The organism is Variovorax atrisoli 110B (genome assembly GCF_000382045.1).
In the GTDB taxonomy this organism is placed as follows: Bacteria; Pseudomonadota; Gammaproteobacteria; order Burkholderiales; family Burkholderiaceae_C; genus Variovorax; species Variovorax atrisoli.
In genome coordinates, this window is record NZ_KB907451.1 from 448,048 (window position 1) to 635,390 (window position 187,343).

Annotated in this window: 183 protein-coding genes, 1 tRNA gene and 1 pseudogene; 119 read left to right on the top strand and 66 right to left on the bottom strand. The window is 68.0% G+C overall.

Annotated elements, in window-relative coordinates:
* Positions 1–574: 574 nt before the first annotated feature.
* From G369_RS0110130 to G369_RS0110140, 3 genes are all read right to left on the bottom strand, one after another.
* The gene (locus G369_RS0110130; RefSeq protein WP_019653889.1) at positions 575–2,200 is read right to left on the bottom strand and encodes an MFS transporter; all 1,626 of its coding nucleotides are present in this window, start codon (positions 2,198–2,200) and stop codon (positions 575–577) included.
* A 153-nt stretch (positions 2,201–2,353) separates the two neighbouring features.
* Positions 2,354–3,124, bottom strand: coding sequence for an amino acid ABC transporter permease (locus G369_RS0110135; RefSeq protein ID WP_019653890.1), 771 nt, complete (start codon positions 3,122–3,124; stop codon positions 2,354–2,356).
* Between the two features lie 81 nt (positions 3,125–3,205).
* On the bottom strand, positions 3,206–3,964 hold the full coding sequence (locus tag G369_RS0110140) for a basic amino acid ABC transporter substrate-binding protein (protein WP_019653891.1): 759 nt from the start codon (positions 3,962–3,964) through the stop codon (positions 3,206–3,208).
* A gap of 208 nt (positions 3,965–4,172) precedes the next feature.
* Between G369_RS0110140 and G369_RS0110145 the strand changes: the two genes are divergently transcribed.
* Positions 4,173–5,855 (top strand): M28 family metallopeptidase, encoded by a 1,683-nt coding sequence (locus tag G369_RS0110145; RefSeq protein ID WP_019653892.1) that lies wholly within the window; start codon positions 4,173–4,175, stop codon positions 5,853–5,855.
* A gap of 160 nt (positions 5,856–6,015) precedes the next feature.
* Here G369_RS0110145 and G369_RS0110150 read toward each other — a convergent pair whose 3' ends face one another.
* Positions 6,016–6,516 (bottom strand): Lrp/AsnC family transcriptional regulator, encoded by a 501-nt coding sequence (locus tag G369_RS0110150; RefSeq protein WP_019653893.1) that lies wholly within the window; start codon positions 6,514–6,516, stop codon positions 6,016–6,018.
* A 175-nt stretch (positions 6,517–6,691) separates the two neighbouring features.
* On the opposite strand from G369_RS0110150, the gene G369_RS0110155 reads away from it, so the two are divergent.
* The 5 genes from G369_RS0110155 to G369_RS0110175 all read left to right on the top strand — a co-directional run bounded on the left by G369_RS0110155 (position 6,692) and on the right by G369_RS0110175 (position 16,458).
* The gene (locus tag G369_RS0110155; RefSeq protein ID WP_019653894.1) at positions 6,692–10,315 is read left to right on the top strand and encodes an indolepyruvate ferredoxin oxidoreductase family protein; all 3,624 of its coding nucleotides are present in this window, start codon (positions 6,692–6,694) and stop codon (positions 10,313–10,315) included.
* 289 nt (positions 10,316–10,604) lie between these two features.
* Positions 10,605–10,934, top strand: a complete 330-nt coding sequence (yajC, locus tag G369_RS0110160) for a preprotein translocase subunit YajC (RefSeq protein WP_019653895.1) — start codon at positions 10,605–10,607, stop codon at positions 10,932–10,934.
* A 78-nt stretch (positions 10,935–11,012) separates the two neighbouring features.
* A complete protein-coding gene (gene secD, locus G369_RS0110165) occupies positions 11,013–12,896 on the top strand; it encodes a protein translocase subunit SecD (RefSeq protein WP_019653896.1) in 1,884 nt (627 codons plus the stop codon).
* 24 nt (positions 12,897–12,920) lie between these two features.
* Positions 12,921–13,874 carry a protein translocase subunit SecF gene (gene secF / locus G369_RS0110170; protein WP_019653897.1) on the top strand — a complete coding sequence of 318 codons (954 nt, stop codon included), beginning with the start codon at positions 12,921–12,923 and terminating at the stop codon, positions 13,872–13,874.
* 166 nt (positions 13,875–14,040) lie between these two features.
* A complete protein-coding gene (locus G369_RS0110175; RefSeq protein WP_019653898.1) occupies positions 14,041–16,458 on the top strand; it encodes a DUF1631 family protein in 2,418 nt (805 codons plus the stop codon).
* 124 nt (positions 16,459–16,582) lie between these two features.
* On the opposite strand, the gene G369_RS0110180 is transcribed toward G369_RS0110175, so the two are convergent.
* The 3 genes from G369_RS0110180 to G369_RS0110190 are packed head-to-tail and all read right to left on the bottom strand — an operon-like array spanning position 16,583 to position 19,539.
* A complete protein-coding gene (locus tag G369_RS0110180) occupies positions 16,583–17,101 on the bottom strand; it encodes a Smg family protein (RefSeq protein ID WP_019653899.1) in 519 nt (172 codons plus the stop codon).
* 34 nt (positions 17,102–17,135) lie between these two features.
* Complete coding sequence (gene dprA / locus G369_RS0110185) at positions 17,136–18,287, bottom strand: DNA-processing protein DprA (RefSeq protein ID WP_019653900.1); 1,152 nt, start codon at positions 18,285–18,287, stop codon at positions 17,136–17,138.
* 34 nt (positions 18,288–18,321) lie between these two features.
* Positions 18,322–19,539 (bottom strand): LysM peptidoglycan-binding domain-containing protein, encoded by a 1,218-nt coding sequence (locus G369_RS0110190; RefSeq protein WP_019653901.1) that lies wholly within the window; start codon positions 19,537–19,539, stop codon positions 18,322–18,324.
* A gap of 159 nt (positions 19,540–19,698) precedes the next feature.
* Here G369_RS0110190 and def point away from each other — a divergent pair, with 159 nt between their 5' ends.
* From def to G369_RS0110215, 5 genes are all read left to right on the top strand, one after another.
* Complete coding sequence (def, locus tag G369_RS0110195) at positions 19,699–20,217, top strand: peptide deformylase (protein WP_019653902.1); 519 nt, start codon at positions 19,699–19,701, stop codon at positions 20,215–20,217.
* 5 nt (positions 20,218–20,222) lie between these two features.
* Entirely contained in the window at positions 20,223–20,738 is a 516-nt protein-coding gene (locus G369_RS0110200) for a hypothetical protein (protein WP_019653903.1), read from the top strand.
* On the top strand, positions 20,735–21,700 hold the full coding sequence (gene fmt / locus G369_RS0110205) for a methionyl-tRNA formyltransferase (protein ID WP_019653904.1): 966 nt from the start codon (positions 20,735–20,737) through the stop codon (positions 21,698–21,700). Before G369_RS0110200 ends, fmt begins: the two co-directional genes overlap by 4 nt.
* A complete protein-coding gene (locus tag G369_RS0110210) occupies positions 21,700–22,440 on the top strand; it encodes an AzlC family ABC transporter permease (RefSeq protein WP_019653905.1) in 741 nt (246 codons plus the stop codon). The genes fmt and G369_RS0110210 overlap by 1 nt, the downstream gene beginning before the upstream one ends.
* A gap of 192 nt (positions 22,441–22,632) precedes the next feature.
* Positions 22,633–22,980, top strand: a complete 348-nt coding sequence (locus G369_RS0110215) for an AzlD domain-containing protein (RefSeq protein ID WP_019653906.1) — start codon at positions 22,633–22,635, stop codon at positions 22,978–22,980.
* A 100-nt stretch (positions 22,981–23,080) separates the two neighbouring features.
* Here the strand turns inward: G369_RS0110215 and G369_RS0110220 are convergent, their stop codons facing one another.
* From G369_RS0110220 to G369_RS0110245, 6 genes are read right to left on the bottom strand one after another with little or no spacing between them, the layout of a single operon-like run.
* Positions 23,081–24,055, bottom strand: a complete 975-nt coding sequence (locus tag G369_RS0110220; protein ID WP_019653907.1) for a Bug family tripartite tricarboxylate transporter substrate binding protein — start codon at positions 24,053–24,055, stop codon at positions 23,081–23,083.
* Between the two features lie 47 nt (positions 24,056–24,102).
* A complete protein-coding gene (locus tag G369_RS0110225; protein ID WP_019653908.1) occupies positions 24,103–25,065 on the bottom strand; it encodes an MBL fold metallo-hydrolase in 963 nt (320 codons plus the stop codon).
* The gene (locus G369_RS0110230; protein ID WP_019653909.1) at positions 25,062–25,274 is read right to left on the bottom strand and encodes a DUF2783 domain-containing protein; all 213 of its coding nucleotides are present in this window, start codon (positions 25,272–25,274) and stop codon (positions 25,062–25,064) included. Before G369_RS0110230 ends, G369_RS0110225 begins: the two co-directional genes overlap by 4 nt.
* Positions 25,271–26,923: an FAD-dependent oxidoreductase gene (locus tag G369_RS0110235; RefSeq protein WP_019653910.1), complete on the bottom strand. Its 1,653-nt coding sequence runs from the start codon at positions 26,921–26,923 to the stop codon at positions 25,271–25,273. Before G369_RS0110235 ends, G369_RS0110230 begins: the two co-directional genes overlap by 4 nt.
* Before the next feature lie 13 nt (positions 26,924–26,936).
* A complete protein-coding gene (locus G369_RS0110240) occupies positions 26,937–28,058 on the bottom strand; it encodes an alpha/beta hydrolase family protein (protein ID WP_019653911.1) in 1,122 nt (373 codons plus the stop codon).
* On the bottom strand, positions 28,051–28,611 hold the full coding sequence (locus tag G369_RS0110245) for a VOC family protein (RefSeq protein ID WP_019653912.1): 561 nt from the start codon (positions 28,609–28,611) through the stop codon (positions 28,051–28,053). Before G369_RS0110245 ends, G369_RS0110240 begins: the two co-directional genes overlap by 8 nt.
* Before the next feature lie 91 nt (positions 28,612–28,702).
* On the opposite strand from G369_RS0110245, the gene G369_RS0110250 reads away from it, so the two are divergent.
* From G369_RS0110250 to pyk, 3 genes are all read left to right on the top strand, one after another.
* Positions 28,703–29,611 (top strand): LysR family transcriptional regulator, encoded by a 909-nt coding sequence (locus G369_RS0110250; RefSeq protein ID WP_019653913.1) that lies wholly within the window; start codon positions 28,703–28,705, stop codon positions 29,609–29,611.
* Positions 29,612–29,730: 119 nt separating this feature from the next.
* Positions 29,731–30,924 (top strand): phosphoglycerate kinase, encoded by a 1,194-nt coding sequence (locus tag G369_RS0110255; protein ID WP_019653914.1) that lies wholly within the window; start codon positions 29,731–29,733, stop codon positions 30,922–30,924.
* Between the two features lie 119 nt (positions 30,925–31,043).
* The gene (gene pyk / locus G369_RS0110260; RefSeq protein ID WP_019653915.1) at positions 31,044–32,492 is read left to right on the top strand and encodes a pyruvate kinase; all 1,449 of its coding nucleotides are present in this window, start codon (positions 31,044–31,046) and stop codon (positions 32,490–32,492) included.
* Between the two features lie 102 nt (positions 32,493–32,594).
* On the opposite strand, the gene G369_RS0110265 is transcribed toward pyk, so the two are convergent.
* On the bottom strand, positions 32,595–33,611 hold the full coding sequence (locus tag G369_RS0110265; RefSeq protein WP_019653916.1) for a 1-aminocyclopropane-1-carboxylate deaminase: 1,017 nt from the start codon (positions 33,609–33,611) through the stop codon (positions 32,595–32,597).
* Positions 33,612–33,767: 156 nt separating this feature from the next.
* On the opposite strand from G369_RS0110265, the gene G369_RS0110270 reads away from it, so the two are divergent.
* From G369_RS0110270 to G369_RS0110290, 5 genes are all read left to right on the top strand, one after another.
* Positions 33,768–34,253: an Lrp/AsnC family transcriptional regulator gene (locus tag G369_RS0110270; protein WP_019653917.1), complete on the top strand. Its 486-nt coding sequence runs from the start codon at positions 33,768–33,770 to the stop codon at positions 34,251–34,253.
* Between the two features lie 44 nt (positions 34,254–34,297).
* Positions 34,298–35,218, top strand: coding sequence for an alpha/beta hydrolase (locus G369_RS0110275; protein ID WP_019653918.1), 921 nt, complete (start codon positions 34,298–34,300; stop codon positions 35,216–35,218).
* A gap of 74 nt (positions 35,219–35,292) precedes the next feature.
* Positions 35,293–36,357: a class II fructose-bisphosphate aldolase gene (gene fba / locus G369_RS0110280; protein ID WP_019653919.1), complete on the top strand. Its 1,065-nt coding sequence runs from the start codon at positions 35,293–35,295 to the stop codon at positions 36,355–36,357.
* Between the two features lie 94 nt (positions 36,358–36,451).
* A complete protein-coding gene (locus G369_RS0110285; protein ID WP_019653920.1) occupies positions 36,452–37,357 on the top strand; it encodes a phosphoribosylaminoimidazolesuccinocarboxamide synthase in 906 nt (301 codons plus the stop codon).
* 124 nt (positions 37,358–37,481) lie between these two features.
* Positions 37,482–39,107: a hypothetical protein gene (locus G369_RS0110290; RefSeq protein ID WP_019653921.1), complete on the top strand. Its 1,626-nt coding sequence runs from the start codon at positions 37,482–37,484 to the stop codon at positions 39,105–39,107.
* Between the two features lie 9 nt (positions 39,108–39,116).
* On the opposite strand, the gene G369_RS0110295 is transcribed toward G369_RS0110290, so the two are convergent.
* Together G369_RS0110295 and G369_RS0110300 are read right to left on the bottom strand one after the other, a co-directional pair.
* Positions 39,117–39,563, bottom strand: coding sequence for an META domain-containing protein (locus tag G369_RS0110295; RefSeq protein WP_019653922.1), 447 nt, complete (start codon positions 39,561–39,563; stop codon positions 39,117–39,119).
* 146 nt (positions 39,564–39,709) lie between these two features.
* A complete protein-coding gene (locus G369_RS0110300) occupies positions 39,710–40,630 on the bottom strand; it encodes a tetratricopeptide repeat protein (protein WP_019653923.1) in 921 nt (306 codons plus the stop codon).
* Positions 40,631–40,666: 36 nt separating this feature from the next.
* Between G369_RS0110300 and purE the strand changes: the two genes are divergently transcribed.
* Genes purE through G369_RS0110315 form a run of 3 tightly spaced genes read left to right on the top strand, consistent with a single transcriptional unit; the run spans position 40,667 to position 43,421 of the window.
* A complete protein-coding gene (gene purE / locus G369_RS0110305) occupies positions 40,667–41,218 on the top strand; it encodes a 5-(carboxyamino)imidazole ribonucleotide mutase (protein WP_019653924.1) in 552 nt (183 codons plus the stop codon).
* Complete coding sequence (locus G369_RS0110310) at positions 41,215–42,423, top strand: 5-(carboxyamino)imidazole ribonucleotide synthase (protein ID WP_019653925.1); 1,209 nt, start codon at positions 41,215–41,217, stop codon at positions 42,421–42,423. Before purE ends, G369_RS0110310 begins: the two co-directional genes overlap by 4 nt.
* Positions 42,420–43,421 carry an L-threonylcarbamoyladenylate synthase gene (locus G369_RS0110315; RefSeq protein ID WP_019653926.1) on the top strand — a complete coding sequence of 334 codons (1,002 nt, stop codon included), beginning with the start codon at positions 42,420–42,422 and terminating at the stop codon, positions 43,419–43,421. Before G369_RS0110310 ends, G369_RS0110315 begins: the two co-directional genes overlap by 4 nt.
* A 99-nt stretch (positions 43,422–43,520) precedes the next feature.
* On the opposite strand, the gene G369_RS0110320 is transcribed toward G369_RS0110315, so the two are convergent.
* From G369_RS0110320 to G369_RS0110330, 3 genes are all read right to left on the bottom strand, one after another.
* Positions 43,521–45,125 (bottom strand): alpha/beta hydrolase family protein, encoded by a 1,605-nt coding sequence (locus tag G369_RS0110320; RefSeq protein WP_020723023.1) that lies wholly within the window; start codon positions 45,123–45,125, stop codon positions 43,521–43,523.
* Between the two features lie 160 nt (positions 45,126–45,285).
* Positions 45,286–46,707: a D-alanyl-D-alanine carboxypeptidase/D-alanyl-D-alanine endopeptidase gene (dacB, locus tag G369_RS0110325; RefSeq protein ID WP_019653928.1), complete on the bottom strand. Its 1,422-nt coding sequence runs from the start codon at positions 46,705–46,707 to the stop codon at positions 45,286–45,288.
* Positions 46,708–46,714: 7 nt separating this feature from the next.
* The gene (locus tag G369_RS0110330) at positions 46,715–47,302 is read right to left on the bottom strand and encodes an NUDIX hydrolase (protein WP_020723024.1); all 588 of its coding nucleotides are present in this window, start codon (positions 47,300–47,302) and stop codon (positions 46,715–46,717) included.
* A gap of 79 nt (positions 47,303–47,381) precedes the next feature.
* Between G369_RS0110330 and G369_RS0110335 the strand changes: the two genes are divergently transcribed.
* Genes G369_RS0110335 through pyrF form a run of 5 tightly spaced genes read left to right on the top strand, consistent with a single transcriptional unit; the run spans position 47,382 to position 51,145 of the window.
* Positions 47,382–48,203 carry a DeoR/GlpR family DNA-binding transcription regulator gene (locus G369_RS0110335; protein WP_019653930.1) on the top strand — a complete coding sequence of 274 codons (822 nt, stop codon included), beginning with the start codon at positions 47,382–47,384 and terminating at the stop codon, positions 48,201–48,203.
* A gap of 8 nt (positions 48,204–48,211) precedes the next feature.
* A complete protein-coding gene (gene tsaB, locus G369_RS0110340; RefSeq protein WP_019653931.1) occupies positions 48,212–48,928 on the top strand; it encodes a tRNA (adenosine(37)-N6)-threonylcarbamoyltransferase complex dimerization subunit type 1 TsaB in 717 nt (238 codons plus the stop codon).
* A gap of 10 nt (positions 48,929–48,938) precedes the next feature.
* A complete protein-coding gene (gene rimI, locus G369_RS0110345) occupies positions 48,939–49,481 on the top strand; it encodes a ribosomal protein S18-alanine N-acetyltransferase (RefSeq protein WP_019653932.1) in 543 nt (180 codons plus the stop codon).
* Positions 49,478–50,290 (top strand): uracil-DNA glycosylase family protein, encoded by an 813-nt coding sequence (locus tag G369_RS0110350; RefSeq protein ID WP_019653933.1) that lies wholly within the window; start codon positions 49,478–49,480, stop codon positions 50,288–50,290. The genes rimI and G369_RS0110350 overlap by 4 nt, the downstream gene beginning before the upstream one ends.
* A gap of 33 nt (positions 50,291–50,323) precedes the next feature.
* Entirely contained in the window at positions 50,324–51,145 is an 822-nt protein-coding gene (gene pyrF / locus G369_RS0110355) for an orotidine-5'-phosphate decarboxylase (protein ID WP_019653934.1), read from the top strand.
* A gap of 109 nt (positions 51,146–51,254) precedes the next feature.
* Here pyrF and G369_RS0110360 read toward each other — a convergent pair whose 3' ends face one another.
* The gene (locus G369_RS0110360) at positions 51,255–51,989 is read right to left on the bottom strand and encodes a helix-turn-helix domain-containing protein (protein ID WP_019653935.1); all 735 of its coding nucleotides are present in this window, start codon (positions 51,987–51,989) and stop codon (positions 51,255–51,257) included.
* A 145-nt stretch (positions 51,990–52,134) separates the two neighbouring features.
* Here G369_RS0110360 and G369_RS0110365 point away from each other — a divergent pair, with 145 nt between their 5' ends.
* The 7 genes from G369_RS0110365 to G369_RS0110395 all read left to right on the top strand — a co-directional run bounded on the left by G369_RS0110365 (position 52,135) and on the right by G369_RS0110395 (position 58,498).
* A complete protein-coding gene (locus G369_RS0110365) occupies positions 52,135–52,989 on the top strand; it encodes a hypothetical protein (protein WP_019653936.1) in 855 nt (284 codons plus the stop codon).
* A 14-nt stretch (positions 52,990–53,003) separates the two neighbouring features.
* A complete protein-coding gene (locus tag G369_RS0110370) occupies positions 53,004–54,962 on the top strand; it encodes an MFS transporter (protein WP_019653937.1) in 1,959 nt (652 codons plus the stop codon).
* Between the two features lie 125 nt (positions 54,963–55,087).
* Entirely contained in the window at positions 55,088–55,597 is a 510-nt protein-coding gene (locus G369_RS0110375) for a YiaA/YiaB family inner membrane protein (RefSeq protein WP_019653938.1), read from the top strand.
* Positions 55,598–55,626: 29 nt separating this feature from the next.
* Entirely contained in the window at positions 55,627–56,088 is a 462-nt protein-coding gene (locus G369_RS0110380; RefSeq protein ID WP_019653939.1) for a hypothetical protein, read from the top strand.
* On the top strand, positions 56,085–56,885 hold the full coding sequence (locus tag G369_RS0110385; RefSeq protein ID WP_019653940.1) for a DUF2145 domain-containing protein: 801 nt from the start codon (positions 56,085–56,087) through the stop codon (positions 56,883–56,885). Before G369_RS0110380 ends, G369_RS0110385 begins: the two co-directional genes overlap by 4 nt.
* A gap of 22 nt (positions 56,886–56,907) precedes the next feature.
* On the top strand, positions 56,908–57,978 hold the full coding sequence (locus tag G369_RS0110390; RefSeq protein ID WP_019653941.1) for a zinc ribbon domain-containing protein: 1,071 nt from the start codon (positions 56,908–56,910) through the stop codon (positions 57,976–57,978).
* A 136-nt stretch (positions 57,979–58,114) separates the two neighbouring features.
* Complete coding sequence (locus G369_RS0110395) at positions 58,115–58,498, top strand: DUF3597 domain-containing protein (protein ID WP_019653942.1); 384 nt, start codon at positions 58,115–58,117, stop codon at positions 58,496–58,498.
* 133 nt (positions 58,499–58,631) lie between these two features.
* Here the strand turns inward: G369_RS0110395 and G369_RS0110400 are convergent, their stop codons facing one another.
* Positions 58,632–59,414 carry an SDR family NAD(P)-dependent oxidoreductase gene (locus G369_RS0110400; RefSeq protein WP_019653943.1) on the bottom strand — a complete coding sequence of 261 codons (783 nt, stop codon included), beginning with the start codon at positions 59,412–59,414 and terminating at the stop codon, positions 58,632–58,634.
* 113 nt (positions 59,415–59,527) lie between these two features.
* Between G369_RS0110400 and G369_RS0110405 the strand changes: the two genes are divergently transcribed.
* Entirely contained in the window at positions 59,528–59,905 is a 378-nt protein-coding gene (locus tag G369_RS0110405) for a hypothetical protein (RefSeq protein WP_026346306.1), read from the top strand.
* A 9-nt stretch (positions 59,906–59,914) separates the two neighbouring features.
* On the opposite strand, the gene tgt is transcribed toward G369_RS0110405, so the two are convergent.
* Both tgt and queA read right to left on the bottom strand, forming a co-directional pair.
* Positions 59,915–61,087 (bottom strand): tRNA guanosine(34) transglycosylase Tgt, encoded by a 1,173-nt coding sequence (tgt, locus tag G369_RS0110410; RefSeq protein WP_019653944.1) that lies wholly within the window; start codon positions 61,085–61,087, stop codon positions 59,915–59,917.
* A gap of 5 nt (positions 61,088–61,092) precedes the next feature.
* Positions 61,093–62,136 carry a tRNA preQ1(34) S-adenosylmethionine ribosyltransferase-isomerase QueA gene (gene queA / locus G369_RS0110415; protein WP_019653945.1) on the bottom strand — a complete coding sequence of 348 codons (1,044 nt, stop codon included), beginning with the start codon at positions 62,134–62,136 and terminating at the stop codon, positions 61,093–61,095.
* A 136-nt stretch (positions 62,137–62,272) separates the two neighbouring features.
* Here queA and G369_RS0110420 point away from each other — a divergent pair, with 136 nt between their 5' ends.
* The 3 genes from G369_RS0110420 to recG are packed head-to-tail and all read left to right on the top strand — an operon-like array spanning position 62,273 to position 66,581.
* Positions 62,273–62,950 carry a DUF4166 domain-containing protein gene (locus tag G369_RS0110420; protein WP_019653946.1) on the top strand — a complete coding sequence of 226 codons (678 nt, stop codon included), beginning with the start codon at positions 62,273–62,275 and terminating at the stop codon, positions 62,948–62,950.
* Complete coding sequence (locus G369_RS0110425) at positions 62,947–64,437, top strand: TIGR01777 family oxidoreductase (RefSeq protein ID WP_019653947.1); 1,491 nt, start codon at positions 62,947–62,949, stop codon at positions 64,435–64,437. The genes G369_RS0110420 and G369_RS0110425 overlap by 4 nt, the downstream gene beginning before the upstream one ends.
* A gap of 11 nt (positions 64,438–64,448) precedes the next feature.
* A complete protein-coding gene (recG, locus tag G369_RS0110430; RefSeq protein WP_020723025.1) occupies positions 64,449–66,581 on the top strand; it encodes an ATP-dependent DNA helicase RecG in 2,133 nt (710 codons plus the stop codon).
* A 36-nt stretch (positions 66,582–66,617) separates the two neighbouring features.
* Here recG and G369_RS0110435 read toward each other — a convergent pair whose 3' ends face one another.
* Positions 66,618–67,328: a GntR family transcriptional regulator gene (locus G369_RS0110435; protein WP_019653949.1), complete on the bottom strand. Its 711-nt coding sequence runs from the start codon at positions 67,326–67,328 to the stop codon at positions 66,618–66,620.
* Positions 67,329–67,638: 310 nt separating this feature from the next.
* Between G369_RS0110435 and G369_RS0110440 the strand changes: the two genes are divergently transcribed.
* The 16 genes from G369_RS0110440 (at position 67,639) to G369_RS0110510 (ending at position 89,105) form a co-directional block, all read left to right on the top strand.
* Positions 67,639–68,382, top strand: coding sequence for a DUF969 domain-containing protein (locus tag G369_RS0110440; RefSeq protein ID WP_026346307.1), 744 nt, complete (start codon positions 67,639–67,641; stop codon positions 68,380–68,382).
* A 2-nt stretch (positions 68,383–68,384) separates the two neighbouring features.
* Positions 68,385–69,341: a DUF979 domain-containing protein gene (locus G369_RS0110445; protein ID WP_019653951.1), complete on the top strand. Its 957-nt coding sequence runs from the start codon at positions 68,385–68,387 to the stop codon at positions 69,339–69,341.
* 9 nt (positions 69,342–69,350) lie between these two features.
* Positions 69,351–70,037: a pyroglutamyl-peptidase I gene (gene pcp, locus G369_RS0110450; protein WP_019653952.1), complete on the top strand. Its 687-nt coding sequence runs from the start codon at positions 69,351–69,353 to the stop codon at positions 70,035–70,037.
* A 22-nt stretch (positions 70,038–70,059) separates the two neighbouring features.
* Positions 70,060–70,824, top strand: a complete 765-nt coding sequence (locus tag G369_RS0110455; RefSeq protein WP_019653953.1) for a LamB/YcsF family protein — start codon at positions 70,060–70,062, stop codon at positions 70,822–70,824.
* A 5-nt stretch (positions 70,825–70,829) separates the two neighbouring features.
* Entirely contained in the window at positions 70,830–72,392 is a 1,563-nt protein-coding gene (locus G369_RS0110460) for a 5-oxoprolinase subunit B/C family protein (protein ID WP_026346308.1), read from the top strand.
* 10 nt (positions 72,393–72,402) lie between these two features.
* Complete coding sequence (locus G369_RS0110465; RefSeq protein WP_019653955.1) at positions 72,403–74,133, top strand: acetyl/propionyl/methylcrotonyl-CoA carboxylase subunit alpha; 1,731 nt, start codon at positions 72,403–72,405, stop codon at positions 74,131–74,133.
* Between the two features lie 10 nt (positions 74,134–74,143).
* Complete coding sequence (locus tag G369_RS0110470) at positions 74,144–75,142, top strand: TRAP transporter substrate-binding protein (RefSeq protein ID WP_020723026.1); 999 nt, start codon at positions 74,144–74,146, stop codon at positions 75,140–75,142.
* A gap of 35 nt (positions 75,143–75,177) precedes the next feature.
* The gene (locus G369_RS38530) at positions 75,178–75,366 is read left to right on the top strand and encodes a hypothetical protein (protein ID WP_157773677.1); all 189 of its coding nucleotides are present in this window, start codon (positions 75,178–75,180) and stop codon (positions 75,364–75,366) included.
* A 69-nt stretch (positions 75,367–75,435) separates the two neighbouring features.
* Positions 75,436–82,959: a non-ribosomal peptide synthetase gene (locus G369_RS0110475; protein ID WP_038114390.1), complete on the top strand. Its 7,524-nt coding sequence runs from the start codon at positions 75,436–75,438 to the stop codon at positions 82,957–82,959.
* A 1-nt stretch (position 82,960) separates the two neighbouring features.
* Positions 82,961–84,283, top strand: coding sequence for a glycosyltransferase (locus tag G369_RS0110480; RefSeq protein WP_019653958.1), 1,323 nt, complete (start codon positions 82,961–82,963; stop codon positions 84,281–84,283).
* Between the two features lie 29 nt (positions 84,284–84,312).
* Positions 84,313–84,534: an MbtH family protein gene (locus G369_RS0110485; RefSeq protein ID WP_019653959.1), complete on the top strand. Its 222-nt coding sequence runs from the start codon at positions 84,313–84,315 to the stop codon at positions 84,532–84,534.
* Between the two features lie 169 nt (positions 84,535–84,703).
* Positions 84,704–85,957, top strand: coding sequence for an acyltransferase family protein (locus G369_RS0110490; protein WP_019653960.1), 1,254 nt, complete (start codon positions 84,704–84,706; stop codon positions 85,955–85,957).
* Positions 85,958–86,031: 74 nt separating this feature from the next.
* Positions 86,032–86,997, top strand: a complete 966-nt coding sequence (locus G369_RS0110495) for a LysR substrate-binding domain-containing protein (RefSeq protein WP_019653961.1) — start codon at positions 86,032–86,034, stop codon at positions 86,995–86,997.
* Positions 86,998–87,147: 150 nt separating this feature from the next.
* Entirely contained in the window at positions 87,148–87,723 is a 576-nt protein-coding gene (locus G369_RS0110500; RefSeq protein WP_019653962.1) for a Dps family protein, read from the top strand.
* Positions 87,713–88,612, top strand: a complete 900-nt coding sequence (gene ubiA / locus G369_RS0110505; RefSeq protein ID WP_019653963.1) for a 4-hydroxybenzoate octaprenyltransferase — start codon at positions 87,713–87,715, stop codon at positions 88,610–88,612. The genes G369_RS0110500 and ubiA overlap by 11 nt, the downstream gene beginning before the upstream one ends.
* Before the next feature lie 7 nt (positions 88,613–88,619).
* Complete coding sequence (locus G369_RS0110510; RefSeq protein ID WP_019653964.1) at positions 88,620–89,105, top strand: MaoC/PaaZ C-terminal domain-containing protein; 486 nt, start codon at positions 88,620–88,622, stop codon at positions 89,103–89,105.
* A 16-nt stretch (positions 89,106–89,121) separates the two neighbouring features.
* Here G369_RS0110510 and proC read toward each other — a convergent pair whose 3' ends face one another.
* Both proC and G369_RS0110520 read right to left on the bottom strand, forming a co-directional pair.
* On the bottom strand, positions 89,122–89,979 hold the full coding sequence (proC, locus tag G369_RS0110515) for a pyrroline-5-carboxylate reductase (protein ID WP_019653965.1): 858 nt from the start codon (positions 89,977–89,979) through the stop codon (positions 89,122–89,124).
* Positions 89,976–91,157 (bottom strand): esterase-like activity of phytase family protein, encoded by a 1,182-nt coding sequence (locus tag G369_RS0110520; RefSeq protein WP_020723027.1) that lies wholly within the window; start codon positions 91,155–91,157, stop codon positions 89,976–89,978. Before G369_RS0110520 ends, proC begins: the two co-directional genes overlap by 4 nt.
* Positions 91,158–91,377: 220 nt before the next feature.
* Here G369_RS0110520 and rplN point away from each other — a divergent pair, with 220 nt between their 5' ends.
* From rplN to G369_RS37515, 19 genes are all read left to right on the top strand, one after another.
* The gene (gene rplN / locus G369_RS0110525; RefSeq protein WP_009124801.1) at positions 91,378–91,746 is read left to right on the top strand and encodes a 50S ribosomal protein L14; all 369 of its coding nucleotides are present in this window, start codon (positions 91,378–91,380) and stop codon (positions 91,744–91,746) included.
* 12 nt (positions 91,747–91,758) lie between these two features.
* Positions 91,759–92,091, top strand: coding sequence for a 50S ribosomal protein L24 (gene rplX, locus G369_RS0110530; RefSeq protein WP_019653967.1), 333 nt, complete (start codon positions 91,759–91,761; stop codon positions 92,089–92,091).
* Positions 92,092–92,102: 11 nt separating this feature from the next.
* Positions 92,103–92,642 carry a 50S ribosomal protein L5 gene (gene rplE, locus G369_RS0110535; protein ID WP_019653968.1) on the top strand — a complete coding sequence of 180 codons (540 nt, stop codon included), beginning with the start codon at positions 92,103–92,105 and terminating at the stop codon, positions 92,640–92,642.
* Positions 92,643–92,650: 8 nt separating this feature from the next.
* Positions 92,651–92,956 carry a 30S ribosomal protein S14 gene (gene rpsN / locus G369_RS0110540; protein WP_019653969.1) on the top strand — a complete coding sequence of 102 codons (306 nt, stop codon included), beginning with the start codon at positions 92,651–92,653 and terminating at the stop codon, positions 92,954–92,956.
* 20 nt (positions 92,957–92,976) lie between these two features.
* On the top strand, positions 92,977–93,372 hold the full coding sequence (rpsH, locus tag G369_RS0110545) for a 30S ribosomal protein S8 (protein WP_019653970.1): 396 nt from the start codon (positions 92,977–92,979) through the stop codon (positions 93,370–93,372).
* Between the two features lie 24 nt (positions 93,373–93,396).
* The gene (gene rplF / locus G369_RS0110550; protein ID WP_019653971.1) at positions 93,397–93,930 is read left to right on the top strand and encodes a 50S ribosomal protein L6; all 534 of its coding nucleotides are present in this window, start codon (positions 93,397–93,399) and stop codon (positions 93,928–93,930) included.
* A gap of 14 nt (positions 93,931–93,944) precedes the next feature.
* The gene (rplR, locus tag G369_RS0110555; protein WP_026346312.1) at positions 93,945–94,310 is read left to right on the top strand and encodes a 50S ribosomal protein L18; all 366 of its coding nucleotides are present in this window, start codon (positions 93,945–93,947) and stop codon (positions 94,308–94,310) included.
* Positions 94,311–94,328: 18 nt separating this feature from the next.
* Positions 94,329–94,847, top strand: coding sequence for a 30S ribosomal protein S5 (rpsE, locus tag G369_RS0110560; RefSeq protein ID WP_019653973.1), 519 nt, complete (start codon positions 94,329–94,331; stop codon positions 94,845–94,847).
* A gap of 35 nt (positions 94,848–94,882) precedes the next feature.
* On the top strand, positions 94,883–95,065 hold the full coding sequence (gene rpmD / locus G369_RS0110565; RefSeq protein WP_019653974.1) for a 50S ribosomal protein L30: 183 nt from the start codon (positions 94,883–94,885) through the stop codon (positions 95,063–95,065).
* An 11-nt stretch (positions 95,066–95,076) separates the two neighbouring features.
* On the top strand, positions 95,077–95,508 hold the full coding sequence (rplO, locus tag G369_RS0110570) for a 50S ribosomal protein L15 (RefSeq protein WP_019653975.1): 432 nt from the start codon (positions 95,077–95,079) through the stop codon (positions 95,506–95,508).
* A 27-nt stretch (positions 95,509–95,535) separates the two neighbouring features.
* On the top strand, positions 95,536–96,849 hold the full coding sequence (gene secY, locus G369_RS0110575) for a preprotein translocase subunit SecY (protein ID WP_019653976.1): 1,314 nt from the start codon (positions 95,536–95,538) through the stop codon (positions 96,847–96,849).
* 64 nt (positions 96,850–96,913) lie between these two features.
* Positions 96,914–97,027 carry a 50S ribosomal protein L36 gene (gene rpmJ / locus G369_RS37510; RefSeq protein ID WP_013544106.1) on the top strand — a complete coding sequence of 38 codons (114 nt, stop codon included), beginning with the start codon at positions 96,914–96,916 and terminating at the stop codon, positions 97,025–97,027.
* A gap of 23 nt (positions 97,028–97,050) precedes the next feature.
* Positions 97,051–97,416, top strand: a complete 366-nt coding sequence (rpsM, locus tag G369_RS0110585; protein ID WP_019653977.1) for a 30S ribosomal protein S13 — start codon at positions 97,051–97,053, stop codon at positions 97,414–97,416.
* 12 nt (positions 97,417–97,428) lie between these two features.
* Positions 97,429–97,833 carry a 30S ribosomal protein S11 gene (rpsK, locus tag G369_RS0110590; protein WP_009124825.1) on the top strand — a complete coding sequence of 135 codons (405 nt, stop codon included), beginning with the start codon at positions 97,429–97,431 and terminating at the stop codon, positions 97,831–97,833.
* Between the two features lie 132 nt (positions 97,834–97,965).
* The gene (rpsD, locus tag G369_RS0110595) at positions 97,966–98,589 is read left to right on the top strand and encodes a 30S ribosomal protein S4 (protein WP_019653978.1); all 624 of its coding nucleotides are present in this window, start codon (positions 97,966–97,968) and stop codon (positions 98,587–98,589) included.
* A 142-nt stretch (positions 98,590–98,731) separates the two neighbouring features.
* Positions 98,732–99,721 (top strand): DNA-directed RNA polymerase subunit alpha, encoded by a 990-nt coding sequence (locus G369_RS0110600; RefSeq protein WP_009124827.1) that lies wholly within the window; start codon positions 98,732–98,734, stop codon positions 99,719–99,721.
* 96 nt (positions 99,722–99,817) lie between these two features.
* Entirely contained in the window at positions 99,818–100,216 is a 399-nt protein-coding gene (gene rplQ / locus G369_RS0110605; protein WP_019653979.1) for a 50S ribosomal protein L17, read from the top strand.
* Between the two features lie 18 nt (positions 100,217–100,234).
* Positions 100,235–100,311: transfer RNA gene (locus G369_RS0110610), tRNA-Met, on the top strand.
* A 148-nt stretch (positions 100,312–100,459) separates the two neighbouring features.
* Positions 100,460–100,810, top strand: coding sequence for a hypothetical protein (locus tag G369_RS37515; protein ID WP_026346313.1), 351 nt, complete (start codon positions 100,460–100,462; stop codon positions 100,808–100,810).
* Positions 100,811–100,855: 45 nt separating this feature from the next.
* On the opposite strand, the pseudogene G369_RS39825 reads toward G369_RS37515, so the two are convergent.
* Both G369_RS39825 and G369_RS0110635 read right to left on the bottom strand, forming a co-directional pair.
* Positions 100,856–101,866, bottom strand: a pseudogene (locus G369_RS39825) (recombinase family protein); the annotation flags it as partial.
* A 147-nt stretch (positions 101,867–102,013) separates the two neighbouring features.
* Positions 102,014–102,739, bottom strand: a complete 726-nt coding sequence (locus tag G369_RS0110635; protein ID WP_026346315.1) for a hypothetical protein — start codon at positions 102,737–102,739, stop codon at positions 102,014–102,016.
* A gap of 289 nt (positions 102,740–103,028) precedes the next feature.
* On the opposite strand from G369_RS0110635, the gene G369_RS0110640 reads away from it, so the two are divergent.
* Together G369_RS0110640 and G369_RS0110645 are read left to right on the top strand one after the other, a co-directional pair.
* On the top strand, positions 103,029–103,271 hold the full coding sequence (locus G369_RS0110640; protein WP_019653981.1) for a hypothetical protein: 243 nt from the start codon (positions 103,029–103,031) through the stop codon (positions 103,269–103,271).
* Positions 103,272–103,310: 39 nt separating this feature from the next.
* On the top strand, positions 103,311–103,925 hold the full coding sequence (locus G369_RS0110645) for a hypothetical protein (RefSeq protein WP_019653982.1): 615 nt from the start codon (positions 103,311–103,313) through the stop codon (positions 103,923–103,925).
* On the opposite strand, the gene G369_RS0110650 is transcribed toward G369_RS0110645, so the two are convergent.
* Genes G369_RS0110650 through G369_RS0110705 form a run of 11 tightly spaced genes read right to left on the bottom strand, consistent with a single transcriptional unit; the run spans position 103,919 to position 112,737 of the window.
* Positions 103,919–105,820, bottom strand: coding sequence for a DNA cytosine methyltransferase (locus tag G369_RS0110650; RefSeq protein WP_019653983.1), 1,902 nt, complete (start codon positions 105,818–105,820; stop codon positions 103,919–103,921). The two genes, G369_RS0110645 and G369_RS0110650, sit on opposite strands and share 7 nt — an antisense overlap.
* Positions 105,817–106,428, bottom strand: coding sequence for a hypothetical protein (locus G369_RS0110655; protein ID WP_020723030.1), 612 nt, complete (start codon positions 106,426–106,428; stop codon positions 105,817–105,819). The genes G369_RS0110650 and G369_RS0110655 overlap by 4 nt, the downstream gene beginning before the upstream one ends.
* 50 nt (positions 106,429–106,478) lie before the next feature.
* On the bottom strand, positions 106,479–107,579 hold the full coding sequence (locus G369_RS0110660) for a hypothetical protein (protein WP_019653985.1): 1,101 nt from the start codon (positions 107,577–107,579) through the stop codon (positions 106,479–106,481).
* A complete protein-coding gene (locus tag G369_RS0110665) occupies positions 107,576–108,358 on the bottom strand; it encodes a nucleoside triphosphate pyrophosphohydrolase family protein (protein WP_019653986.1) in 783 nt (260 codons plus the stop codon). The genes G369_RS0110660 and G369_RS0110665 overlap by 4 nt, the downstream gene beginning before the upstream one ends.
* Positions 108,355–110,604 (bottom strand): ParB/RepB/Spo0J family partition protein, encoded by a 2,250-nt coding sequence (locus G369_RS37070; RefSeq protein ID WP_019653987.1) that lies wholly within the window; start codon positions 110,602–110,604, stop codon positions 108,355–108,357. Before G369_RS37070 ends, G369_RS0110665 begins: the two co-directional genes overlap by 4 nt.
* Positions 110,601–110,984, bottom strand: a complete 384-nt coding sequence (locus G369_RS0110675) for a hypothetical protein (protein WP_019653988.1) — start codon at positions 110,982–110,984, stop codon at positions 110,601–110,603. Before G369_RS0110675 ends, G369_RS37070 begins: the two co-directional genes overlap by 4 nt.
* On the bottom strand, positions 110,981–111,673 hold the full coding sequence (locus tag G369_RS37075; RefSeq protein ID WP_019653989.1) for a deoxynucleotide monophosphate kinase family protein: 693 nt from the start codon (positions 111,671–111,673) through the stop codon (positions 110,981–110,983). Before G369_RS37075 ends, G369_RS0110675 begins: the two co-directional genes overlap by 4 nt.
* On the bottom strand, positions 111,670–112,044 hold the full coding sequence (locus G369_RS0110690) for a hypothetical protein (protein ID WP_019653990.1): 375 nt from the start codon (positions 112,042–112,044) through the stop codon (positions 111,670–111,672). The genes G369_RS37075 and G369_RS0110690 overlap by 4 nt, the downstream gene beginning before the upstream one ends.
* Positions 112,041–112,178, bottom strand: coding sequence for a hypothetical protein (locus G369_RS38535; RefSeq protein ID WP_157773678.1), 138 nt, complete (start codon positions 112,176–112,178; stop codon positions 112,041–112,043). The genes G369_RS0110690 and G369_RS38535 overlap by 4 nt, the downstream gene beginning before the upstream one ends.
* A 2-nt stretch (positions 112,179–112,180) precedes the next feature.
* Complete coding sequence (locus G369_RS38540; protein WP_019653992.1) at positions 112,181–112,345, bottom strand: hypothetical protein; 165 nt, start codon at positions 112,343–112,345, stop codon at positions 112,181–112,183.
* The gene (locus G369_RS0110705; RefSeq protein ID WP_019653993.1) at positions 112,342–112,737 is read right to left on the bottom strand and encodes a hypothetical protein; all 396 of its coding nucleotides are present in this window, start codon (positions 112,735–112,737) and stop codon (positions 112,342–112,344) included. The genes G369_RS38540 and G369_RS0110705 overlap by 4 nt, the downstream gene beginning before the upstream one ends.
* Positions 112,738–112,749: 12 nt before the next feature.
* On the opposite strand from G369_RS0110705, the gene G369_RS0110710 reads away from it, so the two are divergent.
* Positions 112,750–113,052, top strand: coding sequence for a hypothetical protein (locus G369_RS0110710; protein ID WP_019653994.1), 303 nt, complete (start codon positions 112,750–112,752; stop codon positions 113,050–113,052).
* A 59-nt stretch (positions 113,053–113,111) separates the two neighbouring features.
* On the opposite strand, the gene G369_RS0110715 is transcribed toward G369_RS0110710, so the two are convergent.
* Positions 113,112–113,537, bottom strand: coding sequence for a hypothetical protein (locus G369_RS0110715; protein WP_019653995.1), 426 nt, complete (start codon positions 113,535–113,537; stop codon positions 113,112–113,114).
* Between the two features lie 375 nt (positions 113,538–113,912).
* On the bottom strand, positions 113,913–114,614 hold the full coding sequence (locus tag G369_RS37080) for a S24 family peptidase (RefSeq protein ID WP_019653997.1): 702 nt from the start codon (positions 114,612–114,614) through the stop codon (positions 113,913–113,915).
* 82 nt (positions 114,615–114,696) lie between these two features.
* On the opposite strand from G369_RS37080, the gene G369_RS0110730 reads away from it, so the two are divergent.
* The gene (locus G369_RS0110730) at positions 114,697–114,942 is read left to right on the top strand and encodes a helix-turn-helix domain-containing protein (protein ID WP_019653998.1); all 246 of its coding nucleotides are present in this window, start codon (positions 114,697–114,699) and stop codon (positions 114,940–114,942) included.
* Between the two features lie 47 nt (positions 114,943–114,989).
* Here the strand turns inward: G369_RS0110730 and G369_RS0110735 are convergent, their stop codons facing one another.
* A complete protein-coding gene (locus G369_RS0110735; RefSeq protein WP_019653999.1) occupies positions 114,990–115,211 on the bottom strand; it encodes a hypothetical protein in 222 nt (73 codons plus the stop codon).
* A gap of 60 nt (positions 115,212–115,271) precedes the next feature.
* Positions 115,272–115,661, bottom strand: coding sequence for a hypothetical protein (locus tag G369_RS0110740; RefSeq protein WP_019654000.1), 390 nt, complete (start codon positions 115,659–115,661; stop codon positions 115,272–115,274).
* Positions 115,662–115,855: 194 nt separating this feature from the next.
* On the opposite strand from G369_RS0110740, the gene G369_RS0110745 reads away from it, so the two are divergent.
* The 6 genes from G369_RS0110745 to G369_RS35645 all read left to right on the top strand — a co-directional run bounded on the left by G369_RS0110745 (position 115,856) and on the right by G369_RS35645 (position 123,302).
* On the top strand, positions 115,856–116,245 hold the full coding sequence (locus tag G369_RS0110745) for a hypothetical protein (protein ID WP_019654001.1): 390 nt from the start codon (positions 115,856–115,858) through the stop codon (positions 116,243–116,245).
* A complete protein-coding gene (locus tag G369_RS0110750) occupies positions 116,245–117,303 on the top strand; it encodes a toprim domain-containing protein (RefSeq protein WP_019654002.1) in 1,059 nt (352 codons plus the stop codon). The genes G369_RS0110745 and G369_RS0110750 overlap by 1 nt, the downstream gene beginning before the upstream one ends.
* Positions 117,296–119,050 (top strand): primase-helicase family protein, encoded by a 1,755-nt coding sequence (locus tag G369_RS37085; RefSeq protein WP_019654003.1) that lies wholly within the window; start codon positions 117,296–117,298, stop codon positions 119,048–119,050. The genes G369_RS0110750 and G369_RS37085 overlap by 8 nt, the downstream gene beginning before the upstream one ends.
* 534 nt (positions 119,051–119,584) lie before the next feature.
* Complete coding sequence (locus G369_RS35640; RefSeq protein WP_020723031.1) at positions 119,585–120,691, top strand: phosphoadenosine phosphosulfate reductase domain-containing protein; 1,107 nt, start codon at positions 119,585–119,587, stop codon at positions 120,689–120,691.
* Positions 120,688–121,227: a hypothetical protein gene (locus G369_RS0110770; RefSeq protein WP_019654006.1), complete on the top strand. Its 540-nt coding sequence runs from the start codon at positions 120,688–120,690 to the stop codon at positions 121,225–121,227. The genes G369_RS35640 and G369_RS0110770 overlap by 4 nt, the downstream gene beginning before the upstream one ends.
* On the top strand, positions 121,224–123,302 hold the full coding sequence (locus G369_RS35645; protein WP_019654007.1) for a phage terminase large subunit family protein: 2,079 nt from the start codon (positions 121,224–121,226) through the stop codon (positions 123,300–123,302). The genes G369_RS0110770 and G369_RS35645 overlap by 4 nt, the downstream gene beginning before the upstream one ends.
* Before the next feature lie 499 nt (positions 123,303–123,801).
* Here the strand turns inward: G369_RS35645 and G369_RS0110785 are convergent, their stop codons facing one another.
* A complete protein-coding gene (locus tag G369_RS0110785; protein WP_157773679.1) occupies positions 123,802–124,860 on the bottom strand; it encodes a hypothetical protein in 1,059 nt (352 codons plus the stop codon).
* A 245-nt stretch (positions 124,861–125,105) separates the two neighbouring features.
* On the opposite strand from G369_RS0110785, the gene G369_RS0110790 reads away from it, so the two are divergent.
* The 23 genes from G369_RS0110790 (at position 125,106) to G369_RS0110895 (ending at position 147,055) form a co-directional block, all read left to right on the top strand.
* Positions 125,106–125,810 (top strand): hypothetical protein, encoded by a 705-nt coding sequence (locus G369_RS0110790; RefSeq protein WP_157773680.1) that lies wholly within the window; start codon positions 125,106–125,108, stop codon positions 125,808–125,810.
* Complete coding sequence (locus G369_RS0110795; RefSeq protein WP_019654011.1) at positions 125,807–126,043, top strand: DUF6148 family protein; 237 nt, start codon at positions 125,807–125,809, stop codon at positions 126,041–126,043. Before G369_RS0110790 ends, G369_RS0110795 begins: the two co-directional genes overlap by 4 nt.
* A gap of 78 nt (positions 126,044–126,121) precedes the next feature.
* A complete protein-coding gene (locus tag G369_RS0110800; RefSeq protein WP_019654012.1) occupies positions 126,122–127,714 on the top strand; it encodes a phage portal protein in 1,593 nt (530 codons plus the stop codon).
* Positions 127,711–129,048, top strand: a complete 1,338-nt coding sequence (locus tag G369_RS0110805) for a S49 family peptidase (protein ID WP_019654013.1) — start codon at positions 127,711–127,713, stop codon at positions 129,046–129,048. Before G369_RS0110800 ends, G369_RS0110805 begins: the two co-directional genes overlap by 4 nt.
* 35 nt (positions 129,049–129,083) lie before the next feature.
* Complete coding sequence (locus G369_RS0110810) at positions 129,084–129,461, top strand: head decoration protein (RefSeq protein ID WP_019654014.1); 378 nt, start codon at positions 129,084–129,086, stop codon at positions 129,459–129,461.
* A 45-nt stretch (positions 129,462–129,506) separates the two neighbouring features.
* Positions 129,507–130,538 carry a major capsid protein gene (locus G369_RS0110815; RefSeq protein ID WP_019654015.1) on the top strand — a complete coding sequence of 344 codons (1,032 nt, stop codon included), beginning with the start codon at positions 129,507–129,509 and terminating at the stop codon, positions 130,536–130,538.
* Positions 130,539–130,543: 5 nt separating this feature from the next.
* A complete protein-coding gene (locus tag G369_RS0110820) occupies positions 130,544–130,876 on the top strand; it encodes a hypothetical protein (RefSeq protein WP_019654016.1) in 333 nt (110 codons plus the stop codon).
* A complete protein-coding gene (locus G369_RS0110825; protein WP_019654017.1) occupies positions 130,873–131,340 on the top strand; it encodes a hypothetical protein in 468 nt (155 codons plus the stop codon). The genes G369_RS0110820 and G369_RS0110825 overlap by 4 nt, the downstream gene beginning before the upstream one ends.
* A gap of 70 nt (positions 131,341–131,410) precedes the next feature.
* Positions 131,411–132,175 carry a phage tail tube protein gene (locus G369_RS0110830; protein WP_157773681.1) on the top strand — a complete coding sequence of 255 codons (765 nt, stop codon included), beginning with the start codon at positions 131,411–131,413 and terminating at the stop codon, positions 132,173–132,175.
* A gap of 83 nt (positions 132,176–132,258) precedes the next feature.
* Complete coding sequence (locus tag G369_RS37090) at positions 132,259–135,747, top strand: tape measure protein (protein WP_019654019.1); 3,489 nt, start codon at positions 132,259–132,261, stop codon at positions 135,745–135,747.
* Positions 135,744–136,151: a hypothetical protein gene (locus G369_RS0110840; RefSeq protein WP_019654020.1), complete on the top strand. Its 408-nt coding sequence runs from the start codon at positions 135,744–135,746 to the stop codon at positions 136,149–136,151. The genes G369_RS37090 and G369_RS0110840 overlap by 4 nt, the downstream gene beginning before the upstream one ends.
* 3 nt (positions 136,152–136,154) lie before the next feature.
* Positions 136,155–138,194 (top strand): hypothetical protein, encoded by a 2,040-nt coding sequence (locus G369_RS37095; protein ID WP_019654021.1) that lies wholly within the window; start codon positions 136,155–136,157, stop codon positions 138,192–138,194.
* A gap of 9 nt (positions 138,195–138,203) precedes the next feature.
* Positions 138,204–139,844 carry a hypothetical protein gene (locus G369_RS37100; RefSeq protein WP_019654022.1) on the top strand — a complete coding sequence of 547 codons (1,641 nt, stop codon included), beginning with the start codon at positions 138,204–138,206 and terminating at the stop codon, positions 139,842–139,844.
* A 9-nt stretch (positions 139,845–139,853) separates the two neighbouring features.
* Positions 139,854–141,065: a hypothetical protein gene (locus tag G369_RS0110850; RefSeq protein ID WP_020723032.1), complete on the top strand. Its 1,212-nt coding sequence runs from the start codon at positions 139,854–139,856 to the stop codon at positions 141,063–141,065.
* Positions 141,066–141,203: 138 nt separating this feature from the next.
* Positions 141,204–142,427 carry an SPRY domain-containing protein gene (locus tag G369_RS39235; protein WP_208604387.1) on the top strand — a complete coding sequence of 408 codons (1,224 nt, stop codon included), beginning with the start codon at positions 141,204–141,206 and terminating at the stop codon, positions 142,425–142,427.
* On the top strand, positions 142,424–142,810 hold the full coding sequence (locus G369_RS0110860; protein WP_020723034.1) for a hypothetical protein: 387 nt from the start codon (positions 142,424–142,426) through the stop codon (positions 142,808–142,810). The genes G369_RS39235 and G369_RS0110860 overlap by 4 nt, the downstream gene beginning before the upstream one ends.
* Before the next feature lies 1 nt (position 142,811).
* Positions 142,812–144,701 carry a hypothetical protein gene (locus G369_RS0110865; protein WP_019654026.1) on the top strand — a complete coding sequence of 630 codons (1,890 nt, stop codon included), beginning with the start codon at positions 142,812–142,814 and terminating at the stop codon, positions 144,699–144,701.
* On the top strand, positions 144,688–144,915 hold the full coding sequence (locus tag G369_RS0110870; protein ID WP_019654027.1) for a hypothetical protein: 228 nt from the start codon (positions 144,688–144,690) through the stop codon (positions 144,913–144,915). Before G369_RS0110865 ends, G369_RS0110870 begins: the two co-directional genes overlap by 14 nt.
* Positions 144,916–144,984: 69 nt before the next feature.
* Positions 144,985–145,392: a hypothetical protein gene (locus G369_RS0110875; RefSeq protein WP_026346317.1), complete on the top strand. Its 408-nt coding sequence runs from the start codon at positions 144,985–144,987 to the stop codon at positions 145,390–145,392.
* Positions 145,382–145,693 carry a hypothetical protein gene (locus G369_RS0110880; RefSeq protein WP_019654029.1) on the top strand — a complete coding sequence of 104 codons (312 nt, stop codon included), beginning with the start codon at positions 145,382–145,384 and terminating at the stop codon, positions 145,691–145,693. The genes G369_RS0110875 and G369_RS0110880 overlap by 11 nt, the downstream gene beginning before the upstream one ends.
* Positions 145,690–146,169 (top strand): glycoside hydrolase family 24 protein, encoded by a 480-nt coding sequence (locus tag G369_RS0110885; protein WP_019654030.1) that lies wholly within the window; start codon positions 145,690–145,692, stop codon positions 146,167–146,169. Before G369_RS0110880 ends, G369_RS0110885 begins: the two co-directional genes overlap by 4 nt.
* Before the next feature lie 50 nt (positions 146,170–146,219).
* Positions 146,220–146,513 carry a ubiquitination-like system serine protease family protein gene (locus G369_RS0110890; protein ID WP_019654031.1) on the top strand — a complete coding sequence of 98 codons (294 nt, stop codon included), beginning with the start codon at positions 146,220–146,222 and terminating at the stop codon, positions 146,511–146,513.
* Positions 146,510–147,055 carry a hypothetical protein gene (locus tag G369_RS0110895; RefSeq protein ID WP_020723036.1) on the top strand — a complete coding sequence of 182 codons (546 nt, stop codon included), beginning with the start codon at positions 146,510–146,512 and terminating at the stop codon, positions 147,053–147,055. Before G369_RS0110890 ends, G369_RS0110895 begins: the two co-directional genes overlap by 4 nt.
* 13 nt (positions 147,056–147,068) lie before the next feature.
* Here the strand turns inward: G369_RS0110895 and G369_RS35665 are convergent, their stop codons facing one another.
* From G369_RS35665 to G369_RS0110940, 9 genes are all read right to left on the bottom strand, one after another.
* Complete coding sequence (locus G369_RS35665) at positions 147,069–148,205, bottom strand: DUF72 domain-containing protein (RefSeq protein WP_019654033.1); 1,137 nt, start codon at positions 148,203–148,205, stop codon at positions 147,069–147,071.
* A gap of 35 nt (positions 148,206–148,240) precedes the next feature.
* Positions 148,241–148,747 (bottom strand): DUF4124 domain-containing protein, encoded by a 507-nt coding sequence (locus G369_RS0110905; RefSeq protein ID WP_019654034.1) that lies wholly within the window; start codon positions 148,745–148,747, stop codon positions 148,241–148,243.
* 87 nt (positions 148,748–148,834) lie between these two features.
* A complete protein-coding gene (locus G369_RS0110910) occupies positions 148,835–149,341 on the bottom strand; it encodes a YfbU family protein (RefSeq protein ID WP_019654035.1) in 507 nt (168 codons plus the stop codon).
* Between the two features lie 361 nt (positions 149,342–149,702).
* Entirely contained in the window at positions 149,703–150,101 is a 399-nt protein-coding gene (locus G369_RS0110915) for a RidA family protein (RefSeq protein WP_019654036.1), read from the bottom strand.
* On the bottom strand, positions 150,098–151,723 hold the full coding sequence (locus tag G369_RS0110920) for an AMP-binding protein (RefSeq protein ID WP_019654037.1): 1,626 nt from the start codon (positions 151,721–151,723) through the stop codon (positions 150,098–150,100). Before G369_RS0110920 ends, G369_RS0110915 begins: the two co-directional genes overlap by 4 nt.
* 5 nt (positions 151,724–151,728) lie before the next feature.
* Complete coding sequence (locus G369_RS0110925) at positions 151,729–152,922, bottom strand: acyl-CoA dehydrogenase family protein (protein ID WP_019654038.1); 1,194 nt, start codon at positions 152,920–152,922, stop codon at positions 151,729–151,731.
* A 4-nt stretch (positions 152,923–152,926) separates the two neighbouring features.
* Positions 152,927–153,781, bottom strand: a complete 855-nt coding sequence (locus G369_RS0110930) for an enoyl-CoA hydratase family protein (RefSeq protein WP_019654039.1) — start codon at positions 153,779–153,781, stop codon at positions 152,927–152,929.
* Positions 153,778–154,260 carry a MarR family winged helix-turn-helix transcriptional regulator gene (locus G369_RS0110935; protein WP_019654040.1) on the bottom strand — a complete coding sequence of 161 codons (483 nt, stop codon included), beginning with the start codon at positions 154,258–154,260 and terminating at the stop codon, positions 153,778–153,780. The genes G369_RS0110930 and G369_RS0110935 overlap by 4 nt, the downstream gene beginning before the upstream one ends.
* A 1-nt stretch (position 154,261) precedes the next feature.
* Positions 154,262–156,646, bottom strand: a complete 2,385-nt coding sequence (locus G369_RS0110940) for a bifunctional salicylyl-CoA 5-hydroxylase/oxidoreductase (protein ID WP_019654041.1) — start codon at positions 156,644–156,646, stop codon at positions 154,262–154,264.
* A 132-nt stretch (positions 156,647–156,778) separates the two neighbouring features.
* Here G369_RS0110940 and G369_RS0110945 point away from each other — a divergent pair, with 132 nt between their 5' ends.
* Together G369_RS0110945 and G369_RS0110950 are read left to right on the top strand one after the other, a co-directional pair.
* Positions 156,779–158,050: a class I SAM-dependent methyltransferase gene (locus G369_RS0110945; protein WP_026346321.1), complete on the top strand. Its 1,272-nt coding sequence runs from the start codon at positions 156,779–156,781 to the stop codon at positions 158,048–158,050.
* Between the two features lie 11 nt (positions 158,051–158,061).
* Positions 158,062–158,385 carry a DUF1840 domain-containing protein gene (locus G369_RS0110950; protein ID WP_019654043.1) on the top strand — a complete coding sequence of 108 codons (324 nt, stop codon included), beginning with the start codon at positions 158,062–158,064 and terminating at the stop codon, positions 158,383–158,385.
* 125 nt (positions 158,386–158,510) lie between these two features.
* Here the strand turns inward: G369_RS0110950 and G369_RS0110955 are convergent, their stop codons facing one another.
* Together G369_RS0110955 and G369_RS0110960 are read right to left on the bottom strand one after the other, a co-directional pair.
* On the bottom strand, positions 158,511–159,533 hold the full coding sequence (locus tag G369_RS0110955; protein ID WP_019654044.1) for a Bug family tripartite tricarboxylate transporter substrate binding protein: 1,023 nt from the start codon (positions 159,531–159,533) through the stop codon (positions 158,511–158,513).
* A gap of 91 nt (positions 159,534–159,624) precedes the next feature.
* Positions 159,625–160,572, bottom strand: a complete 948-nt coding sequence (locus G369_RS0110960) for a LysR family transcriptional regulator (protein WP_020723037.1) — start codon at positions 160,570–160,572, stop codon at positions 159,625–159,627.
* A gap of 125 nt (positions 160,573–160,697) precedes the next feature.
* Here G369_RS0110960 and G369_RS0110965 point away from each other — a divergent pair, with 125 nt between their 5' ends.
* Entirely contained in the window at positions 160,698–161,477 is a 780-nt protein-coding gene (locus tag G369_RS0110965) for an SDR family oxidoreductase (RefSeq protein ID WP_019654046.1), read from the top strand.
* Positions 161,478–161,703: 226 nt separating this feature from the next.
* Here the strand turns inward: G369_RS0110965 and G369_RS0110970 are convergent, their stop codons facing one another.
* The 7 genes from G369_RS0110970 to G369_RS0111000 all read right to left on the bottom strand — a co-directional run bounded on the left by G369_RS0110970 (position 161,704) and on the right by G369_RS0111000 (position 169,346).
* Positions 161,704–162,129, bottom strand: a complete 426-nt coding sequence (locus G369_RS0110970; RefSeq protein ID WP_019654047.1) for a MarR family winged helix-turn-helix transcriptional regulator — start codon at positions 162,127–162,129, stop codon at positions 161,704–161,706.
* A gap of 24 nt (positions 162,130–162,153) precedes the next feature.
* Positions 162,154–163,113 (bottom strand): alpha-ketoacid dehydrogenase subunit beta, encoded by a 960-nt coding sequence (locus G369_RS0110975; protein WP_020723038.1) that lies wholly within the window; start codon positions 163,111–163,113, stop codon positions 162,154–162,156.
* Positions 163,110–164,153 carry a thiamine pyrophosphate-dependent dehydrogenase E1 component subunit alpha gene (locus tag G369_RS0110980; protein WP_019654049.1) on the bottom strand — a complete coding sequence of 348 codons (1,044 nt, stop codon included), beginning with the start codon at positions 164,151–164,153 and terminating at the stop codon, positions 163,110–163,112. The genes G369_RS0110975 and G369_RS0110980 overlap by 4 nt, the downstream gene beginning before the upstream one ends.
* 108 nt (positions 164,154–164,261) lie before the next feature.
* Complete coding sequence (paoC, locus tag G369_RS0110985) at positions 164,262–166,472, bottom strand: aldehyde oxidoreductase molybdenum-binding subunit PaoC (RefSeq protein WP_019654050.1); 2,211 nt, start codon at positions 166,470–166,472, stop codon at positions 164,262–164,264.
* Positions 166,473–166,474: 2 nt separating this feature from the next.
* The gene (locus G369_RS0110990) at positions 166,475–167,425 is read right to left on the bottom strand and encodes an FAD binding domain-containing protein (protein WP_019654051.1); all 951 of its coding nucleotides are present in this window, start codon (positions 167,423–167,425) and stop codon (positions 166,475–166,477) included.
* A complete protein-coding gene (paoA, locus tag G369_RS0110995; protein ID WP_019654052.1) occupies positions 167,422–168,084 on the bottom strand; it encodes an aldehyde dehydrogenase iron-sulfur subunit PaoA in 663 nt (220 codons plus the stop codon). The genes G369_RS0110990 and paoA overlap by 4 nt, the downstream gene beginning before the upstream one ends.
* 266 nt (positions 168,085–168,350) lie before the next feature.
* On the bottom strand, positions 168,351–169,346 hold the full coding sequence (locus G369_RS0111000) for an AraC family transcriptional regulator (protein WP_019654053.1): 996 nt from the start codon (positions 169,344–169,346) through the stop codon (positions 168,351–168,353).
* 316 nt (positions 169,347–169,662) lie between these two features.
* Here G369_RS0111000 and G369_RS0111005 point away from each other — a divergent pair, with 316 nt between their 5' ends.
* From G369_RS0111005 to G369_RS0111045, 9 genes are all read left to right on the top strand, one after another.
* Positions 169,663–170,295: a response regulator gene (locus G369_RS0111005; protein ID WP_019654054.1), complete on the top strand. Its 633-nt coding sequence runs from the start codon at positions 169,663–169,665 to the stop codon at positions 170,293–170,295.
* A gap of 47 nt (positions 170,296–170,342) precedes the next feature.
* Positions 170,343–171,623 (top strand): phospholipase D-like domain-containing protein, encoded by a 1,281-nt coding sequence (locus tag G369_RS0111010; RefSeq protein WP_019654055.1) that lies wholly within the window; start codon positions 170,343–170,345, stop codon positions 171,621–171,623.
* A 45-nt stretch (positions 171,624–171,668) separates the two neighbouring features.
* Positions 171,669–172,355 carry an alpha/beta hydrolase family protein gene (locus tag G369_RS0111015; protein ID WP_019654056.1) on the top strand — a complete coding sequence of 229 codons (687 nt, stop codon included), beginning with the start codon at positions 171,669–171,671 and terminating at the stop codon, positions 172,353–172,355.
* Between the two features lie 123 nt (positions 172,356–172,478).
* The gene (locus G369_RS0111020) at positions 172,479–172,982 is read left to right on the top strand and encodes a ferritin-like domain-containing protein (protein WP_019654057.1); all 504 of its coding nucleotides are present in this window, start codon (positions 172,479–172,481) and stop codon (positions 172,980–172,982) included.
* Between the two features lie 197 nt (positions 172,983–173,179).
* Complete coding sequence (gene xylF, locus G369_RS0111025) at positions 173,180–174,214, top strand: D-xylose ABC transporter substrate-binding protein (protein WP_019654058.1); 1,035 nt, start codon at positions 173,180–173,182, stop codon at positions 174,212–174,214.
* 165 nt (positions 174,215–174,379) lie between these two features.
* Positions 174,380–175,579: a sugar ABC transporter permease gene (locus G369_RS0111030; RefSeq protein WP_019654059.1), complete on the top strand. Its 1,200-nt coding sequence runs from the start codon at positions 174,380–174,382 to the stop codon at positions 175,577–175,579.
* Position 175,580: 1 nt separating this feature from the next.
* Complete coding sequence (locus G369_RS0111035) at positions 175,581–176,381, top strand: ATP-binding cassette domain-containing protein (RefSeq protein ID WP_019654060.1); 801 nt, start codon at positions 175,581–175,583, stop codon at positions 176,379–176,381.
* A gap of 13 nt (positions 176,382–176,394) precedes the next feature.
* A complete protein-coding gene (locus G369_RS0111040) occupies positions 176,395–177,561 on the top strand; it encodes an ROK family transcriptional regulator (protein ID WP_019654061.1) in 1,167 nt (388 codons plus the stop codon).
* Positions 177,562–177,629: 68 nt separating this feature from the next.
* Positions 177,630–180,146, top strand: a complete 2,517-nt coding sequence (locus tag G369_RS0111045; protein ID WP_019654062.1) for a membrane-bound PQQ-dependent dehydrogenase, glucose/quinate/shikimate family — start codon at positions 177,630–177,632, stop codon at positions 180,144–180,146.
* 7 nt (positions 180,147–180,153) lie between these two features.
* Here the strand turns inward: G369_RS0111045 and G369_RS0111050 are convergent, their stop codons facing one another.
* Positions 180,154–181,464, bottom strand: a complete 1,311-nt coding sequence (locus G369_RS0111050; RefSeq protein WP_019654063.1) for a helix-turn-helix domain-containing protein — start codon at positions 181,462–181,464, stop codon at positions 180,154–180,156.
* A gap of 137 nt (positions 181,465–181,601) precedes the next feature.
* Between G369_RS0111050 and G369_RS0111055 the strand changes: the two genes are divergently transcribed.
* Positions 181,602–183,719 carry a PQQ-dependent dehydrogenase, methanol/ethanol family gene (locus tag G369_RS0111055; protein ID WP_019654064.1) on the top strand — a complete coding sequence of 706 codons (2,118 nt, stop codon included), beginning with the start codon at positions 181,602–181,604 and terminating at the stop codon, positions 183,717–183,719.
* 51 nt (positions 183,720–183,770) lie between these two features.
* Here the strand turns inward: G369_RS0111055 and G369_RS35670 are convergent, their stop codons facing one another.
* The 3 genes from G369_RS35670 to G369_RS0111070 all read right to left on the bottom strand — a co-directional run.
* Positions 183,771–186,188 (bottom strand): serine/threonine-protein kinase, encoded by a 2,418-nt coding sequence (locus tag G369_RS35670; protein ID WP_157773682.1) that lies wholly within the window; start codon positions 186,186–186,188, stop codon positions 183,771–183,773.
* A complete protein-coding gene (locus tag G369_RS35675) occupies positions 186,185–186,925 on the bottom strand; it encodes a hypothetical protein (protein WP_019654066.1) in 741 nt (246 codons plus the stop codon). Before G369_RS35675 ends, G369_RS35670 begins: the two co-directional genes overlap by 4 nt.
* Before the next feature lie 133 nt (positions 186,926–187,058).
* Positions 187,059–187,343, bottom strand: a 285-nt coding sequence (locus tag G369_RS0111070) for a tripartite tricarboxylate transporter substrate-binding protein (RefSeq protein ID WP_026346324.1), incomplete at its 5' end; no start/stop codon positions are given.

Consider the following 187,343-nt stretch of genomic DNA (forward strand, 5'->3'; position numbering starts at 1 on the left):
GCGTGCTGCTGTTCGACGTGACCAGGATGCCCGAGGTGCCGCTGCTCGTCGTGCGGACCGTGCCGTTGTTGGTCATGGTGTTGTCGTTGCCCGTGGCGACCATTGCCGCGCGCGCCGAGCCCGAGCCGCCCGAGACGGTGATGGTGCCGTTGTTCGTGATGGTGCTGGCGTCGCGCACCAGCAGCGCCTGCGTGGCGTTGGTCGTCAGCGTGGCGCCGTTGTCCACCGTGATCGCGACGCCGGTGCTGCCCGGCGCGGCGATCACGCTGGCCGAGCCGGTGGTCGCGCCGCTGCAGACCACGGTGTCGCCGGTGCCTGGCGTGGCGGTGGGGTCGCAGGCGGCGTTCGCCGCGCCGCCCGCCAGCCCTGCAAGGGCGGCTGCGAGCCATGGAAGAGGAGGCATCGTGAAGGCCGAATTGCGGCGAAGGGACCTGTCGCGCTGCTCCAGACGCATGGCTCGTGCTCCTTCTTGTTGTTCGCAAGGCCGAGGGCCTGGCGCGGCCCATTATTCAGGGCATTCAGCAATGAGGAAACAGACGAACTTCCGTATCACAGGGTCCGACCGGATGCCCGCTCAGCGCCGCACGATGTACCGCGTGACGACCGGCCCCGACTCGCCGATGTGGAAGGCGAGCCTGCGTTCGCGCAGCGCCATGTCGCTGGCAGTGGCGCGGGTGAAGCGCCGCAGGTGGTCGGTCCACGACTCGTCGACGATCTGCTCCACGTAGCGCTCGGGCTGCGCGATGTCGTGCAGCAGCTCCCAGCCGATGGCGCCCTGGCTCAGGCGCGCGCGGCGCGTCTGCTGCATCACGAGGTGGAAGGCGGCGGCGCGCGCGGGGTCGATCAGGTATTCGACGGTGACCACCACGCGGCCGGTCTCCTCGGGGGCTTCCGCGGGCGGACCGACGGCCCAGCCGGCCTGCGCGGGGCTGGTGTCGTCCTCGCCGCTCAGGTCGGTCACCCAGCGCAGCGCCGCGAGCATCAGCAGCGTGCCGCTGACTGCCGCCACGCTCAGGCTCGCGACCAGCGAGCTCAGCGTGGCCACCTGGCCCCAGATGGCGGCGCCGATCGCGCTCGCGCCCATGATCGCCATCTGGTACATCGACATGCCGCGCGCACGCACCCAGTCGGGCAGCGCGAGCTGGGCCGACACCGACAGCGAGTTGGCCACCGTGATCCACGCCATGCCGCCGAAGAACATCGCCGGCACCGCGATCCACGCATTGGGCGCGAAGGCCATCACCGCCGTGGCGCCCGACTGCAAGAGCGTGCCGCGCAGCACCAGCTGGTCGCGGCCCATCGCCTGGCGCAGCCGCGGCAGGAACAGCACCGCGACGATCGCGCCCGCGCCCATGGCCGCCAGCAGCAGCGTGAAGGTGCCTGCGCCGCCGCCCTGGAGGTTGCGCGCCAGCAGCGGCAGCAGCGCCAGCAGCGCGGTCGAGTGGAAGAAGAAGATCGAGATGCGCGTGAGCACCGCGCGCATGCGCTGCGACTGCCGCACGAACTGCACGCCCACGCGCATCGCGCTCACCAGCTTCTCGCGGCCCAGCGGATTGGGCGTGTGCTCGCGCCGCCAGCGCAGCACGACGAAGCCCGATGCCACCGACAGCACCGCGTTCAGCGCGAACACCCAGATGCTGCCCGCGCTCGCGATCAGCATGCCGGCGGTGAGCGGGCCCACGATGCGCGACGCGTTCATCGCGATGCCGTTGAGGCCCAGTGCGGCCGGCAGCTGCGCGCGCGGCACCAGCTCGGGAACGATGGCCGCGAACACCGGCCAGCGCAGCGCCAGCCCGATGCCGTTGGCGAAGGTCAGCGCCAGCAGCAGCGGCGCGGTCATGAGGTCGAGCGCCAGCGCGGCGCACAGCACGATGGCGGTGCCGGCCAGCCAGAACTGCGTGGCCACCAGCCAGCGCCTGCGGTCGAGGATGTCGGCCAGCGCGCCGCTGGGCAGGCCCAGCAGGAACACGGGCAGCGTGGAGGCCGACTGCACCAGCGCCACCCAGATCGGCGAGGAGGTCAGCGTGGTCATCATCCACGCGGCGGCCACGTCGTTCATCCACATGCAGATGTTGGCGACGAGCCAGGTGCTCCACAGCATGCGGAACACGGGAATCTTCAGGGGCACGAGCGCCGCGAATTTCGTCGGCTGCGGCCTCGCGGGCGGGATGGGTGTCTCTTCGGTGGATATGGGGGGCATGTGGCGCTATTTTGGCTCCGCGCCAGCAGAGCCCGCGATCCCGTCATCGCCATCGCGCGAACACCGAGGAACCGGCTTTGCCGGGCCTCAGGTGTTGCCCCCTGCAAGGGGGTTGGCGCAGCGACACGAAGTGCGCGAAGCCTGGGGGTGTGCCTAGGTCCTGTCGCTGCGGGCGAGGCGGTGCTCGAGGCGGCGCAGCAGCGTCGTCAGGATCAGCGTCATCACCCAGTAGATGACGGAGATCGCCAGGTACGGCTCCCAGTAGCGCGCATAGGCGCCGGCCACGGTCCGCGCGGCGTAGGCCAGCTCGGCCAGGCCGATGGCGGAGACCAGCGAGGTGTCCTTCAGCAGCGCGATCGCGTTGTTGCCCAGCGGCGGCAGCATGCGGCGGAAGGCCTGCGGCAGCACCACGTAGCGCATCACCTGCGCGGGCGAGAAGCCCAGCGAGCGGCCCGCGTCGAACTGGCCGCGCGAGATCGACTGGATGCCCGCGCGGAACACTTCCGAGATGTAGGCCGCCGAGTTGAGCGTGAGCGCCACCACGCCCGAGATGAGCGCACCGTGCTCCTGCTTGAGCGTGCGCGCGAGCTCGCCGTCGATCAGCAGGCCCGAGGTCGGATGGATGAACACCGGCATCACCGCGAAGTGGATCAAGAGGATCTGCACGAACAGCGGCGTGCCCCGGAAGAAGCTCACGTACACCGTGGCCGGCCAGCGCAGGAAGAAGCGCGCGACCCAGGTCCATGGCGCGTGGCGCGGCTGCGCAAGCCGCGCGAGCGCGAGGCACAGGCCCCAGCTCGCGCCCAGCAGCACGCAGACCACCGTCATGCGCAGCGTCATCCATGCGCCCTGCCAGAACAGGTCCTTGTATTCCACGAGGATGTCCCATCGGAACCATCCAAACAGCAGGATCGGTTGTTCCATGCTTGCGTCCTCAACTCTCAGTCAACAAAAAAACGAAACGGCCGCTTCGAGGCGGCCGTGTTCGGAGAAATGCCGTGCGGCTCAGCGCACGTTCGGGTCCTTGTTGAACCACTTCTTGTAGATCGTCACGTAGCTGCCGTCGGCGCGGATGGCAGCGAGGCCGGTCGTGAGCTTGTCCAGCAGGGCCTTGTCGCCCTTCTTCACGACGATGCCGAAGCCCTCTTCGGGGAAGGACTTGTCGTCGATGGTCTTCAGCTCGGGGTTCTGGGCCACGCGGTAGGCGATCACGCCGTTGTCGCCCATGGCGGCATCGACGCCGCCGCCGGCCAGCTCGGAAATGATGAGCGGCGTGCTCTCGAAGCGGCGGATGTCGGGGCTGGTCTTGCCGAACTCGCGCGAGGCGATGTCGTCGGCGGTGGAGGCGCTGACCACGGCGATCTTCTTGCCGGCCAGGTCCTTCAGCGAGGCGACCTTGCTGTTCTTCGGCACCGCGATCAGCTGGCGGGCCGCGAAGTACGGCGGCGTGAAGTCGTAGCTCTGCTTGCGCTTCTCGTTGATGGTCACGCCCGAGATCACGAGGTCGACGTCGCCGTTGTTCAGTGCGCCGAAGATGCCGGTGAAGGGCGTGTTGACGATCTTGATCTTCAGGCCCTGCTGCTTGGCGATGGCGTTGATGATGTCGATGTCGAAGCCGACGATCTGCTTGTCCTTGTTCTCGAAGGCGAAGGGCGCGTAGGTGGCGCTGGAGGCCACGATCAGCTCGCGGTTCTGGGCCTGGGCGCCAAAGGCGAGCGTGGCGGCGGCGAGGCCGAAAGCCAGGGCGCGGCGGAGGGAGTTCATTCGAGGTCCTTGTTGTTCGCCGTCCGGCGGGAGGAAGGTGGTGGGCGGGGATTTTAGGCTGTCGCTATCGGTGGCCTTCCGTTGCACCTGTTTCAAGGATCGCCGCACGAGGCCAACCAAGGTTCTCAGGGCGGCGCGAAGGACATCGGCCGGCCCTCGCGGTCCGCTGGCTAGCATCCGGGGCTTTCCGGCCCCAGGAGCGCCTCGCATGACGACACAGCGGCTTGCCTTCCATCTTCTCTGCGGCATCGGCCTCGCATCGGCCGCCGCCATCTCGCTGGCCGCGGCCGACGCACCGGCGCCGCCCTTCGATCCGCAGCGCCTGTCGCAGATCGTGAAGACGGTCTCCGGCGACGACTTCGAGGGCCGCGCGCCGGCCACGCCGGCGGAAGCGAAGACGCTCGACTACCTCGTCGCGCAGTTCAAGGCCGCCGGCCTTGCACCCGGCGGCGATCTCGAAGGCGGCCGCCGCACGTGGACGCAGTCGGTGCCGCTGGTGAAGACCGAGTTCCGCGGCACACCGCAGATCACGCTGCAGGTGGGCGCGCAGCGCGACGCGCTGGCGCAGGGCGAGCAGATCGCGGTGCGCGCGGCGCTCGACGGCTCGACCGCGGTGTCGATCCAGCAGGCGCCGCTGGTCTTCGTGGGCTACGGCGTCAGCGCGCCCGAGCGGCGGTGGGACGACTACAAGGGCGTCGATCTCAAGGGAAAGATCGCCGTGGTGCTGGTGAACGACCCCGACTTCGAGACGGGAAGCGGCGACTTCGGCGGCAAGGCCATGACCTACTACGGCCGCTGGACCTACAAGTTCGAGGAGGCCGCGCGCCGCGGTGCGCTGGGCGTGCTGATCGTGCACGAGACCGCACCGGCCGCCTACGGCTGGGCCACGGTCAAGAACTCCAACACCGCGACCATGCTCGACATCGAGCGCGAGCAGCCCGCGGCGGTGCATCCGAAGCTGGAGGGCTGGATCCAGCGCGACGTGGCGGTCGACCTGCTGCGCCGCGCGGGGCTGGACTTCGAGGCGCAGAAGAAGCTCGCGCAGACGCGCGAGTTCCAGCCGCAGCTGCTGAAGGATGCGAGCCTGTCGGCCGAGTACGCGATCGACCGGCAGGTGATCGTCTCGAAGAACGTGGTCGGCCGCGTCGAGGGCCGCCGGCACCCCGACGAGACCGTGATCTACAGCGCCCACTGGGACCACCTGGGCGTGGGCGCGCCCGACGCGAAGGGCGACCGCATCTACAACGGCGCCGTCGACAACGGCACCGGCCTGGCCGCGCTGGTCGAGATGGGCCGCGCCTTCGCGAGCGCGCGCCACAGGCCCGAGCGCTCGGTCGTGTTCCTCGCCGTGACTGCGGAGGAGCGTGGCCTGCTCGGCTCGGAGTTCTATGGCGCGAAGCCGCTCTATCCGCTGGCGAAGACGGTGGCCGTGATCAACATGGACGCGCTCAGCCCCGAGGGCCCGGCGCGCAACTTCAGCACCTCGGGCAGCGCGGTCTCGCAGCTGCAGGACCTGCTGGTGGAGCAGGCGCGCGGTTTCGGCCTGGCCTATGCGCCCGATCCGCATCCCGAGGCCGGCTACTTCTTCCGCTCCGACCATTTCTCCTTCGCCAAGCGCGGCGTGCCGGCGCTCTCGTTCGCCTCCGGCAACGACCTGGTGGACGGCGGCCTCGCGGCCGGCGAGGCCGCCAGCAAGGCCTACAACGCCGAGCGCTACCACCAGCCGGCCGACGAATGGCGCGCCGACTGGTCCTTCGCCGGCATGGCGCACGACCTGCCGCTGCTCTACCGCGTGGGCGAGACGCTGGCCAACAGCCGGCGCTGGCCGGAGTGGGGGCAGTCGTCGGAGTTCCGCGCGATCCGCGAGGCCAGCCGCGCCGAGCGGCGCTGATTCCGGGGCCCCTCGGAGCACCAGACCTGCGGGAAGGGCAGCCAGGGCAGGCCACCCGGCGTTGCGCTCCTGGCGTGTGCGCGTGCGCACGCGTCGTCCCGCGCCTTGATCGGCCCGCCCTGGTTGCCCTTCGAGGCCCCGGAAACAGTGTGAACGGGCCCTATGCTCCGCGCGAGCGGCCTGTGCCGGCGCCCAGGTGCGCCAGCGGCAGCGCGCTGCTGGCCTTCACCTCGCCCAGCGAGAAGCTGGTGTGCAGGTCCTTCACGTTGGGCAGGTTCATCAGGTGCTGGCGTGCGAAGGCCGAGAAGCTGTCGAGGTCCTGCGCCACCACCTGCAGCTCGAAGGTGCCGGTGCCGCTGATGTAGTGGCAGGCGATCACGTCGGGCAGCTTGCGGATCGCGTCTTCCAGCCGGCGCGTGGCCTCGTGGGTGACGCGCTCCGTGTCGACCCGCACGAAGGCGAGCACGCCCAGGCCGATCTTGTGGCGGTCGATCTCGGCGTGGTAGCCCTTGATGAAGCCGGCCTCCTCCAGCGCGCGCACCCGGCGCCAGCAGGGCGCGGCCGACAGGCCCACGCGCTGCGCAAGCTCGGCGTTGGTGAGGCGTCCATCGGCCTGCAGTTCTTGCAGGATTGCGAGGTCGAACTTGTCGATGCTTTCCATGGATGCCGATGTTAAGCAAGATTCTTTCTGGAAGCGCGTTTTTCAAGGCAGAGAACGCAAACACCTGTCGCGGACCCCGGCATACACTTTGCGTGATCATGGGCTCGTGCCCTACCCGGGCACAGACCCAGAAACAGCCAGGCCCATGAGGCCCTGCCAAACGGAGACAGACGACATGAATGCACCGCTACCCGCGCACATTCGCAAGGCCCTAGAAACCGTCACGCTCGACGACAAGTACTCCCTCGACTACGGCCGCGCATTCATGAGCGGCGTCCAGGCCCTTGTGAAGCTGCCCATGCTGCAGCGGCTGCGCGACAAGCACGCCGGCAAGAACACCGCCGGCTTCATCAGCGGATACCGCGGCTCCCCGCTCGGCGGCTACGACCAGGCGCTGTGGAAGGCCAGCAAGTTCCTCAAGGAACAGAACATCGTCTTCCAGCCCGGCGTGAACGAGGAGCTCGCCGCCACCGCGCTGTGGGGCACCCAGCAGTTGGGCTTCTCCCCGCAGGGCACCAACAAGTTCGACGGCGTCTTCGGCATCTGGTACGGCAAGGGCCCGGGCGTGGACCGCTGCTCCGACGTCTTCAAGCACGCCAACATGGCCGGCACCACCGAGTACGGCGGCGTGATCGCGGTGGCGGGCGACGACCATATCTCCAAGAGCTCCACCGCCGCGCACCAGAGCGACCACATCTTCAAGGCCTGCGGCACGCCGGTGTTCTTCCCGGCGAACGTGCAGGAAATCCTCGACCTGGGCATCCACGCCTTCGCCATGAGCCGCTTCGCGGGCGTGTGGTCGGGCATGAAGACGATCCAGGAGATCGTCGAGTCGAGCGCCACCGCCATGATCGACCCCGACCGCGTCGAGATCGTCATTCCCACCGACTTCGAGATGCCGCCCGGCGGCCTGCACATCCGCTGGCCCGACCACGCGCTGGAGCAGGAAGCCCGGCTCATGCACTACAAGTGGTACGCCGCGCTGGCCTACATCCGTGCCAACCGGCTCAACCACAACGTGATCGAGGGCCCGAACGACCGCTTCGGCATCATGGCCAGCGGCAAGGCCTACAACGACACCCGCCAGGCGCTCATCGACCTGGGCCTGGACGACGCGGCCTGCCGCCAGCTCGGCATCCGCCTGCACAAGGTGGGCGTGGTGTGGCCGCTGGAGGCACAGCTCACGCGCCAGTTCGCCACCGGCCTGCAGGAGATCCTGGTGGTCGAAGAGAAGCGCCAGGTCATCGAATACCAGCTCAAGGAGGAGCTCTACAACTGGCGCCCCGACGTGCGGCCCAACGTGGTCGGCAAGTTCGACGAGGGCGAGGTGCACGCGGCCGAGGGCTATTCGGGCGGGGAATGGTCGATGCCGAACCCGACCTCGCACACGCTGCTGCGTGCCAATGCCGACCTGAACCCGGCGCTCATCGCCAAGGCCATCGCCTCGCGCCTGAAGAAGACCGGCCTGCTGGCCGCGGCCGGCGCCGACATGGCCGCGCGCATCGACGCGCAGCTCGCCATCCTGGAAGCCAAGGAGCGCTCGATGGCGCTGCAGCAGGCCTCCACCGGCGTGGCCGACGCCACGCGCCAGCCGTGGTTCTGCTCGGGCTGCCCGCACAACACCAGCACCGTGGTGCCCGAGGGCTCGCGCGCGATGGGCGGCATCGGCTGCCACTTCATGGCGACCTGGATGGACCGCTCCACCATCGGCTTCACGCAGATGGGCGGCGAGGGCGTGCCGTGGGTGGGCCAGCAGCCCTTCACCACCGACCAGCACATCTTCGCGAACCTGGGTGACGGCACCTACTTCCACAGCGGCCTGCTCGCCATCCGCCAGAGCATCGCGGCGGGCGTGAACATCACCTACAAGATCCTCTACAACGACGCGGTTGCCATGACCGGCGGCCAGACGGTGGGCGAGCGCCCCGAGGGCCACTCGGTGCTGCAGATCGCCGAGAGCCTGCATGCCGAGGGCGCGGCCAAGGTCGTCATCGTGACCGACGAGCCCGAGAAGTACGAGGGCGTGAGCATCCCCGGCGACCACGTGCAGGTGAAGCACCGCGACCTGCTCGACGACGTGCAGCGCGAGTTCCGCAAGATTCCCGGCACCACGGCCATCATCTACGACCAGACCTGCGCCACCGAGAAGCGCCGCCGCCGCAAGCGCGGCACGGCGGTCGATCCGGCGAAGCGCGTGGTCATCAACGAGCTGGTCTGCGAAGGCTGCGGCGACTGCAGCGTGCAGAGCAACTGCCTGAGCGTGGAGCCGCTGGAGACCGAATTCGGCCGCAAGCGCACCATCAACCAGAGCAGCTGCAACAAGGACATGAGCTGCCTGAAGGGCTTCTGCCCCAGCTTCGTGACCGTCGAGGGCGGCCAGCTCAAGAAGAAGGGCAAGAACAAGGCGGCCACGCCGGCCGAGTTCGGCCTCCTGCCTGAGCCTTCGATCCCGTCGCTGGAAGGCGGCCGGGTCTGGGGCGTGGTGGTGGCGGGCGTCGGCGGTACCGGCGTGATCACCATCGGCCAGCTGCTGGGCATGGCGGCGCACATCGAAGCCAAGGGCATCGTCACGCAGGACGCGGCCGGCCTCGCGCAGAAGGGCGGCGCCACCTGGAGCCACGTGCTCATCGGCGACACGCAGGACGACATCCGCACCACCCGCGTGGGCACCGCGGCGGCAGACCTGATCCTGGCCTGCGACCCGCTGGTCACGGTGAACGCCGAGACCATGGCCCGCATGCGCGAAGGGCGCACGCACGTGGCGCTCAACAGCCACAGCTCGCCGACGGCCGCCTTCGTGCGCAACGCCAACTGGAAGAATCCGGAAGAAGCCTGCGCCGCCGAGATCGCACGCGCCGTGGGCGCCGACGGGGTGGGCAGCTTCGATGCCGACGCCGCAGCGACCACGCTGATGGGCGACACCATCTACGTCAACCCGATGATCCTGGGCTACGCCTGGCAGAAGGGCTGGATCCCGCTGGCGCACGAATCGCTGATGCGCGCCATCGAGCTGAACGCCGTGGCCGTCGATAACAACAAGGCGGCCTTCGAATGGGGCCGCCAGGCGGCGGTGCGGCCGGAAGAGCTGAACAAGCGCATTCGCCCGGGCCAGGTCATCGAGTTCAAGAAGCGCGAGTCGGTCGAGAGCATCGTCGAGCGCCGCGCGGAGTTCCTCATCGGTTACCAGAACGCCGCGTACGCCGAGGAATACAAGCGCTTCGTCGGCAAGGTGCGCCAGGCCGAGTCGGCCGCGGGCAAGAGCACCGCGCTGACCGAGGCGGTGGCGCGCTATCTCTTCAAGCTGATGGCGTACAAGGACGAGTACGAAGTCGCCCGCCTGCACAGCGACCCGGCCTTCCTCGGCCGCATCGAAGGCATGTTCGAGGGCCAGATGGGCAAGGACTTCAAGCTCAACTACCACCTGGCGCCGCCGATCGTCGCGAAGAAGAACGCCAAGGGCCAGCTGCAGAAGCAGAAGTTCGGCCCGTGGATGCTCACCGGCTTCAGGCTGCTGGCCAGGCTCAAGGGCCTGCGCGGCACGGCGCTCGACATCTTCGGCCGCACCGAGGAACGCCGTACCGAACGCGCGCTGATCGGCGAGTACCGCGCTGCCATCGAGGAAGTCATCGGCGCCCTGCGCACCGACAACCACGCGCTGGCGCTGGAAATCGCGAGCCTGCCCGAGCAGATCCGCGGCTACGGCCACGTCAAGGACCGCAACCTGGCGGCCGCCCGCACCCGCTGGAGCGAGCTGATGGCCAGGTGGCGCAATCCGCAGGGGCAGCGCGCGGCGGCCTGAGCCTCGGGCCGGCCGGGCATGCAAAAGGGCGCCTGCGGGCGCCCTTTGCTATTGAATCGATAGCGATCGAGAGCAGCAGGAACTGCTGGAAAGCCCTCCCCACCGCGCCGGATAAGCGCTCCGGGCGGCGATCCGCGCCGAATACAATGCCCGGTGCTGTGCGCGGCCAGGCCCCGCCGCGCTTTGACTTGGCGCACCCGCATCCCGCGTGGCCGCGAACCCCAAGGAACCGCGGGCGTGGCCCGCGCTCCCACACTTTTTCTTTCTCTTCCCTCTGCTGGAGACTCTCTTGTTCATTTCCTCTGCTTTCGCCCAGACCGCGCCCGCTGCAGGCGGCGGCGACATGATGTCCTCGCTCGGCAGCATGCTGCCCCTCGTGCTGATGTTCGTGGTGCTGTACTTCGTCATGATCCGGCCCCAGATGAAGCGCCAGAAGGAAGCCCGCGCCATGATCGAGGCGCTCGCCAAGGGCGACGAGGTCGCCACCGCCGGCGGCCTGCTCGGCAAGATCACCTCGCTGAACGACCAGTACCTGGGCCTCGAGATCGCCAACGGCATCGAGATCAAGATCCAGCGCAGCGCGGTGGTGCAGGTCCTGCCCAAGGGCACCGTCAAATAAAGGCGTGAGCTGACCTTGCGCCTTCGGGCGCGGGGCCCCAATTCACGCCGTGTTCCGTTTCAGAAAAAGCGCTTTCTCATGAACCGTTACCCGGTCTGGAAGTACGCGATCATCCTGGTCGTGCTGCTCGTGGGGCTCATCTACGCCCTGCCCAATTTCTTCGGTGAGGCGCCTGCGGTGCAGGTGTCGGCGGCGAAGTCCACCGTCAAGATCGACGCGTCGACCCAGGCCAGGGTGCAGGAACTGCTCAAGACGGCAGGCCTCACGCCCGACCTGCTGACCCTCGAGCCCACCGCGGTGCGCGCCCGCTTCGCGACCACCGACGACCAGATCAAGGCACGCGACACGCTCCAGCAGGCACTGGTGCCCGATGCCGACGACGCCTCGTACACGGTGGCGCTCAACCTCGTGTCGCGCTCGCCCTCGTGGCTGACGGCGCTGCACGCCTTCCCGATGTACCTGGGCCTTGACCTGCGCGGCGGCGTCGACTTCCTGCTGCAGGTCGACATGCGCGGCGTGCTCGACAAGAAGGCCGAGTCCTTCGCCGGCGACATCCGCATGGGTCTGCGCGAGAAGAAGGTGCGCGGCAGCGCCGTGAACCGCAACGGCCAGACCGTCGAGATCACCCTGCGCGACGCCGACAGCGTCGAGATCGCCCGGCGCCTGATCCAGGACCAGATGCCCGACCTGAGCACGGTCGAGACCCAGCAGGGCAGCGAATGGCGCATCGTGGCCAGCATCAAGCCCGAGGCCGCCCGCCGCTTCCAGGACGCGGCGCTCAAGCAGAACGTGACCACCCTGCACAACCGGATCAACGAACTCGGCGTGGCCGAACCCGTGATCCAGCAGCAGGGCATCGACCGCATCGTCGTGCAGCTGCCCGGCATGCAGGACCCGGCCCAGGCCAAGCGGATCATCGGCCGCACCGCCACGCTCGAGATGCGCCTGGTGGACGAAAGCGCCGAAGGCCGTGCCGCTGAACTGAGCGGCGGCCCCGTGCCCTTCGGCTCCGAGAAATTCCTCGACCGCCAGGGCCGTCCCGTGATCGTCAAGAAGCAGGTGCTCGTCACCGGCGAGAACCTCACCGACGCGCAGCCCGGCTTCGACCAGCAGAGCAACCAGCCCAAGGTCGACCTGACGATGGACTCCAAGGGCGGCACCATCATGCGTGACGTCAGCCGCGAGAACTACAAGAAGCGCATGGCCATGCTGATCTTCGAGAAGGGCAAGGGCGAAGTGCTCACGGCTCCCTCGATCAACGGCGAGCTCGGCAACCGCTTCCAGGTCTCGGGCTCGATGAGCGTGGCCGAAGCCAACGACCTCGCGCTGCTGCTGCGCGCCGGCTCGCTGGCCGCACCCATGGAAATCATCCAGGAACGCACCATCGGCCCGACGCAGGGCGCCGAGAACATCAAGAAGGGCTTCGACAGCGTGATGTACGGCTTCGCCGCGATCATGGTGTTCATGTGCATCTACTACGCGCTGTTCGGCCTGTTCTCGTCGATCGCGCTGGCCGTCAACCTGCTGCTGCTGGTGGCCATCCTCTCCATCCTGCAGGCCACGCTGACGCTGCCGGGCATCGCTGCCATGGCGCTGGCCATCGGCGTCGCCATCGACTCCAACGTGCTGATCAACGAGCGGGTGCGCGAGGAGCTGCGCAACGGGGCGTCGCCGCAGGCGGCGATCCATGCGGGCTACGAGCGCGCCTGGGGCACCATCCTGGACTCGAACGTGACCACGCTGATCGCGGGCATCGCGCTGCTGGCCTTCGGTTCGGGCCCGGTGCGCGGCTTCGCGGTGGTGCACTGCATCGGCATCGTCACCTCGATGTTCTCGGCCGTGTTCTTCTCGCGCGGCCTCGTGAACTTCTGGTACGGCCAGAAGAAGAAGCTCAAGTCGGTGTCCATCGGTACGGTGTGGCGCCCCTCGACCGGCGGCACGGCCGCGGCCGAAACCAAGTAAGCGGCAGAAGAAGGACGCACAGCCATGGAATTCTTCCGCATCCACAAGACCATCCCGTTCATGCGCCACGCGCTGGTGCTGAACATCGTTTCCGTCGTCACCTTCGCGCTGGCGGTGTTCTTCCTGTTCCACCGCGGGCTGCACCTGTCGGTGGAGTTCACCGGCGGCACGGTGATGGAAGTCGCCTACAACCAGTCGGCCGACGTCGGCAAGGTTCGCGATATCGTCGGCAAGCTGGGCTACACCGAAGTGCAGGTGCAGAGCTTCGGCAAGTCGGTGCAGATCCGCCTGCCGGTGAAGAAGGGCGTGACCTCCGCCCAGCAGAGCGCCGAGGTGATGGATTCGCTGAAGGCCGCCGACCCCTCGGTGGAGCTGCGCAGCAATGAATTCGTCGGCCCGCAGGTGGGCGACGAGCTGACCACCAACGGCCTGAAGGCCCTCGCGATGGTGGTCGTCGGCATCATGATCTACCTGGCGTTCCGCTTCGAATGGAAGTTCGCGCTGGCTACAGTGCTGGCGAACCTGCACGACGTGGTGATCATCCTGGGCTTCTTCGCCTTCTTCCAGTGGGAGTTCTCGCTGGCGGTGCTGGCGGCGGTGCTGGCGGTGCTGGGCTACTCGGTGAACGAGTCGGTCGTGATCTTCGACCGCATCCGCGAGAACTTCCGCCGCTACCGCAAGATGTCGACGGTCGAGATCATCGACAACGCGATCACCTCGACCATCAGCCGGACCATCATCACCCACGGCTCCACCCAGCTGGTGGTGCTGTCGATGTTCTTCTTCGGCGGCCCGACGCTGCATTACTTCGCCCTGGCGCTGACCATCGGCATCTGCTTCGGCATCTATTCCTCCTGCTTCGTGGCGGCGGCCATCGCCATGTGGCTGGGCATCAAGCGCGAAGACCTCGTCAAGGGCGGCCCGGCCAAGCGCGACGGCGGCTCCGAGGACGATCCGAACGCCGGCGCCGTCGTCTGACGGATACTCCGGGGCTCGACAACCGAAGGCGCCTGCGGCGGCGGCGAAAGCCCCCGCCGCGGTTCGCATGCAACGCCGGGCAATCCCACACTTGTGCGGCAGCCCGTCCCGATGCAAGCTCCGGTTGTCGCCAACGAATCGACCACCCTGGCCTTCCGACCTTTCAATGAGCATTGCGCGGTCCGCTTCCTCCCTGCAGCTCGCACGCGAGACGCGTGAGCGTTTCGTCTCGGCCACGGAAGGCGCCATCGCCCCCCTGGCGCGCGCGATCCGGGACCGGCTGACCACGCTGTCCAACGAGGCCGGCACCGCCCGCTCCATGCAGGAGCACCGCGACGACTTCGTCGCCTTCCAGGGGCAGGCCACCCACTGGGTCGCGCTGTCCCAGGCCGGCTGGCGCAAGGCGCTGGCGGCCAGTTCGGGCGGCCCGGGCGCCGTGCCCTCGGCGCTGCGGCTGGAGCTCATCGGCGACGAGGTGGTCGAGAGCAACATTCTTTCGTCGCGCCTAGCGCAGCTCATCCACGACAAGGCCAGCTTCGAGCTCAGCGACCTGCGCCTGCGCATCCAGCACCTCGAGGGCACCACCGAGCTCGATTCCAAGGACGTGCTCAAGCCCGAGACGCTGGCCAAGCTGCTGGTCGAGCAATGGCTCGCGGCAGGCCTGAGCCGCGGCCTCTGGACCCGCGTGCAGGACACGGTGCAGCAAGGCCTGGTCGACGTGATCGTCAAGGCCTACCAGAGCGCCAACGCCTACCTGATCGCCGCCGGCGTGATGCCGGAGATCGACCTCAAGAGCTTCGTCCGGCGCACGGGCAATGCCACAGGCGCGGGAGGAGGCGGCGGCGGATCGGGCGCGGCGCCGATGGACAGCGGCATGTCCGCGGCTCACGCCCCCCAGGGCGTGCAGCGGCCCGGTTTCGGATTCGAAGGCCAGCAGCAACAGCTTTCGGTGCCTGGCTCCGTCGCGACAACGACCACCGGCGGTTCGCCGCTGATGATCGCGCGCCAGCGCGCGCAGACCGCGCTGCTGAGTCTCAAGCGCTTCGTGACCGCCCGCATCGGCGGCGACCCGGGTGCAGCGGGCGGCGCCTTCCAGGCCGGCGCAGGGGAAGGCCGCACCACGAGCCCCGGCAGTCAGCAGGGCGGCCAGGGCGGCGGAGGCGGCGTGAGCCCCGCACCGCGCGCCTTCTCCAGGACGTTCGCCGGCGCCATCGCCGAGGCCGAGGCCGCCTACCGCATGGCTGCCACTCAATACATGGAAGGCGCTGGCGAGCAGGCCACCGTCATGCAGCAGACGGCCGTCGACCTGCGCCGGCGCACGGCCGAGCTCAAGAAGCGCGCGCCGACCACCGCCGACAAGGCCACCGTCGAGATCGTCGCGCTGATGTTCCAGGCCATCCTCGCCGAGGAGCGCATTCCTTTCTCGGCCCGCGTGTGGTTCGCGCGCCTGCAGATGCCGGTGCTGCGCGTGGCCATCGCCGAGCCCGAGTTCTTCGGCACCCTGCAGCACCCCGCGCGCATGCTGATCGACCGCATGGGCTCGTGCGTGATGGGCTTCGACGCCGCGGCCATCACCGGCAGCGCGCTCGAAGGCGAGATCCGCCGCGTCGTGCAGGTGATCGAGCAGTACCCTGAGACCGGCCAGCGCGTGTTCAAGCTGGTGTTCGACGAATTCGTCGCCTTCCTCAACCGCTACCTGACCCAGAGCGACACCACGCAGCGCGTGATGAGCGTGGCCCAGCAGGTCGAGCAGAAGGAGACGATGGCGATCCAGTACACCATCGAGCTTCGCAAGATGCTCAACGACATGCCGGTGCGCGACGAGATCCGGGAGTTCCTCTTCAAGGTCTGGGCGGAGGTGCTGGCCATCGCCGCGCTGCGCTACGGTGCGCAGGGCGAGCAGACCGTGATGCTCAAGCGCGTGGCCTCCGACCTCGTGTGGGCCGCGAGCGCCAAGCCCAACCGCACCGACCGCGCCCGCGTGATCCAGGACCTGCCGCAGCTGCTGCAGCGCCTGCGCCAGGGCATGGCGCTGCTGGGCATCGTCGACGAGCCGCAGGAAGCGCACATCAAGACCATCGGCGCCACGCTGTCGGATGCCTTCCTGTCGAAGACCGAGGCGATCCCGCAGGTCAAGATCGAAGCGATGGCCGAGCGGCTCGCACACCTCGAAGACTTCGTGACCGACGTGGGCGGCACCGCGGACCTGCCGCTCGACGCGCACAGCATCGAACTGCTGCTGGGCGTGGACGCCGCATCCATCGAGGTCATCCCCGACACCGCCGGCGCCAAGGTGCCCGACGACATGATCGCCTGGGCGCATGAACTGCAGGTGGGCAACTGGTTCATGCTCGACCACAACGACCGCGTGAGCCAGGTGCAGTTCGTCTGGCGCAGCGACCGCAAGCAGCTTCACCTGTTCGCCTCGGGCGACGGCCGCAGCTTCCTGATCCAGGCCGGTCGGCTGGCTGCCTATCTGCAGGCCGGCCTGCTGGTGCCCGCGGAAGAGGAAACGCTCACCGTGCGCGCCACGCGCGAAGCGCTGGCGAAGCTCGACGCCAACCCCGAGCGCCTGCTGAACTAGCAGACCGGGCTTCTGCTCTTTTCAAGGAACACCGAGGAACCGGCTTTGCCGGGCCTCAGGTGTTGCCCCCGGAAGGGGGTTGGCGTAGCGACACGAAGTGCGCGCAGCCTGGGGGTGAGCCTGGCTAATGCGCCGTGCGGCCTTCGCGGCTCTCGCACAGTTCGTCGAGCACCAGTGCATCAGGCTCGATGCCGGTGCTCCAGTGCACCATCAGCACGATGATCTTCAGTTCGTCGAGCGCGACGGGATCGCCCGGCGCGGCCATCGCGCGTTCGACGACGATCTCGCGCAGCCCGCAGGGCAGCACGTTCGACGATTCGAGAAAGCGGATGAAGCCGAGGCACTCGGCGCCCAGGTGCTCCTGCTCGGCCTGCGAGTACACGCGCATCGCATCGTCCGATTGCGCCAGGGCCGCTTCGGGCCTGCTGCGCGAGCCGACGGTGGCGCTGGCTTTGCCGTCAGGACTGCGTTCGATCTGCAGGCCCTGCGTTGCAAGGCTCAGGCCGTCGAGCCAGTGAAGAGCTTCGCGGATCTCCTCTGCCTCGAAGCCATGGGCACTGAGCTTGCGGCCCAACTGCTCGGGTTCGGGGCAGGCATCGCCGCGCCAGTAGTTCTCGTAGACAAAGACAAGCACTTCGAACATGGGCCCAATATAGCCGACGTTCGTGCAATGAAGGCTAAGTGGAAGCCACCCGCTGAAAGAGCCCGCCGGGCAACCGCGAAACATGCCCATCCAGTTCGAGCCCGAGCATCCTGGCCTGCAGCTCGGCGGCGCCCCAGCCGGTGCGGGCACTGAGCGCATCGAGGCTCACCGGTTCGAAGCCGAGGGCCTCCAGCAGCGGGTCTTCTGGCGAGGAGGTCGCGTTCGCCCCATTGCTGCTCGATGGAGCCGAAGCCGCGGCGACGCGTGGCGCGTGGAGCGGCGGCAACTCCTCGAGGATGTCGTTCACCGATTCGACGAGCTTCGCGCCCTGCCGGATCAGCGCGTGGCAGCCGCGCGACTGCGGCGAGTGGATGGAGCCCGGGATCGCGAACACCTCCTTGCCCTGCTCCGAGGTGAGCCGAGCGGTGATCAGCGAGCCCGACTGCAGTGCGGCCTCGACCACCAGCGTGCCGCGGGCCAGCCCGGCGATGAGGCGGTTGCGCCGCGGGAAGTTCTGCGTGAGCGGCGGCGTGCCCAGCGGCAGCTCGCTCACGATCAGCCCCTGCAGCGTGATGCGGTGCGCGAGGTCGCGGTGCCGCGCGGGATAGACGCGGTCGAGCCCGGTGCCCACGACGGCCACCGTCGCGAGCCGCGGCTCATCGCCCGCAGCATCGAGCGCGCCCATGTGCGCTGCGCCGTCCACGCCCAGCGCGAGCCCGGACACCACGGGCAGCCCCGCCTCGCCGAGCGCGCGCCCGAAGCTGCGGGCGTTCGTCGCGCCCTGGGGCGTCGGGTTGCGGCTGCCCACGACGGCGATGCTGTGGCCGAGCTGCGTGAGGTCGAAGGCCGGCGCTCCGAGCACATAGAGCATCGGCGGCGGATCGGCCATTTCGAGCAGGGAGGCGGGATAGCCCGGGTCGCCGAGCGTCACGACGCGGCGCGAGACCTTGTCGTCGCCCGCCTGCAGCCACTGCCACGTCAGGTCGATCTGCGCCTGCAGGCTGGGGGGCGGCTGCATCAGCGCCTCGGCCTGCGCATGCGAGACGACCTCGCGCAACGCGGCATCGGGCTGGGTGAAGATCCTTTCGGGCAGCCCGAAAGCCGCGAGCAGGCGGCGCGCGGCACCGTCGCCGATGCCGGGCGTCAGCGAAAGCCGCAGCCAGCCTGCGAGTTCTGCGCGTTCCAAGCGAATTTGCGGGAAGAGAAGCCGGGTTCGCGGGTCAGGGATTGACGAGGAAGTCGCCGGCGCGGGGAGTGTCGTTGATTTCGAGCACCAGCGCGTAGGAGACCTTCTCGAAGGTGCGGAAGACCATCAGCAGGCCGATGCGCTCGTTGGGCAGCTTGATGGTTTCCTTGCGCGCGCCGGTGCGGTCGAGGATGGTCTCGCCGTTCTTCAGGATCGCCAGCACGTGGCCGTTGTCGATGCCGTCGCGCGTGCCCTTGTTGATGGCCACCACCTGGTTCTGCGCCGCGAACTGCACCGCGTTGCCGTAGACCGAGATGATGCGGCCGTCGACCTGCGTGGAGGGCGCGCGCGGCACGTAGCTCAGCAGCTGGCGCGGCGGCTCGGGCAGCAGGCGGTCGCCGGCGCGCATCTCCTCGCGCGAGGCGATGATGTCGATGCTGGCGGGCACGACGGTGATGACATCCTTGTCCTCGACCGTCTCGATGGTGGTCGATTCGCCGCGCTGCAGGCGTGCCTTGCCCAGGTACTGCGCCTCGTAGCCGAGGATCTCGCCCGTGCCCGGGTCCTTCAGCGGCGTGGCGTTGCGGAAGATGCGGAAGTTCTGCACCGGCCCCGGAACCTCGACCAGCGGCGCCTCGGCGGTGCCACGGGCGTAGGCCCGGTCGCCGCGCGACAGCAGCACGCGGCTGTCGTTGCCGGCCACGATGCGCGGCGCGGCCTCGAGCGTGCCGGCGTCGACCACGATGGGTTCGCTCAGGAAGGGCTCGATGATGCTCGGGTTGAGCGTGGGCAGCGCCATGCCGGCCAGCGAGTCGAAACGGGTGCGTGGTGACAGCTTGATGGTTCCGCCGTCGCCGCCCGGCCCGCCGCGGCGCATGCTCAGGCGCGCGCGGCCGCCGGTCTTGTCCAGGTAGAGCACCTGGCCGGGGTAGATCCGGTGCGGGTTGGCGATTTCATTGAGGTTCATACCCCAGAGCTCCGGCCAGCGCCAGGGGCGCAGCAGGTAGAGGCGCGAGATGGCCCAGAGCGTGTCGCCCGACTTCACGGTGTATTCGTCGGGCGCGTTGGGCGCCAGCTCGCTCAGGGGAACGCCGGTCTGGGCGGTCTGCTGCGCGGTGGCGCGCTGCTGGGGCGTGACGGGGTAGTTCTGAGCCCAGGCCGTCGTGGCGCCGCAACTGCCGATCACCGCCAGGGCTGTCAGCGTGGCAAGGAAGGAGGGGCGCCGGCGTTCGGTGGGTCTGAGCTTTTTCATGTCTGATGGGTGAGCGCCGCGACGTATCGCTGCGCATACGAATCTCACAATTTGCTACGAATTCTGCGCTGAAGCCCTTGGGAGGGCAACGTTTTCGGCCTCCGCGGCCGCGTGTCGTCGCGGAATTGGCGAAAATAGCCACAACTTTCCCCCGATTTCATGGCCAAACGAAACATTCTGAGTTACCCGGACAAGCGCCTGCACACAGTGGCCAAGCCGGTGCAGGGCGTGGACGCGCGCATCAAGGCGCTGGTCGCCGACATGCTGGAGACCATGTACGACGCCAACGGCATCGGCCTGGCGGCCACGCAGATCGACGTGCACGAGCGCCTCGTCGTGATCGACGTGTCCGAGGAGCGCAACCAGCCCATCGTGCTGATCAACCCCGAGATCACCTGGGCCAGCGAGGAAAAGGTCGTGAACGAGGAGGGCTGCCTCTCTGTGCCCGGCATCTACGACGGTGTGCTGCGCTCCACCTCGGTGAAGGTGCAGGCGCTCGACGAGAACGGCGAGACGCGCACCATCGAGGCCGAAGGCCTGCTGGCCGTGTGCATCCAGCACGAACTCGACCACCTGCTGGGCAAGGTGTTCGTCGAGTACCTCTCGCCCCTGAAGCGCAACCGCATCAAGAGCAAGCTGCTGAAGCAGCAGCGCGAAGAAATGCGGGAGCGGGCTTGATCCCAATGAACGCGGGCCGACGCTCCGGCTCCCTCGCGGCACTGGCGCTCGTCGCGGCCGTGGGCCTGGGGCTGCTGGCCGGCTGTGCCGGCGAACCGACCCGCATCCAGCCCGGCACCTTGGCTGCCGACACCGTCCAGCGCCTGGGCGCGCCCACCGGCCGCTACCCGCTCACGGGCGGCGGCGAGCGGCTGCAGTATTCGCGCATGCCGGCCGGCTTCGAGGTGGTCGACATCGACGTGGACGCCTCGGGCAAGGTCGTCTCGGTGACGCAGGTGCTCAACGAGGCGCGCTTCGGCCAGGACATCAAGGTCAACCAGTGGCGCCAGAACGACGTGATGGCCTTCTATGGCCGTCCGTATGAGATCACCCGCGTCAGCTCCTTCGACGGCGCCGTCTGGACCTGGCGCTACAAGGCCGTGAACGAGCGCCGCATGCTCTACATCTACATCGATCCGACCGGCGTGGTCCGGCGCTATCACACGGGGGACGATCTCGATTTCGATCGGATCCGCGATTGAGCCGCCTCAGAGTCGTCTTCGCGGGCACGCCCGAGTTCGCGCGCGTCGCGCTCGAAGCCATCGCCGCCGCCGGCCATGAGATCGTGCTGGTGATGAGCCAGCCCGACCGCCCCGCCGGCCGCGGCATGAAACTGCAGGCCTCCCCCGTCAAGCAATGCGCCGTCGCCAACGGCTGGCCGGTGGCCCAGCCCCGCAGCCTGCGGCTGGACGGCAAGTACCCCGACGAAGCCGCCGCCGCCCGCGACACCCTGCTGGCGCTGAAGCCCGACGTGATGGTGGTCGCCGCCTACGGCCTGATCCTTCCGCAGTGGGTGCTCGACCTGCCCGTGCACGGCTGCCTGAACATCCATGCGAGCCTGCTGCCGCGCTGGCGCGGCGCCGCACCGATCCACCGCGCCATCGAGGCCGGCGATGCGCAGACCGGCATCACCATCATGCAGATGGACGCGGGCCTCGACACCGGCGACATGCTGCTGCGCGAGGCCGTCGACATCGGCGCGGGCGACAACACCGCCCGCCTGCACGACCGCCTGGCCGAACTCGGCGGCAGGATGATCGTCGAGGCGCTGGCCCGCATCGGCACGCTGACGCGCACGCCGCAGCCGGCCGAAGGCGTCACCTACGCCAGCAAGGTCGAGAAGCACGAGGCGCTGGTCGACTGGGCCCGGCCCGCCGACGCGATCGTGCGCCGCGTGCTGGCCTTCGACCCGTTCCCGGGCGCCAACAGCCCGCTCGATGGCGAGATCATCAAGCTCTGGGCCGCCCATGCCGAAAAGGCCCCCGCGGTTTCTCCGGCTGCGCCGGGCACGATCCTGGCCGTCGACCCGGCCGGCGTCACGGTGGCAGCGGCCGACGGATCGGCCGTCGTCCTCACCGAACTGCAGCGTCCCGGCGGCAAGCGCCTGCCGGTGGCCGACTTCCTGCACGGCTTCGACCTGAAGCCCGGGCAGGCATTCGGCTGATGTTCCTCTCGCAAAGCATCCGCAGCCGCCCCGAGTTCCGCGTCGGCGTGCGCGACATGACGCCCGTGGCGCTGGGCATCGGCGCCTGGGGGCTCATGACCGGCGTGGCCATGGTCAAGTCGAACATGAGCCTGGTCGAGGCCGTGGCGATGACGCTGCTCGTCTACGCGGGCAGCTCGCAGCTCGCGGCCATTCCGCTGCTCTTCGCCGGCGCGCCGGCCTGGGTGATCCTGGCCACGGGCTTCTGCGTCAACCTGCGCTTCGTGGTGTTCAGCCTGCACCTGCGCCCCTACCTCATGCACATGCCGCGCTGGCGCCGCATGCTGCACGGCTACCTCACGGCCGACATGAGCTACGCGCTCTTCACCAAGAAGTACCCCAAGCCGCCGCTGACCGTGGCCGAGCAGCAGGCGCAGGAGGCCTACCTCACCGGCAACTACTTCGTCACCTGGTGCGCCTGGATGGGCATGAGCCTGCTGGGCATCGCGCTGGCCAACTTCATTCCCCAGACATGGGGCCTGAGCTTCGCCGGCGTGCTGAGCCTGGTGGCCATCGTCTGCTCGATGGCGACGACCCGCCTGCGCGTGCTGGCCGCGCTGATCGCCGGCGCCACGGCGGTCGCGGCCTACGCGCTGCCGCTGAAGCTCAACATCGTGGCCGCCATCGGCGTGGCCGTGCTGCTGTGCTTCTGGCTCGAGAAGCAGCTCGGGCTCGACCCTGGCGCGGAGGACGATAAATGAGCGCCGCCCGGCCGCCCGAAGGCGCTCGCCCCCTCCGTCCGGAGGGGGGAGGAGAAGCGACACGAAGTGCGCGGATCCTGGGGGAGGGCAACAAATGAGCGCCGCTCGGCCGCCCGAAGGCGCTCGCCCCCTCCGTCCGGAGGGGGGAGGAGAAGCGGCACGAAGTGCGCGCAGCCTGGGGGAGGGCAGCGAATGAGCACCACGAATGCGACCACCGACTGGTGGACCATGGGCGTGATCGTCGGCCTGGCGCTGGTCACCGTGCTCACGCGCTGCTTCTTCTTCATTCTCGACAGGCCCTGGGGCCTGCCCGAGTGGGCGCACCGCGCGCTGCACTACGCGCCGGCCGCCGCGCTCGCGGGCGTGATCGCGCCCGAGATCGTCATGACGCAGGGCCATCTCATCACCACGCTGCACGACGCGCGCCTGTACGCGGCGGTGGTTGGCGCCGCCTACTTCTACTGGCGGCGCGGCGTGCTGGGCACGATGCTCGCAGGGATGGCGGTGTACCTGCCACTGCACCTCGGACTGGGTTGGTAGGCGGCCGCCGCCGGGCCGCCCCAAGGCGGGCCGCGCCTCCCCCTCGGGGGGTGGAGTTACACGCAGCGAAGCGAAGTGAAAAGCCGGGGGGCTCCGATTTCTAGTCGAGCTTCACGCCGGCCGCGACGATGATCTTGCCCCAGCGCTCGCTCTCGGCGCGCGAGAGCTTGTAGAAGTCCTGCGGCGTCCCGGGCAGCGCCTCGAAGCCGAAGTCCGCGAACAGCTTCACCACCTTCGGCGCCTTCATCGCCTTGTGCAGCTCGGCGTTGAGCCGCGCGACCGCTTCCGGTGGCATGCCGGCCGGGCCGATGAGGCCGTGGAAGGCATAGGCGTTGACGTCGCTGAAGCCGGCCTCGACGAAGGTCGGAACATCGGGCAGGGCGCTCGCGCGCTGCGGCAGCGCGATGGCCAGCACCCGCACCTTGCCCGACTTGATGATCGGCAGGCCCGAGGCCAGGTCCAGCATCATCGTCGGCACCTGGCCGCCCATCACGTCGGTCATGGCCGGCGCCGCGCCCTTGTACGGCACGTGCGTGATGGTCAGCCCGGCCTTCTGCTTGAAGAGCTCCATCGCCATGTGGTGCGGCGAGCCGTTGCCCGGCGAGGCGTAGCTCACCTTGTCGGGGTTGGCCTTCACGTAGCGCACGAACTCCGCCACGTTCTTCGCGGGAAAGTCCGGGTGCACCACCAGCGCCACCGGGAAGCGCCCGATGGTGCCGATGTAGGTGAAGTCGCTCGCGGGCTTGTACGGCAGCTTGGCGAACATGTGCTCGTTGAAGAGCAGCGCGGCGTTCTCGGCCTGCATGATGGTGTAGCCATCGGGCCTGGCCTGCATCATCACGCCCACGCCGATGTTGGTGGAGGCGCCCGGCCGGTTGTCGATGATGAGCGGCTGCCCCAGCGATGGCTGCATCGCCTCGGCGAGCGTGCGCGCGAGGTTGTCGGTGCCGCCGCCGGCCACGTAGGGCACGATCCATTTGATCGGCTGGGTGGGGTAGGCCGCCGTTTGCGCCGATGCGAAGGTGGAAGTGGCCAGCGCGAGGGCCGCTGCCAGCAGGGGAAGGAATCGCTTCATCGTCTCTTGTCTCCGTTGCTCGTTTTGAAATCGGTCGGGCCGGCTTGCTAGCCGCGCAATGTCTGCCACAGCTCGCGGTCGCGCTCGGCGGTCCACACCACCGGGTGTTCGATGCCGCGCAGTTCGTCGTAGGCGCGCGAGACGTCGAAGGGCAGCACGTGCTGGAACACGGGCCAGTCGCCGAAGCGCGGCGTCATCGCCGCCTCGGCCCGCGCGAAGCAGCCCTTGAGCGTCTCGCCGGCTGCGATGCCGGCCTTCACGCTTTCCAGCAGCGTCGAGAGGAATGCCTTGGTGAGGCCGATGGCCTCGGCGCAGGCGGCCTCGTCCTGCAGCACCGCGCCGCGGCCGGGCACCAGCACGCGCGGCTTCAGCGCGGCCACGGCGTCGAGCGTGCCGGCCCAGTCGCCGATGTAGGCGTCGCCCGCGTACACGCCGCAGCGGTTCTCGACCACGTCGCCCGAGAAGAGCACGCCGCAGTCGGCCAGCCACGCGACCGCGTCGCCCCCCGAATGGCCGCGGCCCAGCGACATCAGCCGCAGTTCGCGGCCGCCGCCCAGCGGCAGCGTCATCTCGCGGTCGAAGACCTTCGTGGGCATGGTCAGGCCCGGTATCTCCTCGACGCCGGCGAACAGCCGCGGAAAGCGGCCGACCTCCGAGTCGAAGTCGGCCTGGCCGCGCGTGCGGATCCAGTAGAGCGTGCCGCTGCTGGCGACGATGTCGCGCACCTCGGCGAAGGCGCTGGCGCCCATCACCCGCACCGCGTGGTAGTGCGTGAGCACGATGGTGCGGATCGGCTTGTCGGTCACCGTGCGGATGGCAGCGAGGAAGTCGCGCGCCATGCGCGGCGTGGGGCGGGTGTCGATCAGCACCACGTGCTCGTCGCCGACGACGAAGCCGCAGTTGGGATCGAAGTCGCTGATGTAGCCGTAGGCGCCGGGGCCCAGCTCCTGCAGCCGGGGCTTCTGCTCGCGGGTGTCGGAGGCGGATGCGAAGGAAACGCTCGTGGTCATGGGGTGTCGTGGTCCGTCGTCGTGGGTTCTTCTTCGGCCGCCGCGCGGATGCACGCGAGCAGCACGTCCTGGTCGGCGCACTGGTTGGCCAGCAGCAGCACGAGGCGCGCGTTGAGGTCGGCGCTCTGCGCCTCGCTGCGGCCTTCGTGGGCGGCGAGCAGCGCGGCGTAGAAGCCGTCGGGATCGGGGATGCGGGGCTCGGTGATCATGGGTCGAGTTCGTTGGCGGCCAGTGCGGTGCGCACGGCGCGGGCGATGGCTTCGGGCGTGGCGTTCGGCAGCACGGCGGCGCGGTAGGCGTCAGGCCGCACGAGGACGAAGCTGCCTGCGTCGCCAGCGCCGAGGTGGCTCGCGAGCTTTTCGTCGGCGTGCAGCGTGGGCAGGCCGCTGTCGCCGCCCACGGCCAGCAGGCGCAACGGCAGCGACGCGATGGCATCGAGCGCCGCTCTCGACTGCTCGCGCGTCGGCGCGAACCACAGGCCGATGCACTCGGTGCCTTCGGCCAGCAGCTGCATCAGCGTGGTCTCGCGGCCATCGGCCAGGCGCAGCGGCAGGTTCTGCACAGAGCGCGCGCCCTCGGGCAGCACCGCCGCGGGCGGATAGTCGTTGGCCACCGACATCCGGCCGGTGTTGACCAGCGCCCGCGCGAAGGGATGGCGCGCCGCCAGCGCCACCACCGCACGGCGCAGCGTGTGCTCGGCGGGCGAGCGCGGCGCGAGGAAGCGTGCCGATCGGCTCGTCACCTGCAGGTTCTGCTTCGCGGCGGGCTGGCGCTCGGCGTCGTAGCTGTCGAGCAGCGCCTCGCCGGCCCTGCCCTGTGCGACGAGCGCGAGCTTCCAGCCGAGGTTGGCCGCGTCCTGGATGCCGCTGTTGCCGCCGCGTGCGCCGAAGGGGCTCACCACGTGCGCCGCGTCGCCGATGAAGAACACGCGGCCGTGGCGGAAGCTGTCGAGCAGGTGATCGCGGTAGCCGTAGGGGCCGATCCAGACGAACTCGAACTCCACGTCCGGCCCGAGCTGCTCGCGCAGCCGCGCGCCCGCCACCTCGGGCTTGCTGATGTAGGCAGTGTCGCAGTCCTCGGGCATCTGGTAGTCGATGCGCCACACGCCATCGGCCATCAGGTGCTGCCACACGCCGCGGCCTTCGTTGAAGGGCGCGTCCACCCAGGTCCAGCGCTCGGTGGGCAGCGGCTTCCTGAAGCGCACGTCGCTGATGCACCAGCGGTCGGTGCTGCGCGAGGAGTGCGCGTCGATGCCCATCTGCGTGCGGATCGTGCTGTTGGCGCCGGTGGCGTCGATCAGCCGGTCGGCCTCGATGGTGTAGCTGCCGGCGGGCGTCTCGACTTCCAGGCGCACGCCGTCGGCGAGCTGCTCCACGCGGGTGAGGCGGTTCTTCCAGCGCAGGTCGGTCAGCCCCAGTTCGATGATGCGCTCGACCAGGAACCACTCGACGTAGAACTGCTGCAGGTTGACGAAGGGCGGCTGCTTCGAGACGCTGTTGGCCTGCAGGTTGAAGTTGTAGACCTCCTGCTCGCCCGAGAAGGTGCGCCCGAACGACCAGGTGATGCCCTTGGCCGCGATGCGCTCGTAGATGCCCAGGCGCTCGAAGATCTCCAGGCTCTTCTGCGCATAGCAGATGCCGCGCGACGATGCGCCGCGCACGCCGACGGTGTCGTCCTCGTCCAGCAGCACGGCGCGCACGCCGCGTTGCGCGAGGTCGCAGGCCAGCGTGAGGCCCGAGGGGCCGGCACCGACGATGACGATGGGATGCCGCACGGGCTTCGTGCTGCCCAGCTCGGGCGGCGGCGTGAAGGGCCAGACCGGCAGCTCGTAGGCCGGTGCGAAAGCGAAGTTTTCCATGGTGGCTCTGCGGCTACAGCGCGTGCGCGAACTCGGCGATGGCGTCCGCCGCCTTCGGGATCAGCTCCGGCTGCCCCGCGAGGTAGTGGTTGCCGCCGACGATGTCGACGTTGCGGATGCGCGGCCCGCCCGCCGCCATCCAGGCATCTCGCGTGCTCGGGAAGGTCGACTGGTCGCCCGTGTAGGTCAGCAGCAGTTTCGGCACCGTGGTGCGCGCGAGGTTGGTCGGACCGTCGGCCTGCGAGCGCGACGACCACTGCGAGAGAAAGGCCGTGAGCGACGTGGTGCGTCCCATCGCGTTGGCCGAGTAGTTCACCTGCCGCGCGTCGCCCCAGACGCTGCCGGGCAGGCGGTCGTTGGGATCGAGCGAGAGGTCGACGCAGCGCGGATCGGCATGCGTGCGGTAGACGATGAAGGTCTGGTCGCGCGGTGCGCCGGGTGTGCCGCGCAGCAGCGCGAGGCGGTCGAGGCACCACTGCTCGATGCGATCGAGCCGTGCCTTCTGCGCGGCGCCGAAGCGCGCGAGGAAGTCGCGCTCGTAGGGCACGCGGTGGCGCGCGTCGTACATGTCGAGCTCGGGGTCGACCGAGAGCGGGTCGTGCTCGTCGGTGACAGAGGGGTCGATCCAGTCGCGCATCAGCCGGGTGCGGCCCAGGTGCGCGGCGCACAGCGCGATGCCGTCCACGGGCGGCAGGTCGTCGGGGTGCAGGTGCGTGGGATCGCCGTCGGGCAGGTGCGTGGCGGTGAGCTTCTCGGCCTGCGCCTGGTAGAAGGCCGCGAGCGCGGCGCCGCCGGAGTTGCCGACGAGGAACACCTTCTCGTATCCGGCAGCGCGCAGGTACTGCACGCCCGCGCCCAGGTCCTGGATGGCGCGCTCCATCAGCAGCACGGTATCGTTGCCCACGAAGCGCGAGTTCAGGCCCATGCAGCAGATACCGCGCTCGGCCAGCGGGCCGATCAGGTAGTGGCCCATGAAGTTGCTCGTGGGGTGCATCACGATGGCGGCGATCTTCTTCGGGCCCTGCGGCGCGCGGTAGGCGCCGTAGATGCGCGGGCGCAGCAGCTGCAGGCCCGACTGGCTCTCCATGGCCGCGCCGGGCTTCACGTCGATGACGGCGAGTTCCAGCTCAGGCATTCGACGCATCCTTTGCAGCGGCGGCGCGCAGGCCGGCCTTGCGCTCGGTCCAGGCGTCGAGCTCGGCGCGCGCGCGCAGCGCATGCGCGTCCATCTCGGCCTGCGGCACGGTCGGCGTGGTCAGCTCCACGCGGATGCCGTTGGGGTCGAAGAAGTAGATCGATTCGATGATGTGGTGGTCGGTCACGCCCAGCACCTCGACGCCCGCGCCTTCGAGCCGTGCCTTGGCGGCCAGCAGGGCGGCCACCGAATCGACGCGCAGCGCGATGTGGTTCACCCACGAGGGCGTGTTGGGCGAGGGCAGCGCCGCGACGTCGTCGCCGAGGTCGAAGAAGGCGATGAACGAGCCGTCGCGCATGCGAAAGAAGATGTGCACGTACGGGCAGTACTCGCCGGTGCTGGGCACGTGGTCGCTCTTGATGACGTGGGCCAGCGGCAGGCCGAGCAGGTCTTCGTAGAAGCGGCGGGTTTCCTCGCTGTCGCGGCAGCGCCAGGCGAAGTGGTGCAGCCCGTGGATGGGCGGTGGGGGTGCCGTGGTGGCAGTCGTCGGCATGGCTCGTGTCTCCGGTAAGCCGGTATTGGGCGATGCCGCGTCTTATGATGCAATCAAAATTAATTCATCGATTGATGAAATAATCGTATATATGAACCTCACCCTGCGCCAGCTGCGCGCCTTCGCCGCCGTGGCCGACACCGGCAGCTTCACCGCCGCGGCGCAGCAGCTGCATCTCACGCAGTCGGCGCTCAGCGTGCTGGTGCGCGAACTGGAGCGCGAGATGGGCGTGCAACTGCTCGACCGAAACACGCGCCGCGTGCAGCTGTCGGAGGCAGGGCGCGAGTTCCTGCCCTCGGTGCACCGGCTGCTGGGCGACCTGGCCGGCGCGGTGGCCGGCGTCACCGATTTGCGTGACAAGAAGAAAGGCTTGCTACGGCTTGCCGCGCCGCAGCTCATGGCCTGCACCCTGATGCCGCGCGTGATCGCGCTCTACCGCGAGCAGTACCCCGACGTCGACGTGCGCCTGGCCGATACCCTGCCCGAGCATCTGCTGGCGGGCGTGACGGTCGGCGACGTGGAGCTGGCCGTGGGTCAGGACGTGGCGGTCGACGACGCCATCGAGCGCCGCACGCTGCTGCGCGACCGGCACTGGCTGATCTGCCCGCCGGGCCATGCCTTCGCCAATCGTCGCAAGGTACGCTGGCACGAGCTAGGCCCCTACACCTTCATCGCGCCCACGCGCGACTTCCGCCAGCGCGTGCTGCCCGAGCTCGCACCCGCCGAGCGCGAGTACATGCTGCGCCCCGCCACGCAGGAGGTGTCGTACATGACCACCGCGCTGGGCATGGTCGCCTCGGGGCTGGGGCTGACCGTGTGCCCCACGTACTCCGCGCCGCTGGTGCGCGCGCACGGGCTGCAGATGGTGCGGCTGGAGTCGCCCGACTTCCATCGCGAGGTGTGCGTCTACAGCGCGGCGCGGCGCTCGCTGTCGCCGGCGGCGGCGAGCTTCGTCCAGGTGCTCGAAGGCTTCGCGCGGGAGCAGCAGCAAAAGGACTGACCGTCGCATCCGGTGGAGGAAAAGCATCGGCGCGCGGCAACAGGCGCGTAGAGGCGGCGATGGGGCCAAAACTACAATGCAGCCGATCCCCGTCTTCCAATCTTCTCCAGGTTTCTCCAATGAACGTCATTCGATTCACCGACCTCTGCGCGCAGGGCAAGGCCGCCGGCCAGCGCGTCTTCATCCGTGCCGACCTCAACGTGCCGCAGGACGACGCCGGCAACATCACCGAAGACACGCGCATCCGCGCCTCCGTGCCCTGCATCAAGCTGGCGCTGGACGCAGGCGCTGCCGTGATGGTCACTTCGCACCTGGGCCGCCCGACCGAAGGCGAGTTCAAGCCCGAGGACTCGCTGGCGCCCGTCGCCAAGCGCCTGGGCGAACTGCTCGGCCGCGAAGTGCCGCTGGTTTCCAACTGGGTCGACGGCGTCGACGTGAAGCCCGGCCAGGTGGTGCTGCTCGAGAACTGCCGCGTCAACAAGGGCGAGAAGAAGAACGACGAAGGCCTGGCCCGCAAGCTGGCCGCGCTCACCGACATCTACGTGAACGACGCCTTCGGCACCGCGCACCGCGCCGAGGCCACCACCTACGGCATCGCGCAGTTCGCCAAGGTGGCCGCGGCCGGCCCGCTGCTGGCAGCGGAGATCGACGCCATCACCAAGGCGCTGGCGCAGCCGAAGCGGCCGCTGGTGGCCATCGTGGCGGGTTCCAAGGTGAGCACCAAGCTGACCATCCTGAAGAGCCTGTCGGCCAACGTCGACCAGCTCATCGTGGGCGGCGGCATCGCCAACACCTTCATGCTGGCCGCGGGCCTGAAGATCGGCAAGTCGCTGGCCGAGCCCGACCTGGTCGACGAAGCCAAGGCGGTGATCGACGCCATGCGCGCGCGCGGCGCCGACGTGCCGATCCCGGTGGACGTGGTCACGGCCAAGACCTTCGCCGCCGACGCGGCCGCCACCGTCAAGGACGCGAGCGACGTGGCCGACGACGACCTGATCCTCGACATCGGCCCAAAGACGGCCGCCCAGCTCGCCGCGCAGCTGCGCGAGGCCGGCACCATCGTCTGGAACGGCCCCGTGGGCGTGTTCGAGTTCGACGCCTTCGCGGGCGGCACCAAGGCCATCGCGCAGGCCATCGCCGAGAGCAGCGCGTTCTCGATCGCAGGCGGCGGCGACACGCTGGCGGCCATCGCCAAGTACGGCATCGAGAAGCAGGTCGGCTACATCTCGACCGGTGGCGGCGCCTTCCTGGAAGTGCTGGAAGGCAAGACCCTGCCGGCCTTCGAGATCCTGTCGAAGCGGGCTGCCGGCTGAATGAGCGGGTGGGGCCGCCCGGGCCTCGGCCCGCGGCCCATCGAGGAAAAACCCATGGGTGACTTCCGTCCGACACACAAACTGTATACAGTAGCGAATACAAAACGGAGACTACCCTCATGAGCACGGACCGCATTCCCCGCCACGCCACCAAGATCGTCGCCACCCTCGGTCCGGCATCGAGTTCGCCCGACCTGCTGGAGAAGATGATCCAGGCCAAGGTCAGCGTGGTGCGGCTGAACTTCAGCCACGGCACGGCGCAGGACCACATCGACCGTGCCGCCATGGTTCGCGAAGCCGCCCGCAAGGCCGGCCGCGAGGTGGCCATCATGGCCGACCTGCAGGGCCCGAAGATCCGCGTGGGGAAGTTCGCGCAGGGCAAGGTCTGGCTCGAGCCGGGAGCCAAGTTCGTGCTCGATGCCTCGCGCACCGAGCTGGGCGACGTCGATGCCGTCGGCCTCGACTACAAGGACCTGCCGCGCGACGTGAAGCCCGGCGACAGGCTGCTGCTGAACGACGGTCTCATCGTGCTGACCGTCGACGCCGTCAAGGGCGAGGCGGTGCACACGACCGTCAAGCTCGGTGGCGAGCTCTCGAACAACAAGGGCATCAACAAGCAGGGCGGCGGCCTCACCGCGCCCGCGCTGACGGCCAAGGACATGGAGGACATCAAGACCGCGATGAGCTTCCAGGCCGACTACGTGGCCGTGAGCTTCCCCAAGAACGCCACCGACATGGAAATGGCCCGCCAGCTGTGCAACGTGGCTGCCGCCGAGTACGGCCACAAGCCCGGCATGATCGCCAAGATCGAGCGCGCCGAGGCCATTCCGAAGCTCGAAGAGATCCTGCGTGCAAGCGACGGCATCATGGTCGCGCGCGGCGACCTCGCGGTCGAGGTGGGCAACGCGGCGGTGCCCGCTCTGCAGAAGAAGATGATCCGCATGGCCCGCGAGATGGACAAGGTGGTAATCACCGCGACCCAGATGATGGAGTCGATGATCACCAACCCCGTGCCCACCCGCGCCGAGGTCAGCGACGTGGCCAACGCCGTGCTCGACGGCACCGACGCCGTCATGCTCTCCGCCGAGACCGCCTCGGGCCGCTATCCGCTAGAGACCGTGCAGGAGATGAGCCGCATCTGCGAAGCCGCCGAGGCCGCCGAAGACAAGCAGCTCGACGCCGACTTCAGCGGCCAGAGCTACAGCCGCATCGACCAGTCGATCGCCATGGGTGCGCTCTTCACCGCCCACCACCTGGGCGCCAAGGCCATCGTGGCGCTCACCGAGTCGGGCTCCACCCCGCTGTGGATGAGCCGCCACCGCGCGCACATCCCCATGTACGCGCTGACCTCGCGGCTGTCGACGCAGCGCAAGATGGCGCTCTACCGCAACGTGCGCCCGCTGCTCATGGACTCGGAAAGCGATCGCGACACCGCCCTGCTGCAGGCCGAGAACCACCTGAAGAAGCGCGGCATCGTGCAAAGCGGCGACGTCTACGCCATCACCTGCGGCGAGCCGATGGGTGCCCCGGGCGGCACCAACATGCTGAAAATCTGCAGAGCGAGTTGAGCAAACCCCCAGGCTTCGCGCACTTCGTGTCGCTGCGCCAACCCCCTTGCAGGGGGCAACACCTGCGGCCCGGCAGAGCCGGTTCCGCGGTGTTCCTGGAACTTATCCGTTCCTGAAAAGGAAGCTGTAGGCGTTCAGGGCGGGCACGCCGCCCAGGTGCGCGTACAGCACTTTCGAACCCGCCGGGAATTCGCCCAGGCGCACCTTCTCGATCATCCCGTGCATCGACTTGCCCTCGTACACGGGGTCGGTCAGCATGGCCTCGAAGCGCGCGCTCAGGCGGATGGCTTCGAGCGTGCCCTCGTTGGGCAGGCCGTACTCGGGGCCGCCGAAGCGGCGGTCGAGCACGATGTCCTTCTCGGTGATGTCGCGGCCCAGCTCCACCAGCTCGGCCGTGTTCTTCGCGATGCGCAGGATCTGGTCGAAGGTCTGCTGCGGCTTGGCCGAAGCGTCGATGCCGATCACGCGGTCGGCGCGGCCGTCGGCGGCGAAGCCCACCACCATGCCGGCCTGCGTGCTGCCCGTGACCGAGCAGACCACGATGTAGTCGAACTTGAAGCCCAGTTCGGCCTCCTGCTGGCGCACTTCCTCGGCGAAGCCGACGAAGCCCAGGCCGCCGCGCGGATGCTCCGAGCAGCCCGCGGGAATCGGGAACGGCTTGCCGCCGGCCTGGCGGACGCTCTCCATGGCGTCTTCCCAGCTCTTGCGGATGCCGATGTCGAAGCCCGCTGCGTCCAGGCGCACGTCGGCGCCCATGATGCGTGACATCTCGATGTTGCCGACCCGGTCGTACACCGCGTCGGAGTAGTTGACCCAGTTCTCCTGTACCAGCACGCACTTCATTCCGAGGTGCGCCGCCACCGCGGCCACCTGCCGCGTCTGGTTCGACTGGATGCCGCCGATGGACACCAGCGTGTCGTAGCCGCCTTCGAGCGCCTCGGGAATCAGGTATTCGAGCTTGCGCGTCTTGTTGCCGCCGAAGGCCAGGCCGCTGTTGCAGTCCTCGCGCTTGGCATAGAGGTCGACCTTGCCGCCCAGGTGGGCGCTCAGGCGCTTGAGCGGCTGGATGGGCGTGGGGCCGAAGGTCAGCGGGTAGCGGGGAAACTTCTCGAGGTTCATGGCGGCAGTTCCAGGAAATGGAGGAAAGAAGGAGGGGTGTCGAAGCCTCCATAGTAGGAACAATGCTGCACAACGTGCTTGCGAAGTTTGCTGGATTTGTCAGAGAAAAAAAGGCAATATCGGGAAAGTGAATGCTTTCATTCCGATGAAAACAAGATGAGCACAACAAAATTGCGTGACTCCCCGGAGCTCGACCGCACCGACCGCGCCATCCTGCGCACCATGCAGCGCGACGCCTCGCTGTCGAACGTGGCGCTGGCCGCCAAGGTCAACCTGAGCCCGGCCGCCTGCCTGCGCCGCGTGGAGCGGCTCAAGGCGGCGGGCCTCATCAAGGGCATCGTCGCGCTGCTCGACCCCGACGCGCTCGACGCCAGCATGCTCGTGATGATCGGCGTGGTGCTCGACCGCTCCACGCCCGATTCCTTCTCCGACTTCGAGAAGGCCGCCCAGAAGGTCTCGGGCTGCCTCGAATGCCACGTGGTCTCGGGCGAGTTCGACTACTTCATGCTCGTGCGCACCCGCGACAACGACAGCTTCAACCGCCTGCACGCCGAGCAGCTGCTGTACCTGCCGGGGGTGCGCCAGATCCGCACCTTCGTCGTGCTCAAGCAGGTGCTTTCGACCACGCAGCTGCCTGTCTGACACGACCGGCGAAACCGCCGTCCAGCTGTCTGCGTACAGCACGGATGATTCTTCCCTCCCCCGCGTCATTCCTCCGGCGCCGCGGCGCCTTCGTCCTCACCCTCGCCTCCGCATTGCTTTCGGCCTGTTCGCCGGTCAAGGTGCTCAACGGCCTGGTGCCCACCGACACCTACCGGTTCGAAGGCGGCATCGCCTACGGGCCGGCGCCGCACCAGCTGCTCGACGAGTACCGGCCGCTGCCGTCCAACGCGCCGGCGCCGGGCGCGCGGCCGCTGGTCGTGTTCTTCTACGGCGGCACCTGGACGACCGGCGACCGCGCCAGCTACAGGTTCATGGGCGAGGCCCTGGCCGCTCAGGGCGCCGTGGTGCTCGTGCCCGACTACGGGCTGTCGCCGGCCTTCACCTATCCCGCCTTCGTGCGCGACAGCGCACTGGCCGTCAAGTGGGCCCTGGATAACGCGGCGCGCCTGGGCGCCGACCCGAAGCAGGTGTACGTGATGGGCCACAGCTCCGGTGCCTACAACGCCGCGATGGTGGCGCTCGATGCGCGCTGGCTCGGCGAAGTGGGCGCCAGCCCGAAGCAGCTCGCGGGCTGGATCGGCCTGGCGGGACCCTACGACTTCCTGCCCATCGGCGACCCGCAGGTGAAGACCGCGTTCAACTGGCCGGACACGCCGCGCGACTCCCAGCCCCTGGCGCACGCCGGCCCCGCCTCGCCGCGCACCCTGCTCATGGCGGCCTCCAGGGACAACCTCGTCTACCCCGACCGCAACACCCTGCGCATGGCCGCGGCGCTGCGGGAAGCGGGCGTGCCGGTCCAGGTCAGGCTGTTCGACAACCTGAGCCATGCGACGCTGGTGGGTGCCTTCGCCACGCCGGCGCGATGGCTGGGCGGGCCGGTGCTGCCGCCCGTCGTGGACTTCCTCGGACTGGCGTCGGTCCTGTCCCACAAGGGTGCTCGGTAGAATTGCGGCAGTCTTTCCCGCCTTTTCGTCTTCTACTTTTTTCCCTTTTTTCCAATTCCCGCGAGGTATTTCCCATGGCACTCGTCTCGATGCGCGAACTGCTCGACCATGCCGCAGCCAATGGCTACGGCATTCCGGCCTTCAACGTCAACAACCTCGAACAGGTCCAGGCCGTCATGGAGGCCGCCAAGGAGACCGGCGCCCCCGTCATCCTGCAGGCCAGCGCAGGCGCCCGCAAATACGCCGGCGAAGCCTTCATCAAGCACCTGATCCAGGCCGCCATCGAGCAGTACCCGAACATCCCGCTGGTCATGCACCAGGACCACGGCCAGAGCCCGGCCATCTGCCAGGGCGCCATCGACCTCGGCTTCTCCTCCGTCATGATGGACGGCTCCCTGCATGAAGACGGCAAGACGCCCGCCTCCTTCGACTACAACGTCGACGTGACCCGCAAGGTCGTGCAGCTGGCGCACAAGGTCGGCGTGACCGTCGAGGGCGAGCTGGGCTGCCTGGGCTCGCTGGAGACCGGCATGGCCGGCGAGGAAGACGGCATCGGCGCCGAAGGCGTGCTCGACCATTCCGCGCTTCTGACCGACCCCGAGGAAGCCGCCCAGTTCGTCAAGGCCACGCAGCTCGACGCGCTGGCCATCGCCATCGGCACCAGCCACGGCGCCTACAAGTTCACCCGCAAGCCCACCGGCGACATCCTGTCGATCCAGCGCGTGAAGGAAATCCACGCCCGCCTGCCCAACACCCACCTGGTGATGCACGGCTCGTCGTCGGTGCCGCAGGACCTGCTGGAGATCATCCGCAAGTACGGCGGCAACATGAAGGAAACCTACGGCGTGCCCGTCGAGGAAATCCAGGAAGCCATCAAGTACGGCGTGCGCAAGATCAACATCGACACCGACATCCGCTTGGCCATGACCGGCGCGGTGCGCAAGTTCATGGCAGAGAACCCCGAGAAGTTCGACGCCCGCGAATGGCTCAAGCCCGCGCGCGAAGCCGCCAAGCAGATCTGCAAGCAGCGCTACATCGAGTTCGGCTGCGAAGGCCAGGGCGCCAAGATCAAGGGCGACAGCCTGCAGGTGGTCGCCGCCAAGTACGCCAAGGGCGAACTGGCCCAAGAAGTGATCTGATCACATCCCCTTGAGCCGACGGCCACCGTTCGCGGTGGCTTTTTTCTGCGCGCACAATCCGAACTCCGCTATCCCGTTTCACCGCACCAGCCCCATGACCACCGTCCACACCTCCTCCATCCAGAGCCTGCCCCTGCTTGCGCGCGGCAAGGTGCGCGACAACTACGCCGTCGGCGAAGACCGCATCCTGATGGTCGCGAGCGACCGGCTCAGCGCCTTCGACGTGATCATGGGCGAGCCCATTCCGGGCAAGGGCGAGATCCTCACGAAGATGGCCCTGTGGTGGTTCGACCGCCTCGGCCAGATCTGCCCCAACCACCTGACCGGCGAGGCGCCCGAGAGCGTGGTCACCGAGGCCGAGGTGCCGCAGGTCACCGGCCGCTCGATGCTGGTCAAGCGCCTGAAGCCGATCCCGGTCGAGGCCGTGGTGCGCGGCTACCTGGCCGGCAGCGGCTGGAAGGAGTACCAGGAATCGCGCGCGGTCTGCGGCGTGCCGCTGCCCGAGGGCCTGACCAACGCGAGCAAGCTGCCGCGTCCCATCTTCACGCCCGCCGCCAAGGCTGCCGTGGGCGAGCACGACGAGAACATCAGCTACGACCGCGTGGTCGAGATCGTCGGCCCCAAGCTGGCCCAGCAGATCCGCGACACCAGCATCGCCATCTACGAGACCGCCGCGCAGATCACCCTGGCCAAGGGAATGATCATCGCCGACACGAAGTTCGAGTTCGGCCTCGACGAGAACGGCACCCTGGTGCTGATGGACGAGGTGCTCACCCCCGACAGCTCGCGCTACTGGCCGGTCGAGGGCTACCAGGCCGCGCTGGCGTCCGGCGCCAATCCGCCGAGCTACGACAAGCAGTTCGTGCGCGACTGGCTCGAGGGCACGAAGATCAACGGCAAGCCCTGGGACAAGACGCCCCCGGCGCCGCGCCTGCCCGCCGAGGTCATCGAGAAGACGGCGGCCAAGTACCGCGAGGCGCTGGAGCGGCTGACGGGCTGAGGCTGAAGCAAGGGCTGCCCCCAGCCGGGTAGTCCATCCCGGGCGCCTTGTCGCCACGGGAAAAGGGGATGTCCGAACGTCCCCGCCTCGCCATCATGTGCGCCAAGAACATGAGGGGCGGGAAATGGAAACCAGCAAAGGCGTTCATGGTTGGCAGCGCTGCGTGGCGGCGGCGCTCGTTCTGGCCGTTGCGGGCTGCAGCAGCATCGATCCGTACCAGCGCAGCAAGCGCGCCGACGTACCGATCAACCAGCTCGGGTATGAGGAAGTCACTCTTGCCAACGCCAGGCCCCTTGCCGGCAACCTGCAAGGCGCGCTGGGCGCGCTGAAAGACCAGCGCCGCGAATGGTTCGATTCCCTGTCGGCGCAGGCGCGCGTTCGCACCATGACGCAGCTCGGCCTGCTGGGCGTGACGGCCGCGGCGCTGTATGGGGGGCTGAAATCCGGTGTCACCAGCGATCGCGAAAAGACCCGGCTCGCCATGGCCGGCGCGGTCGGCTTTACGGCCTATTCGGCCAGCAACTGGTTCGTCAATCCCAATCAGGAGAAGGCTTACGTCGAAGGCGTTCTCGGACTGACCTGCGCGATGCTGACCATCGAACCATTGCGGCTGGAGGTCGAGAGCTTCGACAGGATGTGGGCCGAGAAATACCGCCTGACGCAGGCCATCAACAGGCTCGATGCGGAGTTGCTCCGGGCTCAGGCTGTCTTGCGCTATGCCCGTGACAGCGAACTGCCGCAGGCGCATGTGCGTCGCGAGGCGGCCTCGGCCTTGTGGCGCGCGCGCAAGACCCTGGCATCCAGCGAGCAGCTGTATTCCCAGCTTGGGAACAGCGGAGTCATCCTGATGCGGGAGGGTGATCTGGTCTTTGCCCGCGTGGCGGCGCATATCAACGCGGCCAACAAGACGATATCCAGCCCTGATGAGTTGGTCGCACAAGCCACGGGGATCATCGGCAAGTTCCGGGCGGTCAAGATTGACACTGCAAACGAGAGCATCCAGGGAGACTCCGAAGGCGCGGGCAGGCCAGCAGTTGATACCGCTGCCGGGAAGAAGCCGGATGGCGATGCGGGCTTTGCCGGCAAAGACGAAGAGATGCTCGAGCAAGAGCCGGCGGCTACGTCCACAGCCACTGCGAAGAAGGCGCAGTTGCTGGCGCAGTTGGCCGCGATTCAGAAAAAGGAGTCCGAGGACGCCTCTGCGCAAGCCCAGAAGAATCTGAAGGAGTCTCAGGCAGCACTCAAGCGCGCCAAAGCTGCTGAAGCGGTCGCCGCCACCGCCGCGAACAGAAAGGTGATCGATGCTTGCAAGGCAGCAGGCCGCCGCGACTGCGGGCCTCTGGAGGCCGATGCCATCGCTGTTTCTCTCGCCGCCGGCACAGCAGAGATTTACGCTGCAAGGCGCCCCTTGAGCAATCGCCTTCTGACTTTCAACGATGCGCGCAAGGCAGCGGCCCGAAATCCGGGCTGTGCCGGCGGCAGCAGTGCCATGAGCGTTTCACCGGCCGAGGACGCAAAGGTCAAACCCGGTCAGCGGTATCTCATCACCGTGAACGGTGTCACCAAGCCGCCTCTGGCGTCGGTCAAGGGGCCGGCAACCCTGGAAATTCTGGTCTCCGGTCCCAACCAGTACACCGTGCGCGTCATGGTGAAGGCCGACGCAAAGGGTACGGTGGACGTCAGCATCTCCGACCAGGGGCTCGCTACCGAGGAGATCCAGCTGACGGTCGACACGCCAGCCGCCAAGTAGCCGGCGCCCTCAGCGCCCGCCGCTGTTCAGCAGCGCCACCGTCCGCCCGCTCGCATCCAGCAGCGCCAGCCGGGTCGGTCCGGCCAGCCGGTAGCTGGTGGTGCTCTGCAGGGCGGAAATGAACTGCGCCTCGTTGGCACCGCGTGTCGGGTCGGTGCAGGCCATGCGGGTGGAGGCGAGCTGGCCGATCTTCAGGGCGACCCCGGTGCGTGTGAAGGTGCCGGAGATGCGGTTGCAGCCGCCCGAGCCGTTCACGCGTCCGCTGCTGCGGTCGAATTGCACCTGGGCGCCGCTGCCCGGCTGCACCGGTTCATCGCCCAGCTGCACCAGCTGCCAGGCCGGGCCTTCGATCGGCTCGTCGAGGCTGATGCCGCTGCCGCAACCGGCCAGCGTGGCCAGCAGCGCCGTAGCGGCAAGGGCGGGGAGGAGCGCGGTGCGGCGGGCGAAGGAGCGCATGGCCAGTGTTCCTTTTTCGAACTGCAACAAGTTGAATCGGGCGTGATCGTATGCGACGGCGCCTGGCCCGCCAATGCCGCTCGCCAGCCCTGCGGCCATGAAAAAAGCGGCCCGGGGGCCGCTTTCCTGGAAGGTCTGGAGGGAAATCAGCTCAGCACGATGCTGCTGAGCCGGCGGCGGTAGCTGGCCACCACCGGATCGTCCGGCGGGATCTGCCCGTCGGCGACCTTCACCTTCGGCGGCTCGATGATCTCCAGGATGGCGATGTAGGTCTTGCGGGCGAGGTCCTCGCTCCAGGTCTTGTCGCGCATCAGGATGTCGAGCAGCTCGTCCATGGCGTCGGTCCAGCGCTGGGCGGCCATGAGGAGGCGGGCGCGGCCGAAGCGGGCGTCGAAGTCGCGCTTGTTGGCAGCGATCTTCGCGTCGAAATCGGCGATCGAGGGGGCGGCGCCGGCCGGCGGCGCTGCGAAATCGATAGCATCCATCCAGCGCTGCAGAGCGTCGAAGCGGCGCACCAGCGAGGTCTTGGCGATGACCGGGGCAAAGGCGACCTTGGCGTCGTCGACGCGGCCTTCCTGCAGCAGCAGCTTCACGTAGTCGAAGCGGGCGTCGTCGTTGGCCGGGTCGGTGGCCACCGCGTGCTGCAGCTTCTCGAGCGCGCCTTCGGTGTCGCCACCGGCCAGCGCCTCCTGGGCAGCGGCTTCCTGCGAGGCGGCCTCGGCCTCGTCGGCGCCGGGCACGTGCTTGTCGAGGAACTCGCGGATCTTCTCCGCCGGGATGGCGCCGACGAAGCCGTCCACCGGCTGGCCGTCCTTGAACATCACGCAGAAGGGGATGCTGCGCACGCCGAACATCTCCGACAGCTGCGAGGAGATCTGCGGCACCTTGTCGGCGTCGAGCTTGGCCAGCGTGAACCGCCCGCCGTACTCGACCTCGAGCTTTTCGAGCACCGGGCCGAGCTGCTTGCAGGGGCCGCACCATTCGGCCCAGATGTCCAGCAGCACCGGTGTGGCGACCGAGGCTTCGATCAGTTCGGCCTGGAAATTTTCGAGAGTGATGTCGATCATCGGAACCAGCTGGGGGTGAAACGTAAAATTGAAACCATGAACGAAACCATTCAGGTCGGTGTAGTGATGGGCTCGAACTCCGATTGGGAGACGATGCGCAACGCGGTCGAGATTCTCCAGCAATTCGGAATCGGGCACGAAGCCAGGGTGGTCTCGGCCCACCGGATGCCCGATACGCTCTTCGAATATGCCGAAAGCGCCGCCGGGCGCGGCCTTGCCGCGATCATCGCCGGCGCGGGCGGCGCGGCCCACCTGCCGGGCATGCTGGCGTCGAAAACCACGGTGCCTGTGCTCGGCGTGCCGGTGGCCAGCCGCCATCTGCAGGGCGTCGATTCGCTCTACAGCATCGTGCAGATGCCCAAGGGCGTGCCGGTCGCCACCTTCGCCATCGGCAATGCCGGCGCGGCCAACGCGGCGCTGTTCGCGGTGTCGATGCTGGCGGTGAACGACCCGGCGCTGCGCGCGAAGCTCGACGCCTTCCGCGCCGCGCAGACGGCGGCCGCCGAGGCCATGACCCTGCCCCCGCCGCCCGCCGGCGAGGCAGCGCCCGTATCTCCCTTCTCGCCGCAAGGCGGGGGTGCCCTGTGAGCGGCCGCAACGGCGACCTGCCGATCCTCCCGGGCGCCACGCTCGGCGTGCTCGGCGGCGGACAGCTGGGGCGGATGTTCGTCCATGCCGCCCAGCGCATGGGCTACTTCACCGCGGTGCTCGACCCCGACACCGACAGCCCCGCCGGCCGCGTGAGCCATCACCACATCCATACCGACTACGACGACGTCGACGGCCTCGCCCGTCTGGCCGGCCTGGCCGACGCGGTGACCACCGAGTTCGAGAACGTGCCCGCGCCCTCGCTGGAGCATCTCGCGGTGGCGCGCCCGGTGTCGCCCGCCGCGCCGGCCATCGCCATCGCGCAGGACCGCATCGCCGAGAAGGCGCACTTCACCCGCTGCGGCGTGCCCTGCGCGCCCTACGCCGTCATCGAAACGGCCGCGCAGCTCGCCGCCATCGACGACAACCTGCTGCCCGGCATCCTCAAGACCGCGCGCCTGGGCTACGACGGCAAGGGCCAGCAGCGCGTGAAGACGCGCGACGAGCTGGTCGAGGCCTGGCAGGCCGCGGGCTGCGTGCCCTGCGTGCTCGAGAAGATGCTGCCGCTCGAATTCGAGTGCTCGGTCATCCTCGCGCGCGGCCGCGACGGCCAGATCGTGCACTTCCCGCCGCAGCGCAACCTGCACCGAGACGGCATCCTGGCCGTGACCGAGGTGCACCCGCAGAACATGCCCAAGACGGTGGCGCAGGGCGCCATCAACTCGGCCAAGAGCATCGCCAACGGCCTCAACTACGTGGGCGTGCTGTGCGTCGAGTTCTTTGCGCTGGCCGACGGCTCGCTGGTCGTCAACGAGATGGCGCCGCGCCCGCACAACAGCGGCCACTACACCATGGAAGCCTGCGACGTGTCGCAGTTCGAGCTGCAGGTGCGCACGCTCGCCGGCCTGCCGCTGGCGGCGCCGCGCCAGCACAGCCCGGCGATCATGCTCAACCTGCTGGGCGACCTGTGGTTTCCCGCCGGTGCCGACGGCAAGTCCGACAAGGCGGTCTCGCCGCGCTGGAGCGAAGTGCTCGCGCTGCCCGGCGCCCACCTGCACCTCTACGGAAAGATCGAACCCCGCCGCGGCCGCAAGATGGGCCACCTCACGCTGACCGGCGCCACGCTCGAGGCGGTTCGCGCCACGGCCTCGCAGGCCGCGCTGCTGCTGGGCCTGCCGGCGGTGAGCACCGCCGACCTCGCATGATCCTCGACGGCCGCACCCCCGAAGCCATCGCCGAGGCGGCGCGCGTGCTGCGCGCGGGCGGGCTGGTGGCCTTCCCGACCGAGACGGTGTACGGCCTGGGCGCCGACGCCAGCAGCGACACCGCGGTGGCCGGCATCTTCGAGGCCAAGGGGCGGCCGTCGGACCATCCGCTGATCGTCCACGTGGCGGCCGGCACCAAGGGCACCGAATCGCTCTCGCGCTTCGCCCAGCCGCTGCCGGACTTCGCGCAGAAGCTGGTGCAGGCCTTCTGGCCCGGCCCGCTCACGCTGATCGTCACGCGCCAGCCCGGCGTGGGCGCGGCGGCGGCCGGCGGGCAGGACACCATCGGCCTGCGCTGCCCCTCGCACCCCGTGGCGCAGGCGCTGCTCGAAGCCTGCGCCGAGCAGGGCGTGCCCGGCCTCGCGGGGCCGAGCGCCAACCGCTTCGGCCGCGTCAGCCCGACCACCGCGCAGCACGTGCACGACGAGTTCGGCGACGAGCTGCTGGTGATCGACGGCGGCCCCTGCGATGTGGGCATCGAGTCGACCATCGTCGACTGCAGCCGCGGCGCGCCCGTGCTGCTGCGCCCCGGCCTCATCACCCGTGCGCAGATCGAGGCCGCCTGTGGCGAGAAGCTCGCCGACCGCGAAGTGCTCGAAACGCCCGACCCGCGCGCCTCGGGCACGCTGGAGGCGCACTACGCGCCCAACGCCAAGGTGCGGCTGATGGACGCCAAGTCGATCCAGACCGGCCTCGACGTGCTCGGCGCGAACGCCGCCCACATCGCCGTATGGTCGCGCACCACGGTGCGCAGCCGCTCGCAGCGCGTGCTGCTGCGGCGCATGCCCGACGACGCGGCGGCCAGCGCGCAGCTGCTGTTCGCCGTGCTGCGCGAGTTCGACGCACAGGGCGTGAAGCTGATCTGGGTGGAGACGCCGCCCGATACGCACGAGTGGGAAGGCGTGAAAGACCGCTTGCAGCGCGCATCGGCCGCTTGATCCAGGAACACCGTGGAACCGGCTTTGCCGGGCCACTGGTGTTGCCCCCGGTAGGGGGTTGGCGAAGCGCACGAAGTGCGCGCAGCCTGGGGGCGAGCCCTATCCTCCGGCTGCGAGGACACCCTGGAAGAAGCCTCGCGCGGAGGCCAGGCAGAAGGGCGGCGCCAGCGTGCCGTGGTACGCCAGCGTGACGGCCTGGGCCTTGTCCGATGCGCTGCCCGAAGTGTTCTGCGCGAGCAGGGCCTTGGCCTGCGCGAAGCCGGCGCGGGCGGTGGAGTAGGCGTCGATGGCAGCCGAATCCTCCAGGTCGACCACGGAGAGCAGGCTGGACGGCATGCCCTTGGCGCGGAAGTAGCCCGAGGTGGCGCGGGTGCTCGCGAAGTTCACCGTGGGGTCGTTGGCGCCGCCGCACATCAGCATCGGCCGGGTCGGCACCCAGTTGCGCAGGTCGTTGGCGACGGCGGCCTTGCGGAAGCCCGTGGAGGGCTTGCAGTCCAGCGGCGATGTGGTGCTCAGCGACGCGGCCGTGGGCGGCAGCGCGTTGCCGGGGCAGGGGTTGCCCTGGATGTCGCCGGCAGCCTGCGTCAGGAAGCTCTGCTTGATGAGGTTGTTGGGCCCGTAGAAGATCGAAAGCTCCGGGCTCACCGGACCCGGCTTGGCGTCCGCCGGGAACAGCGCGAGCTGAGGCAGCTTGCCGCTGGAGAACAGCGTGCCGGGCGATGCGCTCGGCAGCAGCGTGTCGATGCCGCTGGCGTACTGGGCCTCGTACACGTCGCTGGTCGAGCCGTAGACGTTGCCGAACTGCTGCTGCCAGCTGGTCGACAGCAGCGGCACGAACAGCGTGGCGCCCAGCGCCGGCCAGCCCAGGTAGGTGTAGTCGGTCAGCAGGCTGATGGCAGAGGGCGCCGACAGCGGCGCCGAGGCCGTCACCGGTTTGCCCGTGGCCTGCATCTCGCGGTGCGCCGCCATCGCCACGTAGCCGCCCTGCGAATAGCCGGTGATGAAGAGCGAGCCGGCGTCGTTCGCGCCGATGCCGGAGAAGGTCTTGCGCGCCGCGGTGAGCGCGTCGACCATGTCCTTGCCCTGCTGGTCGCCGTCGAGGTACGGGTGGTAGGGCAGCGTCGACTTGTCGTAGCCCGCGTAGTTGGGCGCCACCACGATGTAGCCCTGCGCCGCGAACATGGCGGCGACCATCAGGCCCTCGCCGGCGGCGGCCTGGCTGCTGTCGGTCCATTTCGCGAGGTTGTAGGCCTTGGCGGCGGTGGTGCCGTGGGCATAGAGCACCACCGGGCGCTGGCCGCTGCAGGCCACGTCGGAACCGGTGGGCACCATGATGGCGGCGGTGGCGTTGGTGGCCTCGTTCTTCGCGCCGATGGTGCGGTACTCGAGGTAGCGCAGGTCCACGCCGCACTTGGGCGTGCCCGCCACCTGAAGCAGCGCCTTGCCCTGGTCGCTGGCCTGCAGGCTGGCGGTGAACTGGGAGGCTGTCAGCGCGGCAGTCTTCTCGGGCGGGTCGTTGACCACCGAGCCGCGGCCGTTGTCCACGGCTGGCGGCGGAACTCCCACCCCGATGCCGATGCCTCCTCCACCCCCGCCGCCGCCGCCGCAGGCTGCGAGCAGCAGCAATGTCGCGGCGCTTGTCACGGCCGTGAAGGCGGCGGTCTTGCACATGGGGCTGGAGGGCAGGCGGTGCGGCTGGTTCAAGGCATGTCTCCTGCGCCGGCGGGGCGCTTGGCTTGTATGGAATCGAACGACCGTCCGATTCTGTGCAGCGGCATGTCCGCGCGCAAGCGGGCGTTTGCCCTCAGAAGATTTCAGTACTCGGCGCCATGGGCGGGCCGCCATGGGCCCGCGCGCCCTGCCCTCAGTTGTCCTGCGAGGCCCAGTCGACCAGCGCGTCGAAGGCCGCGCGCGCGGCGCCGGCATTCTCGCCGTTGGCGATGGCCACGAGCACGTAGCGGCGCCCGCTCGCGCCATCCACGTAGCCGGCCACGCCCGAGGCGTCGCGCAGCGTGCCGGTCTTCAGGTGCGCCGAGCCGCCGGAGCGCATCGTGCGCTTCTTCAGCGTGCCGTCCACGCCCATGGCGGGCAGCGAGGACATCAGCTCCGGCATCACCGGCGAGCGCCATGCCACCTGCAGCATCTTGCCGAGCGCGGCGGCGCAGATGCGCTCGTCGCGCGACAGGCCCGAGCCGTTCTCGAACACCGGCTGGGCTTCGCCCGTGCCGATGCGGTCGCGCCACCACTGGCCCAGCGCCGCCCGCGAGGCCTCGAAGGTGCCGCGGTTCTTCTGCGCCAGCCCGATGGTGAGGAACAGCTGCTGCGCCATCACGTTGTTGCTGTACTTGTTGATGTCGCGGATCACCTCGGCCAGCGGCGGCGACTCGAACTCGAAGGCCGGCTTCAGCCCCGCAGGCACGCGCCCCTCGCGCATCTGCCCGCCGACGCGCCCGCCCATCTCGGCCCACATGCCGCCGATGGCGCGCATGGCGTAGGTGCGCGGGTCGCCGTAGGCCACGGCCCAGCTCTTCTCGCCGCAGCCGCCGGGAAAGCCGCCGTTGAAGCGGATGCGGTTCACGTCGGAGAAGTCGGCGCGCAGCGTGCCGCGCCAGTCGCCGCATTCGCCGGGCACCAGCGCCACGGTCTGCGGCATCGCCACGCTGGCCAGCGGGGGCTCATAGCTCACGCGTGCGATCTGGCCCGCGCGGTCGGGCGCGAAAGTCATGTTGACCGACTTGAAGTTCACCAGCAGCGCGTCGGGCGAGGCGTTGTAGGGGCGCAGCGGCTCGCCGTCGAAGGCGGCGGGGTCGCCCTCCACCGTGGTCTCGAAGGCGCTGCGGTCGAGGATGATGTCGCCGCTCACCGTGGTGATGCCCAGGCCCTGCACGTGGCGCAGCAGCAGCCACATGCGCTCCAGCACCAGCTTCGGATCGCCCTGGCCCTTGATGTAAAGGTTGCCGTTGAGCACGCCGTTGTTCACCGTGCCGTCGACGTAGACCGGCGTGGTCCAGCTGTAGGCCGCGCCGAGCATGTCGAGCGCGGCGTAGGTCGTCACCAGCTTCATGATCGACGCCGGGTTCACCTGCGCCTGCGTGCGCCAGGCCAGGCGCGGCTGGCGCGTGCCGTCGGCCTCGGCGACCAGCATGGTCACCGACTCGCGCGGCACCTTGGCGCGGGCGAGGGCGGCTTCGACCTGGGTGGGGAGGGCTTGCTGGGCGAATGCGCCGGCCGGGGCCAGCGTGGTGAAGATCAGGGCGCAGGCCGCGCGACGAAAGGCGAAGGGCATCCGCCCATTATCCCGGCGAGAAGACGTGCAGCCTGGCGTGATACAGCAGCATCACCGTCTTGGCGTCCGCGATGCGGCCGTCGGCCACCATGGCCAGCGCCTCGTCGATGCCGAGCTCGAGCACCTCGATGTCCTCGCCTTCCTCGGCCAGCCCGCCGCCTTCGCCGACGCGCATCGACGACTCGTAGGGTGCGACGAAGAAATGCAGCTTCTCGGTAACCGAGCCCGGGCTCATGAAGCACTCGAAGACCTTGCGCACTTCGCCCAGCCGATAGCCGAGCTCTTCCTCGACCTCGGCGCGGATGCGCTCCTCGGGCGCCGCGTCGTCCAGCAGGCCGGCGGCGGCCTCGATCAGCAGGTCGTCGTGCCCGTTGACGAAGGCCGGATAGCGGAACTGGCGCGTGAGCAGCACGGTGCGCCGCTGGAGGTCGTAGGGCAGCAGGGTGGCGCCGTTGCCGCGGTCGTAGGTCTCGCGGTGCATGCGCTGCCACTGGCCGTCGTTGCGGCGCCAGTCGAAGGCGGTGGTGCGCAGCGTGTACCAGTTGTCGGAAAGCAGGGTGACTTCGTGCACCCGGACGCGGTCTTGGATGGTCATGGCGGCCAGTATGCGTGCGAATTCGTGCAATAACAAGAAAAATCGTGCAAAAGGCGGCGCAAGCCGATACCATCGCCGCATGCTCACCAGCCAGCGCAAGCAACACATCCTCTCGGTCCTGCGGCGCGACGGCAACGTCGTCGCCAAGTCGCTCAGCGAAGAACTCGGCCTGTCGGAAGACACCATCCGCCGCGACCTGCGCGAGCTGGCGGCCGAGGGCCTGCTGCAGCGCGTGCACGGCGGCGCGCTGCCGCTGGCGGCGGCCGAGGCCGACTTCGCCGGCCGCCAGCAGCTCGCGCCCGACGAGAAGATCGCCATCGGCCGCGCCGCCGCGCGCCTGGTGAAGCCGGGGCAGGTGGTGTTCATCGACGGCGGCACCACCGCCGTACAGCTTGCGCGCCACCTGCCGGCGAACCTGCAGGCCACGGTGGTCACGCACAGCCCGTCGGTGGCGGTGGAACTGGCCTCGCATGCGGGCATCGAGGTGGTACTGATCGGCGGGCGGCTCTTCCGGCATTCGATGGTGGCGGTGGGCTCGGCGGCGATGGCGGCCATCTCGCGCATCCATGCCGACACCTTCTTCATGGGCGTCACCGGCGTGCACGCCGAGGCCGGGCTGACCACCGGCGACCTGGAAGAGGCCGAGATCAAGCGTGCGCTGATGGCCTCGGCGGCCGAGACGGTGGTGATGGCCTCGTCGGAGAAGATCGGCGCGGCGTCGGCCTGGGTGGTCAATCCGGTGGCGTCGGCCGGCACGCTGCTGGTTTCGCCGCAGGCGCCGGCCGCGGCGCTGGTGCCGCTGCGCCGGGCGGGGCTGGCGATCCTGCGCAGCGACGATGCCGATGGCGGCAAACCTGCCGATACCGCAGGCGGGGCTTCGGAATTGCCCGGCGCTCGATAATCGCAGGGATGTCTCCCGTCTCGCCCAAGCTGCTCGCCTTCGACACCAGCACCGAACACCTCTCCGTGGCCGTGCTGCATGCCGACAGGCTGCTGGCGCACGACGGCGCCGGCGGCGCGCAGGCCTCCAGCACCCTTCTTCCCGTGATCCGGCAGCTGCTGGGCGAAGCCGGCCTTGCGCTGGCCGAACTCGACGCCATCGCCTTCGGCCGCGGCCCGGGCTCCTTCACCGGACTTCGCACCGCCTGCTCGGTGGCGCAGGGCCTGGCCTATGGCGCCAAGGTGCCGCTGCTGCCGGTCGACACCCTGCTCGCGGTGGCCGAGGAGGCGCGTCACGCCTTCGGTGCTCAGCAGGTGGTGGCGGCGCTGGACGCGCGCATGGAGCAGGTCTATGCCGCGCGCTACGACTTCGCGGCGCACGGCCCGTTCGGCCAGCCCGAAGGCGGCGAGGAGCCGCTGCTGCTGGCCCCCGAGGAACTCGAAGTGCCCGCCGGCTGGGCGCTCGCCGGCAATGCCTTCGCCGCCTACGGCGAACGCTTGGCCCCTGCCGCGGCCCGCCACGAGGCGCTGCCGATGGCCGCCGCCATGCTGCGGCTGGCGCCCGCGCTGCTCGCCGCCGGGCGCACCGTGCCGGCCGCGCAGGCCTGGCCGCTGTACGTTCGCGATAAAGTGGCGCAAACCACCGAAGAGCGCGCCGCCATCAAGGCTGCCGCCGCAGCACGCTAGTCACCCACGCATGAGCGCCGTCCTCCAGCCCGTCGAAGCCCGCCTCGAACCGCTCACCGTCGAGCGGATCGACGCCGTCTGCGCGGTCGAGCAGACGGCCTACAGCCATCCCTGGACGCGCGCCAACTTCACCGATTCCATGGCCGTGGGCTACCACTGCCAGTGCCTGCTGGCCCCCGGCGTGGCGCCGGGCGTGAACTCGCCGGTCACGCAGCTGGGCGAGACGCTGATCGGCTACTTCGTCGCCATGAAGGGCGTCGACGAGGTGCACCTGCTGAACATCACCGTGGCGCCGGCCTTCCAGCGCCAGGGCTGGGCGCCGCTCATGCTCGAGGCGCTGGGCGGCTGGTCGCGCGCCGAGGGCGCGCAGTGGCTCTGGCTCGAAGTGCGACAGAGCAACCAGCGCGCGCTCGACATCTACCTGCGCCAGGGCTTCCGCAGCGTCGGCGTGCGCAAGGGCTACTACCCGGCGCATGGCGGCAAGCGCGAGGACGCGGTCGTCATGAGCCTGCGGCTGAACGAGAGCCCCACTGCCTGGGGAGGCCTGCGATGAGCGCCGCGGTGCAGACGCTGAGGCTGGACGCCCGCCAGCGCGCCATGCTCGACGAGATGGGCGTGAAGGTCTGGTGGCCCGTGCCCGAGGCGGTCGAAGCAGCTGCCGCGCCCGAGGCTCCGACGCCCGTCGAGGAAGAAGTGCCCGTCGTCGACGAGCTCCCCGAAGCCGAGATGCCCGTGGCCGCACCGCCGCCGCCTGCCGCGAGGCCCGTCGCCGCGCCGGTGCAGGCTCCCGCGCCGGCTCCCCGTGCCTCCGCACCGGTCACCCAGGGCGCGGCCGTGCTGGTCGAAGCGCCCTGCCGCCTCTATGCCGATGCCGGCGCCGCCGACTCCGTGCAGGGCGGCTGGCTGGTCGTCGCCGACATGCCGCCCGAGGCCGACGGCCGCCACGGCGATCCCTTCGCGGGCGACGCCGGCCGCCTGCTCGACAACATGCTGCGCGCCCTGAAGCTGCACGACGGCAGCACGCCGGTGCACCTCATGCGCACCCACCGCGGCGTGGCCTCGGGCCAGCCCGGCAGCCCGCGCGCCATGGACGAGGCCTTCGGCGAGCACGCGGCGGCCGTCGCCCCGCGCGTCGTGCTGGCCATGGGGCCGCTGGCGGCCCAGAGCCTGATGCGCAGCGGCGACCCGCTGGGCAAGCTGCGCGGGCGCACGGTGCCGCTGGACGGCGTGGAGGGCGTGGAGGGCGCCTCGGTCGTCGCCACCTACCACCCGGCGTACCTGCTGCGCAATCCGGCCGACAAGGCCCGTGCCTGGGCCGACCTCTGCCTTGCCGCCGAGCAGCATTCCCCCACCCCGAACTGAGGGGCGCGGACGGCCCGCCTAAAATCGGGCCTCATGACTTTTCTCGACAAGCTGGCCGCCGCACAGCAAAAAAACGGTTCTTTGCTTTGCGTGGGGCTCGATCCGGAGCCTGCCCGGTTCCCGGGTCAGCTCAAGGGTGACGCCACCCGCATCTACGATTTCTGCGCTCGCATCGTCGACGCCACGGCCGACCTGGTCATTTCCTTCAAGCCGCAGATCGCCTACTTCGCCGCCCATCGCGCCGAAGCCCAGCTCGAGAAGCTCATGGAGCACATGCGCCGCAACGCGCCCCATGTGCCCGTGATCCTCGACGCCAAGCGCGGCGACATCGGCTCCACCGCCGAGCAGTACGCCCTCGAAGCCTTCGAGCGCTACGGCGCCGACGCGGTGACGCTGTCGCCCTTCATGGGCTTCGACTCGGTGGCGCCTTACCTCAAGCACGAGGGCAAGGGCGCCTTCCTGCTGTGCCGCACCAGCAACCCCGGCGGCTCCGACCTGCAGGGCCAGCGCCTGGCGGACGTCGAAGGCCAGCCCTTCCTGTACGAACACGTCGCCAAGCTGGCGCAGGGGCCGTGGAACCTCAACGGCCAGCTCGGCCTGGTGGTGGGCGCGACCTACCCCGCCGAGATCGAGCGCGTGCGCGAACTCGCGCCCACGGTGCCGTTGCTGATCCCCGGCGTCGGCGCCCAGGGCGGCGATGCCGTCGCCACGGTGCGCGCCGGCTGGCGCCCCGATGCACCGATCGTCGTGAACTCGTCGCGCGCGATCATCTACGCCTCGTCGGGCGACGATTTCGCCGAAGCGGCCAAGACTGCCGCGCGCACCATGCGCGACACTCTGGAATCAGCCAAATAGGGCTCGCCCCCAGGCTGCGCGCACTTCGTGTCGCGCACGCCTTCCCCCTACCGGGGGCAACACCCAGAGGCCCGGCGGAGCCGGTTCCTCGGTGTTCCTGGATTGAGCCTCATGCTCTACGGAGCCGCGTGAAAGCTTCGAACTCCCAGTTCCGCATCCCCAGCAGCAGCGTGTAGCCCTCGCGGTCCTTGGCGGCCAGTTTCTGGTCGGTCTGGTGCTGCTGGGCGAAGTCCTGCGCCACGCGTTGCAGGCGTTCCAGAAAGGCGGGCGCCAGCGAGCGGCTGATCTGGCCGTGCACCAGCAGCAGGCCCTCGGCCGGGCCGTCGAAGCCGCCCTTGTAGTAGTCGAGCACCACGTTCTCGCGGAAGAACTCCATCACCGGCCCGTGCGGGCGCCAGCGGAAGGTCTTGGCGAGCTTCAGGCGATACCGGTTGAGCGGGCGCAGCTCGATGATGCCGATGCGGTCGAGCTGGGCCAGGAAGCCGATGCACTCGGCCTCGCTCACCCGGTAGGCCGCCACGATCTGCTCCAGCGTCCACTGGCTCAGCACGCTGATGGCCACCAGCAGCAGCTTCTTGTCCTTGACCACGGCTTTCTCCTGCTCGTGCGTCAGCTCCTTCAGCAGCGGCTGGGCGTCGGCCACGCGGCGCGCCAGCTCGGCGAAATCGATCTTCAGCGCCCGGCAGATGGCGTCCACGCGCGACAGCGGCATGTCGCTCTTGGCCAGCATGCGCTTGACGCTGGATTCGGCCATGTCGAGCGACCGCGCCAGGTCGGCGTAGGTCATGCGGGCGTTCTTGAGTTCGTTCTTGAGGGCTTGGACGAGATCGACGGTGGTACTCATGGGCCGGAAGCGTACACGGGCGTCGGCAAGTATCAATTGGAGATACCACCGGGTGTGAATTAGTACCTCGTATCGATTCTCGATGCCTCTGGAGGGGTGCGGACCCTAAATTCCGCGCCAGTTCAGACCACCACCGAGGACCGCCATGCTTCTACCCTCCCTCAGCCGCCGCGAACGCGGATTGCTTTTCACCTTCGCGCTGCTCGCGCTGATCGGCTTCTTCGGCCCCGAGCTGCCGGCCGCCGACGTTGCCATCGCCTCGGTGTTCGCCGACAACCGCGCCTGGCACGGGCTGCCCAACGCGATGGACGTGCTGAGCAACATCCCCTTCGTGGTGATCGGCCTGTGGGGCCTGTACCGGCTCAACCGCATCGACCGCTCGCACCAGGAGGCGCTGTCGCAGTTTCCGCTGGCCCCGCCGGCCAGCGACCCGCCGGACAACACGCTCGACTGCGCGTGGCTCTTCTTCGCCGGCCTGATCGCCACCGCCGCCGGCTCGGCCTTCTACCACCTCATGCCCGACGGCCCCCGGCTCGCCGCCGACCGCGCCGGCATGGCGGTGGCCTTCGCCGGGCTGATCGGCGTGGCGGTCTGCGAACGGGTGAGCCAGCGCGCCGGCTGGCCGGCCGCCTGGTTCGTGCTGACGGCCGGTCTGCTGTCGGCCGAGGTGTTCCAGGAGACGGGCAACGTCATGCCCTGGGCGCTGGTGCAGTTCGGCGGCATGGCGCTGGTGCTGACGCTGGCGCTCGCCACGCCGATGCGCAAGTCGGTGGGGCTGAAGCTGGGCTGGATCATCTTCTTCTACGTGCTGGCCAAGGGCTTCGAGATGGCCGACCACCAGATCTACGAATTCACGCAGCAGACGGTGTCGGGCCACACGCTCAAGCACCTGACGGCCTCGTTCGCCGGACTGCCCGTGGTGTTCGCGCTGCGCAAGCTGGAGATGCGCTGGCAAGCCGCGCTGCGGCACAATCCGGGCGCCGCCGCCGTGGCCGCATGAGGAGCACTCTTCGAATGACAAATCCCGCCGCCGCAGCCCCGGCCACGCCCGTGGCTCACGAGGAGAACGCCCACGCCAACCAGTTCGCGCTCCTCGGGCAGCGGCGCTTCGCGCCCTTCTTCTGGACCCAGTTCGCTGGCGCGGCGAACGACAACCTCTTCAAGTTCGCCTTCACCGTGATGGTGACCTACCAGCTCCAGCTGAGCTGGATGCCGCCTTCGATGGCGGGCCTGGTGATCGGCGCTCTCTTCATCCTGCCCTTCCTGCTGTTCTCGGCCACCTCCGGCCAGCTCACCGACAAGTTCGACAAGACGAAGATGATCCGCTTCGTCAAGGACCTCGAGATCGTGATCATGCTGATCGCCGCCTGGGGCTTCGTCACGGCCAATGCGGTGGTGCTGCTGGCCTGCGTGTTCCTCATGGGGCTGCACTCGACGCTGTTTGGCCCGGTCAAGTTCGCCTACCTGCCGCAGGTGCTCGACGCGCGCGAGCTCACCGGCGGCAACGGCATGGTCGAGATGGGCACCTTCGTCGCCATCCTGCTCGGGCAGGTGGCGGGCGGCCTGCTGGTGGCCCTGCCGAACGTCGGCCACACGAGCGTCGCCGTGGGCTGCGTGCTGCTGGCGCTGGTGGGCCGGGGCGTGGCGCAGGCCATTCCGCGCGCGCCGGCCACCGATCCGGGCTTGGTCATCAACTGGAACCCGGTCAGCGAGACCTGGCGCAACCTCAAGCTCGCGAACGAGAACGTGGTGGTGTTCCGCTCGCTGCTGGGCATCTCGTGGATGTGGTTCTTCGGCGCGGTGTTCCTGAGCCAGTTCCCGAGCTTCGCCAAGGAAGTGCTGCACGGCGACGAGCAGGTGGCCTCGCTGCTGCTGGTGGTGTTCTCGGTGGGCATCGGCGTCGGCTCGCTGCTGTGCGAGACGCTCAGCCGCCGGCAGGTGGAGATCGGCCTGGTGCCGCTGGGCGCCATCGGCATGAGCGTGTTCGCGATCGACCTGTACTTCGCCTCGCGCGGCCTGCCCAAGGTGGCCGAGATGGGCATCGGCACCTTCGTCCACCAGCCCGCGCACTGGCGCGTGATGGCCGACCTCGCGCTGCTGTCGCTGTTCGCGGGGCTCTACAGCGTGCCCATGTACGCGCTGATCCAGCTGCGCAGCCAGCCCACGCACCGTGCGCGCATCATCGCGGCGAACAACATCCTCAACGCGCTGTTCATGATCGGCAGCTCGGTCATCGCGGGCGCGCTGCTGGGCGCGGGATTCACCATTCCGCAGATCTTCCTGTTCACCGGCATCGCCAACGCGGTGGTGGCGTTCTACATCTTCATGCTGGTGCCCGAGTACCTGCTGCGATTCGTGGCCTGGGTGCTGTCGCGCTTCGTCTACCGCTTCGACATCCGTGGCGAGACGCACATCCCCACCGAGGGCGCGGCCGTGCTGGTGTGCAACCACGTGAGCTTCATCGACGCGGTGCTGCTGATGGCGGCGAGCCCGCGGCCGATCCGCTTCATCATGGATCACCGCATCTTCAAGGTGCCGGTGCTGGGCTGGCTGTTCAAGCTGGCCAAGGCCATTCCCATCGCGTCGCAGAAGGAAGACCCGGCCGCCTACGAGGCCGCCTTCGCCAAGGCGCAGGAAGTGCTGCGCGAGGGCGACCTGCTGGCCATCTTCCCCGAGGGCGCGATCACGCGCGACGGCGAACTGCAGCCCTTCAAGGGCGGCGTGATGAAGATCCTCGAGGGCGCGCGCGCCCAGGGCATCGAGCCGCCGGTGGTCCCGATGGCGCTGATCAACCTCTGGGGCTCGTACTTCAGCCGCATCGAGCTGCGCGGCGGCGAGCGCGTGGCCATGGCCAAGCCCTTCCGCCGCGGCTTCTTCAGCCGCGTGGGCCTGAACGTCGGCGCCCCGGTGCCGCCGGCCGAGGTGCAGCCCGAGGGGCTGCGCCAGCGCGTGGGCGCCCTGCTGGCCTCCTGAACCCCTGAAAAGTATCGCTTGCGGATACCGGCGGCGCCGGAAACCGCAACCGGTGCAAGCATTCAAGCCTCGCGGTGCGGAAGCGAACCATCATTCGCTCACCTTCACTACGCCGCGAGGCATCCATGCAACCCTTCTCATCGACCACGACCGTCTTCATCCAGCGCGACACGCGGGCCTGGCATTTCCAGGCCTGGGCTTCGTTCGCGATCGCCGTCTTCCTGTGCGCCACCGGCCTGAGCTGGCTGCCGGGCGAAGCGCTGGACCGGGCGTTCATGGTGATGGGCTACGTCTTCTGCCTGAGCACGGCCTTCATGCTGTCGAAGTTCGTGCGCGACAGCCAGCAGGCCGCCGAGCGGGGCTCCGAAGCGTCGCGTGACGTGCCGATGTGGAAGCTGGTCGTCTGGGGCAGCTTCTTCGTCGCGATGGGCCTGACCGGCTGGGGCCTCGTTCGCATGGAGATCAACGACGCCTACAAGGCCTTTATGGGCGTGAGCTGGCTGTTCCTCATCAGCTCGGCCTTCACGCTGGCCAAGACGCTGCGCGACCGCCACGAGGCCGATCTGGCCGAAGCCCGCTTGCAGGGCCGCCGGATGGCGCGCGCCGAAGCCGCCGCCGCTGCTGCCGCCGAATGACTCACGCATCCGAAGAACGGAGACTCATCATGATCAGGAAGTCGATTGCCGCCGCCCTCGTCGCCGCCAGCACTGTCTTCGCCGGTGTCGCGGTTCCCCTGCAAGCCCAGGCCCAGAGCGATGCCTCGCTCGCCCTCTCGCTGATGCCGGTGGCGTCGGTGGTGGTCGCGGGCTCCGCCGTCGGGGCTTCGGCCACCACGGCGGTCGCGCTGCCCGCCGCGCTCTCGGTGGGCGGCTCGACCCTCGCCGTGGTCGCGGTCGAGGCCTCGGTGGACGGCACGGTGTACGTGCTCGAACGCGCCTCCGACGGCGCGCGCGCCAGCATCAAGGTCGCCGGCCGCGCGGCCGATGGCGCCTCGAAGGCCGTGGGTACCAGCGTCCTCGTCACCGTGATCGGCTCGGGCGTCGTGCTGTCGGCGGCCGGCGAGGTGCTGGCCTTCGTGCCCAACGCCATCGGCCGCGCGCTGCTGCACAACGAGAGGTTGTCGTGAATCGCGCGCTGGTCCCGCTGCTCGCGCTGGCGGCTGCGATGGCCTTGTTGCCGATGCAGGCCCAGGCCGGCCGCTCCTGCGAGCAGATCCGGCCCACGCCGGCCGTGATCGCCAAGGGCATGCAGCTGGCCGAGCGCACCTCGCAGGCGCTCGATGCCAGCGGAGCCCGCGTGGTGATCCTCGCGCGCGCCGGACAGGACCTCGGCAAGTACGGCCTGCGCTACTCGCACCTGGGCTTCGCCTACAGGACCGAGGCCGGTCCGTGGCGCGTGGTGCACAAGCTCAACCAGTGCGGCACGGCGGTGGCCGAGGTCTATCGCCAGGGGCTCGGGGAGTTCTTCCTCGACGACCTCTGGCGCTATGAGGCCGCATGGGTCGTGCCCACGCCGGAGGTGCAGGCGCGGCTGCTGGCCGCACTGAACGAACCGCCCGCACGCATCGTGCGGCTGCACACGCAGCCCTACAGCATCGTGAGCTACGCGTGGGGCCGCAAGTACCAGCAGTCGAACCAGTGGGCCATGGAAACCATGGCCGCCGCGATGGAACCCGCCACCATCGCCGACCGCGCGCAGGCGCAGGCGTGGATGCAGTTCAAGGCCTACGAGCCCACCACGCTGAAGCTCGGGCCGCTCACGCGGCTGGGCGGCCGCGTGGGTTCGGCCAATGTGGCCTTCGACGATCATCCCAACGACAAGCGTTTTTCGGATCGCATCGAGACGGTCACGGTCGATTCGGTGTTCGCCTGGATGCCGCGCGCCGGCCTGGGCGCGGCGCCGGTGACGCTGAAGCTCCAGTGAGAAGGAACAAGGAGAAAACAACATGAGCAAGTCCCTGAGACTTTCCGAGAAATGGTTCCGCCGCGGCCTCTGGCTGGTGGCGCTGGTGTTCGCGAGCTTCCTCATCGGGCTCGGCAGCACCGTGGTGAGCGACCTGCCGCAGGTCGAGCGGGTGCGCCAGCTCGACGACTTCATCGACAAGCAACGGGCCGAGCCGCTGCGCGCCACCATCAAGGCATCGGAGGCTGCCGAGCTGCAGGCCGCGCGCGAGCTCGACCAGATCCAGCTGCAGCTCAACGCCGCCCAGCAGGCCAGCCGCAATGCGCGCGAGACCTTCGCCAACTGGCTTTCCACGCGGCGCGCCACCGCGCTGCCCGACCAGGACGCCGAGCTCATCGCGCGCACCAAGGCGCTCGACGCCTTCAAGCAGAAGGAGGAAGAGCTGCAGCGCAAGGTCAACGCGCAGCAGCAGATCACGCTGGATGCGCGCCAGGGCGAGCAGCGCGCACGCATCGCGCTGTCGGAGCTGGAGCGCGATGCGCAGATCAAGCTGGAGGCCGAGTACCGCCGCGTGGAGCTGCGCGTGTTCGCCTACCGGCTGGCGCTCACGCTGCCGCTGCTGGTGGTGGCGGGCTGGCTCTTCGTCAAGAAGCGCAAGAGCACCTACTGGCCCTTCGTGTGGGGCTTCATCTTCTTCGCGCTGTTCGCCTTCTTCGTCGAGCTGGTGCCCTACCTGCCGAGCTACGGCGGCTACGTGCGCTACGTGGTGGGCATCGTGCTCACGGTGCTGGTGGGGCGCTACGCCATCGTCGCGCTCAATCGCTACCTCGCGCGGCAGAAGCTGGCCGAGCAGCAGCCCGACCAGGTGCGCCGCGAGGAACTGAGCTACGACACCGCGCTCGCGCGACTGGCCAAGAGCGTGTGCCCGGGCTGCGAGCGGCCGGTGGACCTGAAGAACAACGAGATCGACTTCTGCCCGCACTGCGGCATCGGCCTGTTCGACCATTGCGGCAATTGCGATACGCGCAAGAGCGCGTTCTCCAAGTTCTGCCACGCGTGCGGCACCTCGGCCGCGAATCACGTGCTGCCGCCCCTCGGGACGGCGAAGGCGTAGTCTGCGAATTCGGTCACGGCGCGCGGAAGCTTCGACACGTCATGTAGCGGACATGCCGCGGGGCCGTGCTACAAACCCCGGCTGCGACACAAGTGTTGCCGCAGACTTCCAGCCAACCCTTCGACGGAGCACAAGCATGAGCATTTTTGGCAGCATCCTTTCCAAGATCTTCCCGGGCGCCAAAGCCGCTGAGGCCCCGGCACCAGCCCCCGCGGCGCCAGCCGATGCACCGGCGCCCGCCGTGGCCGCGCCGCCACCGGCCATTCCGCTGGGCGACGTGGCCGCCGTGCTCGACGCGATGCCGGGCTCGAAGAACCTGAACTGGCGCACCTCCATCGTCGACCTGATGAAGCTGCTGGGCCTGGACAGCAGCCTCGAAGCCCGCAAGCAGCTGGCCGCCGAGCTGAGCTACGGTGAAGACACCAGCGACAGCGCCAAGATGAACATCTGGCTGCACCGCCAGGTCATGACCAAGCTGGCCGCCAACGGCGGTACGGTTCCGGCTGAGTTGCGGGACTGAGCACACCCCCGGGCTGCACGCACTTCGTGTCGCTGCGCCAACCCCCTTGCAGGGGGCAGCACCTTCGGCCCGGCGAAGCCGGTTCCGCGGTGTTCCAGAACAGAAAGCCTCGCGCAATGCGCGAGGCTTTTTTTCAGGTCCAGCCCGCGTCCACCACGTAATCCTGCGCGGTGCACATGCGCGAATCGTCGGCCGCGAGGAAGAGCGCCATCGCCGCGATGTCCTCCGCCATCACGCGCCCCGGCAGGCACTGCGCCGCATCGATCTCCGCGGCCGACTCGGGCTTGACCCACAGCCTGATCTGCCGCTCGGTCATCACCCAGCCCGGCACGATCGAGTTCACGCGGATGTTCTGCTTGCCCAGGTCGCGCGCCAGCGAGCGCGTGAGGCCGCGCGCCGCGGCCTTGCAGGCCTGGTACACCGGGTAGCCCCTGCCCTTCATCATCCAGCTGATCGAGCCGAAATTGATGATCGAGCCGCCGCCCAGCGCGCGCATGTCGTCGGCCACCGCCTGCGCTGCGAAGAACTGGTGCTTGAAGTTGACGGCCACGAGGCGGTCGAAGTCCTCGTCGGTCACGTCGGCCATCTCGTGGCGGCGGTCGTTGGCGGCGTTGTTCAGCAGCACCGACACCGGCCCGAAGCGCTGGCGCACCGAGTCGATGGTGGCCGCGAGGGCGGCCGTGTCGGTCACGTCGCAGGGCAGGAAGAGCGCCGGGTGTTCGCCCTGCAACTGCGCCGCGAGCGCATTGCCGGCGGCGCTGTCGAGATCGCAGAAGCCCACCTTCGCGCCCTGCGCATGGAAGGCCCGCACCAGCCCTTCACCGATGCCGCTGGCGCCGCCGGAGATGAACACGGTGCGTCCGGCCAGCGAGGGATAGCGGGCGGTGTAGGGCGAAAGTTGTGATGCGTCGGTCATGGGGATGCAGCAACGGCGTTGGAGACGGACGGCAAGCGTAGCGGATAGCGGCCGGCCGTTGTATGGCTTCCGGCGAATGGGCGGCGCGCACGTGCGTGGCTACGCTTGCTTCCATGAAGACGAAGACCCTCCCCGGCCGCCGCACCCTCGTTGCGCTCGCGATGCTCGTTCCCGCCGCGCTGGCGGTGCGCTCGGTTCGGGCGCAGGGGGCAGCGCCGGGTGTCCAGCTCTTCAAGGTGGTCTCGCCGCGCGACGAGGTGATCGTCGGCGCCGACGCCGCGCTGCTCGGCGCAGGCTCGGGCCCCGCCGTGGAACGGCTGGCGACCCAGCTCGCCGCCAAGGGCCAGCTCACGCTGTGGCAGTACGCATCGAGCAAGGACGCGGGCGGCGCACTGGTGCAGGCGCCGCTCAGGCAGATCGTGGTGTTCAAGAACGATGCGCTGCGCATCGAGCCCTACGCCACGCCGCTGCCGATCCTTCCGCTGAAGTGAGGCGAAGCCTCAGACGCCTCGTGCGCGCTCCGACTTGAAGCGCGCGCGGAACTCGGTGAACGTGCCCGCGTCGAGCGCCTCGCGGATCTCGCGCATCAGGTTCAGGTAGTAGTGCAGGTTGTGGATGGTGGTGAGCATCGGCCCCAGCATCTCGCCGCAGCGGTCGAGGTGATGCAGGTAGGCGCGGCTGAAGCCTTCGCGGCCGCCGTCGTTCCAGCTCACGCCCGAGGTGCCCGCGCAGGCATGGCAGGTGCAGCTCGGGTCGATGGGCTGCGGGTCGCTCTTGTGGCGCGCGTTGCGCATCTTCAGGTCGCCGAAGCGGGTGAAGAGCGTGCCGTTGCGCGCGTTGCGCGTGGGCATCACGCAGTCGAACATGTCCACGCCGTCGGCCACGCCCTGCACCAGGTCTTCGGGCGTGCCCACGCCCATCAGGTAGCGCGGCTTGTTCGCGGGCAGCCGGTGCGGCGTGTGGCCCATGATGTGCAGCATCTCTTCCTTGGGCTCGCCCACGCTCACGCCGCCGATGGCGTAGCCGGGGAAGTCCATGTCGACCAGCGCCGCGAGCGACTCCTCGCGCAGGTTCTCGTACATGCCGCCCTGCACGATGCCGAAGAGCGCGTTCGGGTTCTGCAGGCGCGAGAACTCGGCCTGGCAGCGCTTGGCCCAGCGCAGGCTCAGCTCCATCGAGATGCGCGCCTCGGCCTCGGTCGTGATGTGGCCCTTGGTGTCGTAGGGCGTGCACTCGTCGAACTGCATCACGATGTCGCTGTTGAGGATGGTCTGGATCTGCATCGAGACCTCCGGCGTGAGGAACAGCTTGTCGCCGTTGACCGGCGACGCGAACTTCACGCCCTCCTCGCTGATCTTGCGCATCGCGCCCAGCGACCAAACCTGGAAGCCGCCCGAGTCGGTGAGGATGGGCTTGTCCCACTTCTCGAACTGGTGCAGCCCGCCGAAGCTGGCCATCACGTCGAGGCCCGGGCGCATCCACAGGTGGAAGGTGTTGCCCAGGATGATCTGCGCGCCCATCTCTTCCAGGCTGCGCGGCATCACGCCCTTGACCGTGCCGTAGGTGCCCACGGGCATGAAGATCGGCGTCTGCACCTTGCCGTGGTTGAGCGTGAGCGTGGCGCGTCGCGCGTGGCTGTCGGGGTCGGTCTTGAGGAGTTCGAAGTTCAGCATGTCGTTCAGTCCTGGTTGCGTGCCAGCAGCATGGAATCGCCATAGCTGAAGAAGCGATAGCGTTCGGCGATGGCATGGGCGTAAAGCCCCATCACCCGCTCGTAGCCCGCGAAGGCCGAGACCAGCATCATCAGCGTGCTCTTGGGCAGGTGGAAGTTGGTCACCAGCAGGTCGACGTGCTCGAAGACGAAGCCCGGCGTGATGAAGATGCGCGTGTCGCCCGCGGCCTCGCCGCTCCTGGCCCACGATTCGAGCGTGCGCACGGTGGTCGTGCCCACGGCCACGATGCGCCCGCCGCGCGCCTTGCAGTCGGCAATCGCGCGCTGCGTCGACTCGGGCACCTCGTAGCGCTCGGCGTGCATCGTGTGTTCTGAAATGTTCTCGGTCTTCACCGGCTGGAAGGTGCCGGCGCCCACGTGCAGCGTGACGTTGGCGCGCTGCACGCCGTTCGCCTCCAGCTCGGCCAGCAGGCCTTCGTCGAAGTGCAGGGCGGCGGTGGGCGCGGCCACCGCGCCGGGCACGCGCGCGAACACGGTCTGGTAGCGGCTCTCGTCCTCGGCCGAGTCGGTGTGGGTGATGTAGGGCGGCAGCGGCACGTGGCCGCAGCGTTCCATCAGCATGTAGGGGTTCTCGCCGGTGCCGCTCTCGAAGGCGAAGCGGAAGAGGGCGCCGTTCTCGTCCGGCCAGCGGCCCAGCAGCGTGGCGCGGAAGCCGCCGACCATCTCCAGCGTGGTGCCCACGGGCGGCTTCTTGCTCACCTTCATGTGCGCCACCACTTCCTGGCCCTGCAGCACGCGCTCGACCAGCAGCTCGAGCTTGCCGCCGGTCGGCTTCTCGCCGAAGAGGCGGGCCTTCACCACGCGGGTGTCGTTGAAGACCAGCAGGTCGCCCGGCCGCAGCAGCGAGGGCAGGTTCCTGAAGATGCGGTCGACCGGTGCGGGCCCCGTGCCGTCGAGCAGGCGGGAGGAGGTTCGTTCGGGGGCCGGGTGTTGCGCCACCAGCTCGGGCGGCAGGGCGAAATCGAAATCGGAGAGCGTGAAAGCGCGCATGTGCTTGAGGGCCGGACGGGCCCGTTCCAAGAAAGACGGGAAGCGGTGGGACGCGGGGGAGGGCCCGATTGTCCCATGCCGCGAAAGCCGGCCATTTCCGCGGGCTTCGCGGGGTTGTCCGAGGCAGAATCGGCGGATGGTCGATTCACTAGCCGCGCGTGTTTCTTCAGCTTCGTCGCCCGGTCCCTCCGAGGGGGAGCTCTTCAAGAAGATCCTCGGCGCCGCCTGGCTGGGCCTGCACCCCGACATCCGCCGCCGCTTCGACAAGAACCCGTCGCCGGGCAAGGCGCTGCACTACCTGGGCTCGCTGAGCGAACTGCGCTGCTCGCGCTTCGGCAAGCTGCTGGGACACATCACGCAGCCGATGATCCAGGGCGCGCTGATTCCCTACAGCGACGCCGACTTCCCCGTGGAGATCCAGGTCTACGCCAGGCCGCAGGACCCGGCCATCTACAAGCAGCGCATCTACCGCCTGCACGGCCGCAGGCCGATCCAGTTCACCAGCTTCATGCGCGAGAGCGAGCGCGGCGAGGTGCTGGAGTACGTGGGCATGGGGCTGGGCATGAAGCTGGTGCTGAGCGTGGAGAACGGCAGCCTGCATTTCCAGAGCGACGGCTACTTCTGGGAGGTTTTCGGCTGGCGCATCCCGCTGCCGGGCGTGCTCACGCCCGGCAAGACCTTTCTCTGGCACCACAACGAGACGCCGGAGCGCTTCAACATCCGCATCGAGATCCGCCACTGCCTGATGGGCACGACCTTCACCCAGGTCGGCGTGTTCGAGGAGATCGCCGAGCCGAAGGCGGTGCCCGCATGATCGACACGCACCTGCTCGCGCTGCAGCTCATGGCCGCGCAAGGCGCGCTCGGCGCCTTCGACACGCTCTACCACCACGAGGGCACCGAGGCGCTGCCGCGGCGCGGCACGGCCGGGCGCGAGCTGGCGATCCACGCGACGCGTTCGTCGATCTACTGCGCGCTCTTCATCGGCCTGTCGTCCTGGGCCTGGCACGGCGCCTGGGCGTGGGTGCTGCTCGCGGTGTTCGGCGTCGAGATCGTGCTCACGCTGTGGGACTTCGTGGTCGAGGACCGCAGCCGCCTGCTGCCACCGACCGAGCGCGTGACGCACACGGTGCTGGCCATCAACGCGGGTGCCTTCATCGCGCTGCTGGCGATGAGCGCGACGGACTGGGCCGCCCGGCCGACCGCGATGGTGTGGCAGCCGCAGGGCTGGCTCGGTGCCTTCCTCGCGCTGTGCGGCGTGGGCGTGGGCCTCTCGGGCCTGCGCGATGCCTTCGCGGCGCGCGCTCTCTTCAGGCGCGGCGAGCAGGAGCAGGCGCGCGATGCACAGGCGCCGGTGCGCTTCGGATCGAAACCGCAGCGCGTGCTGGTGACGGGCGGTACGGGCTTCATCGGCCAGCTGCTCGTGCGCCACCTGGTGGCCGACGGTCATGCCGTGACTGTGTGGACGCGCGATGCGCGGTCGGCCGCGTGGAACTTCGGCGGCGCGGTGCGCTGCGTGCAGTCGCTCGACGAAGTGCCGGCGGCCGACGTCATCGACGTGGTCGTCAACCTCGCGGGCGCGCGCATCCTGGGCATGCGCTGGAGCGAGCGGCGCCGGGCGCAGCTGCTGCAAAGCCGCGAAGGGCTGACGCAGCAGCTGGTCGCTTGGATCGCGGCGCGGCCGCGCAAGCCATGGCTGCTGCTGTCCGGCTCCGCCATCGGCTACTACGGCGTGCAGCCGCAGGGCGAAGTGCGCGAACTCGCGGAAGACGCGCCGCCGCAGCCGATCTTCATGTCGCAGCTGTGCCAGCGCTGGGAGCAGGCCGCGCAGGCGGCGGTGGCGCACGGCGTGCACGTGGCCTGCATGCGCTTCGGCTTCGTGCTGGGCCATCAGGGCTCGCTGCCGCAGCTGCTGCTGCCGATCTCGCTCGGCTTCGGCGGGCGGCTCGGCAGCGGGCGGCAGTGGCTGTCGTGGGTGCACGTGCACGACCTGATCCGCGCGATGGCGCACGTGTGGACCCTGACCGAAGACGCTGCGGCACCCCCGGCCGCGCAGGCGTTCAACTTCACCGCACCCGGCGCCCTGAGCCAGGAGGAGTTCACCCGCGTCGCCGCGAGCGTGCTGCACCGGCCCTGCTGGATGCCGACGCCGGCCGCGCCCGTCAAGCTGCTGCTCGGCGAGCAGGCCGACCTGCTGCTCGAAGGCCAGCGCGTGGTGCCGGCGCGGCTGCTGCAGTCGGGTTTCCGCTTCATGTTCCCCGACGCCCGCAGCGCCTTGACGGACCTTTGCCGGCCACGCTAGAAGACTCGCCCGTGCCCGCCAAGAAAGCCCCGATTCCCACCGCCGAAGCCACGGCCGCCGCGCCGGCGAAGCCGTCGCCGCCGGGCTCCGGCCTGAGCCAGGTCCAGCGTGCGCTGCGCAAGCTCGGCCTCGTGCGCGACATCGACTTCGCGCTCTACCTGCCGATGCGCTACGAGGACGAGACGCGCATCGTGCGCATCGCCGACACGCGCGACGGCGACATGGCGCAGGTCGAGGGCGTGGTCACCGAATGCGAGGTGGTGTACCGTCCGCGCCGCCAGCTGATCGCGACCATCGACGATGGCAGCGACACCTGCCAGCTGCGCTTCTTCAACTTCTACCCTTCGCAGCAGAAGCAGCTCGCGGTGGGCGCACGGGTGCGCGTGCGTGGCGAGATGCGCGGCGGCTTCGTGGGGCGGCAGATCATGCATCCGACGGTGAAGGCGGCCGGCACCGCGCTGCCGAATGCGCTCACGCCGGTGTACTCGACGGTGGCCGGCCTCCCGCAGCCGGTGCTGCGGCGCGAGGTGCGCTCGGGCCTGGCGCGCGCGGTGCTCGACGAGACCGTTCCCGTGCAGATCGGTTTCCGCGGCGCGTGGAACCTGCGCGATTCGCTGACTTTCCTGCACTACCCGACGCCCGACGTGGCGATCGCCACGCTCGAAGACCACAGCCATCCCGCCTGGCAGCGCATCAAGGCGGAGGAACTGCTCGCGCAGCAGCTCTCGCAGCTGCAGGCGCGGATGGAGCGCGCGGCGCAGCGCGCTCCGGTGCTGCCGCCCGTTGCGCCCGAACCCGACGCGGCCTCGCTGCATTCGCAGCTGCTCGCCGTGCTGCCCTTCGGCCTCACGGGTGCGCAGCAGCGCGTCGGCGAGGAGATCACGCGCGACCTCGGCCGCGAGATCCCGATGCACCGCCTGCTGCAGGGCGACGTGGGCTCGGGCAAGACCGTGGTGGCCGCGCTCGCGGCGGCGCGTTGCATCGACGCGGGCTTCCAGTGTGCGCTGATGGCACCCACCGAGATCCTCGCCGCCCAGCACTTCGGCAAGCTCGTCGGCTGGCTCGATCCGCTGCTCGCCGCGCGCGGCCAGCGGGTGGCGTGGCTCACGGGCAGCCAGAAGAAGAAGGAGCGGGACGAGATGTCGGCGGCCGTTGAAAGCGGCCAGGCCGCGCTGGTCATCGGCACGCACGCGGTCATCTCCGAGAAGGTGCGCTTCAAGAGCCTCGCGCTGGCGATCATCGACGAGCAGCACCGCTTCGGCGTGGCGCAGCGGCTGGCGCTGCGCGGCAAGGCGGAAGGGCACCTCGAGCCCCACCTGCTCATGATGAGCGCCACGCCCATCCCGCGCACGCTGGCGATGAGCTACTACGCCGACCTCGACGTCTCCACGCTCGACGAGCTGCCGCCGGGCCGCACGCCCATCGTCACCAGGCTGGTGGCCGACCACCGGCGTGACGAGGTCATCGACCGCATCCATGCGCAGATCGCTCAGGGCCGGCAGGTGTACTGGGTCTGCCCGCTGATCGAGGAGAGCGAGGCCGTCGACCTGCGCAACGCCACGGAGACGCGCGACGAGCTGGCCGAGACGCTGGGCGAGCCCATCCAGGTCGGCCTGCTGCATTCGCGCATGCCCACGGCCGAGAAGCAGGCGGTGATGGCGGCCTTCACCGCCAACGAGATCCAGGTGCTGGTGAGCACCACGGTGATCGAAGTGGGCGTGGACGTGCCCAACGCCTCGCTGATGGTGATCGAGCATGCCGAGCGCTTCGGCCTCTCGCAGCTGCACCAGCTGCGCGGCCGCGTGGGGCGCGGCGCGGCGGCCTCGGCGTGCGTGCTGCTCTATGCGCCGGGCGACAGCGGCCGCGTCGGCGAGGCGGCGCGCGCGCGGCTAAAGGCGATGGCCGAGACCAGCGACGGCTTCGAGATCGCGCGGCGCGACCTCGAGATCCGCGGTCCCGGCGAATTCCTGGGCGCGCGCCAGTCGGGCGCGCCGCTGCTGCGCTTCGCCGACCTCACGACCGACACGCTGCTGCTCGACTGGGCCCGTGAACTTGCGCCGGTCATGCTGCGCAAGCACCCCGACCTCGCGCAGCGGCACATCGACCGCTGGCTGGGCACCAAGGCCGAGTACCTGAAGGCCTGAACCCGCTACGCCTGCGGGCGTAGCTGGCGCCACGCCCTAGCTGTCGATGCCGCCCTCGGGCATGCTGCGCGCATAGACCGCCAGCACGATGCGCTCGGAGTGCACCAGGTAGTCGTTGAGTGCTGCCGAGCCCTCGGCGAACTTGCCGGCCTCGATGAGCTCGAGCAGCTTCATGTTCATGTCGACGTAGGGCGCGTGCAGGAACTCCGGGTCCTTCAGCAGGCCGAAGGCCAGCCGCAGCTCGACCAGGATGTGCGCGAACAGGTTGTTCAGCCGCTCGCTGTCGGCCAGCTCCACGATGGCCATGTGGAATTCCATGTTGGCCGTGCCCACGCCCAGCCAGTCGCCGGCCTCGCGGCACTTCAGCGCCATCTCGACCGCCTCGCGCATGTGCTTCTTGGCCGGGTGGCGCGGGTAGGCCTGCGCCAGCGCCTGGCATTCGATGAGCCGGCGCACGCGGTAGATGTCGATGATCGACGCGATGCTCGGCACAGCCACGAACACGCCGCGGTTGGGTGCGTGCTTGAGCAGCCCTTCCTTGGTCAGCGTGCGGAACACCTCGCGCAGGGTGTTGCGCGAGATCTCGAAGCTGTCGGCCAGCGCGGCCTCCGACAGCCGCTGCCCCGGCGAGAACTCGCCTTTCACGATCTTCTGGCGGATCAGCTCCGCGACCCGGTCATTGAGCGTCTGTGCGCCCGCAGCGGCTGCGGGCGGGGCGGGAGAGGTCGTGGAGGCCGGAGGAGTCATGCCGAAAGCGCAGGGCAAGGGAGAGCGGGGGTGGAGGGCGGTGAAACCGGCCGTTTGTAGCAGGTTTTCCCGGGCCGGCCGCTCAAGGCCGGGCCCCGCCGCATGCACCAGACGGCGGCGCGCTCAGGGTTTTCATGGAGCCATGCGGGCACCTTTGTTGGGCACACTCGCATAAATTGTTCAACAATTTAATGGAAATGAGTGATTCAGTGGAAATGGATTGCTCATTCATTGGCACGCAGTTTGCAAGAAGCGGCCTGCCGGAGCTCCCGGCGCAAGGTGTCTCCGAATCACCCAACGAAAGACCAACATGACTCCTGACATCCCTCACCTCTGGCCGCTGATCGGCGTCGCCGTGATCATTGCGGGCTTCGTCCTGCGCTTCAATCCGATGCTGGTGGTGATCGTCACCGCCATCGCCACCGCGGCGGCGGCCGGCTTCGGCCCGATGGCGATCCTCACGGCCATCGGCAACGGCTTCATCAAGACGCGCAACCTGCCGCTGATCATTCTTCTGCCGCTGGCGGTGATCGGCCTGCTCGAGCGCCACGGCCTGCGCCAGCACGCGCAGAACTGGATCAGCCGCATCAAGTCGGCCACCGCCGGGCGCCTGCTGATCGTCTACCTGGCCGCGCGCGAACTCACCGCCGCCATGGGCCTGACCAGCCTGGGCGGCCATCCGCAGATGGTGCGGCCGCTGCTCGCGCCGATGGCCGAGGGCGCCACCGAGACGCGCTACGGCAAGCTGCCCGATCGCATCCGCCACAAGCTGCGGGCCTATGCGGCGGCCACCGACAACGTGGGCCTGTTCTTCGGCGAGGACATCTTCGTGGCCTTCGGCGCCATCGTGCTGATGACCACCTTCCTGCACGAGGCCGGCATCGACGTGGAGCCGCTGCACGTCGCGATGTGGGGCATCCCGACGGCCATCGCCGCCTTCATCATCCACGCCTGGCGCCTGCGCCGGCTCGACCAGGCGCTGGCGCGCGAACTCGACGGCAAGCCTGAAGTGCCCGCGGTTCCCTCGGTGCCCGCAACCCAGGAAGGCCGCTGATCATGATCCTCTCGATCCAGCACCTGTACATCCTGGTCGGCCTGATCCTCGCGATCACGGCTGTCATGACGCTGGCCGACCGCCAGCATCCCAAGCGCTACACCAGCGCGCTCTTCTGGGGCCTCTATTCGCTGGTCTTCCTGGTGGGTGACAAGCTGCCGCCCGCGCTGGTGGGCGTGGGCGCCATCGCCATGGCCGTCATCGCCGGCATGCGCGGCGTGGGCGCGGGCAAGCACAACGAGCCGACGCCCGCCCAGTACGAGGCCAGCGCCAGGCGCCTGGGCAACAAGCTCTTCATGCCGGCGCTGGCGATCCCGCTGGTCACCGTGATCGGCACGGTGCTCGTGAGCAAGGTCAAGATCGGCGACGCCTTCCTGCTCGATCCCAAGAACACCACGCTGGTGAGCCTGGGCGTGGGCTGCGTCGCGGCGCTGGCGCTGGCCTGCTGGCTGACGCGCGAGACGCCGGTGCAGGGCATGCGCGAGTCGCGCCGCCTGACCGACGCGCTGGGCTGGGCCGTGGTGCTGCCGCAGATGCTGGGCATGCTGGGGCTGGTGTTCTCCGACGCGGGCGTGGGCAAGGCGGTGGCGTACGTCACCACCAGCTACATCAACATGGACATCCGCTTCGTCGCGGTCGCGGTCTACGTGCTGGGCATGGCGCTCTTCACCATCATCATGGGCAACGGCTTCGCGGCTTTCCCGGTCATGACGGGCGGCGTGGGCGTGCCGGTGCTGGTGGGCGTGTACCACGGCGACCCGGCGGTGATGGCGGCCATCGGCATGTTCTCGGGCTACTGCGGGACGCTGATGACGCCGATGGCGGCCAACTTCAACATCGTGCCGGCGGCGTTGCTGGAGCTGCCCGACAAGAACGCGGTGATCCGCGTGCAGATACCGACCGCGGCCACGCTGCTGGTGGTCAACATCTTCCTGATGTACTTCCTGATGTTCCGCTGAGGCCCCTGCATGACCACCGATGACAAGGCACCCCGGGTGCTGGTCGCGGGCTTCGAGCCGTTCGAGAACGATCCCGTCAACCCCGCGTGGGAGATCGCCCGCGCGCTCGACGGCTGGCGCTGCGAAGGCACCGTGGTGCAGGCGCTGCAGCTGCCCTGCGTGTTCGGCCGCTCGATCCACGTGCTCGACGCCGCCATGGCAAGCATCGTGGAGAGCGGCAGGCCGCTGCCGCTGGTGCTGTGCATCGGCGCCGCGGGCGGACGCACCGAGATCTCGCTGGAGCGCGCCGCGCTGAACATCGACGACGCGCGCATTCCCGACAACGCCGGCCACCAGCCCATCGACACCGAGGTGGTGCCCGGCGGGCCGGCCGCCTACTTCACGGCGCTGCCGATCAAGGCCATGGTGCGCGACATGCGCGCGGCGGGGCTGCCCGCGGCGGTGTCCAACAGCGCCGGCACCTTCGTGTGCAACCACATCTTCTACGCGCTGATGCACCGCCTCGCGAGCTGGCCGATGCTGGCGCACGCGCGCGGCGGCTTCGTCCACGTGCCCTACCTGCCCGAGCAGGCCGCCTCCAAGCCGGGCGTGGCGAGCATGGCGCTGCAGACGCAGGTGGAAGCCTTCCGCGTGGCGATCCGCACCGCGCTGCTCGTGCGCGACGACGTGCGGGAGACGGCGGGCCGCCTCCACTGACCGACCTACTGAAGACCGAACGATGAACATCGACTTGAACAGCGACCTCGGCGAGAGCCTGGGCGCATGGCGCATGGGCGACGACGCCGCCATGCTTTCCCTCGTGAGCAGCGCCAACGTGGCCTGCGGCTTCCATGCCGGCGACCCGGCCGGCATCCTGCGCACGCTGCGCCAGGCGAAGGAGCGCGGCGTCGTCATCGGCGCGCACGTGGCCTACCGCGACCTCGTGGGCTTCGGCCGCCGCAACATGGACGTGGAGAGCGCCGACCTGCGCGCCGACGTGATCTACCAGATCGGCGCGCTCAAGGGCCTGGCCGCCGCGGCCGGCACCACGGTGCGCTACGTGAAGCCGCACGGCGCGCTCTACAACACCATCGCCCACGACGAGCGCCAGGCGCGCGACGTGATCGCCGCCATCCGCGAGATCGACGCCAGCCTCGTGCTGGTGGCGCTGGCGGGCTCTCCGCTGCTGGGCTGGGCGCGCGACGCGGGCCTGCGCGCGGTGGCCGAGGCCTTCGCCGACCGCGCCTACACGCCCAGGGGCACGCTGGTGTCGCGCCGCGAACCCGGTGCGGTGCTGCACGACGCCGAGGAGGTGGCCGCGCGCATGCTGCGGCTGGCTTCCGAAGGCGTGGTCACGGCCATCGACGGCAGCACGGTGCGCATCGAGGCCGAGTCGGTCTGCGTGCACGGCGACAGCCCCGGCGCTGTGGAGATGGCGCGCCGGGTGCGCGCGCTGCTGGAGCAGTCGGGCGTGGCGATCCGCTCCTTCGTGGACGCCGCATGACGACGATGCGCTTCCTGCCGGTCAACCTGAATGCGGTGCTGGTCGAGCTCGAAGACCTGCCGCAGACCCTCGCGCTGCTGGCCTCGCTGCGCGCCGAGCCCATCGCGGGCATCGAGGAACTGGTGCCCGCGGCGCGCACGCTGCTCATCACCTTCAGGCCGGCGGCCATCGCAGCCGACGAGCTCGCGCGGCAGGTCGGCGCGCGCAGCCTCGACGCGAGCGAGGCGCGCAGCGAAAGGCGCATCGAGATTCCCGTGCGCTACGACGGCGAGGACCTGGCCGAGGTGGCCGGGCTGCTCGGCATCACGCCCGACGAAGTGGTGCGCCGCCACACCGGCAGCGACTACACCGTCGCCTTCACCGGCTTCGCGCCGGGCTTCGCGTACCTCTCGGGCGGCGATTCGAGCCTGAACGTGCCGCGTCGCAAGGTGCCGCGCACGCGCATTCCCGCCGGCGCCGTCGGGCTCGCGGGCAGCTTCAGCGGCGTCTATCCGCAGGCCAGCCCGGGCGGCTGGCAGATCCTCGGCATCACCGACGCGCCGATGTGGGACCTCTCGCGCGAGACGCCCGCGCTGCTGCAGCCGGGCGATGCGGTGCGCTTCGTCGACGTGACCGGCCAGCCTCGCACGGAGGTGGAAGCCGCCGCCGCACCGGCGCAGCCGGCCGTGTCGAAGAGCGGCTGCGCCTTCGAGATCCGCGCTGCGGGCCTGCAGGCGCTGCTTCAGGATGGCGGCCGCCACGGCCAGGCGAAGCAGGGCGTGTCGGCTTCCGGCGCGATGGACCGGCGTTCGCTGCAGGCGGCCAACAGGCTCGTCGGCAATGCCTCCGACACCGCGTGCATCGAGGTCGCCTATGGCGGCTTCCAGCTCGCCTGCCGCGGCGATGCGGTGGTGGCGGTCACCGGCGCCGAAGGTCCGGTGACGCTGACCCGCGCCGACGGTGCCCAGTGGCCGCTGCCGCGCTACCAGCCCGTCGCGCTGGCCGAAGGCGACGTGCTCGCGCTCGGCGAGCCGACGGCCGGCATCCGCAGCTACATCGCGGTGCGCGGCGGCTTCGACATCGCGCCCGTGCTCGGCAGCCTCTCGAGCGACACGCTCGCGCGCGTCGGCCCCGCCGCCATCGCCGTGGGCGACGTGCTGCCCGTGCGCGCGGTGTCCGCCGGTGCGCTGGTCGGCGAGCCGGAAGCTCCGCCCACGGACCTGCCCACCGTGCGGGGGGAAGTCGTGCTCGACATCGTGCTCGGCCCGCGCACCGACTGGTTCACGCCCGACGCGGTCGAGCTGCTGTGCGGCCAGGCATGGACCGTCACGCCGCAGTCGAACCGCGTCGGCATCCGCCTGGCCGGCGAAGAGGCGCTGGCGCGCGCCAACCACGCCGAACTGCCCAGCGAGGGCACCGCGCGCGGCTCGATCCAGGTGCCTGCGAGCGGCCAGCCCGTGCTGTTCCTGGCCGACCATCCGCTGACGGGCGGCTATCCCGTGATCGCCTCCGTCGCCACCCATCACCTCGACCGCGCCGGGCAGATCCCCGTGAACGCGCGCGTCCGATTCAGGCCTATGGCCCAGTGAAAGCCTCCCCATGAAGAAAGTACTGATCGCCAACCGGGGCGAAATCGCCGTGCGCATCGCGCGCGCGTGTGCCGACCACGGCGTGAAATCCGTCGCCGTGTATGCCGACGCCGACCTGAATGCGCTGCATGCGCGCATGGCCGACGAGGCCTACGGACTCGACGGCAACAAGCCCGCCGACACCTACCTCAACATCGCCAAGCTGCTCGACGTGGCCGCGCGCAGCGGCGCCGACGCGGTGCATCCGGGCTACGGCTTCCTGTCGGAAAGCGCGGCCTTCGCGCAGGCCGTCATCGATGCCGGCCTCACCTGGATCGGCCCGCCGCCGGCCGCCATCGCGATGCTGGGCGACAAGGTGCAGGCCCGCAAGCTCGCGATGAAGGTCGGTGCGCCGCTGGTCGCGGGCACGGCCGACCCGGTGAAGGACGCGGGCGAGGTGCTTGCCTTCGCCGAGAAGCACGGGCTGCCGGTCGCGATCAAGGCCGCCTTTGGCGGCGGCGGGCGCGGCATCAAGGTGGCGTGGCGGCTCGACGAGGTCGAGGGGCTCTACGAATCGGCGGTGCGCGAAGCCGTGACTGCGTTCGGGCGCGGTGAGTGCTATGTCGAGCAGTTCCTCGACCGCCCCCGCCACGTCGAGGCGCAGGTGCTGGCCGACACGCACGGCAACGTGCTGGTGCTCGGGACGCGCGACTGCTCGCTGCAGCGGCGCAACCAGAAGCTGGTGGAAGAAGCGCCCGCGCCCTTCCTGAGCGACGCGCAGCGCGAGCGCATCCACCAGGCCGCGCGCGACATCTGCGCGGAGGCCGGCTACACCGGCGCGGGCACGGTCGAGTTCATGCTGAGTGCGAGCGGCGCGATCTCCTTTCTCGAAGTGAACACGCGTCTGCAGGTCGAGCATCCGGTGACGGAGGAAACCACCGGCATCGACCTCGTGATCGAGCAGTTGCGCATCGCCGAAGGCCTGCCGCTGCAGATCAGGCAGACGCCTGCGCCGCGCGGCCATGCCTTCGAGTTCCGCATCAACGCCGAGGACGTGGGTCGCGGCTTCCTGCCTTCGCCAGGGCCGGTGAAGGTGTTCGACGCGCCCTCGGGTCCGGGCGTGCGCGTCGATGCCGGCGTGGAGTCGGGCTCGCAGGTGCCGGGCACCTTCGACTCGCTGATGGCCAAGCTCATCGTCACCGGTGCCACGCGCGAGCAGGCCATCGCGCGAGCGCGCCGTGCACTCAAGGAGTTCCGCATCGAGGGCCTGCCGACGGTGCTGCCCTTCCATCGCGCGGTGATGGCGCATCCGGACTTCGTCTCGGGCGACGCCTTCAAGGTGCACACGCGCTGGATCGAGACCGACTTCGCCAACGGCGAGGCGCCGGCCCTGCGCCCCGATCCGCTGCCCGATGCCGCGCTGCTGCGCACGGCGATCGAGGTCGACGGGCGGCGCATGGCCGTGGGCCTGCCGGCGGTGCTGCTGAGCGGGCTCTCGTCGGCAGCAGGCGGTGCCGCGGCGGCTCCCGCGTCGCAGGCGCCCGCGGCGGATGCAGCCGCGGTGGCCGCGCCCGTCTCGGGCACGGTGCAGGCATGGAAGGTGGCCGACGGCGACGAGGTCGCCGAGGGCGCCGTCATCGCGGTGATGGAGGCGATGAAGATGGAGATGCAGGTGCTTGCGCATCGCGCAGGGCGCATCGCCATCTCGGTGGCCGCAGGCGGCTATGTGGCGGTCGGCGCCGCCATCGCGGCCATCGCCTGAAGGCCGCGGCATGACCAGCGGCAGCATCACGCGGCGCGGCTTCGCATGGCTCGCGTGCGGGGCCGGCGTTCTCCCGCCGGCCGCGTGGTCGGCGCAGGCCGTCGTATGGCGGCTGGCCACCGGCTATCCGGCGGAGAACTTCCACACCGCCAATCTCCTGGCGATGGCGAAGGAGGTCGAGGCCGCGACCGGCGGGCAGCTTCGCATCGAGGTCCATCCGGGCAACACGCTGTTCGCGCTCAACGCGATCCGCGCCGCCGTGCAGGAGGGCAAGGTGGAGGCCGGCGAAGCCATCATGAGCAGCCTCGCCGCCGACGTGCCGCTGGCGGGCGCCGATTCCGTTCCTTTCATCACGCGCAGCTATGCCGATGCGCAATTGCTGTGGCGCATCCAGCGTCCGCTGATCGAGCAGGACTTCGCGCAGCGCGGCATGCGCGTGCTCTATGCGGTGGCATGGCCGCCGCAGGGCCTCTTCTCGACGCGGCCGCTCGGCGGCGTGGGCGACCTGCGCGGCATGCGCATGCGCGCCTACAACGACACCACGGCGCGCATCGCGACGCTGATGGGCGCGGTGCCCGTCGACATTCCGGCCACCGGGCTCGGCAAGGCGCTGGCAGATGGCCGCATCGACTGCATGCTGACTTCCGCCGTGACCGGCGTGGAGAACCAGGCGTGGCAGTCGATGCGCCACTTCTACGACATCAACGCGTGGTTCCCCAAGAACCTCGTGTTCGTCAACGCCAGGGCGTGGGACGGGCTCGACCCGTCGTCGCGCAGCTCGCTGGCCGCCGCGTGCGCGGTCGCCGAGACGCGCGGATGGGCTCGCAGCGCAGAGGCCGCGGCCCGCTCGACGGACGAGCTGCGGCGCAATGGCATGAAGATCGAGCCGGTGCCCTTCCTGCTCGGGCGCGACCTGCAGCGCCTCGGCGAGAACTTTTCGCTGAACTGGGTCAAGCAGGTGGGCACGGCCGCCAACGGCATCTTCATTCCGTATTTCGAGAAGCGCTGAGACTGCGGGCGGAGGGAAAACCCTACGCCCAGGAGATGAAGTTGCTGCGTTGCAACATTCCATTTCCCGCGCTTGCGCTTGCGGTTACGACGAAAGCCATCGGATTTTTCGGCCGCGAATCGGGTGACCACTTCCCGATGAAATCTTTCTCTCTCACTCACCCACGTGAAATATTTTCAGCGGTCAGGCTGTCGCTGAAATTGTTGAAACAGCTTGTACATTGATTCGGAGTTTGCGAGTGTTTCCCGAGGGAAACACTCGATGTCGATTCAATTCAAGACGTGGAGAAGTTCATGAGCACGGTCGATCCCCTGGGTGCCGCACCGGTCCTCACAACGGGCCAGATGGCGATGTGGCTCGGCGCGAAGTTCGCCTCGCCCGACACCAACTTCAACCTCGCCGAAGCCATCGAGATCGAGGGCTGGATCGATCCCGACGTCTTCATGGCCGCGATGCGGCAGGTCACCGAGGAAGCCGAGGCCACGCGCCTGAGCTTCGTCGACACGGCCCAGGGCCCGCGGCAGGTGGTGGCGCCCGCCTTCACGGGCGAGATGCCCTTCCTGGACTTCAGCGGCGAGCCCGATCCTTCCGCTGCCGCCCGCGCCTGGATGCAGGCCGACTTCACGCGCAAGGACGACCTCGCGCGCGACCAGCTCTGGATATCGGCGCTGATCCGCCTCGCGGACGACCGCCACGTCTGGTACCACCGCAGCCATCACATCGTGCTCGACGGCTTCGGCGGCGGGCTCATCGCGCGACGCTTCGCCGACGTCTACAGCGCCCGCATCGCCGGCACGGAAGCGCCCGAGGCATCGCGCCTCGCGTCCATTTCGCAATTGATGGAGGAAGACAGGGCCTATCGCGAATCGGGGCGCTTCCCGCGCGACCGGCAGTACTGGACCGAGCGTTTCGCCGATGCACCCGATCCGCTGAGCCTGGCCTCGCAGCGCTCGGTGAACGTGGGCGGCCTGCTGCGCCAGACCGCGTACCTGCCGGCCGAAAGCGTGCGGGCGCTGGCCGGCATCGCGCAGCAGCTGGGCGCCACGCTGCCGCAGATCCTCATCGCCACCACCGCCGCCTACCTCTACCGCGCCACCGGCGTCGAGGACATGGTGATCGGCATCCCCGTCACCGCGCGCCACAACGACCGCATGCGCCGCGTGCCCGCGATGGTGGCCAACGCGCTGCCGCTGCGCCTCGCGATGCGCCCCGACCTGCCGGTGAGCGAGCTGATCGCGGAGGTGGGGCGGCAGATGCGGCAGGTGCTGCGGCACCAGTCGTACCGCTACGAGCACCTGCGCAGCGACCTCAACATGCTGGTGAACAACCGGCAGCTCTTCACCACCGTGGTCAACGTCGAGCCCTTCGACTACGACTTCCGCTTCGCCGGCCACGCCGCATGGCCGCGCAACCTGTCCAACGGCACGGCCGAGGACCTGGGCATCTTCCTGTACGAACGCGGCAACGGGCAGGACCTGCAGATCGACTTCGACGCCAACCCCGCGATCCACACCGCGCAGTCGCTGGCCGACCACCAGCGCCGGCTGCTGGCCTTCATGACCGCGGTGATCCGCCAGCCCGCGCAGGCCGTCGGCCAGGTCGACCTGCTCGATGCCGCCGAGCGCGAGCGGCTGCTGATGAGCTGGAACGACACGGCGCAAGCGGTTCCCGATACGAACCTCGTCGCGCTCATCGAGGCACGGCTTGCCGCCAATCCGGACGGCGTTGCGCTGCGCTTCGAGGGCGAGGCGATGAGCAACCGGGAGCTCGACCGCCGCGCCAATCGCCTTGCACAGCTGCTGCGCGCGCATGGCGCGGGCCCGGAGCGCACCGTGGCGCTGGCCATTCCGCGCTCCTTCGAGCTGATGGTGGCGCTGCTCGCCACGCTGAAGACCGGCGCCGCCTACCTGCCGGTGGACCCCGACTTTCCGCAGGACCGCATCGCCTTCATGCTCGGCGACGCGCGGCCCGCCTGCCTCGTCACCACCGCCGCGCTCGCGGAGTCGCTGCCGGCAGATGTGCCGAAGCTTCTGCTCGATGTAGCGCAAACGTTTGCTGCACTGGCGAATAGCGACGATGCAACGCCCGCCGTGGCCATCGACCCCGCGCATCCGGCCTACGTGATCTACACCTCGGGCTCCACCGGCAAGCCCAAGGGCGCGGTGGTGTCGCACCGCGCCATCGTCAATCGCCTGCAGTGGATGCAGGACCGCTACCGCCTGAAGGCCGACGACCGCGTGCTGCAGAAGACGCCGTCGAGCTTCGACGTGTCGGTGTGGGAATTCTTCTGGCCGCTGATCGACGGCGCCACGCTGGTGCTCGCGAAGCCCGGCGGCCACAAGGACGCGGCCTACCTCGCGGGCCTGATCGCCGCCGAGGGCATCACCACCGCGCACTTCGTTCCGTCGATGCTGGAAGTGTTCCTGCTCGAGCCGAAGGCGCGCGAGTGCGCCTCACTGCGGCGCGTGATCTGCAGCGGCGAGGCGCTGTCGCCCGCGCTGGTGGCGCAGTTCCAGCAGCAGCTTCCTTGCGAGCTGCACAACCTCTACGGGCCGACCGAGGCCGCGGTCGACGTCACCTCGTGGGAATGCCCGCGCGATGCCGGCGAGGCGAAGTCTCCGAAGGGCAGCGTGCCCATCGGCCGGCCGATCTGGAACACGCAGATGCACGTGCTCGACAGCGGCCTGCAGCCCGTGCCGCCCGGTGCCGCCGGCGAGCTCTACATCGCGGGTGTCGGCCTGGCGCGCGGCTATCTCGAGCGCCCGCTGCTGAGCGCCGAGCGCTTCGTGGCCAACCCCTACGGCGAGCCCGGCAGCCGCATGTACCGCACCGGCGACCTCGCGCGCTGGCGCGAGGACGGCAGCCTCGACTTTCTGGGCCGCGCGGACCAGCAGGTGAAGATCCGCGGCCTGCGCATCGAGCCCGGCGAGATCGAATCGGCGCTGCTGCGGCATCCGCAGGTCGCACAGTCGGCGGTGGTCGCACGCGAGGACGTGCCGGGCGAGAAGCGCCTCGTGGCCTACGTGGTTGCCGCCGAGGGAGCCGATCCGCAGGCGGCCGATCTGCGCACCCACCTTGCGCAGTCGCTGCCCGAGTACATGGTGCCTTCGGCCTTCGTCAACGTGCCGGCGCTTCCGCTGGGCCCCAGCGGCAAGCTCGACCGCCGCGCGCTGCCCGCGCCCGAGCTGCAGGCGGCCACGCCCTACGTGGCGCCGCGCACGCACACCGAGAAGATCCTCGCGCGCCTCTGGGCCGAGACGCTGCACCTGCCGCGCGTGGGCATCGAGGACAACTTCTTCGAGCTCGGCGGGCACTCGCTGATGATCGTGCAGCTGATCTCGATGATCCGGCAGCAGTTCATGATCGACCTGCCGCTGGACACGCTGTTCCAGGTCTCCACCATCGCCGGCCTCGCCGAGCTGCTCGACCAGGCATCGCAGGCGCGCCCGAGCCTCGTGCCGATGCCGCGGCCGGCGCGCATCCCGCTGTCGTTCGCGCAGCGCCGCCTGTGGCTGATGAACCAGCTGGAGAACGCCAACCCCGCCTACAACATGCCGCTGGCGCTGCGCCTGTCGGGCACGCTCGACCGCGCCGCGCTGCAGTCGGCGCTCGACGACCTGGTGCAGCGCCACGAGAGCCTGCGCACCATCTACCCGAGCGAGGACGGGCTGCCCCACCAGCACATCCTCGAGGGCGAGCTGGCCCGCGCGCTGCTGGTCGAGGCCGACAGCAGCGAAGACGAGATCGCCGCGCAGCTGCATGCCGCCGCCCGCGTCGGCTTCGACCTCGGCACCACCGCGCCGCTGCGCCCGCAGCTCTTCAGGCTGGCCGACGACGAGCACGTGCTGCTGCTGCTCACCCACCATATCGTGGGCGACGGCGCCTCGCTGCTGCCGCTGGCGCGCGACCTCAGCGTGGCCTACGCCGCGCGCAGCGAAGGCAATGCGCCTGGCTGGGCGCCTTTGCCGCTGCAGTACGCCGACTACGCGCTGTGGCAGCAGGAGCTGCTGGGCAGCGAGGACGACCCCGAGAGCATGGCCGGCCGCCAGCGCGAGTTCTGGCGCGAGACCCTGCGCGACCTGCCCGAGCGGCTGAGCCTGCCGGTCGACCGCCCGCATCCGGCCGTGCCGAGCTACCGCGGCGACGTGGTGCCGCTGCTGATTCCGCCGCAGGTGCACGAGCGCATGCTGCAGCTCGCGCGCGATGGGCAAGCCAGCGTCTTCATGGTGCTGCAGGCCGCGCTCGCGGGACTGCTCAACCGGCTGGGTGCAGGAGACGACATCGTCATCGGAACGCCGGTGGCAGGCCGCAGCGACCACGCGCTGGACGAGCTCATCGGCTGCTTCGTCAACGCGCTGGTGCTGCGCACCGACCTCGCGGGCCAGCCGAGCCTGCGCGAGCTGGTCGCGCGGGTGCGCGCCACCAACCTCGCGGCCTATGCGAACCAGGAGTTCCCGTACGACCGCATCGTGGAGCTGCTGCGTCCACAGCGCGGCGGGGCGAACCTGCCGCTGTTCCAGGTGATGCTGGGCTTCCAGAGCGGCAGCAACCGGCTTTCATTCGGGCTGCCGGGCCTGTCGATCACGCCGCAGCCGGTGGAGGTGGACACGGCCAAGTTCGACCTGTCCTTCATCCTCGACGAGCAGCGCGGCGCCGACGGGCTGCCCGGCGGCATCGCGGGCGGCATCCAGTACAGCACTGACATCTTCGACCGCGCGACCGTCGAGGCCATCGGCGAGCGGCTGGTGCGCCTGCTGGAGCAGGCCTGCGACGCGCCCGATGCAGCGCTGAACGGCCTGGACATCCTCGGCGAGGAAGAGCGCCATCGGCTGCTGGCCGACTGGAGCGGCAGGAGCACCGGCGCGCGCGACGACATCGCGCCGCTCACGCTCGCAGCCATGGTCGAGGCGCATGCCGCCGCGCGCCCGCATGCGGCGGCCGTGGTGCTCGACGACGCTTGCGTCGTGAGCTATGCATCGCTCGACCTGCGCGCCAACAGGCTCGCTCATCTGCTGCGCGGGCGGGGCGTCGGCACAGGCGACATCGTCGCCACGGTGCTGCCGCGTTCGCTCGACCTCGTGGTGGCGCACCTGGCGATCGTGAAGGCCGGTGCCGCCTACCTGCCCATCGATCCGAACCACATGGCCGGCCGAAGCGCCTTCGTGTTCGAGGAGGCCGCGCCCACCGCGGTGCTGACGCACGCGTCGCTGCTGCCGGAGCTGTTCGGCATTCCGCACTGTCTCGCGCTCGACGGCGACGAGACCGTCGCCGCGCTGGCGATCCAGCAGGACGGGCCCGTGGCGCAGCCGCGCGCGGCCGATCCGCGCGACGCTGCCTACGTGATCTACACCTCGGGCTCCACCGGCAAGCCCAAGGGCGTGGTGGTGCCGCACCAGGGCCTCGCAAGCCTGGGCGCCTCGATGGCGCAGCGCTTCGCCATCGACCACGGCTCGCGCGTGCTGCAGTTCTCCTCCAGCGGCTTCGACGCCTCGGTGATGGACATGCTGATGGCCTTCCATGCCGGCGCCGCGCTGGTGGTGCCTTCGGCTCAGCAGGTGCTGGGCGCCGAGCTGGGCGCGCTGATCGAGAGGCTGGCCGTGAGCCACGCGCTGATTCCTCCGGCCGCGCTCGCGACGCTGCCCGAGGGCGCGTACCCATGCCTGCAGACGGTGGTGGTCGGCGGCGATGCCTGCTCCGCCGAGCTGGCCGCGCGCTGGTCCAGGGGCCGCCGCATGATCAATGCCTACGGCCCGACCGAGATCACCATCTGCGCGAGCACCAGCGCGCCGATGAACGGCCACGAGCCGCCCAGCATCGGCACGCCGGTGTGGAACACGCGCGTGTACGTGCTCGACGACGCGCTGCAGCCGGTGCCGCCCGGCGTGGCGGGCGAGCTCTACATCGCGGGCAGCGGCGTCGCGCGCGGCTACCTGAACCGCGCGCTGCCGAGCGCCGAGCGCTTCGTCGCAGATCCCTTCGGCGAGCCCGGCAGCCGCATGTACCGCAGCGGCGATCTCGTGCGCTGGCGCAACGACGGCAGCCTCGACTTCATGGGGCGCGCCGACCAGCAGGTGAAGATCCGCGGCTACCGCATCGAGCCCGGCGAGATCGAATCGGTGCTGCTGCGCCATCCGCAGGTGACGCAGGCGGCCGTCATCGCGCGCGAGGACGTGCCGGGCGAGAAGCGCCTGGTGGCCTACGTGGTGGCGTCGTCCGATCCGCAGCCGGCGGAACTGCGTGCCCACATGGCGCAGTCGCTGCCCGACTACATGGTGCCCTCGGCCTTCGTGCACCTGCCTTTCCTGCCGTTGACGCAAAGCGGCAAGCTCGACCGCAGGGCGCTGCCCCTGCCGGGACAGCAGGCCGCATCGGCGTACGCCGAGCCGCGCACCGCCACCGAAAGGCAGCTCGCCGCGCTGTGGGCCGAGACGCTGCACCTGGAGCGCGCGGGCATTCACGACAACTTCTTCGAGCTCGGCGGCCATTCGCTGATGGCCATCCAGCTCGGCATGCGCATCCGCCAGCAGGTGCGCGCGGACTTCCCGCATGCCGAGGTCTACAACCGCCCGACCGTCGCGGCGCTGGCCGCATGGCTGGACGACAACACGGCCGGCGCCGAGGCCCTGGACCTGTCCCGCGAACTCGACCTGCCCGCGCACATCCGCAGGCAGGACACCGCGCCGCCACTGGCCGCCAGGCGCGTGTTCCTCACCGGCGCCAGCGGCTTCGTCGGCAGCCACCTGCTGGCAGCGCTGCTGCGCGACACCACCGCTCGCGTGGTCTGCCACGTGCGTGCCGCCGACGAGGAAGCCGGCAGGCGCCGCCTGCAGCTCACGCTGGCGCAGCGGCAGCTGGGCGCGATCTGGGACGACGCGCGCATCGAAGTGGTGACCGGCGACCTCGGCAAGCCGAACCTGGGCCTGGACGACCGCGCGGTGCGGCTGGTGCGCGAGGACTGCGACGCCATCTACCACTGCGCGGCGCAGGTGGACTTCCTGCATCCCTACGCGAGCCTGAAGCCGGCCAACGTCGACAGCGTGGTCACGCTGCTCGAGTGGACCGCGCAGGGCCGACCGAAGAGCATGCATTACGTCTCCACGCTGGCGGTGATCGACCAGAACAACGGCAGGGAAGGCGCCACCGTCACCGAGCAGTCGGCGCTGGCATCTTGGCGCGGGCTGGTCGACGGCTACAGCCAGAGCAAGTGGGTGGGCGACGCGCTGGCGCGCGAGGCGCAGTCGCGCGGCATGCCGGTGGCGATCTACCGCCTGGGCGCGGTCACCGGCGACCACACGCACGCGATCTGCAACGCCGACGACCTGATCTGGCGCGTGGCGCATCTCTATGCCGACCTCGAAGCCATTCCCGACATGGACCTGCCGCTGAACCTCACGCCGGTGGACGACGTGGCGCGCGCCATCCTCGGCCTTGCGGCGCTGCAGTCGTCGTGGGGCCAGGTGTTCCACCTGACGAGCCAGGAGGCGCTGCGGGTGCGCGACATTCCGGCCGTGTTCGAGCGGCTCGGCATGCGGCTCGAACCCGTCGGGCTCGAACCGTGGCTGCAGCGTGCCCACGCGAGGCTCGCGGTGGGGCAGGACCGCGACCTCGCGGCCGTGCTGGCGATCCTCGACCGCTACGACACCTCGGCCACACCGCCGAAGGTGAGCGGGGAGGCCACGCATGCGCAGCTGCAGGCCATCGGCGCCGCGATCCGCCCGGTGGACCGCGACCTGCTGCAGCGCTACTTCGTCGACCTGGGCATCGACACCAAGGCGCGCAGCGCGGCCGTCGAGACCCGCGCATCGCAGGTGGCCTGAGATGGCGCGCTACCTCATCGCCGCGACCGCGCTGCCCGGGCACGTGCTGCCGATGCTGGCCATCGCGCAGCACCTGGTGGGTCTGGGGCACGAGGTGCGCGTGCACACGGCCAGCCGCTTCCGCGCGCAGGCCGAGGCCACCGGCGCGGGCTTCACGCCCTTCGACGCCTCCATCGACTTCGACCACCACGAACTCGACCGGCGCTTTCCGCAGCGCCAGCGGCTGCCTTCGGCGCATGCGCAGATGTGCTTCGGGCTGAAGCATTTCTTCGCCGACGCCATGGCTGCGCAGCGGGCCGGCCTGGAGGCGATCCTGCGCGACTTCGCGGCCGACGCGATCGTGGTCGACACCATGTTCTGTGGCACCTTCCCGCTGCTACTGGGGCCGCGCGAGCAGCGGCCCGCGGTGGCGGCCATCGGCATCTCGGCGCTGCCGCTGTCGAGCTGCGACACCGCCTTCTTCGGCACCGCGCTGCCGCCGTCGTCCACGCCGGAAGGGCGGGTTCGCAACCGGGCGATGAACGCCAACCTCAGGCAGGCGATGTTCGGCGAGGTGCAGCGCTACTTCGACGCGCTGCTGACCTGCGCGGGCCTGCCGGCGCTGCCCGAGTTCTTCATCGACGCGATGGTCAAGCTGCCGGACGTCTACCTGCAGCTCACCTCCGAATCCTTCGAGTACCCGCGCAGCGACCTGCCTGCCTCGGTGCGCTTCGTCGGCCCGCTGCTCGCACCGGCCAGCCGCGACTTCGTGGAGCCCGACTGGTGGCACGAGCTGGACGACGGCCGCGCCGTGGTGCTGGTGACGCAGGGCACGCTGGCCAACCAGAACCCGGCGCAGCTGATCGGCCCGACGCTGCAGGCGCTGGCCGGTGCGGGCGACATCCAGGTCATCGCGACCACGGGCGGCCCGCAGCCCGAGGCGCTGAACATGGCGCTGCCCGCGAATGCGCGCGTGCTGCCCTTCCTGCCCTACGACCGCCTGCTGCCCAAGGTGCACGCGATGGTCACCAATGGCGGCTACGGCTCCGTCAACCATGCGCTGAGCCTCGGCGTGCCGCTGGTGGTGGCGGGCGCTACCGAGGAGAAGCCGGAGATCGCCGCACGCGTGGCCTGGTCGGGCGCCGGCATCAACCTAAGCAGCGGGCAGCCCACCGCGCGCCAGATCGGCGACGCGGTGCGCAGGCTGCTGAAGGAGCCCGCCTATCGCCAGCGTGCGGGCGCGCTGCGCGACGACTTCGCGCGCCACCACGCGCTCACCGAGATATCGGCCGCACTCGAGGCGCTGCGCGAGACCGCTGCGCCCGGCTGCCTGGCCATCGCCTGATCGAAGACCCCCCAAAGGAAGCAGAGAAGATGAGCAACCCGTTTGACGACAGGAACGGCACCTTCCAGGTGCTGGTGAACGACGAAGGCCAGCACTCGCTGTGGCCCGCCTTCATCGACGTGCCCGCCGGCTGGAAGGTGGCGCTGCCCGCCACCGACCGCGCCACGTGCGGCGCCTACATCGAGGCGAACTGGACGGACATGCGCCCGCGCTCGCTCGCGGCCAGGGATCTCGACGCCGCCGGCGCATGAGGGTGTTCGCCCTGCATCGGCGCGGCGCAGCCTGGGCGCATGCGTCGCGCATGCGCTCGTCCGCCGCGGGTGAGGTGAGCGGCGTCGCGCCCGGCGGGCGCAAGGCGCGCGCCGGATCGGGCGAGGGACCGCAGGAAAAGCCGCCGCAGCGGATCAGGCCGCGCCGGGGATGAGCGTCTTCTCGCCCTGGCCGTACTTCGCGCTCGTGCTGGTGGTGCTCGGCGCGATCGCGCTGCCGGTGTTCCGCGCGGCCGACGAGCAGCAGCCGCCGCAGCACGGCCCCCGCGACCATCGCACCGTCGCGCTCGACGGGTTGCGCGGCTTTCTCGCGCTGAGCGTCTTCGTGCACCACCTGATGGTGACCCACGGCTACATCGAGCGCGGCGAGTGGACCTTTCCGCCCTCGGGCTTCCACACGCTGCTGGGACAGGCGGGCGTGGGCGTCTTCTTCATGATCACCGGCTTCCTGTTCTGGGGAAAGCTGCTCGACGCGAAGGGGCTGCCCGACTGGAGGAGCCTGTACGTCGGCCGGCTCTGGCGCATCGGGCCGACCTACCTGCTGGCGGTGGGGCTGATGTTCCTCGTCGTCGCATGGCGCACCGGCTTCGAGCCAAGGGAGCCGGCGTGGTCCTTGCTCGGCGCGATGCTGCAGTGGCTGGCCCTCGGCATCTGGCCGCTGCAGCCGGACATCAACGGCTACGTCGGCACCACGCTGATCCTCGCTGGCGTCACGTGGACGGTCTTCGTCGAGTGGCTGTTCTACGGCGCGCTGCGGCCGATGGCGCCGCTCGCTCGCGGCGACCGCACGCCGCGCTTCGTGCTCGGCCTCATGCTGCTGCTGTGCCTGCCGCTGCTGGTCTTCGCGGCGCTGTCGCCGGGTGCCACGCCCTCGCGGCCGACGCTCGCGCTGGTGATCGGTGCGCTGGCCTGGGTGCTGGCTTCGTTCCTCCTGGGCATGCTGTCGGCATGGCTGGTGCGGCGCGGGCCCAGGCTGCAGCTGCCGCAGCGGACGGCTTCGCTGCTTGCCCTGGCCTGCCTCGGTGGCGTGTTCGCCGGTTTCGGCCACATGGTCGGGCCAGTGCAGGTACTGCTGCTGTGGGCGTTCTTCCACCTGGTGTGCACCGGCAGCACGCTCTTCGGCCTGCTGGCCACGCGCGCGGCCCGGCGCCTGAGCACGGTGAGCTACAGCATCTACCTGCTGCAGGGGCTGGTGCTGACCCTGGTGTTCGGGCCCGGGCCGGTGCGGGAGTTCGCGATGGCCGGGGCGATGCAGTACTGGCTGACGGGCACCGCCTGCGCGCTGCTGCTGGTGGCGGCCTCGGTGGCCAGCTACCGGCTGGTCGAGCAGCCGGGGATCGCGCGCGGCCGGCGCCTGCGATCGGGGCCGCGCGCTGCGCTCGCGGCGCAGGCCGCGGGGCCCTGAATCGGGCGCGGCGCCAGCAGTGAAGACCCCAGGCCATCCTCATGACACACCCTTGCGCATAATTGACGCAAGCTATGACTCTCACCGAACTCAAATACATCGTCGCAGTGGCCCGCGAAAGGCACTTCGGCAAGGCGGCCGAGGCCTGCTACGTTTCGCAGCCGACACTTTCGGTCGCCATCAAGAAGCTCGAGGACGAGCTCGAGGTCAAGCTCTTCGAGCGCAGCGCCGGCGAAGTGACCGTGACGCCGCTGGGCGAGCAGATCGTCCAGCAGGCCCAGAGCGTGCTCGACCAGGCCGCCAGCATCAAGGAGATCGCCAAGCGCGGCAAGGACCCACTGGCCGGCCCGCTGAACCTGGGCGTGATCTACACCATCGGCCCGTACCTGCTGCCCGACCTCGTGCGCCAGGTGATCCAGCGCACGCCGCAGATGCCGCTGGTGCTGCAGGAGAACTTCACCGCCAAGCTGCTGGAGATGCTGCGCGCGGGGGAGATCGACTGCGCCATCATGGCCGAGCCCTTTCCCGACACCGGCCTCGCGATGGCGCCGCTGTACGACGAGCCCTTCATGGCGGCGCTGCCGAGCAAGCACAAGTTCGCCGACCGCGAGTCCATCACGTCGGAAGAACTGCAGAGCGAGACCATGCTGCTGCTGGGCACCGGCCACTGCTTCCGCGACCACGTGCTGGAGGTGTGCCCGGAGTTCGCGCGCTTCTCGAGCAACGCCGAGGGCATCCGCAAGAGCTTCGAGGGCTCGTCGCTGGAGACCATCAAGCACATGGTCGCCTCGGGCATGGGCGTGACGCTGGTGCCGCGCCTGTCGGTGCCGGCCGATGCGATCAAGCCCAGGGTCAAGGGCCGCAAGGAGCCCGAGCAGATGGTGCGCTACCTGCCGGTGCGCGACGCGCAGGACCGCGACCCGCCCACGCGCCGCGTGGTGCTCGCATGGCGGCGCACCTTCACGCGCTACGAGGCCATCGCCGCGCTGCGCAACGCGATCTACGCGTGCGAGCTGCCGGGAGTGAAACGCCTTTCGTAGACCGGCTTTCGAGAATTCGGCCTACGCCGCGGCTGTTTTGAATCGTTGATCGCTGAGATAGAGTGGCGCTGTTGCGAAGCCGCACGTCGGCTTCGAGAATCGAAGCCAACCTCCCTCCAAGAACTCGACTGAAGAAAAGGATCTCCCGCCATGGCCAAGGACTCTAAGAAACCGTCGCCCGCCTCTTCTGCCGGCAAGGTGCCCAAGAAGGGCGGCAAGCAGGTCGCGCAGGAGTCGGGCAGCCGCAATGCGCCCATCATCAACATCGGCATCGAGCGTCAGGACCGCGCCGCCATCGCCGAAGGCCTGAGCCGCGTGCTGGCCGACACCTACACGCTCTACCTCACCACGCACAACTTCCACTGGAACGTGACGGGCCCGCACTTCAACTCGCTGCACGCCATGTTCATGCAGCAGTACACCGAGCTGTGGGGCGCGACCGACGTGATCGCCGAGCGCATCCGCGCGCTGGGCCACTACGCGCCGGGCTCGTACGCCGAGTTCAGCAAGATCGCCACCGTGCCCGACGTGCCGCAGAACCCGCCCAAGGCGATGGAGATGGTGCGCATCCTGGTGAAGGGCCACGAGACCGTGTCGCGCATCGCGCGCGAATTCATTCCTGTCGCCGAGGAAGCCGGCGACGACCCGACGGCCGACATGCTGACCGCGCGCTGCACGGTGCACGACCAGACGGCCTGGATGCTGCGTTCCCTCCTTGAAGACTGATTCCGCTCCCCCCGTCATCGCGCCCGCGGCTCGCCGCGGGCGTTTTGCGTTGTATCTCGACCTGATCCGCTGGAACCGCCCGGCGGGCTGGCTGCTGCTGCTGTGGCCCACCCTGGGCGCGCTGTGGTTCGCGGCCGGCGGCTGGCCGGGCTGGCACCTGCTCGTCGTGTTCACGCTCGGCACCTTCCTCATGCGCAGCGCCGGCTGCTGCGTGAACGACGTGGCCGACCGCGACTTCGACCGCCATGTGAAGCGCACCGCGCAGCGGCCCGTGACCAGCGGCGAGCTGTCGGTCAAGGAAGCGCTGGGGCTGGGCGTGGTGCTGGCGCTGGTGTCCTTCGGGCTGGTGCTCACGACCAACCGCACGACGGTGCTGTGGTCGTTCGCGGCGCTGGCCATCACGCTGGTGTATCCCTTCGCCAAGCGCTTCGTCTCGGTGCCGCAGGCGGTGCTGGGCATTGCCTTCAGCTTCGGCATTCCGATGGCGTTCGCGGCCGTGCAGTCGAGCGTGCCGCTCTTCGCCGCGGTGCTGCTCGCGGGCAACCTGTTCTGGGTGCTGGCCTACGACACCGAGTACGCGATGGTCGACCGCGACGACGACCTCAAGATCGGCATGAAGACCTCGGCCATCACCTTCGGCCGTCTCGACGTGGCGGCGGTGATGACGAGCTACGCGATCTTCCTCGCCGTCTGGACCTGGGCCGGGGCGAGCCGTTCGCTGGGCGTGCTCTTCTACGCCGGCATCGCGGCGGCCGTGGCGCAGGCGCTGTGGCACTGGCGCCTGATCCACGACCGCACGCGAGAAGGCTGCTTCAAGGCCTTCCGCCTGAACCACTGGCTGGGCTTCACCGTGTTCGCCGGCGTCGTGGCCGGCTACGCGCTGCGTTGAACTGAACATGACGTCCGACGCGCTGCTGCAGAGGCTGAAGCTCAAGATCGGCCAGGAGGGCCACTCCGGCTGGCATCGCATCACGCAGGAGATGGTCGACCGCTATTCGGAGCTCTCGGGCGACGGCGAAGGCGAGTGGATCCATCTCGACCCCGAGCGCGCCGCGCGCGAGGCCGGCTACGGCGGCACCATCGTGCAGGGCTTCTTCCAGGTGTCGCACCTGATCCGGCTGACCGGCGAGGCCATGCGCACGCTGCTGCCCTTCGACTCCAACCACGCCCTCAACTACGGCTTCGACCGCCTGCGCTTCGTGCGGCCGATGCCGGTGGGCGCGAGCTTCCGGGCGCGGGTGCGCATCGCCGACGTGACGCCGAAGGCTGGCGACAGCTTCCTGCTGAAGGAAGAGGTCTGGCTGGAACTCGAAGACGGCACCGTCACGCTGGCCGCCGAATGGCTGTTTGTGCTCGGCCCGCGCGCGCTGGCCTTGGACTGAGCCCTGCCTCGCCTCGTCAGCCGCGGCCGAATTCCTCGCCCAGTTCCGCGGCACGCTTCTGTGCCGCGCGGATCGCGGTCTTGAACTGCGACTTCACGTCCGCCGACTGCATCGAGGTGATGGCCGCGTAGGTCGTGCCGCCCTTGGAGGTCACGCGCTCGCGCAGCACCGATGGCGGCTCGGTCGCGCTGTGCGCCAGCGACGAGGCGCCCACGAAGGTGCCGATGGCCAGCCGCTGGGCCTGTTCGGGCGTGAGGCCCATCTCGACGCCGGCCTCGGTCATCGCCTCGATGAAATAGAACACGTAGGCCGGGCCGGAGCCCGACATGGCGGTGACGGCGTCGAGCGCCGGTTCGGTGTCGACCCAGAGCAGCTCGCCGGTGGGCGCCAGCAGCTGGCCGACCGTCGAGCGGTCGGCGCTCTCGACGCCAGGCCGCGCGAACAGGCCGGTCATGCCCTTGCCGACCAGTGCGGGGGTGTTGGGCATGGCGCGAACCACGCGCTCGGTGCCGAGCCAGCGCGCGATGCTGCCGGAGGGAATGCCGGCGGCCACGCTCAGATGCAGGGCCTGGGCGCCGAAGGGACGCACCGCCTTCGCGGCATCGGCGAAGGTCTGCGGCTTGACTGCCCAGACCATCACGCCGCAGCGCGACAGCGCCTCGCTCGCCTCCGGCCTGGCGACGATGCCGAAGGACTGCGCCAGCTTCGCGCGGGCTTCATCGAAAGGCTCGACGACCTCGAAGGCATCCGCCGGGGTGCCTTGCTGGATCAGGCCGCCGATGATGGCGCTGGCCATGTTGCCGCCCCCGATGAAGGCGACGGGAGGCAGCGGCGCAGGGCCGGTGCGGGGCAGGAAGGTCACGGCGATGGTCATGGTCGGTCGGCGTATTCGAAGGCGGCGAACTGGGTGATTTGAAGCGGATTGAAATTGTCGTCGCTCACGACCACCAGCATGCGCCCGCCGCCGGGCATCGGCGGGCCCCAGCACATGCCTTCGGTGTTGTCGAGCCTCGACAGGCCAAGCGCGGCGAAGTCGGCCACCAGCGTCTTGGCCGCCGGCCGGTGGTTGCCGGGCGCCAGCGCGTCGACGGCGAGCACGTCGCTGGCCGCGCGGGTGTCTATTTCATACAGGCGCAGCGAGTTGCCGCGGCCGGTGGCGTAGGCGCGCTCCAGCACCAGCATGCGGTCGGCGTCGAGCATCAGGATCTCGCTCACGCCGTTGTCGGCATAGCTGCCCGGGATCAGCGGGCGCAGCGGGATGGCGTCGGGAACGTAGGCGATCTGGCGGTCGGCCTGGCCGGTCTCCAGATCGATCCGGGTGAAGCGGCAGGGGCCGCCGGGGGCGCCGATGGTGGGTTCGGGGCCGTCCTGGATCAGGGCGTTTTCCATTCCCAGCCAGGCGAAGCGGCCGTCGGGCGTGAGGCTGACGCCTTCGAAGGTCAGGTTGTCGCGCGGGCCGCGGCGCCCGGCCGGGTCGGGCTGGAACATCGCCGGCATGCGGAATTCGCGCAGAAAGCGCCCGTCGCGGGCCGATTCGTAAAGCGCCGGGCCGAATCCGCGGGCGACGTCGCCCTCGCTGGTCCACAGCAGGGTGTTGGTCGCGGGGCGCAGCCGCAGGGCCTCGGGGTCGGGCACCGGCAGGCCGTCGACCGCGTTGCGGCGGTTGGGCCAGGGGCCTCCGCCGGGGCGTTGCAACTGCACCACGCCGACCGGCTCCGGCGGCGCGACCTGCGGGGAGGGCCAGCGCGCGGTGTAGTAGCGCAAGGGAGCGAGATCCGACCGGTCGTCGCTGATGAGCAGGTACTCACCTCGGACCGGGTCGTAGTCGATGCCCGAAAGGCCTCCGGCCGTGGTTCCCTCTATATGAAGGCGGTGCGGCCAGCGTGCCTCGGCGAGGAGGCGCAGCCGGCCTGCGTCCGGTTTCGGCGTCGCTGCGCCCTTGCAGCCGGGGAGTGCCAATAGCCCCCCGAGCCCCGTCAGGCCGGCACCGCCGGCCAGCAGCAGGCGCCGCCGCAGCAGCGATGAGGTCGAAAGGGTGGTTTTTCCGGGCATGCGCACGCCCCGCAGTCTAGTGGCTGCGTTTGCGGGCATGCAGGCCTGTTGACTTCCGGCTTCTTGCGTGCAACAATCGCGGGCTCCGCTTTCAAAAGGCGGAGCTTTCAGCCCAAAGCGGAAGTGCCCCGAGTGGTTCGGGGTATGGACGACGGGCCCAAGACTGACTGATTTGCCTCCCTCCTGGAGGCGCATCGGTACAAGTTGGGAATATCAAGAAATGATCCAAACTGAATCCCGGCTCGAAGTGGCCGACAACACGGGCGCGAAATCCGTCCTGTGTATCAAGGTGCTCGGTGGCTCCAAGCGGCGTTACGCCAGCGTGGGCGACGTCATCAAGGTCAGCATCAAGGAAGCCGCTCCGCGTGGTCGCGTCAAGAAGGGCGAGATCTACAGCGCTGTGGTGGTGCGTACCGCCAAGGGCATCCGCCGCGCCGACGGCTCGCTCGTGAAATTCGACGGCAACGCAGCAGTGTTGCTCAACGCCAAGCTGGAGCCCATCGGCACCCGCATCTTCGGACCGGTCACGCGCGAACTGCGCACCGAGAAGTTCATGAAGATCGTGTCGCTGGCCCCCGAAGTTCTCTAAGGACACAACGCCATGAACAAGATTCGCAAGGGCGACCAGGTCATCGTGTTGGCCGGCCGCGACAAGGGCAAGCGGGGCACCGTCTCGCTGCGCAAGGACGACTCGCATGTGGTCGTCGAAGGCATCAACCTCGTCAAGAAGCACACCAAGCCGAACCCCCTGAAGGGTACGACCGGTGGCATCGTCGAGAAGGCCATGCCGATTCACCAATCCAACGTGGCGATCTTCAACGCCGCGACCGGCAAGGCCGATCGCGTGGGCGTCAAGGTCACCCAGGATGCTGACGGCAAGCGCGTGGCTGTTCGCGTGTTCAAGTCGAGCGGCGAAGAAATCAAGTTCGCCTAAGAGGTACTCACATGGCACGTCTCCAACAACACTATCGCGAAAAGATCGCGAAAGACCTGACGGAAAAGTTCGGCTACACGTCGCCGATGCAGGTCCCGCGCCTCACCAAGATCACCCTGAACATGGGTGTGGGTGAAGCTGTCGCCGACAAGAAGGTTCTCGAGAACGCAGTCGCCGACCTGACCAAGATCGCTGGCCAGAAGCCCGTGGTCACCAAGTCGAAGAAGGCCATCGCCGGCTTCAAGATCCGTGAGAACCAGCCGATCGGCTGCATGGTCACGCTGCGTGGCGTGCACATGTACGAGTTCCTGGATCGCTTCGTGACCATCGCGCTGCCGCGCGTTCGCGACTTCCGTGGTATCTCCGGCCGCGCTTTCGACGGCCGTGGCAACTACAACATCGGCGTCAAGGAACAGATCATTTTCCCCGAGATCGAGTACGACAAGGTCGATGCCCTGCGCGGTCTCAATATCAGCATCACGACGACGGCCAAGACCGACGAAGAAGCCAAGGCGCTTCTGGCCGGCTTCCGTTTCCCGTTCAAGAACTGAGGTGACCTGTGGCTAAAGCATCTTTGATCCAGCGCGAACTCAAGCGCGACAAGCTGGTTGCCAAGTTCGCAGCGAAGCACGCCGAACTGAAGGCGGCTTCCAACGACCTGAAGAAGACCGAGGAAGAGCGCGCCGCTGCTCGCCTGGCGCTGCAGAAGCTGCCGCGCAACGCGAACCCCACGCGCCAGCGCAACCGTTGCGAAATCACCGGTCGTCCCCGTGGCACCTTCCGTCAATTCGGTCTGGCCCGCGCCAAGATCCGCGAACTGGCTTTCAACGGCGACATCCCCGGTGTCACCAAGGCCAGCTGGTAAGCCAGGCAGGAGCAAACAACATGAGCATGAGTGATCCCATTGCCGACCTGCTGACGCGTATCCGCAACGCGCAGATGGTGGCGAAGCCCACCGTGTCGGTCCCGTCTTCGAAGGTGAAGGTCGCGATCGCACAAGTCCTGAAGGACGAGGGCTACATCGACGGCTTCCAGGTCAAGACCGAAGCCGGCAAGAGCGAACTGGAAATCTCGCTGAAGTACTACGCTGGCCGTCCGGTCATCGAGCGCATCGAGCGTGTGAGCCGCCCCGGCCTGCGTGTCTACAAGGCCAGCGCTTCCATTCCGCAAGTCCAGAACGGCCTCGGCGTCGCCATCGTCACGACCCCCAAGGGCGTGATGACCGACCGCAAGGCCCGCGCCTCCGGTGTCGGCGGCGAAGTTCTGTGCTACGTCGCCTAACCGAGACATCGAGGAGTAACTGAAATGTCCCGAGTAGGAAAATCGCCGGTCGCCATCCCCGCAGGCGTGGATGTGTCGATCAAGGAAGACCAGATCAGCGTCAAGGGTACGGGCGGCACGCTCAACCTGTCGCGCAACGCGCTGGTCAACGTCGTCAGCAAGGACGGCAAACTGAGCTTCGAGCCCGCCAACGAATCGCGTGAAGCCAACGCGATGAGCGGCACGGTTCGCCAGCTCGTGAACAACATGGTGGTCGGTGTGACCAAGGGCTTCGAGAAGAAGCTCAGCCTGATCGGCGTGGGCTACAAGGCCGCTGCCCAGGGCGCCAAGCTGAACCTCCAGGTCGGCTACTCGCACCCCGTCAACATCGACATGCCCCAGGGCATCACGGTGACGACGCCCACCCCGACCGAAGTCGTGATCAAGGGTGCCGACCGCCAGCGCGTCGGCCAGGTGGCCGCTGAGATCCGTGCCGTTCGTCCGCCAGAGCCCTACAAGGGCAAGGGCATCCGCTATGCGGACGAGAAGATCGTGATCAAAGAGACCAAGAAGAAGTAAGGGGCAGCAAAATGATGTTGACCAAAAAAGCACAGCGTCTCCGCCGCTCGCGCCAGACCCGCATCCGCATTGCGACGCAGGGCGTGGCCCGTCTGACGGTGAACCGCACCAACCTGCACATCTACGCCACCGTCATCTCCGGCGACGGCGCCAAGGTGATTGCAACCGCATCGACGGCAGAAGCCGAAGTGCGTACCTCGCTCGGCGGTTCGGGCAAGGGCGGCAATGCCGCTGCAGCCACCGCCGTCGGCAAGCGCATCGCTGAAAAGGCGAAGGCTGCCGGCATCGAGAAGGTCGCATTCGACCGCGCAGGTTTCGCCTACCACGGCCGCGTCAAGGCGCTGGCCGAAGCCGCCCGCGAAGCCGGCCTGCAGTTCTAACCGGACACGAGATTCAAAATGGCAAAGATTCAGGCAAGAACGCAGAACGAAGGCCCCGAGGACGGTTTGCGCGAGAAGATGATCGCGATCAACCGCGTCACCAAGGTGGTGAAGGGTGGTCGTATCCTCGGTTTCGCAGCGCTGACCGTGGTCGGTGACGGCGATGGCCGCGTCGGCATGGGCAAGGGCAAGTCGAAGGAAGTGCCCGCTGCAGTGCAGAAGGCAATGGAAGAAGCGCGTCGCAACCTGCTGAAGGTTTCGATCAAGAACGGCACGCTGCACCACCAGGTGCAGGGCCACCACGGCGCTTCGACGGTCGTGATGTACCCGGCTCCCAAGGGTACCGGCATCATCGCCGGCGGCCCGATGCGCGCCGTGTTCGAAGTGATGGGCATCACCGACATCGTGGCCAAGAGCCACGGTTCGTCGAACCCGTACAACATGGTTCGCGCCACGCTCGACGGGTTGAAGAACTCGACGACCGCCAGCGAAGTGGCTGCCAAGCGCGGCCTGACCGTCGAAGAAATCTTCGCCTGAGCGCAGGCCGTCGCAAGCCTCAAGGAAGCATTCAAATGACGCAACAACAGACCCTCAAGGTGCAACTGGTCAAGAGCCCGATCGGCACCAAGGAATCGCATCGCGCGACCGTGCGCGGCCTCGGCCTGCGCAAGCTCAACAGCGTGAGCGAGCTGCAAGACACGCCCGCGGTGCGCGGCATGATCAACAAGATCAGTTATCTGGTCAAAGTCCTGTAAGAGAGACTGATATGGAACTCAATGGCATCAAGCCGGCGGATGGCGCCAAGCACGCCAAGCGCCGTGTCGGCCGCGGTATCGGTTCCGGCCTGGGCAAGACCTCGGGTCGCGGCCACAAGGGCCAGAAGTCGCGCGCAGGCGGTTTCCACAAGGTCGGCTTCGAAGGCGGTCAAATGCCGCTGCAGCGTCGCCTGCCGAAGCGTGGTTTCAAGTCGCACCTGCTGAAGTTCAACGCCGAAGTCACGTTGACCGCTCTCGAGCAGCTCGGCCTGGCCGAAGTGGACATCCTGGCGCTGAAGCAAGCCGGCCTCGTGGGCCAGCTCGCCAAGGTCGTCAAGGTCGTGAAGACCGGTGAGCTCACCAAGGCCGTCAAGCTGACGGGCGTGGGCGCAACGGCTGGCGCCAAGGCTGCTATCGAAGCCGCCGGCGGCAGCATCGCCTGATCATCATCGGACTGAAAGAAGTTCTTCGTGGCAACTAACGCGGCAACGATCGCAAAGACAGGCAAGTTCGGTGACCTCCGTCGCCGGCTCGTCTTCTTGCTGCTCGCGCTCGTGGTCTACCGGATCGGCGCCCACATCCCTGTGCCGGGTATCAACCCGGACCAGCTGGCTGCGCTGTTCCAGGGCCAGCAGGGCGGCATTCTGAGCCTGTTCAACATGTTCTCGGGCGGAGCGCTGTCGCGCTTCACCGTGTTCGCGTTGGGGATCATGCCGTACATCTCGGCGTCGATCATCATGCAGCTGATGACCTACGTGCTTCCGACCTTCGAGCAATTGAAGAAGGAAGGCGAGGCCGGTCGCCGCAAGATCACGCAGTACACGCGCTACGGCGCGCTGGGCCTGGCCCTCTTCCAGTCGTTCAGCATCGCGGTGGCTCTCGAGTCGTCGGCCGGCCTGGTGATTTCGCCCGGCTTCGGCTTCCGCATCACCGCCATGGTGAGCCTGACGGCAGGCTCCATGTTCCTGATGTGGCTCGGCGAGCAGATCACCGAACGCGGCCTGGGCAACGGCATCTCGATCCTGATCTTCGCGGGTATCGCGGCCGGCCTGCCGAACGCCATCGGCGGCCTGCTGGAGCTGGTGCGTACCGGCGCCATGAACGTGATCGTCGCGCTCTTCATCGTCGCCGTGGTGGTGCTGGTCACCTACTTCGTGGTGTTCGTTGAACGCGGCCAGCGCAAGATCCTCGTGAACTATGCGCGGCGCCAGGTTGGCAACAAGGTGTATGGCGGCCAGTCGTCGCACCTGCCGCTGAAGCTGAACATGGCCGGCGTGATCCCGCCGATCTTCGCCTCGTCGATCATCCTGCTGCCGGCAACGGTGGTCGGCTGGTTCAGCACCGGCGACGGCGGCTTCCGCTGGATCAAGGATGTCGCCAGCGCGCTGCGTCCCGGCGAGCCGATCTACGTGCTGCTGTATGCCGCTGCGATCGTTTTCTTCTGCTTCTTCTACACGGCGCTCGTGTTCAACAGCAAGGAAACGGCCGACAACCTGAAGAAGAGTGGGGCATTCATCCCTGGCATCCGCCCGGGTGACCAGACCGCTCGCTACATCGACAAGATTCTGGTTCGCCTGACGCTGGCGGGCGCGGTGTACATCACCTTCGTCTGCCTGCTGCCAGAGTTCCTGATCCTGAAGTACAACGTGCCGTTCTACTTCGGTGGTACCTCCCTGCTGATCATCGTGGTCGTCACGATGGACTTCATGGCCCAGGTGCAAAACTACATGATGTCCCAGCAGTACGAATCGCTGCTGAAGAAGGCGAACTTCAAGACATCGTAGGGCTGTGTTTCAGCATTGAGTCCGGGCGGTAGACCGCCACGTTAAACAGTTTTAGGAGAGTGAAATGAGAGTTTCGGCCTCGGTCAAAACCATCTGCCGTAATTGCAAGGTCATCCGCCGCAAGGGTGTGGTGCGCGTGATCTGCACCGACCCGCGCCACAAGCAGCGCCAGGGTTGATTGAAGAGTATTAGAGGACGCACATGGCACGTATTGCTGGCATCAACATCCCGCCGCACAAGCACGCTGAGATCGGCCTGACCGCCATCTTCGGCATCGGTCGCACCCGCGCCCGCAAGATCTGCGAAGCGAGCGGCATCGAGTATTCGAAGAAGATCAAGGATCTGACCGACGCCGATCTCGAGAAGATCCGCGACCAGATCGCCCTGTTCACGATCGAAGGCGACCTGCGTCGCGAGACGACGATGAACATCAAGCGCCTGATGGACATCGGCTGCTACCGCGGCTTCCGTCATCGTCGCGGCCTGCCGATGCGCGGCCAGCGCACGCGCACCAACGCCCGCACCCGCAAGGGTCCGCGCAAGGCTGCGCAGTCCCTGAAGAAATAAGGATAGAACAGCATGGCTAAAGCACCTGCAAACAACGCCGCACAGCGCGTTCGCAAGAAGGTTCGCAAGAACGTCGCGGACGGTATCGCTCACGTGCACGCTTCGTTCAACAACACCATCATCACGATCACCGATCGCCAGGGCAACGCCCTGTCGTGGGCTTCGTCGGGTGGCCAGGGCTTCAAGGGCTCGCGCAAGTCGACGCCGTTCGCTGCGCAGGTCGCTTCCGAAGTGGCCGGCCGTGCTGCTGTCGAACAAGGCATCAAGAACCTCGACGTCGAGATCAAGGGCCCCGGCCCAGGCCGCGAATCGTCGGTGCGCGCACTGGCTGCGCTCGGCATCCGGATCAATTCCATTGCCGACGTGACGCCCGTTCCGCACAACGGCTGCCGTCCCCAGAAGCGTCGCCGCATCTGATCGTCAGTCCGCAAGGCGCAGCCGGCTTTGAATAGCGGCTGCGCGTTTGTTTTTTTTACTAAGCCCACCGCCATCGGCAAATCGCTGCTGGCTCCCGCAGGCAACTGCGGCAGATGACACAAAGGAAAAATCGTGGCACGTTACCTCGGCCCCAAGGCCAAACTTTCCCGCCGTGAAGGCACCGACCTGTTCCTGAAGAGCGCTCGCCGTTCGATCCAGGACAAGGCCAAGTTCGACTCCAAGCCCGGCCAACACGGTCGCACCTCGGGTCAGCGCACCTCCGACTACGGTCTGCAGCTGCGCGAGAAGCAGAAGGTCAAGCGCATGTACGGCGTGCTCGAGAAGCAGTTCCGCCGCTACTTCGAAGAAGCCGATCGCCGCCGTGGCAACACCGGTGCCAACCTGCTGTCGATCCTCGAATCGCGCCTGGACAACGTCGTCTACCGCATGGGCTTCGGCTCGACCCGCGCCGAAGCGCGCCAGCTCGTCTCGCACAAGGCGATCACGGTGAACGGCCAGTCGGTCAACATCCCGTCGTACCTGGTCAAGACCGGCGACGTGATCGCCGTGCGCGAGAAGTCGAAGAAGCAGACCCGCGTTGTCGAAGCACTGCAACTCGCCCAGCAAGTCGGTATTCCGGCATGGGTCGACGTGAATGCCGACAAGGCCGAAGGCACGTTCAAGAAGGTGCCCGATCGCGACGAATTCGCAGCCGACATCAACGAATCGCTGATCGTCGAACTGTATTCGCGTTGATTTTTTCTACCCGCCTGCGCTTTCACGCGTCGGCGGGAGATTGTTTTTGTTGTTCACGTTCCTGTTCCGCGCTTTGCCGCGGCTCAGGTGCTTCACCAGCCTTACCGGTGTAACGAGCCGGGGGTATTGAGAGGAAGTCTGCATGCAAACCACCCTGCTGAAACCCAAGACCATCCAGGTCGAGCAACTTGCCGCCAACAAGGCCAAGGTGACGCTCGAGCCTTTCGAGCGTGGCTATGGCCACACGCTCGGCAACGCGCTGCGTCGCGTACTGCTGTCGTCCATGGTGGGCTACTCGGCCACTGAAGTCACGATCGCTGGCGTTCTGCATGAGTACTCGTCGATCGACGGCGTGCAGGAAGATGTCGTCAACATCCTGCTGAATCTCAAGGGCGTGGTGTTCAAGCTCCACAACCGCGACGAAGTCACGCTGAGCCTGCGCAAGGACGGCGAAGGCCCGGTGCTGGCGTCCGACATCCAGACCCCGCACGACGTCGAGATCATCAACCCCGACCACGTGATCGCCCACCTGTCGCAAGGCGGCAAGCTCGACATGCAGATCAAGGTCGAGAAGGGCCGCGGCTACGTGCCCGGCACGATGCGCCGCTATGCGGACGAGCCGACCAAGTCGATCGGCCGCATCGTCCTCGACGCTTCGTTCTCGCCTGTCAAGCGCGTGAGCTACACCGTCGAGAGCGCCCGCGTGGAGCAGCGCACCGACCTGGACAAGCTGCTGGTCGAGATCGAGACCAACGGTGCGATCACCGCCGAAGACGCTGTGCGCGCATCGGCTAAAATCCTGGTCGAGCAGCTCGCCGTGTTCGCGCAGCTCGAAGGCGGCGAACTCGCTGCGTTCGATGCTCCGGCTCCGCGCAGCGCACAGCAGTTCGATCCGATCTTGCTGCGCCCTGTCGACGAACTCGAACTGACGGTGCGTTCGGCCAACTGCCTGAAGGCCGAAAACATCTACTACATCGGTGACCTGATCCAGCGCACCGAGAACGAGTTGCTCAAGACCCCGAACCTGGGTCGCAAGTCGCTCAACGAAATCAAGGAAGTGCTCGCCTCACGTGGCCTGACCTTGGGCATGAAGCTCGAAAGCTGGCCGCCGGCCGGCCTCGACAAGCGTTGATTATTTGAATTTTGGAAAGAGGCCCCCTGAAAAGGGCCAGTGCACCGGGCAGTACCTGACACGGCTGCCTGTTTTTATAAAGTAAAGGAAAGCACCATGCGTCACGGACACGGACTCCGCAAACTCAACCGCACCAGCTCGCACCGCCTCGCGATGCTGCAGAACATGATGAATTCGCTCATCGAGCACGAAGTCATCAAGACCACGGTCCCCAAGGCCAAGGAACTGCGCCGCGTCATCGAGCCGATGATCACCCTGGCCAAGAAGCCCACCGTCGCCAACAAGCGCCTGGCCTTCGACCGCCTGCGCAACCGCGACAGCGTCGTGAAGCTCTTCGGCGACCTCGGCCCGCGTTTCGCAACGCGTCCGGGCGGCTACACCCGCATCCTGAAGATGGGTTTCCGCGTTGGCGACAATGCACCCATGGCGCTCGTCGAACTGGTTGATCGTCCTGAAATTAAAGAAGACGCAGCCGAGCAAAACGCCGCTGAATAAGCTATAATCTAAGTCTGCCGCGCGATGGAGCAGCCTGGTAGCTCGTTGGGCTCATAACCCAAAGGTCGCAAGTTCAAATCTTGCTCGCGCAACCATCATTAGAGACTTCCCGCCAGTCGCTTCCAACAGAAGCTGCTCGGCGGGATTTTTCATTCTGGCCCAGCTTTCGCCTGTGCCCGCATCACGCACCAGCGTGACTGTGCCGAGGAGGCCGGCAATGATCGGCCGGGCTTCCTTGACCGTGTGGCCATCGCCACTCAGCGTTTCCTTCAGATTCATCACCAGCTGGCGATAGCGCGCCGTGATCTCGGCTGTGCTGGCCAATGGCTGCGGCGCCTGCTGCATGGTGGCCTGCAGTGTCTTTCGCTCCAGCTCGGCAGCGCGCAGACGGTTGGCCAGCGCCTCGCTCGCACCGACCGTGACGATCGCATCCACGATCCGCTCGATCTCCCGGTCCAACTCGACACTTCTTCGCTTCGCTGCTGCCTGCACGCGCTCGTGCCCGCTGTCCATCTCGTCGAGCAGCCGGCGAACCGTTGCCTGTACCTCCGCCAGAGCGCTCGGGCTCAGCAGGTCTTCGCGCAGTTCGGATAACAGGCGCTGGTCGACATCGCTACGGCGCCAGGTGGCGGCGTTCGCGCACGCGGTTGGACCCTTTTCCTTGTGCGCGCTGCAGCCATACCGCGTTCCGTTGATCGCGATGATCGGACCGTCACAGGTGTCGCACCGAAGCAGACCGCCGAAGAGAGTTCCGTGAGGCCGTCCCCGCGTCGGGTTCGCGCGCAGCAACTGTTGCGGGCGTGTTTGCTCCCACAGGCCCTGGTCAATGATCTGCAGCTCGGGAGCCTCGCGCACAAGCCACTCCTCGGGTGGGCGAGCCACGGGCAGGCGCTTGCCTGTCTCAGGGTCTTTCAGCCACTGGCGCCGATTCCAGATCACGCGCCCGATGTAGATCTCGTTGTTAAGCAGTCCGTCGCCCATCTTGGCATTGCCGACCAATGCGCTGGCGGCCCAGCCGTTGCCGCGCGGGCTGCGCACGCCTCTGGCGTTGAGGTCGTGGACGATGCTGCGGAGCGTGGAGCCCGCTGCGACCTGCTCGTAGATCCAGCGGACATGTTGGGCTTGTTCTTCGTCGATCAGTATGCGGTGGCCACCTTCCTCCGGCACGCTCTTGTAGCCGTAGGTCCTGCCCCCCGCAGCGAAGCCGCGTTCAAACTGCCCGCTCAAGCCTCGATGCGTCTTCTTGCGCAGGTCATCGAGGTACAGCTCGTTCACCAGCCCCCGCGCGATGCGCATCACCTTGCGGCCGTCGGCCTGTGAGTCGTACCCATCCGCTGTGCCGATGATGCGTATGCCGCGATGCTCCAGGCGCTTCACCGTGCGCTCCTGCTCAGCCAGGTCGCGTGTGATGCGATCGAGGCCTTCGACAACAAGCACGTCGAAGCGGTCAGCCAGGGCATCTGCCAGCAGGGCCTTGCCGCCAGCGCGTAGCGCGACCGGCGTGGCTCCGCTGATTCCTTCATCCGAGTGCGACGCCACGATGCTCCAGCCTTCTCGCGCTACACGCTCGCGACCCGCCCTCAGCTGGTCGGCGATGCTGTTCTGCGACTGGTTGTCAGTGCTATAGCGAGCGTAGAGGCAGGCTCTCATGTCGATCTTGAATGGTCTGCTGAACAAGTTGGCGGGCGATGATCTCGATCAGTCGGGAGCGGGCCGCTGTCCGGTCATCGGAGGGGCGCATGGTAGCGCGGGCCTGCTGGCGGGCCTTCGCGGGCTGCTTTGATGAGTCGTCGTGCATCAGGCGGCCCTCCTGAACTCAATCACCCATACCCACGGATTGGCATTCCAGCTGCCGGCGCCGTTGATCTGCTCCCAGATGTCGCGGTAGTGCAGCACGAAGCTGCCGCGCTGGCTGGGGCCGGCCAGCAGCACCTCGTGCCCGCTGACCGGATCGCATTCGCGCGCACCTTCGGCCCGGGCGTCGGCCTCGCTGATGTCCTGCAGGCGCTCGACGCGCACGCCTGTTACCTCGAGGCAGATGCGGCTGGCCCAACGGGGCATGTGGATGCTGGGGGTCCAGCGCTGCGGCTTCACCCAGCGCATCACACCGTCGGCGCATAGAAATTGGCGCGCCCCCTCCCATTGAGGATCTGCCGCGTACACCAAAATCCGCCCATCCTCCCGCCACGGGAGAAATTCGTCGGTGCTCGGATCATGGCGAGGCACTTCCGCCCACGACTCGCGCACCCACAGTCGGTCGCCGGGCTGACCGTAGGGGCACGGATACGCCCAATTGGGCTGCAGGTAGTCGGTGGCGCCGTGCGCTTCTGGGTCCGGCCCGAGGGACCAGAACCGCGGGCGCCCGTCGCGGTCGTCGGGGTGGTGGTAGACCTCTACGCTGGTCGTGCCCTCGGGTGGTTGCACCTTCATGATCCGCCGCGTCTGCGTCTTCGTGCCGTCGAGCAGCGCGCGCACCATGGGCGCGCTGAATAGAATCGGACGCTCATTTTTTGGAGACTGCATGTCATATCCCGCTGGAAAAGAGTGGCGTCATCCGCAAGGAATCAAGTACTTTGCTTGGACGAGAGAGAGTGCACCGGGTAGCTTTGTGGCTGCCATCCAGTTCGAGCAGCCGGGGATGCCTCCAAGTCCCGTCTTTGAAGTTGGTATGCAGAGCTACCCGAACGCTAGACAGGCCATCAAAGCTGCGCGAAAGGTCCTTGTGGAACATTTCGGGATGCCGTCCTCCTTCCGGTGAACGAGGACTCAGGCCAAGCTGAACTCCGTCGTGAAAAGGGCTTCGAGTCGACCAATGCCCAAGGCCGTCCGCACCGCCGAGCAGCTGCAGCAGATGCTGATAGAGCGCATCGAGGCAATTCCCGACCTGCGCGGCCAGGAGACGGATGTGCACCGCGGCGGCGTGGTGGGCACCGGTGTCAGTGGCGACGACGGGCCCAGCTGGACAGTGCCCATAGTCAGTGACCGGGGCACGCACCGTGCCGACATCGCGCGGATCATTCGCACGCTGCAGAGCCAGTTCGATCTTGAGGACTGACGACGGCGATACGTTCAATATCAAGCGAAGGAGACATAAATGGCATACGACATTGGGCAAACATGCATGCTCGTGAACATCGGCCTGTCTCGGAGTGAATGCGCGTCGTGGGTGCAGGCTTGGGGCTCTATCGGCGCGATCGTGATGGCCGCGTGGGCGGTGCACTGGGCCCACAGGAAGCAGCTGCGCCAAAAGGAGCGAGAAGCTGCGGCTGACTACACCCGATTTCTCGAAACGCTCTTTCAGCTGTTGGGCGGCACGCGCGGTGTCGCATTCAAGATCACAGAGGTGGAAGCCGTCGGATCGGGATCGACCCCAGACGAACAGCGGACCATGCTTGCGGAACTCTCTGCTTTGTCGGACGCGTTCAAGCGTGTCGACCTCAGTCGCTTCGATCGCTACGACTATGTCGAGGCATGGCTCGTGGGTGACGGGTTGACTCGAAAGTTGATATCTGCGATCGAGTACTTTGCATCGCCCGCTTACAGCCTGACGTTGGACCCCCGCTATCTCGAATTCACGGCCGGGGAGGCGATTCGGCAATTGGACGCGAGAGGCAGCAAGCTGTACGCAGCCATCGAAGCACGGGGTGGTCCTCCAGGCAGTCCTGCGCTGCCCAAGGATTGGACTAAAAGAGCGAGTCCAAGTCATTGAATCACCCCAATCGATAACGCCATCGCGACGTCGCGCACCCAGATAGGCTGGGCCGACAGCATGAAGGTCTCGCCACTCATCGCCAGCAGCAGCGTGGCGCCCATCACCTCGGCGATCGCGCAGGCGGCGTCGCTGGGCACGGCATTGCCGATGCGCTCGCGCCAGGCCTGATCGCTGAGACCGTCCAGCTCGAAGCGCTCCTCGGGGTCGAACAGCGACTGCAGGGCGGCCAGCTCCAGCGTGGTGAAGGGGCGGTGCCACGTCCCGTCCAGCGACTGGATGCGGCACACCAGCTTGTCGGCAGGGGCCGGCATGGGCCGAGGATCGGCGACGCTCCAGCGGCCGTTGTCGTGGCACGCTGACGCGCTGACAGCACCAGCCTGCCCCGTCCATGGCGTCACCCCATAGTGGCCGGCTGAGAGGTAGGCGTCGCCCTTGCCGCGCACCATGCCGCTGCGCGGATCTGCGACGGACAGGTAGCCGCCCTGGACCCCTTTCCCGCCTGCCGTCACGGTGCGGCTCGTGTGCTCCCAGTCGGCGACATGCAGATGCCCATGGCGACCGTCCCACTCGGGCCGAGGGTCGGCGACGGCCTGCCCGCTCCCGTGCGCGCTGGTGACGGCGCAGCTGGCGCTGGCCCAGGGCACGATGCGGAACTCATTGCTGTGCTTCGCGGGTCCTTGGTGCCGAGGGTCGGCAATCGTGTAACTGCCCTGTCCGGGGTTCTGCTGCCCGCCGATCGTGCCCATGGGCGCGTCCCACCGGCGCACGCCGTAGGCCTGGCCGTCCGTCCATTTCGTCGACTGCTCGAAGCGAGGGTCGGCGATGGCGAACCTCCCGTTCGACGGCAGTGATTCGCCCGCCACCGCGCCGCTGGGCGCGTCCCATTCGGTCACACCGTAGCCGGCGGCATAGAGCTGCTGGCGCGGGTCGGCCACTGAGAACGAACCGTTATGCGGCCGGCTGGCGCCAGCAACGACGCCTGCGGGCTTCGACCACTCCCGCACGCCGAGGGCGCCGCCGTGCATCTCGGGCACGATGAGGTAGTCGCGCAGGTGCCCGTTCTCGACCGCCAGCTTGTTGAGACTGCGCCAGTCGCTGCCGGCCTCGACGAAGGCTAGACGAACCCATGTCTTCCACTGCAGCGCCGGGATGCGATGCATCGGGCCCGCGCGGAGGTCGCCGGGCATCAGCATCTTGCCGAGCACGTCGCCCACGGCGCGCAGCGGGCGCTTCTCTGGCTCGTACAGGAATGGCGGCACCTTCTCGATGTGCCGGGCCACCAGCAGGAAGCGCTTGCGGCTCTGCGCCAGGCCACCCAGCTCGCCGCAGTCGTGCGTCGTCTCGGCCACGGCGTAGCCGTAGCTGCGCAGCAGGTCGACGATCTGGTCGAGCAGGTGCCGGCCGCGCGTGGCGATGCGCGGCACGTTCTCGAAGACGAACAGCTCCGGCGGATCGTCCCTCCAGGCCTCCAGCATCAGCCAGACGCCGCGCAGCGTCAGGCGGTTCAGGGCCTGGTACTTGTCGGTCTTGCTCTTGCCTTCGGACAGCAGGCCGCTGAAGCCCTTGCAGGGTGCCGACAGGAAGACGATGTGCGGGCGCTCGTGGCCGGCGGCGCGATGAATGTCGGCCGGCATGGCCTCGGTCCATCCTTCCGGAGGCGGGCGCCCGTGGAAGGCCTCGAACTGGCTGCGGTCGAAGAGGTCGAGGACGGTGCCCTTCGCGTTGGCCAGGCGGTTGAAGTCGCGGATGGCCGCAGAGTCCACGTCGATGCCACCGATGCAGCGGAACTTCGCCTGCAGGTTGCCGACGCGCGGGTTGGCCTTATTGAAGCCGCGTGCGCCGCCACCGAGGCCGACGAAGGCGTGGAAGTGTCGGATTTCGACTGCTTTCATGCTGCACCGCCTTCACCAGTGCTGGCTGCGGCGAGTGCCGCGCGCGCGAGTGCAAGCACCGACGCGATCAGGTCCGCATCCATGTCATGGCCGAACGCCATCACCGGAGGGTGGGCGGCCGGGTACAGGACTCGCGCTGGCATATCTTGCTGCCGGTGCTTCTCGATCACGGTTACCGCAACGTCATCGAGGCCCCCGAGCAGGGGCGACCGATGAAAGTGCTGCGCAGGAAACGTATAGGTTTGCCCGGCCTTGATTCGTATCGTGTGGCGGAGCACTCGGAACGAGCCGTTCAGGTCCGAGGTGGGGCCGTGGAACTTGTTGTCAGCAGCGGCGCGCGCGTGTGTCAGAGCCATCATCCTGTGGTCGCCGGTGGACGATTCGTAGGGCGACAGTTCCTCGTGCGCGATGGTTCCGCAAAGGACGTGCGACACCATGTCGAAACGGTGGTCGTGCGCATCGCCGCTGATTTCCATGCCTGGCTTGAGAAGCCGGCGGCTCCAGATGTGCAAGCGCGTCTCGATGCCGGTGCCTTCGTCGAGATAGCCCTGGAGCACGCCGATGCCGTGATGGCGCCATGTGATGCCATCCAGTGCGCGCAGTGCCATGGCTCGCATGGAGGGCCACGCCTGATTCCGGGTGACTTCGGTAACGAACCTCACGCTGCACCGCCTTTCGAAGAAGCCTCGATGCGGTCGGTGCTTTCGATGGCTGCGATTGCGAGGGCGGCGATCTTCACGAGGCGAGCGCGATGCTCGGCTCTGCTTGCGAGCTGGCGCGTCTGCTTGAGGATGCAGTTCTGCCAATCGACCACGCTATGCGTGTCGTCGTTGGCCGCGCCGCCCCATTGCTCGTCCTGGCGATTGCGTTCCGCGCTTACATCGCGGAAGGCGATCAGTCGCCGCCACCGCGTGCCGTCGAGCGTGTCGCAGAAGCTCGTTTGCAGCTCGTCATTGACGGTCCTCGGGCGGCGCCGTGTCTCCGGTATCGCTACGGGCTTCCAGCCCGCCGGCGGTGCGTATCCGGTAGGGGCGATCAGCTTGCGCTCGTACACGAGTTGCGCGAGCCGGGCGTCAACGTCGGCATGTACGTCGGCGACAGTGTGCGGCATGCAGGGCTCGTCGCAGTCGTGGTCGCATTCCTCGCACCCCGGCCAGTCGCCATTCATCGATGCGACGGCCTTCATAAGGTCGCCTTCGTCCCAGTCGTTGACTGTGCGCTCGCAGGCCCATTGGCTCGCAGCGGTGATGACGAGGAACTCGTTTGCCCGTTGGCCTGCTGCAGCTGCGACGGCCGAGGGCTTAGTGGCGTGGCCGAGAAGCCAGTCCTTGGCGTCGGCGAGAGAGTCGAAACGTCGGGTGTTCGGATGCGCTACCCATGAGCCGATTGGCTTCATGGAGCGCGGCGCAAGCGCAACATCCGGGAGCACGAAGGCGACGGGCTTTCCCATGCCAAGTGCGATACCGCATTCGACCAGCGCGCCCTTCAGCGGGAAATCTTCGGCCTCGGCATACAACAGAACGCCAGCTGAGGCTGCAATCTCGGCGTGGATGCGTTGCCACAGTTCGGCATAGCTTCTGGTTTCGCCCTCGCCGGACTCATCGATCCAAGTGCTGATGATCGGCCAGCCCTTCTCGCGAAGCCCTCGCCACATCATCGGGCGCTCTGGCACGCTCGCACGCGAAGCGACGTAGATGCCGGTGCCTGCTGGGGCCACCTGGTGCGCGGTGCCCGGCACGTTGTTTGAGGTGCGAGTCATGCGGCACCGCCTTCCTGCGCCGGCAGCGGCGCGAAGACGGGCTCGCGGTAGCTGGCCGACTTCAGGAACTTGCCCTTGGGCGCGTCCGGCTGGTCGGAGCCCGACTTCATCACCATCGTGGGGTACTCGCCCTCGAAGTACACATCGGTGACGCCAGAGGTTGCGTGCTTCGCGATGGTCGCGGCCTTGTCGGCATCGTCCTTGATGAAGCGCGTCATCACCCCGTCGACCACGTCATTCATGTCGCGGTCGGCATCGATGCCCATCAGGTGATGGGCGCCATATGCGAAGACGTGGATGTCGCAGAGCGCGTCGCGCGCCTGGTCGTGGCTGATGTCGCCGCACGCCTTGGCGGCGTTCCATTTCAGGTTCTCCACTGCCGCCTTGATGGCCGTCTCGTCGGCGCCCAAGGCGATGTACAGCTCCCCGAGTTCGTCGGCGATGTTCAGGCACTGCTTGCGAACCCGATCTTGATCGATCGATGCTGCGTTGCCGCGTGGGTTGCCGAAAGCGGTGTTCATTGCCGCGACGCGCTGGTAGTTCGTCTTCGTGCTCGGCATGTTGTCGAACACCGCGAGCACGGCGGCGCCCATGCGGCTGCGGATGAAGTTCTTCTCGGCTTCGACCTTAGTCACGCCGAACCACGCTGCGACACCGGCATCAAGGGCGGCATCGTCGAACTTGCCTGGCAGGAGGAAGAAGCGACGGTCGCCAGAATCGGGGAACGGATTCGCGGCGCCAGTCATGAAAATGATGTTGGGCTTGTTGGCGGTGCTCATGATTCGATGGACTCCATTTCGGTGTAGTCAGCAGAGAGGGAGAAAGAGACGGTGTCGGGCTGCACCAGCCAGGCGCGATCACCGACGGGCTGCAGCACTTCGGCTTCGACGCCGCGCGTGTGGATTACGTTGGAGCCCTTGCGTAGGTCGGCCTTCAGGCGCACCCGGTCACCTGGCTTGAAGGCGTTGGGGTTCTCGGCCTGCTGCAGCTGGGCGGCGATGGTCGCGGTGGCCTCTTCCTTCGACAGCTTGGGCTTGCGCGCTGGCTTGGCCGGGGCCGGCGCGGACTGGGTATTGACCGCCGCAGCGGCGCTTTCGACCTTGGCCTCGCTCGCGGCCTTCTTCATCGCGGCTTTGATGCCGCTCTTGATGCCGGCCACGTCGACCTCGAAGTCCTTGGCCACGGCCTCGATGCGCGCCGCCGGAGCGGCCTTCGCGCCGGCCACCAGCGTGCGCATGTCGTGCTGCACCAGCAGCAGCATCAGCACCCGCTCGACCTCGCCCTCGGGGCAGGTGTCGATGTGGCTCTCGATCGCCTCGCGGGGGGCAACCTTGCCGAGCTTGAGCAGGGCGCAGACATGCTGGCGCTCCTCGGTGCCGAGGCCGTCGACGATCATGTGCGCCAACAGGCGGACCACGGGCGCGCTGATGCCGCCGGCATAGTCTTCCTGCAGGGCCTCGTCGATCTTCTCGACAGCGGCGCGCCGCCATTCCTTCTCGAACTGCTCGATGCCGCGCCGTTGGGCTTCGGCTTCGCTGGTGGCCACGGTCTTCGGCTTCTCCAGGCCCTGTTCCTTCAGCAGCTGGCCGACGACGGCCGTGGGCAGCATTTCGACCATCTCATGCGTCTGCGGGTCTTCGACCAGCGTGGTCGCGGGCATGTCCTTGCCGAGCACCTTGCGCAGCGTCTTCATCTGCCCGCCGATCGCCTGGTGGTCGTCGACCTTCGTGTACCCGCGCAGGGTCGTGCCGTTGGGCATGATCTCTTTCGCGGCTTTGCCGACGATCACGGTCTGGCCGCGCGCCTCGGCCTCGGCCGTCACGCGGGCGTAGTGCGCTTCCTTCTTCTCGCTGAAGCACTGCGGGTCGGTGCAGGTGTCGGCGTGCGCTACGTCGTCGAACAGATCGGGGTTTGCGCCGGTACGCTTCGGGCAGGTGCGGCAGCTGCCTGCGGCAGCAACGAGCGTTTCGTCCGTGATCTTGAAGGGCGCACTGCCGAGACGCAGCATGTAGCGCTGATCGACGATGTCCTTCGCCTTCCGGTAGCTCATGGGCTCGCCGTGAAAGTCGGCGGAGAAGTCCTTCAGCACCGCAGGCTGCAGGTGGGCGGGCCGAAAGGCCACCAGTTCGGCCGTGGAGCGGGTCAGCTTGCCGGCATAGAAGGCCTCGCGCGCCTCGCTGACGAGGTCGAGCAGCTTCATCGTCTTGTAGACGTAGGTGCGGCCCTTGCCGATCTCGGCGGCGATCTCTTCCGGCGTCATGCCGGTGGTCTGGCGCAGGCGCTCGTAGCCTTCGGCCTCCTCCATCGGATGCAGATCGCGGCGCTTCAGGTTCTCGATGAGCTGCAGCTGCAGAACCTCGGCGTCCGACAGATCGCGAATGAGCACCGGCAGAAAGCGCAGACCAGCCATCTCGCTCGCGCGCCAACGCTGCTCGCCGGCAACGATCTCGTGCGTGGGCCTCGGGGCGTCCCTGCGTCGATCGGTGTAGGTCTCCGCGAGGCGGGCACCTGGCAGCGGGCGCACCAGCAGCGGCTGCGCCACGCCGTGCTTCCTGATGCTCTCGGCCAGGTCCGCGAGGAAGTCGTGGTCGAAGTGCGTGCGCGGGTTGGTCAGGCTCGGAACGAGGGCGGAGCGCTGCAGGTGGGCGAACCCGCCGTTCTGCACCAGCTCGGGCTCGACCGGTTCGACGGGGGCGATGGCCGTGCTCTTGCCTGCCGCCTCGGCCTTGGTGACCGTGATCGCCTTCGACTCGACTGCCGACGCCGGGTCGAGTCCCTGCAGCTTCTGCAGCTCGGTGCTGGTCACCTTGGCAGGCTGGGTCTTGCCGGCGCGGCGGTCGCGGTCGTACTGCTGCTTCTTCTCGCGGTTGCGATCGTCCCAGCTGGCTTTTTGCCCGAGCTGGCAAGTGCGGCAGTAGCGCTGCAGGCCGTTCGGGCGCGAGGCGTTCTTGTTGTACGCGTCGCGCGGCAGATCCTTCTCGCAGCCGGGGCAGTGGACGAGGGTGGACGTGGCGACGGCGGTCATGCTGCGCTCCGTTCTGCTTGCGCCTTCGTTTCGAGGAAGGCCGTGGCTGCGTCCAGATCGCCCTTGTCGGCGATGGTCAGGGTGCCCGCCTTCAGCTTCTCGTGGAGCACGGGGAGGAGCCTGATGTCGAAGGCCTCGCGACTGCCCGCGTGGTCGGGTGCCGGCGGTTTGGCCAGGAGCACGCGGCCGTCAGGGAAGTGCCTGCGGCTGCCGAAAAGGCTGGGCAGGTCGAAGGCGTCATACGCGCCCGGGCGCGGGCACGTGCGGCCCAACTCGGGGCAGGTGTAGGCCCAGCTGGGCAGAGTGGCGGAAGGGCCGCTCTGCGGCGGCGTGGTGCTGGCGCGCAGCGCGCTGGCGATGTACTTCGTGCCGCGCTTCATGCTGCCACCTGCACAGAGACGTTGGCGCGATCGACGCCGAGGTCGCGGGCGACGAACTCGGACAGCACGAGGCCATGCAGATGCCGCACGTCGTAGGCGTTCGCGATCACCGCGTCCGGCTTGAATCGCGCGCCGCTGGTGGCGCTGACGTGGCCGTTCTCGCTCGCCCCGTCGTGGCCGGGCCGGGTGATCTGCCAGATGGTGCCGCCAAGCGCGCGCACGAGGTCGACCTCGTTGTCGAAGCGGCAGTCCGTGATGACGAAGCGACGCTCGCCTGTATGACGGTAGAAGGTCAGCTTGTTGTTCAGCTGCTTCACCCAGTACAGCGTGTCCTGCTTACGACGGTACTCGGTGCCCCACCACTGCATCAGTTGACGCGGCGAGCGCGGCTCGTGCAGCCAGTCTTCCCGCACAGCGCCGTTGGCGTCGATGGCTTCGCGCGGCTGCGCCATCACGAGGAAGGCGCGGAACTCCGCCGGCGCGCGGCTGAGCGAGAGGGCTTGCTGCGGGCGCTCCTTCGCGATCGGGTTGGTGAACACGTCAATGCCCACCTCGAAGGCATTGGCCAACTCGCCGCGCAGCGCGTCGGCGAAAGCCATCTTGCGGAAGCCCTGCGTTACGAGCAGGTCGGCCACGGTGTCCTTGCCCGCACCGGCGTACCCGGTGAGGCCGAAGAGATGTTTTTTCATGGGTGATTGGCCGCAACGGGCCGGGGTTGGTTGGGGGAATCGATGCAGGGCTCGGCGTGGTAGCTGGGCCACCGTTCGGGGGCGAAGCTGCAGCCAGTGATGAAGCCCTCCAGGCCGTCGCGGGAGGGGTGCGGGCGAACGCGCTCGAGTTCGACATTCAGGGCGCAGCCGCCGACGAGGCGAGCGGCGTGGATCTGCACGAACATCGCGCCGTCGTTGCCCTTCCAATAGGCAATCAGCGGCTGTACGCCGCCTCGCTTCGTGCGCTCCAGCAGCGAGAACTGCCAGGCGTGCAGGTCGCCGCTGTCGGGCGAATGCAGCCGTACGAGGCTGGGGCGGGACGTGAGGAAGAAGAGACCAGAACCTTTCACGGCGTACCTCCGGGGGAGAACGAGGCGATGAGGAACGCGAAGAAGCAGACGAGCGCGACCGCATAGACCGCGATGCGCAGCAACTCGCGAAGAAGTCCGCCGGGGCCGGCGGTGGTGGCGGGGTCGCGCTGCACGTTCACTCTCCCGTGCGTGCGACGCGCTGGGCGTCAGCGATGGCGTCGGCCTTGTCGGCCTGAACGAGCGTGTGCGTATCGCACTCGTCGGGGCCGTCGAGCAGGTGGCTCGCGCCCACGAGGAACGCGATGGCGGCGGCGATGAGCCAGCGGGTGGCGACGCTCACGATCGCGCCTCCCGAGCCTCGTCGAGGGCGCCGCGGAGCGCCTTTCCCATCGGGGTGCCATATCCCCAGTCCCCCGGGGCGCCAAAAGCGCGCAGGGCAGGTTTGCCCTCCAGCACTCGCGCCAGCACCCGTGCGAGTTCCGCCACGTCTTTGGTAAGGCGCTGCAGATCAGGGGGGATCTCTTCTTGGAGATCGTAGGAACGCTCGATAAGTGCGTCGGCCTGGGCGCGCACCACAGCGGCCAGCGTCTGTTCCGTGCTGCGCGCCTGGCTCCCCGGGCGCGACGGACTGGGCTCGACCGTCATCCCCACGAGCACTGCCTCGGGCCCGCTACCATCCATTGCGCAGGAGATGCGGGCGAGGAGGTCCGCGTCCGCAATGTCCGCAATCACTTGGGAGGGTGTATGGAGGGACTGAAGACGCTTGTGCTCGACTATTGGTACAAGCTGGTCATCTGGATCTCGGTCGCGGTGCTCGTGCTCGCGTTGACCGTTCCGTTGCAGGTGCCGAACCGTGTGGTCTTGCTTATCTCGCTCGGCTCGCTGCTCTTCGGCATCGGCCAATGGATCAACCACCCGCTGCAGGAGCGCATCGGTGTGGGATTCAAGATCTCTGGCCACCCCCGGAACGCCTGCTTCAGCGGCGTGCTCACTGAGATCGCCGGTGTGTGTCTTGTAGGCGTGGGGATCTGGAAGCTGCTGGCGTGACGCCAGATGGGCGAGCAGGCGCCCTACTGCGCGCGCCACTGCCGTGATGCGTGCGCCGTTCATGCCACGCCCCCGCTGGCCTTGACGATGGCGGCGCGGCGCTTGGCGCCAACCATCGCTTCATAGTCCCACTCCGGGTCCAGCTCGCCGGCAGCATCGCGGGCTTGCCATTCCTGCTCGGCTTTGAGTGCAGCGACGAGTTCCGCAATCAGCTCGTCGCGGTCATCGAACGGCACCAGCTCATGAGCGGGCACATGCTGGCGCCAGATGCTGAGTTCTCGGTCCTCGGGGCTGAGCGCTGGGATGACGATTGGGGCGTCGAGCACGAGGTCCGCTTGCAGCACGCGGTCACTGTCGACCGAGATCCCATGCACCACGCCCGTCACGCGCTGTCCCCGATGATCGCGATGGCGAACGCGCTGGCCAATGCGCAGCGAGATCTCGGCGCCGGCCCCCGACGTGTTCGAGGCAATTCCGCTTGCCATGTCAGCCCGCGTGGTCGATGCGCTCGACGTTCGACACCGGGCATCCGGTGACGTGGTGGGCGGCGCGCTGGGCGTGCTCGGCGTTGTCCGCGCGCACCTGTACGAACGGCAAGACGCCGTTCTCAGTGGCTACGGGGTGACCGAAGCGATCGAGGGGGGTGAAGAAGCAGCGGTAGCTGCGGGTGCCAGTGGAAGTTCTCGCCATGTCCATCTCCAAGAATTGAGACGGGGCGAGTATCAGCGCCGCTGATTCTTATGTCAATCAGCGGCGCTGATTATTGGCGCAACTATTTTGTAACAGCGCAGCTGATAGTTGGCGTGCAGGCGAGAAAAAGCCCGCGCGCAGCGGGCCGTGTGAGCAGAGCGAAGGGAGCGCTACAACTTTGCGCCCATCCAAACCGCGCGCCCTTGGATCAAGGGGGGATGTGCTTCGTCGAAATGAATGTCGGGATCGCCGTTGTCCGAGGCCGCCACCCAATCTCCATTGCGCTTGAGGAAACGCTTGACCAACATCTCTTCGCCCTTCACGAAGGCGTAGATGTGCCCCTCGCGCACGGTCGTGTCCGCCTGGTTAATGAGGATGACGGCCCCGTTTTGGATCGTTGGCTCCATGCTGCCACCGCGAACGCTGATGATCTTCGCCTGCTGGGTCGTGAGGCTGATGGACTGCAGGAAGTCCGATCGAAACTGGAGTTCGCCCTCTACCTCGACAACCCCGTTGACCCGGCCTGGCCCTGCGCCCGCCGCGACGCTAAGGCGCTGGATCGGAACGAAGTTCTCGTCGGCCAGAAGGCCAGCCGCTTCAGCAATCTTCTCGGCTTCCTTCGAGAGTCGTCGGCTGAACTCCCAGATCTTGCACCCCAGCCCGCGAGCAAACCCGGCCGCAGCTGTGAGGTTCAACGGGGAATGGGCGTTGAGGTAGTTCGCGACCATCGTTTGGCCCCCAATCCCGTACTCCATTCCGAATTCTTTCTGGTTGGGTGGCTTCACCTTGTCCCAGATGGCCTTCAGCTTGGCGGCCTCGGAGCGGTGCACGTCGGTGATCTTTGCCTTGCGGCTTGCGGTGTCATCTGCCATGACCCAAATAATCAGTTGCGCTGATATCGGTTAAACAGCGGCGCTGATTGACATGTGAATCAGCGCCGCTGATACTTGGCGCATGAATCCAGTCAAAGCCATCCGAGAACGCCTTGGGCTGACGCAGCGCGCCCTTGCTGAAGGTTTGGGCTGCACCCAAGGCAATGTCGCCAACTACGAGGCCGGACAGACCATGCTGCCAGGCACGGCCAAGGTGTTGATCGCGCTTGCTTTGGCGCGAGGTCTTCGACTGAGCTACGACCACATTTACGGGGACGCGAAGCTGCCCGAGCCATCCGTGGCAGACAAGGCGGCTGCGGATGCGTGAACTCGGCGATCTCGAACGCCGATGGGCCGTGTGGTGCGCGGAGCGCGTCAGGGTAGTGCCGCCATCGCCGCCGCCCCATGCAGCTGAGTCAACAGCTGCGCGCTCGCCTGGCGCCCCGCCTTCTCGGCGGCTTGGGCCATCGCCCCGATTCCTTCTGCGAACTGCTGTCGTCGCTCTGGTTGCATTTGCCGGATGGCAAGCATGGTCAGCGCGCCGACGGTTTCCTCCAGCGCGGTGACGCGCGCTTCCAACTGATCCAGCCTGTCCAAAAGAACCTCCTATGTCGTTGTTCCCCGATATTTCCGAGACTGATCGCGCAGCGGGTCGCGTCAGCTTGCGGGCGTTGGTGGTTCTGGCTTCTGCCGACTCGCGCCACCCCATAGACCTGTTTGAAGGCCCGGGTCGATGGGAGGCATCCGCAGACGCTGCAGGTGCGCTTCTATTGCGCGTGGCCAGAGTTTCCAGAGGTCCGGCTCCTGATCGGCGGGCGGGATCTTCTCCGCGATCCGGTCGTTCGCTGCCTCCAGGTCCTTCAGCAGAACCTCCAGAGTCGGAGCCGGCACCCGCGCCAAAAGCACCTCGACCACCGCTTCCATCGCCATCAGGCGATTCGTGTGGCGCAGTTGCCGTTCTTGAAGAGAGGTGAATGCCTTGATGGCCCATTTCTCGAACTCGCTCCGCTCCTGCGAGCCCTCGTCGCTCGCATCGTCGCTTTCCATGGGTGCCCCTTTCGTTGGCGGTGAAGTTGTGGTGACTGGATTGTCCAGCGACCGTGGGCGCCCGCCCTTGCTGAGTCTGTGTGCTGTGGAAGTCCATGGCACGCAGTCTCTTTTTTTTGTCTCTTCGGGTCATTCCGACCGGTTCCGAAAGATTCGGAACCGTTCGGAACGGCCCGACGCAACTGGTGCGTCACATGAATGAATCCCCCCTCTACGACGACGAGCTCGAAGCCGCGAAGGACACCGTCAAGGCCCTTGGCGGTGCCAAGAAAGTCGGCCCCATCTTCTGGCCCGACAAGACGCCCGAGAACGCCTCGCGCTACATGCTCGACTGTCTGAATGCCGGCCGTCCGGAGCGGCTGACGCCTTCCCAGGTGCTGCTGCTGATGCGTATGGGGCGCGAGGTGGGGCACCACGGGCTTGCCGAGCACTTCATGAGCGAGGCCGGCTATCAGCGCCCCGTGCCGATCAACCCCGAGGCCGAGGCTGCGGTGCTGGCGCACCAGATCGACGGAGTGTTCGGCCGAGCTGAAAGCCTGCTCGCTCGCCTGGAGCGTATCCGCAAGCTGGGTACACCGACCTGATGGAAAACTTTCAGGAAGTGCTTCATCAGATGGCGGAGTTCGGCATCGAGCTGCGCGCCACTGACCGCACCAACTTTCCCAAGCGGCACGACAAGCGCGTGACGTGCGGCAAGGGCGGCAAGTTCTGGTACTGGCTGCACGAGTTCCGGCGCGATGACGGCAAGGTCTATCTCGTCGGCCGCTTCGGCTCTTACAAGACCGGCAACTCGGAGAAGGTCCAGATCGACTGGAAGCCGATCAACGACGCCGAGCGCGCGCGCCGCGCCGCTGAGAACGAGAAGCTGCGCGCGGCGGCAGCTGCTGCCCGTGCGATCGAGATCGCCAACGCGGCAATGGATGCGGCCACATGGTGGCGGCGTGGCCAGAAAGAGGGCACGTCGCCGTATCTCCAGCGCAAGGGCCTGGCAGGCGAGTCCTGCCGCTATGTGCCTGAGGACGTGTGGATGCTCTGGCCCGCGCGCGATCCGCGCGAGGAAGACGTGCGGGTGTTTCTGCCGGCCGGCACACTCATCGTGCCGCTGCTGCGCTACGACCTCGATCGCAGCGAGGCCCTGCGGGGGCTGCAGTTCATTCGACCCGACGGCACCAAGATCTATCAGCGCGGCTTCGGCAAGCCCGGATGCTCGCTGCGACTGGGCGAGCATCCGGCTGAAGCGCAGCTGATCTGCGTGGTCGAAGGCTATGCCACAGGTCTGACCGTGCGCATGGCCGTCGACCGACTGCTGCCGGTGTATGTGGCCCTCGACGCCGGCAACCTGGTCAACGTCGTGCCGCTGCTGCGCCAGCTGTACCCCGACGTGCGCATCCTCGTGTGTGCTGATGACGACTGGCGCACCCGTGACCAGCAGACAGGCCGGCTGTCCAACCCTGGCCGCACTGTGGCCCGCCAGGTCTGCAAGCAGGTGCGCGGCTGCGACTTCGTGTGGCCGGTCTTCGACCCATCGACGCGCGGCGAGAAGGACACGGACTTCGACGACCTGCGCCAGCGCCAAGGGCTCGATGCCGTGAAGCGGCAGCTGCAGGGCGTGATCTCGATGATGGAGCGCGTGCATGGCTGAAGACACAGGCACGCCCGAAGAGCCGAACGCAGCCGCGCCGGAGCCACCGGCCTCTGCAGGTGACGCACCGCTCGATGACAACGTCTTGGTTTTCACCGGCAAGAAAAAGTTGTCGGTGTCGCTCACGGACGCGGACGGCAATCCCGTGGCGCTGGAAAGCCTAAGCCCCTCTGACCAAGCGAAAGTCGTAAAGCTGGTGGATGCCATGCAGGCGTCGAAGAAGAAGGCGAGTTCGGCTTCGGGCGATGGTCCCCCCGCCCCCTCGAAGCGCGAGAGCGCGCCCAATTCGGGAAAGGGGAAGAAGGCCAAGGGCGACGACGGCAAGGCGCCAGAGCGGGTCATCGACTGGGGAAAGTACAACTCGCTGATCGCGAAATTTGCTCTGATCTACGGCACCGACACGGTGTGGGATGGCGGCACCCGGAAGATCATGAAGATCGCGAACATGGCGCACGCCCACGGGTCGGACATGGTCCGGATGTGGAAGGCGTCGGAGAACCGGCGAACCGTGATGCCGGAGGATGTGGTGTTCGATCCGACGAACACCTGCGATCCGAAGCAGTGCATCAACCTGTACGACGGCTTTGCGATGGAGCCGGTCAGGTGCAAGCCTGCCGAGGTCGAGGTCATGCTCGAACTGCTCAAGCACCTGTGCGGCAACTGCGCCACCGGCGACCAGTCGATCGAGGCAGTCATGCATTGGGTTCTGTGCTGGTTGGCACTGCCGCTGCAGAGGCCGGGCGCGAAGCCGCGCTCCGCACTCGTGTTTCACGGGCCGCAGGGCACAGGCAAGAACTTGTTCTTCGACGTGATCCGCAGCGTGTACGGCAAGTACGGCGTCATGGTCGGTCAGACGCAGCTCGAAGACAAGTTCAACGACTGGCTCTCGGCGAAGTTGCTGGTGATAGGCAACGAGGTTGTGACTAGGCAAGAGCTGTACCACAACAAGAACATCCTCAAGTGGGTGATCACAGAGGAGCTGATTCCCATCCGGCCGATGCAGCAGGTGACGCGATGGGAAAGCAATCACGCGAACGTAGTGTTCCTCTCGAACGAGAGTCAGCCTCTCGTGCTTGAAGACAACGATCGCCGGTATCTGGTGGTCTACACGCCTTCGGCCGAGGACGGCGACCTGTACGGGCGCGTGGCGGCTTTCCTGGCGGATGGCGGGGCTGCGAAGTTCCTCTACTTCCTCCAGCACTACGACGTGGGCGACTTTGGCGAGCACACCAAACCGCTCATGACCGCCGCCAAGGCTGACCTCATAGAGCTGGGCATGCGCCCGGCAGAGCGGTTCATGTACGAGTGGCTGCAGGGATTCCTCCCTCTCCCTATGAGGGTCTGTTCGGCAGAGCAACTGTACCGAGCGTTCCGACGATGGTGTGACCAGTCCGGCGAGCGATACCCGCCGCCACGGGCGACCTTCACCAAGAACGCCGAGCGCTATGTGATCGAGCGCCTGGAGCGCGACGCGACGGGCGCCAGACTGCCGCCTCGGCTGACCTACAAGGTCGTGCAGCTTCGAGACGCCGAGAAGACCAACGGCCGCAAGGCGGTGCGCTGTTGGCTGCCACGGGGCACCGGGCCGAGAGAAGGAGCGACTGAGGGAGAGTGGGCTGCTGAGAGTGTCGAGGCGTTCGAGAAGTCCCTCAATCGCTTCTTCTATGCGAGTCGTGAGCCTGGCGGCCATGCGTCTGATAGCAACAGCGAGGGCGGGAGCGAGTCTCCCGTTACGCCGAATGCGTAACCCGTTTCGCCCGGAAACCCGCGCCGTTACGTGTGTTTCGCTTGTTTCGCTGCTTCTCTCACATGTGTGCATGCGGGCGTGTGCGTGCAGGCGCGTGCATGCACACACGGCGAGTGCGCGTAACCGCGTAACTCGCGTAACGGCGCGGGTTGCAAGCGATACGGGTTACGTGCCTCGCGCGCGCATGCCCCTCCATCCCCTTATCGATAGAAAAGGAAGAAGTGAATGATGAAGAACCCAGTGATGTCGGTGGCGAACGCAGTGTTCGTGGCGGGCGTCGACGTGATGGCCGATCGGATGAGCGCCACCATCTACAGCTGTCGCACTGGCGCGGCCCCGGTGCCCGTCGCCTCCACGCAGTGCCCCCACCCCCTTGTAGGTACTCCTGCGCGAGCGGGCCACGCGGGTAATTCGACCCGCCCGGCCGCAAGTGTGCGTGGCCTTCAGAAAAGTGAACGTTACGGTGAACGCGATCGCACGGAAGTGAACGTTCGGGCCGCGCGTCACGGTGGGAAGTGAACGCCGATGCGAGTGATGCACGTCGTTTCGGTTTCTGGGGGCAAGGACAGCCTGGCCACGCTCCTGATCGCCATCGCGCGATGCGGGCTGGCGAACGTCATCGCGATCTTCTGTGACACAGGCAACGAACATGAGGACACCTACGCCTACCTCGGCTACCTCGAACAGCAGCTGGGCATCAAGATCGTGCGGCTGAAGGCCGACTTCACCGCAGAGCTGCTGGCCAAGCGCATGTTCATTGCGCGCGACGTGCGCAATCGCCGTGAGTACGACACCTGCCCCGTGTTCGAGGCCGATGGCGTCACGCCGGTGCCGAAGCGTGACGGGCGCGGCGCGGTCGTGCTGAGCAAGAAGGGCAAGCCGGTTCAGAAGACCGTCAAGGTCGGGGGCGGTCGACGCGTCCGCTGGACCAACAAGGCGAAGCGCCGCGCCCTGGCCGTCATGTTCCCTAGCGGCAATCCCTTCCTCGACCTGTGCATGTGGAAGGGGCGGTTCCCATCACGTACCGCGCAGTTCTGCACGCAGGAACTGAAGACCAACATGGCGGTCGCCTTCCAGCTGGAGCTGATGGAGGCCGGCCATCGGGTGATCTCGTGGCAGGGCATCCGCCGCGACGAGTCTGAGAACCGCCGCGACGCCAAGAAGTTCGAGCGGGTCGGCAGGGGCCTCTGGATCGCGCGGCCCATCGTCGACAACACTGCCGCGGAAGTCCTCGCCTTCTCCGCTTCGCGTGGGATCGAGCCCAACCCGCTCTACCTGCAGGACATGAACCGCGTGGGCTGCATGCCGTGCATCAACTGCAGCAAGCCCGAGCTGCGAGCCATCGCTGCGCGATTCCCGGCGCATCCGGCGCGTATCGCCGATTGGGAATGGCGCGTCGGCCAATGCAGCAAGCGTGGCTACTCGACGTTCATGACGGACGCGCACCCCGCGAAGGATCGGCGCGTCGTGTTCGCCGATCTCAACATCTGGGCTCGCATCGAGTGGTCGAAGACCAGCAGGGGCGGTCGGCAGTACAACCTGCTCGACGAGGAAGAGAACCGGCCCTCGGGCTGCTCATCAAGCTACGGCCTCTGCGACGAGGGCGCTGGAGGGGCGGTTGCAGAGGAGGCAACGGCATGAACGGCAAGGTCGAACTGATCAGCCTGTCCGCCTATGCGCGCCTTCGCGGCGTGGCCAAGTCCGCTGTCTCCAAGGCCGTATCCGAAGGCCGCATCAGCACCATCAACGGCAAGATCGACCCCAAGGTAGCGGACGTGCAGTGGGCCCAGAACACCCGTGCGCGCGCCGACAGCAAGAAGGGAGGGGGAGATCTCGACTTCGATTCGGAAGCGACGGACGCGCCCGTGGCCACGTCAGAAACGCCTGCCGCCACGACGGGCAAGGGCGCGCGCTACGACAACTCCCGCGCGCACCGCGAGGAGTTCGCCGCGAAGCAGCAGGAGCTGGACTATCAGATCAAGGCCGGCAAATACGTCGACGCCGCCGAGCTGGAGGCCGAAGTGTTCCGACGCGAGCGCATGGTCCGCGATGCCATGCTCGGCATGTGCGTCAAGGCCGCGCCCGAGCTGGCCACGATCAGCGATGCCTTCGAGCTGGAACTGCGCCTCACGGCCTACGTGCGCGCCGCGCTGAAAGACCTGGTGGCCGCCCAATGAGTCTGCGCAATCCCGTCGACCTGGCCCGGAAGATCTTCACCGAGGCCTACGCGCCCGACCCGGAGATGTGGGTCGACGAGTGGGCCCAGGCGCACGCCCAGATCCCGACCGATGGCAATGCCGAGGGCGGCAAGTACGACGTGACCCGCACCCCGTTCGCCGCTGAACCGATGCGAGTGCTCAGCCCGTCTTATCCGTGCACCCGCGTCGTCGTCATGGCCGCGTCGCAGTTGCTGAAAACGCAAAGCGCGCTGAACTGGTTCATGGCCGTAGTCGATAGCGCGCCGGCCAACATCCTTGCGCTAATGCCGTCGAGCAATCTGGCGGGGCGACTGAGTTCGCGGATCGAGAAGACGCAGAAAGCCACGCCGCGAGTGCGGGGCAAGTTCGTCCAGCATCGATCGCGGGAAGGCAAGAACACGGCGGGCGCTAAGGAATTCCGGGGCGGCACCATCTACATCGAGACGGCGGGCAGCGCGGCGAATCTGGCGGAAGTGCCGGCGCGCTACGGTTACGGCGACGAGATCGACGACTGGGAGACCGACCTGCAGGGTCAGGGCGATCCGATCGTCGTGTTCGAGAACCGAGGGTCCACTTACGGGCGTCGGCGCAAGTGGTTCTACTCCAGCAGCCCGAAGAAGCCGCCGAAGCTGTCGAAGATCAACGCGCTGTTCCTGAAGGGCGATCAGCGCCACTACGAGGTTCCATGCCCTCACTGCGATCACTTCCACGTCCTGAAGTGGGAGAACATGCGCACGGATGAGAGCATGACTTGGGCGCGGATGATGTGCCCGGCCTGCGGCACGCTGATCGAGGAAGCGTTCAAGCCGCAGATGCTTACGCGCGGTCGCTGGGTGGCCACGGCCACCAGCCGCGATGGGACGATCAGCTTCACCATCTCCCAGCTGTACGCACCTCTCGGATGGACCAGCTGGCTCGAACTAGTGCGCATCTACTCCGAAGCCGAGCAGACGCTGAAGGTCGGCGACCACACTGCGATGCAGGCGTTCCACAACACCCGGCTGGCACTCTGCTACGACAACGCACCGGCCGCGACCACGGCGCAGAAGCTTCGGGCCAGGGCGTCCCATGCGCCGCGCGTGGTGCCGGCGGGAGCTTGGGTAGTGACGATGTCCGTGGACACGCAGCCCAACCGCCTCGAAGTGCAGGTGGAAGCCTGGGGCCCCGGCATGGAGCGATGGGTCATCGACTATCAGCAACTGATCGGGTCGCCCACGGCTTCGGTCGATGAGCCGGGCAGCGTGTGGCAGCGCCTCGACGAAATCCGCCGCACCCCTTGGCCACTGGCCATCGGCGGCAGGCCGATCCTGATCAGCGCGTACATGATCGACTCCGGTGGCGCCAACACGCAGGACGTGTACACCTACGGCGCACTACGGAAGAACAACGCCTGTTTGATCATCAAGGGCTCCAGCCGGCCGAACCGTCCCATCGTGAGCAGCGCCCCGACCAAGGTGGACTACAACTGGGGCGGTCAGAAGATCGAGGGCGGGGCTGAGCTGTGGTGGATCGGCACCGACGTGGCCAAGGATTACATCTTCAACCGCCTCCATCTGGAGTCGGGGCCGGGCGCGATGCATTTCCACTCCGCCCTCGAAGACGCATGGTTCGACGGTCTTCTCGCGGAGCGGGCCATCGTCAAGTTCAACAAGAAGGGGCACCCCGTCCGCACCTACGAGAAGGCGCCGGGCGACGCCAACGAGCCTCTGGACTTGTCCGTCTACAACCTGGCCGTGGCCTACCACCTCGGTCTGCATCGCTGGGCCGACAACGACTGGAAGCGCCTGCGAGACAAGCTGGCTCCGGAGCACCGCACGCTCGACCTGTTCGGCACCCCGCCGCTGGTCGATGCCCCCGCTGCTCCATCTCTCCCGCCACCGCGCGCGGAGGCCGACACCGTTTCCCGTGAAACGGCAGTTACGGAAAGCGTTCAGACGTCTGAACGAATCGCGCCGCCTGCCGCCGTCACTCCCCCTGTTCCTTCAACACCACCGCCGGTAATAGCCGGCCGGGCGTTCGGTGGGCGCCGCGTTCGTTCAAGAGGTATTTCATGAGCCAAGACACTGACATCAAGCGCTTCGCGGCGCCTGCGCCCGATAAAGAGACAGACCAGACAGAAGAGCTGTCCGACCTTGACAGAGACCTCGATGTACTGTGTGAGCGTTGGGTTGACTGGTGCCGCACGCGTAAGCTTTACGCCCCTGCTCCTGTCCCCAACTCTGTGCTTGGTCGGCTTAGCGGCACCGCGCGCCCGGCGCGCGTCGGTAGCGGAGACGCAATCAGCAGCGCGGAACTGTCGGCATTCCACTTCGCCTACATTAGCCAGCCTCACGGCCTAGAGAGGCAGGTCTTTGATCTCTACTATGTGGTCAGAGCGAAGCCAATCAAGGTCGCAGCCGGAGCGCTGGGGATCAGCCGGTCACATTTCTACCGAGTTCTCGGAGAGTTTCGTAGGCGCGTCTTCTCGGCCGCAGAAGCGATTCGAGAGGCAAGCGCGGATGACCTCAGGCGCTTGGAGGAGACGCGAAGGAAGCGAGCCTGCGACGAACCCAACTAGACATTGTTCTCGTGAGCGCGATCCGTGAGACTGTCGACAAGCGCCGTGATTTCCGCACGGATCTGCCTTCCGAGTTCTTGCATTGCCTCTTCATTTGCATCGAGCCCTAGCTCCTCGCGCAGGCGGGCCAATACCTTGATCTGTTGGGGAGCAATTTGTTCGATCCGGGGCCGCATCAAGTACGAGAACGCTAGCTTAGTCTTGCCCGCCAGCATCGTTCGCTGAGCGTGAATCTTCTGAGCATTGTCGAGCCACTCCTTCACGCGCTTCTCTTCCAGCAGCAGATTGTTGATCTCGGCGACACCCTCTTTTGAATGCGGGTCAGCTCGACCAAGCGCAGTGACAACTCGATCCCATTCCTGCATATAGAAATCCACGCGTTCTCTTGCCATCTGTTCCAGCTTGATCGCGTCTCGCGGCGGGACGGTATCGGCAATAGAACGCAGGAGCGTCGTCGCGAAAAGACCGGCGAGCTTTCCAGCTTCAGCCGCAGTGGTTGGATCGGCCACGATCTGCAGTTTGGCATGGGCTACGGCGAAGCCTCGAATGGCGACCACCGGATCAGTATCCATATCCAAGGTGTACAGAGTCGCAAGCGCGAATTGGGTCTTGACCACTTCTTCTGCAGACTCCAGATAAACCTCGCGCCGCATTTCCGTTTCGCGCTTAACCGTGGCCTCCGTAGCCGCATGCTCCAACTGCATCGTGAGGCGGTCAGCGTCATGGAGCAACTGCAGTTCCGTTTTTCGTTCGTCCGCCGCAAGCTGTAGCGCAGCCCGGCGATCGTGGCTCCGGTTCGTCAATATCACGCCGGTCAACGCCAGCGGCCCGACGATCAATGCAGCCCAGAAGGTGCCAGGCACCGCCTGTACAAGGCTCCAATCGATGTGGGTGAAACTCGCACCAAGAGTCAAAAGCACGGATGCAGCTGCCGTAACAGCGCAAGCAACGTAGAGCTTGAACGGAGCGGCTGGAGGTAAAACAGCATCCTCACGCTCAGTACGGCGTCTATCGATCTCGTCTGATACTCGCGAACTCTGCTCTGGCGTGCCCATGATTTAGTCCGAAATTGGGTTGCGGCGATCATAGGCGCGAAGCAAATTCGCACCTATTGTCAATAGTCAAAGTGTCGCGTCACGAAGAGACAATTTAAGGCTGGATCGCAGGAGACACTTTGGCCCAGAATTCATACCAATTCAGGTAGGTCTCAACAATCCGCCTGAAGGTTTCTCCTCCAGCCTCCCTGTGAAATTGGGCCCCGTTACCGCAAGGTTCCGGGGCCTTTTTCTTGCCTCGCACCATGCTGAGCATCCGTCGCACGGGCCCGTCAATGGCCGACGTGATACGCGACATCGGGGATGTGCACGCGCGCGTGCTTCCCTACGCTGCAGCGGCGGCACTCACGAAGAACGTGAAGCGGGCGCAGTCCGCTGTGATCGAGGAGATGCGCCGCGACTTCAGGAACCCGGTGGCGTACACGCTCAACGCGACGCGCATCGAGGTCGCCACCGCCGAGAACCTGAAGGCGCGCCTTGCCGTGAAGGACCAGCGCAGCGGCAACGGCACCCGGCCCGAGAGTTTCCTGCTGCCCGAAGTCGAAGGCGGACAGCGGAAAGAGAAGGGCTTCGAGCGAGCGCTTCGTGCGGCGGGCATCCTGGCGGCGGGCGAGTGGGCGCTGCCGGGCTCTGGCGTTCAGCTCGACGCGGCGGGCAACGTCTCCGGCTCGACGGTGCGCAGCGTCTTGCGTCAGGTACAGCGCCCGGGCGCTCGGCAGGCGCGCGGCACCGGCGCCATCTTCGCCGGTGCGGTCGGCCGCAAGCAGACGCGCGGCATCTGGCAGCGCAATGGCGACGGCCTCAAGGCGCTTTTCATCTTCACTCGCACCGCCCCGACCTATCGGTCGCTCCTCGACTTCGAGGGTGCCGCTGCGGCGTCCGTGCGCGAGAACTTCGCGGCGGACTTCTACGCGGCCGCGAGTTCCATCCGAAGGAAGTTCACCTCATGAGCATGACGCTCGCGCAGCTGCAGGCGCGTCTGGACAGCTACCTCGCGGCAGAGGCTCGAATCCTCGAATCGCAGGAATACACGGTGGGCCAAGGGTCCACGGCGCGGCGCAACCGCCGGGCCGAGCTGGAACAGGTGCGCGCGGCCATCACTGACCTGCGCGCGGACATCGCCAAGCTGGAAGGCGCGGCCCGTGGCGGGCGCCGCGTGCATCAACTTCGCCCGAGGGCCTGATACATGCGCGCCACAGTATTCGATCGCGTCGTCGCTGCAGTCTCCCCGGACTGGGGCGTCCAGCGTCTGAAGAGCCGTATGCAGTTCGAGGCCCTGGCCTCTCTGCCCTCGGCGGAGGCGGACATGGGCAGCGGCTTCGGCACGATGGGCGGCGTCGGCGATACGGGTCGTGACGACGGCGGCTCGCGCAACTGGCGCCCGCGCCCGCGTGACGCCCGCTCGGACTCGGTGCGCGCACTCCCCCTGCAGCGTGGCCAATCGCGCGACCTGGCCCGCACCAGCCCGATTGCCGGCGGAGCGATCAACACCAACGTCGATCGCGTTGTCGGCACGGGCCTGGCGCTGAGTGCCCAACCGAACCGCGCGATCCTCGGCTGGTCGGCCGAGGAGACGGCGGAATGGCGCGCGAAGACGCATGCCGAGTTCAGCCTTTTCGCGGACAGCCCCGAATGCGACTTCGAGGGTGAACTGAATTTCTACGAGAAGCAGGAACTGACGTTGCGCTCCACGCTGGAGAGCGGCGACTGCTTCAACATCCTGCCGGACGGCATCGCCTCGGCCACGCAGCCCTATCGCCTTCGCATCCAGACGCTGGAGGCAGATCGTTGCGGCAACCCGCGCAACGGCTCCGACACCGACACGATGTCGGCTGGTGTGCTGTTCGGCCCCAACAACGGGCCGTCGCAGTACTTCTTCTACGACCGCCATCCCGGCTCGCTGATCTTCCGCGGCGATCGATACGCAGGCCAGTGGTACGAGCGGATCGGCCGCAGCGGTCGCCGCCGCGTCCTGCACCACTACCGGAAGCGGCGCCCGGGCCAGTCCCGAGGCATTCCGTACCTCGCGCCCATCGTGGGCTGCATCAAGCAGCTGTCGCGCTACACGGAGGCCGAGATCGCTGCGGCGGTCATCAGCGCCTACTTCACGGTCTTCATCAAGAGCGACGCCGGCAATGCCTCCGCCCCGATCTTCCAGGGTGATCCGGGGCCTGGCGAGGGTGGGCCAGGCCCAGCCGGTGCAGGGTTCGAGATGGGGCCGGGCTCCATCGTCGACCTGGCCAAGGGCGAAGAGGCGCAGTTCGCCAACCCGCTGCGCCCGAACCCGAACTTCGACAAATTCGTGCTCGCGGTGTGCCGCCAGATCGGCATGGCACTGGGCCTGCCCTACGAACTGCTGCTGAAGCAGTTCAACGCGAGCTACAGCGCAAGCAAGGCGGCGCTGCTCGACGCCTGGATCTACTTCCGTGGCGTGCGCGTCTGGCTCGCGCGCAGCTTCTGCCAGCCCATCTACGAGACGTGGATGGCTGAAGCCGTGGCCACGGGCCGCATCGTCGCGCCGGGGTTCTTCACCGACCCTCTCATGCGCTGGGCCTACACCCGCGCGATCTGGCCCGGTGACAGCATGGGCTCGATCAATCCGAAGGACGAAGTCGCGGCGTACAGCGCGGCCGTCGACGCCCGGCTCATGTCGCGCGAGCGCGCTGAGTGGGAGCTGTTCGGCACCGACTGGAACGAAACCTTCGACCAGAAGCAGGCCGAGGAAGAGCGCCTGCGTGCGAACGACATGTTGCCCGTGCCCAAGGCCGGCGCTGCGGCGGCCCCGAAGGCGGATGCCCCCAAGGCGCCCGACAGCAACCCACCCGACGAAGAAGACGGAGCAATCCCGGCATGACCCTCCTCGAACTCCTGCGCTCGCCCTGGGCCATCTTGCCCGACCGCCTGCACGAGATGCAAGCCATCTACGCGACACACCTGCGCGGCGAAAAGATCGACATCGCTGCAGTCGAAGCCCGCCTTGGCCGTCCGCTGGCCAACGACCAGCAGGAGTACTCGGTGCAGCAGGGCGGCGTGGCGGTGCTGTCGCTCGAAGGGGTGATGGCGCCGAAGGCGAACCTGTTCATGCGCATCAGCGGCGGCATCAGCACGCAGCTGGCGGAGAAGCAGATCGAAAGCGCCATGGCCGACAGCCGCGTGCGCTCGCTGCTCATCGCGTGGGACAGCCCGGGCGGCAGTGTCTTCGGCACCGCCGAGCTGGCGCAGTACATCCGGGAGGCCTCGGACACCAAACCCATCGTCGTCGTCAGCCCGGGGATGCTCGCGAGTGCGGCGTACTTCGCGGGCAGCGCCGCGAATGCGGTCTACGTGACCGGCCCCAACGTCCACGTCGGCTCCATCGGCGTCGTCGCAGAGCACGACTACACGCCTCGTCGCGACGGTGGCCAGACCTCGGAGATCGTGGCCGGCCGCTACAAGCGGATCGCTTCGGACAACGCGCCCCTCACCGAGGAAGGGCGCCAGAACATCCAGGAGCGTGTGGACTATCTCTACAGCGTGTTCGTCGACGCCGTTGCACAGCAACGCAGCACTACGACGGACCTCGTACTCGAGCGCATGGCCGATGGCCGTGTGTTCGTCGGCCAGCAGGCCATCGATGCAGGACTCGTGGACGGTGTTGCCACGATCGACGCGTTGGTGGAGCAGCTGGCCACCGATCCCGCGAAGTTCGCGACGCGCCGCAAGGCCGTGTTCGCGGTCGCGGGTCTCCCGTCCGTGGCTGCCGGTGCTGCGCCCGAAGACGAATCCTCCAACCGTGAAAAGGAACCTGTCATGCCCGATGCTGACAACAAGACCCCCCTCACGCGTGAGTCCTTCGAGCGGGATCACGCGGCGCTGTTTGCGTCCCTGCGCTCCGAGTTCTCCGCCCAAGGCGCCACGCAGGAACGCGAGCGCATCCAGGCGGTGCGCGCCACCGCCATGCCCGGCCACGAAAAGCTGGTGGAGCAACTGGCCTTCGACGGCAAGACCACCGCCGGCGAGGCCGCGCAGCAGGTTCTTGCCGCCGAGCGCTCGCGCGTCGCCGCCGCCGCGCAGGGCCACTTCAACGACGCGCCTCCGGCCGCTCCGGGCGCGCACGCGCCGGACGGCGGCGAGGGCGAGAAGGACACCGACCGCAGCGTCGGCAAGCGCGCCGCTGCGGCCTTCAACAAGCTGCGCGGTCTGTCCTGAACCCGCGCGACCTCCCTCAACTTCAAGGAAAGACCATGACCTTCCTCGCAACCTTCAAGTCCGAAGGCTTCGTGCCCGGTGGCCTGATCGCCGGCAACGCCAGCTTGCTGATCAGCGAGCCGATCGTGCTGTCCAGCGGGCAGAACCTGAAGCGCGGCGCGCTGCTCGGCAAGATCACCGCCACGGGCGAATACGTGCTGAGCCTGGCGGCGTCGACCGACGGCTCGGAAGTGCCCTCGGCCGTCCTCGTCGAAGACACCGATGCCACCGCCGGTGACGCCGCGACGGTCGCCTACACGCGCGGCGACTTCATCGCGCAGGGCGTGATCCTCGGCACCGGCCACACCATCGCCAGCGTCAAGCCCGGCCTGCGCGATCAAGGCATCTTCCTCATCGACCAACTGCCGGTCTGAGGCACAGAGAGCCCATCTCCAACCGAACAACGGAGTCAGAAAACCATGCCCGACATCTTCAGCACCGACGCACTGGTCGCAGTCATCGAAGACCTGCGCGTCCCGCAGCTCGGCCTCGCCGGCCGCTACTTCCCGACCATGATCGAGGAAGACACCGAGGAGATCCACTTCGACGTGGAGAACCGTCCGCGCCGCATGGCGCCCTTCGTCAGCCCGCTCGTGGCTGGGCAGTTGGTCAAGAGCCGTGGCTTCTCGACCAACACCTTCAAGCCCGCCTACATCAAGGACAAGCGGGTCTTCCACCCGGGTCGTGCCATCAAGCGCGTCATCGGGGAGCGTATCGGCGGCGGCGACCTGTCCCCCGCAGAACGCATGGAGATCCTCGTCGCCCAAGACCTGCAGGATCAAATTGATGGTCTGGAGCGCCGCCTCGAATGGATGGCCGCGCAGGTTCTCTACAACGGCAAGGTCACCGTCAAGGGCGCACAGTACCCCGAGGTCGTCGTCGACTTCGGCCGCAGCACCGATCTGACGGTGAACCTGACGAACGCGAACCGGTGGGGAGAAACCGGCGTCAAGTCGCTCGACGACATGCAGAATTGGTCGGACGCGATGGTCAAGCGCACCGGCGTCGGTATCTCCGACTTCATCATGACCATCGACGCATGGAAGGTGTTCCGCTCCGACCCGGACGTAAAGGAACGACTGGACCGCTACCGCGGAAACAGCACGATGCAGCAGGACGCCCACAATCGCGAGGGCCTGGTCTTCCAGGGCGTGGTGGATGGATTCAACATCTACACCTACAGCGGCTGGGGCATCGAGCCGGGCGACACCGAGGCGTCCGAGCAGGCGCTGCTGCCGGCCTTCACGGTCATCGGCACGGCCGCTCCTGATCTGGTCGAGGGCGTGCGGCAATTCGGCGCCATCCTCGACCACGAGGCGCTGCAGGCCATGGCGTACTTCCCGAAGAGCTGGATCGAGAAGGACCCCAGCCTGCGCATGCTGCTGCTGCAGTCCGCGCCGCTACTGGTGCCATACCGCGTCAACTCCACGTTCCGCGCGAAGGTTCGCTGATCGCCATGATCGACTGCACGCACGACCTGGCCACGGTCTTCTTCGGCGACGACTTCGCCGTGCCTTTCACGCGCCGCAGGCGTGCCGCTGCCGACGTGACGGTCATGGTGATCATCGGCACCGTCGATTCCGATGCGCTGGATGCGCGGGCCCGCGCGGCCACGCGCACCGCCCGCTTCGCCGCTGGCCAGGACGTGCGCGCAGACGACGAGCTGATCGCTGGCGCTGCGGTCGGGCCGGAGGTGCCTGCGGGCACGGTCTTCAAGCTGCTGGACCACCCGCAGCGCGTCAACGACGGGCTGGAAATGGAGGTGCTGCTCGGCAGCGTGACGCCATGAGCCTGCTGGAAGACGCGCTGCCGGTCGGCGCTCCCTTCGCGATCGGCGCGGTGCTCTACGCGGCGCTGCAGGCGGCGCTTGAGCCGCAAGGCGTCAAGACCCTCAACAACCCGGTTCGCGCATCGTCCCTCAAGGATGGCGCGCGGATCGTGTTCTACGAGGACGTTTCCGATCGACCCGATCGCAGCGGAGACCAGCCGGGCGGCCAGCCGAAGCGGACTTTCAGTTTCAACCTCTGCGCGATCAACCGCGCCGAGGGTGCGGAGGCCGCGCGGCGCGGTTCCCACGAGGACTACCGCGCAGCGAAGCGCGTGGTGCGTGATGCGCTGAAGGGTTTGAGGCAGGCCGTGATGGTCACCAGCGTGCTGCGCGAAGGCGACGTGACCTATCGCATCGAGAACATCGACGTGGGAGGCGGGCTGATTCTCGGCACGTTCTCAGTCGACTACCGCGACCCGAGCTGACCCTCGGTCGATTCAACCATCCCCACGGCCCGCATGCCTCGCGCAGCGGGCCTTTTTTCTGGAGAGTGTCATGAGCGACGCACAAGCAATTTTGGGCGCGGGCTCCGTTCAACTGAACGTGTTCGATCCCGCCACGCAGGCCTATCTCGGTTGGGGCGACCCGCTGGGTGCCGACCGTTTCGAGCTCACCCCCGATTCGGACCTGAAAGAGAAGACCTCGAAGAAGCGCGAGAGCTACGGGCAGGCCGTCGCCGCCGTTGCTCTGTCGAAGCCCACCAAGATCGTGATCGTGATCTCGGCGGCCGACAAAGCTGCGTTGGCGATGCAATTCCAGGGCGTTCTGGCGTCGTACTCGCAAGGTGCAGGGAGCATCGCTGGCACCTTCCCGGCGAAGCTCGACAAGTGGGTATCGCTGGGCAAGCGACAGATCGTCGAAGCAGGGTTCAGCCTGACCGGCGCCACAGCCGGAGCGCTGACGAAGGACGTGGACTACCAGATCGACTACGCCAATGGGCAGGTGAAGATTCTTTCGAGCAGCGAAGTCGCCGCAAACGAGGTCATCACGGTGGCCGGCACCGCGCTCGCCGTGACGGGTACGCGCATCCGGGGTGGCACGCAGCCTCAGGTGCGCGCACAGGCCCGCTTCATCGGCGTGAACATGGTCGACGAATCGCCAATGACCGCCGAGGTCTATGAAGCGAAGCTGCGCTCGACGCAGGGCTTCGACTTCCTGGCCGACGACTTCAACGGCATCCAGCTCGAAGGCACGTGCGTGGTGCCGGTCGGGAAGACCGAGCCCTTCGTCGTCGACTTCGACAACGCGCCCACGCCCTGACCTTCCACTGAGCAGACGCGAACCTCGGCGCCTCGTGCGTCGGGGCATTCGCGCGTTCATCCACTCCCATACGAGACACGAGCGTGACCGATCCGAAGATCAGGTACGACATCGAGGCCGGCATCAAGGGCGAGGCCGATGCGAAGCAGCTGGAGGGCACGCTGCGCTCGCTTGGTGACACCCTGGAGGGCGAACTTGCGCAGGAGGCGACGAAAGCGGCAGATGCGCTGCAGAACCTCGGCGCCAAGCAGGAAGCCATCCAGACATTCAACGTGCTGCGGCGTACCACGCAGCAGCTCGGGCAGGAACTCGACACCGCGTCGGCGGCTGTCGATCGCCTCGGCGCAGAGCTGCCGCAGGCGGCAACCGCTACGGCCGCGTTCGCGGCGGCAGAAGCCAAGGCGCGCGCGGCCGTCGAAGGCGCCAAGGCGGATCTGGACGAACAGCGCCTGGCGCTGGTGAAACTGCGCACCGAATACACCGGCGGTGCCCGCAGGACCGACGAATACCGTGAGGCCAACGCCCAACTCTTGGTCACGGTGCGCGAGTTGCGGGCGAACCTGGCAGAGCAGCGCGCCTCCCTTTCCGCTGCGGCTGGCGCTACCCGTGCCGCCCAGCAGGCTGAGCGCGCCCTCGCCACCGAGTACGACCGCTCCGTCGCCAGTGCGCGCAAGCTGAGCGCGGAGGTCGGCAGCAAGAATGCCGCGCTCGAAGCCTCCCGAGGCACGCTGCGCGCGCTGGGCCTGGAGACGGGCCAACTCGCGCTGGCCGAGCGCAACCTCGAACAGGCCATTGCCCAAGTCCGTGAGCGTGTGAACGGTCTGGCGCCGGCCTTCGCGCAGCAGGCTGCTGCCGCGAACGGAGCGGCCCAGCGCCAGATCGCCGACCAGCGCACCCTGCGCGACGGCGTGCGCTCGGTCGGCGACGAACTGCGGCGCATCCAAGCCATCGCGGCCGTTGCACTCGGCGGCAGCTTCGTGGGCGGCTTGATCAAGGACGTGGCAGAGACCGCCGACGGGTTCAAGAACCTGCAGGCTCGCATTCGCCTTGCGACGGGCGAGGGGCAGGCCTTCAACTCGGCGATGCAGGGCGTGACCGATGTTGCGTTGCGGACCAACAGCGCGCTCGACGAAACGGCAACTCTGTTCGTCCGGCTGGCCAAGGCCGGCACCGAATCCGGATTGAGCGCGAAGGCTGCACAGGATCAAGCCCTCGCGCTGACCGAGACCATCAACCAGGCGATCCAGCTCTCGGGCAGCAGCGCCGAGTCGTCGAAGGCGGCGCTGACGCAGTTGATTCAGGGCCTGCAGTCCGGCGTGCTGCGCGGAGAAGAGTTCAACTCGGTGATGGAACAGGCCCCGCGTCTGGCGCAAGCGCTCGCGCAAGGGCTCAACCTTACGACGGGCGAGCTGCGCAAGCAGGCCGAGCAGGGCGTGCTGACCAGCGCGACCGTGATTCGCGCCCTGACCAGCCAGTCGACGGCGGTGGCTTCGGAGTTCGGCAAGCTGCCTGCGACCGTGGGGCGCTCGCTGCAGAACCTGCAGACGCAGTGGCAGCTCTACGTCGGCGCCACCGACAACGGCATGGCGTCCAGCGCGAACCTGGCGCGGATCATCGACGGCCTCGCCAAAAACCTCGACACGCTCGTATCGACTCTGTACGCCGCCGGCAAGGCCTACGCCGCGCTGAAGATCGGCGGCTTGGCCATCGACGCCTACAGGTGGGCGACGGCCACTCTGGGCGCCACGTCTGCCATCGCGGCCAACACGACGGCGACCATCAACAACACGGTCGCGCATACCGCGAACGCCGCTGCGACCCGTGCCAGCGCCGCCGGGCATGCGGCTGCGGGGGCAGGGGCCGCAGCCGGTGCGGCCTCGGCAGCGCGTGCCGGGTTGGTCTGGCGCGCGACGACAAGTCTCATGGGCCCCATGGGCTTCGCGGTTGCCGCTCTCGCGCCCGAGTTCGTACGTTTCGGCGAAACCATCGGCGAGACGGCGGCGAAGGTTGCCGGTTACGGCAAGGTCATGAAGGAGGCGGAAGACCGGCTCCGCCTCCAAGAGGAGGTTCTGAAGTCCAACGCCGCCCAGCAGCGTGCGATGGCGCTGGCCGTGCAGGAGGCGCGGGACAAGCAGTTCGAGCTGACGAAGGCCGCTGTCGGCACCATCGCCAAGTTCGACGAGATGCGCGCCAAGGGCGACAGCGCGGCGGAGGCCATCTCGAAGATCGGCCGGGACTTCGACCTGTCGACCGTGCCAGGCATCAAGGATGCGGGCGCGGTCCTCGACAAGCTGCTCGCCGACGGGAAGATCGCCGCCGGCCAGTTCCAGGACACATGGGCGCAAGCGCTCAAGGGTGAAGACCTCGGACTGTTCGAGACGCGCGCGCGCACGGCGTTCGCAGGCGCGACGCGGGAGGCGGAGCGCATGGCGGCGGTGCTCGACCAGTCGGCCCGAGAAGCCATCCGCCGCACAGGCCTCGACTTCTCTCAGTTGTCCGACGGCGTGGGCGCAGCGTCGCGCAGCGCGATCAACGACACGCAGGCGATCATCAACTCGCTCGATCGCCTCAAGGCGCAGGGTGTCGACACCGGAACGGCACTCGCGGCCAGCCTGTCCAAGAGCATCGACACGGCAGACAGCCAGAAGGCGCTGGACGGCATCCGTGGACAGATCGAACAGGTGCGCGCGCAGCTGGGCAACAAGGTGGCCGATGGGTTCCTGCAGCAGGCGGCGCTGAAGGCCGAGGAGCTGCGGGTGAAGTTCGAGGAACTTAAGCCCGGCATCCAGAGCGCTGGCGAGGCCATGAAGTTCTTCGGTCTCCAGACGCAAACTGCGCTGAAGACCGCGTCGACCAACTCACGCGAGGCCTACGACGCCTTGAAGAACAGCGGGCAGGCTTCTGCAGATCAGCTGCGCCAGGCATTCGAGCGAGTGGCCAAGGATGCGATCGCAGCGAACAAGGGCATCGCCCCATCCTGGCTGATCACCGAGGACGCCATCCTGCGGGCCCGCGAGGCGACGGAGAACTTCGGCCGGTCCACCACCGAGACGCTGCGCCAGGCTGGCGACAGCTGGCGAGCGTATGGCCAGATCGTGCGATCCGAGGGCTCGGCCACGCCTGGCGTGATCGGACCGAATCAAGAGATCAAGTCGGTTACAGGAGACACGCGCGAGCAGCGCCTCGCCGGCCAGAACGCCACCGACAACCGCCTGATGTTCGAGCTGCGGGACAAACTGCGGGCCGGCACCCTCACTGCCGAGGACGCGGGCTCATTGCGCGCGGTTATCGCTGCGCTGAAGCAGAACGCGCAGGTGAATGCCGATGCCGACAAGAAAGGCTCGTTCATCTCGCTGGAAGGCCGGCGCGACGATGCCCAGTGGCAGGCGATGGGCGCGCGCTTCGCGCAGGAACTGGCCAAGCTGGAGCGCCCGCAGAGCGCTCGCAGCACGAAGCACGAGGTACAGCTGACGGTTCCCGGCGGCGACGCTGGCAGCTTCAACATGGAGTCCGAGGCGGACGCACAGAAGCTGATTGGCCTGCTCGGTCGGGTGAAGGGGCGTTCGTCATGAGCATCACCCTGCAGTACGGCACGGACCCTGTGCTTCCGCTCGACGAAGACCTGTATTGGGTCGACGAGAACCAGTACAGCCCGGTTCAGTCGTCGGTCGACGTGAGCCTCGACGGCGCACTGATCGTTCAAGAGGACGGCGATTCGACGCGGCCCGGCCGTCCCATCACCCTGCAGCCCATCGACGAGAACAGCGCCTGGATGATTCGCGCCGATGTCGACCAGCTCAACGCCTGGGCCGCCATCGCCGGAGCCGTCTTCACGCTGACCCTGCGCGGCGTCGCGCGGTCCGTGAAGTTCCGACACCACGAGAAACCCGCCGTCGACGCCAAGCCCGTCGTGCACTACAGCGACGTGCAGCCGGGCGATTTCTACCTCGTCACCCTCAAGTTCATGGAAGTCTGATCAATGGCCATTCTCAAAGGCGACCCGAGGCTCGTGAAGAGCCAGGTCATGGATGACGTGCCCGAAGGCGGTGGCGGGCCCACCGCGATCGAGGTGATCGACGGCGCGAGCAACGGCATCTTCCCCGATGTGAGCGAGTCCGACCGCGCCGCCGGCCGCGTCTCCGCGCGCAAGGTGCACCTGTGGGTGCAATCGGCCGACACCGACACCTACCTCGGCGCCAACGTCATCATCGCCGAGCCACCCAACGACCCGAACGTGTCGGTCACGATCATGACCACCAACGACACGTTCGACCTGCGCGCCGCAGCTATCTCGCGGATCGAGGCGTACCTCTCGGTGGGCGCGAACTACGCCGGCTTCCTGTTCGGGAACCACATCACCGGCATGAAGACCCTCACCATCTTCCAGCGCACCGATGAGACGCCGCCCATCGGCGGCACGCTCGCGCTCACGAAGCGCGAGGGGTTCAGCGACCAGCTCATCCAGTACGTGCGGATCACCGAGGCGAAGGTCACTCTGCAGACCTTCACCGACGCCTCGGGCGACTTCCAGCGCTACGTTTTGGAGCTCAAGATCAGCGACCCGCTACGTGCCGACTACCCCGGCTTCGACGTGGTGCGCATCGACCCGACGAAGGCCCAGCTCGCCGCCGCCACCAAGGTCAGCAAGGTCATCGTGGCGGACGCCGCGAAGTACTACAGCGTCAAGCCGCTGCAGGTCGGCGCCAACCTCGGCGACTTCAGCGTCAAGGCGCAGGACATCTTCACGCAGCTGGTGCCCAGCGCCCAGGTCGAAACGCCCATTGCAGACGCGCGCACGAATCAGCTGATGAACGGCGTGGTGTCCGGCGGCGGTGCGGTCACCATCGGCTACACCAGCGTCTTCACGACCGCGCAGAACCTCTTCGTGGGCGGCGCGGTCAAGCCGAACACCTTCTCCATCGCCAGCGGAGGGGTCATGTTGACGGACAGCGGCGGTCGGCTCATGAACGCCGGCAGCCAGGTCGGCACCATCGACTACGAAAACGGCGTGCTGGCCCTGCTGACCAACGTGTTCGGCACCGGCTCGGCGACCTTCAGCATCACCTACCAGCCGGCGCAGGCGGTGGAGGCGGTCACGCAGACGCAGGGCTTCGAGGTCACCCCCGAGACGCGCTCCCTGTCCTACGTGCGCACCATCGAGCCGGCGCCTGTGCCTGGCACGCTGTCGATCGCCTACCAGTACAGCAGCCAGTGGTACGTGCTTCGAGACGATGGCTCGGGCGCCATTCGTGGCCCGGACACCGGCTACGGCGCCGGGCAGCTCAACTACACCACGGGCACCGTTTCCGTGACGCTGGGGACGCTGCCCGACGTGGGCAGCGAAGTCATCTACCAGTGGGTGGAGCCGAAGGCGGCGCAGGATGCGGCCGTTCTCACGCTCGACAACAACGGGCGCCTCTACTGGCCGTTCAACACCAGTGGCGTCTCCAGCATCGAGGCCGGCGCGAAGGCCATCGAGCCCGGCGGCCTCTCCATCACATGGAACGACGGCACGGCGAGGACCGTCACCGACGACGGCGCCGGAAACCTGACCGGTGACGGCACCGGCTCGGTGAACTACGCCAAGGGTTCCTTCCGGCTCAGCCCGACGCTGTTGCCTCCGCCTGGCACCGTCATCAACGTGACCGTGTCGTCGATCACGAAGACGCCGGCCACGGCCACCGTCGCATCCGGCTCGGGCAGCTTCGGCGTGACTGGCATCACCCCGGGGTCCATCGACATCGTCGTCAACGGCCAGCTCAAGGGCGTGCGCGGCTCCGACCCGGTGGTGAACTGGGGCGAGCCGGCGAACTACCGCATCGTCGACGACGGCGCCGGCCACCTGATGGTGCTGCTCGCGGACACGCAGCTGCAAGTCGGCACCGTGAACTACGCCGCCGGCACTTTCACGCTGGCCGGCACCACCGTCATCCCTCAAGCCACGGCCGCGCTGCTCACTGCGTGGGACAACATCTTCCTCTACGAGGAAGGCTTCGTGATGGACATCGTGACCGCATAAGAGCGCCCCATGGCAAACGTCACCCTCAACACCCCCCCGTCCAGCGGCGCCTACAAGCTGAAGAAGCGCGCCTACCTCGACCCGACCATCTTCAACAGTACCGTGCTGTCGCTGAGCCTGGCGGGCGTCACTTCCGCCACGGGCACCGTTGCCACGGCCACCAGCGGGAGCCAGAGCCTGTCCGGCGACATGGACCAGCTGCACCTGCGCACGAACGTCGCGAATGCGTTCTCGCTGTCCGGCATCAGCTTCAGCGCCGGCGGCAAGAAATACGTGTCCAAGGCCAGCGGCGACCTGCAGGTCGACCTTTCGCCGGTCACGGGCATCGGCACCAGCGTGGGCACGCTGACGCCCAGCCAGGGCGAGGTAACGCTCAACGCATGGGTGCCCGGCTCATCGCCGGCCGTCAGCGACTGGCGCGGCGTCGCCAGCCCGCCGGTGAACGGCGCCTTCACGCCGTACAACACCTACGCGGTGGTCTTCCGCCTCGCCACCGCGCCAATCCGCACCGGCAGCTTCAGCGTGCTCGGCACGATGGCTGACGGCACGACCTTCAACTACAGCGCGGACAGCGACGGCATCATCAACGCGCCGCGCGTGAAGGGGCGGATCAACTACACCACCGGCGTGGTGAAGCTGGTCGGCGTCTCTCCCACCGCGCCGGCGGGCGTCATCAAGCAGGATCTGTCCTGGCTCAACATCCCGGGCGTGGTCGACGGCTATATCGACCTGATCCGGCAGGAGACGCTGCGCTACAACGCGGTGGCCTTCACCTACCTGCCGCTCGATGCGGACCTGCTCGGCATCGACCCGGTGCGCCTGCCCAGCGATGGCAAGGTGCCCGTGTTCCGCGAAGGCGAACTGGCGGTGGTCGGGCATACCGGCCTAACGGCGCCCGCGACGGCCATCGTCGGCACGCCGATCAGCGCCGGGCGTACGCGCCTCTCGCGGCTTCGCCTGCTGGGCAATGACGGCCACGTCATCCAGACGGGCTACACCGAAGACCTCGAAGCCGGCACCGCCACGCCGACAGACGTGACCGGGTGGTCGCAGCCCGTGCGCATGGAGCACCGGATCGAGGACTACGCGCTCATCCGCGAGGCGCAGATCGACGGCACCATCACCTTCACGCGCCCGCTCACGCACAACTACCCGTTGGGTTCGTTCGTGTCGAGCGCGCTGCGCGCAGGCGACCTGAAGGCGCGCATGTCGCTGATGTTCGACCAGGCGACGTGGAACAACGTGACGTTCTCGGATGTGCCTGTTGGCGACGCCGCGCCAGGCACGTACAACATCGGCGGCAACCCGATGGTGCTGACCAACGCCGGCGCGATCACCGAACGCTGGGCGTTGAGGTTCAAGACCACGCAGACCTTCGACATCGTCGGCGAGCACGTCGGCGTCATCGGCGAGGGCTCCATCAACACCGTCACCGCGCCAATCAACCCGGCGACCGGTGTGCCGTATTTCACGCTCGCAGTCGCGGGGTGGGGTGGCGGCTGGGGCATCGGCAACATCGTTCGCTTCAACACCATCGGCGCGATGTTCCCCTTCTGGCTCATCCGCACCGTGCAGCAAGGCCCCGAGGCGGCGGCCGACTACTCCTTCCTCACCATCGTCCGCGGTGACGTGGACAACCCCATTGCGTAAGGCCAGCACATGACCTCTCCAGTTGATACCAGCGTCAAGTATTTTTCCAGCCTGATGTCGGGGGCGCCGGCACTCAGCGGCACGGTCGGTACCTTGATTGCTCTCTTGGATGCCTGCCTCAAGGATGGCTTCGATACGAAGACGCTGACAGCCCTCACGGTTGCTTCCGGCGTGGCAACGGCCACTTGGTCGGGCAACCACTCCGCGCAGATCGACAGCGTGGTGTCAATCGCTGGCGTCACCGGCGGTCCATCCGGATTCGCTGGACTCAACGGCGAACAGAAGGTGGTCACAAAGCCGACGGCGAGCAGCCTGACGTTTGCAACCGCACTGCCTGACGGCACCTACACCGGCACGATCACAATGAAGATGGCCCCGCTAGGCTTTGCCAAGCCCTTTAGCGGCACCAATCTCGCTGGCTACCAGTCCAGTGACCCGGCCAGCACGAAGATGATCCTGCGCGTGGATGACACGGGGACGACGGTTGCGCGTGTTGTCGGATGTGAGTCGATGACGGATATCAACACCTACGCCGGTCTTTTCCCCTCGGCGTTGCAGATCTCCGGCGGTGGGTACTGGGCCAAGAGCAACAACGCGAACAGCACTGCAGTGCAGTGGATGCTGATCGGAGACTCGCGAGCGTTCTACCTGCACGTCTGCGGTGGGTACTCTTCGAGTTCATCGTTTACGCACGGCTTCACCAAATTTTTCGGCGACACGACGGCGTTCAAGCCCGGTGGCGATGGGTATGCATGTGCGCTCGGGTATTCCACGACATCGACGGCATCATCGCAGACGGACGGTCAGCCGGAGGCCAACACCAATGCGCAGCAGGCGTTTCCGCGTGCACCGTCGGGCTTAGGAACTTCGCAACTGCATATTTGCGCAGCATACACAGGGGCTACGACAGCGTATTCGGGCATCGACACCTTCTTTGGTGCTCTGCCCAACCCAATAGACGGATCGTTGCGGCTATCAAAACGATATTTTGCGACTGGCACTAGCGTAGCCCCGCGCGGCGAGGCCCCTGGCCTCTATTCGACACCCCATTCGCTGGCTTTCGACAGTTTCAAATTCAACGACCGCGTTGCAGGCAGCGGGCCCCTCGTGGGGAAGAACTTCCTCGTGGTGAACCCAAGCAACACGAACACCACCAGCGTGCCCAACACGAGCAACACTGGCGCGACGTTCTTCGACATTACGGGCCCTTGGCCCCGCTAAGCGATGGCGGCACATCGATACTGGCGAGCGCTTGGGCTAGAGAGTTACGGCTCTGTGCTTGAACTCACAGAGTTTCAATTGATATCCGCGGGGGTTCGCGTTGACGCTTCAGCCACGTTGACATCGAACTCGGCGCCGATGACTGGCTCTCTCGCAAACCTAAAAGACGACAGCCTATCGACAGGCGCCGCATGGTCGAGCGCGAGCGGACTCGTTCTGTCGTGGGACTTCGGAGTTGGTGGTTCGGCGGACGTAGATGATATTCGCCTCGGCTCGGCCGCTGATCCTACGAAGTTCCTGTTGTCCGGCAAACTTCAGTATTCCGACGACGCGGCTACATGGGTGGACGCGTGGACACCATTCGCTGGCGTTGCCTGGCCGGGTGTGCGGGCAAAGACATCGTCCGAGGCAATAGGTGCTTGGAATCGTGGATTCAAGAACGATGTTGACCTGAGTTCAGGCGGCACCATTGCCACCTTGAAGTCCGGCAGTGGTCTCTCGCCGCGTGTTCTCACGCCCGCGCGATCGGCAGGTGTTCTGCAGATCGAATTCGAGTGGATCAACGTGTCTCTGTCAGGGGTGACGGCAATCCTCGGTGTCACGGGGCCAGCGAACCTAAGCAGTCCGACTACACCGATCGGAAACTCGACGGACTCATGGGGCTACACGAACTCGGGGCAAAAACGCACGGGTTCGGGTAGTGTTGCCTACGGCGCGTCTTACACGCTGGCGGATGTCATCGGCATGGTCGTTGATTTCTCGGCGGGCTCGATCACCTTCTACAAGAATGGTGTGAGTCAGGGTGTCGCGTATTCCGGGTTGTCGTTCACCGAACTATACGCAGGGGCGCAGCTATTCAATTTCGGATCAAACTGGCAAGTACGGGCGCGCACCAAGGGGTTCACCTTTCCAGTTGCCGGGGCGACACCGTGGGAGCAGCGAGACTCGGCTATCGCGCAGACAGTGGTGCGAGGCAGTACACGCACCACGAACGTCGGGATTGTCCCTTCTGCCTTGACGGTTCCGATGCCGTTCAGGATGCGCATAGACCCTGTGGCGCAGACACGAGGTGACTACCTGACGGGTGTGCTCGGGCGAGGCATCGGTCGTGTCAAGGGCACCACCAAGGACAAGGGCACGCCGAACGTGCCGGTGTCTGAGCGCGTGCGCCTGTACCGCGAGCAGGACGGCTTGCTTATCCGCGAGATGTGGAGCGCGCCGGGCACTGGCGCCTATTCGTTCGACTATGTCGACGAGTACCAGACCTACACCGTCATCTCCTACGACCACGACAAGAATTTTCGCGCCGTGGTTGCCGATGGGTTGACGCTCGCCAACGGCGGCGTGGAGCTGATCGCATGAGCTTCACCGCAACTCAAGCCCTCAACGATTCGATGCTGGTGGGCGGCGTCAACGCAGCGCTCGACGACCACGCAACCAACCACGCCTACGCGGTGCTCTACGACGCGGCGGCCGTGGCGCTGGTCACGATGCTGTTCACCAAGCCTGCCGTCACCTTGGTGAGCCACGAGCTCGTCTTCGATCAGGACAGCGCGAGCGGAGACCTGATCCTCGTGCAAGGCAACGCGGCCTCGTTCAACCTCTACAGCGGGGCAGGCGTGCTGCTCGGCAGCGGCGACGTGACCGACATGGCGGGCGCCGGGCCGCTGAAGATCAGCGGCACCACGGGCACGCTGCTCTATGCCGGCGCGCGGGCCATCCTGGGCGAAATGAAGTTCGTCTGAGATGGCGTCCACCGATCTCGTCTTCGTCGCAGCACCGCTGACCAAGGGCGACCTGGTCTTCGGCGACGACGGCAGCAACCCGATCAGCGATGCCGTCGTCAGCGGCAGCATCGTGCTCGTGCGGCCGACCCTGCGCGGCACGGCGACGCTGGGCGTGGTGGCCTCGGGCACGATCACGCTCGTGCGCCCGACGCTGCGCGGCGAGGTCATCTACAACACCGACACGCAGCGCCCGCTGACCGCGACAGCCAGGGCACGCTGGCAAGACGCGGCCCCACAGCCCGAGCGCACGGCCGAGCGCTGGCAGGACGGCATCGCGACCCCGCACGCGGCCCGTGCCTCCTACGCGGACGCCACGTCTGTTCGCGCGTCATACCGCGCGCGGTGGACCGATTCGGATCGCTCCAAGCGCCCGGTGGTCGAGAGCCGCTTTCAGGACGGCCAACCGGTGCGCACGGGCGCGCGGCAGCGCTTCCAAGAGGCACTGCGCATGGGCAACAGCGTGCGGCAACGGTTTGAAGAAGGGGTGCGCACGCATCGCGCCTGGGCCTCAAAGTTCAACGACGGGCTGCGCACGCCGAACGCGCAACGCTCCCGCTTCCAAGACGCGATCCCGCTGGGCGTGGTGATCGGCTCGACCAACGGCTACGCGCTGAAGCTCTCGCGCGGCTGGAGCGGCCGGTATCAGGAGGCCATCCAGCCGCAGCCGGGCCGCACGATCCTGATCCCGGTCAAGCCGCCCGTCGACCCCTGCTACACGCCCAGCGGCGACCTAGTCTTCGAGGCGCCGTGGAGCGCGGACACCAACCTCGTTTTCATCTGCGAGCGACACGTGGGCCCGGAGCCGGGCGAAACCGTCGTCGTTCCCATCCGGAGGATCTACACCGTGATTAATTCGGCGACGCTCCGGCGTGTGGATGGCGGCGTGCTGATCCCTACGCTATCCATGAGTCTCGCGATCGACGCCGACTCGTGGACGTGGGGGTTCACCGCACGCACGCCTGGCCAGGCGCTACCCGATCTCGAACCCGGCTCGGACGGCAAGCCTGTGGAGGTGGAGGCCACCATTAACGGCGTCGCCTACCGGGCGATCATCGAAGGCATCAGCCGCGAACGGGTCTTCGGGCGCTCCGACCTGAACGTAACCGGACGTGGCAAGGCGGCGCTGCTCGACGCGCCTTACTCGCCAGTGATGACCTTCGGCAATGCATTCGACCGGACCGCCCAGCAGCTGGCGAACGACGTGCTGACCCTCGGCGGCGTGCCGATCGGCTGGGATGTCGCCTGGTCGCCTGAGGACTGGCTCGTGCCGGCAGGTGTGTGGTCGCATCAGGGCAGCTTCGTGACGGCGTTGAACGCCATCGCGGGCGCGGCCGGCGGATACGTGCAGCCGCACCGTACCGGCAAGAGCTTCAGCGTGCTGCTCCGATACCCGGCCAAGCCGTGGGAGTGGGGCGACGTGACGCCGGATTACGAGCTGCCGGCGTCGGTTGTGAAGAAAGAGGCCGTCGTCTGGACCGAGAAGGCGCCGTACAACAGGGTCTACGTTTCGGGCGTGCAGGTCGGTGTCAATGGGCAGGTCACGCGTGAGGGCACGGCTGGCGACATCGAGGCGCCCATGGTCGCGAACGCTCTGATCACGACGGCAGTAGCGGCCCGCCAGCGCGGCCTGCCTGTGCTGGCGGACGTGGGCCGGCAAGCAGCCGTTTCGCTGCAACTGCCGGTGCTCCCTGAGACCGGCGTGATCCCCCCGGGCAAGTTCGTCCGCTACGTCGACGGCGGCATAACTCGGATCGGGCTCGTGCGCAGCACGAGCGCGTCGGTCGAACGCGCCGACGGAAAGCTGACCATCTGGCAAACCATAGGAGTCGAAACCCATGTCAACGTTTAACCCCTGGAAGTCTCTGCAGGCCCTCGTAGCCGGCCCGCCGCTGCAGATCGGCACTGTTACCAGCATCGAAGGCGGTGTGGCCACGATCGAGACGCCTGGTGGCGGCTTCGTGCAGGCTCGGGGCGATACGGCCGTCGGACAGCGCGTCTTCTTCCGTGGGGAGGTCATCGAAGGCCCAGCGCCCGACCTGCCGATCGTCGTGATCACGATTTAGTACAGCCCCCCGTCTTCCATTTCAGCCCGCCCGTGGCAACACCGGCGGGCTTTCTCTTTGGAGCTCTACATGAATCAACCAAGCCTCGATCCGGTGGCTGTGCTGGTCTTCATCGCAGCCCTCGTGTTCGCACCGGACGTTGCGGCTGTGGTGGGGCCATACCTCGTGATCCTGCTGGGATCGACCCTCGGCGCGTACTTTCGCCTCGGACAGCGCGAGCCGACCACGAGGGCCAAGGCCTTGCGCTTCTTCGTGGCCATCAACGGCGTGGCCATCCTGTTGACCGTGCCCTTGTCCGTGATGGCGCACCGCTACGTGCCTGACGTGGAGGCCGCGTGGCTTTTCGGTCCCATGGCATTCGCCATCGGCCTCGTCGGCGAACGGTGGCCTCTGCTCGGCATGTGGGCGCTGCGCAAGGCCGGCAGCTTCGTCGACTTCCTGATCCGCATGAAAACCGGAGGTGGCAATGGATCGTGAATACGTGTTCGCAGCGGCAACGCTGCTCGTGTGCCTGGCGATCTCGGGCATCAGCCTGTGCCGCCTGCGTCTGACCGACATAGCGATTCGCCGAGGCGTCCGCATCAAGTACTCGGTGCTGGGCTCCGGCGCGCTCGTCTTCGGCTTCGCGCCGTGGACCGGCGAGTGGCCTGGATGGACCGGCCTCGTCTTCAGTTTCGCCGTGCTGGTGGGCCTGCTCTCCAGCTCGGCGCGATGGCGACACAGGGCGCCGCCGGAAACGCGCTCCGACTACTCCCCACTCAGCAAGGACCTACCATGAGCAATCTGACAGCGTTCCTCGACATGCTCGCCGTGTCGGAGGGAACAAGCACCGGCCCGGCGACGAAGAACAAGGGCTACGACGTGATCGTTACCGGCGTCGATCGCGTGCCAGAGATCTTCACCGACTACAGCGCGCACCCGTTCTCGCGTGGACGCCGGCCGAAGCAGATCAACGCCAAGGGCCTTTTCTCGACGGCCTCGGGGCGCTATCAGTTCATGGTGAAGGACTGGGTGCACTACCGCAATCTCCTGAAGCTGCCGGATTTCGGGCCGGCCTCTCAGGATCGATGGGCCGTGCAGCTCATCCGCGAGCGCTCCGCACTGCCACTGATCGACGCCGGCCGCTTCGATGACGCAGTAGCCCGAGTGCGCAATCTCTGGGCAAGTCTCCCCGGGGCCGGCTACGGTCAGCCGGAGCACAGTCTTGAGAAGTTGCGCGTCGTGTACGTGGCGGCCGGCGGAGTCTTGGCATGAGCGGCCCTCGGATCAGGGACAGTGGAGATGGGCGCGGGCGCATCGTCGCCGTGTCTTTCCACTGTCCCGGGTGCAAGCTGAACCACACGCTGTACACCCAGCGCACGCCCGCTGACCTGCCGGGCCCGCGCTGGAACTTCAACGGAGACTACGAGCGGCCGACGCTGCAGCCTTCGATCAAGGCGACCGGCGGATTCCCCGACTGCGATCCCGAAAGCGATGGTTGGGACGAGAACGCCATCTGCCATTCGTTCGTGACGGACGGCCGAATCCAGTTCCTCGGCGATTGCACGCACGCGCTGGCGGGGCAGACGGTCGACCTGCCTGAAATGGTGGCACTGTGAGCATCGTTCTCGATTGGCTCAAGGGGGCGTGGTTGTGGCTCGGCGCGATCGCCTTGCTGGCGGTCGGCATCTGCGTGCAGCAGTTGCGCATCGCCGATGGCAAGGTCGACCTGGCCAAGGAACGCCAGGCGCGCGCGCAAGAGACGAACGACCGCAACCGCGCAGCGCTGCGCGAGTCAGAACGCGTCGCGGGCCTACAGCTGGCGCACGCTGCCAATCAACAGGAGATCGTAGATGTCTACTCCCGGATCATTCAGACGCTGGAAATTGGTCGCGCTGACGATGCTGTTCGCGCTGGCCGGCTGTCCCGCCAGCTTGCCGAATTCGCCTCCCGTGATCGCGAAGCAGCCCGAACCGACCCCGTTGCCTGCCAGCGTGTCGCGGATCGATCCGCAAGCCTCGCAGGCCTGGCTGGAGAAGGTGCAGAGCTACTTCTCGAAGGTAGACGCCTTGTTAGGCAGCGAGACGCCGAAGTAGAGCTGCTGAAGGGCATCGTCGCGAACGACAGGAGACTGTCCGCGCCAGCTCCGGGCGCAGAGTAACTGCCCCACTGGGCTAAATCGGCTGAGCGAAGACAGCAGACCAGTGCATATGGCTGCTCTTGTAGTGCCGCATTTTCCTTAGCTGGAAAGTGATGCGCACTCGCCCGACGCGCTCCACGTCGACCTCGGCCTCCCGAGTCTCCGGCTCCCCTTTGGCAGGCGGAGGCAGCTGACGCGACGCGGCGGACAACTCTTCGACCGAGACGCTGGCCAGCACGCCGTTCGGGTGGAATGGATCTTTCAAGTCCGGCATCCGGCCGTCGCCGTACTGCACCAGCATCTTCAGCGCCGTCATGCCGTTGCGCACGCCCTTGTCCTCGTCGCAGTTGTTGAAGATCATGTGGGCGTGCCGCGCCTTGTAGGCCAGTCGCACCGTCTCGGCGATGATGCCCTTTAGCTCGTCGTCGGAGTACTCGTAGGAGAACCGTTCCGCCGGCGAGGACACCGCCGCGTTGTACGTCTCCGTGTTCCGCCCGTGCAGGCGCACCAGCGTGTAGTCCGGGTTCGTAACCTCCCAGACCGGCGGCACGCTGTTGTCGAACCCGCGCGGCCCGTCGACCACCGTATGCACGGCGTTCAGGGCGCGCAGCATCGCCAGGGTCTCCACAGTGCGTTTTATGCCATCCCACCAGCTGCTGTGCCTGAACTCGACGCTGAAGGTGTCGCGGGGCAGCTTGGTGCGGATGGCTTCGAGGTGGGCAACGACCCGTGGGCTCGGCACCACCGAGGGCGGGAACTGAAAGTGGATCAGGCCCAGCTTGCCGTTCAGCCGCAGCGGCTCCAATGATTGATTGAATGCGTCCCACAGGGCATCTTTCACCTCGTCGGCTGTGTCGCGGTACAGCAGCCGCTTGCGGCCTGGCAGCAGCTCCTTCACGCCGCGTGGCAGCACCTGCACGTCGGTCTGATGCCCGGTGAAGAAGCGGAAGGCCTTCACGTTGAAGACGAACCCCTCGGGCGTCCGGGCGGCCCAGTTGTGCGTGTTCGTCTGCGAGGGGATGGCGTAGTAGCTGCTGTCGACCTCCACCAGCGGGAAGATGCTGGCGTAGTAGCGCAGGCGCGCCTCCGGAGTCTTGCAGTCCGGAGGGTAGAAGCGGCCGCACTCAATCAGTGTCTTCTCGGCCCAGGATGCGTGCCCGACGAGAGTCATGCCCCATTATGGGCACCCGGCGGCGGCAGGGGCTGTCAGCTGCAGCCGCGTGCCGCGCACTGCCGGCGGGCTTCTTCCAGATCGGCCTGCAGCTCGCGCGCGCGGGTTTCGCAACGCACGGCGGCGGCGTTGGCCTCGGTGGCGATCGACTGGGCGTAAGTCGCCCCGGCCAAGTTGTTCTTAGCCCGGGCGGTGTTGGCCAGGATCTCCCGCTGCTGGGCGTCGCAGGCGGCGCGGTGGCGCTCCAGGGCTGCCGTCTTGTCACGGACAGCGTAGCCGGCTTGCGTGCGCAGTCGGTCGGCCTCGGCTTCCTTCAGCTGCTGGTCAAGGGAGGGGCGGCCTCCCGGTGCCGGCGCGGCGATCGCTGGTGGCGCGGCGGAGGGCTTGGGAGCCTCGACCAAGGGTTTGATCGAGGTCTGGGTTTGCGCCCGCTCACATGGCGCTTCCTGAAAACTGACGGAGCCGCCAGTGCCCACACATTTGTAGAGCGCCCAAGAAGGCTGTGCCAACAGCACCGCTACGACCGCAATCAGAAATCTCATCTGTGGCTCCTCGTCCTTTCCGTGATCAACGTCGCTTCGGCGCGCAGTCGCGGCTATCGAGCGCTGTTTTCGACTCTACCGTCGAGGTTAGGCGGGAAACGCCTTGGCTGCCAGAATCGCGACGATCTGATCCTTGTTCAACGGGCGGGGCTTTCCCAGTTCGCGCCACTTTCCAATCATCTGGCCGTACATCTCGCGCGTCGCCGAGTGAGCGTCGCGTGGATGATCGCCGACGATGTGGTGGTAATTGCCGTTCTGAGAGAGCGCACCTGCGAAGGCCCGTAGCTCGGGTTCTTCATTGCCACCGAAGCCGGGGAAGATCAGGTCGCCTTCGTCGATGCCCGACTTATCGGTCAGCTGCGCGTGACTGTCTTGGAGCGCTTCGTATATCCGGAGAATGTCGAGGACGAGGTGGGTGTCTGCGTCGCTCAAATTGGGCGAAAGGTGCAGCTTTTCTTCGTAAATCCACCGATGGCCATCCCGCAGGTTTTCTGCGAGCCGCGTGAAGGAATCATCCTTATTCAGCAGGCCGAGGATCTCGTACTGGTTCGCGAGAATGAGGCGCTCGGCGTCGGTGAGTTTGAGTTTTTCCACTGGTGCTCCTTGTTGATCCTTGATGGGCGGCCAGTGTACGAGCGGACAAGGCGGTCGAAACGCAGGTTGATCGCGTCACGACGAGAATTCGAGAGGAACGTTGCGCGGTTGCTAGATCTAGGGGGTCAGGGACGGCGACGGCTGTTTGGGATGGAAACAAGTTTCTCCTGTCCATATCCCCCTCGCGCAACCAAATTGAAAAGGCCCTTTGAGAAATCAAAGGGCCTTTTTCTTTTTCGCTCTTTTGTCGTTCTTTCTTTGCCGATCCGCTGCCGCCAAAGGCAAAAGGAATCGGACAAGGAATCGCAAAAAGAAATGCCCTCGCAATGAGGGCAGTCCTGTTTTGGCCCGGTGATAAGGGTCAGTCCGGAACGACCGCAGTCACCTCGATCTCGACCTTCGCCCGATGCTCCACCAGTGCCGCGACCTGCACGCAGGTCATGGCCGGGAAGTTGCGGCCCATCGCTTCGCGGTAGACCGGGCCGAGTTCGCCCAGCCGCCGACTGTATTCGTCGCGGTCTGTCACGTACCAGGTCATGCGGACCATGTGCTCGGGACCGGCGCCGCCTGCGCGCAGCACTTCGACGATGTTGCGCAGCGCCTGGCCGCACTGGTCGATGAAGTCGTCCGATTCGAACTGCTGCTGTGCATTCCAGCCGATCTGGCCGCCGATGAACAGCATCGTTCCGCGCGCGGCGACGCCGTTCGCATAGCCCTTGGGAGGCAGCCAGCCTTCGGGTTGCAGGAGTTTGTTGATCATGATGTCGTTGTGTTGGGTTGTCTCAGTTTGAATCGCTGGAGCTTGCCGGTTTCGGTGCGCGGCAGCGCCGGCACGAACTCGATCTCCCTCGGGTATTTGAACGGCGCGATGGTCGCCTTCACGTGGTCCTGCAGTGTCTTCACGAGGGCGGCATTGCCTTCGTTGCCCGGCTTGAGGACGCAGAACGCCTTCACGATCATGCCGCGCTCCGGATCGGGCTTGCCGATCACACCGCACTCGGCCACCGCAGGGTGCTTGAGCAACGCGTCCTCGACCTCCGGACCGCCGACGTTGTAGCCGGCTGTGATGATCATGTCGTCGGCGCGTGCCTGGTAGAAGAAGTAGCCGTCGTCGTCCTGCACGAAGGAATCGCCCGGATAGTTCCAGCCATTCTTCACGTAGTCGGTCTGCCGTGGATCGTCGAGATAGCGGCAGCCCACGGGCCCCTGCAGCGCGAGCTTGCCGACCGTTCCGCGCGGCACTTCGTTGCCCTGGTTGTCCACCACCTTCGCGGTGAAGCCCGGCACGACCTTTCCGACCGCGCCACGGCGCACGTCGGCGCCCGCGGCCGAGATGTAGATATGGAAGACCTCGGTGCCCCCGATGCCGTCGAGCATCTCGATGCCGGAGGCCTCCTTCCACAGCTGCCGCGTGGCGTCGGGCAGGGCTTCGCCGGCGCTCACGCTGATGCGAAGAGTGGGCATGCCGTGCTGCCTCACGAACGGCGCCATCTGGCGATAGAACGTGGGCGCCGTGTAGCAGATGGTCGCGCCGACCTCGTTGATGAGCTTCACCAGCCCTTCGGGCGTGAACGGCGCATCGGGGAAGTAGACGGAGGCGCCGGCCCACATCGGAAACACCAGCAGTCCGCCGAGCCCGAAGGTGAAGGCCAGCGGCGGCGAGCCCACGACGATGTCGTCGCTGCACGCGCGCAGCACGTGGCGTGGCCAGGTCTGGCACATCGCGAGCACGTCGCGATGCGTGGTGACAGGGGCCTTCGGCTTGCCTGTGGTGCCCGAGGTGAAAGCCAGCAGCGCGATGTCGTCCGACGCCGTGGGGCAGGCCTGGAACACGCCGCTCTTCTTCGCTGCGCGCGCCGACAGCGAGTCGTCGGCATCGGGCTTGTTGAACGCCACCACCGTGGCGAGCACCGGATGCTCCCGCTGTGCGATCGCCAGCTCTTCGAGCAGTCGCCCGTCGCACAGTGCGGCCACGGGCTGGGCCTTCTCGATGATGTCGCCCAGCTCCTTGGCGCGCAGCAGCGGCATCGTCGCCACCGCGATCAGCCCGGCCTTCACCACTGCGAGCCATGCGAGGGCCATGGCCACCGAATTGCCGCCGCGCAGCAGCACGCGGTTGCCCGGCACCAGCTTGAGATCCTCGATCAGCACCTGCGCGATGCGATTGACCTCGACGGCCGCCTGCGCATAGGTCAACGTGCCCTGCGGCGAGCGCAGCATCGGCTTGTCGCCGAAGCCCTTCGCCGCAGCCTTGTCGAGAAGTTCCTCGACCAGGTTGAGCTGGTCGGGCAACTGCAGCTCGGGCAGTTCGTAGCGAAAGACGGGCAGCTGTGCCGCGGGCGGCAAGCGGTCGTGAACGAAGCGGTCGACTTGGGCAGACACGGTGTTTATCCCCGTAGAACGGATTTGCCGATGATCAGTTGTTGAACTTCCGTCGCGCCCTCGTAGATGCGCAGCGAGCGGATGTCGCGGTAGAGGCTTTCAACCTTCGTGCCAACCTTCACGCCGAGGCCGCCGTGCATCTGCAGCGCCATGTCGATCACGCGGCTCGCGTTCTCGGTCGCGCACATCTTGGCCATGGCCGCGGCGGCCGACACGTCGCCCACTGCCGGTGCGCCGCGCCGCTCGGCGTCGTCGCGCATCCATGCGGCGCGGTAGGTGAGCAGCGCTGCACCGTCGATGAGCGCGGCCATCTCGCCGAGCTTCGCCTGCGTGAGCTGGAAGTCCGCCAGCGTCTGGCCGAACATGCGGCGCTTCTTCGAATGGGCGATCGCTTCCGCCAGCGCGCGCCGGCCCATGCCGAGCGCCGCCCCGGCCACCGAGGCGCGGAATATGTCGAGCGTGCGCATCGCGAGCTTGAAGCCGCCGTTGAGCTCACCCAGCTGCGCGGTGCGCGGCACGACGCAGCTCTCGAAGCGCAGAGTGGCCAGCGGGTGCGGCGCCATCACGTCGATGTGCGCGGAGGTGTCGAGGCCCGGCGTCTTCGCATCGACGATGAAGGCGGTGATGCCGCGCGTGCCGCCCGCCGCGTCGGTCTTCGCGAACACGCAGTAGAAGTCGGCGATGCCGCCGTTGCTGATCCAGGTCTTCTCACCGTCGAGCTTCCAGCCGTCGGTGGTCGCTTCGGCGCGCATCGCCATCGCGCCCACGTCGGAGCCGGCTTCGGGCTCGCTGAGCGCGAAGGCCGCGATCTTGCTGCCCTTGGCCACGGCGGTCAGGTAGTCGGCGTGTTGCTGCGGCGTGCCTGCGAGCGTGATCGCACCGCTGCCCAGGCCCTGCATCGCGAAGGCGAAGTCGGCCAGCGGCGAGTGGTAGGCGAGCGTCTCGCGCAGCAGCACGAGGGCGCGCGAGTCGAGTCGCTCCAGTGCGCCGCCGGAACTGCCCGGTACGCAATAGCGCAGCCAGCCGCCGGCGCCGAGGCGCTGGACCCAGTCGCGGCAGGCCACGCGGTCGTCATGCTCGTCGACCTGCTGCGCGTCGGCCCAGGGCAGCAGGCCGTCGGCCAGCGTGCGGTGTGCGTCGTCGAAGAAGGGCAGCGCGAGGTGCGCCGTCGAAGGTGGTGCGGGAGCCTTGGTCAACATCGCGTCAGTCCCCGCCGAAGACCGGCTTGCGCTTGGCGGCGAAGGCTTCGTAGGCGCGCTTGAAGTCCTCGGTCTGCATGCAGATGGCCTGTGCCTGCGCTTCGGCTTCGATGGCCTGGTCGATGGTCATCGACCATTCCTGCGACAGCATCGTCTTCGTCATGCCGTGCGCGAAGGTCGGGCCTTCGGCGAGGTCGCGCGCGACCTTGGTGGCAGCCTCGAGCAGCGCATCGCTTTCGTGCAGTGCGTTGAAGAAGCCCCACGAATGGCCTTCCTGCGCCGTCATCGCGCGGCCGGTGAAGAGCAGCTCCGACGCGCGGCCCTGGCCGATCACGCGCGGCAGCAGCGCGCACGCGCCCATGTCCGCGCCGGCGAGGCCCACGCGAGTGAACAGGAAAGCGGTGCGCGTGGCGGGCGAGCCGTAGCGCAGGTCGCAGGCCAGCGCGATCATCGCGCCGGCACCTGCGCACACGCCGTCGATCGCGCCGACGATGGGCTGCGGGCAGGCGCGCATCGCCTTCACCAGGTCGCCCGTCATGCGCGTGAACTCCAGCAGCTCGGGCATGCGCATGCCGGTCAGCGGGCCGATGATCTCGTGCACGTCGCCGCCGGAGCAGAAATTGCCGCCAGCGCCGGTCACGACGATCGCCTTCACGTCGGTGGCGTAGACCAGCGCACGGAACAGGTCGCGCAGCTCGCCGTAGGAGTCGAAAGTCAGCGGGTTCTTGCGATCGGGCCGGTTCAGCGTGATGGTGCCCACGCCGGCCTCGAAGCTCCATGCGAAGTGCTCCGCCTTGTAGGCCGCCTTGGGTTCGAATTGCGCGCGCATGGGATTGCCCGCGCCGATGTAGTGCTTCATTCGGTCTCCGCCATCAGTAGTTGGTTGTGCGAGTGCTGCTTGACCTTGCCCAGCAGCTTGTGCAGTTGCGCGATCTCCTTGGCGCTGAGGCCCGCGAAGGCCTCGACGATCCAGTCCTCGTGCTGCTGCGCCATTTCATTGAAGAGCTTGCGCCCGCGCGGCGTGAGGCGCACGCGCCACGCGCGGCGGTCGCCCTCCACGTTGATGCGCTCGACCAGCCCTTCGGACACGAGCTGGTCGGTGATACCGGTCACGTTGCCGCCCGTCACCATCATGCGGCGCGAGAGCTCGTTCATCTTGAGGCCCTCGGGCGAGCGCTCGAGCTGCGACATCAGGTCGAAGCGCGGCAGCGTGGTGCCGAACTGCGAGCGCAGTTCGTTGCGCACCTGCTTCTCGATCAGCTGGGTGCAGGTGAGCAGCCGAAGCCACAGCCGCAGCGCCTCGGGATGTTCGCTGTGCGCGCGCGCTTCGAGGTCCATGTCAGTGCGTCTCCTCGCTGTTCTGCGCGGCCATCGCCGCATTGGCGGCGGCCGCGAGCTGCTGCTGCTTGGCGATTTCGCGGTACATCTGGTCGCGCCCGCTCAGGTACTGCCGCGGCCATTCGATGTCGCGGCTCTGCAGCTTGGCGGCTTCGTGCAGGGTCCAGGCAGGGTCGGCAAGATGCGGGCGCGCGATGGCGCACAGGTCGGCGCGGCCGGCCGCGATGATGCTGTTGGCCTGGTCGGCATCGGTGATGGCGCCCACCGCGATGGTCGAGATGCCGACCTCGTTGCGGATGCGGTCGGAGAACGGCGTCTGGTACATGCGGCCGTACACCGGTTTCGCGGCGCGCGTGGTCTGGCCGGACGACACGTCGATGAAGTCGGCGCCGGCCTCCTTGAACAGGCGCGCGACCACGATGGCGTCGGCATCGGTGTTGCCGCCGGGCGCCCAGTCGTGCGCTGAGATGCGCACGCTCATCGGCCTGTCGGCGGGCCATGCGGCGCGCATGGCGCGGAACACTTCGAGGGGGTAGCGGCAGCGCGCCTCGATGTCGCCACCGTATTCGTCGGTGCGCAGGTTGGTGAGCGGGCTGATGAAGGCCGACAGCAGGTAGCCGTGCGCGCAGTGCAGCTCGAGCCAGTCGAAGCCGCACTCGGCGGCGCGGCGGGTCGAGTCGACGAACTGGTCGCGCAGCGTGTCCATCTCGGCGCGGGTGATGGCGGCGGGCAGCTGGTTCTGTTCGCCGTAGGGCAGCGCGCTCGCGCCCAGCAGCGGCCAGTTGCCGCTTTCGAGCGGCTCGTCGGTGCCTTCCCAGCCCACGCGGGTCGAGCCCTTGGGTCCGCTGTGGCCGAGCTGCATCGCGATCTTGGCGCTCGACTGCGTGTGCACGAAGTCGACGATGCGCTTGAAGGCGGCCTGCTGCGCGTCGTTGTAGAGGCCCGTGCAGCCGGGCGTGATGCGGCCTTCGGGCGTCGGGCTCGTCATTTCGACGAACACCATGGCCGCACCGCCGAGGGCGCGTGCGCCCAGGTGCACCAGCAGGAAGTCTTGCGGCACGCCGTCGACCGCGCTGTAGGTGGCCATGGGCGACACCAGGATGCGGTTCTTCAGCGTGAGCCCGCGCACCTTCAGCGGCATGAGCATCGGCGGCATCGCCTTGCCACCTGCGAGCCACTGCTCGTAGCCGCTGAGCCACTGCGTGTCGCGCAGGCGCAGGTTCTCGTGGCTGATGCGCTGCGAGCGGGTGAGCAGCGAGTACGCGAACTGCTCGATCTGCATGCCCGTGTAGCGCGGCACGTTCTCGAACCACTCCGTGGAGTTGCGCGCGGCATTCTGGATCTTCAGCACCTCGACGCTGCGGCGCGCCTCGTAGCCTTCGAGCACGTGGTCGACCGTGCCGCCCCGTGCGAACTCGTTGGCCAGGTCGATCGCGTCTTCCAGCGCCAGCTTGGTGCCCGAGCCGATCGAGAAGTGCGCCGTGTGTGCCGCATCGCCCATCAGCACCACGGGCACGGAGCGGCCCTCGACGTCGATGCGATGCGTCCAGCGCTCGCACACCACGCGCGGAAAGCGGATCCAGTTGGCCGAGCCGCGCAGGTGCGTGGCGTTGCTGATGAGCGAATGGCCGCCGAGGTACCTGGCGAAGAGCTTCTCGCAGAAGGCGATGGCCTCGGGCTGCTCCATCTGGTCGAGGCCGTGGGCCTTCCAGACGGCCTCGGGCGTCTCGACGATGAAGGTCGAGGTCTTGTCGTCGAACTGGTAGGCATGCGCCTGAAACCAGCCGTGCTCGGTCTGCTCGAAGGCGAAGGTGAAGGCGTCGAAGGTCTGGTGCGTGCCCAGCCACACGAAGCGGCAGTTGCGCAGGTCGATGTCGGGCCTGAACACGTCGGCGTAGCGCTGGCGGATGCGGCTGTTGAGGCCGTCGCTGGCGATCACCAGGTCGGCCTTGTACTTGGCGGCCATCGCCTGGTCGTCGGAGACGTCGGTCTCGAACACCAGTTCGACGCCCAGCTCGAGGCAGCGCTCCTGCAGGATGTTGAGCAGTCGCTTGCGGCCGATACCGCAGAAGCCGTGGCCGCCCGAGCGCACCTGGCGGCCCTTGAAGAAGACCTGGATGTCGTCCCAGTGGTGGAACTCGTTGCCGATGAGTGCCGCGGTCGGCGCATCGGCCGCGCGCAGGTTGGCCAGTGTCTGGTCGCTCAGCACCACGCCCCAGCCGAAGGTGTCGAAGGGGCGGTTGCGTTCCACCACGGTGATCTGCAGCGCCGGGTTGCGCGCCTTCATCAGCAGGGCGAAGTACAGGCCTGCCGGCCCGCCGCCGATGCACAGGATGCGTTGGAGGTCCGAGGCGGGAGCGGACTTGGACGGGTCGAGGCTGTTCATGGCTAAATAGTTTAGACATAAACAATCTAATGTCAATCCGGGTTCGCGCAGGCCCGAAGCCGCCGCAGATCGCGGCTTGCGCCGACACGGGAAGTCATGCAAAAGCTTGGAAAAATCAATACCATGGCTGCCATGCAACACTTGATACCCAAGATCGAGTCGCAGCTGGCGTCGCTGCCTGTCCCTATCGCGCTCGAGCTGCCCGATGGCCGGCGCGTCGCACAGGCCGGAGCCCGCGTCACCCTGGCCTTCAAGGAATGGACGGTGCTGGCCAAGCTGGCGGCACGGCAGGTGGGCGCCATCGGCGAGGCCTACGTCGAGGGCAAGGTGCAGATCGAAGGCGCCATGCGCGACCTGATCGACGCCACGGTCGGCATGCTCCCCGGCAACCCGGCGGAGACCGACACCGGCTGGTGGAGCCGCCTGCAGCGCCGGGCCAAGTCGCACGGCTCGCACTCGCTGCGCAAGGACGCGGCGCAGATCGAGTTCCACTACGACGTCTCCGACGACTTCTACGCGCTGTGGCTCGACCCGCGCCGCGTGTATTCATGCGCCTATTTCCGCACGCCCGACCTCACGCTGGCACAGGCGCAGGAAGCCAAGCTCGACCACATCTGCCGCAAGCTGATGCTGCAGCCGGGCGAGCGCTACCTCGACATCGGCTCCGGATGGGGCGCCCTGCTGCTGTGGGCCGCAGAGCACTACGGCGTGGACGCCACCGGCATCACGCTGTCGAAGAACCAGCATGCGCACGTGCAGCGGCTCATCGAGGAGAAGGGGCTACAGGGCCGGGTGCGCGTCGAGCTGCGCGACTACCGCGAAGTGCCCACCGACAGGCCCTTCGACAAGATTTCCTCCGTCGGCATGTTCGAGCACGTGGGTGCGGCCAACATGCCGACCTACTTCCGCAAGATCCATGCGCTGCTGAAGCCCGGCGGCCTGGTGATGAACCACGGCATCACCTCCGGCGAGCTCAACTACCGGCAGCTCGGCGCCGGCATGGGCGACTTCATCGAGAAGTACATCTTCCCGGGCGGCGAGCTGCTGCACGTGACGCACGTGCTGCGCGAGACGGCCGCGGCCGGCCTGGAGATGGTCGATACCGAAAGCCTGCGGCCGCACTACGCGCGCACGCTCTGGGCCTGGTCGGACGCGCTGGAGTCGCAGCTCGACACGGCGCGGGAAGTGCTGCAGCGAAGCGGCGGCCGCCAGAAGGAGAACGCGGAACGCATCCTGCGCGCCTATCGCCTCTACCTCGCGGGCTCCGCCATGAGCTTCGAGCAGGGCTGGATCTCGCTGCACCAGATGCTTTCCACCAAGCCCGACGGCAAGGTCGAACACGGCGTCCTTCGCGGCGCTCAATCGGTGTACCCTTTTGCGCGTGACTACATCTACAACAAGTGAGTGAGAACACCATGCTCTATCGATTCCAGTCCCGGGCCGCGCCCGATTTCGTGATGCTCGAAGTGCATGCGCGCCAGTTGCTCGAGATCGTCGGCAAGTCCGCCGCCCCGCAGGGCATCATCACCGTCGAGCAGATCCCCGGCGCCATCTCGGCCCTCGAGGCCGCCCTGGCACGCGAGGCCTCCAACTCCCACAACAACGACGACTACGCCGTCGAAGGCCACGCCAACGAGGCCGAGAAGCAGCACGTCGGCCTGCATCAGCGCGCGATCCCGCTGCTGCACATGCTCAAGGACTCGCTGGCCGAAAAGAAGGACGTGACCTGGAAGACCTGATCACCAAAGATCAGCCGCCCCCGGCCCTTTAGTGAAACACCACGGACCCCGGCTCTGCCGGTCCGTCGGTGTTGCCCCCTGCAAGGGGGTTGGCGAAGCGACACGAAGTGCGCGCAGCCTGGGGGTCAGTCGACTTTTGCTCCGGAGTCCTTGACCACCTTCGCCCACTTCACATGCTCGCTCGCAATGAGCTTCGTGAAGTCCGCAGGCGAGTTCCCGCTCGGGATCGCGCCCTGCGCGAGCATCTTCTCCTTCATGGCCGGCGTGCCCAGCGCCTTGGCCACTTCCTGCTGGATGCGGTTCACGATCTCCGGTGACGTGCCCGCCGGCGCCAGCAGCCCGAACCACGAGCTTGCCTCGTAGCCCTTGAGCGTCGGGCCGCCCACTTCCGCCACCGTCGGGATGTCGGGCAGGGCCGGCGAACGCTGTGCGCTCGTCACCGCCAGCGCGGTGAGCTTGCCGGCCTTGATCTGCGCCATCGAGGAGGGCAGGTTGTCGAACATCACGTCGGCATTCCCGCCCACCATGTCCAGCAGCGCCGGGCCCGAGCCCTTGTACGGGATGTGGGCCATGAAGGTGCCCGTCATGCTCTTGAACAGCTCGCCCGCCAGGTGGATCGAGGTGCCGCTGCCGCTGGAGGCCATGTTCAGCTTGCCGGGGTTGGTCTTGGCGTACTTGATGAAGTCCTGCACGTTGTGGATGTTCAGCGACTTCGCCTTGTCGGCGTTCATCTCCATCACGTTCGGCACGGCGGCCACCAGGGTGATCGGCGCGAAGTCCTTGATCGGGTCGAAGGGCAGCTTGGGGTACAGCGCGCGGTTGATGCCGTGCGTGCCGACCGTGCCCATCAGCAGCGTGTAGCCGTCGTTCGGCGCGCGCGCCACGATCTCGGCGCCCACGTTGCCGCCGGCGCCCGCGCGGTTGTCCACGATGAACTGCTGGCCGAAGGCCTTCGAGAGTTCGGGCGCGATGGCGCGCGCCAGGATGTCGGTGGTGCCGCCGGCCGCGAAGGGCACGACGATGCGCACCGGCTTGGTCGGCCAGGTGCCCTGGGCCCACGAGGGAGCGGCGATAAGGGTCAGCGCGGCGGCGGCGGATGCGGCCAGCGCGGTGCGGCGATTCAGTGAGAGAAAGGTCTGATGGGTCATGCGCGCGTTTGTACAGGCGCGCGCCTCCGCCGTCGCGGGTGAAAACCCCGTGGCTGCGTGAGGGAGTTGGCAGCGCGCGGGCCGCGGCGCCTCAGGCCACCTGCATCCGCTGCGCGAACCGCTCCTCGCGGAAGCGCTCCAGCACGAAATCGATGAACACCCGCGTCTTCGGCGGAAGCAGCTTCTTGCTCGGGTAGTAGAGCCACACCGCCCCCGCATCCTGGTACCAGTCGGGCAGCAGGCGCATCAGCTCGCCGCTGCGCAGCCCGCGCTCCACGAAGGGCAGAGGCAGCATCGCCGCGCCCAGCCCCATCAGCGCGGCATGCGCAATCGCCTCGGGGTCGTTGAAGATGGCGCGCGGCCGCGGCAGCTCGACGCTGACCTCGCCTTCGCCTGTGCCTCCGCCCGCGCCGCGCACGCGCCGCAGCGTCCAGCCGCGCACGCGCCCCGTTGGCGACGAGCGGCGCAACAGCGTGTCGAGCGCCGCCAGGTCCGACGGATGCCGGGGCGGCTTGCGCCCCTCCATGTATGCGGGCGAGGCCACCGCCACCACGTGGATACGCGCCAGCTCGCGCGCCACCAGTCCGGCCGGCAGTTCGATGCCGCCGCCGATGGCCGCGTCGAAGCCTTCGCCCACCAGGTCGACCTGCTGGTTGTCGAAGTGCCAGTCGGGCACGATGGCCGGGTAGCGCGCGAGGAACCCGCCCATCATCGGCAGCACGTGCTCGCGCCCGAACGCCTGGCCCATGCTCACCTTCAGCGTGCCCGAGGGCTGGCCGTCGTCGGTGTCGACGCCGGCCACCGCCTCGCGCAGCGTGGCCAGCGCGCCGCCGATCTGCGCGAGGAAGCGCTCCCCGCCCTCGGTCAGCTTCAGGCTGCGCGTGCTGCGCTGGAACAGCCGCAGGCCCAGCCGCGCCTCCAGCCGCGCCACGTTCTTGCTGACGGCCGCCGGCGTCAGGCCCAGGCGCCGTGCGGCCTCGGAGAAGCTGCCGCCCTCGGCGCTCTGCACGAAGGATTCGAGGTGATTCAGCGGTTCCATGGCCGCATTGTGGCGCCCATCTTCAACCATTGGTTGAATCTGATTGACTGGATTGACGGCTACCGGAGAAGGAATGAAGCGCCCAAACTAAGGCCTTCTTCTTCCACCATTGCACAGGAAAAATCATGGCCTCCAGCACCGCTTCTTCTTCCTCCTCATCTTCTTCCCCCGTCCTGGCCGGCAAGGTCGCCTTCGTCACCGGCGGCTCGCGCGGCATTGGCGCGGCCATCGTGCGCCGCCTGGCACACGACGGCGCCGCCGTGGCCTTCAGCTACGCCGCCTCGGCCGCACCGGCCGAGGAACTGGTGCGCAGCATCCAGTCGGAAGGCGGCCGCGCCCTCGCGCTGAAGATCGACAGCGCCGACGCCGCGGCCCTCACCGCCGGCATCGACGAAGCCGCCCGCACCTTCGGCAGGATCGACATCCTCGTGAACAACGCCGGCGTGTTCCTCGGCGGCACCCTCGACGAGTTCTCGCTCGAGGACTTCGACAAGACGCTGGCCATCAACGTGCGCGCCGTCTTCGTCGCCGCCAAGGCGGCCTCGCGCCACATGGGCGAGGGCGGCCGCATCATCAACATCGGCAGCACGAATGCCGAGCGCATGCCCTGGCCCGGAGGCAGCGCCTACGCGATGAGCAAGTCGGCGCTGGTCGGCCTGGTGCAGGGCCTGTCGCGCGACCTCGGCCCGCGCGGCATCACGGTCAACAACGTGCAGCCCGGCCCGGTCAACACCGACATGAACCCCGTCGACGGCCCCAACGCCGCCTCGATGCACGGCCTGATGGCGCTGGCCCGCCACGCCCGTCCGGAAGAAATCGCCGGCATGGTCGGCTACCTGGCCAGCCCCGAGGCGGGCTTCGTGACCGGCGCGAGCCTCAATATCGACGGCGGCTTCGCGGCTTGACTTGGTTCGCCCCCAGGCTGCGCGCACTTCGTGTCGCTTCGCCAACCCCCTTCCGGGGCAACACCAACGGCCCGGCAAAGCCGGTTCCGTGGTGGCACTTGGCTCACCCCCATGCTGCGCGCACTTCGTGTCGCTTCGCCAACCCCCTTCCGGGGGCAACACCAACGGCCCGGCAAAGCCGGTTCCGTGGTGTTCTGGAATGGGCCGTGGCCTGCTTGTGGAGCGGTCAGGGTGTGCCGCGCTGCACTGCCTCGATGAGCTTGTCGAGGGTGGTGTCGAGCTGCGCCAGTTCGACCGCATCGATGCCGCCGAACAGTGCGACTTCGCGTTCTCGGCCGAGCGCGCCCACCGTTTCGTGCAGCGCCTTGCCTGCGGCGGTGAGATAGAGGCGGCTGCTGCGCCGGTCGGTCGGGTCGTCGTGGCGCTGTACGCGCCTGTGGCGCCGCAGGCCGGCCAGCGCGCGGCTCACTGCCATCTTGTCGAGGCCGGTCTGGTCGGCGACCTGCGTGGCGTTGAGCCCGGGCTGCGCGGCGAGCACGGCCATCGTGCGCCATTCGTTGAGCGTGAGCCGGTGCTCGCGGCCCACGCGTTCATGGAAAGGCCGCGCCGTGAGATTCGCGACCCGCACCAGCTTGAAGAAGAGCGGGTCCATCGCTTCCGGCGAGGCGGCCTGCCTTCAGCCCACCAGCTTCTTCGCCGCGGCCACGATCGCTTCCGCGCCGACGCGTGACTGCGCCTCCAGCACCGGCGCATAGCCCACCGGAATGCGCGGCGCGCCCAGCCGCGCCACGCGGCAGCCGGTGGCCTCCGCCGCACTCGCCGCGATCTCCGCGCCGAAGCCCGCCGCCTGCACCGCCTCGTGCACCACCAGCAGCCGGCCGGTGCGCGCGCACGACGACAGCACCGTCTCGCGGTCCCACGGCCACAGCGTGCGCAGGTCGATCAGGTCCACCGCGATACCTTCGGCCGCCAGCGCGTCGCAGGCCGCCGAGCAGGCCTGCATCTGCCGGCTCCAGCTCACCAGCGTGAGCGCATCGCCCTCGCGCACGCGCGCCGCCTTGCCCAGCGGCACGGCGATGCCTTCGTCGACCTCGCCGCGCGCGCCCCACAGCGTCTTGTGCTCGATGTAGACCACCGGGTCGCCGCACTGCAGGGCGGAGCGCAGCAGCCCGTGGTTGTCCTGCGGCGTCGAGGGGCACACCACCACCACGCCCGGCAGGTGCGCGAACCAGGCTTCGAGCGACTGCGAATGCTGCGCCGCCGAGGCGTCCCAGATGCCGCCGGGCATGCGCGCCACCAGCGGCACGCGGCCCTGGCCGCCGAACATGAAGCGGTTCTTGGCGGCCTGGTTCACAAGCTCGTCCATGCCGCACAGCGCGAAGTCGACCACGCGCATCTCGACCACCGGCCGCAGCCCCGCGAGCGCCATGCCCACGCCGGCGCCCATGATCGCCGCCTCGCTGATCGGCGTGTCGATCACGCGACCTTCGCCGAAGCGCTGCTGCAGTCCCTTGTACTGGCCGAAGATGCCGCCACGGCCCACGTCCTCGCCGAGCACCACCACGCGCGGGTCGGCTTCCATCTCGCGCTGCAGGGCGAGCAGGGCGGCTTCCGAATAGCTCAGTTCGTGCTTCATCGCCACTGGCCCTCCCCGACGGTCTGCACGTCGGTGAAGGCGGCGGCCGGCTCGGGCCACGGGGCTGCGTCGGCGACCGCGAGGGCGGTGTCGACCTCGTCGCGCGCGGCGTTCTCGATGGCGTCGAGAGTCGCGGTGGCGACGCCGGCCGAAAGCAGATGGCCGCGCGCCCGGGCGATCGGATCGGTCTCGAGCGCAGCGGCCAGCTCGGCCGGATCGCGGTACGCCGCCACGTCGACCGACACATGCCCCTTCACGCGATAGGTCAGCGCATGCAGCAGGCGCGGCCCGCCGCCAGTGCGCACCTCGGCCACCAGCTTCGCGGCGGCAGCGTGCACCGCGAACACGTCGTTGCCGTCGACCTGCGTGGACGCGATGCCGAGCGACTCGGCGCGCGCGGAGGCGCCTTCGCCGGCCGTCATCGGGCCGCTCGCGGTGGTCGCGCTCCAGCGGTTGTCCTCGCAGACGAAGAGCACCGGCAGCTCGTACACGCGCGCCCAGTTCAGCGCTTCAAGGAAAGGCCCGCGGTTGATCGCGCCGTCGCCGAAGAAGCAGACGGTGATGTCGTCGCTCTTCTTCAGAAGCTTCTGCGCGTGCGCCGCGCCCACCGCGATCGGCAGCCCCGCCGCCACCACGCCGTTGGCGCCCAGCATGCCGACCGAGAAATCCGCGATGTGCATCGAGCCGCCCTTGCCGCCGTTGAAGCCGGTGGCCTTGCCGAACAGCTCGCACATCATCCGCGCGAGGTCGGCGCCCTTGGCCAGCGTGTGGCCATGGCCGCGGTGGGTGGAGGTGAGGTAGTCGGCGGGGCGCAGGTGGGCGCAGACGCCGGCCGGCACCGCCTCCTGCCCGGTCGACAGGTGCAGCGGCCCGCGGACCTTGGCGGCCCCCGCCGCCTGCTGGCCGTACGCGCTCACGCCGCCCTGGCTGGCGGTCTCCGCCGCGTTCTCGAAGGCCCGTATCCGCACCATGGCGCGGTACAGGGCCACACCCGCGCCATGCGCGCCGTGGGCGGCGCTGCTGGAAATGCTCGAGTCCATCTTGTCTCCGACGCCCTTGGAGCGGGCGTTCCGGAAAAAATCGTATCAAGCGAGACGGACTCGCGGCACCGGGCTTACCCGCCGCCTCCTCCTGCTTCCCCGCGGGTTTCAGGCCACTGGCGGCAGCCGGTCCAGCAGCTTGTCGAGCGTGATCGGGTAGTCGCGCACCCGCACGCCCGTCGCGTTGTAGACGGCATTCGCCACCGCCGCGGCGACGCCGCACATGCCGAGCTCGCCGACGCCCTTGGCCTTCATCGGCGAGGAGATCGGGTCGGTCTCGTCGAGGAAGACGACGTCCTGGTGCGGAATGTCCGCGTGCACCGGCACCTCGTAGCTCGCCAGGTCGTGGTTGACGAAGAAGCCGTGCCGCTTGTCGAGCGCGAGCTCCTCCATCAGCGCGCCGCCCACGCCCATCGTCATCGCGCCGATCACCTGGCTGCGCGCGGACTTCGGGTTCAGGATGCGCCCCGCGGCGCACACCGCGAGCATGCGCCGCACGCGGATCTCGCCGGTGGCCGCGTCGACGCCGACTTCCACGAAATGCGCGCCGAAGGTCGACTGCTGGTACTTCTTGTCGAGGTCGCCGAATTCGATGCTGTCCTCCACCACCAGCCCCTGCGCGCCGGCCGCTTCGGCCAGCGGCGCCGCGCGCGCGCCGGCGCGCACCATGCCGTCCGCGAACTCCGCCTCGGACGCCGGAAGGCCCAGCCTGGAGGCGACTGCTTCGCGCAGCTTCATGCATGCGGCGAAGACGCCCGAGGTCGAGCTGTTGGCGCCCCATTGCCCGCCGGAGCCGGCCGAGACCGGGTGCGCCGAGTCGCCCAGGCGCACCAGCACCTTGTCGAGCGGCACGCCCATGGTCTCGGCGGCGGTCTGCGCGATGATGGTGTAGGTCCCGGTGCCGATGTCCGTCATGTCGGTCTCCACCGTGACCATGCCGCGGTTGTCCAGGCGCACGCGCGCGCCCGACTTCGTGACCAGGTTGTTGCGGAACGCGGCCGCCACGCCCATGCCGACGAGCCAGCGGCCGTCGCGCTGCTGCCCCGGCGCCGGGTTGCGCCTGTTCCAGCCGAAGCGCTCGGCGCCGGTGCGCAGGCATTCGATCAGCTTGCGCTGGGAGTAGGGGCGCTGCGGTTTCTCGGGATCGACCTGCGTGTCGTTGAGCACGCGGAACTCGACCGGATCGATGCCCAGCTTCTCGGCCATCTCGTCCATGGCGATCTCCAGCGCCATCATGCCGGGCGCCTCGCCGGGCGCGCGCATCGCGTTGCCCTCGGGCAGATCGAGCACGGCCAGGCGCGTGGTCGTGAGGCGGTTCGCGCCGGCGTACAGCAGCCGGGTCTGGTTCACGGCGGTCTCCGGCTGGCCGCCCGGCAGGTCGCCCGACCAGCCTTCGTGGGCGATGGCGGTGAGCCTGCCGTCCCGGCCTGCGGCCAGGCGGATGCGCTGGATGGTCGCGGGCCGGTGCGTGGTGTTGTTCGCTATCAGCGGCCGCGGCAGCGCCACCTTCACCGGGCGCCGGGCTGCGCGCGCCCCCAGTGCCGCGAGCAGCGCGTCGGCCCGCACGAAAAGCTTGCCGCCGAAGCCGCCGCCGATGAAGGGCGAGATCAGCCGCACGTTCGCCTTCGGGATGCCGAGCGTCTTGGCGACATCGCCGGCGCCCCAGGCGATCATCTGGTTCGAGGTCCAGATGGTGAGCTTGTCGCCCTGCCACTGCGCGATGGAGGCGTGCGGCTCCATCATTGCGTGCGACTCGTCGGGCGTGGTGTAGGTCGCGTCGAGCTGCACGGGGGCGGCCGCGTAAGCGCTGGCGAAATCGCCCGTCCTGGTCTGCGGCTCGCCAGAGAAGGGGGTGGCCGCGGGCATCTGCGCCGCGTCCTTCTCGGCGGCCAGGTCGAAGCGGCCGGGCGTGCGTTCGTACTCGATGCGCAGCAGCTGCGCCGCCGCGCGCGCCTGCTCGAAGGTCTCGGCCACGACCAGCGCCACCGCCTGGTGGTAGTGGTCGATCTCAGGGCCGCCCAGGAGCTTTGCCGTATTGAAGTCGCCCTTGGCGAGCTTGCCCGCATTGCGCGCGGTGACGATGGCCAGCACGCCCGGCGCCGCCCGGGCGGCGGCCAGGTCCATCGACGCGATGCGGCCCTTCGCGATGCCTGCGCCCACCACGTAGCCGTAGGCTGCGCCGGGCATCTCGGTGTTGCGCTCGTAGGCATAGCGCGCGGTGCCGGTGGTCTTCATCGGGCCGTCGATGCGGTCCGTGGGCCTGCCGATGATCTTCAGCTGGTCGATGGGGTTGGTCGTGGCGGGGGTGTCGAATCTCATGGTCAGCTCCTCGCTTGCGTGATGGCAGCGGCCAGCGTGCGCTCGGCGAGCTGCAGCTTGAACGCGTTCTCGTGGGTGGGTTGCGCGTCGGCGAGCAACCGCGCGGTCACGGCCTTCGCGCCCTGCGGCATGGCGGATTCGGCAGCCTCCATGCGCCACGGCTTGTGCGCGACGCCGCCGAGCGCCACCCGGCCGGACCCGTCGCGCTGCACGATGGCCGCGACGGACACCAGCGCGAAGGCGTAGGAGGCGCGGTCGCGCACCTTGCGGTAGACGTGCGTGCCGCCGACCGGCTTCGGCAGGGTCACGCCGGTGATGAGCTCGTCGCGCTCCAGCGCCGTCTCGATGTGGGGCGTGTCGCCGGGCAGGCGGTGGAAGTCGGCGATCGGGATCACGCGGGTGCGCCCATCGGGCCGCACGGTCTCGACCGAGGCGTCCAGCACGCGCATCGCCACGGCCATGTCGCTGGGGTTGGTGGCGATGCAGGACTTGCTGCCGCCGATCACCGCGAGCTGCCGCGTCACGCCGCCGATGGCGCTGCAGCCGCTGCCGGGGCGCCGCTTGTTGCAGGGCTGGTCGGTGTCGTAGAAGTAGGGGCAGCGCGTGCGCTGCAGCAGGTTGCCCGCGGTGGTCGCCTTGTTGCGCAGCTGGCCCGATGCGCCGGCCAGCAGCGCGCGGGAGAGCACGCCGTAGTCGCGGCGCACGCGCTCGTCGGCCGCCAGGTCGGTGTTGCGCACCAGCGCGCCGATGCGCAGGCCGCCCTCGGGCGTCGGCTCGATGCGGTCCAGCGCCAGGCCGTTCACGTCGACCAGGTGCACCGGCGCCTCGATCTGCAGCTTCATGAGGTCCAGCAGGTTGGTGCCGCCGGCGATGAACTTCGCGCCGGGCCTGCCCGCGACGGCGGACACGGCCTGCGCCGGGGTCGCGGCGCGCTCGTAGGTGAAAGCCTTCATGCCTTGCTCCCCGCCACCTCGGTGATGGCCTCGACGATGTTGGAGTAGGCGCCGCAGCGGCAGATGTTGCCGCTCATGCGCTCGCGCAGTTCCTCGGCCGAGAGGGTCGGTCTGGCCGTGAGGTCGGCGCTCACGTGGCTCGGGATGCCGCGCCTGACCTCGTCGATCACCGCCACCGCCGAACAGATCTGCCCCGGCGTGCAGTAGCCGCACTGGTAGCCGTCGTGCCTGACGAAGGCGGCCTGCATCGGATGCATGTTCTGCGGCGTGCCGAGCCCTTCGATGGTCGTGACCTGCGCACCCTCGTGCATCACGGCGAGCGTCAGGCAGGAGTTGATCCGCCTGCCGTCGACGATGACCGTGCAGGCGCCGCACTGGCCGTGGTCGCAGCCTTTCTTGGTGCCCGTCAGCTGCAGGTGCTCGCGCAGCGCGTCGAGCAGGGTGGTGCGCGTGTCCACGTCGAGCGCGCGCGCCGTGCCGTTGACGTTCAGCGACAGCTTCGTGCGAAAGCCGCCCGCCGCGCTGGCGGCAGTTGGGGACGCGGGCGCGGGCTGCGCCGATGCGGGCGTCGCGTTGGACGCGGAAACCGCCGCGGCGGTTGCGGCGCCGACGATGAGGGCATCGCGCCGCGAGATCATTGGGGTCGTGGGACTGTCCATGTCAGCTCCTGCTGTTCGAGGTTCGTGGGGATGGCCAATACCGCTCATATCCCGGGCGATGGGCGGCGTCGGTAGGAAAACGGCGGCTGTTGTCCCCTGCTCGCGGCTTCTTCGGCGCACCGGGGCTCGCGGCTTGCGAAAATGGTTCTCAGGTTCTCACCCTTGCAGCGCGCGGAGGGAACGAGCCGCTCGATTCCCATTCTTCTGGAGCCGCGCGGGGATCGATAGCGCGATCCTCTTCGTTTCTTGCCTGATCCGATGAGGCCTCAGGCGCGGCGGGCTTCGGCCGCGCCGCCGCCTTCCGCACCCGCACCCGCATGCCCGTTCGCGCGCGCAGCTGTGCGCATGACCTCGATGTCCCGCCGGGGCGGGGCGCCGAACAGGCGGCTGTACTCGCGGCTGAACTGCGAGGGGCTTTCGTAGCCCACCTCGAAGGCGGCGCTCGCTGCGTCGAAGTGCTCGTTGAGCATCAGCCGCCTCGCCTCGTTCAGCCGCAGCCACTTCTGGTACTGCAGCGGGCTCATCGCGGTCAGCTGGCGGAAGTGGTGGTGGAAGGTCGGCGCACTCATCTGCACGCGGGCCGCGAGCTCGTCGATGCGCACGGCGGTCGCGTAGTTCAGCCTCAGCCAGTCGATGGCCCTGGCGATGCGGTGGCCCTGCCCGTCGACCGAGGCGATCTGCCGCAGCTTCGCAGCCTGGTCGCTCATCAGCAGCCGGTAGTGGATCTCGCGATGGATCATCGGCGCGAGCACGGGAATGGCCTCGGGTTCGTCCAGCAGCTCCACCAGCCGGGCGAGCGGCGCCAGCAGCGCCGGCGTCGCGTCGCCGAGTCCCACGCTGATGCCGAGCGGGCGCTCGCGCTGCGGCGGCAGGTTGCCCTGCGCGATGAGCTCGGCCAGCACGCGCACGTCGAGCTTGAGCATCAGGCCCAGGCAGGGCTGCCGCGGGCTCGCCGTCATCACCTCGGAGTTGGCGGGCATGTCCAGCGAGGTGACGAGGAAGCGCGAGGTGTCGTAGGGATAGGCATGGCCGCCCACCCACATCCGCTTCGCGCCCTGCGCGACCAGCACGATGCTCGGCTCGACCATGCAGACCGTGGGCGGCGCGGGCGCCTCGCGCCTGAAGAAGCTGAGGTTCGCGACGGGCGTCTCGTGGTCGCCCGGCGCGGGCGTGCGCGCGCCGATGATCCGCGCCATCGCCGACTGCAGGGCCCTGCACCGTGCCGAGGCGTCGGCGTCCTCCGTGTTCTGTCTGGGTGACATCTTGCTTGCTTCGAAACCTCGTCGGGACTCTACCCGCGGCTCGCCCCGGCATCCATGCGGCTGGCGCGTCTCCACAGGATCAGGCAAGAAATGTAGAGGAGCGGGCAAGCCCTGGCACCACCCGGCAGGGTGGCCACCCGCCTGCTCTCCTACATCGTTGCGAGACGTTTCTGCGAACCCGTGCAGGACAAATGCCCGACCCGCCTTGGGAGGCCCCGCTGCGCGAATGCATGTGGCATCGTGACGCCCTCCTTCCGCTGCCTGCCACCGCGCGCGCAAGCGGCCCCCAACAATCAGATCGCAGGAGGTTCATCCCATGATCAAGATCGGCATCGTCGACGACCACGCCGTCGTCCGCACAGGCCTGAAGTCGTTCTTCTCCACCTTCGTCGATTTCCGCGTGGTCGGCGAGGCCGGCAGCGGCCGCGAGGCCATCGACCTGGTGCGCACGACCGACATCGACGTGCTGGTGATGGATCTTTCCATGCCCGGCCAGAGCGGCATCGACGCGCTCGCCATGGTGCGCGCCAAGGCGCCCGACCTCGGCGTTCTCATCCTCAGCGGCTACCCCGAAGAACACTACGCGGTGAACCTGATCCGCCAGGGCGCCTCGGGCTACCTCAACAAGGAATGCGATCCCGAGGAGATCGCCAAGGCCATCCGCACCATCGCGCTGGGCCGCCGCTACATCTCGCCCTCGGTGGCCGAGCTGCTCGCGGGCCAGCTGGAGCGCAAAGACAACGCGCCGCCGCACGAGCACCTGTCGGAGCGCGAGTTCCAGGTTTTCCTGAAGCTGGCCAAGGGAGAGTCGGTGGGCGCCATCGGCGAGGCGCTGTCGCTCTCGGTGAAGACCATCAGCACCTACCGCACGCGGCTGATGGAGAAGATGAACCTCTCCACCAACAGCGACCTGACCTACTACGCGATCAAGACGCAGCTGATCGACTGATCGCTTGATCGGCTTATCGCTTGGGCAGGCAGTCTCCGCGTCCTGAGGTGCATCGCCCAAGGACGTTCAAGATCATCGTCTGGACTTTCGTCCTGACGCTGGCCGCCACGCTGCTGGTGCTCAACTTCACCAGCGGCGAGAAGAAGCTCGACGAGCAGGTCAAGCGCGAGTACGGGCTGCACGACGCGCAGTACCAGCGCGCGCTCGGCGTGATGCTCGGGCCTCCCATCACCGGCGGCAACCGGTTCGAGGCTTTCCAGAACGGCGACGAGATCTTTCCACCGATGCTCGCCGCCATCCGCGGCGCCAGGCGGAGCATCACTTTCGAGACCTACATCTACTGGTCGGGCGACATCGGGCGCCAGTTTGCCGACGCGCTCTCCGAGCGCGCCCGCGCGGGCGTGAAGGTGCACGTGCTGCTCGACTGGGTGGGCAGCGCCAAGGTCGACGCCGACTTCGTGCGCGAGATGGAAAGCGCCGGCGTGCAGATCCGCAAGTTCCACAAGCCGAGCTGGTACGACATCGCGCGCATGAACAATCGCACCCACCGCAAGCTGCTGGTGGTCGACGGCCGCACTGGCTTCACCGGCGGCGTGGGCATCGCGCCCGAATGGACCGGCCACGCGCAGGACGCCGGGCACTGGCGCGATTCGCACTACAAGGTCGAGGGACCGGTGGTGGCGCAGATGCAGGCCGTGTTCATGGACAACTGGGTGAAGGTGTCGGGCGACGTGCTGCACGGAGAAACCTACTTTCCGCCGATCGCCTCGGCGGGCGACGGGCGCGCGCAGATGTTCAGCAGCTCGCCCTCCGGCGGCAGCGAGAGCATGCACCTGATGTACCTGCTGTCGATCGCTGCGGCCACCAGGACCATCGACCTGTCGAGCGCCTACTTCGTGCCCGACGACCTGACCGTGGGCGCGCTGGTCGCGGCCATGCAGCGCGGCGTGCGGCTGCGCATCATCACGCCGGGTCCGATCATCGATTCGCAGACGGTGCGCGGCGCCTCGCGCGCGGCGTGGGGCCCCCTGCTGGAGGCTGGCGCCGAGATCAGCGAATACCAGCCGACCATGTTCCACTGCAAGGTCTTCACGGTCGATGGACTGCTGGTGTCCGTGGGCTCGACCAACTTCGACAACCGCTCCTTCCGCCTGAACGACGAGGCCAACCTCAACATCTACGACGAGGCCTTCGCCGCCCAGCAGACCGCGCAGTTCGAGGCCGACCTGCGCCTGTCGAAGCGCCTGACCTACGAGGCCTGGAAGGACCGCCCGCTGCGCGAGAAGGCGATGGAGCACCTGGCGGCGCTGCTGTCGTCGCAGCTCTAGGGTGAATCGACATTCAAACGGGGGCCGCGCGGGCACACTCGCGCGATGACCACCCAGCACGAACTTTCCATCGACGTGAAGCCCGGCATCGCGGTGTCGGCCCTCGCGATGTCGCCAGCCTCGGCCGAGGCCTGCCTGGTGCTCGCGCACGGCGCAGGCGCGGGCATGGCGCATCCCTTCATGCAGGCCGTGGCCGAGGGCCTCGCCGAGCGGCGCATCGCCACGCTGCGCTATCAGTTTCCCTACATGGAGCAGGGCAGCAAGCGTCCGGACGCACCTGCGCTGGCGCATGCCGCGGTGCGCGCGGCGGTGGCCTGCGCGTCGGCGCGCTTCTCGGGCGTGCGTCTCTTCGCGGGCGGCAAGTCGTTCGGCGGCCGCATGACCTCGCAGGCCCAGGCGCTGGAGCCGCTCGCGGCCGTCGAAGGGCTGGTCTTCCTCGGGTTTCCGCTGCACCCGTCGGGCGCGCCCGCGAAGGCAGCCGAGCGGGCGGCGCACCTGTACGAGGTCGATGTGCCCATGCTCTTCGCGCACGGGCCGCGCGACACGCTCGCCGAGCCGGCACCCTTCGAGGACGCCGTTCGGGCGCTGGGTCCGCTCGCCACCGTGCTGGAGATCGACGGCGCCGACCATTCCTTCCATGTGCTCAGGCGCAGCGGCCGCACCGACGAGGAGGCGCTGGGCGAACTGCTCGACGGCATCGCGATATGGATGCAGGCCTGGCGCATCGACTGACGCCGGGCTGCGCGGGTCGTCCTACGTCGTGTCGCCCGACGCGACGACGCTGCGGCGCCGCGGATCTTTCAACGATGTGCCTTCACTGAACGGCAACCGAACTGAATTGAAAGGATCATCGCCATGGCATACGCAGATACCTCCCTCGACACCCTGCAGTCGACCGGCCCCGTGCTGGACAAGGACGAAGTGGTGGACGTGCTCAACGACCTGCTCGAGAACTCGCGTGACGGCGAATACGGCTTTCGCGCCTGCGCCGATGAAGTCGAGAGCCCCGCGGCGAAGCAGCTCTTCGCCAATCGCGCCGAGGAGTGCCGCAAGGCCGGCGCCGAACTGATGGCGCTCATCGCGGCCTACGGCGGCGAGCCGGCCGACGGCGGCACCGCCGCCGGTGCGCTGCATCGCGGGTGGGTGCACGTGAAGGGCTCGCTCGGCGCGAACAGCGAACTCTCCATTCTCGAATCGTGCGAGCGCGGCGAAGACACCGGTGTCGCGCGCTATCGCAAGGCCCTGAAGCAGAACCTGCCGGCCGACGTCCGCAGCGTGGTCGCAGCCCAGGCCGAAGGCGCACAGCGCAACCACGACCAGATCCGCGACCTGCGCAACGCAGCGCGCGCCCGCGACTGATCGATCGCCATCGAGCGCTCAAGCGCTCGAGTGAATGAAGGCCGGGCTCGCCCGGCCTTTTTCACGGGCGCCGCACGCCTCGGGAATTCCCCGATGCCCATGATCCCGGCTCGATGGGATAGTTAGTTCGGCCTTCAAACTAACTAATTTCTTACTTGGCTGGCGCCTGCGGGCGAATCAATTCAGGAGAGACATCGATGCGACTGAAACAAACCCTGGCCGCCATGGCCTTCGCCACGGCACTCGGTTCCACGGCCGTGGGCGCGATGGCGCAGACCGTGGTCGGCGTGAGCTGGTCCAACTTCCAGGAAGAGCGCTGGAAGACCGACGAGGCGGCCATCAAGGCCGAGCTGGAGAAGCTCGGCGCCAAGTACATCAGCGCCGATGCGGGCGGCTCGCCCGAGAAGCAGCTGGGCGACATCGAGGGCCTGATGTCGAAGGGCGCGAAGGCGCTCATCGTGCTGGCGATGGACAAGGACGCCATCCTGCCGGCCGTCACCAAGGCCACGCGCCAGAAGGTGCCCGTGATCGCCTACGACCGGCTGATCGAGGCGCCCGGCGTCTTCTACATCACCTTCGACAACGTCGAGGTCGGCCGCATGGAGGCGCGCGAGGTCTTCAAGGTCAAGCCCAAGGGCAACTACGTGATCATCAAGGGCTCGCCGAGCGACCCGAACGCCGACTTCCTGCGCGCGGGCCAGCAGGAGGTGCTGGACGCCGCCATCAAGAAGGGCGACATCAAGATCGTCGGCGACGAATACACCGAAGGCTGGAAGCCCGAGGTCGCGCAGAAGAACATGGAGCAGATCCTCACCAAGAACGGCAACAAGGTCGACGCGGTGGTGGCCGCCAACGACGGCACGGCCGGCGGCGCGGTGGCGGCGCTTACGGCCAAGGGCATCCGCGGCATTCCGGTGTCGGGCCAGGACGCCGACTTCGCGGCGCTCAACCGCATCGCGCTGGGCACGCAGACCGCCACCATCTTCAAGGACTCGCGCGAGCTCGGCCGCGAAGCCGCCATCGCAGCCATCGCGCTGTCGCAGGGCAAGCCGGTCGACAAGGCCGCGCCGTGGAACTCGGGGCCGAAGAAGGTCTCGCTGCAGTCGCGCCTGCTGATGCCGGTGGCCGTGACCCGCGACAACCTCGACCTCGTGGTCAAGGCCGGCTGGATCAAGAAGGACGAGCTCTGCAAGGGCGTCTCTGGCGCCAGCGCGCCCGCGGCCTGCAAGTAACGCCGCACTACAGACGAGCAACGCGCCGGCGCCATCCACGGAAAGCGCGCCGGCCTTTCCTTTCCTTCCCATGCAACGCACCAGCTGCCGGCGCCTAGTGGCCCGGCCGGCAGGGGCCTGCGCATCTCTTCGTTTTGCGCGCAGTCCAGAAAAAGGATCCGAAACATGAGCAACCCATCGTCATCCACACCGGGCTGGTGGCGCCGCACCGGCGTCGACCTGCGGCTGATCCTGATGTGCGTGCTGCTGGTCGTCATGGCCGTGGTCTTCAGCGTGATGTCGGGCGGCGTGTTCCTCTCGCCCGAGAACCTCTACAACGTCGCGCAGCAGACGGCGGTGGTGGGCATCGTCTCCACCGTGATGGTGCTGATCATCGTGGCGCGCCACATCGACCTGTCGGTGGGCTCGGTGATGGGCTTCGTGGGCGTGCTGATCGCCTACCTGCAGTACACCTCGGGCTGGTCGTGGCCCACGGCCTGCCTCGCGGGGCTCGCGGTGGCGCTGCTGGTGTCCATCTACCAGGGCTGGCTCACGGCGGTGCTGGGCGTGCCTTCGTTCGTGGTGACGCTGGGCGGGCTCATGTCCTTCCGCGGCGCGGCCTTCCTGGTGGCCGACGGCAAGACGCAGCCGGTGAACGACGAGTTCTTCCAGCGCCTGGGCGGCGGCTACGACGGCGGCATCGGCGTCACCGCGAGCTGGGTGCTCGCCGCGCTGGTGGCGGTGGTGCTGTTCGTGCGCATGGTGCAGAAGCGCCGCGCGCGCCAGCGCTACGACATGCCCACCGAGGCGCTGTGGCTCGACGTGCTCATCACGGCCGTGCCGGTGGCGGTGGTGTTCGGCTTCGCGTGGGTCATGAACAGCTACCAGATCTCGTCCAAGAACGAGCCGCAGGGCATTCCGATCCCGGTGCTGATCTGGGCGGTGGTGGCCATCGTGCTGTCGTTCATCGTGCACCGCACGCGCTTCGGGCGCTACGTGTTCGCGATGGGCGGCAACCCCGACGCGGCGGCGCTGGTGGGCATTCCGGTCAAGCGCGTCACGCTGATGCTGTTCGCGCTGCTGGCGGTGCTGGTCACCATCGCGGCCATCGTGTCGATCGCGCGCCTGAACGCCGGCACCAATTCGCTGGGCACGGGCATGGAGCTGTACGTGATCGCCGCGGCCGTCATCGGCGGCACCGCGCTCGCGGGCGGCAGCGGCTCGATCTTCGGCTCGGTGCTGGGAGCGCTCATCATGCAGTCGCTCGACAGCGGCATGCTGCTGCTGGACGTGCCCATCGGCAAGCGCATGGTCATCATCGGGCAGGTGCTGATCGTGGCGGTGGTCTTCGACGTGCTGTATCGCCGCAAGTTTGGGGAGAACTGAAATGGCAGCCATCGACACATCCAAACCCCTGGTGGAGCTGCGCGAGATCCGCAAGGCCTTCGGCGGCGTGAAGGCCGTGGACGGCGTGAGCGTGAACCTCTACCCCGGCGAGGTGGTCGCGCTGCTGGGCCACAACGGCGCGGGCAAGTCAACGCTGATGAAGATGCTCGCGGGCGCCTACCCGATCGACTCGGGCGACACGCTGATCGCGGGCGAGAAGGTCAACATCCGCACGCCGGCCGAGGCGCAGGCGCAGGGCATCGAGACCATCTACCAGACGCTCGCGCTGGCCGACAACCTCGACTCGGTGGCCAACCTCTTCCTCGGCCGCGAGAAGATGACGCCGTGGAACACGCTCGACGACCACTTCATGGAAGTGCAGGCGCGCAAGGTGTTCCAGCGCCTGAACAGGAACTTCACCAACATCCGCGTGCCGGTGCGCCGGCTCTCCGGCGGGCAGCGGCAGGTGGTGGCGATCTCGCGCGCGCTGTACTTCAATGCGCGCATCCTCATCATGGACGAGCCCTGCGCCGCGCTCGGCCCCGAAGAGACGGCGATGGTCGGCGGCCTGGTGAAGCAGCTCAAGGCCGACGGCGTGGGCATCTTCCTGATCACGCACGACATGCCCGACGTGTTCTCGCTGAGCGACCGCCTCGCGGTGATGAAGAACGGCAGGCTCGTGGGCACCTACCGCACCGCCGACGTGACCGAGGACGAGGTGCTCGGGATGATCATTGCCGGCAAGCGGCCCGAGGGCAAGGAGCAGGCCCATCACGCGGACACCGCCGCCGCGGCTGCCTGAGCGAAGACCCGACGTGACCACCACCGCCGACCAGCAGCTCGTGAAGCGCATGAACCGCAGCGTGCTGCTGCGGCTGCTGCGCGCGCAGCCGGGTCTGTCGCGCGCGCGGCTGGCCGGCGAGAGCGGCCTCACCAAGTCGACGGTGAGCCTGCTGGTGCGCGAGCTGATCGACGAGGGATGGCTCAGCGAGGCCGGCGCGACCGTGGCCGACGGCCTGGGCCGGCCCTCCACGCCGCTGCAGATCGACGTGGGCGTGCGCGCGCTGATGGGCGTGGAGATCGCGGTGGAAACCGTGCGCCTCGTGTGCATGTCGCTGCAGGGCGATGTGCTGCATTCGCAGAGCCTCGACCTGACCGACGGTTCTCCCGCCGGCGTGTGCGCGCAGGTCGCGCGCATGGCGGCCGCCGGGCATGCGAAGCTGCAGCTGCTGGGCCTGCAGCTGTCGGGCATCGGCGTGTGCGTGCCCGGCGCGGTGGACGACTGCACCGGCGTGGTCCGCTTCGCGCCCAACCTCGGCTGGCGCAACGTGAGCCTGCTGCCCGCGCTCGAGCAGGCCTTCGAGGCCGCCGGCCTGCCCGGCGTGACCGTGCAGCTGCAGAACGATGCCGACGCCGCCGCGCTCGGCGAGTACGAGTTCGCCGCCAGCGTGGGCCAGGAGGGCGAAGACCCGCTGGTCTTCGTCAACTGCGACGTGGGCGTGGGCGCCGGCGTGGTGCTCAACGACCGGCTCTTCACCGGCGCGCAGGGCATGGCCGGCGAGATCGGCCACACCATCCTCCAGCTCGACGGCCCGCTGTGCTCCTGCGGGCGGCGCGGCTGCGCCGAAGCCTTCTTCGGCTCGCGCGTGCTGGAGCGCGAAGGCGCTGACCTGAAGCGCGCCGCGGCCTTCTTCGGCGTGCTGCTGCAGAACCTGTGGGTCACCTTCAACCCGCGCGCCATCGTGCTCGGCGGCAAGGCCTGCGCCGACCACAAGGGCTTCGCGCAGGCGGCCTTCGAATGCGTGAAGCGGCATGCGGACGACGCCGGCATGCCGGCGCCCGAACTGCGCACCGCACGCTACGGGGAGCTGGCACCGGCCGTGGGTGCCGCCGCGCTCGCGCTGCATGAATACCTGAGGCCGCTGCAGCCCGATGCGAAGGCGCGCCGGGCGCGCGCCGCCCGCGTTCTCGCCACAGCCTGAGCCATCGGCCTACGCGCGGCGCGCGTGCGGCGGAATAGCGTGCGAACTCCGTCCCTGGAGTTGCCGTCATGAATCCGCGCCCGCCCGGCCAGCCCGCCCGTTCCTCTTCCCCTCCTTCCCCCGCCTCTTCCTCCTCTTCCTCCTCTTCCTCCTCTTCCGTGCTGCTGGCCGTGCTGGCCGTGCTGATCGGCCTTGCCGGCCTGGCGCTCGCCGTCGCAGGCGCATGGCTGATCGCCCTCGGCGGCTCGTGGTACTACCTCGTGGCGGGGCTGGGGCTGGCGGCGGCGGCGCTGCTGCTTCGGCGCGGGGGCGGCGCCGGATTGATGGTGTACGCGGCCGTGGTGTTGCTCACGCTGGCCTGGGCCCTGTGGGAGGTGGGGCTCGACTGGTGGCCGATGGCCGCGCGCGGCGACGTGTTCTTCGTGGTCGGCCTGCTGCTGCTCACGCCATGGGTGGCGCGTCCGCTCGCCCTGCGCAATGCCGCAGGCGTGGGAAGCGCGCGCACCGTGCTCGGCGTGGTGCTCGCAGCCTTCCTGGTCGCGGCGGTGTTCTCGTGGATGCGCGAACCCCGCCGCATCGAAGGCATCGCGCCCTCGGTCGATGCGGCGGCGGCCACGGCGAACGCGCCCGCGGGCCCCGCGGCCGCGGCGGACGAGTGGACGGCCTACGGCGGCACCGGCTTCGGCCAGCGCTACTCGGCGCTCGACCAGATCACGCCGCAGAACGTGGGGCAGCTTGAGGAAGCCTGGCACTTCCGTACCGGCGACGTGCGGGGCCAGCCCGGCGACCCCGAGGAGACGACCTTCGAGGTCACGCCGCTGAAGATCGGCGAGAGGCTCTTCCTGTGCACGCCGCACCAGTCGGTGATCGCGCTCGACGCCACCACCGGCCGGCAGGTGTGGCGCTACACGCCGCAGATCGCGGGGTCGCTCGCGCTGCAGCACCTGACCTGCCGGGGGCTCTCCTACTACCCCGGCGCCGCGGCGCAGCAGTCTCCACAGCAGCAGGCTTCCGCACTCGCACTCGCACCCGCACCCGCACCCGCACCCGCATCCACCGGCAGCTGCGACGCCAAGCTCTTCATGCCCACCGCCGACGGCCGCGTCATCGCGCTCGACCCCGCGAGCGGCAAGCCCTGTCCGGCCTTCGGCGGCGGCAGCGGCCAGATCGATCTCTGGAAGAACATGCCGAACGTGCGGCCGGGCTCCTACTACTCGACCTCGCCGCCGGTGGTGGCGCGTTCGCTGCTCATCGTGGGCGGCACGGTGCTCGACAACGTCTCGACGAAGGAGACCTCGGGCGTGATCCGCGCCTTCGACGCGAACACCGGCGCGCTGGTGTGGAACTGGGACTCCGGCAACCCCGAGGAGACCGCCCCCATCGCCGCCGACCGCACCTACACGGCCAACTCGCCCAACAGCTGGTCGATCTCCAGCGTGGACGAGGCGCTGGGCCTGGTCTACGTGCCCATGGGCAACCAGCCGCCCGACCAGTGGGGCGGCGCGCGCAGCGAAGGCGCGAAGAAGTATTCGTCGGCGGTGGTGGCGCTCGACCTGGCCAGCGGCCGCGTGCGCTGGAGCTTCCAGACCGTGCACCACGACCTGTGGGACTACGACGTGCCCGCGCAGCCCAGCCTCGTCGACCTGCGCGCGGGCAGCGAGACCGTGCCCGCGCTGGTGCAGCCGACCAAGCAGGGCGAGCTCTTCGTGCTCGACCGCCGCAACGGCAAGCCGATCCTTCCGGTGAACGAGCGCGCCGCGCCGCAGGGCGCGGCCGCGGGTGACGCCACCGCGCCGACGCAGCCGTCATCGGCCCTGTCCTTCGATCCGCCCGCGCTCAAGCCGTCGGACATGTGGGGCGCGACCATCTTCGACCAGCTGGCCTGCCGCATCGCCTTCCACCGGCTGCGCTACGAGGGCCGGTTCACGCCGCCGTCGACGCAGGGCTCGCTGATCCATCCGGGCAACTTCGGCGTCTTCAACTGGGGCGGCGTGGCGGTCGATCCGCGCAGGCAGATCGTCTTCGCCACGCCCGCGTCGCTGGCCTTCGTCTCCAGGCTCGTGCCGCGCGCGGACGACACCTCGCTCTACGTGCAGGGCAAGCAGCGCCCCGACGACAGCCTGCCCGCGCTCAACGAGAACTTCGGTGCGCCCTTCGCGGTGAAGCTCAGCGCCTTCACCTCGGTGCTCGGCCTGCCGTGCCAGGCGCCGCCCTGGGGCTACGTCGCCGCGGCCGACCTGCGCACCGGCCGGGTCGCCTGGATGCACAAGAACGGCACGGTGCGCGACAGCTCGCCGCTGCCGCTGCCCTTCGCGATGGGCGTGCCCAACCTCGGCGGCCCCATCCTGACGGCCGGCGGCGTGGCCTTTCTCTCGGGAACGCTCGACCAGTTCGTGCGCGGCTACGACGTGAACGACGGCAAGGAGCTCTGGCGCAGCCGCTTGCCGGCCGGTGGTCAGGCCACGCCGATGACCTACCGCGGCACCGACGGGCGCCAGTACCTGCTGGTGGTGGCCGGCGGCCATGGCTCGCTGGGCACGCGCACCGGCGACCATGTGATCGCCTACGCGCTGCCCAGGCGGTGAGCGGCGTTCAGTTCCTTCCGCTGTCCGGGGCTGCGACTTCGTCGCGCCAGCCGCGCAGCCGCCGGTAGAGCGTGCCGCGCGACACGCGCAGCTGCCGCGCCGCCTGCGACACGTTGCCGCCGTGCGCGGCGAGCGTGTCCTCGATCAGCTTGCGGCTGTGCTCGCGCAGCGTGGGTTCTGGCTGGGGCTGGGGCGAGGCCTCCGTGCCGTCCGCGTCCGGGTAGGCCTCGGCTGCCGCGAGCTGCGTCTGCCGGGCTTCGCGCGTCTCGATGGCCAGCGGCGACGCTTCGCCGGGCATCGCCACCGCATGGCGGAAGTCCGCACCATCGGCGCCGCCCTTGAGCTGCGCCTGCACCCACACGCCCAGCCCGCTGGCCAGCCGCAGCGGCTGCGCCGCCTCGCGCCGCCCTAACCGCAGCAGGCTCGCGAGGTCGTGGCCCAGCAGGAACTCCACGTCGCGCTCGTCCGCCGCCTCGGGCAGCCGCCCCAGCAGCCGCGCGCCGGCGTTGTTGAGCCAGGCGATGGTGCCGTCGGGCGCGATGCCGGCCAGCGCTTCGAGCGGCGTGCCCAGCAGCGTCGGGCTGGCCTGGAAGCGCAGGATCAGGTGGTCGCGCGACTGCGCCTGCAGCAGCCTGTTCTCGATGGTGGTGGCGTACAGCGCCACCATCGATGCCGCGTCGAAGCCGAAGCGCCGCGCCTCCACCGTGAGGTCGAGCACGCCCGCGAGCTGACCCGTCACGTCGCGGATCGGCGCCGCGGCGCACCGCATCTGGCACAGCAGGTCGAAGTAGTGCTCGGCGCCGTCGACCGTGCAGGCCTGCCCGGTGCTCGCCACGATGCCCGGCGCGGTGGTGCCCACGATGCGCTCGGAGATGTTCACGCCCACCCGAGCCGTCTTGCGCAGCACCGGCTGTTGCGCGGCGGCCGGCTGCTGCGTGACGTGCACCACCACGCCCTCGCTGTCGGTGAGGATCACGCGGCAGTCGGTGCCCGCGAGCGCGTGCTCCATCTGCCCCAGCTCCTGGCGCGCCGCTTCGAGCAGCTGGCGGTTGCGCGCCAGCGTGGCGTGAAGGCGGCTCGGCGTGACCGGGTCGAAGGGCACGATGCGCTGGCGGTCGGCGTGGGTGCGGCTGCAGCGCATCCACGACTGGATCACCGCCTCGCCCACCAGCCCCGAGGGGCGCACGCCCTCCTCGAAGAACTGCTGCCGCGCGAGCGCCACGCGCTGCGTGGGCGTGCTGGCGAAGAGCTGGCGCGGGGCATCGGGCGTGCCGATGCCTGCATTGCGGCTTCCAGCAGGGCTTCTGTCGAGGGCCATGGGTTCGCTGCCTCCCGTTTCAGGATTCACACCGGCGTCGAATGTGTTCCGCAATGGAACAGCGCCGGACTGGGGAAATCCCCAAGATGAATGTGCGGCCGGTCCCGACGATTCTTGGCGCACAAAGGAGACCTGCGATGAAAAAAACACACTCCGGGCTGCTCGTGCTCGCCGGCGCCTTGCTGTGCCTGGGCGCGACGAACACGGCCACGGCCCAGAACAACGCACAGGACCGCGCCGCCGCCGCGACCAAGCGGGTGGACGGCGCATTCATCCGCGCCAACGCCGCGCAGAAGAAGACGCCCGACTGGCCCAGCGTGGGCCTGGACTACTCGGAATCGCGCTTCAGCCAGCTCGACCAGGTGAACGCCGGCAACGTGAAGGACCTGGGGCTGGTCTGGTCGTACAACCTCGAATCCACGCGCGGCGTCGAAGCCACGCCGCTGGTGGTGGACGGCATCATGTACATCACCGCCTCCTGGAGCGTGGTGCACGCCGTCGATACGCGCACCGGCCAGCGGCTGTGGACCTTCGATCCGCAGGTCGACAAGTCAAAGGGCTTCAGGGGCTGCTGCGACGTGGTGAACCGCGGCGTCGCGATCTACGAGGGCAAGGTCTACGTGGCGGCCTACGACGGGCGCCTCATCGCGCTCGATGCCGCCACCGGCCAGAAGGTCTGGGAGAAGAACACCATCGAGGGCCAGAAGGGCAGCTACACCATCACCGGCGCGCCGCGCGTGTTCAAGGGCAAGGTCATCATCGGCAACGGCGGGGCCGAGTACGGCGTGCGCGGCTTCGTCACCGCCTACGACGCGAAGACGGGCGACCAGAAGTGGCGCTGGTTCGTGGTGCCTGGCGACCCGAGCAAGCCCTTCGAGGACGAGTCGATGGCGCGTGCCGCCAAGACCTGGGACCCCAGCGGCAAGTACTGGGAGGCCGGCGGCGGCGGCACCGCCTGGGACAGCTTCGCCTTCGACCCCGAGCTCAACCTGATGTACGTGGGCACCGGCAACGGCTCGCCCTGGTCGCACAAGGCGCGCAGCCCCAAGGGCGGCGACAACCTCTACCTGGGCTCGGTGGTGGCGCTCGACCCCGACACCGGCAAGTACGTGTGGCACTACCAGGAGACGCCCGGCGACAACTGGGACTACACCTCCACGCAGTCGATGATCCTGGCGAACGTGAAGATCGGCGGCAAGCAGCGCAAGGTGCTGCTGCATGCGCCGAAGAACGGCTTCTTCTTCGTCATCGACCGCACCAACGGAAAGTTCATCTCGGCGAAGAACTTCGTCGAGGTCAACTGGGCCACCGGCTACGACAAGAACGGCCGGCCCATCGAGATCGCCGCCGCGCGCGACGGCACCAAGCCCGGCGACAGCATCCCCGGCCCCTTCGGCGCGCACAACTGGCATCCGATGTCGTTCAACCCGCAGACCGGCTTCGCCTACCTGCCCGCGCAGCACGTGCCGATCAACCTCATGGACGACAAGGACTGGAAGTTCGACGAGAACGTGCCGGGCCGCCCGCATTCGGGGCTGGGCTGGAACCTGGGCAAGTTCGCCAACGCCGAGCCGCCCAAGAGCAAGCCCTTCGGCCGCCTCGTGGCCTGGGACCCGGTGGCGCAGAAGGAAGCCTGGGGCGTGGACTACGCCTCGCCCTGGAACGGCGGCACCCTCAGCACCGCCGGCAACCTCGTGTTCCAGGGCACGGCCGACGGCCGGCTGCTGGCCTACAACGCGAAGACCGGCGAGAAGCTCTGGGAGACGCCCACCGGTACCGGCGTGGTGGCGGCACCGTCGACCTACATGGTCGACGGCAAGCAGTACGTGTCGGTCGCGGTGGGCTGGGGCGGCGTCTACGGCCTCGCGCAGCGCGCCACCGAGCGGCAGGGGCCGGGCACCGTCTACACCTTCGCGGTGGGCGGCACGGCCAAGATGCCCGACTTCGTGCAGTACCGCATGGACAAGCTGGTGCAGGGCGTCAAGTACGACCCCGCCAAGGTCCAGGCCGGCACCATGCTCTACGTGAGCAACTGCGTCTTCTGCCACGGCGTGCCGGGCGTGGACCGCGGCGGCAACATCCCCAACCTCGGCTACATGGACGCCGCCTACATCGAGAACCTCGACAAGTTCGTGCTCAAGGGCCCGGCCATGTCGCGCGGCATGCCCGACTTCACGGGCAAGCTCTCGAACGACGACATCGAGAGCATCAAGGCCTTCATCCAGGGGACGGCCGACGCGATACGCCCCAAGTAGCCTGACTGTCTGCCTGCCACGCCCGCCGCAAGGTGGACGCGGCCGGCCGCCTCAGCGCCCGCCGTACCAGTACGGCGTGGCGGCGGTCCACGGCGAGTTCGGGTAGTTCGTGCGCAGGGCCTGCAGCCCCTTGCGCGACCAGTCGCCCGCCGCCTTGTCCTGGCAGGTGTAGCGCGCCATCTTCACCGCGACCGACAGCGCCTGCGGCACCAGCGGGTCCATGCGGGCGCGCTGCATCAGCGCCAGGCTTTCCTGCGTGAAGTAGATCGAGTCCTGCGGCACGGTGCGCAGCTTCTCGACCAGCGCGGCCTGCCGGCTGCGTTCTTCCTGCGGCAGGAACGCGGGCATCTCGAAGTCGGCGGCGGTGGCCGCCTGCGGCCCGGTCGTCGGCACGCCCAACGGACGGCACCACTTGCCGTAGCTGCCGACCGTACTGCGCTCGGAGTACACGGGGCCGACGCCGAGCTTGAGCGGCGTGGGCCGGATGCCCTCGGCGGCGGGCCAGTGCGGTGGCGACAGGACTTCGGTGGTGCTCGCCATGCGCTCCAGCAGCAGGTGCCGCCATGCCGCGGCGTCGGTCTCGGGCAGCTCCGCCGAGCGGCGGATGCCGGCGATCGTGTCGGCGCCCTTGGCGGCGCCCGCCTGCGGCGGCGAGGCGATGCGCATCTGCGCCGCGCGGCGGGCCGTGGCGTAGTCCCCGGCCACCACGGCGCGGGTCCAGGCGGTCTCGAGCAGCCTGTCGCGCAGCGCGGGCGCCAGGGCCGGCTCGGCGGCCAGGCGCAGCCACATGGCCAGCGGTGCGCGGGTGTTGAGGAAGCGCACCACGTCCTCGTCGAAGGCACTGGCCAGCGGCACCGCGCTCGGCTTCGCTTCCATCGCCTCGGGATCGCGGCGCGCGACCACGGGGCGGATCGCGAGGCGGCGCCATTCCTCTTCCGACGCGGCCGTCGGCAGCAGCAATGCCTTCACGAGGTTCTGGCCCGAGAGGCTGTGCGCGATCAGCGGCGAATCGGCCGAGGCGGCGACGAGCTCGCGCACTTCCTTGTAGCGGCCCTGCGCGAACATGCGCTGCGCGCGCAGCTGCGTGGCGGCGAAGCGCGCGGGGTGGTCCTCGGGCACGGCTTCGAGCGCGGCCTGCAGCTCGGCCTCGCGCTTGTCGCCGTTGGTGGTGGCCACCGGCACCAGGCTCGCGGCTGCCATCAGCCAGGCGAGGTCGTGCGTGCGCTGGTAGCGGCTCCAGCTCAGCGTTTCGCGCCACTTGCCGTCGGGTTCGAGGCCGCTGCCCGGTCCGTCGAAGCCGCGCACGGTGCTCAGCCACTGCACCAGGTCGGAGGTCTGCGCGGGGCCGATGTAGCTGCAGCCGCCGAAGAAGCCGCAGGCGCGGAACTCGTGGTTCAGCAGCAGCAGCTTCGCGGCGGCAGCGTCGGGCTGGCCGATGGTCCTGAGGCCGTCGGCCAGGCGCTGCATGCGCGTGGCGGGCAGCAGGTAGCGGATGCGCAGCGCCTCGGCCAGCCGGTGCACCGAAGGATGCAGCGCCTTCAGGCGCGGGTTCTTCATCAGCGGCTGGGCGATGGCGTCGAGCTGCTTGTCGAGCTCGGCCTGCTTCTTGAGCGCCTCGGCGCTTTCCTTCTTGGTCTCCGAGCCCTCCGAAGGCGGATCGCCCGGGTTCTGCCGCGCCAGCACGCGCAGCCGCATGTAGGCCGCGAGATCGCGCCATGGGCTGGCCTTGTCGGCTGCGATGGCGGCGAACGCTTCGTCGGCGTCGTCGAGGTCCCCGGCATAGAAGTGCCGCGCGGCCAGCTGGTAGGCGTGGTCGGCCTGCAGCCAGGCGGGTGCGCCCGCCGGCAGCTCGGGCATGGCGCCGGGCTCCTTGTCGCAGGTGTCGAACACCGCGTCCTGGGTCTTGATCCAGTGCAGCACGAAGGGCACTGCCGACTTGTCACCGGCCGCGCGCGTCATGCGCTGGGCCAGCGTCTTCGTGGCGTTGCGGAAGGCGTCGCCGTAGAAGCAGATGGCGTCGGCCTGCAGGGTGTCGGCGTTCCACTTCGGCTGCTGCTGCTTCGGTGATGAGGACTTGTCGCGCTGCGATTGCGGATCGAGCTTCGCCATGGCGTCGTCGCGCGCCTTGCGCCATTCGGTCGAGGCGTCGTCGATGTCGGCCATGGCGTTGTCCTCGCGCGGCAGCTTCTCCAGCAGGTCGGTGAAGGCGCGCACCGCGTCGGGGGAGAAGCTCTGGCCGCGAAGGCGCCAGTACCAGAGCACCTGGTAGGGCACCAGATAGCCGGTGTAGTAGCCCGCGGGCCGCTCGACGAACTCGCGCACCGGCTGGTCGGGCCGGGTGGTGGCGAAGAACAGGTCCTCGGCGTCGTAGCCGCCGCTGGCATGTGCTGCCGTGCTGCCGAGCAGCGTTGCCGCTGCCATCGCGGCTGCGGCGAGCAGCCTGCGGCCTCCCGTTTTCGAAAGAGTCATTTGTAGCTGTCCCTGTTTCCGATCTGCAGTTTTTCGAAGTCTTCGTTCTTCCACGAGCCCGCGTGGAACACATAGCGCCGCTTCACGTCTCGCAGTGCGGGCCAGTCCTCGCCGAGCATCAGGCCGGCCGCGTCGCGGCAGGCCGGCACGGCGGCCTTGCCTGTCGTGCCCAGCCGCTGGCGGATGCGCGCGGATTCCCCTCCCATGCGGAAATACATCGGCACGATCTCGTCGAGCAGGCCTGCCGGCAGCCACGGATCGTCCATGCACCACGACGCCAGCGCGGTGGCCGAGATCCGCATGCCGCCTTGGCGCAGCGGCTGCAGCCGGCGCAGCAGCGCGACGTAGGCCTCTCGCTGGCTGCGCCTCGCCTCGAAGTCGAGCTGCACCCAGCCCGAGCGGTTGCCATGTGTCGCGGCATGCTCGATGGCGGCGGCGATGGCCTGCTGCTGCGCATCGTCGAGGGGCGAGGGCGAGAGGTTGTCGAGCGCGACGTGGACCACCGGCACCACCGTGGCGCCCGGCGCGACGCGCAGCGGCCATTGGCGCCAGCTGGTGCGGCTCTCGGTGCCGCTCAGCCGCACAGTGGCATGCAGGTAGGCCACGCCCGTGGCTTCGGGCAGCGAGGCAAAGAGCTGCGGCCGGTCCCACACCCAGAGCAGCGTCCGTGTCTGCGCCACGCCCTCCTGCGCCAGCAGGGCCATGAAGAGCGGAAGGGCCGCGCTGCGAAGACGCATGGGGGATGAAGAACGAGAGAGGACGGAAGGCGGGAGGACGAAATCCCGCGCAGCATAACGAAAAAGCCGCCTGGCCCCGGGGGCTCAGGCGGCCTTGCGGCTGCTCGTGGCTGCGTGTGCTGTCGTGAGGCGATCAGTCGGCGTAGACGCCGGCGGCCTTGATGATCGGGCCCCACTTCGCGATTTCGGACGACACGAACTTCTTGTGCTCGGCCGGCTCGGTGCGCTTGTCGGTGGTGATCACCGCGCCCAGCGCTTCTTCACGCTGGATGAAGCCAGGGTCCTTCATGGCGGCCTTGATGGCATCGTTGAGCTTCTTCAGCACCGGTGCTGGCGTGCCCTTGGGCGCGTACACGCCGTGCCAGATCGTCACTTCGAAGCCCTTGAGGCCCGACTCGTCCAGCGTGGGCAGGTCCTT

Coding starts and splice junctions, on each gene's coding strand:
- G369_RS35675 (WP_019654066.1), bottom strand. CDS start 186,925: ATGCGTCTTCGCAGCGCGGCCCTTCCGCTCTTCATGGCCCTGCTGGCG.
- G369_RS0110500 (WP_019653962.1), top strand. CDS start 87,148: ATGGCCAAGGACTCTAAGAAACCGTCGCCCGCCTCTTCTGCCGGCAAG.
- G369_RS0110350 (WP_019653933.1), top strand. CDS start 49,478: ATGAGCGCCGCGGTGCAGACGCTGAGGCTGGACGCCCGCCAGCGCGCC.
- G369_RS0110370 (WP_019653937.1), top strand. CDS start 53,004: ATGACAAATCCCGCCGCCGCAGCCCCGGCCACGCCCGTGGCTCACGAG.
- G369_RS0110245 (WP_019653912.1), bottom strand. CDS start 28,611: ATGCCGACGACTGCCACCACGGCACCCCCACCGCCCATCCACGGGCTG.
- G369_RS0110915 (WP_019654036.1), bottom strand. CDS start 150,101: ATGATCAACAAACTCCTGCAACCCGAAGGCTGGCTGCCTCCCAAGGGC.
- G369_RS0110865 (WP_019654026.1), top strand. CDS start 142,812: ATGGCGTCCACCGATCTCGTCTTCGTCGCAGCACCGCTGACCAAGGGC.
- G369_RS0110455 (WP_019653953.1), top strand. CDS start 70,060: ATGAACATCGACTTGAACAGCGACCTCGGCGAGAGCCTGGGCGCATGG.
- tsaB (WP_019653931.1), top strand. CDS start 48,212: ATGTCTCCCGTCTCGCCCAAGCTGCTCGCCTTCGACACCAGCACCGAA.
- G369_RS35665 (WP_019654033.1), bottom strand. CDS start 148,205: ATGACTCTCGTCGGGCACGCATCCTGGGCCGAGAAGACACTGATTGAG.
- G369_RS0110290 (WP_019653921.1), top strand. CDS start 37,482: ATGGAAACCAGCAAAGGCGTTCATGGTTGGCAGCGCTGCGTGGCGGCG.
- G369_RS0110445 (WP_019653951.1), top strand. CDS start 68,385: ATGATCCTCTCGATCCAGCACCTGTACATCCTGGTCGGCCTGATCCTC.
- queA (WP_019653945.1), bottom strand. CDS start 62,136: ATGCGCGCTTTCACGCTCTCCGATTTCGATTTCGCCCTGCCGCCCGAG.
- G369_RS0110935 (WP_019654040.1), bottom strand. CDS start 154,260: ATGGACCTCGAAGCGCGCGCGCACAGCGAACATCCCGAGGCGCTGCGG.
- G369_RS0110150 (WP_019653893.1), bottom strand. CDS start 6,516: ATGGAAAGCATCGACAAGTTCGACCTCGCAATCCTGCAAGAACTGCAG.
- G369_RS0110640 (WP_019653981.1), top strand. CDS start 103,029: ATGCCCAAGGCCGTCCGCACCGCCGAGCAGCTGCAGCAGATGCTGATA.
- G369_RS0110390 (WP_019653941.1), top strand. CDS start 56,908: ATGAGCAAGTCCCTGAGACTTTCCGAGAAATGGTTCCGCCGCGGCCTC.
- G369_RS0111030 (WP_019654059.1), top strand. CDS start 174,380: ATGAGCAACCCATCGTCATCCACACCGGGCTGGTGGCGCCGCACCGGC.
- G369_RS0110830 (WP_157773681.1), top strand. CDS start 131,411: ATGAGCGACGCACAAGCAATTTTGGGCGCGGGCTCCGTTCAACTGAAC.
- G369_RS0110885 (WP_019654030.1), top strand. CDS start 145,690: ATGAGCAATCTGACAGCGTTCCTCGACATGCTCGCCGTGTCGGAGGGA.
- G369_RS0110330 (WP_020723024.1), bottom strand. CDS start 47,302: ATGACCATCCAAGACCGCGTCCGGGTGCACGAAGTCACCCTGCTTTCC.
- G369_RS0110635 (WP_026346315.1), bottom strand. CDS start 102,739: ATGCAGTCTCCAAAAAATGAGCGTCCGATTCTATTCAGCGCGCCCATG.
- rplO (WP_019653975.1), top strand. CDS start 95,077: ATGGAACTCAATGGCATCAAGCCGGCGGATGGCGCCAAGCACGCCAAG.
- G369_RS0110435 (WP_019653949.1), bottom strand. CDS start 67,328: ATGACTCCTCCGGCCTCCACGACCTCTCCCGCCCCGCCCGCAGCCGCT.
- rpsK (WP_009124825.1), top strand. CDS start 97,429: ATGGCTAAAGCACCTGCAAACAACGCCGCACAGCGCGTTCGCAAGAAG.
- G369_RS0111020 (WP_019654057.1), top strand. CDS start 172,479: ATGGCATACGCAGATACCTCCCTCGACACCCTGCAGTCGACCGGCCCC.
- G369_RS0110180 (WP_019653899.1), bottom strand. CDS start 17,101: ATGTTCGAAGTGCTTGTCTTTGTCTACGAGAACTACTGGCGCGGCGAT.
- G369_RS0110130 (WP_019653889.1), bottom strand. CDS start 2,200: ATGCCCCCCATATCCACCGAAGAGACACCCATCCCGCCCGCGAGGCCG.
- G369_RS0110675 (WP_019653988.1), bottom strand. CDS start 110,984: ATGAAGCGCGGCACGAAGTACATCGCCAGCGCGCTGCGCGCCAGCACC.
- G369_RS0110875 (WP_026346317.1), top strand. CDS start 144,985: ATGAATCAACCAAGCCTCGATCCGGTGGCTGTGCTGGTCTTCATCGCA.
- G369_RS0110495 (WP_019653961.1), top strand. CDS start 86,032: ATGACTCTCACCGAACTCAAATACATCGTCGCAGTGGCCCGCGAAAGG.
- G369_RS0110480 (WP_019653958.1), top strand. CDS start 82,961: ATGGCGCGCTACCTCATCGCCGCGACCGCGCTGCCCGGGCACGTGCTG.
- fba (WP_019653919.1), top strand. CDS start 35,293: ATGGCACTCGTCTCGATGCGCGAACTGCTCGACCATGCCGCAGCCAAT.
- G369_RS0110210 (WP_019653905.1), top strand. CDS start 21,700: ATGTTCCTCTCGCAAAGCATCCGCAGCCGCCCCGAGTTCCGCGTCGGC.
- G369_RS0110905 (WP_019654034.1), bottom strand. CDS start 148,747: ATGAGATTTCTGATTGCGGTCGTAGCGGTGCTGTTGGCACAGCCTTCT.
- G369_RS0110315 (WP_019653926.1), top strand. CDS start 42,420: ATGATCCTCGACGGCCGCACCCCCGAAGCCATCGCCGAGGCGGCGCGC.
- G369_RS0110820 (WP_019654016.1), top strand. CDS start 130,544: ATGATCGACTGCACGCACGACCTGGCCACGGTCTTCTTCGGCGACGAC.
- rimI (WP_019653932.1), top strand. CDS start 48,939: ATGAGCGCCGTCCTCCAGCCCGTCGAAGCCCGCCTCGAACCGCTCACC.
- G369_RS0110240 (WP_019653911.1), bottom strand. CDS start 28,058: ATGCCTGAGCTGGAACTCGCCGTCATCGACGTGAAGCCCGGCGCGGCC.
- G369_RS0110375 (WP_019653938.1), top strand. CDS start 55,088: ATGCAACCCTTCTCATCGACCACGACCGTCTTCATCCAGCGCGACACG.
- G369_RS0110140 (WP_019653891.1), bottom strand. CDS start 3,964: ATGAACTCCCTCCGCCGCGCCCTGGCTTTCGGCCTCGCCGCCGCCACG.
- G369_RS0111035 (WP_019654060.1), top strand. CDS start 175,581: ATGGCAGCCATCGACACATCCAAACCCCTGGTGGAGCTGCGCGAGATC.
- G369_RS0110860 (WP_020723034.1), top strand. CDS start 142,424: ATGAGCTTCACCGCAACTCAAGCCCTCAACGATTCGATGCTGGTGGGC.
- G369_RS35670 (WP_157773682.1), bottom strand. CDS start 186,188: ATGACTCTTTCGAAAACGGGAGGCCGCAGGCTGCTCGCCGCAGCCGCG.
- G369_RS35640 (WP_020723031.1), top strand. CDS start 119,585: ATGCACGTCGTTTCGGTTTCTGGGGGCAAGGACAGCCTGGCCACGCTC.
- rpsM (WP_019653977.1), top strand. CDS start 97,051: ATGGCACGTATTGCTGGCATCAACATCCCGCCGCACAAGCACGCTGAG.
- G369_RS0110490 (WP_019653960.1), top strand. CDS start 84,704: ATGAGCGTCTTCTCGCCCTGGCCGTACTTCGCGCTCGTGCTGGTGGTG.
- G369_RS37085 (WP_019654003.1), top strand. CDS start 117,296: ATGGCTGAAGACACAGGCACGCCCGAAGAGCCGAACGCAGCCGCGCCG.
- paoA (WP_019654052.1), bottom strand. CDS start 168,084: ATGGACAGTCCCACGACCCCAATGATCTCGCGGCGCGATGCCCTCATC.
- G369_RS0110270 (WP_019653917.1), top strand. CDS start 33,768: ATGAGCACAACAAAATTGCGTGACTCCCCGGAGCTCGACCGCACCGAC.
- G369_RS0110225 (WP_019653908.1), bottom strand. CDS start 25,065: ATGACCACGAGCGTTTCCTTCGCATCCGCCTCCGACACCCGCGAGCAG.
- G369_RS0110230 (WP_019653909.1), bottom strand. CDS start 25,274: ATGATCACCGAGCCCCGCATCCCCGATCCCGACGGCTTCTACGCCGCG.
- G369_RS0110715 (WP_019653995.1), bottom strand. CDS start 113,537: ATGGCAAGCGGAATTGCCTCGAACACGTCGGGGGCCGGCGCCGAGATC.
- dacB (WP_019653928.1), bottom strand. CDS start 46,707: ATGCCCTTCGCCTTTCGTCGCGCGGCCTGCGCCCTGATCTTCACCACG.
- G369_RS0110655 (WP_020723030.1), bottom strand. CDS start 106,428: ATGGCACTGCGCGCACTGGATGGCATCACATGGCGCCATCACGGCATC.
- proC (WP_019653965.1), bottom strand. CDS start 89,979: ATGACCATCGCCGTGACCTTCCTGCCCCGCACCGGCCCTGCGCCGCTG.
- G369_RS0110255 (WP_019653914.1), top strand. CDS start 29,731: ATGAACGTCATTCGATTCACCGACCTCTGCGCGCAGGGCAAGGCCGCC.
- xylF (WP_019654058.1), top strand. CDS start 173,180: ATGCGACTGAAACAAACCCTGGCCGCCATGGCCTTCGCCACGGCACTC.
- rplQ (WP_019653979.1), top strand. CDS start 99,818: ATGCGTCACGGACACGGACTCCGCAAACTCAACCGCACCAGCTCGCAC.
- G369_RS37070 (WP_019653987.1), bottom strand. CDS start 110,604: ATGACCGCCGTCGCCACGTCCACCCTCGTCCACTGCCCCGGCTGCGAG.
- G369_RS0110155 (WP_019653894.1), top strand. CDS start 6,692: ATGAATGCACCGCTACCCGCGCACATTCGCAAGGCCCTAGAAACCGTC.
- G369_RS0110960 (WP_020723037.1), bottom strand. CDS start 160,572: ATGGAACCGCTGAATCACCTCGAATCCTTCGTGCAGAGCGCCGAGGGC.
- G369_RS0110810 (WP_019654014.1), top strand. CDS start 129,084: ATGACCTTCCTCGCAACCTTCAAGTCCGAAGGCTTCGTGCCCGGTGGC.
- G369_RS0110645 (WP_019653982.1), top strand. CDS start 103,311: ATGGCATACGACATTGGGCAAACATGCATGCTCGTGAACATCGGCCTG.
- rplF (WP_019653971.1), top strand. CDS start 93,397: ATGTCCCGAGTAGGAAAATCGCCGGTCGCCATCCCCGCAGGCGTGGAT.
- G369_RS0110980 (WP_019654049.1), bottom strand. CDS start 164,153: ATGGACTCGAGCATTTCCAGCAGCGCCGCCCACGGCGCGCATGGCGCG.
- G369_RS0110805 (WP_019654013.1), top strand. CDS start 127,711: ATGACCCTCCTCGAACTCCTGCGCTCGCCCTGGGCCATCTTGCCCGAC.
- G369_RS0110750 (WP_019654002.1), top strand. CDS start 116,245: ATGGAAAACTTTCAGGAAGTGCTTCATCAGATGGCGGAGTTCGGCATC.
- G369_RS37075 (WP_019653989.1), bottom strand. CDS start 111,673: ATGAAAAAACATCTCTTCGGCCTCACCGGGTACGCCGGTGCGGGCAAG.
- G369_RS0110785 (WP_157773679.1), bottom strand. CDS start 124,860: ATGGGCACGCCAGAGCAGAGTTCGCGAGTATCAGACGAGATCGATAGA.
- G369_RS35645 (WP_019654007.1), top strand. CDS start 121,224: ATGAGTCTGCGCAATCCCGTCGACCTGGCCCGGAAGATCTTCACCGAG.
- G369_RS0110250 (WP_019653913.1), top strand. CDS start 28,703: ATGAACCTCACCCTGCGCCAGCTGCGCGCCTTCGCCGCCGTGGCCGAC.
- G369_RS0110380 (WP_019653939.1), top strand. CDS start 55,627: ATGATCAGGAAGTCGATTGCCGCCGCCCTCGTCGCCGCCAGCACTGTC.
- G369_RS0110730 (WP_019653998.1), top strand. CDS start 114,697: ATGAATCCAGTCAAAGCCATCCGAGAACGCCTTGGGCTGACGCAGCGC.
- rpsE (WP_019653973.1), top strand. CDS start 94,329: ATGGCAAAGATTCAGGCAAGAACGCAGAACGAAGGCCCCGAGGACGGT.
- G369_RS0110600 (WP_009124827.1), top strand. CDS start 98,732: ATGCAAACCACCCTGCTGAAACCCAAGACCATCCAGGTCGAGCAACTT.
- G369_RS38530 (WP_157773677.1), top strand. CDS start 75,178: ATGAAGTTGCTGCGTTGCAACATTCCATTTCCCGCGCTTGCGCTTGCG.
- G369_RS0110930 (WP_019654039.1), bottom strand. CDS start 153,781: ATGAAGCACTACATCGGCGCGGGCAATCCCATGCGCGCGCAATTCGAA.
- G369_RS0111045 (WP_019654062.1), top strand. CDS start 177,630: ATGAATCCGCGCCCGCCCGGCCAGCCCGCCCGTTCCTCTTCCCCTCCT.
- G369_RS0110440 (WP_026346307.1), top strand. CDS start 67,639: ATGACTCCTGACATCCCTCACCTCTGGCCGCTGATCGGCGTCGCCGTG.
- G369_RS0110710 (WP_019653994.1), top strand. CDS start 112,750: ATGGAGGGACTGAAGACGCTTGTGCTCGACTATTGGTACAAGCTGGTC.
- paoC (WP_019654050.1), bottom strand. CDS start 166,472: ATGAGATTCGACACCCCCGCCACGACCAACCCCATCGACCAGCTGAAG.
- G369_RS0110660 (WP_019653985.1), bottom strand. CDS start 107,579: ATGACTCGCACCTCAAACAACGTGCCGGGCACCGCGCACCAGGTGGCC.
- G369_RS0110870 (WP_019654027.1), top strand. CDS start 144,688: ATGTCAACGTTTAACCCCTGGAAGTCTCTGCAGGCCCTCGTAGCCGGC.
- G369_RS0110465 (WP_019653955.1), top strand. CDS start 72,403: ATGAAGAAAGTACTGATCGCCAACCGGGGCGAAATCGCCGTGCGCATC.
- G369_RS0110235 (WP_019653910.1), bottom strand. CDS start 26,923: ATGGAAAACTTCGCTTTCGCACCGGCCTACGAGCTGCCGGTCTGGCCC.
- rplE (WP_019653968.1), top strand. CDS start 92,103: ATGGCACGTCTCCAACAACACTATCGCGAAAAGATCGCGAAAGACCTG.
- G369_RS0110510 (WP_019653964.1), top strand. CDS start 88,620: ATGACGTCCGACGCGCTGCTGCAGAGGCTGAAGCTCAAGATCGGCCAG.
- G369_RS0110335 (WP_019653930.1), top strand. CDS start 47,382: ATGCTCACCAGCCAGCGCAAGCAACACATCCTCTCGGTCCTGCGGCGC.
- G369_RS0110215 (WP_019653906.1), top strand. CDS start 22,633: ATGAGCACCACGAATGCGACCACCGACTGGTGGACCATGGGCGTGATC.
- purE (WP_019653924.1), top strand. CDS start 40,667: ATGAACGAAACCATTCAGGTCGGTGTAGTGATGGGCTCGAACTCCGAT.
- G369_RS0110285 (WP_019653920.1), top strand. CDS start 36,452: ATGACCACCGTCCACACCTCCTCCATCCAGAGCCTGCCCCTGCTTGCG.
- G369_RS0110520 (WP_020723027.1), bottom strand. CDS start 91,157: ATGCCCGGAAAAACCACCCTTTCGACCTCATCGCTGCTGCGGCGGCGC.
- G369_RS0110955 (WP_019654044.1), bottom strand. CDS start 159,533: ATGACCCATCAGACCTTTCTCTCACTGAATCGCCGCACCGCGCTGGCC.
- G369_RS0110665 (WP_019653986.1), bottom strand. CDS start 108,358: ATGAGCACCGCCAACAAGCCCAACATCATTTTCATGACTGGCGCCGCG.
- G369_RS0110965 (WP_019654046.1), top strand. CDS start 160,698: ATGGCCTCCAGCACCGCTTCTTCTTCCTCCTCATCTTCTTCCCCCGTC.
- G369_RS0110650 (WP_019653983.1), bottom strand. CDS start 105,820: ATGAAAGCAGTCGAAATCCGACACTTCCACGCCTTCGTCGGCCTCGGT.
- G369_RS0110395 (WP_019653942.1), top strand. CDS start 58,115: ATGAGCATTTTTGGCAGCATCCTTTCCAAGATCTTCCCGGGCGCCAAA.
- G369_RS0110745 (WP_019654001.1), top strand. CDS start 115,856: ATGAATGAATCCCCCCTCTACGACGACGAGCTCGAAGCCGCGAAGGAC.
- G369_RS0110945 (WP_026346321.1), top strand. CDS start 156,779: ATGCAACACTTGATACCCAAGATCGAGTCGCAGCTGGCGTCGCTGCCT.
- G369_RS0110400 (WP_019653943.1), bottom strand. CDS start 59,414: ATGACCGACGCATCACAACTTTCGCCCTACACCGCCCGCTATCCCTCG.
- G369_RS0110460 (WP_026346308.1), top strand. CDS start 70,830: ATGCGCTTCCTGCCGGTCAACCTGAATGCGGTGCTGGTCGAGCTCGAA.
- G369_RS0110405 (WP_026346306.1), top strand. CDS start 59,528: ATGAAGACGAAGACCCTCCCCGGCCGCCGCACCCTCGTTGCGCTCGCG.
- G369_RS0111015 (WP_019654056.1), top strand. CDS start 171,669: ATGACCACCCAGCACGAACTTTCCATCGACGTGAAGCCCGGCATCGCG.
- G369_RS39235 (WP_208604387.1), top strand. CDS start 141,204: ATGACTGGCTCTCTCGCAAACCTAAAAGACGACAGCCTATCGACAGGC.
- G369_RS0111055 (WP_019654064.1), top strand. CDS start 181,602: ATGAAAAAAACACACTCCGGGCTGCTCGTGCTCGCCGGCGCCTTGCTG.
- G369_RS0110365 (WP_019653936.1), top strand. CDS start 52,135: ATGCTTCTACCCTCCCTCAGCCGCCGCGAACGCGGATTGCTTTTCACC.
- rplN (WP_009124801.1), top strand. CDS start 91,378: ATGATCCAAACTGAATCCCGGCTCGAAGTGGCCGACAACACGGGCGCG.
- secF (WP_019653897.1), top strand. CDS start 12,921: ATGGAATTCTTCCGCATCCACAAGACCATCCCGTTCATGCGCCACGCG.
- G369_RS0110190 (WP_019653901.1), bottom strand. CDS start 19,539: ATGAAAAAGCTCAGACCCACCGAACGCCGGCGCCCCTCCTTCCTTGCC.
- G369_RS0110925 (WP_019654038.1), bottom strand. CDS start 152,922: ATGTTGACCAAGGCTCCCGCACCACCTTCGACGGCGCACCTCGCGCTG.
- G369_RS0110200 (WP_019653903.1), top strand. CDS start 20,223: ATGAACGCGGGCCGACGCTCCGGCTCCCTCGCGGCACTGGCGCTCGTC.
- rpmJ (WP_013544106.1), top strand. CDS start 96,914: ATGAGAGTTTCGGCCTCGGTCAAAACCATCTGCCGTAATTGCAAGGTC.
- G369_RS0110275 (WP_019653918.1), top strand. CDS start 34,298: ATGATTCTTCCCTCCCCCGCGTCATTCCTCCGGCGCCGCGGCGCCTTC.
- G369_RS0110975 (WP_020723038.1), bottom strand. CDS start 163,113: ATGAAGCACGAACTGAGCTATTCGGAAGCCGCCCTGCTCGCCCTGCAG.
- G369_RS0110850 (WP_020723032.1), top strand. CDS start 139,854: ATGACCTCTCCAGTTGATACCAGCGTCAAGTATTTTTCCAGCCTGATG.
- G369_RS0111050 (WP_019654063.1), bottom strand. CDS start 181,464: ATGGCCCTCGACAGAAGCCCTGCTGGAAGCCGCAATGCAGGCATCGGC.
- pyrF (WP_019653934.1), top strand. CDS start 50,324: ATGACTTTTCTCGACAAGCTGGCCGCCGCACAGCAAAAAAACGGTTCT.
- G369_RS0110360 (WP_019653935.1), bottom strand. CDS start 51,989: ATGAGTACCACCGTCGATCTCGTCCAAGCCCTCAAGAACGAACTCAAG.
- G369_RS0110420 (WP_019653946.1), top strand. CDS start 62,273: ATGGTCGATTCACTAGCCGCGCGTGTTTCTTCAGCTTCGTCGCCCGGT.
- G369_RS0110990 (WP_019654051.1), bottom strand. CDS start 167,425: ATGAAGGCTTTCACCTACGAGCGCGCCGCGACCCCGGCGCAGGCCGTG.
- G369_RS0110425 (WP_019653947.1), top strand. CDS start 62,947: ATGATCGACACGCACCTGCTCGCGCTGCAGCTCATGGCCGCGCAAGGC.
- rpmD (WP_019653974.1), top strand. CDS start 94,883: ATGACGCAACAACAGACCCTCAAGGTGCAACTGGTCAAGAGCCCGATC.
- pyk (WP_019653915.1), top strand. CDS start 31,044: ATGAGCACGGACCGCATTCCCCGCCACGCCACCAAGATCGTCGCCACC.
- G369_RS0110815 (WP_019654015.1), top strand. CDS start 129,507: ATGCCCGACATCTTCAGCACCGACGCACTGGTCGCAGTCATCGAAGAC.
- G369_RS0110145 (WP_019653892.1), top strand. CDS start 4,173: ATGACGACACAGCGGCTTGCCTTCCATCTTCTCTGCGGCATCGGCCTC.
- G369_RS0110940 (WP_019654041.1), bottom strand. CDS start 156,646: ATGAACAGCCTCGACCCGTCCAAGTCCGCTCCCGCCTCGGACCTCCAA.
- G369_RS0110800 (WP_019654012.1), top strand. CDS start 126,122: ATGCAGTTCGAGGCCCTGGCCTCTCTGCCCTCGGCGGAGGCGGACATG.
- G369_RS0110265 (WP_019653916.1), bottom strand. CDS start 33,611: ATGAACCTCGAGAAGTTTCCCCGCTACCCGCTGACCTTCGGCCCCACG.
- G369_RS0111005 (WP_019654054.1), top strand. CDS start 169,663: ATGATCAAGATCGGCATCGTCGACGACCACGCCGTCGTCCGCACAGGC.
- G369_RS0110790 (WP_157773680.1), top strand. CDS start 125,106: ATGCTGAGCATCCGTCGCACGGGCCCGTCAATGGCCGACGTGATACGC.
- G369_RS0110470 (WP_020723026.1), top strand. CDS start 74,144: ATGACCAGCGGCAGCATCACGCGGCGCGGCTTCGCATGGCTCGCGTGC.
- secD (WP_019653896.1), top strand. CDS start 11,013: ATGAACCGTTACCCGGTCTGGAAGTACGCGATCATCCTGGTCGTGCTG.
- G369_RS0110175 (WP_019653898.1), top strand. CDS start 14,041: ATGAGCATTGCGCGGTCCGCTTCCTCCCTGCAGCTCGCACGCGAGACG.
- G369_RS0110970 (WP_019654047.1), bottom strand. CDS start 162,129: ATGGACCCGCTCTTCTTCAAGCTGGTGCGGGTCGCGAATCTCACGGCG.
- G369_RS0110795 (WP_019654011.1), top strand. CDS start 125,807: ATGAGCATGACGCTCGCGCAGCTGCAGGCGCGTCTGGACAGCTACCTC.
- rplX (WP_019653967.1), top strand. CDS start 91,759: ATGAACAAGATTCGCAAGGGCGACCAGGTCATCGTGTTGGCCGGCCGC.
- G369_RS0110740 (WP_019654000.1), bottom strand. CDS start 115,661: ATGGAAAGCGACGATGCGAGCGACGAGGGCTCGCAGGAGCGGAGCGAG.
- tgt (WP_019653944.1), bottom strand. CDS start 61,087: ATGCTGAACTTCGAACTCCTCAAGACCGACCCCGACAGCCACGCGCGA.
- G369_RS0110840 (WP_019654020.1), top strand. CDS start 135,744: ATGAGCATCACCCTGCAGTACGGCACGGACCCTGTGCTTCCGCTCGAC.
- G369_RS37080 (WP_019653997.1), bottom strand. CDS start 114,614: ATGGCAGATGACACCGCAAGCCGCAAGGCAAAGATCACCGACGTGCAC.
- def (WP_019653902.1), top strand. CDS start 19,699: ATGGCCAAACGAAACATTCTGAGTTACCCGGACAAGCGCCTGCACACA.
- G369_RS0110485 (WP_019653959.1), top strand. CDS start 84,313: ATGAGCAACCCGTTTGACGACAGGAACGGCACCTTCCAGGTGCTGGTG.
- G369_RS37095 (WP_019654021.1), top strand. CDS start 136,155: ATGGCCATTCTCAAAGGCGACCCGAGGCTCGTGAAGAGCCAGGTCATG.
- pcp (WP_019653952.1), top strand. CDS start 69,351: ATGACCACCGATGACAAGGCACCCCGGGTGCTGGTCGCGGGCTTCGAG.
- G369_RS0110880 (WP_019654029.1), top strand. CDS start 145,382: ATGGATCGTGAATACGTGTTCGCAGCGGCAACGCTGCTCGTGTGCCTG.
- G369_RS0110825 (WP_019654017.1), top strand. CDS start 130,873: ATGAGCCTGCTGGAAGACGCGCTGCCGGTCGGCGCTCCCTTCGCGATC.
- G369_RS0110135 (WP_019653890.1), bottom strand. CDS start 3,124: ATGGAACAACCGATCCTGCTGTTTGGATGGTTCCGATGGGACATCCTC.
- G369_RS37100 (WP_019654022.1), top strand. CDS start 138,204: ATGGCAAACGTCACCCTCAACACCCCCCCGTCCAGCGGCGCCTACAAG.
- G369_RS0110950 (WP_019654043.1), top strand. CDS start 158,062: ATGCTCTATCGATTCCAGTCCCGGGCCGCGCCCGATTTCGTGATGCTC.
- G369_RS0110475 (WP_038114390.1), top strand. CDS start 75,436: ATGAGCACGGTCGATCCCCTGGGTGCCGCACCGGTCCTCACAACGGGC.
- rplR (WP_026346312.1), top strand. CDS start 93,945: ATGTTGACCAAAAAAGCACAGCGTCTCCGCCGCTCGCGCCAGACCCGC.
- G369_RS0110220 (WP_019653907.1), bottom strand. CDS start 24,055: ATGAAGCGATTCCTTCCCCTGCTGGCAGCGGCCCTCGCGCTGGCCACT.
- rpsH (WP_019653970.1), top strand. CDS start 92,977: ATGAGCATGAGTGATCCCATTGCCGACCTGCTGACGCGTATCCGCAAC.
- G369_RS0110295 (WP_019653922.1), bottom strand. CDS start 39,563: ATGCGCTCCTTCGCCCGCCGCACCGCGCTCCTCCCCGCCCTTGCCGCT.
- G369_RS0110300 (WP_019653923.1), bottom strand. CDS start 40,630: ATGATCGACATCACTCTCGAAAATTTCCAGGCCGAACTGATCGAAGCC.
- G369_RS0111000 (WP_019654053.1), bottom strand. CDS start 169,346: ATGTCACCCAGACAGAACACGGAGGACGCCGACGCCTCGGCACGGTGC.
- G369_RS0110770 (WP_019654006.1), top strand. CDS start 120,688: ATGAACGGCAAGGTCGAACTGATCAGCCTGTCCGCCTATGCGCGCCTT.